Raw genomic sequence first — 181,689 nt, 5'->3', positions numbered from 1 at the left:
ACTCATGATGAACCCTTTTTCATGGCTCCAGATGACAAACATGATCTCATATCAGGGACTTGTTCGCACCTTCCCTAGAGCAATATCGTGCTCTAAGCGGTCTTCAAGTAAAGAGCGATTAGCTAGGCCAGTCAAAACGTCATGGGTTGCCTGGTAGGCGAGCTGCTTTTGTTGTTCTCTCTTTTCAGAAACATCCTTCATGATCGTCGTGTAGTGGGTCACAATACCACTATCATCTTTAACAGGTGTCAGAGATAATTGATTCCAGAAAGGAGTTCCGTCTCGCCGATAGCTCTTGATAGTGAAACTTTTAGCCTCGGCTTTTTCGATGACGCTGCTGATTATATCTGTGCTATCCGCGCCTTTTAGGGAATTGATGATGGCAGAAAATGTACTATTGAAAACCTCTTCACGGCTGTAACCCGTAATATTCGAAAATGCCGTGTTGACAAAGGTGATGGGCATTATTTTCGTTCTGACGTCAACCACTAAAACAGCACTGTCGCTGGACTCCAAACTCTTCGTCAGTATCCGCTGATTTTCTTGGGCAAGTAACCTTTCCGTGACATCTTTAACTACGGCATATAATCCGACGACAGCGTCATCCACTAATATTGGTACAAATGAACATTCGTAATTTCTCCAGCAACCATCAATATTGAGAAACTTCACGTTGAATATCTGTGTAGTGCCATTAATGGTTTTTTTGAATGAGGTGTCAAATGTTCGATAATCTACGTCACTAATTGTACTAGCACTGAGGACGTTGTCGTAGCACAGCACATCGAGATCTTGCTCAGTAATGCCAGTGATCGCCTTAGCTTTGGCGTTAAGAGATACGTAGCGGCCGTCTTTCGAAAATTCGAAAATAGCATCAGGTGATTGGAAAAATAGAGAGCTGAATCGTTGCTCCTCGATACTTAACTCACGAGCATTTTGTTTCTGTATCGCCGTGATAATTCTTCCTGCTGTCAGTAGATAGCTTACGAACAATCCAAAAAAAAGTATACAAGGAAGTAAGATACCAGGCAGGCTGAACATGCTGACAGCACCGCCTATCGCTGTTATGCTTATCGCTGCCCCACCAGGGACCAGAGTCTTTGCATACTCATAGATATTATTGTCATTATCATGAATATGCCATTCATTATCTGAAATATTGTCATGTTCAGATGCTATTCTGACCTCAAAGCCGCGGTTAATTATATTACTTATCGGTGGTTGCATATACCCAATATTGAACGTTGCGATAAATACTCCTCCACCACCCCCCCCAGGTATAGTCAGAAATATTGCATCTAATGGATGAGTGCTATCTGGAAAGAGCCAAGCATCAGAACGTTTCTGCTCACGAATGGAATTAATCCATTGCGAAACATCCAATTTTTTCATCTGGCTTGTTAACCATTTCTTATCCTCTATGGTTCTAGCTTCATTAAATATTTCTTTATTATCCTCTCCAATTACAAGAAGCGATTTAAGTGAAGGAGTATCTTGAAAGTAGCGAGTTAGCTCAGTCTGCTTGAGAGATTCAGGTATATCAAGGTCAAGTATGGCCCATCGTTCAGCTAATCGCTCAATCAAATTAGCTGAAGTATTCAATTCTTGCTCCAATACGGTTGACTGGTAATAAACAAGAGCATTTGCTAAACGATGTCGTTGAAGATGAATGCCCCAACTGGCTACAATCAGCAGTGTAAACGTACCAATTGCTCCGAGTGCACCTATAGCTGCTGCTGGTGTGTTAATCCTGGTGTTCTCACTGCGTGCAATATGGCAGAGAATGAGTAGAGATAAACCAAACACCAAGCAAAAGAGGCTGGCTCCACGGGAGAAACCAAAGATGAATGGGCTGTTGCCGCTCGTTAAATGTGCTATTAGAGTAATGATACCGATAGATATTCCCGCCGCGCCGATGAAGATACCAAACCTGCGGCCAGATTGACTTTTTACTTCGAAAAGGACGACCGCCACCGAGAGTATTATGTAGATGGCAGGAGCAGAGTTGAGGCGATGCTGACCAGTTAGTATGGATAAATGATCGTCAGGTCCTGCCAGAAAATTATGCAATATATTATAGCTGACAATGACTAACAGCAGCAGACTCGTGATGATTCGAATTGATTTCCAACCCATCATCAGAGACACCATGACGACACCGCCAAGCACCAAGGCAAGGGCACCCTCCATGGTTACCATCAATCCTTCTGGTATGCTCAAATGAGGCCAAGCATACGCCGTAAGACTCAACAAGCCTGACATGAAACTGTAGATTAACAGAACATAAAGCCAAGCTTGGAGTCTGATGCTACTGAGAGCTGTTATCATAGATGTGTTATCTCCCCAATCAGAAGATCAATACTGGTATGCATAACCAGTCGTTTGGTTACACCACAGATAACTTATTACATATCATGAAGTTAATTAGGTAAGCTACCAATATAACAGATATGTTGATCCACATCGGAGAAGAACCCGCCGTATACCCAAAGTGTTCCAAATAAGGGCCATTCAATACTGGCCCTGACCTCTGCGCTTTCCGCGTTACGGTGCCCGAATGCTGACATCCTCCCCAGTTTATGCCATCCGTATGAATCGCCCCTACTTTCCTAGACACCCCAAGTGCCTCTATGCACTGCGCGCCCCATGGCCCAAAGTCATCTAAATACTCATATTGGGACTGGCGGTGCCGATACAGTCATTGGGGTCAGGCTGTGGTGCCGCTCCGGATCGTCAACGAGGTAGGAGTGTCATGTTCAATCACAAACTCAAGGCGCAGTTGCTGGCCTGTCAGACCCGGCTCGATGAGCAGCAGAGTGTCGTCGAGGCGATCAAGGACGGCGCCGCGACCATCATCTTCAGCCCGGACGGGGAGATCCTGGAGGTCAGCGAGCCCTTCCTGAGCCTGATGGGGTATGGCGCGAGCGAGCTGCTGGGGCACCACCACCGCCTGCTCTGCCCCGAAGGCTGGACCGGCTCCACCGACTATCAGCAGTTCTGGCGCCGCCTCGCCCAGGGGGAGGTGCAGTCCGGCACCTTCGAGCGGGTCAACCGGCAGGGGGAGACGCGCTGGCTCGAGGCGAGCTATTTCCCGGTAAAGACACAGGGCAGGGTGACCCGGGTAGTGAAGATGGCCAGCGATGTGACGGCCCGGCATCAGCGGCTGCAACACCTGGAGGCGCTGTCCCAGGCGCTGGACCGTTCCCGGGCCATGATAGAGTTCACCCCGAGCGGCGAGATCATCAGTGCCAACGCCAACTTCCTCGACGCCATGGGCTATCGCCTGAACGAGATTGCGGGCAAGCATCACAGGATCTTCTGTGACGAGGTATTCCTGAGCGAGCAGCCCACATTCTGGGAGGAGCTGGCCCGTGGCCAGTTCAAGTCAGGCCTCTTCATGCGCCATAACAGCCGGGGAGAGCCCGTCTGGCTGGAGGCCACCTATAACCCTATTCGCGATCAGAACGGCAAGGTGGTGAAGGTCGTCAAGTTCGCCAGCGACATCACGGCCCGCATTGAGCAGAACCACGCCACCCGGGAAGCGGCCCGCCTCGCCCACAGCACGGCGCAGGAGACCTTGAGCAGCGCCGAGGCCGGTGCCGAGCTGCTGCGCGCCGTGGTCGATACCTCTTCTCTGATCGCCGCCCAGGTGGATCAGGCCATCGCCCTCATAGCTCAGCTCAACGAGCAGTCCAGGAGCATCGAGGCCATCGTCTCGACCATCAGTGCCATTGCCGATCAGACCAACCTGCTGGCCCTCAACGCGGCCATCGAGGCGGCGCGGGCGGGGGAGCAGGGACGGGGCTTTGCGGTGGTGGCCGACGAAGTGCGCCAACTGGCGGCCCGCACCTCCCTCTCCACCGGCGAGATAGCCAAGGTGGTGCAGAAGAACCGCGAGCTGACCGCCAGGGTGACCGACGACATGGCCGGGGTGGCGGGCAGCGCCGAACTCGGCAAGCAGCAAATCAGCGAGGTGGACAAGCTGATGAGCGACATCCACCGGGAGGCGAGCCGGGTCTCGCAGACGGTCTCGGCACTCTCCATCTGAGCAAGTGATGTAGTGGTCAACTTAATACAGACACTTGGTTAGGCCGAATCTCGGCTTTTGCTGGCGGCATCCCGTCATTGTATTGATGTGGACGCCGCCAGTTGTAGTAATCCATCCGGTAGTAACTGATATCTTGCTTCGTTTCCCGCAGGCTCACGTATCACGTTGTCGGGAGCCACTCAGTCTTCAGACTCCTGAACAACCGCTCCATCGGGGCGTATCCCAGCAGTTGCCACATCGACTCATTCTCTGGGTCATGCTATAGCGCCACAGCCGCTGCCGAAACGCACGGCTGCCATATTGGCTGCCCTGAGCGGAGTGAAACAGCACGCCTGATAGGCAACCTCGTTGCTGATAGGGCATATCGAGCGCTTTTATTGCCAGCTCTGCATCAGGTTTGTCAGACATCGCCCAGCCCATGGCTCGCCGGGTATGAAGGTCGAATACCGCGGCGATTCAGGCTCCATCAGTATGCACACGGTCTTAGGCGCCGTAGACCATTCTGCAGGGTCAACGAAGGGGGCGGTGATAGTCCCGGTATTGGCCCAGTACATCGCCGGAAAAGCTGAGCAGCCGGGCGCGGGGGGCATCCAGTACATGCTGGACGGGATCAAATCGAAGAGAGTCGGCCAGCATGCGGCCCTCAGGCAGGGTCACTTCCGTGTTCCCCATCATCAGCATGCCGTCCTGATAATGCCCATGCTCGAAACGCACGATGACGTCGTTCACCATCAAGGTGCCCTGCTTGAGCTGCAGTGATGCTCGTTGCATCTCTCGCAACGCAAACAGACTGGACAATGACGGACGCCCACTGGGCATCCGCTGTAAGTATTCGTGGGTGGTCAATTGATATTGCAACTGACCCTGACGATCGAAGACACGCTCCCGATAATCGGTGTAGCGCGTCAGCATGCCGGTAGCCTGTGCCACCGGCATCCACAACAGGAGCGCCCCCGTCAGGAGCGCTCCCACTGGTTTACAGCTGATCGGCACAGCTGACCTTGTTGTCATCCAGGTCGGTACAGGAGACGAAGACCTTGTCAAAGGTCGACCCGGCCACCGGCGTCATCTGGGTTGACCAGTCATAACCCACCCCCTTGGCATAGATGGCGGTGTGGCTCTCCTGATCTTCCTGCATCCAGCCGATGTACTTCAGTACACCACGATCGCTCTGGGCAAGTGCCTTGAACTCGTCGCTCGTGATGAGACACATGGGCTCTCCCATGGCCTTGGACAGCTCGGCATCCCGCGCCCCCACCGCGCCATCACAGCCGCCGGTCACCTTGATGGTCATGTCACTGCGATCCAGCATCTCATCGAAGAACGGCAGCACATTGATGTTGTACTTCACCCCCACCTCTTGAGGCTGCCAGCCCATGCCGGTATTGACGTATCGGGTCTCGACGCTTTCCCACTGGATAGTGGGCACAGTGCCTGCAAAGTGGTTCGCCAGCTCCTTGAGAGTCGCGGCATTGGCCTCGATCTCATCCTGGGTCAACGACTCGTCCAGCTTGCTCTGATCGATGGTCAGAGCGAGGCTCACCGCATCCTTCAACTGCGACTTGGCCTTGGCCAACCGTGCTTTGGCATCGTCGGTCAAACGGAAGAAATCGGCGTGCGCCACCAGCGCATCAGGCTCGATTTCCTGCTGACTGAACTGGGTCTCGAAGGTGCTGCTGCTCTCTTCATAGGTGGTGGTCGGCTGCATGCCCCAGGTGTCCTTGATGTGCATACGCGGCAAGATCACTTCTTCCTGCTGGGTGACATAGGCGCTGTCCGGACCGTACTGATAGGAGGCGGCGATGTTGAGGGCAGATGCCATCGCCATTGCCGACGCCCGCAGTGCCTTGGCACCGTCGAGGTTGAGGGTGACGGTATCGTCATCGCCATAGGTGGCGCTGTAATCCGGATCCTGGATATCGGCCAGGGCAGCCGCGACGTTTTCCAGGCTGTCGGCATAGGCTCCCATCAGCTTAGCCACGTCACGGGTATATCCCTTGTCACCTTTGAGTGCCACGGAGGCGGTGCCGGGGGTGTGGATGATGACATCCATCACCTTGGCCAGGCTGGTGCTGTAACCACTGCCAATGGCGGACGAGGTGAAGCCCAGGCGTTCAGCCACCACGGGGTTGTTGGTCACCTCCAACATGGTCAGCATGGCCAGCACGATCTGGCGATCGGCCTTGCCGCTCTCACCGGTCTCGGCCTGCAGGGTCTCCTTGTACTCCTTGAACTTGCTCTCGACGTCCAGGTTTTTCAGATCAGTCAGTCCCTGCAGATCGCTCAGCACCTTGTCGACCGCCACGGAGCGGCCATTGACGCCAGCCAGGGTGGCGGAGAGGTGGGCTTTCGCCGCAGCCAGAGAGACGACGGCCTTGGTGAGGCCCGCTGTTTTCAGCGCCTCGACCAGGGAGGTGTTGAAGGCGTCATCGCTACCCAGTTCGACGATCCCCAGTTGCGCGACCTGCGCCTTGTCGAGGGTGATGCCGTTCTCCGGATTGCTGTCGCTGTCGAGCGTCTGCAGCAATGCCGCAATGCGGATCGCTTTCTCCTTGTCGTCACCAGCCAGGGTGTAAGGGGTCACCAGCGAGTTGCCCGCTTTGAGGGTCACCGCCCCCAGGCGTTGGTTGCCCAATGCGAATTCGCAGGTGTCGCCATCATCAAACAGGAATTCCCCGTTTGCATTGGTGACACCGGTGTAATCGTTGCACCGATAGTCGAGGCCACCCACGACGGAATCCAGGAAGACAGCGGTGTGAAGAGGTTTGCTGCCGGTGTCGGTGCCACCGCCATTGTTGCCACCATTGCTGCCGCCCCCGCTCTCGTCACCACCGCCCCCGCAAGCGGTCAACATGACACCGGACAACACACAAGCCACTGCCATACTCAGCACGTTTTTTTTCATTTTTATCACCCGAACAAATGTAAAAAATACGGCCCCATCCCGGGGGCCAAGTTAATCCGGGTATAACCTAGCGTACCCATATGACAAACACCAATGCATTTCCATATGAGTGTGCTCACCATCACGCACGCCCCCTAACCGAGCAGAGAAACAAAGCGCTCATAGATGACGAGCCAAGGGAGGGGGCTGTATTCATCAATCGTTGACCCACAAGCTAGGCTGCCCGGTGGCGCTACATCGGGATCTCCACCGGGTTGGCATCATGAATCGCCCTGGGTCTCCCACCGGACCCTCTTCTGCGAGGCACCTCCATCTTACCCATCCTATTTGAGCGTCCACATGTTTCAGCCAACACTGCCTCGTCCATTTTGACTAGATATTTCATGGCATACAGAAATAGCTTCTGCCGCTTCTCGTCATCACTTCGATGTATCATCCCGATACCATCCGTTCCCCATTCCTCATATTGAGACCGCTTAGCATTGCAGTTGTAATAGCTACCTGCATGCCAACGCTCTCCCAGCAAACGGCCAACCTTGATATCATTTTGCAAGTATTTACCATTGAATATAAACGCGATGTGATAGTGATAGCCTCTACTTTCGCCATATTCTAACTTCCAGATATAGCCTACTAATCGTGTAAACTTGCGCTTGATAGTACGCAAGTAATACTCTCGTTCCTCTTGAGCTTCCTCTAGGGTCACGTCATCTCTAAAGTGAACATCCACTCTGACTACCAGTAGTCTGGCATACTGAACAAAAAGAGCGTTAATGTACTTCTGGATGCTATCGCTATTACGCTTATCAGCACGTTTTAGGTTGTGTAACTGCTTCTGATGACGTGGTGACCTCAGTTGATGCATAAAATCACTTAGAACGTCATTGAGCTCAGTCAAAAGCTCATTACGTGTTTCAGTAGATAAACATTCATCGTATACATCAAGGTCATGGTAACGATAGAAGGATTGCAGGAACAGCTCAACGGAAGGATGAGCTGATTTAGCCTCTCGGTAGTGATAGTAATGTTCGGTAACTGCATCCATTGCTTTTTGGAAAGCATGGATGCTGAATAATGGGTATCTTACTTCCAATTGATGAATGAAGTGCAGGATATCTGTAGACATGAGTAATCCCTCATTGAAGAGTGTTTAGTGAATAGGTCATGAGTGTGTATAGGTAGCTAACTTAGATGTTAAATGGTTAATGTATCTAGTCACTACAGATGATGAATGAATTCAAATAACATAAAGCTCCCCCCTCCTACGAATTCATATCGCCAGAGTCACAGGTACAAGATGCTTAGTGAAATAGTGAGAGGGGGCTATGTTATTCATGATGAGCATTGGTATATTAACGTCATCCATATGATGTTTAGGGTAATTATTGCTACGTCAGCTTTACTTCCTACTTGCAGTAGGAGCTCTGCATCATAATGAATTTGGCAAGATGTAGTTATATTGATGGCATGTGTTCATGCTACCCTGTGGAGAATTTAGCTGTTCAATAAAATCCCCTCATTGATGCCTGTTTAGTTAACCAAGCATCAATTTCATGTTCAAACCAGCCAACAGCTGACAAGCCCAACTTCAATGGCTTGGGAAAATTTTGGTCATAGCGAGGGGATTTATCGCTGATGCGGTCATAGATAGTTGAACGGGCAAGGCCGGTCTTTTGGATAACGTCTTTGATGCGCAGTACTTTGGGGGAAGTGTTCATGGTGTTCTCCTGGTAGTTGGGGGGGCGTTCACCAGAAGGGATTGGGGGTTGAAAAAAACAGGCTTTAAGGAGGGGGTGGCTGCGATAGCAAGTTAATGATGGCCTGTCATAACAAGGCTATATGATGTTGTAGAGCAAGATTGATTGAGGGCAAGTGGGATGCTACGCGGTGTGTCTTTGAAGGATAACTCATGTGATAGTCAATGTGGCTGACATAGGATTGGGCTGTGCAATGTATGGAAACAATCGTCTACAGAGGCTATGATAAAGCAGCCACCTGTCACCTAGGTGACCATCTCTTTTTTGTTTTTATTTTATTAATGGGTAGAGTCATTTGAACATAGATCGTAGGGTCATTAATTTTATTTTTCATTGCTTTTTATTTAAATCCAATAAAATAAATGGAGGATGTGATAAATACAAGAGAGACGCGGCATATATATCAACAATGCCACCTCTTATTGAAACAAAAGAGTGTGCGGTGCATGATCTTATCTACAGATATCTTATCTATAAGCGGGGATATCCCATATCATCACCCCCGCCTCCTCAATTTAAATTGGACTTTGAGGATGTATGCCACTCTCGACGTGCTAGTGGAAATATGCTTTTCCAGCTTATCCCTAAAAATAAAGTTAACACTGCATTTAGGCTAGAAAATGCTCACACTGACCTAGAAAGACTAGATTTAATTATTCATGACTGGCTTCACATCTCAATTGAACAGATAGAAAGCGTTGTTGAAATATACAAGCAAAATTTATCCACAGAGGATGTAAAAGTATTTACAAACACTATTCTTTTTTATTTCTCGAGAGCGCTTGATAGCAAATGTTACACTGTTCAGGGGGTCTTTGAGAAAACCCCATCAATGGATACATTGTCAGTGGTATTCATGAATTTAATGAAGATATCTGAGAGCGATAAAAGCCATATGGCGTTACGAAGCAATGTCGTTGCCGAGCGTTTTTTCTCCTTGAGTGAAAAAAACTTGTTGCTGTCTCAAGACAATAAACGTGTTGAAGGAATGCTTCAGGTTTTAATAGATGCAATAATTATATCCGCAAGTATTGATGAGACATCAAGGCTTGCTCGTAAAAATGCTATAATGGCAATAATACTTGGTGCTAAGCAGCTAGCATTAACTGTGATCGATGAGCGTTTATCAAACAAGCTAAAAAAATTAGTCTACTCAGATGAACATACCATTGAGCGTTTATCTAAAACTGTTTTTTCACGCATCAAGTCATGCTGGTGGTTTTCTGAGTTAATGGCATCAGCAAAAAACAAGCAGGATAAATTTGTTTACATAAAAGCTCTTCTGAATTCCTTCTTTATGACATATCAGCAGATAGATAGCCTGTTAAATAGTATACAATCTGCCAATAGCACGAAAAAGAATAAAGAACTAAAAAGAGTAGAGCAACTTACTTTTGATGTTCCATCTCTAGTGAAGGATCGATTTGAAAAATTATACTTGGAAAAACGTAAAGACAATAATAAATTAACTAAGAGGGGGCTTATTTCTGCTCTTATTGATGAAGAATACAAAAAAACCTTTAACAAATCTGAACAAAATAATTCATGCTTCGGTATAATGTATGATGAAGAGAATGACTTGTATTCTCCCGCGTTGGAGGTTGACGCCAATCTGAAAGCTAAAAATACATCCAAGCTACAATCTGGAAAACGGTAATTTTTGAAAGTGGACATGGGCCTTTCAAATGGAGTGTATCAGCAGGAAGCCTGGGGCGAGCAGTAAGAACCAGGTAATCTGCTAGGCGTTTAAGTAGAGAAAACGGATACCGATCCGGTCAATTGATTTGGACTGCGGTTTAAGAGGTATCAATGAAGCAGTACCAAAACTGGCTGGCCCAGTATCTGATTTGTCGTCGTTATAACGACCATGCCATGGCCGCAGAATTGGCCGAGAGCATCTGTGCTTTCTGGCTGGTCAGAGGCGATAAGGTTGAGCATACCAAGTGGCAGAAGGTCTATCAGGATCACCTGCAACAGGCCACCTGACAGGCAAGGCTAATGGCCAGGGAAGGCGCCGCACCAGCTTTGTGCCTATCAGGTGGCTGCGTAGCATATCAGGCTAAACGGGCTCATAGAAGGAAGCGGCCATCGGCCGCTTCCTTCTTGGTGCATATTCCGGTCGAAAATGAACACCTATTCCGGTTTAAAATGAACGCTGATTCCGGCTTTCGTGTACACCGATTCCGGACACCTCAGTGCACGTACTCTGATGTCAGATGAACCGTCCTGTTCCAACGTCTTGGATCCACAACTGCCGCGCTGCGCTTGGCTGCTGGCTTGTTCAGTGAGTCGAAAAGATGCCTCCCCTCAAAGCTCAGCTTCTGCTCGAAGAATCCCTGTCCGCATACTTTCCGGAAATGGTGTTCACAGATTCCGGAATCACTGTTCAACTTCACCGGAATACGCACTTGGGTCTGATCGAGCTGAAAACTCAGCGTTTACCGAATGTCCCTTGGATTACGTTACCCATAACTTCTGGTGATTTTTCCACTTCATGTTGGGCTATTTGATGTTTCACAATATCCCCCCACCGAAGAAATAAACTCCTCAGTTTTTCAGGGTTACGTAAAGCGCCCGCCTGATAAGTTCGCAGGAGTTTGTCACTGATCTGGTGGTTCAGCATATGCTCTATCTCTAGAGGTCCTGCACCAAGTTCAATACCACAGCAGTTTGCAACACTGCGCCGCAGGTCGTGTACGCTAAATGGCTCAAGTTCAGCCAGCTTACGCTTCTGTAGCCGGTCAAGGGCGCGCATAAGTGCGTCACCTGTGATGGCATGACCCAGCTTCGTCGTCGATTCGAACACATATGGACTGGTAGAGGAGGTTATCATTCGCTGCTCTGAAATGATTTCCTGAGCCAAAGGCGACAAGGTCACCACATGCGGGCGCCCATTTTTGGTTTCCGGAATCGTCCAGCGATCACCATCCAAGTGTGCCCACTGCATCGATATCACTTCACCTCGACGAACCGCGCTCAATATGACGATTTTAATTGCATTGGCGACACTTCCAGAAAGAACAGAAGTCGTAGCAATGCCACGGCCACCAGCTGTTAACGCTCCGCCACCTCCAACGCCCTCTTCTAATGCATGCCACAAGGCTCGTAATTCAGAGATTGGTAGCCAACGCTCTCGAGGTAGATTGGGGGTCGCATTGTAAACTTTGGGTTTGAGTGCCAACGTGGGGCTCATCTCGATAAGCTGCCGTCGCATAGCCTCTTCCATCACCTGGTTCATTATGCCCATTGCTTTGCGAAGTCCTTCCAGAGAGACCTTCTGTAGCTTCTGATAGTGATGGTGGAGGACAGCCATGGTGATATCGCAAACTCGATATTTACCAAGGACCTTTTGCAAGTGTGTTTGGTAGATTCGACGATAATCAGTGACGGTTCGAAGGCTAATCTCTGATCGAACGCCATCACGGCGTTTTACGCTGGCTTTGTGGCTAAGCCATTGCTCAAACAGTTCATCAAGCACGAGCATCTGTTCGTTCTTTTGTTTAGCTTCTGCAACAACCTGACGGGGATCGATGCCCTGTTTGACTTGCCCCACCGCAACACAATGTCGCTCACGAGCTTGAGCAAGTCCCATCGCAGGGTATAGTCCAAGTACCATGGTTTGTTGCTTGCCAAGTAGCCTAAATCGATACACGAAGCGTTTTTGCTTACCGGCCCGAACCTCGAGTGATAACCCGTTACCATGTTTAGAGCTGATAGCAAATCGGGTTGCGGTTGCACCTTCTTTAAGCTCTGCTGCCGCGACTTGTCGATCTTGAGAAATCATCCTAAAACCTCGTATTGGGGTACCACACGGGGTACCACATGGGGTACCACATTTGGCATCGTATAGGGTTGTATGTCGTTGGACAAGAGTGAATTTGATGTGTATTTAACTCATTGAATTTAATGTAAATGAATTTTTTTGTTGGATTTATCAAGACAGGATTAAACGTGAGTTTATTGACTTCGTAATGCGAAGGTCGCAGGTTCGACTCCTGTTTCCGGCACCAGATAGATGAGAAGGCTCGCAGCGATGCGGGCCTTTTTCTATTTCAGCCTGGGCAAGCCTGGCGTTCGCGAACCGGGCCTGCGCTCGGCAGCGAAGTGTCCAGAAGAGGCGGCCATTTACACATAAAAACGGGGCGAACCCTGCGGTTCGCCCCGTTTTTGTCACATTGTCAGCAACGGATGAGAGACTAGCCCTGCCCTTCGGAGGCCGCCGAGGCCTCCTTGGGTGCCTGCCAGCCACCGCCGACCGCCTTGTAGAGTGCAACCTGGTTGCTCAGCTGGGCCAGGCGGGTGCTGATGAGCCCCTGCCGTGCGCTGAACAGGGTGCGCTGGGCATCGAGCCGGGTGAGATAACTGTCCACCCCCTGCTCGTAGCGGAACTCCGCCAGCTTGAAGTAGGTCTGGTTGGCATCCACCAGATCCTGCTGGGCCTGCAGCTGCTGCTGGTAGTCCGCCTGGGCACCGAGCGTATCCGCGACCTCCTTGAAGGCGGTCTGGATGCTCTTCTCGTAGCTCGCCACCGCCTGTTTGGTGCCGACCTCGGCTACATCCAGATCTGCAATGCGCTTGCCACCGTCGAAGATGGGCAGGTTTATCTGGGGCATGAAGGTCCAAGTGCCGGTGCCGCCGTCAAACAGCCCGCTCAGCTGATTGCTGGCGGTGCCCGCCGTCGCGGTGAGCGAGATGGTCGGGAAGAAGGCGGCACGGGCCGCGCCTATATTGGCGTTGGCCGCCTTCAGGCTGTGCTCCGCCGCCAGTATGTCGGGCCGCTGTTGCAGCAGGCTGGAGGGGGCCCCCACCGGGATCGGCGCCAGTTGCACCTCGGCCAGGGTCGCCGGTTGGCCTTCCTGCACGGGCACTTCTGTGCCGAGCAGCAGGGTCAGGCCATTTCTGTCCTGTTTCACCTGGCGCTGGTATTGCGCCTGGCTGACCCGGGCGTTCTCGAGCGCCGTGCGCCCCTGCGCCAGCTCCATCTCGGAGGCCGCTCCCAGCCGGTACTTGTGCTGGGTCAGGGCATAGCTCTCCTGCTCGGTCGCCAGCGTCGCCTGGCTCAGGGCCAGCAGCTCCTGATCCGCCAGCAGGGTGAGGTAGGCATTCGCCACCGAGGCGATCAGCGCTATCTGGGTGCTCCGCTGGGTCTCGATCTGCGCCAGGTAGTTCTCCAGCGCCTGATCTTTCAGGCTCTGGATCCGGCCAAACAGATCCAGCTCATAGGCGGTGATGCCGATGTCGGCGCCGTACTGGCTGCTGATGTTCCCCTGCCCCGTGCTGCTGAGATCGTCGGATCCCTGCTGACGGGTGCCGGAGCCGCTGGCGGCCAGGGTCGGCAACTGGGCCGCCCGCTGGATCCGGTATCTCGCCTCATAGGCCTCGACGTTGAGGGCCGCGAGCCGCAGATCCCGGTTGTTCTCCAGGGCGGTGTCGATCAGCTTTTGCAGTGCCGGATCGAGGAACTGTTGCTGCCAGGGCGCCAATGCCCCCTGGGTGGCGAGGTTCTCTTGCCAGGAGGCGCCTTGCGGCACCTCGGGGCGTTGGTAATCGGGGGCCATGGAACAGGCCCCCAGCAGCAGCGTCACACTCAGGGCGACCAGGATCTTAGTCATGTTGGGTCTCCTTGGTCAGCGCGACGCGCTCCTCGGCTGAACTGTGTTTGGTGAAGTAGCGCATCACCAGCACGAAGAACAACGGTACGAAGAAGATGGCGAGCACGGTGGCCGTGATCATCCCCCCCATCACGCCGGTACCGATGGCGTTGCGGCTGCTGGCGCCGGCACCTGTGCTGATCACCAGCGGCAAGACGCCGAGGATGAAGGCAAGGGACGTCATCAGGATCGGACGCAGACGCTGACGGGAGGCTTCCACCACCGCATCGCCGAGTTTCATCCCCTTGTCATGGAGCTCCTTGGCGAACTCGACGATCAGGATGGCGTTCTTGGCCGAGAGCCCTATGGTAGTGAGCAGGCCCACCTGGAAGTAGACGTCGTTCTCAAGCCCGCGCAGGGTTGCGGCCAAAATGGCCCCCAGCACCCCGAGCGGCACCACCAGCATGACCGAGAATGGAATACTCCAGCTCTCGTACAGGGCCGCCAGACAGAGGAAGACCACCAGCAGCGAGATGGCGTAGAGCGCCGGCGCCTGGGAGCCTGCCTGACGCTCCTGGAAGGAGAGCCCTGTCCACTCGATGCCGATGCCTTCCGGCAGTTGTTTCACCATCTGCTCGATGGCCGCCATGGCGTCACCGGTACTCTTGCCCGGCGCAGCTTCACCGACGATCTCCATGGCGGAGACACCGTTGTAGCGCTCCAGGCGGGGCGAGCCGAAGCTCCACTCGGTACTGGCAAAGGCGGAGAAAGGCACCATCTGGCCCGTGCTGTTGCGCACGTACCACAGCTTGAGATCCTCCGGGTTCATCCGGAAGGGGGCATCCGCCTGCAGGTAGACCTTCTTGACCCGGCCTCTGTCGACGAAGTCATTGACGTAGGAGGAGCCCCAGGCCGCCGACAGGGTGTTGTTGATGTCGCTGATGGAAAGCCCCTGGGCCAGCGCCTTCTCGTAGTCGATCTTGATGTCGAGCTGGGGGGTGTCTTCCATCCCGTTCGGGCGTACCCGTACCAGGTTGGGATCCTGCGCCGCCATGCCGAGCAACTGGTTGCGCGCCTGCATCAGCTTCTCGTGACCCAGACCACCACGGTCCTGCAGGAAGAAGTCGAAGCCGGTGGCCGTGCCGAGTTCAGGGATGGGGGGCAGGTTGAAGGCAAAGACCTGCGCCTCCTTGATGCTGAACAGATACCCCATGGCGCGGCCTATGATGGCATTGGCGCTGCGCTCTTCCCCTTTACGCTCGCTCCAGTCCTTCAACTTGATGAAGGCCATGCCGCTGTTCTGGCCGCTACCGGCGAAGCTGAAGCCCGCCACCGTCAGCACGGAGTCGACGTTATCCTTCTCGTTTTCGAGGAAGTAGTCGCGCATGTCGGCCAGCACCACCTCGGTACGCTCCTTGGTGGCCCCCACCGGCAGCTGCACCATGGACATGATGACCCCCTGATCCTCTTCCGGCAGGAAGGAGGTGGGCAGACGCATGAAGAGCACCGCCAGCACCGCCAGCATGGCCAGGTAGATGATGCCGTAGCGGGTCCCCTGCTTGATCACCTTGCGCACACCGTTCTGGTAGCGGTTGGCATTGGTATCGAAGAAGCGGTTGAACCAGCCGAAGAAGCCGCGTTGGGCACCAAACTCCCCGTGTTTCATGGGTTTGAGCAGGGTGGCACAGAGCGCCGGGGTCAGGATCAGCGCCACCAGCACCGACAGCACCATGGCCGAGACGATGGTCAGCGAGAACTGGCGATAGATGGCGCCGGTCGAGCCGCCGAAGAAGGCCATGGGCACGAACACCGCCGACAGCACCAGGGCGATGCCCACCAGGGCGCCGGTGATCTGGGTCATGGACTTGCGGGTCGCCTCCAGCGGGGAGAGCCCCTCCTCGCTCATCAGCCGCTCCACGTTCTCCACCACCACGATGGCGTCATCCACCAGCAGGCCGATGGCGAGCACCAGACCGAACATGGTCAGGGTGTTGATGGAGAAGCCGAAGGCTGCCATGACCCCAAAGGTACCGAGCAGTACCACGGGCACGGCGATGGTCGGGATCAGGGTCGCCCGGAAGTTCTGCAGGAACAGATACATAACGCAGAACACCAGGAAGATGGCCTCGATCAGCGTCTGCACCACCTCCTCGATGGAGATCTTCACGAACGGCGTGGTGTCGTAGGGGTAGACGATCTTCATGTTGGCCGGGAAGTAGGCTGAAAGTTCACCCAGCTTGGCACGTACCATCTCGGCGGTATCCAGCGCATTGGCTCCGGTGGCCAGCTTGATGGCAACCGCCGCCGTGGCCTGACCGTTGTAGAGCGCGGAGGCATCGTAACTTTCGCCGGCGAGCTCGACCCGGGCCACGTCTTTGAGCAGCACCTTGGAGCCATCCTGATTCACCCGCAACAGGATGTTGTTGAACTCCTCCGGGGTGGAGAGACGGGTCTGCCCCATGATGGTGGCGGTAAATTGCTGATCGCTCACCGCCGGGGTGCCCCCCAGCTTGCCGAACGCAACCTGGGCGTTCTGGGCCTGGATGGCGGCCTGCACGTCTCCCGGGGTCATCTGTACCCGGTTGAGCTTGTGAGGATCGAGCCAGACCCGCATGGAGTACTGGCTGCCGAACAAGGTGATGTCACCCACCCCGTCCAGCCGGCTCAGGGGCTCCTTGATGTTGGAGACCACGTAATCGGCGAGATCGTCGTTGGTCATGTTGCCATCGGTGGAGATGAAGGCGGCCACCATCAGGAAGCTGCTGGAAGTCTTCTGGACCCGGACACCCTGCTGCTGCACCTCTTGGGGCAGGAGCGACATGGCCTGCTGCAACTTGTTCTGCACCTGCACCTGGGCGATGTCGGGATCGGTGCCCGGCTTGAAAGTGAGGGTCACGCTGACGTTGCCGGACGAATCGGACTGGGCAGACATGTAGAGCAGGTGATCCAGCCCCGTCATGTTCTGCTCGATGATCTGGGTCACCGAGTCTTCCACCGTTTTGGCGGAGGCCCCCGGGTAGCTGGCGGAAATGCCGACGGCCGGCGGGGCTATGGTCGGGTACTGGGCGACCGGCAGGCCTATGATGGCCATGGCCCCGGCCAGCATGATCACCAGGGCGATCACCCAGGCGAAAATGGGTCTGTCTATGAAAAATCGTGCCATGAGGCGACTACTCCATCCTACTGCTTGGTGACCGGGGTCTGATTGGCCTGTGTGGTCGTGGTGTTGCCGGTGCGCTCAGCGGGCGCCACCACGGCACCGGGTTTGACCTTCTGCAAACCGGCCACTATCACCTTCTCGCCGGCATCGAGGCCGGATTCCACCACCCAGCTGTCGCCGACGACGCGGCTGAGCTGCACTTCCCGCAGCTCGACCTTGTTGTCCGCGGTCACCACCATGACGGTGGCCCCACCTTTCGGCGTGCGGGTCACGGCGGTCTGGGGCACCAGCAGGCCTTCTGGGCGCTCGCCCTCCTGCAGGGTGGCGCGCATGAACATGCCGGGCAGCAGCAGATCATGGGGATTCGGGACCAGGACCCGCAGGGTCACCATGCCGGTGGTCTCGTCCACGGTCACGTCGGAGAACTGCAAGGTCCCCTGCTCGCCGTACTGGCTGCCATCTTCCAGCTGGAAGCTGACCTTGGCGCCATCCTGTTTGCCCTGGGTCAGCTTGCCGGCGGCGACCTGACGCTTGAGGCGCAGCAGATCGGCGGTGGACTGACGCACATCCACGTACATGGGATCGAGCTGCGAGATGGAGGTGAGGCTGTCCGCCTGCTGGGCGGTGACCAGGGCACCCTCGGTCACCGCAGACTTGCCGATGCGGCCGCTGATGGGGGCCGTGATCCGGGTATAGGCCAGGTTGATGTTGGCGCTCTGCAGGGCGGCCTTGGCGGCCCCGATCTCGGCAACCTGCTGCTTCCAGGCCGCGTCGGCGTCGTCATACTCCTGACGGCTGATGGCTTTCACCTTCACCAGTTCGGCATAACGCTGGGCCTTGAGGCGGGCGCTCTGCTCGTTGGCCTGCGCCTTGGCCAGATTGGCCTTGGCACTGGCAACGGCGGCCTGATAGACGGCGGGATCGATCTGGTACAGCAACTGGCCAGCCTTGACGTCGCTACCCTCGGTGAACAGGCGCTTGAGGATGATGCCATTCACCTGGGGGCGCACCTCGGCCACCCGCAGGGGGGCGGTGCGGCCGGTGAGCTCGGACATGAGTTGCAGCGGTGCGGCATGGAGCGTGACCACGTCCACGGCAGCAGGCGGCATCTCGCCCGCCCCTTGCCCGGCCTCGCCCTTGTCGCCACAACCAACCAGCAGGCCGCTTGCCAACAAGGCAAGGCCCACCGAACGTGCGAGAATGTGTTTATGCATGGAGTTTCTGAGCCTCTGTTTCAAACAAAAAAAATCACAAAACCACAGGGTTTATGGGGTCCCTGTTGGTAAAACTGCGAAGATGAGGCAATATACATACATTCATAAATGTATGTAAGTAACTTTTTCCCCTTTTAACAGGTACGGATCCGATGGCCAGAAGAACCAAAGAAGAGGCGCAGCAGACCCGCTGCCACATCATGGGCACGGCCCTGAATCTGTTCTGCCAACAGGGATTGGCGAAGACCAACCTGACCGACATCGCCAAGGCGGCAGACCTGACCCGGGGTGCCATCTACTGGCACTTCAAGAACAAGGAGGAGCTGTTCGTCACCCTGTGGGAGGAGCTGTGCGCCCCCCTCTCCCACCAGATAGACGCCTGTGTGGATGAGCAGGAGCAGGATCCCCTCGGCAAGCTGCGCGGCTTCCTCAAGGAGGTGATGTACAAGATCAGCACCGAACCCGCCCACCAGCAGATGTTCACCATCATCTTCAACCTGGAGCCTCTGGAGGGGGAGGCCGAGGCCCTGAGGGATCACATGCGCCTGCAATCCATCAACTTCTTCCGGGATCTGGAGATCACCCTGGCCAATGCCGTGCGCCTCGGCCATCTGCCCAAAGAGCTGGATCTACGGCGCGCCGCCACCCTGCTGCACTGCACCCTGGACGGTTACATCGTCAACTGGCTGCATTTCCCGGAGCGCATCGACCTGATTAAGGAGGCCGACTTCCTGCTCGACACCCTGTTCGGCCTGCTCGCCAACCCCTCTCCCTCACTCTTGCGCCGCCCCTGATGGCGCTGATGCCACTCAGGGCCATAGAGGGTCATCAGCAGATCTGAACAGCAGGGGGCAAATTTGCTAGAGTAGCCGCCCACCTTAGAGACGAGCCCTATGCCACTGCCACAGTCACCCGCCCAAAGCGCTGCCCCGCTGGCGCCCCGCCCCGCCCTCATCGGCCAGGCCCACTCCCCCTTCCTGGCCCGCCTGCAACCCGGTGCCCACCTGCTGGAAGCCGGCTGCGGTGCGGGGGAGGATCTGCACCATTTTCGGGAACTGGGGTTCATGGTCACCGCCTTCGATGCCAGCCTGAACCAGGCCAGCGCCGCCTCGCGCCTGTGCGGCCAGCCGGTGCGGGTCTGTCGCTTCGAGCAGATGCACAACGTGCTGCCCTATGACGGCGTCTGGGCCAGCGGCTCGCTGCCCTGCCTCACCGAGGATGAGCTAGCCCCCGCCCTGATGCACCTCGCCGGCCTGCTCAAACCCCAGGGGCCCCTCTACTGCTCCTTCCCCTATGGCGAGAATGAACCCGGCAGCCCCTTGCCCCTCTCACAGGACGAATACCCGCTGCTGACCCGGCTCGATGAGGCACGGTTGCAGCAGCTGATCGCCCTCCTGCCGTTTGAGCTGCATCAGAGCTGGTGCAGTGACGATGCAGTGCACGGCCGCTGGCTCCATGCCCTGCTGATCCGCGACCCCAATCCCGCCACAATCAATCAATATCGCGGCCGTCGATCCAGACAGGGTGCCCGACGCGATTCAGCATCCAGATAACAATATTTAACTCTGAGTTAACCAGGTGATGGCAGACAAGATGCGGCATTTGTGTTAAAAAGCGGCATTAAAATCAAGATTAAATAACAAAACAGACACCAACACCTGGATTCCCCCATGAAACTCGTCCTCAATCTGATTGCCGGCATCCTCGCCGGTCTCCTGCTCGGCCTCTATGCCCCGGAATGGGTCGCACGGGTGCTGTTCACGGCCAAGACAGTGATAGGTCAGCTGATCACCTTCACCATTCCGCTCATCATCCTGTTCTTCATCATGAGCGGCATCGCCAGCCTGCCGAAGAACTCCGGCAAGCTGCTCGGCAAGACGGTCGCCCTCTCCTACTGCTCCACCATACTGGCGGGCCTGTTCGCCTTCACGGTGGCGAGCCAGCTGATCCCGCAGCTGACCACCGCCGCCGAGCCCACGGCGCAAGCCGCCATCAAGCTCAGCTCCTACATCAGCCTCGAGATCCCGCCGCTGTTCGGGGTGATGTCGGCGCTGGCCGCCGCCTTCGTGTTCGGTATCGGCATCAGCGCCACCCAGGCCACCGACCTGCGCCGGGTCGCCGATCAGGGCCGTGACATTATTGACCGCCTGCTGGCCCGCGTGATCATCCCGCTGCTGCCCTTCTACATCGCGGGCGTCTTCGTCGAGATGACGGTGGAAGGCACCGTGTTCGCCACTCTCAAGACCTTTGGCGTGGTGCTGGTGATGGCCATCGTCATGCACTGGCTCTGGCTCAGCCTGCTCTTCATCGGCACCGGGCTGGCGCTGGGTCGCTCCCCCGCCATGCTCATCAAGAACATGCTGCCCGCCTACTTCACCGCGCTTGGCACCATGTCCAGCGCCGCCACCATCCCGGTGGCCCTGCAGGCCAGCAAGAACAACGGCGTGAGCGACGGCATCGCCAACTTCACCGTGCCCCTGTGCGCCACCATTCACCTCTGTGGCTCCACAATCACCCTGGTGACCTGCGCCACCGCGGTGATGTTCCTCTCCGAGCACCTGGCCATACCGGGCTATGGCACCATGCTGCCCTTCATCATGATGCTCGGCGTCATCATGATTGCGGCGCCGGGCGCCCCCGGCGGCGGCGTCATGTCGGCGCTCGGCCTGCTCACCTCCATGCTCGGCTTCGGTGAGGCCTCCATCGCCCTGATGATCGCCCTCTACCTGGCCCAGGACAGCTTCGGCACTGCCTGCAACGTCACCGGGGATGGCGTCATCGCCCTGTGGGCCGACCGCTTCGCCCAGAGCGAAGCGCCCCTGGCCGCACCGGAGCGTGACGCCGCCTGAGGGCCTGCACCACAATAAAAAAACGGGAGCCACTGGCTCCCGTTTTTGTTGATGCACCGTCGATGAAGGCAGGCTCAGCCCCGGCGACGGATCACGCCTTCCTGCATGGTGCTCGCCACCAGCACGCCGTCGCGGGTGAAGAACTGGCCGCGTACCAGACCGCGCCCGCCGCTGGCACTCGGGCTGTCTACCACGTAGAGCAGCCAGTCATCGAGCCGGAACTCCCGGTGGAACCACATGGAGTGATCTATGGTGGCCACCTGCATGTCCGGCTCCCAGTAGGAGACCCCGTGGGGCTGCAGGGCGGCAAACAGGAAGTGGAAGTCGGAGGCATAGGCGAGCAGGTAGTTGTGCACCCGCTGATCGTCCGGCACCGGGCCGTTGGCCTTGAACCAGGTGTAGCGCAGCGGCTCGTGCACATCCGGGCGAATGGGATCGACCAGGGTCACGGGGCGGATCTCGATGGGTTTCTCGCACAGGATCTTGTCCCGCAGGGCCGCCGGGATCATCTGCTCGTAGGGGCGCACCAGCTCCAGCTCGCTCTTGAGCTGCTCGGGGGGCGTGATGCCTTCGGGCATCTGAGCCTGATGCTCGAACCCCTCGGCCTCCACCTGGAAGGAGGCGTTGAGGTAGAAGATGGGTTTGCCATTCTGAATGGCCTTGACCCGACGGGTGGAGACGGTCTGACCGTCGCGGATGTTCTCCACGTCGTAGACGATGGGCTTGTTGGCATCCCCCGGGCGCAGGAAGTAGGAGTGACAGCTGTGGACCTGGCGATCGAGGGCGACCGTCTGCTTGGCGGCTGACAAGGCCTGCCCCATCACCTGTCCGCCAAACACGGATCGCAATCCGAGATCCTGGCTCTGGCCCCGAAACAGGCCCTCCTCGATCTTTTCCAGCGCCAGCAGTGCCAGCAGCTCATCCAGTACCTTGCTCATTATTATCTCCTCTATCAGTGCCGCAAAGGCTAACAAGCCAGCCCCTGCAGGGCAACCATCCTGATCCACATCCCACAGCAGCAGCCCCTTCCCGACCTCCCCCTTCAACAGGGGGAGGAGCATGTCTGACCCTGTCTCTCAGCCCTGTGCACTTTGAGTCGCAGTCAATTCCGGCGGGAGCCGCAAACAAAAAGCCCGCACCAGAGGGTGCGGGCTTTGTTAGCCGAGGCCAATCACGTCAGGCACGGAGGCGGCTTACTTGCTGCCGGTGCCGGAGTTGCGGGTCGAGGCTTGCGGCTTGCGGCGGGCCGTGGTGCTGCGAGCGCGCGGCTCCTTGCCCTGCATGTCCTTGTGGCGCTTGACGGCGCGGCGGATCTGGGCGGCCTGCTTGTGGCGGGTACTCTTGCCATCCTGCTGCAGGTCGACCTTGGACTCGGTCTCGTTGGGCAGGTTGACCAGGCCGCGCAGGTAGTTCACCTCGGGCAGCTTGAGCTCCTGCCAGCCACCGCGGGGGATGCCGCGATCCAGGGTGACGTCACCGTAGCGAATACGCATCAGGCGGCTCACCTGCACTTCCTGGGATTCCCACAGGCGGCGCACTTCACGGTTGCGACCCTCGGTCAGGGTGACGTTGAACCACTGGTTCAGCCCTTCACCGCCGGCCGGTTTGATCTTGTTGAACTTGGCCATGCCGTCTTCCAGCTGCACCCCCTTGCGCAGGCGCTGCAGCATGGCTTCGGTGATCTCGCCAAAGACGCGCACCGCGTATTCCCGCTCCACTTCGTGGCTCGGGTGCATCAGGCGATTCGCCAGCTCACCGTCGGTGGTGAACAGCAAGAGGCCTGAGGTGTTGACGTCGAGGCGACCCACCGCAATCCAGCGGGCCCCGTCCATCTTGGGCAGACGATCAAACACGGTGGGACGACCTTCCGGATCGTGACGGGTACACATCTCCCCTTCGGGCTTGTGGTACGCCAGCACGCGGCAGATCTGCTCCTCGGCCGCACGGGTCTTGACCTGGTGACCATCCACCCGGATCACGGCGTTCACTTCGACGCGATCCCCCAGCATGGCGACCTTGCCATCCACGCTGACCCGACCTGCGGTGATCAGGGCCTCCATCTCACGACGGGAGCCTTGACCCGCGCGGGCCAATACTTTTTGCAGTTTTTCACTCATCGGGTTTACCTGATTGTTGATCGCTGCCCGCTGACATAGCGGACAACATTGACTCCTGTGACGCGCCCTCGGGCATCGTCACCACGTTCATTCTCAAGACGGCCTGCCGCTTATTGACCGTCGCTCCCCTCGCCCAGCATGACCGGCAAGGGGGAGTGCAGTTCGGGATCCAGCTCGGGGAGCTGCTCCAGACTCTGCAGATTGAAATAGTCCAGAAATTCTCGGGTGGTGGCGAGCAGCTCGGGGCGACCCACCACCTCCTTGTGACCTATGCTGCGCACCCAGCCGCGCTCTTTCAGGGTATTGATGATCTGGCTCGATACCGCCACCCCGCGGATGGCTTCTATCTCGGCCCGGGTGATGGGCTGACGATAGGCAATCAGACTCAGGGTTTCCAACACGGCGCGGGAATAGCGGGGCGCCCGTTCGCTCCACAGGCGCGACAGCTCCTCGGCATACTCCTGGCGGGCCTGGAAGCGCCAGCCGGAGGCGACCTCCTTGAGCTCCACCCCCCGCTCGCTGTAGTCCTGCCTGAGCTCCGCCAGCAGCAGCTGCACATAGCGGCTGGTGACAGGGTAATCCGCCAGTACGCTGCTTTTCAGCTCGCTAACATTGAGCGGACGACCGGCCACGAACAGCGCCGCCTCGATCAGGGTCTTCAGCCGTTCAGCTGGCAGCGCCATGACGCATCCCTCCCTGAGTCAGGGTCTTGAGTCGTTCAGTGGGCAGCGCCACGGTTGCCCTCCTCGCCCTGCTCAGCCAATGCAAAATGGATGGGCCCCAGCGGTTCTGCCTGCAGGATCCAGATAAGCTGCTCCTTGCACAGCTCCAGCAGTGCCAGGAAGGTCACCAGCACCCCCATGCGCCCCTCTTCGGCCCGCAGCACCTGCTCCAGCCGCAGGGTCTGGCCCAGAGACAACATGGCGAGGATCTCCGCCATGCGCACCCGGGTCGGGATCTGCTCGCGGCGGATCTGGTGATGTTCAAAATGAGTCGCGCGTTTTACCACACTTTGCATGTAAAGGGCGAGCTCAACCAGCGAAACATCGGGAGCCAGCGGCTTCAAGGCGCCAAAATCCGGTGGCAGGGCGGTGGCGATGAAGATCTCCCGCTCCAGCCTCGGCAAGGCGTTGACGCGCTCTGCGCCCAGCTTGAAGCGCTCGTACTCCTGCAGCCGGCGGATCAGGGTGACGCGAGGGTCTTCCCCCTCATCCTCGTCTTCCAGCTCCGGGGCCTTGGGCAGCAGCAGGCGGGATTTTATCTCCGCAAGCCAGGCCGCCATCAGCAGGTATTCCGCCGCCAGCTCCAGATTGAGCCCCTGCATCAGCTCCACGTACTCCATGTACTGGGCGGTGATCTGCAGGATAGGCAGGTTCAGGATGTCGAGCTGCTGACGCCGGATGAGGTAGAGCAGCAGATCCAGCGGCCCCTCGAAGGTGTCGAGAAACACCTCGAGCGCATCGGGCGGAATAAACAAATCCTGGGGCAGCTCATGGTAGGGCTGCCCCAGCACTTTCGCGATGGGCGGGGGGGGAAGCACCTCCCCCATCGCACCCGGTGCGATCATCGTCTCGGGTACGGGCTCGGCAGTATCACTCAAACGGCGTCGGATCCCCGGCACCGCGACGGCGCAGCACGGGCTCGTCGTCGGAGAAGTCCACCACAGTAGTGGGTTGCTCACCCAAATAGCCGCCGTTGACCACCAGATCCAGCTGCTTGCCGAGCTTGTCGAAGATCTCTTCCGGGTCGAACTCCGCCATCTCGGAGCCCGGCAGGATAAGGGTGGTGGAGAGCAGCGGCTCACCGAGGGCCTCGAGCAATGCGAGCGCTATATTGTTGGCGGGCACCCGGATGCCAATGGTCTTCTTCTTCTCGTTCATGAGGCGGCGCGGCACCTCCTTGGTGGCCTTGAAGATGAAGGTGTAGGGCCCTGGGGTGTTGTTCTTCACCAGCCGGAAGGCGGTGTTGTCCACCTTGGCGTAGGTGGAGATCTCCGAGAGATCCCGGCACACCAGGGTGAAGTCGTGGTTCGGCTCGATGCGGCGGATGCGGCAGATGCGCTCAAGCGCATCCTTGTTGCCCATCTGGCAGCCCAGGGCGTAACCGGAGTCGGTGGGATAGACGATGACGCCGCCGTTTTGCAGGATCTGCACCGCCTGACCGATGAGGCGAACCTGGGGATTGTCCGGGTGTACGTAAAAATGCTGACTCATATGCTCTTCTCGCGATAGGGGCACACCGGGTGCCCGCTTCATGGTCACGGGCCCCTTGGCCCATGACACTACCTTACCCTGTTTGGCACAGACTCGCCCGCACCAAAGATGCTGGCCCGCCCATTGTGCTCAGCGGCTGGCCAGCAGGCTGGCATGCTGCTCCTGGCTGAGCCCAAAGTGATCGGGATGGCCTAACCAGAGCGGCATACCCTCCTTGGGCAGCCACAGATGGCGGCCCAGCTCGGTCCAGTTGGAGGGAAAGTGAAAATCGGACCCCACCGAGATGTAGAGGTCGTGATCCCTGGCCCACTGACCGAGGTTGGCCCGCTCCTGGGGGCTCTGCTGGGGCAGGGAGACCTCCATGGCATCGCCACCGGCCGCCTTGAAGGCCACCAGCAGCCGCTTGATCCACTTGGCGGTGAGATCGTAACGGCTGGGGTGGGCCAGCACCGCCAGTCCGCCCGCGGCATGAATGGCGGCGATGGCCTCCCCCATCTCGGGCCACTCGGCGGGCACATAGCCCTTGTTGCCCCGGCTCAGGTACTTCTTGAATACCTTTTGCATGTTGTCGACCACCCCGCGCGCCACCAGCACCCGGGCAAAATGGGCACGGGTCACGGCGGCGTCACCGGCGAGCTGCTTGGCCTCTTCATAGGTGCCAGGGATGAGGCACTTCTCCAGACGGCGCCCTATTTCCTGGGCGCGCGCCTCGCGGCGGGCCCGCTGACCGGCCAGGAAGGTGACCAGCTGCGGATTTTTTTCATCCACCCCGAGCGCCACTATGTGGATCTCGTGGTGCTCCCACCCGGTGGAGATCTCGACCCCGCTCACCAGTCGCAGCGGCAACTGCTCGCTGTTGATCGTCTGGCGGACTTCATCAAGCCCGTCAAGGGTGTCGTGGTCAGTGACCGCTAACACCTCCACCCCTTTCTCGGCGGCGCGGCGCACCAGATCGGCAGGGCTCAGCACGCCATCCGAGGCAGTGGTATGACAGTGAAGATCGAATCTCATCGGCTTGTTTCGCTCTCATCAGGGGGCCTGCTTGGGAAAAAGAAGGCAAAAAAGCGACTTGACTTGGCCGCGGCTTTATCGTTTTCTGTAGGCACTTCATTGCAAACATCTTTTTACAGGACTTTATCATGCAAACGACTTCCATCCTGACCATCTGGTGGTGGCACACTCCCTGACATGCGGGCGTGTGGTCGTTGCTGTACCTGTAATCTGACAGCAAATTAAGAACACAAAGAAAAAGCCCGCTGACCCCAGCGGGCTTTTTTATTATCCGGCAAATGGACCTGTGATGAAACCGACAATTCAGACAAGTGCACTGACATGGCGATGGCGAACTCGCTGACGTGACGAAACCCCCATCCCAATTCGAGAGAAACGCCATGACCATCGGTTACACACAACACATGCAAGGGAAGGCATTATGACAGGCAACAAGACCCGGTTACCCCTGGGCGAATTCGATACCATCAGGCTCAATGCCCCTTATGTGACAGATCCCCTGGCGCTCTACACCCGACTCTGCCAGGACAGCCCCAACAACCTGCTGCTGGAATCGGTGGAGATCGACTCCAAGGCCGGCACCCAGAGCCTGCTGCTGGTGGATGCCTGCCTGCGCATCGAATGCCGTGGCCGCACGGTACGGGTCCGTGCCCTCACCAACAACGGCGTCCAGTTGCAGCGCCTGCTCGAGCAGCGCCTGCCCGCCGTCATCACCCAGACCCGAGTGGCGGACGAGCTGCAACTCGACTTCCCGGCCTCCGACCGCACCCTTGACGAAGACAGCCGCCTCAAGGGCAGCAGCGTGCTGGACGTGCTGCGCACCCTGCAGCGGGAGCTGCAATGCCAGCAGGGCAAAGAGGCGCTCTTCATGGGCGGCAGCTTCGCCTACGACCTCATCGCCTCCTTTGAAGAGTTGCCAGAGGTGCCTGAAGGGAGCAACGACTGCCCCGACTACTGCTTCTATGTGGCCGAGACCCTGATCACCATCGATCACATCAAGCAGAGCACGGCGCTGCTGGCCTGCCTCTTTGGCGGCGAGCAGGACGAGAGCCAGCTCGATGAGCGTTACGCCCAGCTGACCGCCCGCCTCGAGGCCTTCAAGCAGGCCTGCCAGCAGCCGCAACCGGGGGCTCAGGGCGCCAAGCCGCTCACTGGCAACCTCCATATCGACAAGAGCGACAAGCAGTTCTGCGCCGAGGTGGAGAAGCTCAAGGGCTTTATCCGCCGTGGGGACATCTTCCAGGTGGTGCCGTCCCGCAGTTTCTCCCTGCCCTGCCCCGACCCGCTGGCCGCCTATCGCCGCCTCAAGCAGACCAACCCCAGCCCCTACATGTTCTATGTGCAGGATGAGGGCTTCACCCTGTTTGGCGCCTCCCCGGAGAGCGCGGTCAAGTTCTGCGCCGCCAGCCGCCAGGTGGAGATGTACCCCATCGCTGGCACCCGCCGCCGCGGCCTCAACCCCGATGGCAGCATCAATCTGGATCTGGACGGTCGCATCGAGCTCGAACTGCGCCAGGACGAGAAAGAGGTGGCCGAGCACCTGATGCTGGTGGATCTGGGTCGCAATGACATCGCCCGCATCTCCGAGCCCGGCACCCGCTACGTCAAGGATCTGCTCAAAGTGGATCGCTACAGCCACGTGATGCACCTGGTCTCCCGAGTGGTGGGCCGCCTTCGTGCCGACCTTGACGCCCTGCACGCCTATCAGGCCTGCATGAACATGGGCACCCTGACCGGCGCCCCCAAGCTGCGGGCCAGCGAGCTTATCCGCATGGTGGAAGGCAAGCGCCGTGGCAGCTACGGCGGCGCCGTCGGCTACCTCAACGGCGCGGGGGAGATGGACACCTGCATCGTCATCCGCTCCGCCTTCGTGAAAGCGGGCCTGGCCCATGTCCAGGCTGGTGCCGGCGTGGTCTATGACTCCAAGCCCCAGGCCGAAGCGGATGAAACCCGCGCCAAGGCGGCCGCCGTGCTGGCCGCCATCGCCGCCAGCCATGGCACCTCCCTGCAAGCCCTGAGCGCCCAGCAGGAGCAACATAAGGACGTGAGCCATGACTAACATCTTCCTGCTCGACAACTTCGACTCCTTTACCTACAACCTCGTCGACCAGTTCCGCACCCTGGGCTATCCGGTGCGCATCTACCGCAACAGCCTGCCGGCGAGCCGCATCATACAGGAGATAGAAGCCTGTGACGGTGACGCCGTGCTGGTGCTCTCCCCGGGACCGGGCGCTCCCCACGAGGCCGGTTGCCTCATCGATCTCATCAAGCTGGCCCGCGGCCGGGTGCCCATCCTCGGCATCTGCCTCGGTCATCAGGCCCTGTGCGAAGCCTACGGCGGCACCGTCGGGGCGGCCGGGGAAATCGTCCACGGCAAGCGATCCCTCATTGAGCACAACGGCCACGGCGCCTTCGCGGGCCTGCCGAGCCCGCTGCCGGTGGCCCGCTACCACTCCCTGGTGGCGACCTATGTACCGGAGGAGCTGCAGGTGATTGCCCACTATCAGGGCATGCCCATGGCCATAGAGCAACGGGACGAGCGGGTGCTGGGCTTCCAGTTCCACCCGGAATCCATCATGACCTCGGAAGGGGCCCGCCTGCTGACCCAGGCGCTCGCCCACATCACCCGTCCAGAAAGCCACGTGCGGTAAGGAGACCCCATGCATCAACATCTCAACACCCTCTATCAGGGGCAGTCTCTCACCCGCGACGCCGCCCGCGACGCCTTCGGCCAGGTGGTCCGTGGCGAAGTGGATCCCATCGTCCTCGCCAGTCTCCTGACCGCCCTCAAGATCAAGGGGGAGACCCCGGAGGAGATCGCCGGCGCCGCCGAGGCCCTCTTGGCGGAAGCACGCGACTTCCCGCGCCCGGACTATGCGTTCTGCGACATCGTCGGCACAGGTGGCGATGGCCTCAACACCATCAATGTCTCCACCACCTCGGCCCTGGTGGCCGCCGCCTGCGGCCTCAAGGTGGCCAAGCACGGCAACCGCTCCGTCTCGAGCAAGTCGGGTTCGAGCGATCTGCTGGACAAGATGGGGATCAAGCTCGACATGAGCCCGGCGCAGGCCCGCCGCTGTCTGGACGAGCTCGGCATCTGCTTCCTGTTCGCCCCCCAGTACCACGCCGGGGTGCGCCACGCCATGCCGGTGCGCCAGGCCTTGAAAACCAGGACGCTATTTAACGTTTTGGGACCGCTTATCAACCCCGCCCGCCCCAGCTACCAGCTGATGGGTGTCTATGCCCCCGAGCTGGTGCGTCCCATCGCTGAAACCCTGCTGGCACTGGGGCTGAAAACCGGTATGGTGGTACACGGCGCCGGGCTGGACGAAGTGGCTATTCACGGTCCAACCCAGGTGGCCGAGATCCGTGACGGCGAAATTCGCGAATACCTGCTCACTCCGGCCGACTTTGGCCTCGAGACCTACCCGGTCAGCGCCATTCAAGGGGGGGAGCCGGAAGAGAACCGCGCCATCACGGACGCCATCCTGGCAGGGGAAGGCACAGCGGCCCACAACGCCGCCATCGCCGCCAACGTGGCACCGCTCCTGGTGATGGCGGGCAAGGCCCCGGACTTCAAGCAGGCGGCCGCACAGGTGCTGGCCAAGCTTTCAAGCGGTGAAACCCGCATGCTTGCCCAGGCCCTCGCCACCCTGAGCCATCAGGAGGCATGATGTCAGTCAGTACTCACGGCAGCCAACAAGGCAGTACCACTCTTAGCAAGGATATCGAGATGCTCGACCCCCTCTCCTCCCCCGATGCCTTCCTGAATCGGGCTTCCATCAACCAGACCATTCTCGGCAAAATCGTGGCCGCCAAGCAGGAGTGGGTCGCTGCCCGCAAGCTGGCCCAGCCCCTGGAGAACTTCCAGGGCGCCCTGGTGCCAAGCGATCGGGACTTCGAAGGCGACCTGCGGGCAGGCTCCACCCGCTTCATTCTCGAATGCAAGAAGGCCTCCCCCTCCAAGGGCTTAATCCGCGACGACTTCAGCCCGGAGGCCATCGCCGACATCTATGGCAACTACGCCACCGCCATCTCTGTGCTGACGGACGAGCAGTTCTTCCAGGGGGATTTTGCCTTCCTGCCCAGGGTGCGTGGCCGGGTCAAGCAGCCGGTGCTGTGCAAGGACTTCATGATTGACCCCTACCAGGTCTATCTGGCCCGCCACTATCAGGCAGACGCCATCCTGCTGATGCTCTCCGTGCTCACCGACGAGGGCTATCGCGCCCTGTTCAAGGTGGCCAAAGAGTTAGGTCTAGGGGTGCTCACCGAGGTGAGCAATGCAGAGGAGCGGGATCGCGCCATCGCCCTCGGTGCCCCCGTGATTGGCATCAATAACCGGGATCTGCGGGATTTGAGCGTGGATCTCGCCCGCACCAAACAGCTGGCGGCCGAGATCCCCGCCGATCGGGTGGTCATCAGCGAGTCCGGCATCAACCACCGCGCCCAGGTGGCGGAGCTGCGCGCCCATGCCAAGGGCTTCCTGGTGGGCTCCTCCCTGATGAGCGAGCCAGATCTGGAGGCCGCGGTGCGCAAGCTGGTGCTGGGTCAGAACAAGGTGTGCGGCCTGACTCGCCCCGAAGATGCCGCAGCAGCCCATCAGGCGGGTGCCGTGTTCGGTGGCCTCATCTTTGTCGCCAAGAGTCCGCGCTACGTGGACATTCCCGCCGCCCGCGCCGTGATGGCGGGCGCGCCGCTCTGTTACGTAGGGGTATTTCGCAATGCCCAGCCCCAGACCATAGCCAAGACGGTCGAGGCCCTGAACCTCGCAGCCGTGCAACTGCACGGGGATGAAGACGCCGCCTATATCGAGGCGCTGCGCCCCCTGCTGCCAGCCAACTGCCAGATCTGGAAGGCGGTCGGCATCACAAGCGGCGAGCCGCTGCCTGCCCTCGACTACCAGGTGGATCGCCTGCTGCTGGATACGAAAGTGGGCAGCCAGAGCGGCGGCACCGGCCAGGCGTTCGACTGGGCCCTGCTGGCCAATCTCGATAAAGCCAGGCTGATGCTGGCGGGGGGGCTCAATCCCGACAACGCCCTGCAGGCCGCCCAAGTGGGCTGTGTGGGCCTCGATTTCAACTCCGGGGTGGAGAGTGCCCCGGGCCAGAAGGATGCGCACAAGCTGGCGGCGGCCTTTGCCGGTCTGCGAACCCTCTAGTGACATGTACCAAATTAATGAACTGCGTTTGCCTATAAGCACAAGGAATAATGTATGACCCTGCTCAATCCGTTTTTCGGTGAATTTGGTGGTATGTATGTGCCCCAGATCCTCATCCCCGCCCTGCTCCAGCTGGAGAAGGCCTTCGTCGATGCCAAGGATGACCCGGCCTTCGTTGCCGAGTTTGGGGAACTCTTGACCGAGTATGCCGGGCGCCCGACGCCCTTGACCCTCACCCGCAATCTGACCAAGGGAACCAAGACCCGGCTTTACCTCAAGCGTGAAGACCTGCTGCACGGCGGCGCCCACAAGACCAACCAGGTGCTGGGTCAGGCCCTGCTCGCCAAACGCATGGGCAAGAGCGAGATCATCGCCGAGACCGGCGCCGGTCAACACGGCGTGGCGACGGCGCTGGCCTGCGCCCTGCTCGGCCTCAAGTGCCGGGTCTACATGGGTGCCAAGGATTGCGAGCGCCAGAAGCCGAACGTGTTTCGTATGAAGCTGATGGGCGCCACCGTCATTCCGGTGCACTCGGGCTCATCCACCCTCAAAGATGCCTGCAACGAGGCGCTGCGTGACTGGGCTGCCAACTACGACAGCGCCCACTACCTGCTCGGCACCGCCGCCGGCCCCCACCCCTTCCCCACCATAGTGCGGGAGTTCCAGAAGATGATCGGGGAAGAAGCCAAGGCCCAGTGCTTCGAGAAGGAAGAGCGCTTGCCCGACGCCGTGATCGCCTGCGTCGGCGGCGGCTCCAATGCCATCGGCATGTTTGCCGACTTCATCGATGAGCCGTCGGTGCGCCTTATCGGGGTCGAGCCCGGTGGTCACGGCATCGAGAGCGGCGAGCACGGTGCACCGCTCGGTCACGGCAGCAAGGGGGTCTTCTTTGGCATGCACTCCTACCTGATGCAGGACAAGCAGGGACAGATTCAGGAGTCCTACTCCGTCTCGGCGGGACTCGACTTCCCCTCCGTCGGCCCCCAGCACGCCCACCTGGCCTCCATCGGCCGCGCCGAGTATGTCTCTGTCACAGACAAGGAGGCGCTGGACGCCTTCCAGGAGCTGGCCAAATCAGAAGGCATCATACCGGCGCTGGAGTCCTCCCACGCCCTGGCCCACGCCCTCAAGATGGCCCGCAGTGAACCGGAAAAAGAGCAGGTGCTCATCGTCAACCTCTCCGGCCGTGGCGACAAAGATATCTTCACCGTTGCCGACATTTTCGAGAAAGAAGGAACCTTGTCATGAATCGCTACGCACAACTCTTCTCCCGTCTGGACAAGGCCAATCAGGGCGCCTTCGTGCCGTTCGTGATGCTGGGTGACCCCACCCCCGAATTGTCCCTGGCCATCGTCGATGCCCTGGTCGAAGGGGGCGCCGACGCCCTGGAGCTCGGCATTCCCTTCTCCGATCCGGTGGCGGACGGCCCCACCATTCAGGGTGCCGCCCTGCGGGCCTTTGCCAGCCACACCACCCCGGACGACTGCTTCGGCCTGCTTGCCCGCATCCGCGCCAAGTACCCGCAGCTCCCCATTGGCCTGCTGGTCTACGCGAACCTCGTCTATGTGCGCCACATCGACGGCTTCTACGAGAAGTGCCAGCAGGCTGGCGTGGATTCGGTGCTGGTGGCGGACGTGCCGGTGCAGATGTGCGCCCCCTACAAGGCGGCCGCCGACAAGTTCGGCATCGACAGCATCTTTATCGCCCCGCCCAACGGTGACTCCGAGACGCTCAAGGCAGTTGCCGAGCTTGGCTCTGGTTACACCTATCTGGTGAGCCGCGCAGGCGTCACCGGCGCCGAGACCAAGGCCGGCATGCCGGTGGATGGCCTCATCAACACCTTGCGCGAGTTCAACGCCCCCCCCGCCCTGCTCGGCTTTGGCATCAGCGAACCGGCTCAGGTGCGTGAAGCCATCAAGGCCGGCGCCGCCGGTGCCATCTCCGGCTCCGCCGTGGTGAAGATCATCGAGACCCACCACCAGAATCCGGAACATATGCTCACTCGTCTGAAAGAGTTTGTGGAGGGGATGAAGGCCGCGACCAATCGATAAGGAGTGGCTTTGGCCAAATGCCATTGGCCGTGAATGGTCAGGCTGCGTATCCGCCTTACGCATAGCGGCATCGTTGTATCACCCTATCAACGCATCAAAGGGAGCCTGACCGGCTCCCTTTCTCTTTCCTGCTTGCTGCCGCTCCCGACGTCTTTGTCCCCTCTCCTCTTGGGAGAGGGCTAGGGTGAGGGGAGTCAGGGTTCCCCGAAGGTTAACGATTTGATGGGTGCCCGTAGGTTCGAATAGCGAAGCGTATTCGGACGCTCGCGATCCGGGCGGAGTTAATCCGAACTCCCAATCCTGCGGATGCCCCTGATGGCGTGGCTTTGCCACGCAGGATGCGAGGACTCCGTCCTCGATGGGGTTTCGCCCGCCCTTCGGGCCTGGGCGAGTGACTTTTCTTTGCGTGGCCAAAGAAAAGTCACCCCCGTTTGTTCGCCCGACTGACGTCGGGTACCTTCGGCTCATCCTCTTGTCCAACGGCACGCGCCGATGGGCCTTTGGTCTTCGCCATCCATGGCTTCGGCCAAAGTCCGTTTCGAACATCCGTGTTCTCGCGCCAAATCGGGTCGAGCTGTGCTCGCCCTTTCCGATTTTGCCCATGCCCCAGCGCCGCTCGCTCGGCATCCTGCCTCGCGGCCTGGACAAGAGGGCTCGCCTCAGCGAATAAGAGGGGGATCAAAACCGTGCCGGCCCTCAGCTTCTGCCTAAACCGCAGATATGCACCCTCTCCCCCTGGGAGAGGGCTGGGGTGAGGGGAGTTTTCGCATTTCTGCTCACCCAACAGCCCACTTAAAACAGCAGTTGCTCACTAATTGATTGAACCAGCTCAGATTTCTATCAACCACCCCTTCCCATGCCTCGATCAGGGCCCTTAAGATAGCCAAACGACAATCAACCTCTCGGGAGGACACCATGGGAGTGATTGCTGATATCTCGCAGGTGAAAGCAGCGGAGTGGGGCTGAAACCCAGGGGCGGTAGCGTGGTTTTTGTAGGTTGGCGCAGAGCATAGCGAAGTCCAACAGATGAGCATTATTGCGCCAACCTGGGCGGGATAAATATGGATTTGGCAGATCCATAAAACAGATATTCAGATATATTCACGGTCAACTTTGGGCTTCACTTCGTTCAGCACCAACCTACGTTTTTTAGCTCAACATTTGAGATGTGGCAAAAAATACTTTGTTCACGAAAGCCACAGATATAATTTCCCTTGGGTAGAGAGGTCTGCAATCACCTAACTAGTGGTTTAAATCGTTCGCTTCGCCCACTCGGGACATCCAAAGCTTCGCTTTTGTACGCCCCTCAACCAAACTTTAGAGCCTAGGACATAACTTTGACAGGCATCGAAATAAAAGACATCACAATCATAATTAGCGGCCTTATAACTGCTGTATCGACACTACTTGCAGTCGTCATCACAAATCTTTTCAATTTAAAGCTATCAAAATCCAATTCTGAAACGCAAGCAAAGCAGAAATATGCCGAGCAGCGAATTCTAAAAATAGAAGAAACCTATCTTCTATTTGAAAAATGGGAAGTCAATTTTTCCAACATTTATCTGCATCATTTACGCTGCTACTCAGGAAAGCTAAGTTACAACCAAGTATTAGAGCTGACCAATAAATGTGATCTCATGGCACCTGGTGAAGCCCAAAAACTAAAGATGCTTATCTGGGTTCACTTCCCAGAGCTAGAAGAAAACTATCAAGAAGTTGACCTATCCCGCAGCAAAATTGCAAAGTTCTTATGCGACCCAGAGAAAAGCAAATTACGCGCAAAAGACTTTGTCATTGCTCAGGAAGCTTTTGAAGCCACGTGCTATAAATTTAAAAAAGAAATTGGTTCCTTAGCGCACAAAAATTAACAGCAGCATGGCCCTAACAAATGGTTCAAATCTCTCGCTTTACTCCTAGGAACCGGCTAAAGCCGGCCCCTTAACCAAACGTTAAGCACTGAGATAGTTTAGGAAACCAGAGAATGAGAGAGTTAATCCAACGGATTGGTGAGATGGAAAACTGCAAGGTATTGCCACCTTCAGGCATTCCTGACATGGATATTCCAGATGATTTAAAAGAATTTTATTCACTCTGCGGTGGTGTCATTCTTTTTGAGGCAAGTGACTATTGTTTCAAAATCTCGACACCAGCAGAATTAATCCCTGCGAATCCATCTATACTGCCTGAAGGATATGAGCAAGACATACCCAAAGATGATATTTCCAATGATTTCTATATCATCGCAAGAAATGGCCCTGAACAAGCAATAAGCATAAATCTCGGGGATTCTCAATTTGGCTACTGTTACGATAGCTTCTGGGACCTCCATGCAACGAGTGATTCCCCCATAATCGCATACAGTTTCACATCGCTCTTGAATAGCTTGGTCAAAAATAAAGGCTCTTGTCTTTATTGGCTCAATTCAAACTTTGTTAGTTTGGGGTACTTATATGACTAGGCGCTTTACAAGGGCCAGCAAACGACAGGGTAACGCCAATTAGCATACTGGCAAACAGGTGAGGCCGGGAGCATGTGCCCACAGCCCAAAGTACCAAAATACCAAAATACCAAAATACCAAAATACCAAAATACCAAAATACCAAAATACCAAAATATCGGACACCCACCTTGCTGAGCAAGGCGCTGGATAGCCAGAGCACAAAAGATGGATGCCTACGTTTTTGATTTTCGTCTCCACCTCCCATAGGGATACTGCTGCAATCGCTGCATCACCCCGCCAGACCGACGCCCTTTCGCTTTCCTGCTTGTTGCCGATCACGGCATCGTTGTCGCCTCGCTCGACGGGGGACGGCAGGAGCGAAGGGGCTTTTCGTACATCTGCTCACCCAGCAGCCCGCTTAAAACAGTCATTTCTCACTAATGCATTGAAGCTAATAGGATTTTTCTCACTCCCCTCTTCCCATGCCCCGATCAGAGCCCTTATGATAGCCAAACGACAATCCATCTCTCGGGAGAAGACCATGAAAGCGATTGTTGCTATCTCGCAGATGACAGGCAGCAGACTGGGGGCTGGAACTCAGGGGCGGTAGCCTTGCCGGGATTGTGGCGCCAGACTCGAAAAAGATGGCGCTCAATGCAGGTTCAACCACTGCAAGGGCTTCGATATCGACCAATAATCCGGCAACATAACCGGGACTTTTCCATCGTATCGAGATCTGAATGTGACCAAGACTCCAATTCTGCTTTTAGTCGGCCGCGACGATTGGCAAAGAGATGAAGCATTGAACCAGGCCCTGCTGACCAGATTGAGAAAAAACAATGTCGACATTCGTTGGGAGGATCCAGCGGCCAGCTTCATTTTTTCATTCAGAAAATGGGTAAAACGGCTCCGTCTTCTTCCAAAACGCCTGGAACGATTACATCTTCGGGCGGCACAGGTACTCTATGGTATCTTGCACCCATCGTATTTTTCCTATCTGTATCACAGGAAAGACAACGCTGTGTTATCTCGTTGTGATTTTCTCAAGAAGACAATCAGCAGCCAGGGTATCGCTGAACGTGTCATCGTGCTTGCACGCTCTTCAGGTGGACGGGTGTCATCATTGATCGCCGATGAACTGGGTCTCAAGAAAATAATTTGCCTGGGCTACCCTTTCAAACATCCTGATTCGCAGGATGAGCCAGAACGTTATCAGCATCTGGCCAATCTCCAAACTCCCATGTTGATTATCCAGGGTGTTCATGATGAATATGGTGGTCTGGGTATAGAAGATCACTACCCTCTCAGTGAGAATATTCAGATCTCTTATTTTGATACGAATCATAATTTCACTGTCGATGATGCCACCATCACCCAATTGGTTGATGTCATTGAAAGCTATTCGGGGTTCATGAAACGGTCTTGATATTTATAAACAGATGCATGTATTGAGACCAGGGACGGTCTGAAACAGGCAGGATAATCAGTTCACCAGCCTTTGACCAGAAATGGTTCTCCTTTGATGATGAGACCATCTTTTTATTATTACCGCCTTTCCGGCCAATCACTATTGAGGTAATCTTGAAAAGTGAAGGATGCCCAATCTGTGGCTTTACAGATATAACAGTGTTGAATGAGTTAAATTGCACCACCTTTGAGATTTGCGAATGTTGTGGTGCCGAGTCAGGTTTTGATTATGATCAACACTCCACACCTGAGCATCTTGCCAAGATCCGTCATCAATGGGTTGAAACAAAAAATTGCGCATGGTGGGGGGATAAAAAATTGATTTCATTAAACTGGGATCCAAAAAAGCAAATGGCGCTTGCCAACATTGAGATGCCTCTGTAGCAGCCAGTTGTTGGCAAACCATGCAGCACACCACTCACCAAAAACCAGCACTTGAAAACAGCCACGGGTTCTATATTAACCATTGAGAAAATATGAGCTACCGACTCACTGAAAAGGAAATGCAAAACGTCCTTGCTCTTCCGTCGACAGAGCGTGTCATGCATTTCATCAAACGCGTCGCAGACCAGGAGTCTGTCTGGAGATTGCGTGCATCTGACGGCTGGGTGTCTGGCGATATTGATGGTTGTGGCAAGCCAGCGTTTGCCATCTGGCCTCACCCTGAATACGCCAGCGCATGTGCTACAGGTCCTTGGTCAACGGCGAAACCTGAGATCATTGGCCTGGACGACCTGATGGGCGAGTGGTTGCCTGAAATGTCCAGACTGGGCGTTCCGGTCGCAATATTCCCCACCCCACAGGACGCCGCTGTGACCATGACGGCACAAGCGTTATCGGCAGCCCTGGCATATGAGCTGGAAAACTATTAGGTGTCAGCGGTCACCCATTCCTGTCGGGCTTCTCATAACGGCGCCTGAACTCGGACCTCAGCAGATAAAAGAAAAGGAGCATCTTTTGAACCCAGACTACCTTGAAACCGGCAAGCAGTTTTTTGTTGGGTGGGGGACATTGATGCTAATCAATGCTGTCCTCGCCCAAGGGAAGAATCGTAGCGGTTTAGCCTGGTTTTTTATTTCATTGCTGCTAGGCCCGGTTGCAACATTGATATTTGCTCTGGTTCCAAAAAGAACAGAAAGTCAATGACAAGACATGCTTTAACCATGATGCTTTTCAATTTTTTGATAACAGGTGGATCATGCAGCGATTCATTTTTATCAATTTGGTAGACTCTAAAAATCAGTCAATATGCTTGAAAAAAACAAATATATCGCTGTGAACTGGCGCTATATGAATTTTCCTGGTTGATGTTCATGTTTGCACCGCAATCCAGGCCGTGTATAAATCCCTCGCCATGAATATATTTCCATCAGGCATATTCGGATATCCCGGTACGGACCTGGTATCTGATGGTGCGATCATGCTCTCAATCTGAGGCTCATCAAAAATGAAACCCCTTTTTTTATCCGAAAGACATCCTGTTTCCCATAAGGCGGCCATTCTTGCTGATGAAGGGACTTCGGTCTGGCTCTACATGACAGACTCTGGGTCTGATTACCCTGCAGCGGACTGTTGGCTGCTCAATACGGTACCATCCCCTGAACATCTGAATGAGTACTGCGGCAACATCGCACCGCCGGCAATCCTCAAGTTTGTTGTTCCTGGTAGTGAAGGTGATGCACCCCTCGAAAGCGATATTGAGCTGCGTTGGGCGCCTGACGGTCATTCCGTCGCCCTGTTGGTCAAGGGTACGCCACTGGGGTTTATTGCACAGGGAAACAAACATGGCTACAGCAAGAATCTGGTGACTGCCAGCCCGTTTGGCATGCCATTTGAACAAGAGCTTTATGAGCGGTTGTTCCCATGATCACTCCTGTCTTGTCGGCCTGTCATTCAAGACGTTCATAGCCTTCACTGGTCTGGATTGAACACCCCATCTTGCCAACAGGTCGGGCAATATTGCAGCCAAATCCCAAACACAGAATCTGCCGCAGAACAATTTTCTGTTATGCATGTCGACCGCGAGATAGGTTGCCGCCGCTGGATATAACACGCCATAACATAGAATCTGAGAAGGAAAAATGGATCATCTGGAAAAAATAAAAAACCTTATTCCGCTATGGTATGCACAAAGGAAGTGGGCTGAAGAGTTGCTTGTGCGTGTTTTTCATCTGGCCTCCGCAGAGGAAATATTGGAGCCAAAGCATAGGGGAAGAATGACCATACCAGAGACTAATTGGGTCTATCGTACTCATGGTGTTGGTGTCGATATATACCGAACTGCTTCTGTCGGTGGAATAGACTTTGATTTCAACAAGCCAGACCCAGACGAATGGCGCTTAAAAATATTCTTTGAAAAACAGTACAATGAAGGCAACCTCTCTTTCACCGCGTACCGCGAGCTGCATGAGGACGAAGAACTGCTTGACCGCGTTATAAAAATGGCGCTTGACAGGTGATCTACAACACCTGTCGTTTATCAAACCAATATCTGGTTTTAGTGGGTCTTGTCACGACACGGCGGCGTAGATTTCCCTGGCAAGGTATCATTCGATCTGGAGGGTAATGATGGACATTCGACATAGAGAGCCAGTCAAAGAGTATGTTATCAAGGCAGGCATGACGTCTGTTTCGAACAATTCCAAATGGAATCGTCTTTTTGCGTTGCTGCATCAGAGCAACAGGTTCTTCCAATACCGGCGAAGGGATCTGGATGGTTCCACATTTCCAGAAGATGGTAAGAGCTATACACCAGAACTGGCCCAATATTGGGGCAACTTCTGGGCCATGGAGTTCCTGGACGTCCTGGTATACCAGGCTCACTCCAGAGGGGCATTGCTGGCACCGGACATTGAAGATTTCACGGATGAAGCGATTCATATTGCGAGCCAGGCCGGTGTCAAATTTACCATGCTGGAGCGTGGTATCCGGGTCTGGGGCTATGTGAGAAAAGAGAGCCATCCCGTTTTCGTCTGCATGCACAACCAGTCTCTACAGGCGCAGCGGCAGGACCACTGCGCGAACTAACGTACTGTGTTAACCCTTATTTTTCTGCATTGCGCAAACGACTTGCGCCCCAAGAAGAGCGACGAATGTCTTGGTGCAAATACATGCCCTACACAGGGTTGTGTCACTGGGCATATCAACCATCGTCAACACACCTGATGTTGCAGGTAAAGCAATATGCTCGATGAAATACAGCTGGCATTTACGCCAGACAATGTAAAACAGGTTTTAACGTGGGGCACCAATCCAGAAAGTGCACCTCACCATCATGAGTCCATTGCTCACTGGTGTGAGGCTTTCTGGAACAGATACGCTGATGTCGATGCCCCCGCAGAGATTGATGCCGTGATGCCCATCCTCGCGGAGGTAGAAACGAACTGGGATATCCACGTTGCACTGAATCACACGTCTGCCTCCATGCCTGCTGAATGGTTTGTCGCATGGTTATCTCAACTACCGGAGTGACAAGGCAACTCCTCGTCAGGCCGGAATCGCAAAATAGCACGCACGTGACAAAATAGAGTGCCGGAAGAAGAAGACCCATTGTTGAATTACACCAACTGGCATGGCTGATTAACGCAGCGAAAGGCTCGCGACAAGCACCTGCTCCTCCATATTTCGAATCCAATAAGTGAATCGCCCCATGATAAGAACACTTATCCAGCTTCTGTTGACACCACTTCTGGCGGTTGCCTTCCTCTATCTTTGCAGCTTGCCGGAGGATCTCTATTTCGACCCGCCGCTCTGGAGCTATGTCGTCATGTTTCTTGTCACTCTGGCTGGCACCGCCTATGGCAGGATCAAGGCCTGGCGCGCCTCCTGAGAGACCTCATCACAGATTCTCAAGACTGCGCCGACGCTGCCTTGAGCCCGGCGGGGCCATTGTCTACAATGGCGCACTTTGCATCCACAACAGGTAATGACCATGAGCGACAACAAACCTGCACTGCCCGACCGTCTGGCGGCCAACCCGCGCAGCCCGCACCATGTGGCGGAGTGCTTCCAGCATGAGATCGGCATTCGCGTGAATGGCAAGGAACGCACCAATGTCGAGGAGTACTGCATCAGCGAAGGTTGGGTGAAGATCCCCTCCCCCAAGGCCAAGGATCGCTACGGCAATGCCATGCTGATCACCGTCAAGGGCACCGTAGAAGCCTTCTACGCCTAAGCTGCGTATGGCCGCGATGCCCCCTGCAGGGGCGCGACCTTGTTAATTCAGAACACCGGCCTTGCGTCGGTGTTCTGCGTTTTGGGCCGGGCCTGGTTCACAGGCGGCCTCTCTTCCTTTGTCTTCCTTTGCCTTCCTCCTCCCTTTCTTTCGCCTTTTTCCCTTCCGCCAGGGCCCTGATCCGGCTGGTATGCGGCCTTTTCGTCCAGGCAAGGCGGCGATCTTGTCATCCCTGCTGGTTTATCCGCACCATCACAGCACCGCCCATCCTCAGGAGCGTGGCTTGCCGGCCTGCCAGCGTCGCAGCGCAGCCCCCGCCAGCACCAGCAGGATACCGAGCAGATCGCTCGCGGCCAGCCGTCCGGCCAGGGCATCGAGCAGGGCGCCCCCCGCTAGCTGGCCCGTGACGATGAGCAGGGCGCAGGCCAGGGCGCCGATCCGGCCGATGGCCCAACTGCTGATGGCGACGAACAGCGCCCCCAGCACGCCGCCGAGCAGCAGCCAGGGATCGAGCCCGGCGAGCCGCTCCCAGGGGGCCCCCTTGAGGATGAGCAGGGCGCCGAGCAGCCCGAAGCCGAGCAGGTGGTTGGCGAGGGACGCCGTCATGGCGCCCCGGGCGCTGGCGAGGCGGCCATTGAGGGTGCGCGACAGGCTCACCGCCACGCCGTTCAGCAGTCCCAGCAGGATCAATAAGGTCATGGTGTCTCTCCTAATGCAGCACGATAAGCAGGGCGCCGGCCAGCACCAGCAGAGCGGCGAGCGCGTCCTTTCCCTAGGGGCGGCGGCGGGCCAGCCCGAGCCAGCCGAGGCCATCGCACAGGGCACCAAACAGCAGCTGGCCGAGCAGCAGCAGGGCCAGGGTGCCCGCCATACCGAGGGATGAGTTGAGGCACAGGGCCGCCAGCACCACGGTGAGCGCCCCCGGCAGGCCGCCGAGCCAGGCCCAAAGCGGGGCCGCCTCCGGCGTCGGGGGCCTTGGGGAGAGCCACCACAGGAGCGCGGCGACCAGGCTGCCGACCCCGTGGGCCAGCCAGCTCCCGAGCCAGGGGTCGGTGGCGCGGGCCAGGGCGCCGTTCTGGGCGATCATCAGCGCCAGCAGCAGGCCAGCGGCGAAGGCAGCCAGAGCGCCCAGGGTCTGGCCGAGTGTCTGGCCGAGGGCGGGGCGGCCGGGGCCGCGGTCAACAAGAGGGGGGATCATGGGGTTGCTCCTTGGTGTCACTGGCGAGCAGGGTAAATTGTTTTTGATTTGGGGATAATCTACCCTCCTGGAACAACATTGTTTCCATATTGAGAACAGCATGAACCAGGAAGCCTTCGCCCTGCTCCCGGCCTTCGTCGCCGTGGTGGAGTCGGGCACCTTCTCCGGCGCCGCCCGCCAGCTCGGTCTCAGCAAGTCGGTGCTAAGCAAGAAGGTGAGCCAGCTCGAGCAGGCCCTCGGCTGCCAGCTCATCTATCGCACCACCCGCTCCCTCACCCTCACCGAGGCGGGGGAACGCTACTTCGAGACGGTCCGTCATGCGGTGCGTCTGGCCAGCGACGGGGAAGATGCCATCGGCGCCCTGCAATCGGCCCCGCGCGGCCTGCTGCGGGTGACTGTGCCCATGGTCTATGGCCGGCGCCACATCGCCCCCCTTGTCCCCGAATTTCTCTCCCTCCACCCCGAGGTGCAGTTGCAGCTCGAGATGAGCGACGCCCAGCAGGATCTGGTGGCCGAGGGGTTCGACGTGGCGGTACGCATCGGCGAGCTGGAGGATTCGAGCCTGGTCGCCCGCCGCCTCGCCCCCTGTCTCAGCACCCTGTGCGCCGCCCCCGCCTACCTGGCGCAGGCCGGCACGCCCCGCACCCCGGCCGATCTCGAGCGCCACAACTGCCTCTTCTACTCCCTGTTTCGCGGCGGCACCCAGTGGCGCCTGCACGGGCCCGAGGGGGAGGTGGCCATCACCCCCAGGGGCAATTTCGAGGTCAACAACAGCGATGCCATCCACACCGCACTGCTGGCGGGGCTCGGCATCGGCAACATGCCGGACTTCATCGTGGCGCGGGATCTCGCCATCGGCCGACTGGTGCCCGTGCTGCCTGACCATGCCCTGCCCGAGCACGGCATCTGGTGCGTCTATCCCAAGCGCCGCCACCTGCCCGCCAAGGTGGAGGCCTGGCTCGCCTTCCTGCAGGACCGGCTGGGGCTGCGCTGAGGCGCGCCATCGGGATAACCTGAACGGTTCACGTTTTTTTCATCGGGAAAGGAGTAGAGTAGGCAGCAAACCAAGCATCTGTTTTTATTGGAAAAGCATTCAGGGGACGAGCCACGGCATCGCGCCCCTCACCCCAGGTGGAGCCCCATGATGAAGAAAACTGCGATTGCCCTGACCCTCACCAGCCTGCTGGCGCTGCCACTCTTTGTCTCATCCGATGCCTGGGCCGCCCCGGTGCGCTCCCTGCAAAAGGAGCAGAATTACGACCAGTACATCAGCAAGCGCCAGGTGGTGGATCAGCTGCTGGCGGACGCCGCCCGCATCTTCCACTCCCCCGCCCGGGTCTCAGATGCCGGCTTCACCGCCAAGATGCCGAGCAACATGGAGCAGGTGACCACCCTGCTGCTGGAAGCCCACCAGCTCGAGCCCTATCGCACCGATCTGCTCATCTCGGCGGCCAACGCCCAGATCTACAACGGCAACGTGGAGAGGGCCATCGCCCTGTTCGAGCAGGCCCTCACCGCCGCGCCGGACGATCTGGACATCAACACCTATCTCGCCACCTGGCTGCGCTTCAAGGGCAACCAGGCCAAGTCCGATGGCTACGTCAAGCGGGTCGGCGAGCTCAACGCCGGTCGCGCCGCCGATCTTCAGCGGCTGTTCGCCACCGTGGACCGGGTGATCGCCACCCCCCTCAAGGAGCGTCAGGGACGGGGTGAGAAGAAGGGACGCCGCGCCATCGTTACCCTGGGCTATGCCCTCAATCCCGATGGCTCCATGAACGAGATCCTGCTGGGGCGCCTCGAGACCACCCGCGCCCTGGCCCAGGCCGATCCGGCGGCCCTCGTCATCCTCACCGGCGGCGTGCCCCAGAACCGCCAGACCGAGGGCAAGCTGATGGCGGACTGGCTGGCGAAGAAGGGCATCGACCGCTCCCGCATCATCGAGGAGAACTACGCCACCAGCACGGTGGAGAACGCCCTCTACAGCGGCTATGCCCTCGCCCGCCACGAAATTGAATACGCCACTCTGGTGAGCTCGGCGAGCCATGTGCGCCGGGGCCAGACCCTGCTGGAAATCGCCTGCTGGCAGAGCGGCCCGGCCAATATCCGCATCGACAGTGTCGCCTACCCGGACAAGCCCCTCTCCGCCCTGTCCAAGGCAAGCCCGGAGGAGCTGCTTGGCATCTACCGCGACGCCCTGCGCACCTATGGCCTCTGGAGTTACCGCTCGGCCCCGCTGATCGAGCGCTGATCCCATGGCATGACGCCCAGTAAAAAGCCCGCCGAATGGCGGGCTTTTTCATCATCTGACGGGCCTGGCTGTCGCTGGCGGGCATCAGCCCTTGAGCGCCAGCCACAATGGTGAAGCCCTCCAAGACCAGGCGGGTTTTTGGCGCTGGCGGGTCTCAGCCCTTGAGCTCCAGCACTGTGGTGAAGCCCCCGAAGATCATGCGGGCGCCATCGAAGGGCATGGTCTGGTGCATGGGGCTGGCCGGATCCATCCTGGGGTCCTTCATCATCTTGGTCATGGCCTCGTCCCGCACCGCCTTGCTCGGCCACTCCACCCAGGAGAAGACCACGGCTTCGTCCTCCTTGGCCGCCACCGCGCGGTAAAAGTCGGTCTGTTTGCCGTGGGGTACGTCATCCCCCCAGCACTCCAGCACCCGGGTGGCGCCATATTCGAGAAAAATGGGGTCAAACAGCCCCGCATGATCGATCAGGGCCTGCTTGTTGACCGTGGGCACGGCGATCACGAATCCGTCTACATATGACATGAGAGGTTCCTCCTGTGGTTGAGGATCTCAGCATAGCAGCCGCGCCCCTGACCGCCCTCAGAGGGACACCAGCCGCTCCAGGTCGCTGCGGGTCAGGCGCTTGCTGTCCACCTTCACGTAGAGGGAGTGCTCCTCGCGCACCAGCAGCACGTCGCTCACCCCGTCGCAGGCGCGGATCCGCTGCTCCAGCGCCGGAGTGGCCTCGACCCCCTCCGGCAGTACGATGCGCAGGCTGCTGACGTAGGGAGGCTCCGCCATGGTGAGGCTCACCCCGAACCAGAGCAGGGCCAGCACGGCGCAGCCGCCAAACACCAGAGGGCCGCCCCCCAGGCTGTAGAGCAGACCCCCGAGGCTGCCGCCGATGGCGACCCCGAGGAACTGGCTGGTGGAGTAGACCCCCATGGCGGTCCCCTTGTAACCCGGGGGGGACTCCTTGCTGATCAGCGACGGCAGCAGCGCCTCCATCACGTTGAAGCCGACAAAGAAGAGCTGCAGCCCGGCGAGCAGGCCCCAGAGCTGCAGACCTGCCTGCCAGAGCACCAGCTCGGCAACCAGCATCACCCCCACGCATCCGATGAAGACCCGCTTCATCTGCCTGTGCTTCTCGGCATAGATGATGAAGGGCACCACGCTCACGAAGGCGACCAGCATGGTGACCAGATAGGCCTGCCACTGGTGCTCCCGAGCCAGGCCCGCTTGTTCGAGCAGCGGCGGCAGCGCCACGAAGCTCGACATCAGCAGGGTGTGAACGCAGAGGATGCCGAGGTTGAGCTTGAGCAGGCGCGGGTTGGTGAGCACGGTGCGAAAACCGCCGCACACCATGGCGGACTCGCGATTCTGCAGGTGGGCCGCCGGGGTCGGTACCACCCAGATCACCATGGCGATGGCCGCCAGCGCCAGCAGGGCGATGAGCCAGAACAGCCCGGAGAGTCCCACCGCCTGGGTGATCAGGGGGCCGCTCACCATGGCGATGGCGAAGGTGATGCCAAAGCTCACCCCGATGAAGGCCATGGCCTTGGTGCGATTCTGCTCCCGGGTAAGATCCGACAAGAGCGCCATGACGGCGGCGGAGATGGCGCCGCTCCCCTGCAGGGCGCGCCCGACGATAACCCCCCAGATGGAGTCGCTCAGGGCGGCGATGACACTGCCTGCCGCAAACATCAGCAGGCCACCGACGATGAGGGGCTTGCGGCCGATGCGATCGGAGAGCAGGCCGAAGGGGATCTGGAACAGCGCCTGGGTCATGCCGTAGATGCCGATGGCAAGACCGATCAGCGCCTCCGAGGCGCCCGCCAGGGACATGCCGTAGGTGGTCAGCACCGGCAGGACCATAAACATGCCGAGCATGCGCAACGAGAAGACGGAGCCGAGCGCCCAGGTCGCGCGGCGCTCGCCCCTCGTCATGGTGAAATCATTCATGATGGCCTCGATAGGTCAGGGAGAGGAGACAGATAGGGGCGGATGACAAGGCACGCCACACCCGAAAAAGCCGACAAGGTGCCCCGTGGGGCGGGCCTCATAATAACAGAGCCGGGAAGGTTCCCGGCTCTGGATTTCATGCATTTAGGGTGCAGTTCACACTATCAGGGCAGCATGCTCACCAGCACGGGCGCTGCGTCCGGCTGGAAGTCCACCGACATCATCACGCTCAGGCAGGTGATAGTGACGATGGAGAACATGAACAGCTTGCGGGCCCAGAGGGAGTCATCCACTGCCGCCTTGTAGCCAGACAGCGCCATCCCCAGCCACCAGACGCTCACCGCGGTGGCGACGATCAGATACTTGTAACCGGCGTAACCGCCGAGGAACAGCATCAGGGTCGGCACCATGAACGCCAGTATGTAGAGGGTGATGTGGTGCTTGGCTACCGAGATCCCCTTCACCACCGGCAACACGGGGATGTTGGCGGCCTGGTAATCCTTGAAGCGGAAGATGGCAATCGCATAGGAGTGCGGCATCTGCCACAGGCTGAAGATCGCCAGCAGGATCAGCGCCCCCGAGTCGAACTGACCGCTCACCGCGCAGTAGCCGATGACGGGTGGCGCGGCGCCGGAGAGGCTGCCGACCAGGGTGCCATAGACAGAATGACGCTTCATGTAGAGGCTGTAGACCCCCACATAGACCAGGAAGCCCAGCACCGCCAGCAAGGCGGCCAACGGGTTGGCCGCAAAGTAGAGCAGTGCAATGCCCGCAACGCCCAGCGCCGTCGCATACCAGAGCGAGACGCCCGGCGCGATCAACCCCTTCACCAGGGCGCGGTTCTTGGTGCGCTCCATGATGCAGTCGATGTCCCGGTCGATGTAGTTGTTGAACACGCAACCGGAGGCCACCACCAGTGACACCCCCACCATGGTCAGGATGAACAGGGGCACATCCAGGCTCCCCTTCGAGGCCAGCAGGAAGCCGCCGATAACCGAGATGAGGTTACCGAAGATGATGCCCGGCTTGGTCACTTGCAGGTATTGCTTCATCATCACATCAACCCGCTCAGTGAACCATCATGTTGATGTTGAGGTTGTACATGATCCACAGGGAACCCACGACCACGATGGCGATGATGAGCACGGTAAAGACCAGTGCCACCAGGTTCCAGCGCTCCTCGGAGGAGGTGTTCATGTGCAGGAAGTAGGCCAGGTGCACGAAGATCTGCACCACCGCCATGCCGACCACGGTGCCGAGCACCATGGCATGGGAGGCGGAGCCGTCCATCACCATCCAGAACGGGATTGCGGTCAGGATGAGTGACAGCACGAAGCCTGTCATGTAGGACTTGACGCTGCCGTGGCTGGCGCCGTGATTGTCAACGGAATGAGTGCTCATTTACATGACCCCCTTCAGATAGGTTCTGACACTGTCGTGGCTGGCACAGTCAATATTGTCAACGGAATGACTCATTTACATGACCCCCATCAGATAAACCACGGTGAAGACGCAGATCCACACCACGTCCAGGAAGTGCCAGAACAGGCTCAGGCACATCAGGCGCGTGCGGTTGCGCTCGGTCAGCCCCTTCTTGCTGATCAGTACCATCATCACGATGATCCAGATAAGGCCGCTGGTCACGTGGATACCGTGGGTACCGACCAGGGTGAAGAAGGCGGACAGGAAGCCGCTGCGATCCGGACCCGCATCATTGACGATCAGATGATGGAACTCGTAGATCTCCATGGCGATGAAGCCGGCGCCAAGCAGGAAGGTGACCAGCAGCCAGGTGTTGACCGCAGAGACCTTGTTCTTGTTCATGGCCAGCATGCCGAACCCGAAGGTGATGGAGCTCAGCAGCAGCAGCATGGTTTCGGCGAACACGAACGGCAGTTCGAAGATGTCCTTGCCGGTGGGGCCGCCGGCGGTGCCGTTGACCAGGACCGCATAGGTCGCGAACAGGGTCGCGAACAGGATGCAGTCACTCATCAGGTAGATCCAGAAGCCGAATACCTTGGTGGCACCGGCATCATGGTGCCCATCCTCATGGGCACCGTGAGAGTGATGTAGAACGTCAGTCGCCATGGAGTTAAGCCACCTTGTTGATATTGTCGAAATGCTGACCTTCGATGCGCTCGATCTCGTCAACCTGTACGTAGTAGTCCACATCGTCGTTGAAGCTGTGGATGATCCAGGTGGCGATCATGCCGACGAAGCCGGCGATGGCCATCCACCAGATGTGCCAGATCATGGCAAAGCCAAACACCACGCTGAAGGCGGCGATGATAACACCGGCACCTGAGTTCTTCGGCATGTGGATGGGGGCGTACTTGGCCGGCTGGCGATAGGCGCTGCCGTCCTCTTTCGCTTCCCAGAAGGCGTCCAGACCCTTCACCTTGGGCTCGATGGCGAAGTTGTAGAAGGGGGGCGGAGAGGAGGTGGCCCACTCCAGGGTACGGCCACCCCAGGGATCGCCAGTCCAGTCACGGTTCTTCTCGCGGTCACGGATACTGACCACGACCTGGATCAGCTGGCACAGGACGCCGAGGGCGATGAGGCCGGCGCCGCAGGCGGCGACCACCAGCCAGCCGTGGAACTCGGGATCGATGTTCTGGCTGACACGACGGGTCATGCCCATGAAGCCCAGCACGTAGAGCGGCATGAAGGCCACGAAGAAGCCGGTGATCCAGAACCAGAAGGCACGCTTGCCCCAGACGTCATCCAGCTTGAAGCCGAATGCCTTCGGGAACCAGTAGGTGATACCGGCGAAGCAACCGAACACCACGCCGCCGATGATGACGTTGTGGAAGTGGGCGATCAGGAACAGGCTGTTGTGCAGCACGAAGTTGGCGGCCGGCACTGAGAGCAGTACCCCTGTCATGCCACCCACGGTAAAGGTGATGATGAAGCCGACGGTCCACAGCATGGGCGAGGTGAACTCGATGCGACCGCGGTACATGGTGAACAGCCAGTTGAAGATCTTCACCCCGGTCGGGATGGAGATGATCATGGTGGTGATTCCGAAGAAGGCATTCACGTTGGCACCGGACCCCATGGTGAAGAAGTGGTGCAGCCAGACCACGAAGGAGAGCACTGTGATTGCCACGGTCGCCCACACCAGGGAGGTGTAGCCGAACAGCTTCTTCTTGCAGAAGGTCGCCACCACTTCGGAGAAGATCCCGAACACCGGCAGCACCAGGATATACACCTCGGGGTGGCCCCAGGCCCAGATCAGGTTGATGTACATCATCATGTTGCCACCCATGTCATTGGTAAAGAAATGGGTACCCAGGTAGCGGTCTGCGGTCAGCAGGGCGATGGTGACGGTCAGGATCGGGAAGGAGGCGATGATCAGGATGTTGGCGCACAGGGCGGTCCAGGTGAACACCGGCAGACGCATCATGGTCATGCCGGGGGCACGCATCCGGATGATGGTGGCAAAGAAGTTGACACCGGTCAGCAGGGTACCTAACCCGGAAATCTGCAGACTCCAGATCCAGTAATCGACCCCGACCCCGGGACTGAACTCCAGCCCCGACAAGGGCGGATAGGCCAGCCAGCCGGTCTGGGCGAATTCACCGACCCCGAGGGAGACGTTGATCAGCACCACGGCCGCGGCGGTAAACCAGAAGCTCAGGTTGTTCAAGAAGGGGAAGGCGACGTCACGGGCACCGATCTGCAGCGGCACCACGATGTTCATCAGACCGATCACCAGCGGCATGGCCACGAAGAAGATCATGATGACGCCGTGGGCGGTGAAGATCTGATCGTAGTGGTGCGCGTTCAGGTAGCCTTCGCTACCGGTGGAAGCCATGACCTGCTGACCACGCATCATGACTGCATCGGCGAAGCCGCGCAGCAGCATGACCATCCCTAAGATGAGATACATGATACCGAGGCGCTTGTGGTCCACCGAGGTGAGCCACTCTTTCCACAGATATTGCCACTTGCCGTAATAAGTGATGAGACCGGCAATCGCCAGCCCACCCAAGATGATACCGGCTATCGTGACCATGATGATGGGTTCATGGTACGGAATAGCCTCGAGTGTCAATTTTCCAAACATCGATTATTCCTCGGATCCTGCTTTCACACTCTTGTCAGCCATAGACGTGGCCATGTGTCCGGCATGCTCGTCATGACTCATGGCCGCGTGGTCCATGGTCTCTTCTTTCGCAGCGTCATGGTTCATGGCCTGGTGGTCCATGCTCCCTTCTTTTGCAGCGTCATGCTTCATGGCCTCGTGGTCCATGGCGCCGTCTTTTGCAGACTCATGGCCGCCATGGGACATGCCACCCATGAACTTGTTGATCACATTGACGAACAGCTTGGGATCGGCGCTGGCGAAGTACTCAACCGGGTGGTTTTCGCTCTTCTTGGCCAGGGCATCGAACTCACCCATGGTGCTCAGCATCTTGGGAGACTGTTTCACCTTGGCGACCCAGGCATCGAAACCGGCCTGGTCCTGGGTGGCAATCGCCTTGAACTTCATGCCGGAGAAACCGGCGCCGCTGTAACTGCCGGAGATCCCCTTGTACTGACCCGCCTCGTTGGCAATCAGGTGCAGCTTGGTCTGCATCCCGGCCATGGCGTAGATCTGACCGCCCAGCTGGGGGATGAAGAAGGAGTTCATCACTGTGTCTGAGGTCACCCGGAAGTTGATCGGGGTGTTGACCGGGAAGGCCAGCTCGTTGACCGAGGCGATCCCCAGCTCCGGATAGACGAACAACCACTTCCAGTCGAGGGAGATGACATCGACCTGGATCGGCTTGACGTCAGATTCCAACGGCTTGTAGGGATCGAGGGAGTGGGAAGTTTTCCAGGTAATCACTGCCAGGATGGCAACAATAATGACGGGCACGGTCCAGACGACCGCTTCAATCTTGTTGGAGTGAGACCAATCCGGGGTGTATTTGGCAGTGGTATTGGATGCTCTGTATTTACGAGCAAATGCCACCGTCATAATAATCACAGGAATCACCACTATTAACATCAACCCGAGTGCGGTCAATATCAGTGATTTCTGCTCCAGACCAACCTGCCCCTTGGGGCTCATCAGAGCCATGTCGCAGCCACTCAGCAAGCCAGCGGTTGCCATCAACAGCAAAGCGCCCAAGCCCCTCTTTACTTCAAAAGGTCTCATGCAATGTCCTCATCGTTTCAAGGCTTATTGGTATAATAAAAATGCCGCATTTTATTGCATCAGACCGGCATGTGAACAACATGAAAAATTAATCCCAAAAATGTTCCAAGGGTGGTGAAAACAGGTATCAGATGTTAATCGCTTGACAGCGACCAATTTATTAAATTCACAGACTCTCAATTCATCTCCCGTTAATTTATCCCCCCGCCAAAATCGCTCACCAATTAATCAAAATGGTCCATTACCCTTATTTTCAGAGGGAGAAACAGGGCAAAAAAGAGTCATTCAACCCCCTTCTTGATGCACAAGCGCCCTCACCATTCCTTGATCTGGATGCGCATATTCCGAGGTGGAATAAAAAAATAATTAATCAAACGAATGTATGATTAACTTCCCGGGACCGATGGAGGTGCAGAAGGGGCTGCCCTGTCTGAGGCCCGCCATGAAAATCGGGCCTCATACAAGGCCCGCTGAAGACAACGCCCCACCACGGGGTCTCCCTCAGGGGTGTTTATGCTCCATTCGGGTCGCTACTGCGATCCGGTTCCAGGCATTGATGGTGACCACCTGCATCAAGCACTGGGCCAGCAGGGCCAGGGCCTGTTGGTAGGTCTCCTCGGTGAGTCCTCGCTCGCCGATCAGGGTCACCTCGTCGGTCAGGGCCAGCACGGCCCGCTCCCGCTCGTCGAACAGCGGGGATTCGCGCCAGGCGGCCAGCGCCAACAGGCGCTGCGGGCTATCACCGTGTTTCATGGCCACCTCGGCGTGCATCTCGATGCAGTAGGCGCAGCCGTTGAGCATGGAGGCCCGCAGCTTGATGAGCTCCTTGAGCGACAGGGGAATATCGGTCCCGCCGAGATAGGCCTCGAGCCCCATCATGGCCGAGACGGCGGCGGGTACCTGGCTGGCAAGCTGGATACGATCTGACATGGCAATACTCCTGAGGTGAGCGCCCCCCTTGGGCGATGAGCACATTGTTCACACTTTCATCCATGGATAGAATACCGCCATAACCTGCAACAGTTTTGCGCTTATCGCAAAGGTATACCCATGCTGGATCGCGTCCGCATCCTGGCTCAGGTGGTGGAATCGGGAAGTTTCTCCCGGGCCGCCCGGGCCCTCAACCTGGCCCCCTCCTCGGTGACCCGCACCATAGATGCGCTGGAGCAACAGCTGGGGATCCCGCTATTCAAGCGCAGCACCCGTCAACTGGTGTTGACCGAGCAGGGTGAGTACTTCCTTGCACGCTCGGTGCGCCTGCTGGAGGAGGCGGATCAGCTGGTGCAATCCCTGCAGCCCCTGCCGGTGGCGCCAGAGGGCCCGCTTCGGGTCTCGGTATTCGAGAGCTTCGGCGCCGCCTGGCTGGCACCGCGCCTGCCGGCCTTCCTGGCCCGCTACCCCGGGGTGCGGCTCGAGATCGAGCTCGACAACCGGCTGGTGGATCTCGACGCCGAAAACGTGGACGTTGCGGTGCGTATCGGGCGCCCCGTGGACAGCGGCCTCCATGCCCGCCACCTGCTCACCAACCGGACCCTGCTGGTTGCCTCCCCCGCTTATCTGGCGCGCCATGGCGAGCCCGCCCATCCCGATGAACTGGCACACCACAACTGCCTCATCCGCGGCCATGGCCGTCAGCGCCAGCACTGGTATTTCCGGCAAGGGGCGCAGCGGCACAGGGTCGCGGTGCGGGGCAACCTCGCCTCGGTCGGCGGCACGCCGCTGCTGTGCGCGGCCCAGGCGGGCACCGGCATCCTGCTGCTGTCGAGCTGGATGGTGCAACAGGGGATCGACGATGGCACTCTGCAGCCGCTGTTGCCGGACTGGCAGGCCTCCCCGTACGAGGATCGCCATGACGAGATCCATGCGGTATTTCGCGGCGGCCGCTTCTTGAAGCCCCAAACCCGCGCCTTCATCGACTTTCTGATCGAGGTGATGAAGCCCCTGCAAGTGCCGCGCTGATGACTGCGTCCTGGCCATGACTTATGGGAAAAGCAAACGCCGGGCAGAGTGCCCGGCGTCCGGTGTGAACAGCACGTTCAGCGGAAGAGTTCAGCCCGCGGGTTCAGCGAGCATTGCGCCCAGCCGGGGGTGAGGTGACGCCGCGATAATCCCCATAGGGGAAGACGCTGCGCAGGCGCTGGGCCACGGGCTCAGGGATGGAGCGGGAGAAGACCAGCCTGACCCCGTTGCCATCGCGCTGACCCAGGATGCGCCCCCGTACCGGCTCCTGCTGCAGGATCTGCTTGGCCTGGGCCAGGAAGCGCGGCGGCACAGAGCCTCGCTTCAGCAGTACCTTGCCAGGCTGCAACCGGATCTCGAACAGGGCGCCCCGCCCCAGCTTCATCAGCCACCAGATGAGGGCTATCGCCACCAACAAAGACAACCAGGCCATCCGCTTGCTCCTTGAATACCTCAGTTTTCGTCAGTATAGGCCAGCGTCGGCTGGCAAATATTTGGCGAGCCTCACGCTTTGTCTATCACGCTGGCGAGCGTCTCAGCAATCCTTCCCCCAGGCCACCAGCGTCTCACGATAGAGCGCCAGCAGGGCCTGATCCCGCACCGCCACCCCGACCCGCTGAGCGGGGAGGCCCGCCCACTCATCGTGGGGATGGGACTTGCCGTCGAACTTCTGCAGGGTATGGCCGATGGCGGGACCATGGTCGATGACTCGCACCGGCCCCTCCCGCAGGGTGAACAGCTCGGGATCGATCACATAGGCGATGGCGGACGGATCGTGCACATGGCAACCATTGAGGCCGATGCGCTCGGAATAGAAGCGCAGGTAGAAGCGGCTCACCGCCCACAGGAAGCGGCCGGGCTCACCGGCATCGTCCCGCAGGGCATCCAGGTAGGCACTGCTGAAGAAGCTCTGCTGGGTCACGTCCAGCCCGATGATCACCACGGGCCAGGGGGCAGTGAACACCCGGTCGGCCGCCTCGGGATCGTCGTGAATGTTGGCCTCGGCATAGGGGGTCACGTTGCCGCGATGGCCGTTGACGCCAAAGGCGCCCCCCATCACCACCACCTGCTTCACCAGCGCGGTGATCTCGGGGGCGGCCTCGAGCGCCAGCGCCAGGTTGGTGAGGGGCCCGATTGTCACCAAGGTGATCTCGCCGGGGTTGGCCTTCACCGTCTCGACGATGTATTGCCAGGCAGGGCGAGGATCCGGCGCCAGGGTCACCTCCCCCGCCTCCACATCCCCCAGCCCGCTCGGGCCGTGCACCACAGTGGTCGGCCCCACGGGTTCGCGCAGCAGCGGCGCGGCGGCACCCTGGGCCACCTCTGCCTTCATGCCGAACCACCCACACTAGTCACAAGTCTTTCGAAACACTCAAAACCCTTGATAGATCTGGGTTACAGACACGAAAGTATGTATAAAGTCGTTTCATTGGCTTTCTCTCGAAAAGCACTGAAATTACACAGAGTAGATTGTTAGTTTTCATCTTTATTCGAGAGGTTGAGCGATGACGTTCAACTTTAGGGAAGGTGGGATTCACGTTTTGACTGACGGCTTTGTGCCAAAAGCAAACGTTAGAATGAGTGAAGAAAACACCATGGGTGTGGCCAGCTTCAGTTGACAGCTACAGATATGGAAAAACTATTTCTTTCAAAGTTCATTACTCTTGAATATATTACTTAATCTAAGTGACCATGCGTTTTATCAACCTATAGCTCTTCAGCGTATCATTGCATGCTGTCACATAATGGCGGGCTAACCAGCCCAGTATAAATTGATACTTAGGCACTTGAATGAAACTAAAAAAAATGCTTGAAATGGATTTTATTAAAGAATTTCGAGAGCATCTAGAAACAGACTTTGAGTATGAACTCTTGTATGCCAGCCTTCGCAATTACTGTTCTCACGGTAACCCTCTGCGCTTCAACAACTTTGCCTATGCGATACGTGAGCTGATAAATCATGTGCTGAAACGGCTAGCACCGGATGACAGAGTTATGGCGTCTCCATGGTTCACTAAAAACAAAAATAACGCCACCATTACCCGCAAACAGCAAGCTAAATATATTGCCCAGAAGCACATACCTGATCAGCTTCTTGATGAGGAAGCTCTCGAGAATCTAGAGGCTGGCATAGGCTGGTTTAATAAAAACTATGCTTCATTAAACGATTACACCCATATTAGCGAACATTCGTTTGACTGTAACCCAAAGCAGTTTTTTGAGCGTGCAAAATTGCTCATACAGCTGTGTAACAAAATATTTGATACTTTCGATGAGCTTGAACGAGTTATTACCGAGTCAATAATTGAAGAAGTTCAGAATGAAGTTAATGAAGTCACAAGAAATAATATTCCTGACGAACTGGATATTTTATCCTCACAGACAATTGTCGATTGGTGCAATGTAGAATCCACTGAATTGCTCAACCTTGATGAAATATATATTTATCTTTTGGTACGCGGAACAGTTGAAATTACGAGGCAGTATGGGCGTGGGGAAGATTACTTTGCACAGGGAGACTCGTATCCATTCAAATTCGCTGTTTCTATTCGCACTGATAATTTCAACGCAATATCACCATTACTTAACACTGCAGTAGTGGATACAGGCTCATGGTATGACGATGGTGAAGGGTCGGCTCATTATGACACAATTTATACAACCAGACGTTTTTTAGAGATAATCTCGCATATAAAAATTAAACCAAGCACAAAGAGAAAATTATTTCCTGAGCTTAGTGCGGTAGTTGCGTCAGACACACAAAAAAAAGAAAACATATCAGGCTCGTTGGCTGAAAAACTATTGTTTTCAAATCAAGAAAGCTTCAATCCAAGCGAGTTTTAGGATTAAAATTATAAATGAATTTGAACTGCGTTATCATGACCTTACTGGCAAACTTAAACTGACAGAGTTGAACATTCAGGAAAATACTCCGGATGTTTTAACATCCAAGACCCTAGAGTTAAATGAAGCCAGTTAGGATGCAATGCATGACAGTTTCCGGGTATTATTTTGGTGTTCTAAGCTATATTTACTAACTCAACGAAATAGTAGTGACGTCTGCTCCTCGCAGACTCTCTACCTTGCCGAGAGCTCAGCTACAAATGCTACGTGCAGGTGGGCAACATAGTGAAACGAATGTAACTAACATTCTAGTAAGTTATTTAATGAGAGCAGGCCACTCAATTAAAGTCAGAATAAACTTGTTCCTGCTCCAAGATGTCCTGCTTCTTGAATGGTTGGTGTGCAAAAACATTTATACTTGTGCACTACTTTCTTCCGCGCCTCCTCGATTCATATACCTTTTTTTTAGCCATTTTTTTTATTATACGCTTTTTTTTATCAATATCTTTTTTTAGATCGCTAACTTTGTATGACCAATCTATCAGGTTGTCTGGGTAATGCTGGTCAAAAATAATTCTCGTCTCGTAACCATTAGCGATAAAATTCATCGTAGAATCAACGCTGGAAGCGATGCCTTTCCCATCGACTGAAAGCATATTCGTAGTGTCAGTCATTGTCGGTGGAAAATCCGATACAATATAAAGCCCAGGATATTTCTTGTTTGCTCTTTCCGCAAATCGTTTATGATCAAAGCACAGTACTACAATCAAATTCCCGCTGATAATATCCAGCAGCAATTTGTCCGGTAAGTTGAGGCTGAAGAACGGACGCGAAAGAGCATCCGAAAAACTGTCAAGGATGTTAAACACCGTTCCTGATATTTTGGATATATCCATCCAGCCATTAAATCCGCAAAAACCCATATTGGTATTACTGTATGCACCAATGAATAAACAATCGTTGATGTCAGTGATTGCCCAAGATTTACCACTGTAAATTTTATGCCAGAGGTCGATAATTTTATCCGTGTAAAAATCAGGCTGGAAATTTCTGTCCTGTATTCTTACTAACGACTGATTAAAATTATCAAACCCCTTGCCAGTCTCAATAGCTTCAATTACATTTCGTGCTCTTTTAAACTGGTGTTTTGTTCTTTGATAATGCTTCAGATCGGTTTTATCAAATTCTTTAGTATATACATCATCGAAATGGGGGCATTCGCTCAGTACCGAAAACTCCGCTGCCTTTGAAAACTCAATATTCTTTTTTCCACTTTTAAGCTCAATTAGAAAAATGCCCTGATAAGGAATTAATGCAAGTAAATCACCAGTATGTACAAATGTCGTCATGTCGGTAATGATAGCAATAGCCATTGGGTCATCATTGATTTCATCTACTGCTGACATTGAATTATGTATGTTGAATGCTGTCAGATTATCCGGATTTCCGTTTATAGGCAAACGCCTGATGGAAGAGTGCTCGTTGTTTAAAATCGCCCACACAATCGAATCGATACATCTTCGTAGAATAGTGATTTCTGACTTAGTCCTTTCAACATCTCGTATACATTCTTGCTTTCTTTCATAGTCCTTATGCGAGTGGGCTGATTTCTTTTCCTTCTCCAGAGCCTCAACACGGGAAAGCCTGATAGTCAGCTCGTTTGCAATGATTTTTTGTGCCCTTTTCCATCCACGTAATAGGCGATTGAAGTTTTCGAGAGGCTCAGCCATCGTATGCTTGGACACATCATCATTTCCTTTCCGAATTAGCTCCATTAACATTTTCATGAGTTCATTGAATTCAGGGGAACAAAATTCCCATAAGTTTATGAACGGCCTGTATTTTCGCTGCATCTCGCCTTTGTTATCTTTTGAACCAGTCAATTTTTATATCCCTTTTATTGTTTTTTCTCTTTTACAAATTCTATTCGACTTAAATATTTTCAGATTTTTCGACAGGCAGAGGGGCTATCGTGCTGCTGTTTGGATAGAATGTTACCCCATCACTTGCTCAGATTTCACCTGTCATCAACCTGACTTCATAGTTTTCGCTCATAGCAGACGTAATGCCCCTTAGCCTGTCCAGAAGCAGGCATGGCTAATACCACTGCGTTAATCAATGGGGGGCAGGTCAACTCGCGTGAAGCGAATAATGTACTGTGGAAAATCCCGGTACATTTAATGACCAAAAAGTTGACAAAAGACTAAAAACGTGTTTCCCGCATGTACCACCGTTTTGGGATGTGGATCAGGAAACGCACAGATAAAACAGTAAGACAGGTATCCATGTTTAGATCTGTGTCAATTGAGGGCGTAATATATTTCTGCGCAGTATATACCCTTCGTGGCGGTCTTTTGCATCATGAAGCTGATGAGGGAAATAATAATCAAGGAGCTGATCCGTGGTCAGAATTTGCAAAATCGAGATCCAGAATTTCCGAACCATCCGCTTACTGAGCTGGCAGCCCTCACCTGGCCTCAACTGCCTGATCGGCCCTGGGGACAGCGGCAAGACCACGGTTCTTGATGCGATTGACCTTTGCCTCGGCGCCCGTCGCAATATCAGTTTCTCCGACACCGATTTTTATGGGCTGGACGTCACTCAGGCTATCGCCATTACGCTAACGCTTGGCTCGCTGCCCGATGCCCTGATGCGCTTGGATTCCTACGGTAATTATTTGCAGGCATTCAACCGTGCGAACGGGCTGGTCACCGAGGAGCCTGAACAGGGTCTGGAAACAGTGCTTTGCCTGCGTTTGATGGTGGATAGCGAGCTGGAGCCTGTCTGGACGTTGGTGTCCCAACGCGCTCAGGCCCAGGGTCAGGAGCGCAATATTGCCTGGAAGGATCGGTTGCTTCTGGCTCCCGCCAGACTCGGGACCTATGCCAGCTCCAACCTGTCATGGGCGCGAGGCTCGGTGCTCAATCGATTGACGGAAGAGCGTCCGGATCTGGGCGCCGAACTTGCCAATGCAGCACGCCAGGCTCGGGCCAGTTTCGGTGGTCAGGCCGGCGTACAGCTCGCAGAAACACTCCAAATCGTGACACAAAAAGCCAGTGAGCTTGGCGTGCCCGTTGGAGGCAATACCCAAGCGTTGCTGGACGTGCACTCGGTATCCATCGGGGACGGTGCCATCGCACTCCACGATGCAGCAGGTGTGCCCTTGCGCTCACTGGGGACCGGTTCGTCTCGTCTATTGGTCGCAGGTCTGCAACGTGCGGCATCGCAACGGGCTTCCGTCGCTCTGGTCGATGAAGTCGAGTATGGCCTAGAGCCACATCGACTAACCCGACTCCTTAACTCCCTTGGCGCTAAGGAAAATCCCCCGCCCCTTCAGGTATTTCTGACCACTCATTCCCCGGTCGCTGTCCGCGAGCTCAACGGCAATCAACTCTTCGTGGTACGCAAGTCTCCGGATGGGGTACATCAGGTTCTCCAGGCAGGCGTCACTGATGATATTCAAAGCACCGTCAGGGCTGATCCGGAAGCGTTTCTCGCCCGTAGCGTCATTGTCTGCGAAGGCGCCAGTGAAGTCGGCCTGATCCGTGGTCTGGACCATTTCTGGACGAACATAAACGGACAGTCAATGCTGGCCGCAGGGACTGCGTATGTGAATGTCGGCGGCGGAGAGCCTGATCGGTGTTTTGTTCGCGGGCTCGCATTGCGCCGACTTGGCTACCGGGTACTGGTCATGGTTGATGCGGATAAGCCGCCCACTGCGGCGACCGTACAGGCATACGTGGATGCCGGTGGGGAGTACATCACCTGGCGAGAAGGACGAGCTCTGGAGGACGAGCTGTTTCTGAGCCTGCCAGATGCAGGGGTGGATGCTCTTCTTCAGCGGGCCATAGACCTTGTGGAAGAAGATCTGGTGGCTGCGCACATCCAGACTCAGTCAAACGGACAACTGACCCTCGCCCACATCCGGCAACAGCGTCAACTCGTGGGTGCGCCGTATCCTCTCGCGACGCGACAGCTACTGGGGCAGGCAGCGCGTCATCGTCGAAACGGCTGGTTTAAATCGGTCACCAAATTTGAGGATGTGGCACGCGATATTTTGGGCCCAAATATGCTAGCCACAGACGTTGGGTTTCGCGCACTGATTGATTGGCTTTATGGGTGGGCCCATGCAGCCTGAGTACAACTTATTTGCTTTTCGCCGCGGCGTGATCACCGCCCCTGCGGGGTGTGGCAAGACGCAACTCATTGCCGATTCGCTGTCTAGGCATACCGGCACATCGCCGGTTCTCATCCTCACGCATACCAACGCGGGGGTCACGACACTACGTCTGCGCATGCAGAAGGCTGGTGTGCCGACTTCTGCTTACCACATCGCCACGATCGATGGTTTTTCCATGCGCCTAGTGGCGATGTTCCCGCAGCGAAGTGCTGTCGACGCTGTGGTCCTCCTGCTCCAGAATCCCAGCGTCGACTACCCGGCAATACGCGTTGCCGCCAGAAATTTACTCCAAAGTGGACACCTCAGTGATGTCCTCGTGGCAAGTTATGCCCACCTGATTGTCGATGAGTATCAGGACTGCAATTTGGTACAACACGCTCTGGTGACAGAACTTTCCATGGTGCTTCCCACCTGCGTCCTTGGCGACCCGATGCAAGCTATCTTCGGCTTTCGCGGCAACCAACTGGTTGACTGGAATATCGACGTACTTCCACATTTTCCTGCTATCGGTGAACTGAATCAGCCCTGGCGCTGGACGAATGCAGGTACACCCGAGTTCGGCCAATGGCTTCTGGAGTGCCGGCGAATACTCCTAGCGGGAGGTGACATTGATTTGCGCCAAGCCCCGCCTGAAGTCGTCTTTGTAGAGTTGCAGCCAGCGACAGCTATTCAGCAACGGCTGACCGCAGCGTTAACACCGGCTGTTACGCGGGATGGTGACGTGTTGGTGATTGGAGACAGCCGTAATCCTCGCGGTCGTCGGCAAATGGCGAGTCAAACTCCGGGGGCGTCCGCAGTGGAGCCCGTAGACCTAGCCGACCTCACGCTGTTTGGAGTGATGTTTAACCTGCAGTTTGCCGACGCCCTGACTCGTCTGGTGACATTTGCCGCAGAGGTGATGACACAGGTAGGTCCTGCGGCTTTGCTACCCAGACTGGGGAGCTTACTTCAAGGGACTGCACGCAATCCTGCCACAGAGGCTGAAGCCGCTCTGGTCGCCTTCGCGCAAGCTCCAAGCTTCCCTCTTGCCATCGAGGCACTGCGCGCGTTGACCCGACAGAATAATGCTCGGGTCTATCGCCCCGATGTCTTGTATTGCTGTCTGCGCGCGATGCAAATGGCTGCTGGAGGCAGTTGCAGTTTTGCCGATGCCACGGTGCGGGAACGCGAACGAAATCGGCATGAGAGCCGGCCCCTTGCGCGTCGTGCTATTGGAAGTACCCTGTTGCTGAAGGGCCTGGAGGCGGAAGTGGCCGTTATAACTGCACCTGAGGAAATGGATGCCAGACATCTCTACGTCGCATTTACACGTGGCTCGAAGAAGCTGGTTGTCTGCTCGTTTACCCCCGTGCTGACAGCCCGCTAACTCCAGCGTAACTTATCCATGTTCAATGGGGGTCACTTCCATTCGAGCCGCCTTAAGCACATTCAAGGGTCGTTCAGCTAACTCATCCATAGGTGTCTTGCCACCAAGCCAGCTATTTGCACTGACAAACCAAGAAGCGATCACAAGTGCCGTTCTGTGAGCAGCTAGAATAGTCAGTATCTCCTTCATTTGGGGTAGAGGCTTACCATCAATTCCTAAGCCATAGGCAGGGAAAAGATCTTTTCCCTCTACAGAGATTGCGAAAATCTGCCCCGCCTTTTTCCACTTATTTGGCAGTGCTGAAGAGTTTGCCCCCTTATATCCTGCGTTGTCGGAGACCTGCTGTGCCGTCAGCCACGCTGACAGGCGAAGTACCTTTTCACGCAGTTGAGCCGCCGTAACCACATTGAATTTGTGCTTCGCTCCGGTGTGTTTATTCATTTGAGTAGCCTCCGGCATAACGACAGGTGATGTGTAGTTTTTTTTGACCACGCCTCTGTAGGGTAATCCTCATATTTTGAGGGGTACTCAAAAGCAAAGATCATGCGGCCTACACCAGGTACTGTTTTTGGCGTGCAGCTACCCTGCGCAATATTGCGCCGCTCATGGTTATATATCCACAACCAGATCGTTGCAAACTCCTGTAAATCATTAGTGACTCAAACAGGTAACCGTGGCTGTAAATAGCTTAGTGGTCTTACTCTCCGTGAGTTCTGATGTCCGCAATCCCAATTATCGGCGTTTCTTTTTGTTAAAATTCACCTTCAACATCTCCATTTTGACCTTCAACATCTCCGTTTTGACCTTCAACATCTACATTTTGACCTTCAACATCCTGCAACACCAAGATCCAATTGCACCCCAAAAAACGGCGAACTGATCCTAAAATTCAGGCCTGGTACAGACGACCCCCCACCAGATGAGTCAGTCGTAAATATCCACTCGTATGGGGTGTGGATCATGATCGCTGACGAGAATAGGCTTAAATGTATAGACTTTGAGCCTAATCCCACACTGGCCCGGGCACCGGCAGCTGATTTGTTCAACATGGTTCTGGATGATGGACTGTTGGTCTGGCCTGCGCTGGGGATTACCATTCCGCTAGATGAAGTGCCATATGAAGCGATCAAAAATGCCTGGGCGAGTGATAGTGAGAGCCTCCCGATTGACGTGGATCTTCCCGCTGACCGGCCACCCGTCATCGAGGAACACAATCTGTGGCCCGACGAGCAATCCACTCCAGAGAGCGATCTTTTAACCACCCGCGCTGAGCGGTAGGCTTTGGACTCTGGGCTCCCGCAAGCCGCGTTGCCAAGAATGGTTGCCGCTGGGTATAGGTAGCGCTCCGCCAACCCCAAAATGGCCTCCAGCGTCTAATGGTTCGTGTACCAAAACGTCCACCAATCGTTGATGATCGCCACCCGGTCGATAAACGGCCAGCGGCAGTCCCACTGCGAGTTTCATGATGAACCAGCGCATCGGCCAGCACCAGCCGCCAGAGCCGCAGTGCGCCAGCAGGTCGACACCGGCGGTCAGTTCATCCAGCGCCCCTCGATCCTGTAGCTGGTTGCAATTCCTCATCGGGAACGTCACCCGATTCGACATCCCAATCCCAGCCGATCTCATCGGGGTCAACCTCGGCCAGCAACTCGGGTTGCACATCCGGTGCATCGCCCGAGCGCCAGTCCACTTCAATCCGGGGACCATCCAATCCCTCGAGCAGCTCATCGAGGGTCGGTCGTTTTTTCTCTGTCATCGTGAAAATTCTCCAAAAATGCGTCGGTGTTCTCTGCATTCTCACCACCCACCACTAGGTTGCGCTCCTAAAGTGGGTAAAAAAAGATCTCCCCATTATTCTATCAAGCACCATCCTTCCAGAAATACTGTACTCATTCATTTCAAAGTCACCCAAATGGGCCTCTTAAGAGGCCCAATTCATGGCTAAAAATTTCTGTGATTGTAATTTGAACACTTTGAGAACACAGCATAGTCCTGCTTGTCCACTTGTCCAAGAGGAGGAGACTTGGTGGAACTTTCCATTGCCACTCCTTGAGTGTATTGTTGCTCAATGACTTAAAGTAGAGCTAAGATAGGGAGTTAAACGAATACATAACACCATAGATTGGCTAGTAATATTATTATTTAAAATGCATTTTTTCGTGGTGGTTATCAGGGCTGTCTGAGTTAGACTGAAGGCTATAATATCGGATTAGTACCACCGTCCATCTAATAACTGTTAGGCCGCGCAGAGACTTTTAAGAATATGCTAACCCCAGAAGAGCGCTCAGCCATTGAAGAAGAAGACCAATTTTGGTTTGAAGAATTTTTCTATCGAGACCTTGAAAGTTGGTTTTCTAGCGACATCGCATGCTGTGATAACTGCTATGACGACTTTCTAAAAAATTGGCCACACGCTTATGCTGCAGATGATGCAGCCTTTCAACGTAACGGAATAGACCTGAATTGCTTCTATTCAGGCTCTAGGCTTCGCGATATATACACTGAGGAACAATTTTTTAGATTTCTCAGACTGCTCGAATGCCCACGCTGTGGAGAGGAACTAAAGTACAATATCTGGCCATACAACCTCCCTTTTGACGTAGTTGAAGGCTTTGAGAAATATCTAATTGAAATATCAGAACTGTCTCAGCACACTCCATTCCTTATCCTCAAACACAGTTTCGCGCAAAAAATACACGACGTTATACAAAACCTCTCCGAAATCTCACAGCCAATAACTCTTTCAGAAAACCTGTATAGAGGCAGAGCTTCATCAACTCTCGAAAAAGCAGAGATTACAGATTTCGACTTCCCACCAAACAATTTTGTCTCAGAGGGCAGGTACAATCATGCTGGAATTCCAGCCCTATATTTAGGAAGCACTCCAGAGACTTGTTTTCACGAAATGCGCGAGGTTGGCTGCCACATCGCTGAAATCAAAATCAATAAGAGTATAAAAGTTCTTGATCTAGTAAACCCATATGACGCACATGAAAAACATCATGACCTTTTAAATACACTAGTCTACTCAGCCCTAATGAGTGCCAAGCAGGATAACACTGGATGGTATAGGCCAAAGTATGTTTTTTCTCGTTTTATTTCTGACTGCGCGAAATCTGTCGGATTCGATGCTATAAAATATCCATCAACCAGAGATGGAAACGAAAACTATAACCTCGTAATCCTCAACCAAAATCTTTCACTTAAAAATAGCTCAACCCTAGTCAGAATATTCAGCCATGAATAAAGCAACCTAACAATGCGCTCAACTATCGCTCACTTCGTTCTCTGGACGTCCAAAAGCTACGCTTTTGGACGTCCGTTAGCTTAATCGTTATGCTTTCTCGGTTACTTTTTATGGTTAGAGTTCAGCGAGTGGGTAAGCAAGAGGAGTTATAGTCCACCTTCTGATTACACTAAGTGGATAATAAATCGGCCCCTAAGTTGTTTATTTCAATTTGCAGTTGAATTACTACTGACTTCGGTAGAGCAACTCGATTTAGTTCATCCAGTTCTCCCTTGATGACGCAAACCACAAGATTTTCGCTTATCTCTATACCGTGTTGTTTGAATAAGCTAACGATTGCAGCAGGACGCTGACCAAGAGCATATAACTCTTGATATGCGTTGCAAGCCCCTTAAGCGGACGTTAGGTCGCAACGAGATCACTAGAGTAATGTATGACTGTGTCGAATAAATAGGGAAAACATACCGTAGGATGACACTTTACTCACGTAAAGTGGATAAAATGCCGCCATTTTGGCGACATTTGTCTAACTGTAGGCTGAAATTTTATTTTCATCCCATAGTGGCGTTTCAATAGCCGATTTGAGCAACAACGCCCTCAGCCTTTTTTACTTGATCAATTGAAGATTCCTGGGTAATAGCGACACTAGTTCACGTTCTTCGATGAAGTACTCATCAGGTTGCTTGCCGGTCACTTTCTCAAATTTCAGTTCAAGCTCTGCTACACGTACTGTGGCTACATACAAAGCATGTTCCACTGCACAACGTTCTGCACAGAGCCGCTTAACTTGGTCCCTCAGTTCGTTGCAGGTCTCCCTGTAGTTCTCTTTAAGTCTCTTTTCGTTGTTTCTGTCATCACGCAGGGTCAGTAACTCAGCTCCATTATTGGTAGCAACAGGCTGGTTTCCAACGTGCCCTACGTTGTATTGAGCAATACTCTTCATAGCCCTGACACGAAACTCTGAATATGGTTTGTAGTAAAGCGTTCCACTCCCAACTCCTGCCTCCCGAGCAAGCTGGGCCATAGACAGTTTGGATCCAGCTACGACATACTTGCCTTCACCTTTGATTAAACGTTCAAGGGTTTCCTCGAAAATTGCCAGCTGGATCTCCGTCTTACCTAGCTTGTGGTTCATACCCCCTCCAGAATTTTTATATCAATCAGAGCGCCGTAGGGCTCAAATTCAATGCCGTGGTCAGTCATGATTTTCTCGCAAGCGCGAATTCCAACCAGCGTTTTAGCTAGCAGGTTGGGTTGATTCAGATTTTGCTCGACTGCATATTTGTGACGACGAATCAAGCGTGAGCGAAGCTCAACCCGCCGTTGGGCATGTTGTTCCATGATCACATCATGACTGCACAACACTGGATTAATGACAGGATCAATGGTGCAGTCGAGTCGACCGCAACTTGGATTCAGACACAGGCTATGTCCATTATCCACAATCGTTAGATCGCCATTACGCACAGCGGCCTCAATTTCCTCTCGGCTTTCGAATACTATATTTCCTTGGGCTATTTGCGCTCGGATACTAAGTCCTGCACCTCCCGAAATAAGTTCATCCGATAGATAAATCTTTTCTGCTATGTCGGTCATCAGGAGGGTATTCATCTCGGCTAACTCGGCCTGGAGTTCGGTATCCTGTTCCATATCGAACGCAGTAGCCACCTCAGAATTACGTCCGTACCATATAGACATGCTGAGGTTATGGTGGGCGAACTGCTCCTTCACTTGCAGGAAAGAGCCAAAGCCGTTACGCAGTAGGAAAACAGCAAATGTTCGGCGGAACTGATGAGTTGCGATAGGCCATAGCTTATCAAGCGGTATATCAGAGCTCCACTGACGGTTAAGTGCTTTGAATTCGGCAAGGTGCTCTTTTCGAAGGTACGCACCCAGTGTGCCATCCTCATTGGGGACGCTGGCTACAAACCGTTTAAGTGCCGAATTGATGCTGCTACTCGCGACCATAACAGCTTTACCATGGTTAGAATGGACACCAAGTGCGAGGAATAAAGACTTAGAACTTTCAGCCAATTTCGCAGCAGCCAGTGGTTGACCTGACAACTCTAGATCGTTGGCTTGTATCAATAACCGCGTACGCCGTGGATCCGACACAGCAGTGAGCAACTCTATCACTAGCCTTGCCACCGGGGCTGTTACCCAAGCATGGTGTCTTGGGATACCATGATTGAGTTTGCTGGTCTTACCAACTAAGAGACAATGAGTTACGCCCTTGTAGGTCTCCTCCTGATATGAGCTCGAGTCCAGCTCATACCATTCGCAGTAACGCATTCCACTGATCGCACCGATCAATGCTCCACAGGTGACCAGGATGTCATTGTATAGCATCGTGACAAGCACCTCACATGAGGCCTTTTTGTGTTCAACTTGAAATTCAGACCTGAGGAGGTCGATACGACGGGTTAATACTTCAAAATCATCATGCGAAACTTGTTTTTCTTTCAGGTCAAGATACTCATCGAAAAGACTCGCTAACGCGACACGCTTTCCATACCACATCTCAATACGGTTGATAGCGTGAGAGTAAATCTGCGCTGCAAGCGATTGGGGGATTGCTAGTGTTTGTTGCTTGCTTTTACTTGGATCACATAACTTCTTCGCTAGTTGTGCACTGTTTGCAATTGGGAAATTTATGAATTTATATCGGTGTGCCAGTGCGATAGCATTAAGGTAAGACGTTACCGAATATAGTGCGTATCGACTCTCTTTCAGTGCCGCCAGTATTTTTCGCTGTGTTTGCACCTGTCCCAAAGCTGACAGACTGGGAAGTTCGCACTGTTGACAAAGTCGTGCTAGGACTGACCAATCTCTGAACGTTTTTGTGAGCCCGGACATCCCTTCGATTGAAGTACGACGTGTCTCAAACAGGTGTGTGTACAGAAGACGCTTTAATGTCAGCTGGAAAGCATCAGGTACATTCTTCCATCTCCAGACCGCGCTACTATGGTTTTTTGCCAACTTGGTTTGGATGTAAGCCGTAAAATCCCACTCATCATCCGTCAGATAATTCAGTGGTTGGCCATCGTCGTTATAGGTAACTATAACTTTTGCCAATTGTGCCAAGTCGTCATTATCCATTGCCAACTTTACATACTGTGGTGCAATAACGTCAGGTGCTCCAACACTGGGCTTGAATAATGGGTCCATACTCAGACTCCTCACCAAATATAAAACAGGTCGCTTAATGAGTCCTCATCATCCCAAAGCGGATGGACTTGATGATTGAATTTGTCGACTGCGCCAGCGTACACATCTGGATAGTCGCGCTCAACATCAGCCAGTATGGCTTGAGTCTGAGCAATGACATCACGCACCTTGTCTACAGGAAGGTGATGATTGATGGTCGGGCGCTGCAGTGCCTCCAACAGACTTTCACGAAAGCTCATCATGCACCATAAGTCATCAACCTCGGCGACCAACGCCCGAAAACTACACCCAAAGCACTCCAAAAATTTGAAACATGGGACCGACTCATCCTCGCCTAACAGCCCGCCTTTGACCAGTTCCCATTTCAGACGTTGCGCCTTCTCCCCGAATGGTTCCATGCAACGCGTACCTATTTTGGTCTGTGTCGGTGCATGTTCACCTCTTGTAACGATTTCCATCACACGCAGTGGCCGACCGTACTTTGCCTCGACAACATTGCGCGCTTCTTCGACAGTAGCTCCGCGAGCTGTGAGCTCCAAGGCCTCAGCGGCACTCCCCAAGCGATTGCGATTATTGTGAGGGTTACCATTCAGGTAATGCCTAGCAACCGTGGTTTTAAGATTGTTCAACCCCTCTGCAACGATTGCCACAGAATTAGTATCGGCCATCAGCCCACTACTCTTGCTCTGTCGAAAACGCCCAATTATAGGTCGCACACCATGTTGACATCGGGCGATGAACCAATGGCTGTATGCCTTCAAAATATCTTGATTTATGTTTCCCTTATATTTGCCGTGGATAAAATACGGGAACAAGTATGCGTCATCTGGTAGGTCGAATAGATCGAGGCAGCACAAATAGGCTCTAAAAAAGTCCCGACCTCGTTGGGTGAAACCCAAGTCCCACTCATTCTTCTGCCCGTTCTGCCGACCTTTGGTGGTAACCAAGCGATAAAGATTGATTGTCTTGTCAAAATAGAATTCTCGAGCTGCAACATCACTCCGACGCAAGTTGCGTAGTGGTGTGCTATTGTCACCGACAAAGTTACAGGTCAAAAAGAGAGCTGTCGCGGTCAGTTTGTTATACCACGCTGTACGATTCGAATTCAGCACATCCCAACCCGCAACTGGTTGATCAAACGGGCAGGTAGTTGGCTCACCTGTTTTCAGACGGCTGGCAAGTACGTTAAACACGCGAAATAGGTCGCGAGTCACACCAATCTGTTCATCGTCGGTATAGGCTATGGTCTTACCCACATGGGTTCGATTGCGAGAAACTTGTGGCAATAACCTAGCAAGATCATCATGTCCCGCCCACCTTAGAAACACAGTAAATACATTGGCCCTTCCACGAAACACCTCCGATGATTCTGGTTTGGCCCGTACCAGATTTATAATATGCTGCGCATATGCACTAACAGTTTTGTTGATCAACTCTGCTTTGTATTCATTGGCATCGCAAAAACGAAAAAAATGTGAAAGTGAATCGAAATAGTAATTAGCAGTACTTCCGCTCAGGCAACTTATTTCTACTAACCATGTGTAGATGTTTTGCACCAGGGGCAGACGGTCTATATGCATGACGGTCTTGCCGACGGAATTTACGGGGGGAACACTATTATACAGTGCACGGTAAACGTAGATTGGTTTCAACACACCCTCTGTATTACTGTAGTGCTTTACATGTAATACCAGATGGGTATATTCGAGTGGAGTGACGCTATTTGAACGTCTGAAGGACGAAAGTCTCTCCTTACTCAACTTAGCCCGCTGTAATTTTGCCATGCTATTCCCCCCCTAATTAACGAGCCTCGGAGAGCAGATCACTCCATATACCAATGGAGCTATCGTCGCTATAAATTTTGTCAAGACCGTCTTGGTGTATTCGGTCAGATTGTCGCCCCAGATGGTAATCTTCCCAGAATTTGACGTAGAGTGCGGTGGTTTGGGGTGAGGAGTGCCTCAATCTAGCCTGAACCTCTGCCTCAACTTGGTCTCTGCTCATCATCGGCTCATTTGGATGTTCTGAATGATCACTGGAATACTTTAGTTGCAGCAGAGCAATTGTCAGATATGTTGCATAGGTCGAGCGCAAATTGTGAAATTTATGTGTGAATTCTGGCATGTCGTGATCTATACGTATTGCATTGCGAATTTCGCCCCAGCGTGCATTTAATGAGTTTTCGCTATATTGTAGTCCCTTATTGTTTAGCAACAACGGTGGATAACGACAGACAAATGGGTCTTGGGTTTTCTCAATGAATTTAACCAATCGCTGCTTGTAGCGTGCAGATTGTTTGTAATTGACTAATTGTTGCATCAACCATGCTGGCACTTTAATTTCACCTGACTCCCCACCCTTAGTATGACAGCAAATATTCGGGCCAATCATGACCGCTATCGCCTTCTCCCCGGGATGTGGCATTCGTACCATTTTGCTGCTGAACGTAAGTACTTCCTGGCGGCGCATCCCTGTATATAGGGCTAACAGCACTGCTATACGGGTTTCTACAGAAATCTTCTTTGCAACGTACTCTCCATTCACTTGCGCATAGCTACGACCAGTTTGGAGAACGGTTCTCAATGCTTGTAGTTCAGGACGTTGCTCTTTTAGCATGGGACTCATATGATTGGGTTGCTTGGAGTTCTTTACCATGTCTCGTGCTGTGAGCCTGAGGTCAGTCATCTGGACTTTGATATAACGGTTGATATGTCCAAGTATTCGTTCATCACGAATTTTTGCCTCATAGAATCGGCACGGATCTCGTTCAAATACCTTGCCGTAGCCTAACCAGTATACATACATGCCCACAGCTGCCCCTCGATAGCTCTTTGCCGTTGTACTTGCAAGTTTGCGTTTACCTGACACCGGATCGACATCATCATGCAGCGCTTGCAAGTAATTGCGAAAGATATATAGCGGGCGCTGGTTTCGCGGGCGTGGCATCTTATCCCAAGCTAATCCGTTTCTCTCTAGGAAGTCAAAGAAGTGCATCAATCCCTTGGCAAGGCTGCGCAGGTCTTGGTTCATATTGACGGTTTTGCAGTGGATCAGATACTCGTTGGCGGCGTTGATAGGCTGGTCTTGTGAATCGAACAACAAGATCATGTCCTTGATGATAAGACCGTCTTTACCCCAGGAGAGACAGTTCTCGCCATCTTCGTTTATGAGGAAAGTAGGAGTGGCATCGATGGTCATATCACCAACTTCGACATAGCGCACCGGCATATCTATACCCTCCATGACGTGGAAGCAAAAAATAAAGAGGCAGAACTATTTCCAGCGATTAGAGATAAAGTATATATTTTTTCGAGAAACAAATTGTGTGAGGGTGTGTTTTATATTTCAAGTGTGAGGGTGCCGTATTTCTGCTTGAGCCAGAGCGCGTTGCGGGTCCCGTTCTCTATGGTGGCGTTGCCAAACACCGTGGTGATGGCGAGCAAGTCGATGGCAGAGTGGGCCTCGGCAAAGAGTATTGCCATGGCGTCGTCAATACCGGGATCGGTATCCAGAATGATCTTGTGGGTCATGGGGCCTCCATACGGCAGAAGTGCCAGTGTAGCGACCTCGAGCTCGTTTAACAGCGTCAGGATCACAGCCTCGACCTTTGACTCACCCCCACTCCGCCGATCGGCGACATCTTGAGCACCTCATCCAGGAGCCTGTGATGGTCAGGGGCCAGAGTGACGACATTCTGGACAGTCGGACCGTCCCCAGCCCCCCGCGCCTTGTGGGCGGGCGTGCGGGATGGTATCACTTGGCCTCACTCTCCCCACTCCTTGCCGAGGCGCCAACGTGATCACCCTGATTAAAGAGTCTGACCAGCTAAAGATGCCCTGGAAAAACAAGCAGGGCACCACGGCCCAGATCCTTGTCTCTCCCCCGGGCTCGAGCCTGGACAAGCTCGATTTTGACTACCGACTGAGCTCGGCCCCCATCAAGGCGGCGGGCCCCTTCTCCAAGTTTCCCGGCTATCAGCGCATCCTGCTGCCCGTCAGCGGCGCCGGTTTCGTGCTCAACGGCCACCCCTATGCCACCTTCGAGGCGGCCCATTTCAGCGGGGATGATGAGACCCACTGCGAGCTGCTGAAAAAGGAGGTGACGGATCTGGGGCTCATCTACGACCCGAAACGCCTCAGCGCCAACGTGCGGGTGCTCAATGTGCCCTTCCCCCTGACCCTCACCCTGGAGACGGACAAGACCTACCTCTGCCATCTGCTGAGCGGTCAGCTCGAGGTGGATGGCCGAGCCGTCGCGGTCAACGAGACCCTGGTGGTCACGGGGGAAGAGAGCATACGACTGGAGTGTCAGAAGAAGACGGCCATCGCCTTCTTTACTCTGCAGCCGATCGGCTAAACAACAGGCAGGATCAGCGTTTGGGAGCCCGGCCTCCACTATCGAGGCAAGCCTGCATGCTGTCGTAGGGTTCGTAGTACTTGGTGCGGCTGTAGTAGGTGCCGCCCTTGGGATGGCAGATGCCGTTGCGGCTCTTCTTGACCGGGGGCTCCGCCGCCAGCGCGATGGCACACACCAGCAGCAGGCAGCAGCCGAGCACCCATTTGACTGCTCTCATTCTCTCTATCCGTTCGGTTCATCGGCGGGACGCTGGCCCGTTTACGGCCCAGTCTATCTCATTGATTCTCCGGCTACCGCCGGTCAGATCATGAAAAGAAACGCTTATTCACCGCCCTTCTCCCCCCGATGTAAACCCCAATGAAAAAGCCGGGAGATCCCGGCTTTTTAATGTCATGACAGGCAAAGCGGCTTAGCCGACCTTGAAAGCGCCCTTCATCATGGCGAAGTGGCCGGGGAAGGAGCAGAAGAAGGTGAGATCCTTGCCTGCCAGCCCGTCGGTCTTGAAGGTGACGCTGGTGCTCTCGCCGCCGCCCACCAGCTTGGTGTGCGCCAGGATTCGGGCGTCGTCCTTGGGCAGGTAGTCATGATCGACACCGGCGCTCATGCCCGCGGTGGCGACGGCCTGATAGTCGGCGGTGTTGGCCAGCACCCAGTTGTGACCCATGTTGGCCACCGGCAACTTGCCCGTGTGGTTGAGAGTCACCGTCACCTCCTTGCAAGTGGCCGGCACGCTCATCTCTTTGAGGTTGTACTGCATGGCGTCATTGCCTTCGATGACCAATGCGCACTCATCGGCCAGCACCGGGGCTGCCAGTGAACTCAGAAGCAGCAGGGTTAACACCTTTTTCATCATCTTCTCCTTTGATTGACGAGGAATGGCAACACCCTTGTCTGGCGAATCGCTCGGCGACACGCTAAAGATGCTGTCATGATCGATCTTTATTGTACCCAAATGTCGCCGGAGGAAGACGGCTTTTACTCAAAGCTGCGGACCAGGTCACTCCCCGATGGCATTGACGGTGAAACAGATCCGCTGGCTCACCGCCAGCGTCGCTTAATTATTTCCAGCCAAGTCCGGCGTCAGGGGCTCGTCAACCCAGGCCCCCTTGGCTAAGCTGCTCCCCCGTCGACGACTTTCACGAGAATGCAAGATGAAGACCCTCTCCCTGGCCCCCCTCAGCCTGCTGCTCTATCTGATGCTGCTGACCGCCTGTCAGCCGGCCCCGACCCAGACCCGCATTCAGGGTAGCACCATGGGCACCTACTACGCGGTGACCCTGAGCGATCCCTTCCCCGGCGGCCAGGTTGCACTGCAGGGGGAGGTCGATGCCCTGCTGGCGCGACTCAACCAGGAGATCTCCACCTATGATCCGGACTCCCTCATCTCCCGCTTCAACCGGGACGCAGGCAAGGCCCCCATGCCCATACCGGCCAGCATGGCCAGGATAGTGCGGCAGGGCATGGATGCGGGACGCCTCACCCGGGGCAAACTGGACGTCACCGTGGGTCCCCTGGTCAATCTGTGGGGCTTCGGGCCGGACAAGCGTCCGGCCAAGCGGCCCACCACGGAGCAGATCACCCAGGCACGGGAGCGGGTCGGCATCGACAAGCTGAGCCTGACGCCGCAAGGGGACCACTTTCTGCTCGGCAAGAGCATCCCCAACCTTTATCTGGATCTCTCCACCCTGGGGGAAGGGGCGGCCTCGGACGAGATAGCCACGCTGCTGGAGCGCAAGGGGGTGCACAACTACCTCGTCGAGGTGGCAGGCGCCGTGCGCAGCAAGGGGCATAACGACAAGGGCAACCCCTGGCGGGTGGCCATCGTCGAGCCCTCGGACAGGCCGGGAGCCATCGAGGACGTGGTCACCCCGAACGGCATGGCCCTCAGCACCGCAGGCAGCTATCGCAACTATTACCAACTCGATGGCCGACGCTACTCCCACATCATCGATCCCGCCACTGGCGAACCCGTCACCCACAAGCTGGTCTCCGCCAGCGTCATCACCCCGACCGCGCTCGAGGCCGACGCCCTCGATACCGCCCTCATGGTGATGGGGCCGGAGCAGGCGATGGCCTTTGCCACCGAGCACAAGCTGGCGGTCTATCTCATCGAGAAGACGGATCAGGGGTTTGTTGCACGCCACACGCCGGAGTTCGCCCCCTATCTGGTGCGCAGCCAGCCATGAGCAATGAGGCCCCGCAATGCGGGGCCTCTTCATGACGGACGGCTATTCAATGGGGACCCGATGGGGCGCGGGGGTGACCGCCTGCTTGGGCAGTTGCAACGTGAGGATGCCGTTGTCGAAGCGGGCGCTGACCTTGTCCGGCGCCACCTCCACCGGCAGTTCGACGGTGCGTGACACGCTGCCATAGTAGCGCTCGCTGCGCAGGGCCCTGTCCTCCTTGTTCTGACTGTCGTGCTGGCGGATCTCCGCCTTCAGGGTCACCAGCTTGCCGTGCACGTCCACGTGGATGTCCTCCTTGGCCACCCCGGGCAACTCGGCCTGCAGCAAGTAACCGCCGTCGCTCTCCCTCAGATCCAGCTTGATCTGGCTGGGCAGGGGATCCCCGTGCAGGGGCCGGATGTAGAAACCGGAGGCCATGTCGTGGAACAGGTCATCAAACAGGCTGGTTCGGCTCGGTAGCAAACTCATTTGATTCCTCCTTATGGTGCGGGTAAAACATCGGCGGGCCCGCTGCCCGTCTGCAGATCGCCGGGATCTGCCTCCCTTCAAGTCTAAAAAACGGATGGAACCGCGCCACTGTCATCTCGTGCCCGGTTGACGGAGATCAAGTACGCGCCATGATTTTTTGCGGCCCGGCTCTGCGCTCGGCGGGAAAAACGGGAACCCTTCCCATGTTCAATTGCCTGCCTGCGGACTTTGGTGGCACACTTCTCCCACCAGCCCGCAGCGCCTCGATGCAAGACAGATGCAGACACCGGATCCCGCACCAGAGAAGAAAGCACAGCCCAAGCCCAGGCGCATCCTGCTGGTCAACGAGCAGCGATCCTTCCAGATGATGATGAAGGCGATGCTGATCAACATCGGCATCAGCCGCATCACCTACATCAATTCTGCCGACGAGGCGCGCCGTCGCTGCCAGAAAGAGAGCTTCGACATCTATCTGCTCGACTACGAGCTGGGGGCGGGTGAGAACGGCCGCCAGTTGCTGGAGAGCCTGCGGGATCAGCAGCTGATCCCGCCCCAGAGCGTGGTGATCATGGTCAGCAGCGACAGCTCCCGTGCCATGGTGCTGAGCGCCCTTGAAGCCGAGCCCGACGAATACCTGATGAAACCCTTCTCCCAGGAGCAGTTCTCGTTTCGCTTGAAGCGCGCCCTCGCCCGCCGCCAGGCCCTGGAGAGCGTCTTCACCGCCCTCACCCGGGATGACCTGCCGGCGCTGGTCGAAGCCTGCGCCAGGCAGGCCGATGCGGCGCCGCGCTTCGCCAACTTCTGCCGTTGCCTGCAGGCCGACACCCAGCTCAAGCTCGGCCAGGCCAAGGAGGCGCGCAGCCTGATGCGCCAGCTGCTGGCCGGCCAGGAGAACAGCTGGGCCAGACTGACTCTGGGCAAGGCCTGCTACCGTCTGGCACTCTATGACGAGGCGGTGAGCCACCTGCAGGCGACGCTGAAGAATACCCCCCTGATGGTGGAGGCCCACCTCTGGCTGGCGGAGTCCCTGCTCTCCCTGGGCAAGGAGGAGCTGGCCCAGCAGGAGCTGCGCCGGGCGGTGGACATCTCCCCCCAGTCGGTGCAGCTCTCCCGCCGGCTGGCAGAGGTATGCCTGCAGCGCCACGACTACGGCCAGGCCAAGGATGTGTTGCTCTCCCTCATCGACCTGTCGCGCAACTCCATCCATCGCACGCCCCACTACCTGGGGGCCTACATCCAGACCCTGACGCTCTATGCCCTCAACAGCAACGACGGCTATCACATCGCCAATCTGCAAAAGCAGGTGAACTCCGCCCTGTCGCGCATTCGCGATTCCCTGATGATGTCGGAGTTCAACTACCCGGTGTTCGAGCAGATCTGTCAGGCCAGGGTCCGGATTGCCCTGGGAGAACTGCTCAAGGGCAAGAAGATGCTCTATCGCGCCAACCAGAACTGGCTGGACAAGCCCGAGACCATGCCCCCCGCCCTGCTCGGCGAGACCATACTCGCCCTCTACCAGCTCGGGGAGTTCGAGTACGCCGAGAGCCTGCAATCCCTGCTAGCACAGGACGAAGACCGGCTGCTCACCACCTGCATCCAGGTGACCCGCGACGACAAGACGGTGCAGGAGCGCCGTCAGCGCTACCAGCAGCTCAACGATCTGGGCATCAAGGCCTACCAGAGCGGGGAGCTGGAGCAGGCCCTCGGCCATTTCCGCGAAGCCCTGCGCCGGGCTCCTGCCAACACCGGCGCCGCCCTCAACAAGATCCAGGTGCTGCTGCAACTGATGCAGAAACACCGCAAGAGCCCGGAATTCGGTGCCGAGTGCAAAGAGACCCTGGAGGTGCTGGAGGGCATCCCCTTGAATCCCGCCCAGCAGGATCGCTTCCGCAAGCTGCGCCAGGAATTTAACCAGATAGCCTAGCCAGCGGCGCGCCTCCCTCACCTATGCTGATACAGACTCAGGCAAGGAGGGGCGACAGCATGGGGATGTGCCGATACCTGGTGGCAGATGGCCGCCACTGCAGCGAAGAGGCGGGGGATCACGACCTGTGCCACTGGCACGACCCCCATGCCTCCCACTCATCCCCGGACACCGCCGCAGCGCTGGAGCACTATGTGCGCCAGGGGGGCCTGTGCCACGGATTGCAACTGGCCCGCGCCGATCTCGCCGGCCTCAACCTGGTGAACAGAGAGGGGCCACAGGGGTTCCTGCTGGAGCAGTGCAACCTCTATCGCGCCAACCTGCGCGGCGCGCACCTCTACGGTATTCGCATCAAGGGCGGCAGCCTGATGAAGGCCGATGTCAGTGACGCCAACCTGCACTGCGCCGAGTTGCACGACGTCAACCTGCTCGGCATCCGCTGGAAGAACACCCGGCTCGACAACCTGGATACCGGCAGGCGCCTGATGCAGGACAGGAAGGGGCGAAGCGAGCGGGATCCGGTGCAGGCCCGCGTCTGGTTCAAGGAGGCGGAAGAGACCTACCGGGATCTGCGCAAGGCCTCGGAGGCCCAGGGGATCTTCACCATGTCCGGCCGCTACATCCAGCAGGAGCTCACCATGCGCCGCCTGCAGATGCCGTTCTGGTCCTATCACCGCTTCGCCTCCTGGATAGTGGATCTCTTCTGTGGCTACGGAGAGGCCCCCATGCGGGTGGTGCTCTTCTCCCTGCTGCTCATCTTCATCTGCAGCATCTTCTACTTCTTCTGCGGCCTCAACTTCGCGGGCAACCACCTCATCTACCGCCCGGAGGCGACCCTCGAAGAGAACGCCACCTTCCCGCTGGAATGCCTCTACTACAGCGTGGTGACCTTCACCACTCTCGGCTACGGCGACTTCACCCCGGTCGGCCTCTCGCGGATCTTCGCCGCCTTCGAGGCCTTCACCGGCAGCTTCACGCTGGCGCTGTTCGTGGTGGTATTTGTCAAAAAGATGACCCGCTGACAACTTGCCCACGATCTTGCTGCGAGGCCGTGATCAAGGCTCATGTGCTGCTCGCTTATTTGTAACCAAGAGTTCTCACGTATATCTATACGCTCCGGTTCCTGCGCTGCGCTTCACTTTGCTGACAGCCTCTCGCGACAGCTCGTGAACAGGTTACCGATAGCCCGGCACCTGAACTTGCATCCAGACCGGATTCCTAGTCCAATAGCGACTAATAAAAACGACATGAGCATCCCTGACATGAAGATCATCTCTTTCAATATCAATGGCCTGCGCGCCCGTCTTCATCAGTTGCAAGCCATCATCGACAAGCACCAGCCCGATGTGATCGGCCTGCAGGAGATCAAGGTCCACGACGAAGCCTTCCCGGTCGCGGACGTGGAGGCCATGGGCTACCACGTGGTCTTCCACGGCCAGAAGGGTCACTACGGGGTCGCCATCATGAGCAAGCAGGCGCCCATCGACGTGCAGAAGGGGTTCCCCACCGATCCCGAGGATGCCCAGCGCCGCATGATCATGGCCAGTTTCAAGCGGGAAGATGGCTCCCTCATCAAGGTGATGAACGGCTACTTCCCCCAAGGGGAGAGCCAGGATCACGAGACCAAGTTCCCGGCCAAGCAGAAGTTCTACGAGGACCTGCAGCACTACCTCGAGACCCACCACAGCCCGGACGACCAGATAGCGCTGATCGGGGATATGAACATCTCCCCCACGGATCTCGACATCGGCATCGGCGAAGCGAACCGCAAGCGCTGGCTGCGGGATGGCAAGTGCTCCTTCCTGCCCATCGAGCGTGAGTGGATGGAGCGGCTCAAAGGCTTCGGCCTCACCGACACCTTCCGCGCCGCCAACCCCACCGAGTGCGAGCGTTTCTCCTGGTTTGACTACCGCTCCAGGGGCTTTGACGAGAACCGTGGCCTGCGCATCGACCTCATCATGGCGTCCAATGCCCTCAAGGACAAAGTGACCGAGACCGGCATCGACTACGAGCTGCGCGGCATCGAGAAACCCTCCGATCACGCCCCCATCTGGACCTGCTTCGCCTGATCCCGGTGCCGGGCCTCCTGGCCCGGATCTCTGCCATCTCCCGACCCCAAGCCCCTGCCGATGCGGGGGCTTTTTCGTTTATAGCCCCGCCATTTCTTAATCCATATCAACTCTTTGGCAGAGCGGGTCTGCCATACCTTGACCTTCTCCTGTTGGTAAGGTTTACATTTCTCATATTCGTCACAGGAAAGATGCGCCATGTTGTCATCGAGATTGCCCACAGAACTCATCGCCCGGCTATTGCTGGCGTTGTTGCTCGTCTGCAATCTCACCCTCTGCATCAGCTGGCATGGTGCGGCCACCGCCCTTACAAGCCACTCACCCGACACCACCCTGACCCCGATGGCACAGCCCCATCCCCTGTCTCATGGGTTGCACGGGAGCGAGTCGGTACAGCACGCCGCCATGAACCATGACCAGGCCGGCACAGCTCCCCTCTCCTGCCATTCGGGCACAGTGAATGCGGAGTCCCTGTCGGGGGATGAGTGTCAGATGCAGAGCGGCTTCTCCGGTGCTGCCAATGCGCCTCCCCTGTTCGGCCTGCTGCTGTCATTGCTGCTGCTTCCGCTGTTGTTGCTGCCCCCTTCGTGGCATGTCGGTCCCCTGCTGGACAACTGGCTTCGGGATCCCTTCCTGCGCCTGCGTGGTACCCATCCGCCCTCCTGGCCCAGACGGCATCTGATGCTGTCCGTGCTGCGCCATTAGAAACCACTTCTCCCGATAGCCCGTGCGATGGTGCTGCCATCGCCATACCGTGCACCGGCCGCTCCGTCGGCGGTGCCCCGATTGTCGGCCAATCCTGTCCACCGCGAGCCGAGCGCCACGTGCCTGTTGCACCGCATCCGCTCACGGCCGGACGGCCCGATACGAGAGAAGAAGTACCATGTCATCACCCAAGACGTTCGCACCCTCGTGCGCCCGGCCCTCCCGCCCGCTGTGTGCCGGAGGCCTGTCATGAACAAGACCCTGTTAATGGCCGCGTTGCTGCTCGCCCTCGGCGCCGGTGGCGGCTACTGGGCCGCCAGCCACCTGCCTGGCGATGGCGCCAGCGCCGAGAAGACGCCCCTCTACTGGGTCAACCCCATGGATCCCCGCGACAAGCGCGACGGCCCCGCCAAGGACAACATGGGGATGGACTTCATTCCCGTCTACGAGGAGCAGAAGAGCGGCTCGCCGGGCACCGTCACCATCAGCCCCGAGATCCAGCAGAACCTGGGGGTGCGCCTCGCCAAGGTGGAACGATTGCCCATCCACCAGCAGATCGAGACGGTGGGCTACGTCGGCTATGACGAGGACCGACTGGAGGCGGTCAACGCCCGCATGGCAGGCTGGATCCGCACCCTCGCCATCAAGAGCGAGGGGCAGCAGGTCAGCAAGGGAAGCCTGATCTACGAGCTCTATGCCCCGGATCTGGTCAACGCCCAGCACGAGTACCTGCTCGCCCTCAACACCGCCAACCCGCTGCTGCTGCGCGCCGCCGAGGGCAAGCTCAAGTCCCTGCAGGTACCGGCGGATCAGATAGCCGCCCTCAAGCGCAGTCGTCAGGTGCAGGAGACGGTGCGCATCTATGCCCCGAGCAGCGGTTATGTCTCCGAGCTGAAGGTGCGCGAGGGCCAGTATGTGGAGCCCGCCGCGGCGCTGTTCAACATCAGCACCCTCAAGCAGGTGTGGGTCAGTGCCGAGGTGTTCGAGCGCCAGGCGGCCCAGCTGAAGGTGGGCGATCCGGTCACCATGACCCTGGATTACGCCCCCGGCCGCAGCTGGCAGGGCCGGGTCGATTACCTCTACCCGACCCTGGATGCCTCCACCCGCACCCTCAAGGTACGGCTGCGCTTCGCCAACCCGGACGAGTTCCTGAAACCCAATATGTTCGCCAAGGTAGCCATTCGCACCAGCAAGGGAGAGCCCCGGCTGGTGGTGCCGAGCGAGGCGGTGATCCGCACCGGCAGCCAGGACAGGCTGGTGCTGGCGCTGGGAGATGGCAGCTTCAAGTCGGTGGCCGTTACCCTGGGCCCCCAGTTTGGCGACAAGGTGGCCATCCAGGAGGGGGTTGAAGCGGGGGACAGCATCGTCAGCTCGGCCCAGTTCCTGCTCGACTCCGAATCGGCCATCACTTCGGACTTCCAGCGCATGACGGCGGTGCGCCCGGCTCAGGTGTGGACTCAGGGCGAGGTTGAAAGTATCGATCTCGCCAACCGCACCCTGATGGTCTCCCACCAGCCCATCCCCGAGTGGCAGTGGCCCGCCATGGAGATGGAGTTCACCGTGGCGGACGGGGTCGACATGAGCAAGCTGACCGAGGGTCAGACCCTGCATCTGCAAGTGATGCAGGAGGGAGATGAGTACAGCATCACCACCATCCATCAGCAGCAAGCGCCGACAAGCGGCGACACCACCAAGCCCGCAACGGATGAGATGGAGAAGATGGAAGGCATGGACCATAGCCAGCACGATATGGGAGCCAAGTCATGATCCCTGCCATCATTTGCTACCTTGCCGACAAACAGGTTCAGCTCTCTGCACCAAATGAGCAAGGAGCCCAATCATGATCCCGTCGATTATTCGCTGGTCCGTGGGCAACCGCTTTCTGGTGCTGCTGCTGACCGTCATGCTCACAGCCTGGGGGCTCTGGTCGGTCAAGCAGACCCCGGTGGACGCCCTGCCGGATCTCTCCGACGTGCAGGTGATCATCAAGACGGCCTACCCGGGCCAGGCGCCCCAGGTGGTGGAGGATCAGGTGACCTACCCGCTCACCACCGCCATGCTGGCGGTGCCGGGGGCCACCACGGTACGCGGCTACTCCTTCTTCGGCGACTCCTTCGTCTATGTGCTGTTTGACGACAACACCGACCTCTACTGGGCCCGCGCCCGGGTGCTGGAGTATTTGAGCCAGGTTGCGCCCAACCTGCCCGCCTCCGCCCGCCCCCAGCTCGGCCCCGATGCTACCGGGGTGGGCTGGGTCTACCAGTACGCGCTGGTGGACAGAACCGGCAAGCACGACTTGAGCGAGCTCACCTCGCTGCAGAACTGGTTGCTCAAGTTCGAGCTGCAGACGGTGGACGGCGTCTCCGAGGTCGCCACCGTGGGCGGCATGGTGCGCCAGTATCAGGTGCGGGTCGATCCCGACAAGCTGCGCGCCTACGGCATCCCGCTCTCCCTTATCGAGACCGCCATCCAGCAGGGCAACCAGGAGACAGGCGCCTCCGTCATCGAGATGGCGGAAGCGGAGTACATGGTGCGCTCCAACGGGTACCTCAAGAGCGTGGAGGATCTGAAGCAGATCCCGCTCGGTACCAATGTGCGCGGCGCCCCGCTGCTGCTGGGTGACGTGGCGGATGTGGTCACCGGCCCCCAGAGTCGACGCGGCGTCGCCGAGCTCAATGGCGAAGGGGAAGTGGTCGGTGGCATCATCGTCATGCGTTTCGGCGAGAACGCCCAGCACACCATAGACGGGGTCAAGAAACGGCTCGCAGAGCTCAAAAGCAGCCTGCCGGAAGGGGTGGAGATCGTCACCGTCTACGATCGATCCGACCTTATCCAGCGCGCCATCGACAACCTCTCCGGCAAGCTGCTGGAGGAGTTCGCGGTGGTGGTGCTGGTCTGCCTCGCCTTCCTGTTCCACCTGCGCTCATCCCTGGTGGTCGTCATCTCCTTGCCCATCGCCATCCTGACCGCCTTCATCGTCATGCACCTGCAGGGGATCAACGCCAACATCATGTCGCTGGGGGGCATCGCCATCGCCATCGGCGCCATGGTGGATGGCGCCATCGTGATGATCGAGAACGTCCACAAGCATATGGAGCGCACCGAGCTGACAGAGAAGAACCGCTGGCAAGTGATCGTCGAGGCGAGCATCGAGGTGGGGCCCGCCATCTTCTTCTCCCTGCTCATCATCACCATCAGCTTTTTGCCGGTGTTCGCGCTGGAGGCGCAGGAGGGGCGGATGTTCCACCCCCTCGCCTACACCAAGACCTACGCCATGGCGGCGGCGGCCGGGCTCGCCATCACGCTGGTGCCGGTGATCATGGGCTACTTCATCCGTGGCAAGGTGCTGGCGGAGCAGGCCAACCCCCTCAACCGCTGGCTAAGCCAGGGCTATGTGCCGCTGCTCAAGGCCGTGCTGGCCCGTCCGAAAACCACGCTGGCCATCGCCGCCGTGGTGACGGTGGCAGGCTTCTGGCCCCTCAAGTACCTGGGCTCGGAGTTCATTCCGCCGCTGGATGAGGGGGACATCATGTATATGCCCACCACCGCGACCAACATCTCGGTGGGCAAGGCGCGGGAGATTTTGCAGCAGACCGACAAGCTCATCCGTACCGTGCCCGAGGTGCAGAACGTGTTCGGCAAGGCGGGGCGTGCCGATTCGGCCACCGACCCCGCCGATCTGGTGATGATGGAGACCAGCATCCAGCTCAAGCCCCGCGACCAGTGGCGCCCCGGCATGACCCCTGAGAAGCTGAAAGAAGAGCTCGACTCCCTGATCCGCTTCCCCGGTCTCACCAACGCCTGGGTGCCCCCCATCAAGACCCGCATCGACATGCTGGCCACCGGCATCAAGACCCCGGTCGGCATCAAGATTGCGGGGCCCGATCTCAAGGTGATCCAGCAGCTCGGCCAACAGCTTGAGCAAGTAGTCGGCAAGGTAGAGGGCGCCTCATCGGTCTACGCCGAGCGGGTAGCAGGCGGCCGCTATGTGAAGGTGGATATCGACCGGCTCAAGGCGGCCCGTTATGGCCTCAATATCGCCGACGTGCAGGCGGTGCTCGCCACCGCAGTGGGTGGCATGGAGGTGGGGCAGACCATCGAGGGGCGCGAGCGCTACCCCATCAACCTGCGCTACCCCCAGAGCTATCGCGATTCGGTGGCCAGCCTGGAGCTGCTGCCGCTGGTCACCCCGAGCGGCGCGCGTATCGCCCTGGCGGACGTGGCCCGGGTCTACATCAGCGACGAGGCCCCCATGCTGCGCAGTGAGAATGCTCGCCTCAACGGCTGGGTCTACGTGGATATTCGCGGCCGCGACATTGGCTCCTTTGTAGCCGAGGCCAAGACCGAGGTGGGTAAGCAGCTGGTGCTGCCGGCGGGCTACGCCCTCACCTGGTCCGGCCAATATGAGTACATGGAACGGGCCAAGGCGCGCCTCGCCTACGTGGTGCCGCTCACGGTCGCCATTATCGTGCTGCTGCTCTATCTGGCGTTTCGTCGCGTTCAGGAGGTGCTGCTCATCCTCACCACCTTGCCGCTGGCGGTGGTGGGCGGGATCTGGACCCTCTGGCTGCTCGACTTCAACCTCTCGGTGGCAGTCGGGGTGGGCTTTATCGCCCTCGCCGGGGTGGCGGTGGAGACCGGCGTCTTGATGCTGGTCTACCTCAACCACGCCTGGGATGACCTCGTGGCCTGCGGCAAGCCGGACCAGGCAGGCCTGCACCGGGCAGTGATCCACGGCGCCGCCCTGCGCCTGCGCCCCAAGATGATGACGGTGGTGACCATCATCGCCGGCCTCTTGCCCATCATGTGGAGCCAGGGCACCGGCTCCGAGGTAATGCAGCGCATCGCCGCCCCCATGATCGGCGGCATGGTGAGCGCGCTGGTGCTGACCCTGCTGGTGCTGCCCGCCGCCTTCTACCTGTGGCGCAGCCGGCACCTGGGAGCGACCGAGCACCAACCCGCCGGCTAACCCGGTGGCTGCGCCCTTTTTAACAACCAAGAATGTGAATAAACGACGAGGAAACACCATGAACTACAAGACACTGACCCTGACCCTGCTGCTTGGTCTCGCCGCTCACACCGGCCTGCAGGCCGAGGAGATGATGAACCATGCCGGCCACGACATGGGCCAGATGAGCCAGATGGAAGGCATGAACGAGATGGGCGAGATGGCGATGACCCAGGGGGTCATCAGCCGCATCGACGCGGCCAACGGCAAGGTAGGCATCAAGCACGAGGCCATCGACAACCTCAAGATGCCGGCCATGACCATGGTGTTTCGGGTGGCCGATCCGGCCCTGCTCCAGGGTCTGAAGGTGGGGGATGCGGTGCGCTTCCACGCCGAGAACCCGGCGGGCAAGCTGACGGTGACCGCCATCCAGCGCCAGTAACGGGGTCACCCCGATAATGAAACGGCGGGCACTGGCCCGCCGTTGCTTTATCTGTGATGTCAGCCCCCTTCAGCCGCGAATATGCTCGATAAAGGCGTCGATCTGTTCGCGGGTGCAGGCCGGGTTCATGAAGACCGCCTTCTCGCCGGCGATGTAGGAGTACTTGCCGCGCTCGTCGTATTCCGAGTGCGCCACCGCCTCCACCCAGTTGGTGTAGAGCCCCACCTTGCCGCGCTGCTTGAACAGGTTGCGGTGGTATTCGGTGTTGCGGGCCAGCCGCGCCTTGTAGGCCGCGTCCGGGCTGCGGGCCAGCTCGAAGGCGAACTCGGCTTCCGGGTCGCTCACCCACTCGGGGTTGTAGATCTTAAAGCCCACGCTCGGCCCCTGGTTCTCCTGGGCCACCAGCTTGACGTTGCCAAGCTGGCTCAATTGGTAGCGGAAGTAGTTGGCGTTTTGCAGGCAGTGAGCCAGCACGGTGCGATAGCCCTCCACCCCCAGGTAGTTGAGCGCCGCATAGGCGCCGAACAGGCCGCTCGCCCCGCGGGAGCACTCGATGGTGGACTGCAGGTGGGTCTGACCCTGGATGTCACGCTCGAAGTAGGAGAAGTTTTCCGGGTCATTCTCCATCGCCTTGAGATCCTCCCGCTCCCTGATCATCACCAGGCTGGAGGTGTAAGGCACATAGCCCCACTTCTGGAAGTCGACGGTGAAGGAGTCGGCGAATTTCAGCTCCGCAAAGCGCGCCACGTTGCGCTCGATCCCGGCCAGCGTCGCGGCGTTGATGGCCAGCGGGTTGGCGGCAAAGTCGTAATCCAGGAAGAAGATCATCGACCAGCCGATGGCGGCATCCACGTGGATGTGGGGCTTGACCGCCACCTCGAACCGCTCACACAGCCGATCCCGCAGGTCCACCACGGGTTTCACCCTATCCACTCCGAAGGTGTCGGTGGTGCCCATGGTGAGCATGATGGTGGGCACCACGTGTTTGAGGGCAAAGCAGGCGGTCAGGGTACGCTCGAGATCCACCAGATCGATGTCGTTGTTCTCGCCGACCTGGATGCGGATGGTCTTGTTCTCGATGTCGACCCCGAGCAGGGAGAGGTTGGTGATGTTGGAGTAGTGACCGCCCTGGGAGTTGATGATGCGGTAGTCCTGATAGTGGCCGAGCCCCTTGTGCTTGGCCTCCGGCAGGCTCTTGCGAATGCCGAGCAGATAGCCATAGAGGTTACAGAAGGTCCCCCCCTGGGTGAAGATGCCGGTGGCGCGGGCCGGGTCGTAACCCGCCAGCAGGGCAATCTGGCGTACCACCTTTTTTTCGAGCTCCTCGGCCACCCCGGCATATTCGGAGTAGACCAGGTTGGGGTTGGCGAGGATCCCCATCTGGGCGCCATAGATGGCGGGATCCGCCGACATGGTGATGACATTCTCGACGCTGGAGGGGTTCTCCCAGTCTTTGGAGAGGGCGCCGGCAAACAGCAGCTCGGTCATGGGTTCACCCGGGGTGCGCATCTGTGCGGGCACCGGCATGGTCTCGCACAAGTCGGCGAGGCGGGCACGGCCATCGGGCCAGGCATTGAGGCGCGCATCCGGGGCCAGGCCACGGGCGCGAAACTCGTTGAGGGTGGCGAAGCCGGGTTCGCGGAACACCGGCCAGAGATCGGGGTTGCGCGAGAAGAAATTGGCTTTGACGGTGGCAAAACGGGCGGAGAAGTCGGGGTGGACGGCGTTGACGCCTTCCTCTTTCAGATAGACAAGATCGTTCATGACAAGACCATTAGTACTGCAAATGTGTCCCGGTTATACCCCCGGGGCGGCACAGGAAACAGCGACAATAACTAATGGTCTGCCCTACTTTTTATCATGACCGCGACAGTCGCGGGCTGACGACAAACCAGCGACGGATGGCTTGCTCCGTTTCGTGATCCGGGTCAAGCGTCTCAGCGTAGCGCCGTCACCAGCCAGGCCTCCAGTTCCGCCAGCTCGTGGGCCCTGGCCGGGAACTCGCTCATCAGCTGGCGCAACAGCACCGCCATCGCCTCGGGTCGGTAGGACGCGCCCACCAGCCGCTCGGCTAGCACATCCAGAGGGGCCGGGTCCAGGCTGTCGCTGAAGATCTGCGCCCGCCCTATCACCCCCTTCTCTACGTCGAAGTGCAGCTCCACCCCGCCCCAGCCGAAGCGCTCGTCCAGCTGATGGCTGAACGCCGGGGCGTGACCGAAGTTCCACTCCCAGCTGCGCTGACGGGCGAAGGTCTCGGCAAAGCCTGGCAGGTCGGGCATCTGTTCGGGGGAGATATGCTCGGGTAGCACCCGCTCACCGTAGTAGCCGAAGAAGGCCTCGACTAGCGCCTCGCTCACCCCTTGATGGTCGATCCCAGGCCGCAGATCGCAGAGGTTCGCGACCCGGCTGCGCACCGAGCTGATCCCCTTGGCCGCCAGCTTCTTGGGGTCGGGATTGAGGTAGTTGGCGAGTCGGCCAAGGTCGGCGTCCAGCAGCAGGGTGCCGTGGTGAAAGCCGCGATCTTGGGTCTCCCGGTAGGCGGAGCCCGACACCTTGCGATCCCCGTCCGGGGTCGCCACCAGCAAATCGTTGCGACCGGAAGCAAAGGCCTCGACCCCGAGCCGCCTCAGCGCATCCAGCACGATGGCGGTGGAGACGCTCTTGTCATAGCCGGGCTTGCCCGCCATGAAGGTGAAGCAGCTGTTGCCAAGGTCGTGAAACACGGCCCCGCCCCCGCTGCTGCGCCGGGCCAGGGTCACGCCGTCCTCTTCCATCCGGCGAGTATTGCACTCCTTCCACGGATTCTGGGCCCGGCCGATCACCACGGTATTGGCGTTGCGCCACAGGAACAGCACCCGCTGGGCGGGATCCATCTGGCGGAAGATGCACTCTTCCACCGCCAGGTTGAACAGGGGATCGTGGGAGTCGGAGACCAGCAGGCGCAGGGAAGACATGGGGGGACCTCATTGGAAAAAGGGGAGACTACCATACCACCGTCCCCACGGGGCGTCCTCTCCTGGCCACAGTGGCAATACGAGGTGGCACAGAAGGCCTGAAGATGCAGCCCAGCAGCAACCGGCGCGATAACAGCCGCAAGGAGGGAGGATGACGGTTTGCCCCCATGACAGGGTCCATGACAAGGTCGGATAAGGCTCAAAAATGTACCATTTCCTCATTGCGCGTGATGAATGACACAAAAATGACTTTTAATGCCACGCATCGTCCCTCTTTATGGGCTTCTCTCCCCTTGCGGATAACCAGAAATTGTTTGACTCTAGCCAGCAGAGCACCTCCCGAGAGAATCGCGGTATGACGGAGTCCGATGCCCCCTGCCAGCGTAGATGCTGGCTCCTGTCCATCTGGGTGGTGATATCCACCCTGATCACGCTTCCCCTCCGAGCAGACGAGCACGTCATAGTGCAACTGCCATGGCAGCATCAGTTCCAGTTTGCCGGCTACTATGCCGCCATCGCCAAGGGCTTTTATCGGGACGCCGGTTTGCGGGTCACCCTGCGCGAGGCAGACCCCCACACCGATGTGATCAACGAGGTGACCACGGGCAGGGCCCAGTTCGGCATCCGCGGCAGCGATCTGCTGCTGGCCCGAGCCGCAGGGCGACCCGTGGTGGTGCTCGCCGCCATGTTGCAGCACTCTCCCCTGGTACTGCTCACCCTGGACAGACCCGATATCCGCACCCCGGCGGACCTGGCCAACAAGCGCCTGATGCTGGAGCCGGGCTCCAACGAGCTGCTGACCTATCTTCACCACTATACGCAGACCAGACAGTGGAACACCCTCCCCTACGAACAGGGCGTGCAGGCGCTGTTGACAGGCAAGGTGGATGCCATCAGTGCCTACAGCTCCACCGAGCCCTTCTATCTGCAACAGAGAGGGATCCCCTATCGGGTCTTCAGCCCGCGCGCCATGGGCTTTGACTTCTACGGGGACAACCTGTTCACCTCCGAACACGAGCTCGTCACCCGTCAGGAGCGGGTCCATGCCTTCCTGCAGGCGAGCCTCAAGGGGTGGCGCTATGCCATGGACCATCCCGAAGAGATGATCGACCTGATCATGGTGCAGTACCCGAGTGGTGCTGGTCGTGAGCGGTTGGCGTTCGAGGCCCGCGAAACCCGGGCGCTGATGCAGCCGGATCTCATCGAGCCTGGCTACATGCAGCAGGAGCGCTGGCAACAGATCGCCAGAACCTATCTGGACGCGGGCATGCTCAAGGCCATGCCCAGCCTGGCCTCCTTCATCTACGACCCGGCCCAGGCCCGCCTGCACCAGCAGCGGCAACTGCTCGACAGGAGCGTGGCGGTGGCCATCCTGATCACCTTCAGCCTGCTGGTGCTGCTCGGCATCTTCCTGTACCTCCATCTGCGGCTGCGCCAGGAGGCGCGGGATCGCCAGCGGCTCACCCGCGAACTGGCCCAGCGCGAGCAGCACTACCGCTTCGTGGCGGAGAACAGCGCCGACGTGATCTGGACCATGGATACCGCCTCCCTGCGCTTTCGTTACGTCAGCCCGGCCATCGGCCCCCTCAGCGGTTATGAACCCGCCGAGCTCTTCACCATGTCCCTCAAGCAACTGTTGCCCGACGAATCCAGAAGGCAGTTGCGCGACGAGATCACCGCCGCCCTGGCCGCCTGGCAACGGGGTGAGCAGGCCCATACCCGCTGCGTCATCCACTCCCAGCTTCGCCACAAGGATGGTCATCTGGTGGCCATCGAGACGATCACCACCTTGCACGGCAACGCCCGGGAGCGGCCGGATGCCATTCTGGGGGTGACCCGGGATGTCACCGAACGGGCGGCCCGGGAGGAGATGATGCGCCGCCTCGCCTTCCATGATCCCCTCACCGGCCTGCCCAATCGCCGCCTGCTGCAACAGCGGCTGAAAGAGAGGCTGCAGCAGGAGCCAGACCGCCCCCTGGCCCTCATCTTCATCGATCTCGATCACTTCAAGCCGATCAACGACACCTTTGGCCACGAGACCGGAGACCGGCTGCTCAAGCTGGTGGCCGAGCGCATGGGTCATTGCGTGCGAGAGGACGACCTGGTGGTGCGGCTCGGCGGCGACGAATTCGTGGTTCTGCTGCCCGATACCGGCGATGGCGCGCTGGCGGTGGCCGACAAGCTGCACCAGAGCCTGCACCATGCATTCCAGATTGAACAGCAGGCGCTGCGCATCTCCAGCAGCATTGGGGTCGCCCTCTATCCGGAACACGGTGCCGACCCGAAGACCCTGATGCACCACGCCGATCAAGCCATGTATCAGGCGAAGAACCAGGGGCGTGGCCGGGTTTGCCTGTTCACGGCCACCTGGGATCCGGCGCAGGGAACCCTGCTGTGGCATCCCGGCCATGCATGCGGCCATCCCCGTATCGATGCCGAGCATCACCGGCTCTTCATGCTGGCCAATCGCCTGCTGGAGCACATGAAGGATCAGGGCGAACAATCCGGGCAGTTTCTGGAGAGTCTGGAGAGCCTGTTCGTGATGACCCGCCAGCACTTTGCCTTCGAGGAGCAGATGCTGGCAGCGTGCGACTACGGGGAGCTCGCCAGCCATCGACTGGATCACCAGAGATTGCTGGACAAGGCCTCCCAGCTGATGACCGCCGCCAGAGCGGGGACGCTCGGCAACGACGAGCTGCTCAACTTCATCATTCAGGAGCTGGTGGTCGGCCACATGAGCCAGGCGGACAGGCGTTATTTCCCGCTGTTCAAGGCTGGCGACCCCCAACAGATTGCAGAGGCCATCCCCTAGTCCCCCCGCAGGGCGACCACGGGGTCGAGGCGCACCGCCCGCAAGGCGGGGGCGACCCCGGCCAGCAGGCCGACCAGAGCACTGCAACCCAGCGCCAGCAGCAGATAGAGAGGATGGAGGGTGAGCGGCAACCCGGCCGCCAGCAAGGCGAGCAGCAGCTTGAGCCCGCCGAGCAGGGCCAGCCCCATGGCCCCGCCCAACAGCGCCAGCACCACGGCTTCGAGCAGAAACAGCAGCAGGATGCGCCGCCGCGGGCAACCCAGCGCCATCAGCAACCCCACCTCGGGGATCCGCTCCTGCTGGGCGATGCTCATGATGCTGAAGATGCCAACCGCCCCGATCAACAGCGAGATGATGCCGAGCCCACCGACCGCCAGCTTGATGATGGAGAGGATCTTGTCGAGGCTGGCCAGCATGTCCTGCTGGGAGGTGAGGGTAAAATCCTCGGCGCCGTGGCGGGCGATCAGCACACGTCGGATCTGGGCGGAGATGTCGGCCTCCGTCTGCCCGGCGCGATAGATGACGTCGATCTCCTGCAACCCCTCCTTGTTGAACAGCGCCTGGGCGTGGGCGGCGGGCAGATAGATCATGTCGTCCAGATCGAAGCCGAGAAACTGCCCCTTGGGCGCCAGCACCCCCGCCACTCGAAAGCGGCGATCACCGGCGCGCAGCAGGCTCCCCGGCCCATCGCCGCCAGGAAACAGTTCCGCCGCCACCTTGGCGCCTAGCACCGCATAGGCGCGGGGCATGGCGCTGTCATCCGCGGGCAGAAAACGCCCCTGCATCAGGGTGAGTCGCCAGCCGGAGAGTGCCGCCGGGCCGGTACCCAGAATGGCGGTGCTGCGGGTCAGTCCGTGGCTGCGCACCTCCCCCTGCCCCTGCACCACAGGAAGCGCCGCTTCTACCCCCGGCAATCTGGCGAGGGCATCGGCATCCTCCAGCAGCAGGGGACGACTGCTGGAGAGGATGCCGGGCGGCCCGCCGGCGGTTTCGGTCTTGCCCGGGGTCACGGCGATCAGCCGGGTGCCAAATTGGGAGAAACTGTCGAGCAGATAGAGCCTGAGCCCCTCGCCGATACCGGTGAGCAGGGTCACCGAGGCAATCCCGATGGCGATGCCCAGCGCCGACAGCAGGCTGCGACTGCGCCCGGCCAGCAGGGCGCGCCAGAGCCAGAACAGCAGATCGGCTGCGCGCATCAGCCACCACTCCATTGCCCGCTGCGCAGGCTGCTGACCGGATCCTGCCGTGCCGCCCGGGAGGCGGGCAGCCAGCTAAAAAACAGCCCGGTCAGCAGGGCCGCCGGCAGGGTACAGAGGGTCGCGAGCAAAGGGACCGCCGCCGGGAAGCTGGGCCAGATCAACCCGGCGATAGCGACCAGGGCATAGCCCAGGGCCGTGCCAAACAGCGCGCCACTGCCGCTGAGCAGCAGCGCCTCCCACAAGAACAGCTGGCGGATCTGGCGACTGTCGGCCCCCAGCGCCTTGAGCAGGCCGATCTCCCCGGTGCGCTGGCGGGTGCTGATCAGCGCCAGATTCATCATCATGATGCCGGACACCAGCAGGCTGATGGCACCGATGCCGGCGACCGCCAGGGTGAGGGTGGCCAGAATGGTGGAGAAGGTGGCCAGCATGGCGTCACGGCGCACCACGGTCACATCGAGCACCCCGTGGCGCGCCTGCATCAGTTGCTCCAGTCGCTTGACCAGCGGGGGCACTGCTTGCCCCGCCAGCGGCTGGATCAGCAGGCGAAACAGCCCCTCGGTATTGAACAGCCGCATGGCGCTGCCCACCGGGATCAGCGCTGCCTCGGCCATGTCCATCCCCAGATTGCTGCTCTGGCTGGTGAAGACTCCCACCACCCGAAAGCGGCGATTGTCAAAACGCAGCCACTGGCCGACCGGCTCGGTCTGACCGAACAGCTCCCGGGCCGCCACGGCCCCGAGCAGGACGACCGGCCTGTCCTCTGTGGCCTCCCCCGGCAACCAGCGGCCGGAGAGCAGTTCCAGCCCGTGGGTATCGCGTAGCCCGTTGCTGCTGCCAAGCAGCATGGTCTGGCGCAACCGCGCCCCCTGCTTGGCCTCGGCAAAGCCCATCACCAGCGGCACCAGCCTGAGCTGGGGTTGATGCTGGCCAAGGTAGTGCATGTCGTCGAGGGTGATCTGCCGCAGGCTGTTGCCGGTGACCGGCGGCAGCCCGCCGGTGGTCTCCTTGCGGCCCGGGAACATCACCAGCAGATCCTTGCCAAGGGAGCTGAACTGGTCGGCGACGTAGCGTCTCGCTCCCTCCCCCAGCGCGGTGAGCAGCAGCACCGAGGTGACGCTCAGGCTGACCGCCAGGATCAGCACCAGCGCCCGTGAACGCTGACGCAATAACGCCACGGCGGCGAAGCGGATGGCATCGGGGCGCCGCATTCAGTCCCCACCGCTGTCGCTGCTGATACGGCCATCGTTCATCAGGATCCGCCTGCCCGCCCGCTCGCCGAGGCGCGGGTCGTGGGTTACCACCACCAGGGTGATCCCCTGCTCGCGGTTGAGCCCCTCGAGCAGGGTGATCACCTCCTCCCCGGAGCGGGAGTCGAGATTGCCGGTGGGCTCGTCCGCCAGGATCAGCCGCGGCGCCATGGCCATGGCCCGGGCGATGGCCACCCGCTGACGCTGACCGCCTGAGAGCTCTGCGGGCCTGTGGTCGGCCCTATTCTCCAGCCCCAGCTCCTCCAGCAGGCGCTGGCTGCGGCGATGGCGCTCGGCGGGGACGACGCCGCACAGCATCAGCGGCAACTCGACGTTTTCACGGGCGGTGAGGCGAGAAACCAGGTGAAACGACTGGAACACGAAGCCGATGCGATGGCCGCGCAGCCGGGCCAGCGCCGGCTCTGGCAGGGTGGCGGTGTCCTCGCCCCCCAGCCAGTAACACCCCTCGTCGGGCCTGTCCAGCAGCCCCAGCACGTTGAGCAGGGTCGACTTGCCCGAACCCGAGGGGCCCATCACCGCCAGATATTCCCCCTCGGCAACCCGCAGAGAAACGCGATCGAGGGCGGCCACTTCGCTCCCCCCCAGGGTGAAACGACGGCTGACGGCTTCGAGGCGAATGAGCTCACTCATCCGCCGGCTCCGTGGCGGCGCTGAAAGGCCCCTCCCCGACAATCTGACTGGGCTGGGCCGCCAGCCGATCACCGGCGGCGAGCCCCTCTGCCACCTCAATCCAGTTCCAGTTCTCCACGCCCCAGCGGGGCAGCACCCGCACCAGCCGCTCCCCCTCCAGCCGCAGCACGCTGCCATCGTCGGCCCGGCTGCTGGCCGCCACCCGCAACACCTCGGTGGCGCGGGTCACCTCGACCTCAAGGTCGGCGCTGTAGCCGATGAGCAAAGGTACGTCGTCGGGCGGAGCGGTGAGCACCGCCTCCACCTCCACGGTGCGAGCCTGCTTCTCCAGCTCCTTCACATAGGGGGCGATACGGGTGACGGTGGCGGCAAAGTCACGCCCAGGCATTGCATCGAGCAGTATCCGGGCGCTCTGGCCCACCTTGAGACGAGCAGCATCCACCTCATCGATGGGGGCGGAGACATAGAGGCAGTTATCGTCGATGAGATCGATGACGGGGGGCATGGCCACCCCGGGGGGCGAGGGAGTCATGTATTCACCCAGCTTGCTGTTGACCTCGGCCACCACACCGGCAAAGGGCGCCTGCAGGCGGCGCTCGCTCAGGCGGGCTTCGACCTGAGCAACCAGCGCCTCGTCGACCCGCTCCTGCTGACGGGATGCCCGGCAGATATAGCGGCGGGTATCGGCCAGGTTCTGGGCCTGCTCGGCCAGGGTGCGGGAGGTGAGGTTCTTGGCCAGCAAGGTGGCCAGCCGATTGGCCTCTCGCTCGTAGTAGGCCGCCTCGCTGCAGCGCTCCTCGCGCTGGGTCTTGCCAAGGGCCTGCTGGGCGAGGGCGCGGCTGAGATCGGCGCGGATATCGTCGCTCCAGAGCGTCAGCAGCAGATCCCCCTTCGCCACCTTGTCCCCGGCCTTGACGGCGATCTGCGCAACCACGCCGCCACCGGGCAGACTGAGCCCGGCCCGCTGGCACGACTTGATGGTGCCGGCCCGAGTGTTGACCACAGTGACCAGCACATCCCCGCGCCCGACCTCAGTCAGCCTGATCGGCGTCGGCTGCGGTCGCCACCACCATGCCACAGCAGCCACCGCTACCACGGCGCCACTTCCCCACCACAGCCAACCTCTCTTCATCGCGCATCCTTTCGCTGTTCACTCCCGTCATCAGCGTCGGGAGAGCAGGGCATAATAGAGCAAGGGTATCACCACCAAGGTGAGCAGAGTGGAGACCAGGATCCCGAAAATCAGGCTGATGGCCAGTCCGTTGAAGATGGGATCATCGAGGATGAACAGGGCCCCGATCATCGCCGCCAGCGCCGTCAGCATGATGGGTTTGGCCCGCACCTGGGCCGCCGCAATCACCGCCTGCTCGAACTCCACTCCGGCGCTGCGCTGCTGTTCGATAAAGTCCACCAGCAGGATGCTGTTGCGTACGATGATCCCGGCCAGGGCGATCATCCCGATCATCGAGGTGGCGGTGAACTGGGCCCCCAGCAGGGCGTGACCCGGCATCACCCCGATGAGGGTGAGCGGAATGGGAGCCATGATGATGAGCGGCACCAGATAGGAGCGGAACTGGGCCACCACCAGCAGGTAGATGAGGATCATCCCCACCCCGTAGGCGATACCCATGTCGCGGAAGGTCTCGTAGGTGATTTTCCACTCCCCGTCCCACAACAACGCCACTTCCCCCAGCTTGTCGGGTTGCTGCACGTAATACTGGGGCAGCGAGATGTCGGCACCGGCGGCAAACATGCCGTAGAGCGGGCTGTCGGCATGGCCGCCCATGTCGGCCACCACCATCACCATGGGCTGCATGTTCTTGTGCATGATATAGCTGGGAGCCACCTCATCGCGGCGACTCACCAGCTCGGATACCCGGATGAGCTGGCCGCTCTGGCTGCGCACCTTGAGGGCCAGTACGCCCGCCAGATCCCGCTTGTCGCCGGGAGCGAGCTCGATGCGGATCGGCACCGGATACTTGGCGCCGTGCCCCTGCAGCCAACTGGTATCCTGATAGCCCACGCCGCCATTGAGGGTGCTCACCAGGTCGCCGAGATCGACCCCGAGCAGGGCCGCCTTGCTGCGATCCACCACCAGCCGCCACTTGGGTTGCGGGTCGGTCAGATAGATATCCACATCCACCAGATCCGGCGTCGCCACAAAACGGGCCTGTACCGCGCGCGCCGCCGCTTCGCGGGCGGCTTGAGTCGGGCCATAGACCTCGGCGACTATGGGTGACCAGACCGGCGGGCCGGGTGGCACTTCCACGACTTTCAGGTTGCCCCCCACCGTGCTGGCGATAGCCTGCAGCGGTGCCCGGATCGACTGGGCAATCTGGTGACTGCTACGATCCCGCTCATGCTTGTCCACCAGATTGACCTGAATATCCCCCACGTTGGCGCCGCTGCGGATAAAGTAGTGGCGCACCAGCCCGTTGAAGTTGATGGGGGCCGCGCTGCCGGCGTAGATCTGGTAATCCTTCACCTCCTCCACCTTGGCAAGCTCCCGCCCGACCGCCAGCAGGGTGCGCTCGGTCTGCTCCAGGGTCGCCCCCTCCGGCATGTCGAGCACCAGCTGGAATTCCGACTTGTTGTCAAAGGGAAGCATCTTGAGCACCACCCACTGCACCACTGGCATGGCGGTAGCCGCCCCGACCAGCAGCAACACCACCAGCCAGAGCTTGCGTCTGGCACGCTGGGCGCCGTCACCGATCAGGAAAGGGGTCATCAGCCGGTGAAAGAGACCGACCTTGGCCTCGCCGTGGGCACCGTGTACCTCCCCCTTGAGCAAATGGCTCGCCAGCCAGGGGGAGAAGATAAAGGCCACCAGCAGGGAGATAAGCATCCCCATGCTGGCATTGATGGGGATGGGGCTCATGTAGGGGCCCATCAGGCCGCTGACAAAGGCCATCGGCAGCAGTGCCGCGATGACGGTCAGGGTCGCCAGTATGGTCGGCCCGCCCACCTCGTCCACCGCCCCCGGAATAAGATCCTTGAGCGCCCCCTTGCCCAGACCGCGATGGCGGTGGATGTTCTCCACCACCACGATGGCGTCATCCACCAGAATGCCGATGGAGAAGATCAGCGCAAACAGCGACACCCGGTTGAGAGTAAAGCCCCAGGCCCAGCTGGCAAACAGGGTCAGCGCCAGGGTGATGACGATGGCAACGCCCACCACCAGCGCCTCGCGCCAACCCATGCTCACCAGCACCAGCAGCACCACCGCCGTGGTGGCAAAGATCAGCTTGCCGATTAGGGTGTTGGATTTGGTCTCGGCGGTGACGCCATAGTCACGGGTCACCGTCACCTCGACCCCGGCAGGGATAAGCCGGTTCTGCAAACTCTCGACCCGCTCCTCCACCCGCTTGGCCACCTCGACCGCGTTCTGGCCAGGCTGTTTGCCGATGGTCAGGGTCACCGCCGGATAACTGGCCTGCCCCTGCCCCATCCAGCTGCGCTTGGTCGGGGTCTCCTGACCTAGGGAGACCTTGGCAACCTCCCCCAGATAGACCGGCTTGCCGTCGTGCAGCCCAACTACCAGTTCTCTAGCCTCCTGCTCGCTTTGCAGGAACTGCCCCACCTGCACCTTGATCTCACTGTTGTCTTGCTCGATAGCCTGTGTTGTGCCCACCTGATTGGCGGCCGCCAGTCGCTGACTCAGCTCGCCCCAGCTGATGCCGTGGGCGCTGAGGGCCGCCGGATCCGGCATCACCCGCAACACGGCGCTCTGGCTGCCCAGCGTGTAGATATCTCGGGTGCCGGGAATCCGCTTGAGTTCGGTCTCCAGCTCATGGGCGACCCGAGTCAGCTCGGGGGCACCCAGCTGCTTGCTCCCCTCTTTGCTCCACTCTTTGCTCCATAAGGTGAGACTGACGATGGGGACATCATCGATCCCCCGGGGTTTTACCAGCGGCTGGCCGACCCCGATCCCCTGTGGCAACCAGTCGCGGTGGGAGTCGAGTTGGCTGTTGAGATCGACGATGGCCTGCTCGCGGCTCACCCCCACCTTGAACACCACCACCAGCAGGGCCCCATCGGGTTGGGAGAAGGAGTAGAGGGTATCGATCCCCTTTATCTGGGAGACCACCTGCTCGGCAGGGGTGGTGACGAGAGAGGCCACTTCAGCCGGGGTGGCCCCCGGGAAGGGGATATAGACATCGGCGAAGGTGACATCGATCTGCGGCTCCTCCTCCTTGGGGGTCACCAGCACCGCAAACAGGCCGAGCAAGAGCCCCACCAGCGCCAGCAGCGGAGTGATGGCCGAGCCCTGAAACAGCGCAGCCAGCCGACCCGCGGGCCCCAGCCTCTCCCTGTTGCCGTTCAGCTCGTTACTCATGGGCCACCTCCTGCTGCTGTGCCCAGGCATCGGGGGCCAGCTTGTCACCGGCTTGCAGCCCGGCCAGGATCTCGCACTGTCCCTCGACGCAATGGCCGACCCGCACCGGCGTCAAGGCCCAGCCAGCGGGCTGCTGCAGATAGACGCCGTTGAACTCCCCTTGCCGCAGCAGGGCACGTACCGGCACCTGCAACACCTGACGTTCACCCTGTTTGAGCTGCACCTTGAGCCACATGCCGGGCAATACTCCGGCGGTGTGCGGCGGCAAGTCGAGGCGCAACCTGAAGGCGTGGTTCTGGCTGTCGGCATAGTTGAAGCGGGTCAGTTTGGCGGGGGTAACGGTCTTGCCATCGGGCAACAGCACCTGCACATCCGAAGGTTGACCGGCGAGGGCGAGCGCGGATTGGGGCAATTCCACCTCCACTCGCAATTCGTCAAGGGAGAAGCCCGACAGCAGCGGCGTACCGGGGGCCACCGTCTCCCCCAACTCCACCAGCCGCTTGGTCACCACACCAGCGTAGGGGGCCAGAATGCGGGTATAACCGTAAGCCTCGCGGGCCTGGGTGAGGGCCGCATCGGCCGCATTGACCTCGGCGCGGGCGGCGCGATCGGAGGCCTCGGCATTGTCGAGCTGGGCGCGGGTGATCACCCCCTTGGCGATCAGCGCCTGAAAGCGGGCGAGCTGGCGCTCTGCCTCCACCTGCTGGGCCTGCGCCCGGGCCAGCCGCGCCTCGGCCCCCGTGACGGCGGCAAACTGCTCCTTGCCGCTGATCTCGAGCAGCGGTTGCCCCGCCTGTACCTCGTCGTTCACATCCACCAGCATGCGGGAGACCCGGCCGCTGGTCTGGGCCGCCACCGTCCCCTGATGGATGGCGCTGACGGTGCCATCCAGCGTGAGCCAGTCGGTCACCGGCTGTGGCGCCACTGTCAGCAAGGGCTCTGTCAGCAAGGACTCTGTCAGTGGGGCAATAGGCTCCACGTCTGCGGCCAGGGCCTGGGGGGATGTCATGGCCTGCGATGTCATCACCAGCAAGGTGATCCCCAGCAACCGGATCTTTTCCATCATCACTCTCCTTCCCTGGCATCATCAGTCACTTCACGGGATCAGGCGGTACGGGGCTGGCGAGCCTTGTTCCATGCGTGAACCAGCACCCGGTCGACCAGCAAGATCCCGGCCACCATGGCCGCTATAAACAACATTATCATGGGCTGCCCGCTGGAAATGAGACTCAAGGCTGGCCCCGGGCAGATGCCCACCAGCCCCCAGCCGATGCCAAACAGCGCGGCCCCGCCGATCAGGCGGCGATCCAGCCTGGGGGTGGGGACGGCGACGATGGGCTCTCCCAGCAGACTCTGGCGGCGGGGTTTCACCAGCAGAAAATAACCCGGCATAAAGACCAGCAGGGCGCCTCCCATCACGAAGGCGAGGCTGGGATCCCAGGCCCCGGCCAGATCGAGAAAACCGGTGACCCGGGCGGGATCCACCATGCCGGAGATGGCCATCCCCAGCCCGAACAGCAGGCCCGCAAACAAACTTGTCAGCAACTTCATGGCGATCAGCTCCTTACAGCAGATGATGAGTGACGAAGACGGTGATGAAGCCTGCCGCCATAAAGATCAGGGTGGCGACAATGGAGCGCAGGGAGAGCCGCCCAATGCCGCAAATACCGTGACCGCTGGTGCAGCCATTGCCAAGACGGGTACCGATACCGACCAGCAGACCGGCCAGCAGCACAACGGGCCAGCCGGGCAGCGTGGTGAATGCAGGCATGCTGGCCCAGCCCAGGGTCAACGCCAGCCAGGCGCCCGCCCCGAGCCCCAGCAGAAACAGTACCCGCCAGGGCGCCCGGTGTTGCAGCGCACCGGCCAGAATGCCGCTGATCCCGGCGACCCGGCCGTTGAACAACATCAGGATCAGGGCCGACAGCCCCGCCAGCATGCCGCCGCCCAAAGAGAGCAGCCATTGGCTTTCCATCATCAAGATTCCTTATTTTCTGAGTGACAAAAATGGGTTTGCAGCGCCGCCAGCACATCGGCGGCCGCCTCGCTCACCAGCGAGTAGTAGATCTGCTGTGAGACCTTGCGCGAACGGATAAGGCCATGGCGCTTCAATACCGACAGTTGCTGGGAGAAGGCCGATTGCCCGAGCTGGCTGTGGGCCAACAGCTCCCCGACCCCCTTCTCCCCCTCCACCAGCTGGCAGAGCACCATCAGGCGCTCAGGATGGGCCAACGCCTTGAGCAGGGAGGCGGCCGCCGTCGCGTGTCTGTGCATCTCGTCGAATGGGCTCATAAGCATAAATTAGCAATTGCTGATATTTAGTCTATTGTATAAATCAACACTAAATTAGCAACCACTAAATAACCAAAAAAAGAGGAGAGACACATGACAGTCGATAACGGAGTCAGAGTGGTCGCAGGCTGCATCTTGCTGCTGTCGCTGCTGCTCACTGCCTGGGTCCACCCGGGCTTCGTCTGGCTGAGCGTCTTTGTCGGGGTCAACCTGATACAGAGTGCGTTCACCGGCTTCTGCCCCGCCGCCATGATCCTGAAGCGCATGGGCATGAAATAGCCCAAACCGGACGATGAAAACGAGGGAGCTATGGCTCCCTCGTGGTAAAACCCCATTTTGTTTCAATATGTTGCTGTCAGAGCCCCAAGGTTTACCCCTGTTGCCACATCGGCTACCATGTCGCCTCTTTATCACTAGCGGAGACCATCGGTGGGCAACTCATCAAGTGACAGATGCACGCCGACCCTCATCGTCGGCACCTCGGTCGCGAGCTAGCCGCAGAGTCCCTCTGCCGCAACTCGCAACCCTGCGAGAAGCGGAAATCCACTCCCCTCTTCTCTTTTTACACTTGACGTCGGGTGACCCTGGCCAACCGCCACGGGCGCCTTGCCTGCATAGTTTCTGCTTCCCACAAGGAGGCTGCTATGCGTTTTATCTCAATCAAACCGGCTGCGGATCGCGCGGTCGCAACAGGTTCCGTTGCTACCCGGGCTCATCCCCTGCTGAGCAAGCTCGGCCTTGGCATGCTGCCGCGCTGGCTGGGCGGCAAACCGCGCCAGCACCACTACCGGCTGCAGATCCGCTGCGAGGATCGCGCCGATCTGGAGCAGGTGCTGGAGATGGTGAGCCACACCCTGCAACCGGCCGGGCTGCACCCCATGCAATCGATGAAACCGGGTCGCAGCGGCGGACGTGAGCTGGTGCTCAACCTCCAGTGCACCCCGCCCCAGCGCCGCTATCTGGTGCAATTTGTCCATCAGGTCGGGGCAGACCATCCGGTACGCTGGGAACTGCGTCCGCGCCGCGGCGGCGATCCCGAGCGCACCTGACGGCGCTCACCTTGCCCACGCAGTAATCCGGGTCATCGGCACTATCGGGGGCTGGCCAGGCAGGCTCCCTTCCCCCCTTGCGTGCCCGGAGCCAGAACCGCGTCCCAGCGTGCATTTTTCATGCAGGCCTGTCGCACGCACATCCTTGCGATTCATCCGCCATCTCACCTGGCGTGCCATCATGGATTGCGCGAGGCCATCACTGATCAGAAGGAGTACCTCATGAGAATGTGGCAACAACTCGATTTTCTCGCCCTGCTCGACACCCTGGCCAGCCTGTTGCTCGCCTTCGTGCTGGGCAGCCTGGTCGGACTGGAGCGTCAGTACCGACAGCGTACCGCCGGCCTTCGCACCAACGTGCTGGTCGCCGTGGGGGCGGCCCTGTTCGTCAACCTGGCCCAACGCATCTATGACCTGTACGGCGGCAGCTACGGGGTGGTGCACGTGGTGGCCTACATCGTCTCCGGCATCGGCTTTCTCGGTGCCGGCGTCATCATGCGCGAATCGGGCAACATCCGCGGCATCAACACCGCCGCCACCCTGTGGGGCGTGGCGGCGGTCGGGGCGGCCAGCGGCGCCGGATTCGCCATGGAGGCGGTGCTCGGCGCCCTGTTCGTGCTGGCCGCCAACACCCTGCTGCGTCCTCTGGTCAATCAGATCAACCGTCATCCGGTGGACAATACCGACACTGAGGTGACTTACCGCGTCACGGCGCTCATCCGCCGCACTCATCAGAAGGAGGTGCTGCCCTGGCTGGAGCAGAAGCTGGAGCAGGCCAACTACCCCCTGAGCGAGCTGGATATCGAGCCGTTCGGGGACCAGGACATCGAGATCTCGGCGGTGCTGCTCGCCACCTCCATCGACGGCGATGAGCTGGACGCCTTGATGAAGACGCTGGGAGAGCATCCCCGCATCAAGCAGATCTTCTGGCGCGCCAGCACCACGGATTGAAGGGTGCAGCCCCGCCATGTCGGCCAACAAAAAGCCCCGCCAGGATTGGCGGGGCTTTTTCATATGGGATGGGCGAAGCGGCGTGACTAGCGGCGACTACGCCAGCGCACCCGGGGGGTGATCACCTGGGCGGTCTGCGCAGGAGGGTTACCCGCAATCAGCTGCTGCATCAGTTCGAAGGCAGCGCGGGCCAGCGCCGGACAATCCTGCGCCACCGAGTCGATGCGCATGGGAATGCAGTCAAGCAGGTCGTGATCGTCGAAGGTACAGAGCCGCATCCCCGTCTCCATCAGGCCCGCCTCATTGAGGTAGCGCAGCACCCCTTCCAGCAGGGTGAAGGAGGCGGTGAAGAGCCCGCGGGGCGGTGCACCGAGCTCGGCCACCAGCTCGGCCATCAGCTGATAACCTGAGCTCGGCTGATAGTCTCTATGGCGCACCCGGGCCGGGTCTGCCTCCAGCCCGGTGCGGTGCAGCCCGAGCTCATACCCCGCCAGCCGGTGACGGCTGGGGGAGAGATCCAGCAAGCCGCCGAAGTAGTAGATCTCGGCGCCGCACTCGCTCGCCATGTCCCGCACCAGTTCGGCGGTGGCCTTGCAGGCATCCGAGATCACCATGGGCAGGCGCGACTCGCCGATGTGACGGTCGAGCTGTACCACCGGCAGGCGGTCGTGAATGCGGGCGTAGATGTCGTCGCTGTGACCGCTGGAGGCGACAATCAGCCCATCCACCTGGCGGCTGATGAGGTTGTCCACCACCCGCTGCTCCAGGGTGGGGTCATCCTCGGAGCAGGCAATGAGCAGCTGGATCCCCGCCTCCCGGCAGTGGGCCTCGAGGGCGCGCGCTATGCTGGCAAACCCGAAGTTGGTGAGATCGGGGATCACCAGCCCCCAGGTGTAGCTGCGGGTCTCCCGCAGGGAGCGGGCATGAAAGCTCGGCTGGTAGTGGCACTCGTCCGCCACCGCCTGGATCCGCTTGCGGGTATCGTCGGCAATCCGGTACTCCGCACTCTTGCCGTTGAGCACCAGACTGGCGGTCGCCTTGGAGACCCCCGCCAGTTCCGCTATCTGGGCAATAGTGATCCGTTTCTTCTTCTCCACCTGGCCTCCCGGCTGACTAGAACCGGGCTATTGTACTAGGCACGCCGACAGCGGCCAGTGATCAAGGCAAATTTTGCAGCCATCATCGCCGTTACCCGATGAAAGTTGCGGCTTTTCTCCGGGGAAGTAGCGCGCAGACAGGCTCTGGCGACCGTCATCGATGAAACACTCCAGACTGGAGCGATCGCACAACACGGTGATCCGCCCGCCAGCCCATGGGCTGCTGCGGGTCTCCCACTCCCCGCTCTGCCAGTTCTGGCGCCGCAAATTGATACGCCCCGGCTGCCACACCAGTTCGGCCACGGCGCCAAACCAGAGGCTACCCTCCCCGCACAGATCCAGATCGAGCCAGGCCGAGTCGATGGCAAGGCCCGGAAATTCGCCGAGCGTCCCCTCGAAGCGGGTCTGCTCTCCCTTGAGCGCCTCAAGCTCCGCCACCGGCCGCTGGCAGAGCCACTCATCCTGCCAGAACAGCTCCCGCGGGCAGCTCATCTGGTGGATCCAGCCATAGGGGATGGTGGGCTGGCTCATCTCGTTCTCCTCCGGCAGCCCCAGCCAGCCGAACAAGAGGCGACGCCCCTGACTGTCTTGGGTGGTTTGCGGCGCATAGAACTCGAAGCCCCTGTCCAGCTCGTGGAAAGCCCCGTGGGCGAAGTGCGTGCCATCGAAGCTGCCCGCCAGCCAGCCGCACTGGTAGAGGTTGCGATAATCCTCGCCCATAGGGGCAATCCCCTGCGGGCAGCTGATCAGCACATGGCACTCACCAAGCGCAAACAGATCCGGGCACTCCCACATATAACCAAACTCACCGAGGCCGCCGCGCCCGCTGCCGGCGATGGGGCCCACCAGCGTCCAGGCATCCAGCGCATCGCCGCGATAGAGCAGCACCTCGCCCTTGTCGTCCAGGGTGCGCGCACCCAGCACCATCAGCCACTGCTGGCCGTCGTGCCACACTTTGGGGTCTCGCACATGGCCGCTGTAGCCTTGCGGCAAATCCAGCACAGACCCCAGTTTGGCAAAACCGCCCTCACCGTCGGCGCGGGCCAGACACTGATAGGCGGTGCGGCTGCCATCCGGGTATTTGACGTTGCCGGTGTAGATGAGGGTCAGGCGCCCCTGCTCGTCGCTGACCGCCGAGCCGGAATAGCAGCCGTGGCTCTCATAGGCTTCGGTGGGCAACAGCGCCACCGGCTCGTGCTGCCAATGCAGCAGATCGGTGGAGCTGACGTGGCCCCAGCCCTTGTTGCGATGCTCGCAACCAAGCGGATTCCACTGGTAGAAGAGGTGATAACGCCCGTCGTGCTCGATAAAGCCGTTGGGATCGTTGAGCAGCCCCACTGGGGCTGCCAGGTGCCAGCGGGGCCGATGGGGATCGGCCGCCGCCTTGAGCTGTCCGGCCAGCAGTGACCGGACAACCTGGTTGAGAAAATGGCTTTCCTTCATCACTCCACCTTGTACTTGAGCAGGTAGGAGGCGGCGAAGGCGGCGCCAAAGGCGATCACCAGCCCGATGACGTAGTGGATGAGGCTCATGGGCTGGACGATGGCCATGCCGGGGATGCCAGTCAGACCCACCGCCGTCATGCCCACCTTGGCGGCCACCACGTAGGCACCGCCGCAGGCCCCGCCGAACAGGCCGGCGAGGAAGGGCTTGATGTAGCGCAGGTTGACGCCGAAGATCGCCGCCTCCGTAATGCCGAGCAGGCAGGACATAGCCGCTGGCACGGTAATGGCCTTGATCTTCACGTCGCGGGTCTTGAAGTAGACAGCCAGGCAGGCCCCGCCCTGGGCCACGTTGGCCATGGCCCAGATAGGCAGCAGGAAGTTGACGCCTATGGCCGGATTGGTGAGCAGCCCCGCCTCGATAGCGTGGAAGCTGTGATGGATGCCGGTGATGACAATCAGCGAATAAGTTCCGCCAAACACCAGCCCCGCCAGCCAGCCTGCCTGCTCATAGAGGGCGCTCAGACCAAACGAGATGCCATCCCCCAGCACCCGACCCGCCGGGCCGATAAAGAGCAGCGCCACGAAACCGGTGATGATGACGGTCAAGAACGGGGTGAGGATCAGATCCAGGGCGTCCGGAATGCGCTTGCGCAGCTGTTTCTCCAGGTGCGACATGAACCAGACCGCCAGCAGCACCGGGAAGACGGTGCCCTGATAGCCGATCATGGCCACATCCAGCCCGAAGAAGTCCATGGTCTTGAAGCCGCCCGCCACGCCCCAGGCGTTGGTCAGGGCCGGGTGGGTCAGAATGCCGCCCAGCGTTGCCCCGAGGTAGGGGTTGCCGCCAAACTCCCGCGCCGCGGTAAAGCCGATCAGGATCGGCAAAATGATGAAGGCCGCCGAGCTGAACATGTCGAGCATGACGAACAGCGCGCTGTCGGCATTGACCCAGCCGTAGGTGCGCACCATGCCGAGCAGCCCCATCAGCAGACCCGAGGCGACGATGGCTGGAATGATGGGGACGAAGATGTTGGAGAGGGTCCGCGCCAGGCGCTGGGCCAGGTTGAGCTTGGCCGTCGCCATGTCGGTCAACTCCGCCTTGCTGGCGGTGCCTGTACCGGTCAACGCCACAAACTCCGCATAGACCTTGTTGACCAGGCCAGTGCCGAAGATCACCTGGATTTGACCCGCGTTGCTGAAGCACCCCTTGACCCCGTCCAGCTTGTCGATGGCGGCCTTGTTCACCTTGCTGTCGTCCGCCAGCACCAGCCGCAGCCGGGTGGCGCAGTGGGCGGCACTGACGATGTTCTCACTGCCCCCGAGCAGGGGCACCAGATCCTTGGCTATCGCACTGATATTCATATTATTCCTCTTATGACCCGCCAGTTGGCGGGCCCTTGTCATATGAGATTAAGGGCTGTTGAGCTGTGGTTCTAGCCGCAGATCAACGGCCGCTTGCGCTCGATCGCGCCCAATAGCAAAAATTCATCCAGCTGGGTGCGGGTGGGCAGCGCCGTCATGGCCCCCTTGGCGGTGGTGGCGAGCGCCCCGCAGCCGTGGGCCTGAGCCAGGATGGCGGGCAGCTCGACCAGCGTCGGTAGTGACGAACGCCCGGCCAGCGCCGCCAGGAGACCGGCGACAAAGGCATCCCCTGCCCCCGTGGTGTCGAGCGGGGTCACCTTGGGCCCTACCCACTCCAGCAACTCGCCACCCAAACGGGCCACCACACCGGCCGCCCCCCGGGTCACCAGCACCAGGGCGGGCCCTTGTATGGTGGCCAAGCCCCCAGCCAGATCGTCCAGACCGCTCAGCAGTTGCAGCTCCTCCACCGAGAGCTTGACCACATCCGCCAGGGCGATGGCCTCCCGCACCACGGGCAGCATCTCGGCGGAGTTGCCCCACACTTCGGGCCTCAGGTTGGGGTCGAAGCAGACCCGCCCCCCGACCGCCCGTATGGTCGCCATGGCCTGCCGGCAGCTGCCGCGCACCGGCTCGTTAGCCAGGGCGATGGAGCAGGTCAGCAGCCACTGCCCGGCCTGGAAGACCGGCAGATCGGCGGGGCTCAGGAACTGATCGGCGCTGGGGCGCACCATGAAGGTGAAGCTGCGTTCACCCTCGTCATCGAGCGCAACCAGCACTGTGCTGGTGCGATGGGCCGGATCCTGGGTCAGATGACGGATATCGACGCCCTCCGCCACCAGGGTCTCGGCCATAAAGCGGCCAAACGGATCGGCGCCGACCCGGCCGATAAAGGCCGCATCGCCACCAAGCCGTGCCACCCCGACCGCCACATTGGCGGGCGCACCACCCGGACACTTGAGGTAGTGCACCTCCCCTTCCGGGATAAGATCCACCACCGCATCCCCCATTACCCACACACGATTCGTCACCTTGCTACTCCACTGCTGCACAGGATTTGCCAGAGCCGGGCTCTGTTCTCTTGGTCGGCATTATCAGCTAAACCGTTTTAGCTAACCAACAGATCCCGGCACCTGCTGCCATTTTTGTGATCGGGATAACGAACTAGAACCAGGTTTCCATCTGCACGCCAAAGTTCCACTCGCCACCGGCGGTGAAATCGCTCTGGCCCATGGCATCTGTGCTGGCGTAGCTGTCGAGCTCGGAGGACCAGTCCATCCAGGTGGCGAATACCCGCAACTCGGGCCGCTCGAAGAAACCGGCGGTCTGCGCCTTGAAGGTGGGCGCGAAGGTGAGCTTGGTGAAGTTGCCGCTCACCGCCTGACGTCCCTTGTAGCCCTTGGGATCCAGGTCCATGTACTGCCAGGCGGCCTCGTAGACTAGCTCCACGTTCTGGCTCAGCACCTGGGCCACCCGGGTGTTGAGGGTCAGCCACTGATACTCGTCCCCCTTCACGTAGCGATCCTGGCTCTGCTCCGCCAGCAGGGCCGGGGCGACACGCCAGCGCGGAGCAAGATCGGTTGCACCGAACACAGCCAGGCGCACCGCATCGGCGTCCGCCAGCAACTCGCTGTCGGAGCCCAGCCCCTTGAGCTCGGCCCCCAGGCCATGACCGTAGAGCACCGCCGCCTTGGAGAAGCCGGGGTTGATGCCAAAGAAGCTGTCGGCGTGGTAGGCCACCAGGGTGTGCGCCCCCTTGTTCGCCGCCTCGCTGCCAACGCCACCGTCGTTGATGCGCGCCTCGTTGTCCTTGGCGGAGAGGCCGTTCAGCATCCACTGCCAGTTGCCGAAGCGGTTGTTCATGGTGAGGATGTAGCTCTCTATGTCCGAGAGGCCGCTGGCGCTGATGTCGCCGTAGTCACGCCCGTAGAGGGAGAAGTTCGCCTTCCAGCTGTCGGCCAGCTGCACGTCGTAGACACCGCCGCCGGTCCCGGCCAGGAAGACCACATCCGAGTCGAGCCAGTGGATGTCGAAGTTGTCCCGATCGAAGCGCTTGCCCGCCCAGAGCACCGAGTGCTGGAAGGGGCCGCTGAAGCTCGCCAGGTCGCCGATCTCGGCAAACACCTGGCGGGTATTGAGGCTCGAATCGCTGGCGGTCCAGTCGTTGCTGGTCTCCACCCCGTCCGCCAGCATCAGCTTGTAGCGGGCCCAGCTGCCATCGTCGAAGGTCTGGGTCTTCAGCAGGTTGGCCTCCATGTAGGTGTCATCCTCGTTGCCAAGGCGACCCACGGCCCCGCCCACAGAGCCGGCTGGCGTCACGTAGGGACCGCCGCGCCCGCCGTTGCCGTTGCTGTTGACCAGCAGGCCGGAGCGGGCGTAGCCGTGAAACTCGAAGCCCTGGGCACCGGCGGTCTGCTTGTCCACCTTCTCGCTCTGGGCCTTGGCCACCACTGCTGTCTCCCGGGCCTCGCTCGCCTTGCTCTGGGCCTCATCTGCCCGCGCTTCGGCGGCGGCAGCGCGGGACTCTGCCGCCTGCACTCGCGCCTCCAGCGCAGCCATACGCGCCTCGATACCGCCCTCGGCCGCCCACAGCGGGCTGCTCATCCCCAATCCCAGCGCCACCGCCAGCGCCAACTTACTCTTGAACATCGTCATCTTCCTCACCTGTCATCTGCCGCCCGTCCGGGCGCTGTTGTTATGAACGAGCAGAGAATAGCTAAACCGCTTTAGCCAACTCAATATGCCAGCTAAACCGTTTCAGCCACTTGTGATCAGCGTAACGTTTGCACAGGGAAAACCGACGGGAGTTGTGAGGAGGATCCCTCATCGGGATCCACTCAATAGGGCGGATCCGGGGCAAATTGCAGGCAAAAAGAAAGCCGGCACTGAAGGCCGGCTTGGGTCACGCGGGTCGCACTTACTTGGTCAGGTCGTCGAAGAAGCGTTTCACCCCTTCGAAGAAGCCTTCGGATTTCGGCTTGTGAGTCTTGGCGGCGGCACCGCTGAAGGACTCGTCCAGCTGGCGCAGCAGATCTTTCTGGGTCTCGGTCAGCTTGACCGGAGTCTCGATCACCACCTTGCACATCAGATCCCCGACCTGGCCGGAGCGTACGGACTTGACGCCCTTGCCCCGCAGGCGGAACAGCTTGCCGGTCTGGGTTTCCGCCGTGACCTTGAGCTTGACCCGGCCATCCAGGGTCGGCACTTCGATCTCGCCGCCCAGCGCCGCAGTGGTGAAGCTGATGGGCACCTCGCAGTAGAGATCGTTGCCGTCACGCACGAAGATCTCGTGCTCCTTCACGTGGACCTGTACGTAGAGATCCCCGGCCGGTGCACCGGCCTCCCCCGCTTCCCCTTCGCCGGAGAGACGGATGCGATCGCCGGTATCGACGCCCGCCGGGATCTTCACCGACAAGGTCTTGGTCTTCTGGTAGCGCCCTTCCCCATGGCACTTGCGGCACGGATCCTTGATGATCTTGCCGCGACCGTGACAGTGGGGGCAAGCCTGCTGCACCGCGAAGAAGCCCTGGCGCATCTGCACCTGACCGGAGCCGTGGCAGGTCGGGCAGGTATGGGCCTGGCTGCCGGTGTGGGCACCGGATCCGTTGCAGACCTCGCAATGGACCTGGGTCGGGATCTTGATCTCCTTGGAGACCCCGCGCACCGCCTCTTCTAGGGTCAGCTCCATGTTGTAGCGCAGGTCGGAGCCACGGGCCGGGCCGCGACGACCACCCCCACGACCGCCGAAGATGTCACCAAACACATCGCCGAAGATGTCACCGAAATCGGCACCACCGCCGTGGCCGCCGCCCTGGCTCTGATCCACGCCGGCATGACCGTACTGGTCATAGCGGGCACGCAGGTTCTCGTCGGTCAGGACCTCGTAGGCTTCCTTGACCTCTTTGAACTTCTCTTCCGATGCGGCATCACCCTGATTGCGATCCGGGTGATACTTCATCGCCAGACGCTTGTACGCCTTCTTGATCTCGCGCTCGTCGGCACCTTTCGATACCCCGAGCACTTCGTAGAAATCGCGCTTCGACATACTCATCCTGTTCTACTTAAGCCGTTATGCAGACGGGCGTTGGTTACCCAACGCCCGTGAAATCATTGACTGAGCCGATGGGCAGAGTCTGCTCTGCCCATCTGGGTTGGGCTTATTTCTTGTCGTCTTTCACTTCTTCGAACTCGGCGTCGACCACGTCGTCGTCAGCCTTGGCGGAAGAAGAGGAGTGACCGGCCTCGGCACCGGCGCCTTGCGCCTGAGCCTGCTGCTGGGCAATCTCCATCAGCTTCTGGGACGCTTCCATCAGGGCCTGTTGCTTGGCTTCGATGGCAGCCTTGTCGTCACCCTTGATGACGGCTTCCAGCTCGGACAGTGCGGTTTCAATCTTGGTCTTGTCGTCGGCAGGCAGGGCGTCACCGGCTTCGGTGACCTGCTTGCGGACCGAGTGGACCAGACCGTCAGCCTGGTTGCGGGTCTGCACCAGCTCTTCGAACTTCTTGTCTTCCGCCGCGTTGGCTTCGGCTTCGCGTACCATGCGCTCGATCTCGTCATCAGACAGACCAGAGGAGGCCTGGATGGTGATCTTCTGCTCCTTGTTGGTCTCCTTGTCTTTCGCGGAGACGTGCAGGATACCGTTGGCGTCGATGTCGAAGGTCACTTCGATCTGCGGCAGACCGCGCGGTGCCGGACGGATGCCTTCCAGGTTGAACTGGCCCAGGGACTTGTTGTCGCTGGCGCGCTTGCGCTCACCCTGCAGCACGTGAATGGTCACGGCAGACTGGTTGTCTTCGGCAGTGGAGAACACCTGGGACTTCTTGGTCGGAATGGTGGTGTTCTTCTCGATCAGCGCAGTCATCACGCTGCCCATGGTTTCGATACCCAGAGAGAGCGGGGTCACGTCCAGCAGCAGCACGTCTGTCTTGTCACCGGACAGTACGGCACCCTGGATGGCAGCACCCATGGCCACGGCTTCGTCCGGGTTGACGTCTTTACGCGGCTCTTTGCCAAAGAAGTCGGCAACGGTTTTCTGAACCAGCGGCATACGGGTCTGACCACCCACCAGGATGACGTCGTCGATCTCGCCAACCGCCAGACCGGAGTCTTTCAGGGCGACACGAACCGGCTCCAGGGAGTCTTTCACCATGTCTTCCACCAGGGATTCCAGCTTGGCGCGGGTCACCTTGATGTTCATGTGCTTCGGACCTGTGGCATCTGCAGTGATGTACGGCAGGTTGACGTCGGTCTGCTGGGCGGAAGAGAGCTCGATCTTGGCTTTCTCGGCGGCATCTTTCAGACGCTGCAGAGCCAGCTGGTCGTTGCGCAGATCGATGCCCTGCTCGCGCTTGAACTCGTCTACCAGGTAGTTGATGACGCGGTTGTCGAAGTCTTCACCACCCAGGTGGGTGTTACCGTTGGTCGCCAGTACTTCGAAGGTGGTTTCACCTTCCACTTCGTCGATCTCGATGATGGAGATGTCGAAGGTACCGCCACCCAGGTCATAGACGGCAACCTTGCGCTCGCCCTTGACCTTGTTCACGCCATAGGCGAAGGCCGCAGCAGTCGGTTCGTTGATGATGCGTTTTACATCCAGACCGGCGATGCGACCGGCATCCTTGGTGGCCTGACGCTGGGCGTCGTTGAAGTAGGCCGGTACTGTGATGACAGCTTCGGTCACCGGCTCGCCCAGGTAATCCTCGGCGGTCTTCTTCATTTTCTTCAGCACTTCTGCAGAGATCTGCGGCGGTGCCATTTTCTTGCCTTTGACTTCTACCCAGGCGTCACCGTTGTCAGCCTTGGCGATGGCGTACGGCATGATCTTCAGATCGCGCTGTACTTCTTCATCTTCGAAACGACGGCCAATCAGACGCTTGATAGCGAACAGCGTGTTCTTCGGGTTGGTGATGGCTTGGCGCTTGGCCGGCTGACCAACCAGGATTTCGCCGTCATCGGCATAGGCAATGATGGACGGAGTAGTACGGTCGCCTTCCGCGTTCTCGATCACGCGAGCATGGTCGCCATCCAGAATAGCAACGCAGGAGTTGGTAGTACCCAGGTCAATACCGATGATTTTACCCATTTGACGAATCTCCAAATACTTTGAATAAACTGGCGAGGGGCTCGCCTTAAATACGTTAACGGCTAGGTGGGGCCTGCCACTGTGGCTTTCAAGCACCCGACATCAAATTCTTTCCGTGTCACCTAAGTTTCCATGCCACTGAAATCAGATGCCGCCGTGGCCTTGCCACCTATATGGGGTCTCGAGCCGACGCTTCAAGCCCTGACCTTAAAAAACCGCGCATTCTTGCCCCTTGGGCGCAAGAGTGCTTGCCAAATGGCGCCAGAAAATACCCTGATGGCGCCGCTACCAATAAAAAGCCCGCCGAGCGGCGGGCTCAGCACAGCGACGGGACTCAGACCGGGGCCTTGGAGACCATCACCATGGCCGGACGGATCACCCGACCGTTGAGTTCATAGCCCTTCTGCATCACGGCGATGACGGTGTTCGCTGCCACTTCGGCATTGTCGATCATGCTGATCGCCTGATGGGCGTTGGGATCGAACGGCTGGTTCAGCGGATCCAGCGGGAGCAGGCCAAACTTGGCTACCGAGCTCTGCATGGATTTGAGGGTCAGCTCGACCCCTTCGATCATCGGCTTGAGCGCCTCATTTTCCTTGTCGGCCAGCTCGATGGCACGCTCCAGGTTGTCCAGCACCGGCAGCAGCTCTGCGGCGAACTTCTCCAGCGCGAACTTGTGGGCCTTCTCCACGTCCTGAGCGGCGCGGCGACGCAGGTTTTCCATCTCGGCGACGGCACGCACGGCGCGCTCACGCTCTTCCAGGGAAGCCTGCTGGGCCGCTTCCAGTTGGGCCTCCAGCTCGGCAATGCGGGCCTGCTCGGCTGTCACTTCACTGTCTACATCGGTCGGCTCGACTGGCTGGACTTCCACTTGCTCCATCGCTTCAACCTTTTGTTCTTCGTGGCTCATGACATCTCCAATATTCAGGGTTGCTTATGAGGGGCTGCTGACGTTCAGACAAGCGACACGCGTCAGCGGACCCTGTGTTGGCGCTATTATGGGGACGCAGCCCCGGCTTTCAAGGGGAAAAGGGCATATCGGGCACAATGCCTGCCGCCAGCCGGCCAGCTTGCCGCTTTTCGGGGCCGATTGCGCCAAGGGGCATGGAGACAGACAAATCCCCGGCAAAGCGCGGTATACTCCCCGCAAGACTTCCCCAGACCCGATAACCTATGGATTCTCCGTTCAAAACCGTTGCCCTCATCGGCAAGCCCCATCATGAAGGGGCCAACCAGACCCTCAGCGGCCTGTATCAATACCTGAGTACCCGCGGTTTTCGGGTGCTGCTGGAGAGCCGGGTCGCCCAGACCTTGGGGATCCTGGGTGACAACGTGATGGATCTGGTGCAACTCGGCGAGCAGGCGGATCTCGCCATCGTCGTCGGCGGTGACGGCAACATGCTGGGGGCCGCCCGGGTGCTGTCGCGCTTCGATGTGGCGGTGATAGGGGTGAACCGGGGCAACCTCGGCTTCCTGACCGATCTCTCGCCCCAGGACTACCTGCTGCCCCTGGAGCAGGTGCTCTCCGGCCACTTCAAGAGCGAGCACCGCTTCCTGCTGGAGGCCGCCGTCTATCGCCACGGCGAGCGCAAGTCGAGCAACCTGGCGGTGAACGAGGCGGTGCTGCACCCGGGCAAGATCGCCCACATGATAGAGTTCGAGGTCTATATCGATGGCAGCTTCATGTACAGCCAGCGCTCGGACGGCATCATAGTGGCCACCCCCACCGGCTCCACCGCCTACTCCCTGTCGGCGGGGGGGGCCATCCTCACCCCCAAGCTCAACGCCATCACGCTGGTGCCCATGTTCCCGCACACCCTGAGCAGCCGCCCCATCGTGCTGGACGCGGACAGCGAAGTGCGGCTGCTGGTCTCGCCGGACAATCAGGATGACGCCATGCAGGTGAGCTGCGACGGTCAGGTAACCCTGGCGGTCCACCCGGGGGACGAGATCCTCATCAAGAAGAGCCAGCACAAGCTGCACCTGGTGCATCCGCTGGATTACAGCTACTTCCACGTGTTGCGCAACAAGCTAGGCTGGGGCAGCAAGCTGTTCTAGAAAGCGGGCCCGGGCCGACGCGAGCCTGAAGGCGAGGGCCTAGCCCTCGCCGCCCTCAACCAGCCGAAGCTGTCCGGGTTCGAGCTGCAGATGCACGCCATTTCTCCCCGTCGCCTTGACCCTGTACATGGCCTCGTCGGCCTTCGTCAGCAAGTGCGCCAACCCTGTCTCTGCACTGGTGCAGACGCCCCCCACACTGACCGTCACCCCCTCGCACGGCGGGCAGGCCCCCTGACGGGAGCCCGTCTCTATCTGGCGGCGGATCCGGTCGCAGATGTCATGGGCCATCTGGCCGTTCACCCCTCCCATGATGAGGGCGAACTCCTCGCCACCTATGCGCCCCACCAGATCATCCTTGCGTGCCTCGGCCACCAGCACCCTGGCCACGTAGCGGATCACCTCGTCACCGCAACCGTGGCCAAATCGGTCATTGACGCTCTTGAAGTGGTCTATGTCGAGCACCACCACGCAGCGCATCTGCCCCGGCTGCGCCCACTCCCCCAGCCTGAACAGGCCGCGCCGGTTGAGCACCCCGGTGAGGGGATCCCGCTCCGAGAGGGCCAGCAGTGCCTGCTCCGCCTCCACATAGGCCACCAGGGGCAACAGCAGTACCGAGCCTATGGTCAGCACCATGTGCATGAAGAAGATGCCATCGAGCAGCCCGTCTCCGTTGCCCATGCGGCTATCAGGCCCCAGCAAGAGCAGCAGCCCCTGGCTCAGCAGTATGGTGAAATGCAGCAGATAAATGGCAGCGACGGCATGGAGCACCCGCTTCTGGTGCTGGCTGAGGGAGACGATGAGACAAGCACACCAGAGGTAGACCACCGACTCCATCAGGGCCAGCACAATGCGCACCTCGAAGCGGCTAGACAGCCCCAGATAGGCAAGCAGCAACAGGACAACCCCTCCCCACAGGGTGCGGGGGCGCCAGGACAGACCATAGAGGGCATAAAAGCCGGCCAGCAACAGCAATATGCTCATGAGGGAGACCAGGCCACCGACCCTGATCCCCAGGGCCGGATGACCACTCCCTATTCCCAGACTGAGCAGCAGGATGGAGAGGGAGAAGAGGAAGGCCGACAGGGACCAGAACAGGAAGTTGCGCCGACCAGGCTTCAAGAAGTGGATGAACAACATGAGCAATGCCGACATCAGATTGATTGCCAGGGAGATCAACAGCAGGGTCGGGGTGTGGATCATCTAGACGCATCCTTGGTGTGAGGCACGGTGGCCTGCCTATTGAACCTGAGCCATGCCTGTTTCGAGTGTGTCTCAGTCACCCCGACTCCACAAGTTCACTGCCTCGACAAGACCCCATAAAGGTGAACAAATTCAGGTTCATCGCGTACCTTGCTTCAGGATCACATCCCCTATTGGATGCCATGACGGCTCAGTGTCACTCTCTGTGCAACCTCCTCGCACAGCCCCTTATCCCTTGTCCGGCAAAAAATCCCGCTACGCACACTTTACTGTATATAAGACCAGTATATACTGGATGCATACACAGTAATGTTGACCCATACAGGATGAAACCATGCTGACCCAGCTGACCGTCAACAACTTCGCCATCGTCAAGTTTCTTGAACTCGATCTGCAATCCGGCATGACCTGCATCACAGGGGAGACGGGGGCAGGCAAATCCATTGCCATCGACGCCCTCGGCCTTTGCCTCGGCGAGCGGGCCGAAGCCAGCATGGTGCGACCGGGCAGCGACAAGACGGAAGTCAGTGCCCGTTTCCTGCTGAACGGCAATCCCGCCGCCCGCGCCTGGCTTGCCACCAACGAGCTGGAGAACGACGGTGAGTGCATCGTTCGGCGGGTGCTCTCCGCCGAGGGGCGATCGCGCAGCTACATCAACGGCGTCCCCGTCCCCCTGGTGCAGCTCAAGAGCCTGGGTCAGTTGCTGGTCAACGTTCACGGCCAGCACGCGCATCAGCTGTTGCTCAAACCCGACTATCAGCTCGCCCTGCTCGACGGCTATGCCGGTCACCACCTGCTGCTCGATGAAGTGCGCCAGCACTATCAGCAGTGGCGCCAGCTGCAGAACGAGCTCAACCGCCTCAAGGCCGAGCAGCAGCAGCGGGAGGCCCGTCGCCAGCTCATCGAGTATCAGGTGCAGGAGCTGGACGAGTTCGCCCTGCAACCCGGGGAGTTTGAAGCCATCGAAGAGGAGCACCAGCGTCTCGCCAACGGCACCGAGCTGATGCAGGAGTGCGGCTATTGCCTCGACCTGCTCTATGACAACGAAGAGACCACCATCGCCGGCCTGCTGCAGGTGGCGGTGGACAGAGCCGAGACCCTGGTCGGCATGGACAGCCGCCTTGGCAACGTGCTCGGCATGCTGAATGAAGCCCTGATCGGTGTGCAGGAGAGCCACAGCGAGCTGCGCAGCTATCTGGATCTGCTGGAGCTGGATCCCGAGCGTTTCAACGAGCTGGAGGCCCGCCTCTCCAAGGCGATCAACCTGGCCCGTAAGCACCACGTCAAACCCGCCGAGCTGGCCCAGTTCCACCAGGATCTGGCCAGCGATCTCGCCCGCCTCCACTCCGATGAGGAGCGATTGGAGGGGATGGAGGATGAACTGGCCGAGGCCCGCCAGGCCTTTGTACAGGCGGCAGAGGTGCTCAGCCAGAGCCGCCAGCGCTATGCCCTTGAGCTGGCCACCCAGGTGACCGCCAGCATGCACGAACTGGCGATGCCCGATGGCCGCTTCGCCATCGAGGTGCGTCCCGACGCCCAGAGCAGCCTGTCTCCCCTTGGCATAGACAGAGTGGAGTTCATGGTTACCACCAACCCGGGGCAACCCATCCAGCCGCTGGGCAAGGTGGCCTCCGGCGGCGAGCTGTCGCGCATCAGCCTCGCCCTGGTGGTGATCAGTGCCCGCAAGATCTCCACCCCCACCCTGATTTTCGACGAGGTGGACGTGGGGATCAGCGGCCCGACGGCAGCCGTGGTGGGCCGCCTGCTGCGTCAGCTCGGCGAATCCACCCAGGTGATGGTGGTCACTCACCTGCCCCAGGTGGCCGGCAAGGGTCACCAGCACATGGTGGTCAGCAAGCACACGGACGGCAAGACCACAGAGACCCAGATGCAGGCGCTCAACCAGGGTGCCCGCCTCAACGAGCTGGCCCGTCTGCTGGGTGGGGATCAGATCACCGATAATACCCTGGCCAATGCCCGCGAGCTGCTTGCCTCCTGAGGGCGGTGCGGCAAGCCATCGACGCCGCTCGCCGCCTCCGGGGCGGCGAGCCATCCAGTCTTCGTCGACATGAGCGTAAGTGAGTCATCAACCTTCCGACACCAGCCCTAAGTGGCATGTCATCAACCTTCATGGTGACCTGATCGGAGGGAGAGCCACCCAGCTGCCGGTACGGGGGTCAGTGATCAACTTCCCCGGTTGCCTGCCCAAAGCAGCGGATCCTGGCCTCATTGCACGGCCTGCACGAAGCGCCGAGTCATCGCCCCCGGCAATCTGCCAGGGGGCGATTGGCCCCGGCACTAGCACAGGGTCACCCGATGCCTTGGCAGCCAGGCGCCAAGTGCCACCAAGGGCTTGGGTCGATGGCGTGCTCCCGGCACCTCCCCCAGCCCTCGGCGCCCCAAGCGAAGAGCGGCCGAATTTGCCCCCCTGGCCGCCAGACAGTAGAGTGGAACCGACTCGGGCCCCATGGCCCCCTCTGGCCCGGCGCCGCGACATGCGGCCGAGACCATCACCCGACATCAGGAACCACCTCATGCTTCATGTCTTTGGCCACAAGAATCCCGACAGCGACAGCATCTGCACCGCGCTGGTCACCGCCGACTGGCTCAACCGTCAGGGTCGTCCCGCCCAGGCCTATGCATTGGGTGAACCCATTGCCGAGACCCGCTTCATCCTGGAGACGGCGGGCGTGGCGGCCCCCCCGGTTCTGACGGGCAGCGTCGCCAACAAGCCGGTCTTTCTGGTGGATTTCAGCGAACTGGAGCAGGGGCCGGAGGGGCTGGCCGAGGCCGATGTGCAAGGCCTCATCGATCACCACCGCATCGGCACCCTCATCACCCGTGGCCCCCTCGACGCCTGGATCAGGGCGGTCGGGTGCAGTGCCACAGTGCTGCTGGAGCTGATGGGCCATGACAATCTGTCCCGCGCCCAGGCCAGGTTATTGCTTGGGGCCATCATCAGCGACACCTTCAACTTCACCTCCCCCACCACCACGGCAGAGGACAGGCTCGCGGTCGAGCGGCTGCTGCCCATCGCCGATCTGGTCCTGGCCCCCTTTGCCCAGACCCTGCTGGAGCGGCGCACCCAGTTGGGCGATACCCCCCTGTGTGAGCTGCTCGTTGCCGACGAGAAGGCCTATCAGATAGCGAGCCATTCCCTCATGGTCAGCCAGATCTGCGTGATGGACCCGAGCCAGATCCACAGCCGGATGGAGGAGCTGCATCACGCCATGGCTCAGAGGCTGACCCTGGACTCGCTGGACGGCTATGTCTTGATGCTGACCGATCTGGCCAGGGGGAGCAGCGAGCTCCACTTTGCCAGCAGGGGCATACTGCCAGCCGAGCCGGTTCACCTGGCGGGGGCCCTCAGCCGCAAGAAAGAGGGGCTTCCCTGGTTGACCAGACAGCTGTCATAAGCCCCCAGCCAGGCCCTGTCACAGTGGCGGCCCGCCGACCGCCACTGTGGTTGCCCCCCTTCGGCATAGGATCCCTGCACCTTGGCTCGAAGCCGGGTGAGCAGCATGATCCCCAGGCACAGCCAAGATAAACCCCACGGCTGTGCTACCCATGGACCCTTTACCCATCTCATTCCTCCATCAAGGGGGCCATGGACGGCATGTCTTCATTTTCCATTCAACTGCGTCTGTTATGCTGATGTAAACAAAGGTGATTTTGCGCGCCCTCCCCGACAAAGGATGAAGTCTGGCGCTCAAGACAGACGAGTGAGAACCATGCAATACAGGGCGGGATCATTGTGGTAGGGGGCAGATCCTTTGTCCCCGGTGACCCGCGCCATGCCAAGGAGAACTGCTGATGACCCACACCAACATAGTGCTGTTGCTGGAAGGCAAGGATTACGAGCAGGAGACGCTGGCCAAGGCGAGCCGCCTGGCACAGGGGCTGGGGTGCGCTCTGACCCTGTTGCACCTGACGCACAGCAGCAAGGTGCGCCGCAAGAGCCTGTCGCTGTCCGAGGAAGAGCGCAGTGCCCAGGGAACCCTGGATGCCAAGGCCATCATCAGCGAACTCATCACCCTGCTGCCCCATCCGGTGGATTACCACTGCCTGGTGGTCGATGACGTGGTCAGGGATCTGGGCCAGTGGCTGAGCACCCACCCTGCCTCGCTCCTGCTGGTCGGCAGCCGCCACCACTGGATGGAGGGATCCTTGGCCCGCCTGCTTATCTACAAGCTGCCCGTCGATATCCAGATCTGCCACGAGCCCTATGCCGAGCAGCTCAAGGCCGTCGGCTGAGTACCCGGGAGCCCGCTCAACGAGCGGGCTCCCTGCATTTCTCCCCTCGGTAGACCTCACGCCCCCTTGCACAGCCCCCAGCGGATATCATGCCGGCCTCCCCCTCTCCTCCGGCGGTCACCCGGCCCCTTAATTGACAACTTCATCTACATGATTTCTTACACATTGCTCGCTTCTTTTTAAGTGCCATTTGCTGCAGGATATCGCCCTTGCACGCCTTCGCTCGTTTCGTTCAGGTGATAAATGAAGACTCTTCCAAAACCAGGCAAATATGCCCTGCTTGCCCTGGCACTGCTGGCCCTCGTGGTCTGGCTGGCCTGGCCCGGCAAGACCCAGGGCCCGGTGCTAACCGCCACAGTGACCCGTCAGGATGTGGAGCAGACGGTGCTGGCCAGCGGTGTACTGCAGGCCATAGAGCAGGTGGATGTGGGAGCCCAAGTCTCGGGTCAGGTCACCTATCTGGCGGTGGAAGCCGGGCAACAGGTCAAGCAGGGAGATCTGCTGGCAGAGATAGATCCCCTTATCGCCCAGAACAACCTCAAGACCGCGGAGGCCGAACTGGTCAGCCGCCGTGCCCAGCTCAAGATCAAGCAGGCCCAGCTCAAGCAGAACGAGTTGACCTGGCGCCGCCAGCAGCAGATGTTCCGGCAGGAGGCGAGCTCTCGAGCAGATCTTGAGAGCGCCGAAGCGCAGCTCGCCGTCACCCGGGCCGAACTGCAAAGCACCCAGGCCGATATAGACAACGCCCTGATCAAGGTGGAGCGTGCCAAGACGGAGCTCGGCTATAACCGCATCCAGGCCCCCATGGATGGCACAGTGGTCAGCATAGTGACCCGCCAGGGGCAGACCCTGGCCGCCAGCCAGACGGTCCCGACCCTGCTCAAGCTCGCCAACCTCGATACCATGACGGTCAAGGCGCAGATCTCGGAGGCGGATGTCACCAAGGTCAGAGCCGGCATGCCGGTCTACTTCACCCTGATCGGAGACCCGGACCGCCGCTATCACGGCACCCTGCGCACGGTCGAGCTGGCCCCCACCAACATCAACGAGCAGAGCGCCAACACCACGACCACCAGCAATGCCGCCATCTACTATTACGCCCTGTTCGATGTGCCCAACCCCGACCATCAGCTGAGGGTCGCCATGACGACCCAGGTCACCATAGTGCTGGGTGAACGCAAACAGGTATTGGCCATCCCCCAGACCGCCCTCGGCAAGAAGCTGGGGGAGCACGAATATGAAGTCACCCTGCTCAAGGAGGACGGGCAGAAAGAGACCCGCCGCATCAAGACCGGCATGAAGGATGACATCAAGATAGAGGTGGTGAGCGGCCTGAACGAGCAGGACAAGGTCATCCTGGATCAGGGCAAGCCCGTCCAGCACGATGAGAGTGAGATGGCACCGTGAGCGAGCCCCTGATCCAGCTCAAGGGCATAGAGCGCCGCTATCAGAGCGGGGAGCACGAGGTGACCGTGCTGCACCCGCTGGATCTGGCCATAGCGGCGGGGGAGATGGTGGCCATCGTCGGTGCCTCCGGCTCTGGCAAGTCCACCCTGATGAACCTGCTGGGCTGCCTCGATCGCCCGAGCGGCGGCCAATACCTGTTTCGTGGTCAGGACACCGCCGGCCTGGATGCCCTGGCCCTGGCACGACTGCGTTGCCACCACTTCGGCTTCATCTTCCAGCGCTACCATCTGCTGCCCCATCTGGATGCGGCCGCCAACGTGGAGATCCCCGCCATCTATGCCGGCACCTCCCGCCCCGAGCGCCAGATACGTGCCCGCACCCTGCTGACCCGCCTGGGCTTGAGCGATCGCAGCCACCACAGGCCGGGCCAGCTCTCCGGCGGCCAGCAGCAGCGGGTCAGCATAGCCCGGGCGCTGGCCAATGGCGGCGAGGTGATCCTGGCGGACGAGCCCACCGGCGCCCTCGACAGCCACAGCGGCAAGGAGGTGATGGCCATCCTGAAGGAACTGCACGCCCAGGGTCACACCATCATTCTGGTGACCCACGACATGGCGGTGGCCAACCACGCAAATCGCATCATCACCCTGCGGGACGGACGCGTGGTGGAAGACAGCGGCCAGCTGGCTGCCAGCTCCCCCATCTCCCCGGATAAAGCCCACGGGGTGGAAGAGCGTCAGCAGATAGCACAAGCCGCCACCGACCCAGCCGCCGGGCAGAAAGCCCACGAGCCAGCGCCGGACCGGATCCCAGCCGCGTCAGTCGCCAGACGCGGCAGCCAGGGCTGGGATCGCTACCGGGAGGCGGGTCGCATGGCCCTGCACGCCATGCTGGCCCACCGCATGCGCACCTTCCTCACCATGCTCGGCATCATCATCGGTATCGCCGCCGTGGTCAGCGTGGTGGCGCTGGGCCAGGGGGCCCGCGCCAAGGTGATCGACGACATCAACGCCATGGGCACCAATACCATCGACATCTTCCCCGGCAAGGACTGGGGCGACGAGAAGGCCGCCAGCATCCAGACCCTGAACGAGCGGGATCTCGACGCCCTGCTCGGCCAGCCCTATCTGGAGGGGGCCAGCCCCCAGATCGCCACCTCGGGTCAGCTCCGTTATCGCAACAAGACCAGCAGTGGCAGCGTGGTGGGAGTCGGCAGCGACTTCTTTCGGGTCAAGGGGATGACCCTCACCCAGGGCCGACTGCTCGACGAGCGGGACATCCGCAGCCGGGCGGCGGTGGCCGTGGTGGATGGCAAGACCATCACGAGCCTGCTCGGCAAGACGGATCCCGTCGGCCAGGTGGTGCTGGTCGGCACCCTACCGGTGCGCATCGTGGGGGTCGTCAGCCAGGAGACCGGCTTCGGCCGCAGCAGCCAGTCGGTCAATGTCTGGCTGCCTTACAGCGCCGTGATGAGCCGCCTCATCTCCCAGAGCCACTTCAGCCAGATCACCATAAGGGTCAAGGACGGGGTCCAGCCCGCGCTGGCCGAGCAGGCCGCAGTGGCGCTCTTGACCCAGCGCCACGGGGTGAAGGATTTCTTCACCTTCAGCAGCGACAGCATCGTCAAGTCGGTGGAGAAGACCACGGCCACCCTGACGCTGCTGGTCTCCGCCATTGCGGTGATCTCCCTCATCGTCGGTGGGGTCGGGGTGATGAACATCATGCTGGTGTCCGTGGTGGAGCGCACCCGCGAGATAGGGATCCGCATCGCCGTCGGCGCCCGCCAGTCCGACATCCTGCAGCAGTTTCTGATCGAGGCTGTGATGGTCAGCCTGCTGGGGGGCCTGCTCGGTATCGGCCTTGCCATGTTCATCGGGTTTGTCTTCTCCCTGCTCGTGGAAAGTTTCCAGATGCGCTTTTCGCTCTTCTCCATCCTGATGGCCTTCGGTTGCTCCTCGCTCATCGGGATCCTGTTTGGTTACCTGCCCGCCCGCAATGCGGCCCGGCTCGATCCGGTCGAGGCACTGGCGAGGGAATGATGATGCACAACTTGTCCGGCCCGAGGCTTCGCCTCTCATCCAACCAACAGCGCAGCCTCTTGTCGAGAATGGCGCTCAGCCTGGTGCTCACCACCTGCCTCGGTGCCTGCAGCCAGCAGAGCACCTACCACAGGCCCGAACTGGACGTGGCGCCAGCGTGGCAGCAGGATGCCCGGGATCTTGGCGGCCTGCAGGCCGGGCTCTGGTGGCAGGGGTTCCGGGATCCCGCCCTCGACCAGCTGGTCGATGAGGTGCTCGCGGCCAACCCGGACATGCAGGTCGCGGGGCTCAGGCTCAAGAGCGCCCTGCTCGGTGCCGATCTCGCCGACACCAACCTCACCCCGTCGGTCAACGCCAGCCTGGGGGCGAGCGGCAACAAGAACATGAAGGATGGCAGCGCCAGCAGCAACCTTGGCCCTTCCTTCAACCTGAGCTATGAAGTGGATCTCTGGGGCAGACTGGCCGCGGCAAGGGATCAGGCGCAGTGGGAGGCACAAGCCAGCGAACAGGATCTGGCCGCCACCCGATTGCTGCTCATCGGCAAGACCCTGGAGCAATACTGGCAGCTGGCCTACCTCGGCTCGGCCATCTCCCTGGGCGAGCGTCAGCTGGCCAACTACGAGCGGATAGAGCGGCTGACCCGGGCAAAATATGACGCCGGGGCCGTCACCCGCCTCGATCTGGTGCAGGCCAGCCAACAGAAAGCCGGCAAACAGGCGGAGCTCTCCTCCCTCACCCTGCAACGGGAGCAGGCCGGCAATGCCCTGCGCCTGCTGCTCGGCCGCAGCAGCGGTCCGCTGGAGTTCGCCCCGACCTCCCTCGCCATGGGCCCCATTCCGACGCTGGCGGTCGGCATCCCGGCCGATGTGCTGAGCAGGCGCCCAGACGTGCGGGCCGCCGAGCTGCGCCTTCGCAAGACGCTGGCCAGGGGTGACGAGATCCGTACCGGTTTCTACCCCACCCTCAGCCTCACCGGTGGCGCCAGCACCACCTCGGACACCCTGACCCAGGTGCTGCAGAACCCGGTGGGGACCCTGGGTGCGACCCTGGCGCTTCCCTTCCTCGAGTACAACAAGACCCGGCTCTCCATCGCGAGCTCCGAGATTGACTATCAGATAGCCGAGACCGAGTTTCGCAAGCAGCTCTATACGGCCCTGCTGGAGGTGGAAGACGGCCTGGCCGCTCGCCAGCAGGGGGAGCAGCGACTGCGTTATCTCGAGCAGCAGCTGGCCTACGCCAAAGAGGCCGAGCGGCTGGCGGGGGCCCGTTTCCTGGCAGGCGCCACCGGGGTTCAGCCCTGGCTGGACGAGCAGAATCGACTGTGGGATGCCGAGCTCGGCGTGCTGGCCCAGCAACAGAGCCAGCTAAAGACCATGGCCGGGATCTACCGGGCGCTGGGAGGCAGCGATCGGAGCTAGAGCCAGGTCAACCCCACGGCAGCCAGCATGGCCTCCATGCTGGCTGCCCTTGCCCTCACCCGCCACAAAGCAATTGATAATAATTTTCATTTAATGAAAAATGAGCGCTCTCGTCTGTCAGGAGTACTCAAATGTCACAGTCCGCCCCGGTCAATCGCCCTCGCCTGCTCACCGTCAAGCATGTCCACGATGTGAGCCCTCATCTGCGCCGAGTCTGCCTGACCAGCCCTGAACTGGCGGATTACCCCTTCAGCTGTGGCGGTGCCCATATCAAGATCATGCTGCCCCGGCCGGGCCAGAGCGAGGTAGTGCTGCCAACCCCGACCCCCAAGGGGCCCCGTTGGGAAGATCCGAGCCAGAAACCCGTGATCCGCACTTTCACCATTCGCGCCTTCCGCCGCGAGGCCCTGGAGATCGACATCGACTTCGCCCTGCACGGCGATGTCGGCCCCGCCAGCCGTTTCGCCCTCCACGCCAAGCCGGGGGACAGGCTCGCCATCTCGGGCCCGGGCGGTCCGGACCCCATGTTGCAGGTGGCCAAGCACTACTACATGGCCGGCGATCTCACCTCCCTGCCCGCCATCAGCGCCATGGCCGAGGTGATGCCGGCAGAGGCCAGGGGCCATATCGCCCTGCTGGTGCCCCATCAGGAAGATGTGCAGGATCTGTCGCAGCCCGAAGGGGTCAGCCTGCGCTGGTTTGTCGGCACGCCGGACCAGACCGGCCCCCTGGTGGAGCACTTCACCGCCCTGCCCATGACCGCCGAGGGGAGCTATTTCTGGTTCGGGGGGGAAGAGGGTCTGGTGGTGCCTCTGCGCCGTCATGTCAGGCGTGCGCTGGAGATAGATCGTTCACAGGTCTATGCGGTGCCTTACTGGCGCAGCGGCAAGGATGAAGACGCCTACCATCAGGATCGTCACGTCGTGATGGATAGCTGATAACACCCTGTATTCCTTGCTCTTATCAGGCCTTCTCCCGCTCGGGAGCGGGCCTGATTGCCATTCTCACCTCCCTTTTTACGGCCCGCCCCCCATCTTTGGTGATCCTCTCGGTAGTGCTTGCATTTGAGACGGACAGCAAGATAATGATAATCACTCTCAACAATGACGATGTGTGCCGGACACAGATCCCCTGATCCAGACGCCCGAGCGTTCCAGACACCTCGTCGACCCCATTTGCACAGCAAGGTAATCCCAGATGGCTGTTTTGAATTCGGTAATGCGCGCCTTCGCGGTGGAGGCGCTCCCCACCCCTGCCGACCTGTTGGCACAGCATCCCTGCCCGGCCAACATGGCGCAGCACATTGACCATCACCGCCACCAGGTGCGCCAGATCCTGAGCGGGGCAGACGATCGCCTGCTGGTGGTGATAGGTCCCTGCTCCATCCATGATCCCGTCGCTGCCCTCGACTATGCCAAGAGGCTGGCACGGTTCGCCGTCGCCTATGAGGACAGGCTGCAAATAGTGATGCGCACCTATTTCGAGAAGCCGCGCACCACAGTCGGCTGGAAGGGGCTGGTATTCGATCCTCATCTCGATGGCAGCAACGACATCGGTCACGGGCTCCACCTGGCCCGTCAGCTGCTGCTCGACATCAACCGGCTGGGGCTGGCCACCGCCACCGAGTTTCTCGATACCACCAGCTTCCTCTATCTGGCGGATCTCGTCAGCTGGGGAGCGATCGGTGCTCGCACCACCGAATCCCAGGTACACAGACAATTGGCCTCGGCCCTGCCCTGCCCGGTCGGCTTCAAGAACGGCACGGATGGCAACATCCGGGTGGCCATCGATGCCATCCTGGCCAGCGAGGCCTCCCATCTGTTCACCGCCCCCGGCAGCCAGGGGGGCATGGTGGTGATCAAGAGCGAGGGCAACCCGAGCGGCCATATCATATTGCGTGGCGGTACCCTGCCAAACTACCACCAGAGCGACGTGATGGACGCGGCCGAGCGCCTGGTGCGCCAGGGGCTCAACCCTCGGCTGATGGTGGATTGCAGCCACGGCAACAGCCAGAAATTGCACCAGAACCAGCTTCGGGTCGCCGAGGAGCTCTGCCGCCAATTGCGGGGCGGGAGCAATACCATCGCCGCCGTCATGGTCGAAAGCTTCCTGCAGGGGGGCAGCCAGAAACCGGCGCCACTGAGTGAGCTGCAATATGGCTTGTCGGTCACCGATGCCTGCCTCTGCTGGGAGGAGAGTGAAACCCTGCTGGCCATGCTGGCCGATGCCATCGAGGCGCGTCGTCAATGTTCAAACAGGCGCGCCATTCCCCTTCGCAATGAAGTCAGCCAGCCTGTCAGCTAACACATTTCCTATTTCTCCACAGCGGGGTCGCCAGACCCCGATTCACATCTTCGGCCTGGGTAAATGACATTCACATATTGTCCTGGCAAGGGTGTCAAATAGAGCAGTCATGAGGGAAGAAATTGGTACAAGAGGGACAATGTCTCCCCATGATAGAAAAATGGGCAGACAGGCAGAGCGAGAGATACACCGGCAACCCCACCTATTTCATCCCATCGTGACGCCCGCTAATTTGTTGTCTTGTGCCATCAGAGATAACAAATGGGCTGTATGAGTCCTCATCGTGTGGCTGACAACACGCCACAGAGATTAGCTTCCCGCTAATGGATCCTTTTTATTGGCCCATGATGGTCATGGCTATTCCGGATAGGTAATCGTAATTCGGTGTCATCTTCTCTGGACAATAGAACAACAGGATCCTGAAAGTAATAATGCCGCCCCTTGGGCGGCATTATTGATGAAGCGATCCTGGCAATCAGATCAGGAAGTCGTTCAGATCCTTGCCCAGCGCAACTTGCTCGGCAATGGCTTTGGGCATGCGGCCCTGGCCGGTCCAGGTCTTCTCCTGGCCATCTTCCTGATACTTGTATTTGGCAGGGCGCGGAGCGCGCTTGCTCTTGGTCGCGCCAGCAGCTGCCGGAGCGGCCACGCTGCCGATCAGCTCGCGCGGATCGATGCCAGCCTGTTGCAGCATCTCGGTAAACTCGCTCAGCTTGCGCTGACGCTCTTCCTGCTCGGCCCGCTCTTGCTCTACGGACTCGGCACGCTCGTTATATACCAGATCAAACTTTTCTTTCGCTTCTTGCAGTTGCTCAAACGGCAGTTCACGAATGGCAGCACGCAAGCTGCGAATGTTCAGCAGAACCTTCAGAAACTCGTTCATTACTTCCTCACAGAATTATTTTTGTATGTCACAGGGATTACACATTCTGAGAATAGCATGTCCGCTCGATAACAACATAATGATTTTATAGTGCCGGAGCAATTCCTGGCACCTGGATGTCATTATTCCCTGTGGTTAATTCACGCCGTCACTCTTATCAGATGGTCCACTCAACAGACATTATTTCTTCAACACAGCTTAATCGGTGCCAGTTTCCCAAAGTATTCATCAGCCAGATAAAAGAGGTGCCATCCAAGCACCGCCATGTATATATCCCACCCCATTTCGCCATCAACACAGCTCGGTGTTCCATGTACAAATATTGGCCGCACCATCCGGGCATCGGATGAAAAAGCACCATAGCCAAACCGTGCAGCGCCATGCATCAAGGGCACTCTTCTCCCTGGCTCAGCCAATTTCCTTTGCCTGGGCGCTTATCCATTCGATGAATGCCTGGATCTTGGGGCATTGGCGATGGGGGAGCGTGGCCATGTAGTAACGTTGATTGCAGCGAACCGCCTTGCCCGGGAAAGGCTCCACCAGTTCGTTGCGCTCCAGCCGCTGGCGCACCAGGTTCTTGCGGCCCATGGCCACGCCGGCGTGATTCATGGCGGCGATGATGGCGAGATCGGAACGATCGAAGCCCATGCTCGACTGGCAGCCATCGAGGGAGACATCGGCCTGGCGAGCCCAGCTGCACCACTCGTCGGTATCCGAGTCATATCCCCAGGCCTGCCTGTCGTGCAGCAGGCGACAGTGGTTCAAGTTATCCGGGTTATTCAGCAACTGGTGTCGCTCGGCATATTCGGGGCTGCACACCGGCACCATGTATTCATCCATCAGCGGGTGGATGGCGAGCCGCTCCGGCACCTTGTCATCGAAATAGATCGTCAGATCGATACCATAGCCGTGCAGATTGACGTTCTCGTTGCCTGTCATGATGTTGAGATCGATCTGGGGATGCAGGCGAGAAAAATCCGCGAGCCGCGGCACCAGCCAGCACTGGGCGATGGAGGGACGGGAGTAGACGGTCAGGGAACCGGACAGCTCCTGATTCTTGATCTCCAGGATCTCCTGGTTGATGAACTCCAGCGATGACTTGAGCGCCCAGAACACCCGCTGCCCCTCCGTCGTCAGCACCACCTTGCGATGAAAGCGCTGGAACAGCTTGAAGCCGAGCTCCTCTTCCAGCGCGCTGATCCTGTGGCTCACCGCACTCGGGCTGAGCGCCAGCTCATCCGCCGCCAGGGCAAAGGAGCTGTGGCGGGCCGCCGCCTCGAAGGTGTGCAGCTTGGAGAGCTGATAGCCGCTGAGCAGCTTGTTTCTCGATACGTAGTTGTCTTCGGTATACATCCGCCTTCCCCGTCACAGGCTCAACATCGCCGTCATGATATCCCGGATGACCTGATTCAGGGTGAGGCAACCGAACCCAAGTCACATAAATACCGCTAAATGTGATGAATGTGGCACCTTTGCATCAACCCAGCTCATCCAAGAGGCCATTTTCATCATTTGTCAGCCCGACGTCCTTCCCGTTCAATAGGCCCATCATTTATCTCTAATCATCCTTGTCGAGGCGCAGTATGAATTCTGAAGTGTGGGTCGTCGGTACCTTGCTGACTAGCATCATTCTGATTGTCGTCACCATAGTGAAGGGCAAGGTACATCCTTTCCTCGCCTTGCTGCTGGCGAGCTTCTATGTGGGCACCATGATGGGAATGAACCCCGTCAAGATGGTCAATGCCATGGAAGAGGGCATAGGCGGCACCTTGGGCTTTCTCGCCGCCGTCATCGGCCTTGGTACCATACTCGGCAAGATGATGGAGGTGTCGGGGGCGGCGGAGCGCATCGGCCTCGCCCTGCAGAAGTGCCGCTGGCTTTCGCCCCAGGTGATCATGGTGCTGGTCGGTCTGGTGTGCGGCATCACGCTGTTTGTCGAGGTCGGGGTGGTGCTGCTCATTCCGCTGGCCTTCTCCATCGCCCGCAAGACCAGAACCTCGCTGCTGACCCTGGCCATTCCGCTCTGTACCGCCCTGATGGCCGTGCACTGCATAGTGCCGCCCCACCCGGCCGCCCTCTATGTCACCAACCAGCTGGGTGCCGATGTGGGATCCGTCATCGTCTATGGCCTCGCGGTCGGACTCTTTGCCTCCCTGGTGGGCGGCCCGCTGTTTCTGAAGCTGCTCGGCAAGCGGGTGCCATTCAAGGAGGTGCCCGACGCCTTTGCCGACATCCAGGCCCGCGATGAGGCAAGCCTCCCTACCTTGAGTGCCTCCCTCTTCACCGTGCTGCTGCCCATCTTGTTGATGCTGGCCAAGACGGTGGCCGAGCTCAACATGGATCACGCAAGCCACCTCTATACCGTGCTGGAGTTTATCGGCAACCCCATCACCGCCATGTTCATCGCCGCCTTCACCGCCTATTACGTACTGGGGATCCGTCAGCGTATGAAGATGGAAGGGCTGCTGGACCAGACAGAGCAGTGCTTCTCCTCCATTGCCAACATCTTGCTGATCATCGGCGCGGGTGGCGCCTTCAACGGCGTACTCAAGGCCAGCGGCCTGGGGGACAGCCTGGCGACCATCCTCTCCCAGCTGGACATGCACCCCATACTGCTGGCCTGGCTGGTCGCCATCATATTGCACGCCGCCGTGGGCTCGGCCACCGTCGCCATGATGGGGGCCACCGCCATCGTCTCCCCCATCATGGTGCACTACCCCGAGATAAGCCCCGAGATCATGACGCTCGCCATCGGCTCAGGCGCCATCGGCTGCACCATGGTGACAGACTCCCTGTTCTGGCTGGTCAAACAGTATTGCGGTGCCACCCTGAACGAAACGCTCAAGTACTACACCAGTGCCACCTTTGTCGCCTCCCTGATGGCGCTGGCCGGTACCTTCCTGCTCTCCTATATCGTGTAACAAGACCGAGACATCCCATGAAAAACATCGACGTCCAACAACTCATTACCCAATTCCCGCTGGTTCGCTCCCTGATCGCACTCGAACCCGTGACCTGGTTCAACCCCAAGGCCACCACGCTGGCGGTCGGTCTGCCCTATGTGGGCCTGGATGGCAACGATGTGGCGGATGCCTCCGCCCGCCTCGCCCGCTTCGCCCCCTACATGTGCGACGCCTTCCCCGAGACCCGCGTCAGCAAGGGCATTCTGGAGTCCGAGATCGCCGCCATCCCGGCCATGCAGGCAACGCTCAATGCGCGTTACGGCATCGAGGTAACCGGCAAGTTGCTGCTGAAAAAAGACAGCCACCTGCCCATCTCCGGCTCCATCAAGGCCCGTGGCGGCATCTATGAGGTGCTGACCCACGCCGAACGGCTGGCCATCAAGGCCGGGTTGCTCTGCGAGGAGGACGACTATCGCAAGCTGTTCACGGACGAGTTCCGCCAGTTCTTCGGCCAGTACAGCATTGCGGTGGGCTCGACCGGCAACCTCGGCATGTCCATCGGCATCATGAGTGCCAAGCTCGGTTTCACCGTCACCGTCCACATGTCTGCCGATGCGCGGGAGTGGAAGAAGCGCAAGTTGCGCGAACATGGCGTCATCGTGGTGGAATATGCCGAAGATTACGGGGTAGCGGTGGAGCAGGGTCGCAAGGAAGCCGAGCGCGATCCCAACTGCTTCTTCATCGACGACGAGAACTCCCGCACCCTGTTCCTCGGCTACTCGGTGGCGGGCGAGCGGGTGAAGAAGCAGTTCGACGAGATGGGCATCAAAGTGGATGCCGAGCATCCGCTGTTCGTCTACCTGCCCTGCGGCGTCGGTGGCGGCCCGGGCGGCGTGGCCTTTGGCCTCAAACTCGCGTTCGGGGACAACGTCCACTGCTTCTTCGCAGAACCGACCCACTCCCCCTGCATGTTGCTCGGGGTCCACACCGGCTTGCACGATGCCATTGCAGTGCAAGATCTCGGGATCGACAACCTCACCGCCGCCGACGGTCTCGCGGTGGGGCGCGCCTCCGGTTTCGTCGGCCGCGCCATGGAGCGGCTGCTGTCGGGCTTCTACACCCTGAGCGATCAGGAGATGTATGACCTGCTGGGGCTGCTGGCGCGGGATGAGCAGATCAAGCTCGAGCCCTCCGCCCTGGCAGGCATGCCGGGCCCCTGGCAGGTCAGTGCCGATGGCGAGTGGCAGACATCGCACGGTCTGGATGCCCGACGCATGATGCAGGCCACCCACCTGGTCTGGGCCACCGGCGGTGGCATGGTGCCCGCCGAGGAGATGGAAAAATACCTCGCCACTGCCCACCTCTGATCTTTTTTTCAACTAAAAAACCCGCCACCCTGGCGGGTTTTTCTCTTCTGGGATCAGCAAGATGGCATGCTCTTTGCCCAAGCTTTGCCGTTCCCCCTCCCCTTCCTCCTGCCGTCAATCCCCCCAAGTTGGTTATTTTGTGATACGATAGGGGCCGTTTTTTGACATCTGCGCCCCGTTGTCGCCTTGATCCTGCAAGATCACCACCCAGTCCGGTGGGCACAACACGCGGCGGCGCAGCACCACAAGTGACCCGGTTGAGTCAATGCTGGCGGCCTGTGCCAGCGAGCGACACGACACCAGGGACACCTTAGATAAGGAGATCGGGCTATGAAACAGTATCAAAGCTGGCTTGGACAATATCTGATGAGCCGTCGCGATGGCGATCACGCCATGGCGTCCGAGCTCGCCAACTCCATCTGCGAGTTCTGGCAGACGCAGGGCGATGAAGCCGAAAGCAGCAAGTGGCAACAGCTCTATCAACAGCACGTGGAAAAGACCACCTGATCACAGGTGCACCTTCAGGCCAGCGGCCTGTCACCCATAAAAAAACCGGCGCTCAGGGCGCCGGTTTTGCATTTTTTGCATTAAGAGAACCGGATTACATCTGGTCGACCATGTCCTGGGCGAACTGGGAGCAGGAGCGCAGGGTGGCACCTTCCATCAGACGCTCGAAGTCATAAGTCACGGTCTTGTTGGCGATGGCTGCCTCCATGCCCTTGACGATAAGATCGGCCGCTTCGACCCAGCCCATATGGCGCAGCATCATCTCGGCGGAGAGGATGAGGGAACCCGGGTTGACCTTGTCCTGGCCGGCGTATTTCGGCGCAGTACCGTGGGTTGCCTCGAACAGGGCCACGCCGTCACCGATGTTGGCACCCGGCGCTATGCCAATACCACCGACCTGAGCGGCCAGGGCGTCGGAGATGTAGTCACCGTTGAGGTTCATGCAGGCGATGACGTCATACTCGGCCGGACGCAGCAGTATCTGTTGCAGGAAGGCATCGGCGATGACGTCCTTGACGATGATGGTCTTGCCGGTCTTCGGGTTCTTGAAGGAACACCAGGGGCCGCCGTCGATGAGCTGGGCATCGTACTCTTTCTGGGCCAGGGCATAGCCCCAATCCTTGAAGGCACCTTCGGTGAACTTCATGATGTTGCCCTTGTGCACCAGGGTCACGGAGTCGCGATCGTTGTCGATGGCGTACTCGATGGCGGCACGGACCAGACGCTCGGTACCGGCCTTGGACATGGGCTTGATGCCGATGCCGCAGGACTCGGGGAAGCGGATCTTCTTCACGCCCATCTCGTTTTGCAGGAAGGCGATCACCTTCTTGGCTTCATCGCTGTCCGCCTTCCACTCGATGCCGGCGTAGATGTCTTCGGCGTTCTCGCGGAAGATCACCATGTCGGTCAGCTCGGGGTGCTTGACCGGGCTCGGGGTCCCTTCGTAGTAACGAACCGGGCGCAGGCAGATGTAGAGATCCAGCTCCTGACGCAGGGCCACGTTGAGGGAGCGAATACCGCCACCGACCGGGGTGGTCAGCGGGCCCTTGATGGCCACGCAGTATTCACGAATGAAATCCAGGGTTTCGGCCGGCAGCCAGGCACCTTCGCCATAGACATGAGTCGATTTCTCGCCGGTATAAATCTCCATCCAGGCGATCTTGCGCTCGCCCTTGTAGGCTTTCTCGACCGCAGCGTTCACCACGTTCAGCATGGCCGGGGTCACGTCCACACCTATACCATCCCCTTCGATAAACGGAATGATGGGATTGTGGGGAACCTGCAGCTTGCCGCTGGCATCGACGGTGATTTTCTGACCCTGGGTCGGGATAACTACTTTGCTTTCCATCGGCATCTCCTAACTTCCGTTTGTTATCAATCTGATCGTTGATCGTTGCGCGCGGCCATCTTAGCCCATCCATTTGCATAATCAAATGGCGGGCGTGCATGTCCGACCATAGTCGAGTACTGGATCACAATGCCCACCCTCTCCCCCCGGGATGAGGATCCTGCCATTGCCATCGAGGCATGGCGCCAGCCTTTGTCATGGCGTCAGGCTCTCGCTCTGCCCCTGGGGCTGGCTCAGGGCGCGGTACTGGGAGGGGGTGAGCCCGGTCTTCTGCTTGAACACCCGGCAGAAATAGTTCACATCCATGTAACCACAGCGGCTCGCCACCTCTTCGAGACGGAAGCGGTATTTTTTCAGCATGAACTTGGCCCTATCGATGCGTACCCAGCTGATGTAGTCCGCCAGGCGCATGTGGCCCTGCTCGCGAAACAGGTGGGAGAGGTGGCTCGCCGAGACGTTGAAGCGGTGGGCAATGGAATCACGGCTGATGGGGCGGTGAAAATTCTCCTGGATATAGATGCAGATGCCGTGAAACAGCTCAGCCCCTCGCGGCCGCTCGAAGGCGGACTCCGTCAGCAGTTGACGGGCGCTGGTGAGCAGCGCCTGCAACAGGTGGTTGTCGGTGGGGGAGCGGCCCTGATCTTCCACCAGCACGTTGAGGGCCGCCAGTATGTGTTCGTTCACATGACCGGCCCGGGCCATGATGCTGTGCTTTTGCACGTCGAAGAAATCCGGGTCCTCCCGCCGTTTGCTCACCAGGCTGAAACCGAGCTGACGCTTGCCAAACAGCAGGCTCAGCACAGAGCAGTCCGTGGTCCAGAGCGGCTTGTTCCAGCCGTTGGGGGGGATGTAGAGCGCCTGCCCCGGCAACACGCTGACCTCCTGGCAACCCGACTCCCTGTCCCAGATCTGGTTGAGGTACTCACCGCTGAACACCAGCTCGAGGCGCGGGAAGTTGACCTGATAGCTGAAGCCGGGGGGCACCCCCTGATCCTGGGCGAACCAGATCTGCTCGAAGGGAACTTGGTCGTGGAGAGCGCCGTCGAGCAGCTGGCTGAAGATGAGTGACATGATGATCCCGATCAAGAGAGAGGCAAGCGATTGCGGCGGCAAAGGCCGCCCATGTTATAGTCCGGGCCGGACCGTCAATTCCACCCTTTTCTTCACCCGACTTTCTTCACACCAAATGAGGCGTCCCTTATGAGCAGTCGCGATCTGCCCTCCTTTTTGTTGATGCAAAATCCGATTCAAGGCTACGACTGGGGCAGCCATGACGCCCTGACCACCCTGTTTGGCATCCCCAATCCAACTGGCAAACCCCAGGCGGAACTCTGGATGGGGGCCCACCCCAACGGCTGCTCCGAGGTGGTGCTGGCGGGGGATGTGCAGAAACTCTCGACCCTGATAAACAGCGCCCCCGCCACCGTGTTGGGGGACGCCACCCAGGCCCGCTTCGGCAGCCTGCCCTTCCTGTTCAAGGTGCTGTGCGCCGAAAATGCCCTCTCCATCCAGGTGCACCCAAGCAAGGCCCAGGCTGAAGCCGGTTTTGCCAGGGAAGAGGCCGCCGGCATCGATATCAAGGCGAGCAATCGCAACTACAAGGACCCCAACCACAAGCCGGAGCTGGTGTTTGCCCTCACCCCCTATCAGGCGATGAACGGCTTTCGCGCCATTCCCGCCATCCTGGCGCTGTTCGAGCGGGTCAAGCTGGCGACCATCGCCGATCTGGTCGCGGACCTTGCCGCCAATCAGAACGAAGCGGGCTTGCAACACTTCTTCCACCAGTTGCTGATCCTGACCGGGCCACGCAAGGAAGACGCCCTGGCGGGTCTGCTGGCCTATGCCGCCGCCCATCAGGACGAGGAGACCTTTGCCCTCGTCACCAGTCTGGCCGCCCAGTATCCGGGGGATGTGGGCCTCTTCTCGCCGCTCTTGCTGAACGTGGTGACCCTGCAGCCGGGTCAGGCCATGTATCTGGATGCCTGCACCCCCCACGCCTATGTGCGCGGCACCGGCCTCGAGATCATGGCCAACTCCGACAACGTGCTACGCGCCGGGCTGACCCCCAAGTACATAGACGTGGCCGAGCTGCTGGACTGCACCCGCTGCCTGGCCAAGCCGGACGACCAGATCCTGCTCAGTCCCCGCATGGAAGGCGCCGTGCAGCACTACGACGTCCCCGTACCGGACTTCACCTTCAGCGTCTACCCGGCTGGTGAGCATGCACTCACCACCGCCAGCGCCGAGATCCTGTTTGCCATCGATGGCACCGTCATCCTTCAGCAAGGTAAGCAGTCACTGCGCCTGGAGAAAGGGCAATCCGCCTTTATCCCCGCCGCCACCGGCAGCTACCAGCTGCTGGCCGATGGCCGGGTCGCCCGTGCTGGCAACCGCTGCTAAGACATCATCAGCAACATCGTGAATAGACGAGGGCCATCTTCTGATGGCCCTCGCTTCGAAGGCTTCCCCATGCATGATCCCTTGACTCCATCAGTCCCGCTCACCGCCCAGCTTCCCAAGGCGCAGCCAATTCTTAGCCCGCGCAATGAACGCTGGGTGCGAACACGGTTCCTGCGCCGGGGTGGCCTGTGAGCCTGGATCTCGGCGGACTGATGCCGCTCTGGACGCTGTTCCAGCAACAACCTCTGGCACAGGGCATCGGCCTCGCCGCCATGCTGGTCGGGATCAGCGCCTTCCGGCAACGGGATGACGGGCGCTTTCGGTTGCGGCTCTGCCTCTATCAGGCGGCCATCGCCCTCCACTTCTTCCTGATGGGGGCCGGCACCGCGGCCCTCAGTGCAGGCCTCAGTTGCATTCGCACCACCGCCTCTGGGTACACCCGCAGCCCCTGGGTGATGCTGTTGTTCCTGCTTCTGGTCTGGGGGCTCGGCATTCCCGGGATCACCAGCGCGGTACAGTGGCTGCCCATCATAGGTACCACCATCGGCACCTGGGGACTGTTTCGGGCCCAGGGCATCACGCTGCGACTCAGCATGCTGGCGGGTGGCCTGTGCTGGACCAGCCACAACATCTTGATCGGCTCCATCGGCGGCAGCCTGATTGAGCTGAGCTTCCTGTTCGTCAACTGCCACACCATGTACCGCATGTGGCGACAACCGCAGTCGAGCCCTGCCTGATCCCTTGCCCTCAGGTGTCGCTGGCCGCAGTCAAGGAATGAGGAAGGCCGATAGCGGCCTTGAAAAAAACCACCGCCCTGAGTCAGGGCGGTGGTTTTTCATTATCTGCTCAACCGATGGCCATCACGGCCGTCGGGGGCTAGTGTTCTGCCGCTTCCGGCTGGGGAGCTTCCGAGCGTTCCCGCTGCAGTTCATCGACCCTGGCTTGCCATTTGTCATGGGCCTGTTTTTGCCCTTGTGACTCGAATTCCTGGCGCATGGTGTCGATTTCTTGGTCAAGTTTTTCCATCAGGATGTCTCCTTGTATCTCGGGTTACACACTGGCTGACGGCGCTGTTGGCCAACCTGCTCTATTCGATTGGACACCAATTATTCCCCGATTGTCCAACTAAATAAACGATTTATTATGCAAAAGCCAATCTATAAAACAGCAAAAAGCCTCTTGTGAGACCATATTAAACCCTCCAGAACAGGCGCGACAAAAACACACATTTAGCTTAATTATCAATTACTTGAATTCATAACACCCGACCTTTCCGCCGCCCTTTTCGAGGCCATCTGGTTATGCACATATTTTTTCACGCCCTCCGCTCAACTCCGCCTTGCCGGTGCACAACCGCTCCCGGGCCACACTTTTGCCGGATGGCTCACATTTCAGGGCGCGGCCATGGCGCACAAATCTCCAATCCTCTCGCCTGACTTTGGGTCGGCATGTCGCCGCCACCTTCTGATAAGATCGTCAAAAAACAAATCAACCATCTGTTTTAAAAAGAAATAAAAAATAATCCTCCGTTCTGGAAAGACGATATCAAAATGCGAACGGGGTCACAGGATGAGGTGGGCGACACAAAAATCCAGTAAAGGGCACATATGTCCGATTTCGACCCGGGGGTAAGGGCGAAACAATAGGCGGGTCAATTGTTACTCATCACAACGGCTCCAAGAAGGAGCCAGGAGACACCTATGCTCACCTCCTTGATAGACGAAGGACTGATCTGCCTTGACATAGCGGCCAATGACAAACAGGGGCTCTTTGTGGAGCTGGCTGCCCGGCTCAAGGCCAGCGGCAAGATAGCCAATCAGGATCAATTCGTGCGCGACCTCTGGGCGCGAGAAAACCTCGACAACACAGGGTTTGAACAGGGAGTTGCCCTGCCCCACGCCAAGAGCGAGGCGGTGCTGCAGCCCGCCATCGTCATCGGCATCAGCCGTCAGGGCATCGACTACGGCGCCGAAGATGGCTTGCCCTCCAGGCTGTTCTTCATGATTGCCTCCCCGGCAGGGGGCGCCAACCACCATATCGAGGTGCTGGCCGAGCTCTCCACCAAGCTGCTGGAGCCCGGCTTCATTGCCGGAATGCAGGCTGCCACCAGCAAGGCAGAGGTGCTCAAGCTGCTGGCGGCGGCGCCTCCGACCAGCCTCCGACCACAGACAAAAGTTCAACCCCAGCCGTCAGAGCCGGTCGATCGCAGCCTCAAGGGCCAGCTCAATACCCTCAAGCAGCACCTGCTGTTCGGCACCTCCCACATGATCCCCTTCATCGTCGCGGGGGGCGTCTTGCTGTCACTCTCGGTGATGATGAGCGGCAAGGGTGCCGTACCCGAGGCCGGGGTACTCAAGGACATGGCCGACATGGGGATCGCGGGGCTGACCCTGTTTACCGCCGTGCTCGGTGGCTATATCGCCTACTCCATGGCGGACAAACCGGGCCTGGCCCCCGGCATGATCGGCTCCTGGATTGCGGTGCAGCAGTTCCACACTGGCTTTCTCGGCGCCATCCTGGTGGGCTTTATCGCCGGCCTCATCGTCAATCAGCTCAAACGCATCAAGCTGCCGGACTCCATGAGTTCGCTCGGCTCCATCTTCATCTACCCGCTGATCGGCACCTTCCTGGTGTGCGGCATCGTCATGTGGGTCATCGGGGCGCCCATCGCCGCCATGATGGAGGGGATGAACCACTGGCTCTCCAGCATGGCGGGCTCCGGCAAGGTGATGCTGGGCGCCATCCTCGGCGGCATGACCGCCTTTGACATGGGCGGCCCCATCAACAAGGTCGCCACCCTGTTCGCCCAGACCCAGGTCAACACCCAACCCTGGCTGATGGGGGGTGTCGGCATCGCCATCTGCGTGCCGCCGCTCGGCATGGCGCTGGCGACCCTGCTCTCGCCCAAGCGCTACAAGAAGGAGGAGCGTGAAGCAGGCAAGGCGGCCGCCATCATGGGCATGATCGGCATCAGCGAGGGGGCCATTCCCTTTGCCGCCGCCGATCCGGTGCGCGTCATCCCGGCCATCGTCGCGGGCGGCATCGTCGGCAACGTCACCGGCTTCATGATGCACAGCATCAACCACGCCCCTTGGGGCGGCTGGATAGTACTGCCGGTGGTGGAAGGCAAGATGGGCTATATCCTCGGCACCATCCTCGGTGCCCTGACCACGGCCCTTGTCGTCAACCTGCTGAAAAAGCCGGTGACCGACGAGGAAGAGGTCACCACCCCGGATGGCGGCTATGAGGCCATCGAAGCAGAAGGAGAAGCTGACGTACTCGCCATCACCGCCTGCCCCTCCGGCGTCGCCCATACCTTCCTCGCCGCCAAGAGCCTGCAAAAGGCGGCCGCCAAGGCGGGGATCAAGCTGAAAGTGGAGACCCAGGGCGCCAACGGCATCATCAACCGCATCACGGCAAAGGACGTGGCCAACGCCCGCTGCGTCATCCTGGCCCATGACGTGGCCATCAAGCACCGGGATCGCTTCGCCAATATCGACATCATCGATGTCAAAACGAAGGATGCTATCCACAATCCAGATGGATTGCTGGCCCGCACCCTGGAAGGCAGCAGCAAGGTAGCCTGACGAGGCTGAATTAGCCGTGCTGAACATAAGGGGCCCCGAGGCCCCTTTTTGCCGTGGCAGGAGATGCGGTTGCGAGCTCACCGCCCCTGCACCACGCCTTGCCATCCCCATAAGCAATCCGGCGCCAATGGTGGGCGCCGGATAGGTCGTGGTGACTGCTCAGCCAGGCTGGCTTGTCTGGTCTATGCGCCGCAGGATCAGGGGGTCGGCTTGACCAGGGTATCGAGTCCGCTCACCACCAGGGTGCCTCTGCCTCGGGTCATCTTGTGGAAGTTGGTGCCTTGCTGGGATGGATTGTCTGTCCTGGCCAGCAGGGTGGCCCCGTTGTTGTAGTTCTGGATCTCGGTGGCGGTGAGTGGCCGATCAGACAGGATCAGCAGCAGAACACGGAACGTCTTCCGCGAGTTAACGGCGCTCGGCACCCTGGGTTTCTGGTCGGCCGGGATCAGGGCATAGGCATAGAGACTGGCGGGATCCGTCATCTCGGAGGCGTCCATCAACCCCATCAGGTAGAGCTCGATATCGGCGTAATTCGCACTCACATCGTTCAACTGCCCCTTGATCCCAAGCTCGTTTCCCCAGTGGCCAGGATAGCTGGTCGGCACCACCCAGTTTGCCCAGCGATGGGTCATCTCATGCAGGATGGGCCCGTAGGTGGAGGTCGACAGATACTGCTTCTTGTACAAGAAGGAAATGCCCTGCAGCTTGCCGTCCGAGTGAAACACCGCCGTGTTATCAAACATAGAGAGCCCGATACCAGAGACGTCGTTCTTGATGTGGGTGAACTCGCCGGTGGGCATACCCAGGGGCTTCGCCTCGTTGTTCATCAGCACGGTGATAAAGTCGAACTGGTCCTGAAACTGGCCATAGACCCGCCCGGTCAGATCTTTCAGCGCCGCCTGCCCCTCGGGGGAGTTGATGGAGGTCGCATTCCAGAATGCGAACGCCTCCGGGCTCAGTTGCAACGAGGCTATCTGGTTTTGCCGCGGTTCGATGACGATGGGGGCCTCAGGGGCCATCGGCATCACGGTGAGCTGCGCCGACGTGCTGGTGACACCGCCCAGATTGGCGGTAATGAGCGCCATCCCCTCGCTCAGACCGATCGCCTCCCCCCGGCTACCAGAGGCATTGCTGATGGGCGCGACGGCAGACGCATCGGAGGACCAGAAGGTGGCCTCGTCGTCCGTCACATCCTGGTTGCTGCCATCGGAGAGGGTGGCCATGGCCTGATACTGCACCTTGTCCCCCACCATCACGGAGGCATCCGGTGGCGTCACGTCCAGGCTGGTCACCACGGCGGATGATACCGTCACCGGGGCCGAATCGGTGAAGGCTGCACCGTCGAGCGTGCCATTCGCCATGATGGTGGCAGTTCCCACCGCCAGGCCGGTCACCAGCCCCTTGCTCCCCGCCTGGTTGCTGACGCTCGCAATCCCGGGTTGGTTGCTTTGCCACTGAATGAGGGGGTTGTCGGTGACATCGAACGAGGTCCCATCGGTGAGATAGGCCGTGGCGGCAACCTGTGTTTGCAGACCGACCGCAATGTCACCCCCCATCAATTGCACCTCGATCCCGATGACGGCGGCCGAGCTCACCCTGAGCGACTCGGTCGCCTCGAGAGAAACTCCGTTCACCATGCCGCTCACTCCTATGGTGACACTCCCCGGTGTCAGCCCGGTGACCAGCCCGGTCTCGCTGATACTCGCCACCGCCGGATCGCTGCTGCTCCAGGTCAAGGCGTCATGTCCGGTCACCTCGATGGGGTCACTGCCATCGGACAGGGCGGCAAATGCGTGCACCTGCGCGCTCAATCCCATGGGTAACGGATCCTCCGGCGTATGGATATCCAGCCCGGTGATCACGGCATCCGTCACCGCCAGCGGGACAGAAGCCTGGAAGGACGCGTCGTTGAGGGTGCCACTGGCCTCAATGTTCGGCTCCCCGACTGCTACCCCGGTGGCGACGCCCTTCTTGCCGGCGTCGTTGCTGACCAGGGCGCTGCCCTCGTCACTGCTGCGCCACTGCAGGCCTGCTGCGTTGGTCACGTCTCGCGACTGGCCGTCGGAGAAGGTGGCGATGGCCACGAAGGTCTGACTCAATCCCACCGGTACTCTGGCCATGGTCGGGGTCAGTTGCAGCTCGGTCACATAGGCATCGATCACCTCCACCCTGGCGGTGGCGCTGTGAGATTCACCATTGACAGTGCCCGTCGTGGTAATGGTGGCCGTGCCCGGGCCAACCCCGGTGGCGAGGCCCTGCTCATCCACGGTGACCACGGCGGTGTCGCTGCTGGTCCAGACGATGTCAGGATGACGGGTCACGTCCTGCACAGCACCATCATCCCAGGTCGCCTGCGCCTGGAACTGCTGCTCGACGCCGACGGGAAACCTGGCCTCCTTGGGACTTATCTGCAGCGAGGCGAGGGAGGAACCCTCCCCCGTTGAACCCTCATCGTCATCGCCGCCACACCCCAACAGCGCCAGGGCTGCCAATCCTGCTATCAAAAACTTGCCCAATGCCATTACCCATTTCTCCCTAAACCATTCCCTTGTCCGACTCGCCCAGAGTGAGCCGGGGCCGCCTGTCGCTACGGCTGTTTGAACCTGGCGGGGAGTAGAACAACGGGGCATTTTGCCGTCCACCGAAAGCCACGGCGAAGACAGGCTGGGTTAAGAAAACCGCGATGAAACCAGGCAATCCGCCCCTGGTCCATCGCCGCCCCCGGCGTACGCCAATGAATGAGGCCCTTTCGGGCCCCTGTCATTGCCAATCAGGACTCATGGCGCCGGGCGCAGGCTGAGTGTCATACCAAGGCTCATGCGATCCCCTCGGCCGAGCAGGCGCAAGCCGGGGTGACCGGCCAGGTGGTGGGCATTGGCTGCGTGACTCCGGGGTTCCAGACAGACAAAGCCTCTGACCTCATCGGGCATGTGAATAGGTGACATCTGCCATCCCATGAGAACACAGGGCCAGACAGAGATGGCGACATCAGCCATCCGTTTCTACGAATCCAGAAGCCTGCTCAGCAAGGTGAGCGATATCGAGGCACGGGAGGCTCGACTGCGTCAGAACAAGCTGCCGTTGCAGGCCTGCTCCCGCCGGAGGAGCCCAACCCCGACGAGATGTCGTGCGAGGAGAACGCCGCCCGGGTATTGGCCAGCATGGGCATACTGTCCCCAGGGCAGCCCTGAGCCCGGCACGATCGGCTTGGCGCGCTTGCCCTCCTCTGCTGCCCCGCCAGCCCCCCGTCCCTTGTCACAAAGAGGATTGCACTTGCCATCGATAAGGCATCCCGGTGCAGACGCCGTCCGCGCCCCTCGCAACCAAGGGCCCTTGTCTCGGGGAATTTATTGATCTTGAACAGGATTTATCCAGTATGGCGTTTTGCAAAATCATGCCATTGGTTAACATGTTTACCTCATCGCCAGCCATGGCGAGGGAATGTCCATGGGGGGCGCCACGGCTCGAAGAGTGCCGCAGGGTCACCATATGTTCGGTATCAATGGCTCGATTTATTGGCACTAGATAGCTGAGGTAGACGATGTACGGATTGGCACTGTTGTTACATATACTGGCGGCCACCATCTGGACGGGGGGACACATAGTGCTGTCGGTGGTCGTACTGCCAAAGGTATTGAGAGAACGCTCACCCGCCAGGTTGCTGGAGTTTGAGTCGGTTTACGAAAAGATCGGCATGCCGGCACTGATCATCCAGGTGATAACGGGCCTGTTTCTGGCCTATCGAATGCTGCCGGATGTCAGCCAGTGGCTGGACTTTTCCAATCCCCTCTCCCACCCGATCCTGTTGAAACTGTCGCTGCTGACCTTGACGCTCTGCTTCGCCATGAGTGCACGGTTTAGAGTCATCCCCCATCTGTCCGAGAAAAACCTCACCACCATGGCCTGGCATATCATCCCGGTGACGATTATCTCCATCCTGTTTGTCATCACCGGCGTGTCGTTCAGAACCGGGTGGTTCTATTGATGCTTGGGAATGAGCAGGACTAAAATATCCATTCCCCGGTATAGCATCCCGGCTTTAACTCCCCCAATACTGCCGGGTGGGCCGAATCGTTGAACCCGACGCCACCCAAGTCGGTTAGGCCGTGACACAGCCCCTGAACGGGGAGTTGAGAGCCAAGTGGAAAAGATTATGATGGGCGCCCCCCACCTCGAGAGCGACGCCAGTATGACAACCTTGAGCGAACCGTGCGAAATCCATCGTTGCGACCGCTGCGGCGAGCGCACCCGCCATATAGTGGTGCTGGTCCCTCGCGACCACAGCCAGGACGTGATGCCCAAAGAGCCGCGCAAGGCCTTCTGGCAAGCCTTTCGCGCAAGCACGATCACTAACTGGGCATTTGGCTCGACCCTGGCCTACCAGACCACCCATGTAAAGCACTTGATCTGCGAACGCTGCGGCGAGACCTTTCTCGAGTATTGAGCCCTGTTCCTAGCGCCATGTCACAAAGTGGCTGGCGCCTCTGCGGTAACTCAAGTCAGCCCCGCCAATTCCGCGCTGGCCGCCCCCCTGAACAAGCCATTTGTTGATCCCGAGCCGGTTTTTATCGGCTCCCTGTGTTACTACCGCACCGCTTTGATTAAGATGTTCCACTTGGCTACCAATGCCTTTGTGGAGTCGCATCCATGACACAGATCTATCACGCCATTTCAGGTCAATCGCAGATGAAAAGCAGCAAGTTGGAGGCTGAGATCCAGGGGCGGTAGCTTAGTCTGATGAAAAGGTGAAGGTCTTGAATATGTCTTCGCGAAAGTCCGATTACGCTGCGCTAATCGAACCTACAGTTCTAATCGGAGCGACACTTAACCGAGTGTATTAGAATCAGCATTCCGATTTTTCCAAGAAACTGACAGTATTGACTGGTTAGATTTAAACGTCCTTTCAAACAACATTCCCGCAAAGAGCTTGTATTTGAGGTGTGGCTTCAAAACCATAGGTTAAGCATCTGATTTTTATCGCATTGATGGATAATCAGTGTCAGAAACCACGATGACTCTCTGCACAAAAAAACATGTATAAGGAATGATTTTAGAGATGTACAGATCTAGTTATCGCCTGACACCGGCCTCAAACTGCATAACAAAACGGTACCCCTACCGTGTTATCTGGAGTCACCGTATGACCACTCCCTTTTGTGGGCAATTGTCAGGTGAATACCATCTCCATACAGAGCCTGAACTTTTATATACATGAGATAGGTGATTATAAGATGCAGATAAGAACAGCCTGCAGACATGAACTGGATATCATCTATCTTATGGGCTTCGATGTTTGGGGTGAGGGTCTGTCCCGAGATGAATTTCTTGCTGGTTGTCAAAACAGCAAGAAATACCAGTCCGGTGTTTGGTATGTATTGGTTGTCGATGAAAAGCCGGTCTCTTCCCTTATCGTCTATAGCGACCTATTTGGCCTCGGCCAGGGTTGTTTTGGTATCGGCTCCCTGGCAACGGATCCCGCGATGAGAGGAAAGGGGTTTGGCTCCCAGCTGCTGTGCGGCGTGACAGAAATGCTCCTGAACGCTCCAAATACTGTCGCTACTTTTCTGCATGCGGATATCGGCCATCACTACTACGAGAGGCTGGGATATAGGCGCATTCCGGGGGGGGAGGATTGCATGTATTTCTCTCTTGGGCTGTCACGCTATGTCGGTGAACCGCCGACCTACTTTTAATCCACCTCCAGCCACCATCCATAATGGCTGCCACCCGATGGCTAACGACTTTTCTCCACCTTTCCCCTCGCTTGCTTCTCCTCTCAACCTCCCCATGACCGCCATTTACGTGCGTTGGCTCACATCTAGAAGCCTCTTCGTACCTCACAAATTTACAGGAATGCAGCTCCCCTCGCTCAGGTGAGGACTAGCTCAATGGATGAAAAATATCGGTAAGAACACCTTCAACCAATTGATTTTTAACTACAAGAATTCATTACTCGATTCAGTTCAGACCTATTTAATCAGCTGGTCTGCTGTGAGATCGGGGTCACACTCAAGTCTATAGCGCACAAAAATCCAGTATTTCGCAGTTTTGTCCCATAGGGGGAATGGCGTGCCCCCACCATACTAGGAGGGTCAAATTTGTCTGCATGTCCCGGGGTAGAACCTATCGTGGTCAACTAAACCCGGGAAGCGATGCCAACAGGCTCCATCAAGGGAGCAGGGAGAACGCCATGATCACCACCCTTATCAACGAGCAACTGATCGCGCTCGATTTAAAGGCCACGCGCAAGGAGGAGGTCTTCACCGAAATGACCCGTCTGCTCGCGGCGCAAGGCAAGGTCAGCGACGAGCAGCAGTTCATCAAGGACCTGTGGGCCCGGGAAGAGCTGGACAACACCGGCTTTGAAGAGGGCGTTGCCCTGCCCCACGCCAAGAGTGCGGCAGTGAGCACCCCGGCGGTGGCCATCGGCATCAGCCGTGCCGGCATCGACTACGGCGCCGAGGATGGCAAGCCCTCCCGGCTGTTCTTCATGATTGCCTCCCCGGCGGGTGGTGCCAACCACCATATCGAGGTGCTGGCCGAGCTCTCCGCCAAGCTGATCGAAGAGGGCTTTATCGATGCCCTGCTGGCAGCCAAGAGCCCGGCCGAGGCGCTGGCCCTACTGCTCGAGAAGAAAGAACCGCAAGTGGCCACCCCGGCCGCCGACAAGGGGCTGATCATCGGCGTCACCGGCTGCCCGGCCGGTATCGCCCACACCTATCTGGCGGCAGAATCCCTGGAGCGCGCCGCCAAGGAGCTGGGCTTTGAGGTGAAGGTGGAGACCAACGGCTCCATCGGTGTCAAGAACAGCCCGACGGCGGCCGAGATCGCCCGCGCCAGCGCCATCGTGGTGGCCTGTGACAAGCAGGTGGACATGGCCCGCTTCAACGGCAAGCCGCTCATCAAGACCGGCGTGAAGGCCCCCATCAAGGATGGCAAGGGGCTGATTGAGCAGGCGCTGAAGGCCCCCGCCTACGTGGCGGACAAGGATGAGCGCAAGAGCGAGGAGAAGAGCTCAGGCGGCAGCTCGGATCTTTACCGTTATCTGATGAACGGCGTCTCCCACATGATCCCGTTTGTGGTCACCGGGGGTCTGCTGATCGCCCTGGCACTGGCCATCGGCGGTGATCCTACCCCAAGCGGTATGCAGATCCCGGCAGGGAGCATGTGGAACCAGATCCTCAACGTGGGTGTCGCCGCCTTCACCCTGATGATCCCCATTCTGGCGGGCTACATCGCCTACGCCATCGGTGATCGTCCGGCACTGGCACCGGGCTTTATCGGCGGCTGGATCGCCAACAACGGCAGCTTCTACGGCGCCGACGCCGGTACCGGCTTTATCGGTGCCATCATCGCAGGCCTGTTGGTCGGTTATCTGGTGCGCTGGATTGCGACCCGCCACTACCACAAGATGGTACAGCCGCTGGTGCCGATCCTGATCGCCCCCATCGTCGGTTCCCTGTTTATCGCTGCGGTCTTCATCTTCATCATCGGCGCCCCCATTGCCGACATGATGACGGGTCTGAACGCCATGCTGCTCTCCATGAGCGGTGGCAGCCTGGTGCTGTTGGGGATCGTGCTGGGGGGCATGGCCGGCTTTGACATGGGCGGCCCGGTCAACAAGGTGGCCTTCCTGTTCTCGGTGGGCATGATCGCCTCCGGCCAGACCCAGTTCATGGGTGCCATGGCCTGCGCCATTCCGGCCGCCCCCCTTGGCATGTCGCTGGCTACCGTGCTCGGTCGCAAGCTCGGCATCTTCGACGCCACCGAAATCGAAGCGGGCAAGGCTGCCGGCGCCATGGGTCTGGTGGGGATCTCCGAGGGGGCGATTCCGTTCGCCGCCCGGGATCCGCTGGCGGTCATCCCCGCCAACGTGCTGGGCAGCATGACCGCCGCCGTGATGGCCTTCCTGTTTGGCATCACCAACAGCGTCGCCCACGGTGGCCCCATCGTGGCCCTGCTGGGTGCGGTCAACAAGCCGCTGCTGGCCCTGCTCTGCATGATCTGCGGCGCCATCGTTACCGGCGTGGTGGCGGTTGCCCTGAAAAAACTGCGGGTGAAGAAAACCGACCAGGTGGCGCTGGCCAAGGCAGCCTGACCCTTGTTTACCCCACGTACTTGAGATGACAGCAGGCCACCCCCGGGTGGCCTGCTTGTTTGTGCGCGTCCCCTTGCCACCGGTTTGCGAGCCTGATGGCTCCCCCCCCTGCGGCGCCGCGCCACCCCGGGCGCGTGAGCAGACTCTGTGATCCCCTTCACGCTTCAGGGCCACAAGCCGCCAAACTAGGAAATTTTCCTACGTGTCCTAGGGATGGCTCTCACGCCATCTACATCCCGCCTCTTTACAGTCGACCTACCTGATGTAGTTACCCGACCCCAGCGCAGGTGCCAGGGCCGGGCATGGGTTCAATCGACAGGGGAGCGCTCTGCAGTTCGCCCTCTTCCTGTCGCCCTTCCCGTGGCGTGACCTCCCATAACAGATTGAACGAGTTCAATACACAAATGAGGAGCGCGGCGGGAATAGCGTCTATCTCGCAGAGGATGAACGAAGATGTTTAAACTGCTCGAACAGGTCCGGATCCCCACTCTGGACCTGCCGGTCGAAGCCCGGCGCAAGCTCTGGTTCAAGCCATTCATGCAATCTTATCTGGTTGTATTTATTGGCTATCTGACCATGTATCTGATCCGCAAGAACTTCAACATCGCCCAGAACGACATGATCCAGGAGTACGGTCTCTCCATGACCGAGCTCGGCATGATAGGCCTTGGCTTCTCCATCACCTACGGGGTGGGCAAGACGGTCGTCTCCTACTATGCCGACGGCAAGAACACCAAGCAGTTCCTGCCGCTGATGCTGATCCTCTCCGCCCTCTGCATGCTGGGCTTCAGTGCCAGCATGGGGGGCACGGGGTTCAGCCTCTACTTCATGATCTTCTTCTATGCCCTGAGCGGCTTCTTCCAGAGCTGTGGTGGCTCCTGCAGCTACTCCACCATCACCAAGTGGACCCCCCGCAACAAGCGCGGCACCTACCTCGGCATGTGGAACCTCTCCCACAACGTGGGCGGCGCCGGGGCGGCCGGTGTGGCGCTGTTCGGTGCCAACTACCTGTTCGATGGCAACGTGCTCGGCATGTTCATTTTCCCCTCCATCATTGCGCTCATTGTCGGCTTTATCGGCCTGCGTTTTGGCAGCGACTCGCCGGAGGCCTATGGTCTGGGCAAGGTGGAAGAGCTGTTTGACGAAGTCGCCAGCGAAGAGGACATCGCCACCGAAGAGCAGAAACTGACCAAGTGGCAGATCTTCGTGAAGTACGTGCTGATGAACAAGGTGATCTGGCTGCTCTGCTTTGCCAACATCTTCCTCTACGTAGTGCGCATCGGCATCGACCAGTGGTCCACCGTCTACGCCCACCAGGAGCTCGGCTTCTCCAAGGAAGTCGCCATCCAGGGCTTTACCTTCTTCGAAGTGGGCGCCCTGGTCGGCACCCTGATGTGGGGCTACCTCTCGGATCTGGCAAACGGTCGCCGTGGTCTGGTGGCCTGCGTGGCACTGGCGCTCATCATCGCCACCCTGGGGCTCTACCAGCATGCCACCACCCAGTTCATGTTCCTGGGCTCCCTGTTCCTGCTGGGCTTCCTGGTGTTCGGTCCGCAATTGCTGATCGGCGTGGCCGCCGTGGGGTTCGTGCCCAAGCAGGGCATTAGCGTGGCCGATGGCGTCAAGGGCACCTTTGCCTACCTCATTGGTGACAGCTTCGCCAAGCTGGGTCTGGGCATGATAGCCGACGGCACCCCCATCTTCGGCCTGACCGGCTGGACCGGCACCTTCGCGGCGCTGGACATGGCCGCCGCCGCCTGTCTGGTGCTGATGGCCTGCGTGGCCGTGGCCGAGGAGCGCAAGATACGCCGCATCAAACGGGAACTGCGCGCCGCCGAGCTGGCTACCCAGTCCGCCTGATGGCCGCCATCCGCGTTATCTCCTGATATGTATACGGCTCGCCCTCTGGCGGGCCGTTTTTTTATCCAAGGCGTCAAGCGCCTGTCAATGACCCTCTCTCTGCTCATCCCTTGCGCAGCCAAGGCCTGCGGGCGCGGCCAAGATCTCACTTTCACCCCTCACCTTTGGCAAACCCCAGCGCTTGGCGCTATCTTGTTGCCCCACCTCAATCTGCTTCGAGAGCCCATGAAGATCCTCGCCGTCACCGCCTGCCCCACCGGCATCGCCCACACCTACATGGCCGCCGAGGCGCTGCAAAAAGCTGCCGACAAGCTGGGACTGAAGATCAAGGTCGAGACCCAGGGCGCCATGGGGCTGGAGAACGTGCTGACCGCCAGGGACATCGCCAGCACGGATCTGGTGCTCATTGCCTCCGACATCGAAATAGAGCAGAAGGAGCGCTTCCTCGGCTGCAATGTGCGCCAGGTATCTCTGGAGTCCGTGCTGCTGGACGCCGCCGCCGTGCTCAAAGCCAGCACCCCCGACGCCTGAATGCTCACCCGCGAGCTCACCTTCTGCTGCCACCTGGGCTTGACCATCACCCAGGCCAAGCAGCTCTGTCGACTGGCCGGGCTGTTCAAGTCCCAGATCCTCTTCATCAACATCAGCCGTCGCCAGCGGGCGGAGGCGACCAGTCAGCTCGCCCTGCTCACCCTGGCCACCCGGCCCGGGGATCTCTGCCAGTTGCTGATCGAAGGGCTGGATGCGGAGCTGGCCCACATGGCCTTCACCTGCTGGTGCGTGGAGCTGGGCCAGCCGCTGGGGCGCCCCGCCACCTCGGCCCGGGCCGAGCAACGTCTGGCCGCCGCCCTGCCCGACTACGGTTTTTCCCTCGCCCAGCTCGGCCACAGCTCGGCGCCCCTCGACAAGGCGCTGGCGTTGCAGGTGCTGGTGGATCTGCTGCCAGCGGAGCGGGTGCGCGACAGATCCTCGCTGGAGCAAGCCATAGCAGATCGGGAGCGGCTCGCCGCCACCATCATCAGGCCGGGCCTCGCCATGCCCCATGTGATCTGCCCCGCCATCGCCAGGCCAAGCCTCTCGCTGCTTAGCTGCGATGATCCCCTCCCCTGGGGATCGGCGCTCGGGCCTGTGCAGACCATCATATTGCTGACCATTCCGGCCGGGCTCGCCCCCGAGCAGCTGCGCCCCCTCACCCGGCTGGCTCGCGCCCTGATGGACGAGGTGGTCAGCACGGCGCTCTTACACGCAAGCTCGGCCCCCGCCCGCCAGGCCATCGTCATCGACAGCCTGCTCGGCTGAGAGGCGCCGGGCTGCCCGGGTGCGCGCATCCCCGATGCCCCATGGCGAGCGCCTCCGTGATACACTCCGGCATCCCCTGTTTTTGGTATGCACGCGATGAAACCTGCCCGTCCCCGCCTCTCCCTTTCCGGCCGCACCAGTGCCGCTGGCCGCCCCGCACAGGATGAGGCCCACAAGCCCGGCCTCGCACGCTCACGGGCCGGCACCCGGCAGGCGGGCGACGCCAGAGTGGCGGGGCAAAAACCGGAGGTGGCACCGGCAGATCGCAGACTCTTGCTGCTGAACAAGCCCTACATGGTGCTGTGCCAGTTCACCGACGAGGCGGGGCGCGAGACCCTCAAGGACTACATCCGGGAGCCCGGCATCTATGCTGCAGGCCGGCTGGATCGTGACAGCGAGGGGCTCTTGCTGCTCACCAACGACGGCAAGCTGCAGGCGCGCCTCACCCAGCCGGGGGAGAAGACCCCCAAGACCTACTGGGTACAGGTGGAGGGCATTCCAAGCGAGGAGAAGCTGGCGAGTCTGCGCGCCGGGGTGGAACTCAACGACGGCATGACGCTGCCCGCCGGGGCGCGGATCATGGCTGAGCCCGATGTGTGGCCGCGCAATCCGCCCATACGGATGCGCAAGGAGATCCCTACCAGCTGGCTGGAGATCAAAATCATCGAGGGGCGCAACCGTCAGGTGCGGCGCATGACGGCCCATATCGGCCACCCCACCTTGCGCCTCATTCGCTACGCCATTGGCGACTGGACGCTCGATGGGCTCGCCCCCGGCGAGAGCCAAAGCCTGCCCGCCCCCAAGCTGGCACAGGCCAGGCGCCAGCCGTTATCACACCGAACCAGTGGCAACGCAGCCAAACCGGCAAGCGAGGCGCCGAGCCTGGGGAACCAGCCCCAGCAAAACCATAAGCCGCGCGGTACGGGCAAGCCCGAATCACCCACGGCGGGGGAGAACAAGCCCCGCAGCAGCGGCCGGGGCACGGCCCGCAGACCCGCCCGTCACCCCAGCGACAAGGAGTCATCATGATCGAACACCCGCCCCTGCCCGCCCGTTTGACGGTGGCCGCCCTGGTGCACTGGCAGGGCCGCTTCTTGCTGGTGGAAGAGGAGATCAAGGGGCAGCGCCGCTTCAACCAGCCCGCCGGCCACGTGGAGCCGGGGGAAAACCTGATTGAGGCGGCCTGCCGCGAGCTGAAAGAGGAGACGGGGCTGACCGCAACCCCCAGCGCCTGGCTCGGGGTCTATCTGTTCAAACCGGCGGACAGCGAGGCTACCTTCGTGCGCACCGCCGTCATCTTCGACCTTGAAAAGGCGCCGGGTCAGCACCATCCAGAGGATCCCGACGGCGATGTGCTGGCCTGCCACTGGCTCACCCTGGAAGAGATAGCCGAGTGCAAGCCCGCCCTGCGCAGCCCCCTAGTGTGGCAGTGTATCCAGGACTACCTGGCCGGCACCCGCCTGCCGCTGTCGGCCCTAAAAGCCTTTATATGAGGCCAATTGAAGCCGTTTTTTGCCCATCTTGGCAAACAACGGAAAAACGATTTCCCACCGCCAGGCTCCCGAGGGGAACGACGGCAGGGAGATGTGACCGGGGGCGCAAAACTCTGGTAGAATACGCCCCGTTTAAACGAACTGGTAACTTCGACTAATGACAGACAACAGCCAAATCAAGGTGATCGTCGGCATGTCCGGCGGCGTGGATTCTTCCGTCTCGGCCTACCTGCTCCAGCAGCAGGGTTATCAGGTCGAAGGCTTGTTCATGAAGAACTGGGAAGAAGACGACACGGACGAGTATTGCTCCGCCTCCCAGGATTTGGCTGATGCCAAGGCCGTCTGCGACAAGCTGGGCATGAAGCTGCATACCATCAACTTCGCCGCCGAGTACTGGGACAACGTGTTCGAGCACTTCCTGGAAGAGTACAAGGCAGGGCGCACGCCGAACCCGGATATCCTGTGCAACAAGGAGATCAAGTTCAAGGCGTTCCTCGAATTTGCCGCCGAAGAGCTGGGTGCCACCTACATCGCCACCGGCCACTACGTGCGCCGTGACGACAGCACGGGCCGCCCGCGCCTGCTGCGCGGTCTGGACACCAACAAGGATCAGAGCTACTTCCTCTACACCCTGAGCGAAGCCCAGGTGGGTCAGAGCCTGTTCCCGGTCGGGGATCTGGAGAAGCCGGAGGTGCGCCGCATCGCCGAGCAGCTCGACCTCATCACCGCCAAGAAGAAGGACTCCACCGGTATCTGCTTCATCGGCGAGCGCAAGTTCAAGGACTTCCTGGCCAAGTTCCTGTCCGCCCAGCCCGGCCCCATCGAAACCGTGGATGGCAAGGTGATCGGCGAGCACCAGGGGCTGATGTATCACACCCTGGGCCAGCGCAAGGGACTCGGCATCGGCGGCATGAAGGATGCGACCGAAGAGGCCTGGTACGTGGTGGACAAAGAGGTGGAGCGCAACACCCTGGTGGTGGCGCAAGGGGAGCATCCCCGCCTCTACTCCGATGGCCTGATCGCGAGCCAGCTGCACTGGGTGGATCGCACCCCGATCCGGGCGCCGCTACGCTGCACCGTCAAGACCCGCTACCGCCAGCAGGACATCCCCTGCCTCATCCAGCCAATCGACGATGAGACCATACGCGTCATCTTCGACGAGAAACAGGCTGCGGTGACCCCGGGCCAGTCCGCCGTCTTCTATGAAGGGGAAGTGTGCCTGGGCGGCGGCATCATAGAACAACGTTTCAGCCATCCGGTTTGAATCCTTAACAGAAGGCAGCAGACGTGAGCGACAAATTCCAAGACAGAACAATGGCTTTCGCCGGCATCTGCCAGGCGGCCTATCTGGTGCAGAAAGTGGCCCGTGACGGCAACTGCGACGAGGCCTCCCTGCGCGAGAGCCTGCAAAGCGTGCTGGTGACCAATCCCAAGCAGCCGCTGGAAGTGTTCGGCAGCCACCTCGCCATCCGCGACGGTTACCGCGCCCTGGTGGAGCAGCTGGGGGCCGACGGCAGCCAGAAGAACGCCGAGCTGACCCGCTACGTGGTGAGCCTGATTGCGCTGGAGCGCAAGCTGGCCAAGCGCAAGGACATTCTCAACATGCTGGGGGAGCGGATCGGACAGATCGGCCGCCAGCAACAGCATTTCGATCTGCTCGACGAGCAGATCCTGGCCAACATGGCGAGCATCTACAGCGATCTCATCAGCCCCATAGGGCCGCGCATCCAGGTGGCGGGCACCCCGCTGTTCCTGCAGCAGCCCCTGGTGCAGCACAAGGTGCGCGCCCTGCTGCTGGCCGGCATCCGCGCCGCCGTGCTGTGGCGCCAGCTTGGCGGCAGCCGTACCCAGATCATCTTCGCTCGCAAGAAGATGGTGGAACTGGCCAAACGTTTTTGAGTTTCTAACCCCCCACACACATCAGGAGTTCACCCCATGGAGCTGTCCGCGCTGACTGCTGTTTCCCCGATTGACGGTCGTTATGGCGACAAGGCCGATGCCCTGCGTCCCATCTTCTCCGAATTCGGTCTGCTGCGTTTTCGCGTCGAAGTCGAGGTGCGCTGGTTGCAAAAACTGGCCAGCCACGCCGGGATCCCGGAAGTCCCTGCCCTGAGTGCGGCCGCCAATGCCGTGCTGGACGGCATAGTCCTGAACTTCAACGAAGCGGACGCCGCGCGCATCAAGCAGATCGAGCGCACCACCAACCATGATGTGAAAGCGGTGGAGTACTTCCTGAAAGAGAAAGTGGAAGTGAACCCCGAGCTCGCCGCCGTCAGCGAGTTCATCCACTTCGCCTGCACCTCGGAAGACATCAACAACAACTCCCACGGCCTGATGCTGAAAACCGCCCGCGACGAGGTCATCAAGCCTTATTGCGAGAAGCTGATTTCCGAGCTCAAGCGCCTGGCCCATGAGTACCGCGACATGCCGCTGCTGTCACGCACCCACGGCCAGCCGGCGACCCCGAGTACCATGGGCAAGGAGATGGCCAACGTCGCCTATCGCCTGGAGCGCCAGTACAAACAGATCATGGCGGTGGAGATCCTCGGCAAGATCAACGGCGCCGTGGGCAACTACAACGCCCACGTGAGCGCTTACCCTGAAGTGGACTGGCACCAGTTCTCCGAGGAGTTCGTCACTTCGCTGGGCCTTTCCTGGAACCCCTACACCACCCAGATCGAACCCCACGACTACATCGCCGAGCTGTTCGACGCCATGGCCCGCTTCAACACCATCCTGATCGACTTCGACCGCGACGTGTGGGGCTACATCTCCCTGGGTCACTTCAAGCAGCGCACCGTGGCCGGTGAAATCGGCTCCTCCACCATGCCGCACAAGGTCAACCCCATCGACTTCGAGAACTCCGAAGGCAATCTGGGTCTGGCCAACGCCGTGTTCCAGCACCTGGCGAGCAAGCTGCCCATCTCCCGCTGGCAGCGTGATCTGACCGACTCGACCGTGCTGCGCAACCTGGGTGTGGCCGTGGGTTACTCCCTGATTGCCTATCAGGCGACCCTCAAGGGCATCTCCAAGCTGGAGGCGAACGCGGACGCCATGGCCGCCGATCTGGACGCCAACTGGGAAGTGCTGGCCGAGCCCATCCAGACCGTGATGCGCCGCTACGGCATCGAGAAGCCCTACGAGAAGCTCAAAGAGCTGACCCGTGGCCGCCGCGTGGATGCCGAAGGGATGCGTACCTTTATCGACACTCTGGAACTGCCCGAGGCCGTCAAGGTCGAACTGAAGAAGCTGACCCCGGCCAACTACCTCGGTCAGGCCCAGCGTCTGGTCGATCTGCTGAAGTAAGCCGGCAGGATGAATGCGGGGCCCTGGGCACGACAGCCACAGGGCCCCTGTTATTTTTGACCGCCACCTGTTTTGCCATAGAGGCCTTGCCCAAGGCCGGCGCCCCCCTTGGGCAAGACCTCTCTAACTTTGTCTGACCTTTTGACGAGAAGACCTATGTACGAACTCAATCTGGATATTGCCCACTTCCTCGAGCATTACTGGCAGAAACGCCCGCTCCTCATCAAGGGCGGCTTCACCGACTTTCAGGATCCCATCAGCCCGGACGAGCTGGCGGGCCTGGCCATGGAGGACGTCATCGAATCCCGCCTGGTGACCCGCTTCGACGGCAAATGGGAAGCCGCTCACGGCCCCTTCGAGTCTTACGATCACCTGGGGGAAGAGAACTGGACCGTGCTGGTGCAGGCCTGCAACCACTGGGCCCCCGAGGTGCACGAGCTGGCGTTGCCGTTCCAGTTCATCCCCGGCTGGCGCTTTGACGATGTGATGGTGAGCTTCTCCACCCCCCATGGCGGGGTCGGCCCCCACATCGACAACTACGACGTCTTCATCACCCAGGGCCAGGGCAAGCGTCACTGGCGTGTCGGCGATGCCAAGCCCTTGAACGAATTTGCCGCCCACGCCGCCCTGCTGCACTGCGAGCCGTTCGAGGCGATCATCGACGCCATCATGGAGCCGGGCGACATCCTCTACATCCCGCCCGGATTCCCCCACGAGGGCTACGCCATCGAGCCTTCCCTGAACTTCTCCGTGGGCTTCCGGGCACCGGACGCCAAGGCGCTTATCTCTTCGTTTGCCGATCACCTGATCGACAACGACCTGCGCACCGAGCGTTACGGCGACCCGGACCTCAAGCCACGCGTTCGTCACGGCGAGATCCAACCCTTTGAGCTGCATCGCCTGCGGGAGCTGATGCAGCAGGCCCTCGATGACGAGACCCTGTTCAAGGAGTGGTTCGGCACCATGATTTCCGAGGCCAAGCACGACCTGGACGTGAGCCCCATGGAGCCAGACTACAGCGCCGAAGAGATTGCCGATCTGCTGACCCAGGGCGAGCCCGCCATCAAGGTGCCGGGCCTGCGCTCGGTCTGGTTCAGCGGCGAGAGCCGTACCTGCTACATCGACGGCGAAGCCTGGACCCTGCCAAGCGAGGATGCGGCCGCCATTTCGCTCTTGTGCGACAAGGACATCATCACCCAGGCCGACATGGTGGACCTCGCCGATCAGGCCGGCTTCCTGCAACTGCTGACCCGTCTGGTCAACCGCGGTTACTGGTTCTTCGGCTAAGCCTGTGCAACAGGCGCGTCGCCTGCCCGGGCGACGCGCCTGGTCGCGACCGGATGCCAGCCCCGCGCAGTGGCCGCCCAGTGACTACACTGGGTGACGACCAGAGGGGAAAGGGGCCCTGCCCCCCTCGCCGGAGGCCTCCCTCTTGTTTGTCATTTAACAACATGGGATGGCAACGACGAGCAGGCCAGAAATGGGAACCAAATGGCCTCACTCGCGGAAAATCAATTATTTTAGCCCCTAAAATCAGCTGTGAGCGAAAACGTTATCTTGTGAATTGAGGCGCTTTTAGCTCAAAACGTTGTTTCTGGATCATAAAAAGTATCCAAAAACTGGTGTATATTGCACGGCGGAAACTCCTTAACCATGAAGACTGACATGAAAAAGACCAAAATCGTCTGCACCATCGGTCCCAAGACCGAATCCAAAGAAATGCTCGGCAAGATGCTCGACGCCGGCATGAACGTCATGCGCCTGAACTTCTCTCACGGTGATTACGAAGAGCACGGCACCCGTATCCGCAACCTGCGTGAAGTGATGGCCGAGACCGGCAAGCACGCAGCCATCCTGCTGGATACCAAGGGTCCGGAAATCCGTACCATGAAGCTGGAAGGTGGCAACGATGTCTCTCTGGTTGCCGGCCAGACCTTCACCTTCACCACCGACCAGACCGTGGTTGGCAACAAAGACAAGGTCGCCGTGACCTACGCCGGCTTTGCCAACGACCTGCGCGTCGGCAACCGCATCCTGGTGGATGACGGCCTGATCGGTCTGGACGTCATCGAAATCACCGAGCGTGAAGTCATCTGCAAGGTGCTGAACAACGGTGATCTGGGCGAGAACAAGGGCGTCAACCTGCCGGGCGTCTCCATCAAGCTGCCGGCCCTGGCCGAGAAAGACAAGCGTGACCTGATCTTCGGTTGCGAGCAGGGCGTGGACTTCGTTGCCGCCTCCTTCATCCGCAAGAAAGAAGACGTGCTGGAAATCCGTGAGCACCTGAAGGCCCATGGTGGCGAAGCCATCCAGATCATCTCCAAGATCGAAAACCAGGAAGGCCTGGACAACTTCGACGACATCCTGGCTGTCTCCGACGGCATCATGGTTGCTCGTGGCGACATGGGTGTGGAAATTCCGGTTGAAGAAGTGATCTTCGCCCAGAAGATGATCATCACCAAGTGCAACAAGGCACGTAAAGTGGTCATCACCGCCACCCAGATGCTGGATTCCATGATCAAGAACCCGCGTCCGACCCGCGCCGAAGCCGGTGACGTGGCGAACGCCATCCTGGATGGTACCGACGCCGTCATGCTGTCTGGCGAATCCGCCAAGGGCAAGTACCCGCTGGAAGCCGTGACCATCATGGCCACCATCTGCGAGCGTACCGACGCCGTGATGCCGTCCAACCTGTCTGCTGCCAACGACAGCAACAAGCTGCGCATCACCGAAGCCGTGTGCAAGGGTGCGGTCGAGACCTCCGAGAAGCTGGACGCCCCGCTGATCGTGGTTGCCACCGAAGGCGGCAAGTCTGCCAAGGCCATTCGCAAGTACTTCCCGAAAGCCTGGATCCTGGCCATCACCACCAACAAGAAGACTGCTGCCCAGCTGGTCCTGACCAAGGGTGTGGTTGCTCACGTGGTTGACAGCATCGCCTCCACCGACGATTTCTATCGCATCGGCAAAGACGCAGCGCTGCAAAGCGGCATGGGTCTGAAGGGTGACGTGGTCGTCATGGTTTCCGGTGCCCTGGTACCGAGCGGTACCACCAACACCGCCTCCGTTCACGTACTGTAATCAGTCTTGAACCATTGAAAGCGGCGCCTTTGGGCGCCGTTTTTTTTATCTCTCCCCCCTGCTTCGCCTCTCAAGCCGGTGCTAGAATCCACGCGGATTTTCCCCCAGTGGAAAACCACCCGAATCTCGCATAATCACCCGGACGTTTTATGCCCTCAATACAGTTCAGAAGAGCCTCGGCCACCCTGTTGCCGCTGCTCTGTTTACTCATCAGCCTCTGTGCCCCGCAAGCCGTGGCGCAAGACCTGCCCCAGCGCACCACAGTACAGCGGTCGCTCGATGCCCTCGGCAAGTCCGAGACCCTCACCGTCAGCCAGCAGGCGGACCAGAGATTTCTGACCGACACCCTGGCCCTGCTCGACAACATCGAAAAAGAGCAAGCCAAGGCCAAGACGCTGGCACAGCGGGTACGCACCCTGCCCGGTGAATTGAAAGAGATCAGTGCCAAACTCGATGCCCTGGCCCTGGACAAGGGTCCGGAGCAACTCAAGAGCGAATACGCCACCATGAGCCTGGCAGAGCTGGACAACCGCCAGCCCGAGATCATGGCCAACATGCAGGAGGCCCAGGAGGCCCTCGGCACCATCGGCAGCCAGATCACCAACCTGCAGACCCTGCCGGAGCGGGCCCAGGCCAACATGAGCCGCGCCTATCAACGCAGTCAGGAGATCCGCACTCGCCTGAACTCGGGGGACGGGGTGAGCAGCGCCGAGAAGATGAAGCTCAATACCGAGCTGGTGTTGCTGGACCTACAACTGGCCAACCTGCAAAAGGAGCTGGACAACCGCACCAGCATGCAGGATCTGGCGGTCAAGCAACGTGACTACCAGAGCGCGCGCCTCGCCCACGAGGAACAGAAGCTGCAGGCCCTGCAGGAGCAGAGCAGTGCCAAGCGCCTCGGCGATACCGAGAAGACCGCCGAGCAGACCGGCGAACTGGTGGCCACCGAAGACAACCCGCTGGTGCAAAAAGAGCAGGAGATCAACCACCAGCTCAGCCAACAGCTCATCAGCGCCACCACCAACCTCAACTCCCTCGCCCAGAAGAACCTGCAGGCCAAGAGCTGGCTGGAGCGTGGCACCCAGACCGAGCGCAACCTCAATGAACAGGTGCAGATGCTCAAGGGTAACCTGCTGCTGTCACGCATCCTCTACCAGCTCTACCAGCAACTGGAGGCCGCCCCCTCCACCCTGGTGAAAAACCTGGAGGAGCAGATCGCCGACCTGCACCTGGCCCAGTTCGAACTGAGCCAGCAGCGGGATCAGCTGTTCCAGAAGACCCAGTACCTTGACAACCTGATCGCCAGCAGCAGAGAGACGGTCAGCGAGGAGGACAAGGCGAGCCTGGCCAAGCTGATCGACACCCGTATCAGCCTGCTCGACCAGCTCAACCGCCAGATGGATGCCCAGCTGACCAACGCCATCAGCCTGCAGCTGACCCAGCAGCAGCTGACGCGCATCTATGCCTCCATCGAATTCACCCTGCAACAACACATCTTCTGGGTCAGCAGCAACAAGCCCATCGATGGCAAGTGGTTCATCAACTGGCCGAGCCATGCCTACAAACAGGTCTCCGATCTGGTGCTCAAGCCGGACTGGCAAGGTTGGGGCGACATGCTGCTGGCGGTCTCCCTGCTCGCCTTGCCGCTGCTGCTGGTCGGCGGTCTGCTGCTGTGGAAGCGCCCGACCCTGGTCAAGCGCCAGCAGAAGATCACCAAGGATCTCGGCCGTTTCCGCCAGGACAGTCAGTGGCACACCCCGCGCGCCCTGCTCTACACCGTATTGCAGCGCCTGCCGGGTACCCTCTTCATCCTGGCCGCCGGCCTGCTGCTCGCCTATTGCGGCCTGCTCAGTCCCAAGCTCATCTTCCAGATCACCCTGAACCTGGCACTCGGCTACCTGGTGTTCAGCGTCTACCTGTCGGTGATGCGGCCAGGTGGCATCGGCGAGAGCCACTTCCGCATCCCGCGGGACGAGCTGCAAGCCAAGCGCAACAGCATGCGTTACCTCTGGCTGCCCCTGCTGCCCCTCATCATGCTGTCGACCAAGGCGGTGGTTGAACCCTCATCGCTGGGCAACGACGTGATTGGCCAGGCGCTGACCATGCTGCTGCTGGGTCTGACCGCCTACCTGGTGTTGCCTATCTCCCGCGCCCGCATCAAGGGCGAGGCCAGCATGCTGCAGACCCTGACGGCGGTCGCCCTGGCACTGGCGCCGGTGGCCCTGATGGTGCTGGCGGCGCTCGGCTACTACTACACGGCCCTGAAGCTGACCGGCCGCCTCATCGAGTCCTTCTACCTCATCATCATCTGGAGCCTGGTCTATCGCACCGCCCTGCGAGGTCTGGAGCTGGCGGCCCGCCGTCTGGCCTATCGCCGCGCCGTCGCCAAGCGCGAGCACAAGTCCTCGGAAGATGCGGAAGGGGGCGAGGCCATCGAAGAGCAGCCCATGGATCTGGAGGAAGTCAGCCAGCAGTCCCTGCGCCTGACCCGGATCATGCTGTTGGTGGTGTTCGGCGTCGCCTTCTACTGGCTCTGGTCCGATCTGGTGGCGGTCTTCACCTACCTCGATAGCGTGGTGCTGTGGCACAAGAGCGAGGGGACAGGGGCCAATGCCGTGCTCTATCCCATCAGCCTGAGCGACGTGCTGACCGGCCTGTTCCTGTTCGGGGCGGCCCTGTCGCTGGCCCGCAACCTGCCCGGTCTGCTGGAGGTGCTGGTGCTCTCCAAGCTGCGCCTCGCCCAGGGCACCGCCTACGCCTTCACCACCATGCTCAACTATGTGCTGATCGGGATGGGCTCGCTCACGGCGTTGGCCATGTTGGGAGTCCAATGGGAGAAGCTGCAGTGGCTGGCCGCGGGCCTCTCGGTCGGTATCGGCTTCGGCATGCAACAGATCGTCTCCAACTTCATCTCGGGCATCATCATCCTGTTCGAGCGCCCGGTACGGATCGGGGATACGGTCACCATCGGCACCATCTCGGGCACGGTCAACAAGATCCGGATCCGCTCGACCACCCTCACCGACTTCGACCGCAAGGAGGTGATCATCCCGAACCAGCAGTTGATGATAGAGCGACTGATCAACTGGTCCCTGAGCGATACCGTCACCCGGGTCATCGCCCGGGTCGGGGTGGCCTATGGTTCCGATCTGGAGCTGACCCGCACCCTGCTGATGCAGGCGGCCATGGAGAACAGCCGGGTGTTGAAGGAGCCGGCGCCCATCGTCTACTTCCTCACCTTCGGCCCCAGCACCCTGGATCACGAGCTGCGCTTCTTCGTGAGTGAACTCGGGGATCGCAACCCGGCCATCGACGAGCTGAACCGCCGCATCGACGTGCTGTTCCGCGAGCATGGCATCGAGATCGCGTTCAACCAGATGGATGTCTACATCAAGAACATGCAGGGGGATGAGCAGAAGGTGGAATCCCGCCCGGCCCTGCCGCCGGCGGGGAACCACCCCGTCTGATCCCGCCCGCTTGCACAGGCCCCGTCATGGGGCCTGATTTTTTTCTACCCTTCCCACACCTTGAAAGCGGGGTCAGTCCCCCAATATAGGGAAGACAACGGACTGTCAGCCACGAGGAACTCAATGGACTATCTCTACGCCGTGGTGCTCTTTGCCATCTCGGCCTCGGTCACCCCGGGGCCGAACAACATCATGGTGATGAGCGCCGGTGCCAACTTCGGGATACGCAAGAGCCTGCCGCTGCTCATGGGGATCTGCGTCGGCTTCACCCTGATGCTGTTGCTGGTCGGGCTGGGTTTCGGCCAGCTGTTTACCCTCTTTCCCGGTTTGCATTTCGCCATCAAGTGCATTGGCACCCTCTATCTGCTCTATCTTGCCTGGCTGATTGCCCGCTCCGCCGACGAGGTGACGGGAGACGCCTCTGCCCGCCCCCTGGGGTTCCTCAAGGGCGCCCTGTTCCAATGGGTCAATGCCAAGGCCTGGGTGGTCGCCACCGGCGCCATCGCCGCCTTCACCAGCGCGGGGGCCGACTTCCACCAGCAGAACCTGACCATAGCCCTGACCTTCTTCATCGTCTCTTTCCCCTGCGTCGGGCTCTGGCTGCTGTGCGGCACCCTGCTCAAGCGCTGGCTGACCAACGCCCTCGCCCGCCGCCGGTTCAACCATGCCATGGCGGCCCTGCTGGCCCTCTCCGTGGTGCCCGTCATCCAGGAGATCCTGAGCCGGCCCTGACGCGCGCAGACGTCAGTGGATGACAGGCGCCATCCATGGGACCATGCCTTCTTCCCAGCCCCGTGACGGGGCAGCCTCATCTTTTCTGGAGCGTGCAATGCAGCAAGTCGTTTATGTCGCCAACCCGGTGAGCGGGTTGATCCATGTGTTTCGACTCGAGGACGGCGAGCTGGTCCCGCTGCAGGAGGTGCAGACTGGCGGCGAGGTGCAGCCCCTGGTCATCAGCCCGGACAGGTGCTGGCTCTATGCGGGGGTACGCCCCGACTTTCGGGTGCTGAGCTACCCCATCACCGCGCATGGCAGGCTCGGGACGCCCTCCTCGGCCCCGCTCGCGGGCAGCGCCTCCCACACCTGCACGGATGGGACGGGGCGCCTCTTCTTCGCCGCCTCCTACGCCTTCGACCACGTCAGCGTGTCGCCCATGGATGACGGGGGCCGGGTGCTGGCACCCCACCAGCGCATCGACCGGCTGATGGCCGCCCATTCGATGACCTGGCTGGCGGGGCAAAACGGGGAGCAGGAGCTGCTGGTCGCCTGCCTCAAGGAGGACGTCATCCGCCGCTTCACCCTGGGAGAGGATGGCCACCTGAGCCCCCATCCCCTGGGTGACATCCACACCGCCCCCGGCGCCGGGCCCCGTCACTTAGCCCTGCACCCGACCAACGGGGATCTCTACTGTCTCAATGAGCTCGACTGTACCCTCAACCGCTACCACAGGGAGGCGGACGGTCGCATCAGCGCGCGGGAGAGCCTGGACATGCTACCCGAGGGTTATCAGGGAAAGCGTTGGGGAGCAGATCTGCATCTGACCCCGGACGGCCGTTTCCTCTTTACCAGCGAGCGGACCAGCAGCCTGCTGACCCTGTTTGGTGTTGATCAGGAGGACGGTGCCCTGACCCCGCTTGACCACTTCCCGACCGAATCCTGCCCCCGTGGCTTTGCCATCGACCACAGCGGCCACTATCTGATCGCCACCGGGCAGCGCTCCCGCAGCGTGGCCGTACACCGCATCGCGGCGCAGACGGGCGAGCTCAGCCTCTCCTCCCGCCACCCCGTGGGGGAAGGGGCCATGTGGGTGAGGGTGCTGAGGCTGGACAAGCCCGCCTAGCAGGCCTCAAGGCTGCAGAAATGCGCGCGGCGCTCTGATGAGCGCCGCGCAGTGACAAGCTGTGGTTGGAGGTTATCTGGTGCCGTTGAGTTCATCATCCGGCCAGTACTTGTAACCCTGCATGGTGGCCTGCGCCGCGAGCCCCTGCTCGGTGAGCTGGTACATCTTCACCTTCTGGAAGTCGGCGTTGGCCGCCTCGCTGACCACCACCTTGCCATCCTCCGCCGATTTGGCGGCCAGATCCGCCTGGGCACTGGCATCGAAGCCCGTGGTGATGAAGCGATCCAGCGCGGCGGCGTCGTTGAAGATGATCACGGCCTGGAACTTCTTGATCCCCATGCCGATTCCCATCCCGGCGGTCGCCATCTTCATGTAGGTGTCACGACCGGTGCGGTTGTCACGAAGCACCCCATAGCCACTGCCGGCGCTCAGTACCAGCAGGTTGTTGTTCACATTGGTGAAGACGGCATACCCCTTGGATCTTGCCACCTCCTGTCTGGTGCCCCCATCCTGCCCATACAGGGTGGAGAGGGTCTGCTGGCGCATCTGTTGAATGTGGCTGCGCTGCTCGGCGGGGGTATCGCCCTTCGCACAGCCAACCAACAGCAGAACGGCCAGAATATGAGTCCATAGACGCATGTCATTACTCCTTCGTATCTCATGTGCGGGGGCTGACGGGCCCTCTGCCGATCCAGAATCGAGTCAGGACTATCCCGGTGACCCGTTATTTGTGTTCAACATCCGGAGCATGGCTCTGGCCAGATGCAAGTCCCTCATCGCGTCAGTATAACCAGCGCCACTGAACTTCTGCTGACCCGGCCAGCAAGGAGTGGGGCCCCGCGACAGGTGAATGGCATGACCCCTTGCCCGCCGCCGCTCACCGCCCTACCCCTTGGTCACCTCGCCGAGAAACTCGGTGAAGCGCCGCCAGGACTTGGCATCGGCATCGCTGCGGTAATTGTCCGAGCCAAAGACGCTGAAGGCATGGGGGGCGCCGCTATAGCTGGTCGCCTCATGTTTCACCCCGGCGCTCTCCAGCTCGGTGATGAGGGCCGCGAACTGGCCGAGCGACACCGCCTGATCCGCGCTGCCATGCTGGATCAGCAAGCTGGCCCGGGTCTGCTTGTAGTCCTGTCCGGCCGGGGTCTCCAGCCCCCCATGCACGCTGACAATCCCCTTGAGGCTGGCGCCGCTGCGGGCCAGCTCCAGCACGGCGGCGCCGCCAAAGCAGTAGCCGAGCGCCACCGCCTTGTCGAGCCGCCCTCCCTGTTTGCCCGCCTCGGCGAGCCCTGCCTGCAACAGCTTGCGCATCTTGGCCCTGTCCTGATAAAGCGCCCCGGTCAGCTTCTTCTTCTCCTCCATGGCGGTCGGCCTGATCCCTGCACCGAACAAGTCCACCGCGAACACGCTGTAACCGAGCGTCACCAGCATCTCGGCCCGCTTGATCTCGTAGTCGTTGAGCCCGTCCCAGTCGTGAACCAGCACCACCAGGGGCGCCTGTTTGTCGGCGGCGGCCAGGTAATAGCCCTCGAAGGGTTGACCATCGACCTGGTAGCGCACCGCACCGGCCTGGGCCGCGCCCCCCCAGATGAGCCCAAGCAGGGCCAGGATCCATCTCGTCTTCATGTTCGTCTCCTTGACTGTGAACAACGTCCCTGATTGTAGACGCCAGGCCGAGCCTCGATGAGTCAAGGCCCTCCGACCGGGAGCGACAAAAGCAAGAGGCCACCCTGGGGTGGCCTCTTGCCATTGCAGTGGCTGACGGGTCGTCACTCAGTCCTTGGCCGACTCCATCGCACCCTCTTCGGAGTGCTGGGGCAGAATGAGGTTTAGCAGGATCGCGGCCACCGAGGCCAGGCCGACACCGGCCAGGGCGAAGTCACCTATCTTCATCTCCAGCGCGCCGACACCTACTGTCAGGGTCACGGCCACGATGGCGATGTTGCGGGACAGCCCCAGATCCACCTTGGACTCCACCAGGGTCTTAAGACCGATGGCGGCGATGGATCCGAACAGCAGCAGCATGATGCCACCCATCACCGGCATGGGGATGGAGGTGAGCAGGGCGTTGAACTTGCCAAAGAAGGCCAGAATGATGGCGAACACCGCAGCCCAGGTCATGGTGACCGGGTTGAAGTTGCGGGTGATCATCACGGCGCCGGTCACTTCTGCATAGGTGGTGACGGGAGGGCCACCGATGAAACCGGCGAAGCAGACGCCGATGCCGTCACCGGCCAGGGTGCGGTGCAGGCCCGGGTTCTTGGTGTAGTCCTGCCCGGTCACACCGCCGATGGCCAGTACGCCACCGATGTGCTCGATGCAGGGGGCGATGGCCACCGGCAGCATGAAGAGGGCGGCAGCCCAGTTGATCTCCGGGGTCTCGAAGTGGGGCAGCGCCAGCCAGGGGGCATTGACCATGCCCTCGAAACTCACCTGACCCATCAGCACCGCGGCCACATAACCGGCGACGACGCCGGAGAGGATGGGGATGAGCTTGATCCATCCCTTGCAGAACACGGCCGCAATCAGCGTGACAGCGAGCGAGATCCCCGCCAGGGTCAGCGCAGTGGCAGGAGCCACCACCTGCTCGGCTCCGGCACGGCCCATGGCCATGTTGCAGGCCACCTGGGCCACCGACAGGCCGATCACCATGATCACCGGACCAATCACCACGGGGGGCAGCAGCTTGTGCACGAAACCCATGCCCCGCACGCGAATGAGGGCCGCCAGGATGAAGTACATGAAGCCGGCGGCAAACAGACCGAACATGGTGGAGGGCAGGCCCCAGGTCTGGGTGGCATAGATGATGGGGGCGATGAAGGCGAAGCTGGAGCCGAGGAAGATCGGCACCTGGCGACGGGTGCAGAGCTGGAACAACAGGGTGCCTACACCGGCGCCAAGCAGGGCCATGGAGGGGTTCAATCCGGTGAGCAGGGGCACCAGAACCATGGCACCGAAGGCGACAAACAGAATTTGCAGCCCGGCGACACTTTGCTTGACCAAGGAAAACATGGGTATCCTTAATTTTTTGATAACTGACAGGGATAATTGACACTTTTCAGTTATCACAAGACTTTTTCAAGGCATGAAATGAGCCTGTTGGCGTCATGTGTTACCTTTTACTGCTTGGGGAGGGCATGAAACTGGCTTTTTAGGCGGGATTCGTTGCTACAAGCATCGAGTATGCGATTTTACGCACTTTTGTGGCCGACGCCAATCGTTTTTCTGACCGGGTGTGATGACAAGGTTTTCAGCCCGGGCCATCCCCCTGCGCCTGCGTCGGGAGCTGGGTTCAAAAAAGTGCAGCATCCACCGACCATGGTCCCGCTGTGGTCGGTGGACACAAAAAAACGGGGTGGCTGGCGCCACCCCGTCGAGTTTTTCGACACCCCGTCAGACCCGGCGGTAGGGCAGATAGACAGGCTCCCACATGTGGCTCAGGAGGTGCTGCTGCAGATCCTGGCCGATGAGCGGGTGGGAAGGATCCTTGCGCACTATGTCTTTGAGCACCGCTGTCGCCACGTGCACCGAGATGCTGCGCAGCTCGCTGATCCGCGGGTAGACGGTGCCCCGGGCCAGATCCGCCTCATCCACGCATTCGGCCAGCGCGAAGGCGGCGGTGGTGAAGATCTCCGGGCTTATCTCGCGAAGCTGGCTGACGATGGCGGCCAGCCCCACCCCCGGGAAGATGAAGACGTTGTTGCCCTGCCCGACCCGGAACGTCTGTCCCTCATGGTGCACGTCCTTGAACGGGCTGCCGGTGGCGACTATGGCGCGGCCCTGGCTCCAGCGGAAGATGTCCTCCGGCAGCGCCTCGCAGTTGGCGGTGGGGTTGGAGAGGGGGAACACCATGGGGCGCTCGCAGTGGGCCAGCATCAGCTGGATGTGCTCCTCCTGGAAGGCGCCACCGGCCCCGCTGGTGCCGAGCAGCACGCTGATGGGCACGTGGCGCAGCACCTCGGTAAGCCCCGCCTTGCCCTGCAGATCCCACTGGGCCAGCAGCAGGCCCGGCTTGGCGTAGCGGCGCTTGTATTCATCCAGCCCCTCGCGGTTGTCGCACACCAGCCCCTGGGTATCCAGGATGTAGATGCGATCCCGCGCCGCCTGCGGGTCCAGCCCCTCGCGGATCATCCCGGCGCAGATCTGATCCGCCACCCCGACCCCGCCGGCCCCGGCGCCATAGACCAGGTAGTGCTGCTGGCCCAGGGTCTCGCCCTTGGACTTGACCGCCCCTATGATGCCCGCCAGCACCACGGCCCCTGTGCCCTGGATGTCGTCGTTGAACGAGGGCAGCGTCTGCTGGTAGCGGGAGAGGTTGTTGAAGGCGTTGGACTTGCTGAAGTCCTCCCACTGCAAGACGGCGTTGGGGAAGTGACGCTTGACCCCGGCCACGAACTTGTCGATGAAGTCGTCATACTCCTTGCCGCGAATACGCTTGTGGGGCTGACCCAGGTACATGGGGTCATCCAGCAGCGCCTGGTTGTCGGTACCCACGTCCAGCGCTATGGGCAGGCAGCAGGCGGGATGGATCCCGGCCCCCAGGGTATAGAGGGAGAGCTTGCCGATGGGGATGCCCATGCCCCCCACCCCCTGATCGCCGATGCCGAGGATCCCCTGGCTGTCGGTGACCACTATGATGCGCACCGCCTTGGCGTCCATGTGGCGGGCGAGGGAGCCCATGTCATCGACGTTCTTCGGGGTGATGTAGAGGCCGCGCGGCTTCTGGAAGCGGTGGCTGAACTCCTGACAGGCCTTGCCCACGGTCGGGGTATAGATATAGGGGGTCATCTCCTCCACGTGGCGCGACAGCAGGGCGTAGAACAGGGTCTCGTTGCGATCCTGCAAGGCCCGCAGATTCTGGTACTTCTCGATGTCGCTGCAGGCGCTCAAAAAGCCCTGATAGACCCGCTCCAGCTGGGCTTCGAAGGTCTGCACCTGGGGCGGCAGCAGACCGTCGAGCTCGAAATCGGCCCGCTCCTGTTCGGTGAAGGCGGTGCCCTTGTTGAGATTGCGATCGTTGAGCAGATCGGTGCCTGTCAGTGCAACGGGGCGAAAATCCTCTCCCTGTGCGTCTTTCCACAGCAGATATTGTCCGGTAGCCATAGTCATTCTCTTTGATTTACATGATGTTGCCATTAGGCAGGAGAGCAAGACTCAGATTGCAGGGGATCATATGACGTTTGGGAATTCGGTTTTGTGAGCTTGGGCATACCCTGCGGCCAAAGCCCCCTCTCCTGCCGGGCTCATGGCCGCCGGGCTTGCCCCGGCGGGGCGCTTGGCGCAAGATCGGCAGACACTCGATGCCGCGAGCGCCCTTGCTAGAGCAGACGCTGAACAGGCGCCATATCACCTCACAGACCCCTGGAGCCCCATGAGCCGCAGCGACCTCCCCTTCCCCGTCTCCGCCGTGATCCTGGCCGGCGGCCGTGCCACCCGAATGGGGGGCGACGACAAGGGTTGGGTGCCCCTGGCGGGCAAGCCCCTGATAGTCCACGTGCTCGAGCGCCTGCGCCCCCAGGTGGACGAGGTGCTGATCAACGCCAACCGCAGCGAGGAGCGCTACCGGGCGCTGGCCCCCGTCATCGGCGACGCGCAGGCCGACTTTCAGGGGCCGCTGGCGGGCATGCAGGCTGGCCTTGCCGCCGCCCGCCACGACTGGGTGCTGTTCGTGCCCTGTGATGGCCCCGCCCTGCCACGGGATCTGATGGCCCGTTTTCGCGCCGCCATGACGCCGCAGAGCGAGCTGGTGGTGGCCCACGACGGCCAGCACCTGCAACCCGTGGTCGCCCTGCTGCACCGCAGCCTACTGCCCTCCCTGCAACGGGCGCTGGCAGAGGGAGAGCGCAAGACCGGGGCCTGGTTTGCCCGCCACCGGATGACGGTGGTGCCCTTTGCCGATGCGCCGGATGCCTTCATCAATCTCAACAGCCCGGCCGAGCTCGCCGCCTACGAGGCGAGGCTGCTGGCGGGCGGAGACACGCCATGAGTCCCCTCCCCCTGCTCGGCTTCGTCGCCTGGAGCGGTACCGGCAAGACCACCTTGCTGGAGCGGCTCATCCCCCTGCTCGGCCAGCGTGGCCTGCGGCTCGGGGTGCTCAAGCATACCCATCACGACTTCGACATGGACAAGCCCGGCAAAGACAGCCATCGCCTGCGCCAGGCGGGAGCCCGGCAGGTGATGGCGGCCTCCGACCGGCGCCACGCCCTGATCTGCGAGACCCCGGAGGGCGAGCCCACTCTGGAGGCGCTGCTGGCCCGTTTCGACCGGGACCAGCTCGATCTGCTGCTGATCGAGGGGTTCAAGCATCGCCATTTTCCCAAGATTGAGCTGCACCGCGGCGCCATCGGCCGGCCGCTGCTGTTCCCGGATGACCCGGACATCGTCGCCCTCATCAGCGATCGGCCCCAGGCCACGACGCTGCCCCAGTTTCGTTTTGAGGATCTGGATGCCATCGCCGACTTCATCTGCGCCCGGCTGCCCATCCGGGACGCCCAGCCCCCTCACCCGCCGCTGCACCTGCTCGCCCGCGCCCTTGAGGCAATTCCCAATCCGGCGGAGGAGACCTGCCTGCCCGGCTACCTCACCCAGGATGCCGACGGCTGCTTGCTGGTCCGTCCGGCCAGTGCTGTCATGCCCTCTGCCCTACCTGCGGCCAACTGTGTGATCGAATGCGCCACCAACTCGGCCATTGCCCCCGGCGAGCGGGTCCGGATCCGCCTCTTGTCGGGGGAGTAACAGTCGCTGCGACCTCCCACACAAGAAGCTCGACCCGACATGAGATGGTGCCGCCCGAACACAGCGCTCGCCCGCGTCACTCTGCCGAGCTAAAGCCATCAGTAGCTGCTCGCCAGCCTGTCCCCTGCTTGGGCTGGTAATACTCCCCGCAGCCAGCGCCTCAAAACAACACACCCCGCAATGCGGGGTGTGTCTGTCTTTGCATCTGGCCGCTTGGCCATGACGGCGCTAAAGGCCTTAACCGGCCTGCGCCAGCGGCTGCTCGGGGCTGAGGTAGATGGAAAAATCCCGGATCCCCGCCTGCAGGGCGGCGAAACAGTCGGGATCGATGGCGGTGCCCAGATGCTCGGCCATCATCTCCAGCGCCTGGGGCACCGGGATGGCCCCGCGATAGGGACGCTTGGCGGTAATGGCATCGAAGATGTCGGCAGTGGTGATGATGCGCGTCTCGAGCGCGATGTCCGCAGCGCTGAGCCCCTTTGGATACCCCTTGCCATCCAGGCGTTCATGATGGGCCCCCGCCACTTGCGCCAGCTCCTCGAAGGCGCCAATCCGGCTCAGGATCTCCTCGGTATAGGCGGCATGCATCTGCACCGCGGCCCACTCCTGCGCATTGAGCTTGTCCGGTTTGTCGAGAATGGCGTTGCTCACCCCAAGCTTGCCCACGTCATGGAGCAGGGCACCCCGTTTGAGCCATCGCCGCCTCGATTCAGACAGCCCCATCTGAGCGGCAATGATGTCGGTATAGAGCGCGACCCTGCCGCTGTGGCCCGCGGTGTATGGACTCTTGGAGTCCACCACCTGACCGAAGGCCGCCGCTATCTCGTCCAGATAATCCTCATCCAGCGCTACCTCCCCCTGACCGGCCGGGTGGTCGAAGACCCACTCGGTCAGCCTGGGGTCGGTCAGCCCTTGCCAGAAATCGTCGTCGGCAAGCGCTTCAAATTCGCTGACCAGGGCGGGATCAAACCAGCTGCCGCTGCGCTCGCGCAGCTCCCTGAGCGCAGCATCCGGCCCTGCGGCGGCGTGAAACACATCGACCACCTGGCAGAGCAGGGCAATGCGGGAGAAGAGAGGGATCCTCTCGCCAGCCAGTTGCAGTGGCCGCCCCTTGCCGTTCCAGTGTTCATCGAGGGAGAGAATGCCTGCGGCCACCTCGTCACTGAAGCGCAGCTGGCGAGCGATGTCCGCCCCCCGATGACAGCGGGTCTGGATAAGTTCGTTGGCTATCTGATCGCCGTTGCGAAAGATATGGAACAGGCTGCGAAAGCGCCCCAGCAGGTCCGTCTGCAAGCCGGTGTGACCCAACACGAAGTTGACCACCTCGGAGAGGGAGCCATCCACCAGCTTGAAGTCGCGCTTGAAGTGAAGATCGTCGGTGAGGTAGAGCTCGCAGATACGGGCGGCATTGCTGCTGCAACCCAGATCCTTGAGCAGGAGCGTGTAGTAGAGATCGTGGCGTTGCCGGGCATCCAGTCCCAGCCGCTCCCCCAGACGAGAACCTATCCAGCAACAGCGGATGCAGTGCCCTCTGGGTTGACCCTCCGTCATGTCCAGAGCATGACTAAGGGAACCAATCAACTCTGCCAATCGCAAACCCCTCACCGTCATAACCTGCTTCCTTGGACGTCATGGCGATCTTGCCAGCAGCTTATGTATACCCTTTCCAGAGAAGAAAAGATCAGGATCCTGAGGAACTTAAACGTCAGCCTTACCTGAGCTTGCCGTTTCGTCCAACTGCTGGCGGGTCAGGGTCGAGACCAGCTTGTCGTCCAGATAGATCTCCAGCAGTTCGCCGCGCATCTCCCCCCGCATCATGTCGCGATGGCCGTCGATGTAGTGGATCTCCATCTGGGCCGTGCGCTCGTCGGGGTAGCTCACCTTCACCTCGCGCACCCCTTGCGGCAGCATGGCGAGCGGCACCTTGTTGAGGGCCGGATCCAGATGCTGGTTGACCTTGATCACCGCATCGGCCTTGTGATCCACCAGCGCCGGGGACTTGCCGGTGATCGGGTTCTTGCCAGACCAGAATTCGATGGTGTTGAACACGAACAGATCCGCCGTCGCCGCCAAACCATAGACGGGGGAGAGCAGGACGAAGACACCGGCACGACCGTAGCGATTGTCCACCACGCTGAGGTTGCCCTTGGTCACCATGGAGGAGAGGCCCATCTGCCCCATGCAACCGCCGAGCCCCATGCTCGCCACCGTCCCCAGCAGCAGGGCCAGGGCCCTGCCTTTCTGTCGTACTGCCATTGTTCTCTACCTGCTCATTGAAAAAAGAGGCGGCAGCCTAAACAAGGCGGCGGGGCGCCACAATTCACAAGGACGGGGTCGTACAGCCAAGGTTCAGCTTGAGTGCTCGTTCGCTCACTCTTTTGGCGATCTAGCCAGACGGTGTCGTCAGGGACGACGACTCAGATGGAGAGTGCCGAGACCGTCTGCGAAACCCGGCTCGCCTCCCGGTGGATGTCGCTCATCAGCTTGTCCACCTCGCTGATTTGCTGCTTGCCGAGTTCGGCGCTGCCCGCCACCCCGGCCATGTCGTCGGTCACCCTGGCGGTCAGCTCGCGGTTCTTCTGCACCACCTTGGCTATCTCGCCGGTGGAGAGGGAAGTGCGAGCCGCCAGTTGACGCACCTCGTCGGCCACCACCGCAAAGCCCCGTCCCTGCTCCCCCGCCCGCGCCGCCTCGATGGCCGCGTTGAGGGCCAGCAGGTTGGTCTGATCGGCGATGGCGCTGATGGTCGAGACGATGGCCTCGATACTCCTGGACTGCTCGTTGAGCTGACCGATGAGGGCGATGGCCGCATCCACTTGGGCGGCAATGAGGGAAGAGGTATCGACCACGGCGCGCAGCAGCTCGGCCCCGGCTTCGGCGCTGCCAAGGGTCTCCTGCGCTGTGCTGTGGGCGAGCCGGGCCGCTTCCCGGGTGGCATTGTTCTGCTCGATGCGGGCCGTGATGTCGCTGGCAAACTTGACGACCCTGACCACCTTGCCGCGCTGGTCCCGGATAGGGTTGTAGGTGGCCTCCAGCCAGACGGGCTCTCCCCGGCTGTTGTGGCGCATGAAGAGGCCTGACTTGAACTGGCCACGGGCCAGCTCCTCCCAGAATGTGGGCTGCTCGCGCAGGAAGGCCTCGTCACAGAACATCCTGTGATGCTTGCCCGCCAGCTCGCTCAGGCGATAGCCCATGGTGTCGAGGAAGTTGGCGTTGGCGCTGATGATCTCGCCGCTCGGGGTGAACTCTATCATGGCCCGGGAGCGGTCCAGCGCCTGGGACAGCGCCTCCATGTGTTGCAGCCGCTGATGTCGGGCCGTCACATCGCTGGCCATCTTCACTACCCGGGTCACCCTGCCCTGGGTCTTCACCGGGAAATAGCTCGCCTCCAGCCAGCGCGTCTCCCCCTGCCGGTTGACCCGCTCGAAGGTGCCGGACTGCGCCTCCCCCTGGGCGAGGCGGCGCCAGAACTGCTGATAGTCGGTGGAGCCGGTCCAGCCTTCGGGGCAGAGCAGGCGGTGGTGGCGCCCCAGCAGCTCGCTCGCGCCATACCCCATCAGGCTCAGGAAGGGCTCGCTGACCTCCAGGATCTCCCCGTCCGGGCTGAAGATGATGGTCGCGGCGCCATCCTTGATCGCCTCAACGACACTCTGCTGCTCATCGAGCCGGGTCTGACAGGCCAGCAACTGCGCCTTGAGTTTGTGATTGAACATGACACTCCTACCTCGTTGACGATCCGGATCGGCACCACAGCCTGACCCCACTGACTGTATCGGCCCCGCCAACCTCGATATGAGTGGTCAGATGACGTTGGATCATGGGGGCGCGCAGTGCAGAGAAAAGCGACTAGGCCGCCAAGGGCTGCCAATACGTAGCAGAATCCTCTCCGGATCACTGCGCCTCGCTCAGGGCGCCGGGCACCACTCCAGGCAGGCCGGATTGGCCACGAAACCGAGCCGCTCGTAGAGCGGGCGTCCCTCGTCGCTGGCGTGCAGCCACAGCTTGCCGAGTTGCTGTTCCCGGGCATGGCGCGCCATGGCGTCGAGCAAGGCGCTCGCCATGCCCCGCTTGCGCCAGGCAGGCCGGGTGTACATGTTGAGCAGATAGGCCTCGTGCCCCGCCAGGTTGCCCGGATAGGGCGGTCGCACGAAGAGGGCCAGGGTGCCGCACGCCACCGCTTCGCCCTCGACCTCCACCAGCCAGGAGCGGGCGCTGCCATCCGCCTGCGCCGCGCTGAAATAGGCCTGGGTCGCCTGCCACAGCGCCGCATCCGCCAGCGGGTCATCAAGCTCCCCCACCTCGCAAAACAGTGCCATGCGCAGCCGCACCAGGGCGGGAATATCGGCAGCCAGGGCCTCGCGAACCATCATCTTTCTCTCCTCGGGTGGCATGACGGGGCTCTTTGCCCCTGTCACCATGACAAGAGGGGCCAACCATCACTCATTTGGCACCCACATTAATGGCCGCGACGCCCCCTGGCAAGGCGCCAGCTGTCCAGCGCCAGGGGGCCTGCGCCCCACACCGCCAGGGTCAGCAGCATCCAGCCCCACAGCTGGTGATCGTGAAAGCCCCCCGCCCACAGGGCGGGATAGGAGATGACCGCCATGGCGTTGAAGCCAAACAGCAGCAAGGCGACCGGGCGGGTGAAAAGGCCCGCCAGCAGGAACAGCGGCAGCAGCAGCTCGGTCGCGGTGCCCGCGTAGGCCGCCCACTGCCAGGGCAGCAGGGGCACCTGATACTCGAACTCGAACAGGTAGAGGGTGGAGTCCCAGGCCGTGAACTTGAGCCAGCCGGATCGCAGGAAGACGGCGGCGACCCAGAGCCTGGCCAGCAGCAGCAGGGCGCCGCTGCACCAGGGCAGGATGCGCTCGGCAAAGAGGCCAAGCGGCTTGGAGAGAGTCTGTGTTGTCATGGGGCAAGCTCCAGATCGACCAGCAGATCGAGGGTGATGAGGGGGGCCAGGTGTTCGGCCATGGCCGGCTCCCGGACCAGCAGGCTGGCCAGCGACCTGCCCTGCTGGCAGCCTTGCAGCAATCGCCAGGAGGTTGCATCCAGGGGGATGGGGTCCACCCTGTGACCGAGCCGTTTCTTGAGCGCCAGCCAGCTCGGGGCACCCAGCTCGCTGACCGTCTCCCCGCCGTGCAGGGCCATCTGCCAGAGCGCCAGCACGGGGTGGCGGCTCTCTAGCAGCAACAGATCGCAGGCAGGGTGCAGCACCAGTTGCTCCCACTGTGCAGGAGAGAGGCCGGCGAGTCGCTCGGCAGGCCAGCGCCTGGACTCGGGCGCCAGCAGGGAGGCGCGCTCCAGCAGCCACTCGAAGCGGGCCAGCTCCCCGAGCCAGGGCAGGGCCCGGGTGGTCGGCAGGCGGGTGAGCCAGTCGCCGAAGCCCTCCCCATAGTGCATGACGCTCCCCTCCCGCAGGGGCTCGGCCAGCACGAATCCCCGGGCGGCGGCGGCAAAGAACGCTTCTCCCACCATGGCCTTGACGGCGGGATAACTGCTGGCGAGCACCTCGGTGAGGCCGAGGATGACGTTGTTGCGATAGATCTGCAGCACGGCGTCGGCAGGAAAACGCCCCGGCTGGAGGTGCGCCAGGATGGTGTCATCCTCGCCGAGCAGGCCGCTCGCAAAGCAGCTTTGCAGGGAGGCCAGCTCAGACATGGGCGGCCTCCCGGGAGCTTCGCTGCGCCGCGCTCAGTATGGCGTCGGCACGCCCGGCCTCCCCCAGCAGCACCGGCAGCGGTGGAATGTCCTGATCCCACTCGATCAGGGTGGGGATGGCGCGCGGCTGGCAGACCTGCCGATAGAGTTCCCACACGGGGGGCGCCACCGGAGTGCTGTGGGTATCGATATAGAGGTGCCCCTGTGGCAACACCTTGTCGGTAAAACCGGCCAGGTGGATCTCCCCGACCGTCTCGAGGTCGATGGCGGCCAGGTAGTCGGCGCAGTCGAAGCCGTGATTGACGCTGCTGACATGGAGGTTGTTGAGATCGAGCAGGACGCCGCAGCCGCTGCGCCGCGCCAGCTCGGCCAGAAACGCCGCTTCCCCCATCTCCCCGGGCAGTTGCAGATAGGAGGAGGGATTCTCGATGAGCAGTTGCCGGCCCAGCGCCTGCTGCACCCTGTCAACCTTGTCGCTCATGTGCGAGAGGGCCTCACGGGTGTAGGGCATGGGCAGCAGATCGTTGAAATAGCGCCCGCCGATGCTGCCCCAGCTCAGGTGCTCGGAGACCCGCACCGGTGAGATGGTCGCCACCAGAGCCGCCAGCTTGCGCAGGTGGGCGGGATCGAGCGAGTCGGCAGAGCCCAGCGACATGCCGACCCCGTGCAGGCTGACGGGGTAGTGTGCGGCGAGTTCGGCCAGCACCTCGAAGCCCTTGCTGTGGCGCTCGAAGTAGTTTTCGCTGTGCACCTCGAGCCAGCCGACTGCGGGCAGGGTCTGGCGGATCTCGTCGTAGTGGGGGGGACGTAAACCTATACCGATCAGTGGGTTCATGGCAGGGCTCCCTCAGAGGAAGGGGCCATGGTGCGGCGGGTGCCACACCATGGCATGGGGCTTACTTGGGTTGCAGCGACCCGCCCGCCAGCTTCTCGCACAGGCCCTTGGGCACCACCACGAAGGCATCCCCCTGGGCATCCATCTTGGCGGTACCGGCGCAGGAGCCGCCCTTGCTGGCGCAATCGTTCTTGCCCGCCTTGACCACGCCGTAGCACTTCTCCTTGTCGTCCGCCGCCATGACTGGCGCGGCGATGAACTGGGCACCCAGGGCCAGCAGACCCGTCATGGCAGAGGCGATGGCAGTACTCTTTTTCACGTTCATGTCCCTATTCCTTATTGTCGAGAGTGATGTCTCCGGCGCATGTCATCCGGCTACGTCCAATAGAACCGGCGCCGGGGAGAAAAGATTTCCGACAAATTGAAAAAGCCTGAAAAAAAGCCCATAAAAAGCCCATAAAAAGCCAGCAAGGCATTGTTTTTAAATGGATATTTATTTAATCAAAAAAGAGGCGGAGTGAAGCTCCGCCTGCTGTCCCTCATCAACGCGTCGTTCGCAGCCCTTGCTGAGGCGCGCCGGGGTCACGTCAATCCGGTTCTGGCACCACAACAAGAGAGGGGCCGATGGCCCCTCTCCTCCCTCGGGCGACGATCTTCCCAAGGCGCTCACTCCTGGCCCCCAAGGGTTCAGGTGGTCTTGACGCACTTTTGCACGAAGCTGTTCTTGGCCGCCCCGGCGAGCTTCTTGTCCGCCGCCGCCTTCTCGCACTGGGTCGCCTTGTCAGCGGCCCCGTCCGTCTTCACGCACTTCTGGATAAAGCTGTTCTTGGCAGCCCCGGCCAGCTTCTTGTCGGCGGCCGCCTTCTCACACTGGCTCGCCTTGGCGCTGGCGGAGGCATCCTTGACGCACTTGCCCACAAAGCTGGTCTTGGCGGCCCCCGCCAGTTTTTTGGCCGCTGCCTGGGCCTCGCACTCCTGCTGCGCGCCAGGGGTCGCGCCCTGGGCCACCCCCATTCCCATGCCCAACACCGTCAAACACAGACTCAACACCATCAGGATCCGCTTCATATGACAAACTCCCATCCATCTATCCATTGTGGTTAGCCCCAACTCACGCGGGCCAAACGAGGCACCCTCGCCTCGCTGCACTATAGTCCCCCCGCCCCGTGACAACAAAAAGCGCCCCGGCTCGCCAAATACCCCATCCCAGCCCCCGCCCCGGCCTCCCCGCTCAGCCCCTACAATTGTTGAGCTGGCGCAAAAAACGCAGATCTTCCTGATGGTTGCGTCACTTTTTGACTGGTTTGCGTATGAGGCTTGGGCATATGCTGGCCATTCGGCGCCTACCGCACCATCCGGGCCCCGCCCGCTGGTCGATGGAGCGCATTGGAAGCTGTAATCCAGGGGCGGTAGCGTGGGCTTTGATAGAATTTATGCAATTTGTAGGTTGGTGCTGAACGCAGCGAAGCCCAACACTCGAGCCCTCGGTCAGTTGGTGTCAATTCGGTGCAACCGAACAGATCTGATATTTCATCCCAATACCGGAAAGGAGGGCCATGCGCTATCGCCGAGCAACAACCAGCGGGGCAAGTTGGTTCTTCACCGTCAACCTGGCTGACCGAAAGCAGGATCTGCTGGTACGTCATATCGACCTGCTGCGCGAAGTAATTCGCCACGTCAAACAGCAACACCCCTTCGAGATTATTGCCATGGTGGTGATGCCGGATCATCTCCATGCCATTTGGCAACTACCGCCGGATGACAATGACTATCCCATGCGCTGGTCTCTGATCAAGGCAGGCTTCTCACGAAGGCTCGCCAAAACAGAGCGGATACGGGAGAGCCGACTCAGAAAACGGGAAAGCGGTATCTGGCAACGCCGTTATTGGGAACATTTGATCCGGGATGACAAGGATCTGCAAACCCATGTCGATTACATCCACTTCAATCCGGTCAAACATGGTTATTGTGCCAAACCGGTCGATTGGCCTTACTCCTCCATCCATCGCCACATTGCGGCAGGATGGATAGGGCCAAATTGGGCCATTGATAGTGAATCGGGTCGAGAATAATCGGCTTGGGATGTGTTGTAGGTTGGCGCTGAGCGCAGCGAAGCCCAACAAACGGGATTTATGACTTCCCAAACAAGATGAACTTTGACCATATAAAATAAAAAAACGAATTTAGCTTTCTCGGTAAACGTTGGGCTTCACTTCGTTCAGCCCCAACCTACAAAATTTAGGGAAGGTGCGAACAAGTCCCTGATATGAGATCATGTTTGTCATCTGGAGCCATGAAAAAGGGTTCATCATGAGT

At 59.8% G+C, this 181,689-nt stretch carries 155 protein-coding genes and 3 pseudogenes; 80 read left to right on the top strand and 78 right to left on the bottom strand.

What is annotated here, in order from left to right:
- Nucleotides 1–51 precede the first annotated feature (51 nt).
- Complete coding sequence (locus tag PG898_RS11885) at nucleotides 52–1,041, bottom strand: PAS domain S-box protein (RefSeq protein WP_270824216.1); 990 nt, start codon at nucleotides 1,039–1,041, stop codon at nucleotides 52–54.
- Nucleotides 1,042–2,752: 1,711 nt separating this feature from the next.
- On the opposite strand from PG898_RS11885, the gene PG898_RS11880 reads away from it, so the two are divergent.
- The gene (locus tag PG898_RS11880) at nucleotides 2,753–4,048 is read left to right on the top strand and encodes a methyl-accepting chemotaxis protein (protein ID WP_106552074.1); all 1,296 of its coding nucleotides are present in this window, start codon (nucleotides 2,753–2,755) and stop codon (nucleotides 4,046–4,048) included.
- Nucleotides 4,049–4,064: 16 nt separating this feature from the next.
- Here PG898_RS11880 and PG898_RS11875 read toward each other — a convergent pair.
- From PG898_RS11875 to PG898_RS11855, 5 genes and pseudogenes are all read right to left on the bottom strand, one after another.
- Nucleotides 4,065–4,504, bottom strand: a pseudogene (locus PG898_RS11875) (DDE-type integrase/transposase/recombinase); the annotation flags it as partial.
- Nucleotides 4,505–4,558: 54 nt separating this feature from the next.
- On the bottom strand, nucleotides 4,559–4,960 hold the full coding sequence (locus tag PG898_RS11870; protein WP_270824151.1) for a hypothetical protein: 402 nt from the start codon (nucleotides 4,958–4,960) through the stop codon (nucleotides 4,559–4,561).
- Nucleotides 4,961–5,024: 64 nt separating this feature from the next.
- Nucleotides 5,025–6,932 carry a hypothetical protein gene (locus tag PG898_RS11865; protein ID WP_270824152.1) on the bottom strand — a complete coding sequence of 636 codons (1,908 nt, stop codon included), beginning with the start codon at nucleotides 6,930–6,932 and terminating at the stop codon, nucleotides 5,025–5,027.
- A gap of 253 nt (nucleotides 6,933–7,185) precedes the next feature.
- Nucleotides 7,186–8,079 carry a YagK/YfjJ domain-containing protein gene (locus PG898_RS11860; protein WP_270824153.1) on the bottom strand — a complete coding sequence of 298 codons (894 nt, stop codon included), beginning with the start codon at nucleotides 8,077–8,079 and terminating at the stop codon, nucleotides 7,186–7,188.
- 376 nt (nucleotides 8,080–8,455) lie between these two features.
- Complete coding sequence (locus PG898_RS11855) at nucleotides 8,456–8,671, bottom strand: helix-turn-helix transcriptional regulator (protein ID WP_106553744.1); 216 nt, start codon at nucleotides 8,669–8,671, stop codon at nucleotides 8,456–8,458.
- Between the two features lie 334 nt (nucleotides 8,672–9,005).
- Here PG898_RS11855 and PG898_RS11850 point away from each other — a divergent pair, with 334 nt between their 5' ends.
- Both PG898_RS11850 and PG898_RS11845 read left to right on the top strand, forming a co-directional pair.
- A complete protein-coding gene (locus PG898_RS11850; RefSeq protein ID WP_270830626.1) occupies nucleotides 9,006–10,367 on the top strand; it encodes a hypothetical protein in 1,362 nt (453 codons plus the stop codon).
- 152 nt (nucleotides 10,368–10,519) lie between these two features.
- Nucleotides 10,520–10,696: a hypothetical protein gene (locus PG898_RS11845; RefSeq protein ID WP_167562306.1), complete on the top strand. Its 177-nt coding sequence runs from the start codon at nucleotides 10,520–10,522 to the stop codon at nucleotides 10,694–10,696.
- 445 nt (nucleotides 10,697–11,141) lie between these two features.
- On the opposite strand, the gene PG898_RS11840 is transcribed toward PG898_RS11845, so the two are convergent.
- From PG898_RS11840 to PG898_RS11825, 4 genes are all read right to left on the bottom strand, one after another.
- On the bottom strand, nucleotides 11,142–12,494 hold the full coding sequence (locus tag PG898_RS11840; RefSeq protein WP_265458810.1) for a tyrosine-type recombinase/integrase: 1,353 nt from the start codon (nucleotides 12,492–12,494) through the stop codon (nucleotides 11,142–11,144).
- Nucleotides 12,495–12,906: 412 nt separating this feature from the next.
- Entirely contained in the window at nucleotides 12,907–14,322 is a 1,416-nt protein-coding gene (locus PG898_RS11835; protein WP_270824155.1) for an efflux transporter outer membrane subunit, read from the bottom strand.
- Nucleotides 14,315–17,464 carry an efflux RND transporter permease subunit gene (locus tag PG898_RS11830; protein ID WP_218409283.1) on the bottom strand — a complete coding sequence of 1,050 codons (3,150 nt, stop codon included), beginning with the start codon at nucleotides 17,462–17,464 and terminating at the stop codon, nucleotides 14,315–14,317. The genes PG898_RS11835 and PG898_RS11830 overlap by 8 nt, the downstream gene beginning before the upstream one ends.
- 17 nt (nucleotides 17,465–17,481) lie before the next feature.
- Nucleotides 17,482–18,675, bottom strand: coding sequence for an efflux RND transporter periplasmic adaptor subunit (locus tag PG898_RS11825; RefSeq protein ID WP_226172173.1), 1,194 nt, complete (start codon nucleotides 18,673–18,675; stop codon nucleotides 17,482–17,484).
- A 152-nt stretch (nucleotides 18,676–18,827) separates the two neighbouring features.
- Between PG898_RS11825 and PG898_RS11820 the strand changes: the two genes are divergently transcribed.
- The 3 genes from PG898_RS11820 (at nucleotide 18,828) to PG898_RS11810 (ending at nucleotide 21,524) form a co-directional block, all read left to right on the top strand.
- Nucleotides 18,828–19,469 carry a TetR family transcriptional regulator gene (locus tag PG898_RS11820; protein ID WP_218409284.1) on the top strand — a complete coding sequence of 214 codons (642 nt, stop codon included), beginning with the start codon at nucleotides 18,828–18,830 and terminating at the stop codon, nucleotides 19,467–19,469.
- 99 nt (nucleotides 19,470–19,568) lie between these two features.
- Nucleotides 19,569–20,228 carry a class I SAM-dependent methyltransferase gene (locus tag PG898_RS11815; RefSeq protein WP_218409285.1) on the top strand — a complete coding sequence of 220 codons (660 nt, stop codon included), beginning with the start codon at nucleotides 19,569–19,571 and terminating at the stop codon, nucleotides 20,226–20,228.
- A gap of 117 nt (nucleotides 20,229–20,345) precedes the next feature.
- Nucleotides 20,346–21,524 carry a dicarboxylate/amino acid:cation symporter gene (locus tag PG898_RS11810; RefSeq protein ID WP_171273519.1) on the top strand — a complete coding sequence of 393 codons (1,179 nt, stop codon included), beginning with the start codon at nucleotides 20,346–20,348 and terminating at the stop codon, nucleotides 21,522–21,524.
- Between the two features lie 74 nt (nucleotides 21,525–21,598).
- On the opposite strand, the gene tesB is transcribed toward PG898_RS11810, so the two are convergent.
- The 6 genes from tesB to rnm form a co-directional block, all read right to left on the bottom strand.
- A complete protein-coding gene (gene tesB / locus PG898_RS11805; RefSeq protein WP_005323471.1) occupies nucleotides 21,599–22,462 on the bottom strand; it encodes an acyl-CoA thioesterase II in 864 nt (287 codons plus the stop codon).
- 255 nt (nucleotides 22,463–22,717) lie between these two features.
- The gene (gene rluB, locus PG898_RS11800; RefSeq protein ID WP_005323472.1) at nucleotides 22,718–23,641 is read right to left on the bottom strand and encodes a 23S rRNA pseudouridine(2605) synthase RluB; all 924 of its coding nucleotides are present in this window, start codon (nucleotides 23,639–23,641) and stop codon (nucleotides 22,718–22,720) included.
- A 110-nt stretch (nucleotides 23,642–23,751) separates the two neighbouring features.
- Nucleotides 23,752–24,324, bottom strand: a complete 573-nt coding sequence (scpB, locus tag PG898_RS11795; RefSeq protein WP_270824156.1) for an SMC-Scp complex subunit ScpB — start codon at nucleotides 24,322–24,324, stop codon at nucleotides 23,752–23,754.
- A 35-nt stretch (nucleotides 24,325–24,359) separates the two neighbouring features.
- A complete protein-coding gene (locus PG898_RS11790) occupies nucleotides 24,360–25,241 on the bottom strand; it encodes a segregation and condensation protein A (protein WP_420885092.1) in 882 nt (293 codons plus the stop codon).
- Entirely contained in the window at nucleotides 25,234–25,854 is a 621-nt protein-coding gene (locus PG898_RS11785) for an L-threonylcarbamoyladenylate synthase (protein ID WP_005323475.1), read from the bottom strand. Before PG898_RS11785 ends, PG898_RS11790 begins: the two co-directional genes overlap by 8 nt.
- A gap of 129 nt (nucleotides 25,855–25,983) precedes the next feature.
- Complete coding sequence (gene rnm, locus PG898_RS11780; RefSeq protein ID WP_270824157.1) at nucleotides 25,984–26,865, bottom strand: RNase RNM; 882 nt, start codon at nucleotides 26,863–26,865, stop codon at nucleotides 25,984–25,986.
- A 421-nt stretch (nucleotides 26,866–27,286) separates the two neighbouring features.
- On the opposite strand from rnm, the gene PG898_RS11775 reads away from it, so the two are divergent.
- From PG898_RS11775 to PG898_RS11690, 18 genes are all read left to right on the top strand, one after another.
- On the top strand, nucleotides 27,287–28,924 hold the full coding sequence (locus PG898_RS11775) for an anthranilate synthase component 1 (RefSeq protein WP_270824158.1): 1,638 nt from the start codon (nucleotides 27,287–27,289) through the stop codon (nucleotides 28,922–28,924).
- A complete protein-coding gene (locus PG898_RS11770) occupies nucleotides 28,917–29,516 on the top strand; it encodes an aminodeoxychorismate/anthranilate synthase component II (protein ID WP_270824159.1) in 600 nt (199 codons plus the stop codon). The genes PG898_RS11775 and PG898_RS11770 overlap by 8 nt, the downstream gene beginning before the upstream one ends.
- A 9-nt stretch (nucleotides 29,517–29,525) precedes the next feature.
- Nucleotides 29,526–30,539 carry an anthranilate phosphoribosyltransferase gene (gene trpD / locus PG898_RS11765; RefSeq protein WP_270824160.1) on the top strand — a complete coding sequence of 338 codons (1,014 nt, stop codon included), beginning with the start codon at nucleotides 29,526–29,528 and terminating at the stop codon, nucleotides 30,537–30,539.
- Nucleotides 30,536–32,023 carry a bifunctional indole-3-glycerol-phosphate synthase TrpC/phosphoribosylanthranilate isomerase TrpF gene (gene trpCF / locus PG898_RS11760; protein ID WP_226172167.1) on the top strand — a complete coding sequence of 496 codons (1,488 nt, stop codon included), beginning with the start codon at nucleotides 30,536–30,538 and terminating at the stop codon, nucleotides 32,021–32,023. Before trpD ends, trpCF begins: the two co-directional genes overlap by 4 nt.
- 54 nt (nucleotides 32,024–32,077) lie before the next feature.
- Nucleotides 32,078–33,271 carry a tryptophan synthase subunit beta gene (gene trpB, locus PG898_RS11755; protein WP_005323481.1) on the top strand — a complete coding sequence of 398 codons (1,194 nt, stop codon included), beginning with the start codon at nucleotides 32,078–32,080 and terminating at the stop codon, nucleotides 33,269–33,271.
- On the top strand, nucleotides 33,268–34,074 hold the full coding sequence (trpA, locus tag PG898_RS11750; RefSeq protein ID WP_226172166.1) for a tryptophan synthase subunit alpha: 807 nt from the start codon (nucleotides 33,268–33,270) through the stop codon (nucleotides 34,072–34,074). Before trpB ends, trpA begins: the two co-directional genes overlap by 4 nt.
- 1,337 nt (nucleotides 34,075–35,411) lie before the next feature.
- A complete protein-coding gene (locus PG898_RS11745; protein ID WP_270824161.1) occupies nucleotides 35,412–35,942 on the top strand; it encodes a hypothetical protein in 531 nt (176 codons plus the stop codon).
- A gap of 113 nt (nucleotides 35,943–36,055) precedes the next feature.
- On the top strand, nucleotides 36,056–36,532 hold the full coding sequence (locus PG898_RS11740; protein WP_257685304.1) for an SMI1/KNR4 family protein: 477 nt from the start codon (nucleotides 36,056–36,058) through the stop codon (nucleotides 36,530–36,532).
- A gap of 724 nt (nucleotides 36,533–37,256) precedes the next feature.
- Nucleotides 37,257–37,940 carry an alpha/beta family hydrolase gene (locus tag PG898_RS11735; RefSeq protein WP_270824162.1) on the top strand — a complete coding sequence of 228 codons (684 nt, stop codon included), beginning with the start codon at nucleotides 37,257–37,259 and terminating at the stop codon, nucleotides 37,938–37,940.
- A 155-nt stretch (nucleotides 37,941–38,095) separates the two neighbouring features.
- On the top strand, nucleotides 38,096–38,365 hold the full coding sequence (locus PG898_RS11730) for a hypothetical protein (protein ID WP_270824163.1): 270 nt from the start codon (nucleotides 38,096–38,098) through the stop codon (nucleotides 38,363–38,365).
- A gap of 92 nt (nucleotides 38,366–38,457) precedes the next feature.
- Entirely contained in the window at nucleotides 38,458–38,853 is a 396-nt protein-coding gene (locus PG898_RS11725) for a DUF2750 domain-containing protein (RefSeq protein WP_270824164.1), read from the top strand.
- A gap of 85 nt (nucleotides 38,854–38,938) precedes the next feature.
- Nucleotides 38,939–39,127 (top strand): hypothetical protein, encoded by a 189-nt coding sequence (locus tag PG898_RS11720; RefSeq protein WP_270824165.1) that lies wholly within the window; start codon nucleotides 38,939–38,941, stop codon nucleotides 39,125–39,127.
- Between the two features lie 301 nt (nucleotides 39,128–39,428).
- The gene (locus tag PG898_RS11715; RefSeq protein WP_270824166.1) at nucleotides 39,429–39,848 is read left to right on the top strand and encodes a hypothetical protein; all 420 of its coding nucleotides are present in this window, start codon (nucleotides 39,429–39,431) and stop codon (nucleotides 39,846–39,848) included.
- Between the two features lie 214 nt (nucleotides 39,849–40,062).
- Nucleotides 40,063–40,440 (top strand): DUF6896 domain-containing protein, encoded by a 378-nt coding sequence (locus PG898_RS11710; RefSeq protein WP_270824167.1) that lies wholly within the window; start codon nucleotides 40,063–40,065, stop codon nucleotides 40,438–40,440.
- A 109-nt stretch (nucleotides 40,441–40,549) separates the two neighbouring features.
- Nucleotides 40,550–41,008, top strand: coding sequence for a DUF6678 family protein (locus PG898_RS11705; protein WP_270824168.1), 459 nt, complete (start codon nucleotides 40,550–40,552; stop codon nucleotides 41,006–41,008).
- Between the two features lie 156 nt (nucleotides 41,009–41,164).
- A complete protein-coding gene (locus PG898_RS11700; RefSeq protein ID WP_270824169.1) occupies nucleotides 41,165–41,452 on the top strand; it encodes a hypothetical protein in 288 nt (95 codons plus the stop codon).
- Between the two features lie 178 nt (nucleotides 41,453–41,630).
- Nucleotides 41,631–41,810, top strand: coding sequence for a hypothetical protein (locus tag PG898_RS11695; protein ID WP_095592360.1), 180 nt, complete (start codon nucleotides 41,631–41,633; stop codon nucleotides 41,808–41,810).
- Nucleotides 41,811–41,912: 102 nt separating this feature from the next.
- Nucleotides 41,913–42,155 carry a DUF3297 family protein gene (locus PG898_RS11690; RefSeq protein WP_005332143.1) on the top strand — a complete coding sequence of 81 codons (243 nt, stop codon included), beginning with the start codon at nucleotides 41,913–41,915 and terminating at the stop codon, nucleotides 42,153–42,155.
- Nucleotides 42,156–42,425: 270 nt separating this feature from the next.
- On the opposite strand, the gene PG898_RS11685 is transcribed toward PG898_RS11690, so the two are convergent.
- Together PG898_RS11685 and PG898_RS11680 are read right to left on the bottom strand one after the other, a co-directional pair.
- A complete protein-coding gene (locus PG898_RS11685; RefSeq protein ID WP_270824170.1) occupies nucleotides 42,426–42,854 on the bottom strand; it encodes a DMT family transporter in 429 nt (142 codons plus the stop codon).
- A gap of 73 nt (nucleotides 42,855–42,927) precedes the next feature.
- Nucleotides 42,928–43,353, bottom strand: coding sequence for a DMT family transporter (locus tag PG898_RS11680; RefSeq protein ID WP_270824171.1), 426 nt, complete (start codon nucleotides 43,351–43,353; stop codon nucleotides 42,928–42,930).
- A gap of 100 nt (nucleotides 43,354–43,453) precedes the next feature.
- Here PG898_RS11680 and PG898_RS11675 point away from each other — a divergent pair, with 100 nt between their 5' ends.
- Both PG898_RS11675 and PG898_RS11670 read left to right on the top strand, forming a co-directional pair.
- The gene (locus tag PG898_RS11675) at nucleotides 43,454–44,347 is read left to right on the top strand and encodes a LysR family transcriptional regulator (protein ID WP_270824172.1); all 894 of its coding nucleotides are present in this window, start codon (nucleotides 43,454–43,456) and stop codon (nucleotides 44,345–44,347) included.
- Between the two features lie 150 nt (nucleotides 44,348–44,497).
- Nucleotides 44,498–45,601 carry a YdcF family protein gene (locus PG898_RS11670; RefSeq protein ID WP_270824218.1) on the top strand — a complete coding sequence of 368 codons (1,104 nt, stop codon included), beginning with the start codon at nucleotides 44,498–44,500 and terminating at the stop codon, nucleotides 45,599–45,601.
- 154 nt (nucleotides 45,602–45,755) lie between these two features.
- Here the strand turns inward: PG898_RS11670 and PG898_RS11665 are convergent, their stop codons facing one another.
- The 8 genes from PG898_RS11665 to PG898_RS11630 form a co-directional block, all read right to left on the bottom strand.
- Complete coding sequence (locus tag PG898_RS11665) at nucleotides 45,756–46,124, bottom strand: DUF1428 domain-containing protein (RefSeq protein ID WP_043133720.1); 369 nt, start codon at nucleotides 46,122–46,124, stop codon at nucleotides 45,756–45,758.
- Nucleotides 46,125–46,181: 57 nt separating this feature from the next.
- Nucleotides 46,182–47,543, bottom strand: coding sequence for an MFS transporter (locus tag PG898_RS11660; RefSeq protein WP_270824173.1), 1,362 nt, complete (start codon nucleotides 47,541–47,543; stop codon nucleotides 46,182–46,184).
- Between the two features lie 164 nt (nucleotides 47,544–47,707).
- On the bottom strand, nucleotides 47,708–48,601 hold the full coding sequence (gene cyoE, locus PG898_RS11655) for a heme o synthase (RefSeq protein ID WP_139751821.1): 894 nt from the start codon (nucleotides 48,599–48,601) through the stop codon (nucleotides 47,708–47,710).
- 10 nt (nucleotides 48,602–48,611) lie between these two features.
- Complete coding sequence (locus tag PG898_RS11650; RefSeq protein WP_270824174.1) at nucleotides 48,612–48,944, bottom strand: cytochrome o ubiquinol oxidase subunit IV; 333 nt, start codon at nucleotides 48,942–48,944, stop codon at nucleotides 48,612–48,614.
- A gap of 75 nt (nucleotides 48,945–49,019) precedes the next feature.
- The gene (locus PG898_RS11645; RefSeq protein WP_139436394.1) at nucleotides 49,020–49,715 is read right to left on the bottom strand and encodes a cytochrome o ubiquinol oxidase subunit III; all 696 of its coding nucleotides are present in this window, start codon (nucleotides 49,713–49,715) and stop codon (nucleotides 49,020–49,022) included.
- Nucleotides 49,636–51,612: a cytochrome o ubiquinol oxidase subunit I gene (gene cyoB / locus PG898_RS11640; RefSeq protein ID WP_270824175.1), complete on the bottom strand. Its 1,977-nt coding sequence runs from the start codon at nucleotides 51,610–51,612 to the stop codon at nucleotides 49,636–49,638. Before cyoB ends, PG898_RS11645 begins: the two co-directional genes overlap by 80 nt.
- A gap of 3 nt (nucleotides 51,613–51,615) precedes the next feature.
- Nucleotides 51,616–52,689 carry a cytochrome o ubiquinol oxidase subunit II gene (gene cyoA / locus PG898_RS11635; protein WP_270824176.1) on the bottom strand — a complete coding sequence of 358 codons (1,074 nt, stop codon included), beginning with the start codon at nucleotides 52,687–52,689 and terminating at the stop codon, nucleotides 51,616–51,618.
- 501 nt (nucleotides 52,690–53,190) lie between these two features.
- The gene (locus PG898_RS11630) at nucleotides 53,191–53,619 is read right to left on the bottom strand and encodes a carboxymuconolactone decarboxylase family protein (RefSeq protein WP_270824177.1); all 429 of its coding nucleotides are present in this window, start codon (nucleotides 53,617–53,619) and stop codon (nucleotides 53,191–53,193) included.
- 120 nt (nucleotides 53,620–53,739) lie between these two features.
- On the opposite strand from PG898_RS11630, the gene PG898_RS11625 reads away from it, so the two are divergent.
- Complete coding sequence (locus tag PG898_RS11625) at nucleotides 53,740–54,648, top strand: LysR family transcriptional regulator (protein WP_226172135.1); 909 nt, start codon at nucleotides 53,740–53,742, stop codon at nucleotides 54,646–54,648.
- A gap of 103 nt (nucleotides 54,649–54,751) precedes the next feature.
- Here PG898_RS11625 and PG898_RS11620 read toward each other — a convergent pair whose 3' ends face one another.
- The gene (locus PG898_RS11620) at nucleotides 54,752–55,081 is read right to left on the bottom strand and encodes a DUF3634 family protein (protein WP_226172133.1); all 330 of its coding nucleotides are present in this window, start codon (nucleotides 55,079–55,081) and stop codon (nucleotides 54,752–54,754) included.
- A gap of 102 nt (nucleotides 55,082–55,183) precedes the next feature.
- Nucleotides 55,184–55,987: pseudogene (locus PG898_RS11615) on the bottom strand (nucleoside hydrolase); the annotation flags it as partial.
- A gap of 452 nt (nucleotides 55,988–56,439) precedes the next feature.
- Between PG898_RS11615 and PG898_RS11610 the strand changes: the two are divergent.
- Entirely contained in the window at nucleotides 56,440–57,492 is a 1,053-nt protein-coding gene (locus tag PG898_RS11610; protein WP_270824178.1) for a hypothetical protein, read from the top strand.
- Between the two features lie 425 nt (nucleotides 57,493–57,917).
- Here the strand turns inward: PG898_RS11610 and PG898_RS11605 are convergent, their stop codons facing one another.
- Nucleotides 57,918–59,237, bottom strand: coding sequence for a hypothetical protein (locus PG898_RS11605; protein WP_270824179.1), 1,320 nt, complete (start codon nucleotides 59,235–59,237; stop codon nucleotides 57,918–57,920).
- 656 nt (nucleotides 59,238–59,893) lie between these two features.
- Here PG898_RS11605 and PG898_RS11600 point away from each other — a divergent pair.
- Nucleotides 59,894–61,630, top strand: coding sequence for an ATP-dependent nuclease (locus tag PG898_RS11600; protein ID WP_270824180.1), 1,737 nt, complete (start codon nucleotides 59,894–59,896; stop codon nucleotides 61,628–61,630).
- The gene (locus PG898_RS11595) at nucleotides 61,620–63,038 is read left to right on the top strand and encodes a UvrD-helicase domain-containing protein (RefSeq protein WP_270824181.1); all 1,419 of its coding nucleotides are present in this window, start codon (nucleotides 61,620–61,622) and stop codon (nucleotides 63,036–63,038) included. The genes PG898_RS11600 and PG898_RS11595 overlap by 11 nt, the downstream gene beginning before the upstream one ends.
- Nucleotides 63,039–63,050: 12 nt before the next feature.
- Here the strand turns inward: PG898_RS11595 and PG898_RS11590 are convergent, their stop codons facing one another.
- A complete protein-coding gene (locus tag PG898_RS11590) occupies nucleotides 63,051–63,479 on the bottom strand; it encodes a hypothetical protein (protein WP_270824182.1) in 429 nt (142 codons plus the stop codon).
- A gap of 519 nt (nucleotides 63,480–63,998) precedes the next feature.
- Here PG898_RS11590 and PG898_RS11585 point away from each other — a divergent pair.
- Nucleotides 63,999–64,316, top strand: a complete 318-nt coding sequence (locus PG898_RS11585; protein ID WP_270824183.1) for a hypothetical protein — start codon at nucleotides 63,999–64,001, stop codon at nucleotides 64,314–64,316.
- A 259-nt stretch (nucleotides 64,317–64,575) separates the two neighbouring features.
- Here the strand turns inward: PG898_RS11585 and PG898_RS11580 are convergent, their stop codons facing one another.
- Nucleotides 64,576–64,833: a hypothetical protein gene (locus PG898_RS11580; protein WP_270824184.1), complete on the bottom strand. Its 258-nt coding sequence runs from the start codon at nucleotides 64,831–64,833 to the stop codon at nucleotides 64,576–64,578.
- A gap of 468 nt (nucleotides 64,834–65,301) precedes the next feature.
- Between PG898_RS11580 and PG898_RS11575 the strand changes: the two genes are divergently transcribed.
- Nucleotides 65,302–66,285, top strand: a complete 984-nt coding sequence (locus PG898_RS11575; RefSeq protein WP_270824185.1) for an RES family NAD+ phosphorylase — start codon at nucleotides 65,302–65,304, stop codon at nucleotides 66,283–66,285.
- A gap of 607 nt (nucleotides 66,286–66,892) precedes the next feature.
- Here PG898_RS11575 and PG898_RS11570 read toward each other — a convergent pair.
- The 5 genes and pseudogenes from PG898_RS11570 to PG898_RS11550 all read right to left on the bottom strand — a co-directional run.
- Complete coding sequence (locus PG898_RS11570; RefSeq protein WP_270824186.1) at nucleotides 66,893–67,420, bottom strand: hypothetical protein; 528 nt, start codon at nucleotides 67,418–67,420, stop codon at nucleotides 66,893–66,895.
- Nucleotides 67,417–69,453: a hypothetical protein gene (locus PG898_RS11565; protein ID WP_270824187.1), complete on the bottom strand. Its 2,037-nt coding sequence runs from the start codon at nucleotides 69,451–69,453 to the stop codon at nucleotides 67,417–67,419. The genes PG898_RS11570 and PG898_RS11565 overlap by 4 nt, the downstream gene beginning before the upstream one ends.
- Before the next feature lie 11 nt (nucleotides 69,454–69,464).
- On the bottom strand, nucleotides 69,465–71,237 hold the full coding sequence (locus tag PG898_RS11560) for a hypothetical protein (RefSeq protein WP_270824188.1): 1,773 nt from the start codon (nucleotides 71,235–71,237) through the stop codon (nucleotides 69,465–69,467).
- Between the two features lie 16 nt (nucleotides 71,238–71,253).
- Nucleotides 71,254–72,681 (bottom strand): site-specific integrase, encoded by a 1,428-nt coding sequence (locus PG898_RS11555; RefSeq protein WP_270824189.1) that lies wholly within the window; start codon nucleotides 72,679–72,681, stop codon nucleotides 71,254–71,256.
- A 131-nt stretch (nucleotides 72,682–72,812) separates the two neighbouring features.
- A pseudogene (locus tag PG898_RS11550) lies at nucleotides 72,813–72,983 on the bottom strand (nucleoside hydrolase); the annotation flags it as partial.
- Nucleotides 72,984–73,248: 265 nt separating this feature from the next.
- On the opposite strand from PG898_RS11550, the gene PG898_RS11545 reads away from it, so the two are divergent.
- Nucleotides 73,249–73,809 carry a HutD family protein gene (locus PG898_RS11545; protein WP_218409309.1) on the top strand — a complete coding sequence of 187 codons (561 nt, stop codon included), beginning with the start codon at nucleotides 73,249–73,251 and terminating at the stop codon, nucleotides 73,807–73,809.
- A 13-nt stretch (nucleotides 73,810–73,822) separates the two neighbouring features.
- On the opposite strand, the gene PG898_RS11540 is transcribed toward PG898_RS11545, so the two are convergent.
- On the bottom strand, nucleotides 73,823–74,026 hold the full coding sequence (locus PG898_RS11540) for a hypothetical protein (protein ID WP_270824191.1): 204 nt from the start codon (nucleotides 74,024–74,026) through the stop codon (nucleotides 73,823–73,825).
- 192 nt (nucleotides 74,027–74,218) lie between these two features.
- The gene (gene azu, locus PG898_RS11535) at nucleotides 74,219–74,659 is read right to left on the bottom strand and encodes an azurin (RefSeq protein ID WP_042648133.1); all 441 of its coding nucleotides are present in this window, start codon (nucleotides 74,657–74,659) and stop codon (nucleotides 74,219–74,221) included.
- Nucleotides 74,660–74,960: 301 nt separating this feature from the next.
- On the opposite strand from azu, the gene PG898_RS11530 reads away from it, so the two are divergent.
- Nucleotides 74,961–75,995, top strand: coding sequence for an FAD:protein FMN transferase (locus PG898_RS11530; protein ID WP_270824192.1), 1,035 nt, complete (start codon nucleotides 74,961–74,963; stop codon nucleotides 75,993–75,995).
- Between the two features lie 42 nt (nucleotides 75,996–76,037).
- Here the strand turns inward: PG898_RS11530 and PG898_RS11525 are convergent, their stop codons facing one another.
- Nucleotides 76,038–76,463: an Hsp20/alpha crystallin family protein gene (locus PG898_RS11525; protein WP_041205380.1), complete on the bottom strand. Its 426-nt coding sequence runs from the start codon at nucleotides 76,461–76,463 to the stop codon at nucleotides 76,038–76,040.
- A 277-nt stretch (nucleotides 76,464–76,740) separates the two neighbouring features.
- On the opposite strand from PG898_RS11525, the gene PG898_RS11520 reads away from it, so the two are divergent.
- The 7 genes from PG898_RS11520 (at nucleotide 76,741) to PG898_RS11490 (ending at nucleotide 86,551) form a co-directional block, all read left to right on the top strand.
- Nucleotides 76,741–78,387: a tetratricopeptide repeat-containing response regulator gene (locus PG898_RS11520; RefSeq protein ID WP_182788326.1), complete on the top strand. Its 1,647-nt coding sequence runs from the start codon at nucleotides 76,741–76,743 to the stop codon at nucleotides 78,385–78,387.
- A gap of 59 nt (nucleotides 78,388–78,446) precedes the next feature.
- Nucleotides 78,447–79,409, top strand: a complete 963-nt coding sequence (locus tag PG898_RS11515; protein WP_270824193.1) for an ion channel — start codon at nucleotides 78,447–78,449, stop codon at nucleotides 79,407–79,409.
- Nucleotides 79,410–79,649: 240 nt separating this feature from the next.
- Nucleotides 79,650–80,456 (top strand): exodeoxyribonuclease III, encoded by an 807-nt coding sequence (gene xthA, locus PG898_RS11510; protein ID WP_041205378.1) that lies wholly within the window; start codon nucleotides 79,650–79,652, stop codon nucleotides 80,454–80,456.
- Nucleotides 80,457–80,654: 198 nt separating this feature from the next.
- The gene (locus PG898_RS11505; protein WP_226172119.1) at nucleotides 80,655–81,161 is read left to right on the top strand and encodes a hypothetical protein; all 507 of its coding nucleotides are present in this window, start codon (nucleotides 80,655–80,657) and stop codon (nucleotides 81,159–81,161) included.
- A 249-nt stretch (nucleotides 81,162–81,410) separates the two neighbouring features.
- Nucleotides 81,411–82,928 carry an efflux RND transporter periplasmic adaptor subunit gene (locus PG898_RS11500; protein ID WP_226172116.1) on the top strand — a complete coding sequence of 506 codons (1,518 nt, stop codon included), beginning with the start codon at nucleotides 81,411–81,413 and terminating at the stop codon, nucleotides 82,926–82,928.
- Between the two features lie 73 nt (nucleotides 82,929–83,001).
- Complete coding sequence (locus PG898_RS11495) at nucleotides 83,002–86,130, top strand: efflux RND transporter permease subunit (protein ID WP_226172114.1); 3,129 nt, start codon at nucleotides 83,002–83,004, stop codon at nucleotides 86,128–86,130.
- Between the two features lie 58 nt (nucleotides 86,131–86,188).
- Complete coding sequence (locus PG898_RS11490) at nucleotides 86,189–86,551, top strand: copper-binding protein (protein WP_270824194.1); 363 nt, start codon at nucleotides 86,189–86,191, stop codon at nucleotides 86,549–86,551.
- Between the two features lie 69 nt (nucleotides 86,552–86,620).
- On the opposite strand, the gene PG898_RS11485 is transcribed toward PG898_RS11490, so the two are convergent.
- Both PG898_RS11485 and PG898_RS11480 read right to left on the bottom strand, forming a co-directional pair.
- Nucleotides 86,621–88,315, bottom strand: a complete 1,695-nt coding sequence (locus PG898_RS11485; RefSeq protein WP_270824195.1) for a pyridoxal phosphate-dependent decarboxylase family protein — start codon at nucleotides 88,313–88,315, stop codon at nucleotides 86,621–86,623.
- A gap of 173 nt (nucleotides 88,316–88,488) precedes the next feature.
- A complete protein-coding gene (locus PG898_RS11480) occupies nucleotides 88,489–89,505 on the bottom strand; it encodes a lipoate--protein ligase A (RefSeq protein WP_226172110.1) in 1,017 nt (338 codons plus the stop codon).
- Between the two features lie 355 nt (nucleotides 89,506–89,860).
- On the opposite strand from PG898_RS11480, the gene PG898_RS11475 reads away from it, so the two are divergent.
- Entirely contained in the window at nucleotides 89,861–92,317 is a 2,457-nt protein-coding gene (locus PG898_RS11475) for a diguanylate cyclase domain-containing protein (RefSeq protein WP_226172108.1), read from the top strand.
- Here the strand turns inward: PG898_RS11475 and PG898_RS11470 are convergent.
- Genes PG898_RS11470 through PG898_RS11430 form a run of 9 tightly spaced genes read right to left on the bottom strand, consistent with a single transcriptional unit; the run spans nucleotide 92,314 to nucleotide 102,045 of the window.
- The gene (locus PG898_RS11470; RefSeq protein ID WP_043132527.1) at nucleotides 92,314–93,513 is read right to left on the bottom strand and encodes an ABC transporter permease; all 1,200 of its coding nucleotides are present in this window, start codon (nucleotides 93,511–93,513) and stop codon (nucleotides 92,314–92,316) included. The genes PG898_RS11475 and PG898_RS11470 overlap by 4 nt on opposite strands.
- The gene (locus tag PG898_RS11465) at nucleotides 93,513–94,727 is read right to left on the bottom strand and encodes an ABC transporter permease (protein ID WP_043132518.1); all 1,215 of its coding nucleotides are present in this window, start codon (nucleotides 94,725–94,727) and stop codon (nucleotides 93,513–93,515) included. Before PG898_RS11465 ends, PG898_RS11470 begins: the two co-directional genes overlap by 1 nt.
- Nucleotides 94,728–95,417, bottom strand: a complete 690-nt coding sequence (locus PG898_RS11460) for an ABC transporter ATP-binding protein (RefSeq protein ID WP_043132516.1) — start codon at nucleotides 95,415–95,417, stop codon at nucleotides 94,728–94,730.
- Entirely contained in the window at nucleotides 95,410–96,549 is a 1,140-nt protein-coding gene (locus PG898_RS11455; RefSeq protein ID WP_043132514.1) for an efflux RND transporter periplasmic adaptor subunit, read from the bottom strand. The genes PG898_RS11460 and PG898_RS11455 overlap by 8 nt, the downstream gene beginning before the upstream one ends.
- A 30-nt stretch (nucleotides 96,550–96,579) precedes the next feature.
- Nucleotides 96,580–99,753, bottom strand: a complete 3,174-nt coding sequence (locus tag PG898_RS11450; protein WP_226172105.1) for an efflux RND transporter permease subunit — start codon at nucleotides 99,751–99,753, stop codon at nucleotides 96,580–96,582.
- Complete coding sequence (locus PG898_RS11445) at nucleotides 99,746–100,816, bottom strand: efflux RND transporter periplasmic adaptor subunit (RefSeq protein ID WP_270824219.1); 1,071 nt, start codon at nucleotides 100,814–100,816, stop codon at nucleotides 99,746–99,748. Before PG898_RS11445 ends, PG898_RS11450 begins: the two co-directional genes overlap by 8 nt.
- Nucleotides 100,817–100,857: 41 nt before the next feature.
- Nucleotides 100,858–101,304: a YeeE/YedE family protein gene (locus PG898_RS11440; RefSeq protein WP_043132510.1), complete on the bottom strand. Its 447-nt coding sequence runs from the start codon at nucleotides 101,302–101,304 to the stop codon at nucleotides 100,858–100,860.
- Between the two features lie 13 nt (nucleotides 101,305–101,317).
- The gene (locus PG898_RS11435) at nucleotides 101,318–101,731 is read right to left on the bottom strand and encodes a YeeE/YedE family protein (RefSeq protein ID WP_043132509.1); all 414 of its coding nucleotides are present in this window, start codon (nucleotides 101,729–101,731) and stop codon (nucleotides 101,318–101,320) included.
- Nucleotides 101,731–102,045, bottom strand: a complete 315-nt coding sequence (locus PG898_RS11430; protein ID WP_043132507.1) for an ArsR/SmtB family transcription factor — start codon at nucleotides 102,043–102,045, stop codon at nucleotides 101,731–101,733. Before PG898_RS11430 ends, PG898_RS11435 begins: the two co-directional genes overlap by 1 nt.
- A gap of 93 nt (nucleotides 102,046–102,138) precedes the next feature.
- Here PG898_RS11430 and PG898_RS11425 point away from each other — a divergent pair, with 93 nt between their 5' ends.
- The 3 genes from PG898_RS11425 to PG898_RS11415 all read left to right on the top strand — a co-directional run bounded on the left by PG898_RS11425 (nucleotide 102,139) and on the right by PG898_RS11415 (nucleotide 104,045).
- The gene (locus PG898_RS11425) at nucleotides 102,139–102,324 is read left to right on the top strand and encodes a YgaP family membrane protein (protein WP_043132505.1); all 186 of its coding nucleotides are present in this window, start codon (nucleotides 102,139–102,141) and stop codon (nucleotides 102,322–102,324) included.
- Between the two features lie 365 nt (nucleotides 102,325–102,689).
- Nucleotides 102,690–103,094 (top strand): hypothetical protein, encoded by a 405-nt coding sequence (locus PG898_RS11420; RefSeq protein WP_043132503.1) that lies wholly within the window; start codon nucleotides 102,690–102,692, stop codon nucleotides 103,092–103,094.
- A gap of 222 nt (nucleotides 103,095–103,316) precedes the next feature.
- Nucleotides 103,317–104,045, top strand: a complete 729-nt coding sequence (locus PG898_RS11415; RefSeq protein WP_042649827.1) for an MgtC/SapB family protein — start codon at nucleotides 103,317–103,319, stop codon at nucleotides 104,043–104,045.
- A gap of 86 nt (nucleotides 104,046–104,131) precedes the next feature.
- Here PG898_RS11415 and PG898_RS11410 read toward each other — a convergent pair whose 3' ends face one another.
- The 8 genes from PG898_RS11410 to grpE form a co-directional block, all read right to left on the bottom strand.
- Nucleotides 104,132–105,142: a substrate-binding domain-containing protein gene (locus tag PG898_RS11410; RefSeq protein WP_270824196.1), complete on the bottom strand. Its 1,011-nt coding sequence runs from the start codon at nucleotides 105,140–105,142 to the stop codon at nucleotides 104,132–104,134.
- A gap of 27 nt (nucleotides 105,143–105,169) precedes the next feature.
- Nucleotides 105,170–106,585 (bottom strand): glycoside hydrolase family 32 protein, encoded by a 1,416-nt coding sequence (locus tag PG898_RS11405; protein ID WP_270824197.1) that lies wholly within the window; start codon nucleotides 106,583–106,585, stop codon nucleotides 105,170–105,172.
- On the bottom strand, nucleotides 106,585–107,949 hold the full coding sequence (locus tag PG898_RS11400) for a sucrose-specific PTS transporter subunit IIBC (protein WP_270824198.1): 1,365 nt from the start codon (nucleotides 107,947–107,949) through the stop codon (nucleotides 106,585–106,587). Before PG898_RS11400 ends, PG898_RS11405 begins: the two co-directional genes overlap by 1 nt.
- Nucleotides 107,950–108,020: 71 nt before the next feature.
- On the bottom strand, nucleotides 108,021–108,998 hold the full coding sequence (locus tag PG898_RS11395; RefSeq protein WP_081805653.1) for an aminoimidazole riboside kinase: 978 nt from the start codon (nucleotides 108,996–108,998) through the stop codon (nucleotides 108,021–108,023).
- A 112-nt stretch (nucleotides 108,999–109,110) separates the two neighbouring features.
- A complete protein-coding gene (locus PG898_RS11390; RefSeq protein ID WP_270824199.1) occupies nucleotides 109,111–110,601 on the bottom strand; it encodes a carbohydrate porin in 1,491 nt (496 codons plus the stop codon).
- Between the two features lie 262 nt (nucleotides 110,602–110,863).
- Complete coding sequence (gene dnaJ, locus PG898_RS11385) at nucleotides 110,864–111,991, bottom strand: molecular chaperone DnaJ (protein WP_042649830.1); 1,128 nt, start codon at nucleotides 111,989–111,991, stop codon at nucleotides 110,864–110,866.
- Nucleotides 111,992–112,103: 112 nt separating this feature from the next.
- Nucleotides 112,104–114,029: a molecular chaperone DnaK gene (gene dnaK / locus PG898_RS11380; protein WP_042649831.1), complete on the bottom strand. Its 1,926-nt coding sequence runs from the start codon at nucleotides 114,027–114,029 to the stop codon at nucleotides 112,104–112,106.
- A gap of 334 nt (nucleotides 114,030–114,363) precedes the next feature.
- Nucleotides 114,364–114,939 (bottom strand): nucleotide exchange factor GrpE, encoded by a 576-nt coding sequence (grpE, locus tag PG898_RS11375; protein ID WP_270824200.1) that lies wholly within the window; start codon nucleotides 114,937–114,939, stop codon nucleotides 114,364–114,366.
- 263 nt (nucleotides 114,940–115,202) lie between these two features.
- Here grpE and nadK point away from each other — a divergent pair, with 263 nt between their 5' ends.
- Nucleotides 115,203–116,087, top strand: a complete 885-nt coding sequence (gene nadK / locus PG898_RS11370) for an NAD(+) kinase (protein WP_005332581.1) — start codon at nucleotides 115,203–115,205, stop codon at nucleotides 116,085–116,087.
- Between the two features lie 39 nt (nucleotides 116,088–116,126).
- Here nadK and PG898_RS11365 read toward each other — a convergent pair whose 3' ends face one another.
- Nucleotides 116,127–117,287 (bottom strand): GGDEF domain-containing protein, encoded by a 1,161-nt coding sequence (locus tag PG898_RS11365; protein ID WP_005332588.1) that lies wholly within the window; start codon nucleotides 117,285–117,287, stop codon nucleotides 116,127–116,129.
- 334 nt (nucleotides 117,288–117,621) lie between these two features.
- Here PG898_RS11365 and recN point away from each other — a divergent pair, with 334 nt between their 5' ends.
- From recN to PG898_RS11325, 8 genes are all read left to right on the top strand, one after another.
- Nucleotides 117,622–119,286 (top strand): DNA repair protein RecN, encoded by a 1,665-nt coding sequence (gene recN / locus PG898_RS11360; RefSeq protein WP_005332592.1) that lies wholly within the window; start codon nucleotides 117,622–117,624, stop codon nucleotides 119,284–119,286.
- 535 nt (nucleotides 119,287–119,821) lie between these two features.
- Nucleotides 119,822–120,703, top strand: coding sequence for a DHH family phosphoesterase (locus PG898_RS11355; protein ID WP_005332594.1), 882 nt, complete (start codon nucleotides 119,822–119,824; stop codon nucleotides 120,701–120,703).
- A gap of 397 nt (nucleotides 120,704–121,100) precedes the next feature.
- Nucleotides 121,101–121,541: a universal stress protein gene (locus tag PG898_RS11350; protein WP_005332596.1), complete on the top strand. Its 441-nt coding sequence runs from the start codon at nucleotides 121,101–121,103 to the stop codon at nucleotides 121,539–121,541.
- Nucleotides 121,542–121,784: 243 nt separating this feature from the next.
- Entirely contained in the window at nucleotides 121,785–122,948 is a 1,164-nt protein-coding gene (locus PG898_RS11345) for an efflux RND transporter periplasmic adaptor subunit (protein ID WP_005332598.1), read from the top strand.
- Nucleotides 122,945–124,984 carry a MacB family efflux pump subunit gene (locus PG898_RS11340; RefSeq protein ID WP_042649836.1) on the top strand — a complete coding sequence of 680 codons (2,040 nt, stop codon included), beginning with the start codon at nucleotides 122,945–122,947 and terminating at the stop codon, nucleotides 124,982–124,984. Before PG898_RS11345 ends, PG898_RS11340 begins: the two co-directional genes overlap by 4 nt.
- A gap of 68 nt (nucleotides 124,985–125,052) precedes the next feature.
- The gene (locus tag PG898_RS11335; protein WP_005332609.1) at nucleotides 125,053–126,402 is read left to right on the top strand and encodes an efflux transporter outer membrane subunit; all 1,350 of its coding nucleotides are present in this window, start codon (nucleotides 125,053–125,055) and stop codon (nucleotides 126,400–126,402) included.
- 131 nt (nucleotides 126,403–126,533) lie between these two features.
- Nucleotides 126,534–127,340, top strand: coding sequence for a siderophore-interacting protein (locus tag PG898_RS11330; protein ID WP_270824201.1), 807 nt, complete (start codon nucleotides 126,534–126,536; stop codon nucleotides 127,338–127,340).
- A gap of 259 nt (nucleotides 127,341–127,599) precedes the next feature.
- On the top strand, nucleotides 127,600–128,706 hold the full coding sequence (locus PG898_RS11325; RefSeq protein WP_270824202.1) for a 3-deoxy-7-phosphoheptulonate synthase: 1,107 nt from the start codon (nucleotides 127,600–127,602) through the stop codon (nucleotides 128,704–128,706).
- A gap of 475 nt (nucleotides 128,707–129,181) precedes the next feature.
- On the opposite strand, the gene PG898_RS11320 is transcribed toward PG898_RS11325, so the two are convergent.
- Together PG898_RS11320 and dsdC are read right to left on the bottom strand one after the other, a co-directional pair.
- Nucleotides 129,182–129,589, bottom strand: coding sequence for an H-NS family histone-like protein (locus tag PG898_RS11320; protein ID WP_005332615.1), 408 nt, complete (start codon nucleotides 129,587–129,589; stop codon nucleotides 129,182–129,184).
- A 408-nt stretch (nucleotides 129,590–129,997) separates the two neighbouring features.
- On the bottom strand, nucleotides 129,998–130,942 hold the full coding sequence (dsdC, locus tag PG898_RS11315; protein ID WP_043132497.1) for a DNA-binding transcriptional regulator DsdC: 945 nt from the start codon (nucleotides 130,940–130,942) through the stop codon (nucleotides 129,998–130,000).
- A gap of 230 nt (nucleotides 130,943–131,172) precedes the next feature.
- Between dsdC and dsdX the strand changes: the two genes are divergently transcribed.
- The 3 genes from dsdX (at nucleotide 131,173) to PG898_RS11300 (ending at nucleotide 134,366) form a co-directional block, all read left to right on the top strand.
- Nucleotides 131,173–132,510, top strand: a complete 1,338-nt coding sequence (gene dsdX / locus PG898_RS11310) for a D-serine transporter DsdX (protein WP_043132495.1) — start codon at nucleotides 131,173–131,175, stop codon at nucleotides 132,508–132,510.
- A 17-nt stretch (nucleotides 132,511–132,527) separates the two neighbouring features.
- Nucleotides 132,528–133,859, top strand: a complete 1,332-nt coding sequence (locus tag PG898_RS11305; protein WP_270824203.1) for a D-serine ammonia-lyase — start codon at nucleotides 132,528–132,530, stop codon at nucleotides 133,857–133,859.
- 330 nt (nucleotides 133,860–134,189) lie between these two features.
- Nucleotides 134,190–134,366, top strand: coding sequence for a hypothetical protein (locus PG898_RS11300; RefSeq protein WP_005328937.1), 177 nt, complete (start codon nucleotides 134,190–134,192; stop codon nucleotides 134,364–134,366).
- A gap of 94 nt (nucleotides 134,367–134,460) precedes the next feature.
- Here PG898_RS11300 and icd read toward each other — a convergent pair whose 3' ends face one another.
- Both icd and PG898_RS11290 read right to left on the bottom strand, forming a co-directional pair.
- On the bottom strand, nucleotides 134,461–135,714 hold the full coding sequence (gene icd / locus PG898_RS11295) for an NADP-dependent isocitrate dehydrogenase (RefSeq protein WP_005328927.1): 1,254 nt from the start codon (nucleotides 135,712–135,714) through the stop codon (nucleotides 134,461–134,463).
- 195 nt (nucleotides 135,715–135,909) lie between these two features.
- On the bottom strand, nucleotides 135,910–136,785 hold the full coding sequence (locus PG898_RS11290; protein WP_041205357.1) for a helix-turn-helix transcriptional regulator: 876 nt from the start codon (nucleotides 136,783–136,785) through the stop codon (nucleotides 135,910–135,912).
- A gap of 129 nt (nucleotides 136,786–136,914) precedes the next feature.
- Between PG898_RS11290 and manA the strand changes: the two genes are divergently transcribed.
- On the top strand, nucleotides 136,915–138,114 hold the full coding sequence (manA, locus tag PG898_RS11285; RefSeq protein ID WP_226172073.1) for a mannose-6-phosphate isomerase, class I: 1,200 nt from the start codon (nucleotides 136,915–136,917) through the stop codon (nucleotides 138,112–138,114).
- 188 nt (nucleotides 138,115–138,302) lie between these two features.
- Entirely contained in the window at nucleotides 138,303–138,851 is a 549-nt protein-coding gene (locus PG898_RS11280; RefSeq protein WP_005328921.1) for a YgjV family protein, read from the top strand.
- 139 nt (nucleotides 138,852–138,990) lie between these two features.
- On the opposite strand, the gene PG898_RS11275 is transcribed toward PG898_RS11280, so the two are convergent.
- Nucleotides 138,991–139,140 (bottom strand): hypothetical protein, encoded by a 150-nt coding sequence (locus tag PG898_RS11275; protein ID WP_005328920.1) that lies wholly within the window; start codon nucleotides 139,138–139,140, stop codon nucleotides 138,991–138,993.
- 674 nt (nucleotides 139,141–139,814) lie between these two features.
- Here PG898_RS11275 and PG898_RS11270 point away from each other — a divergent pair.
- Nucleotides 139,815–141,701, top strand: a complete 1,887-nt coding sequence (locus PG898_RS11270) for a PTS fructose transporter subunit EIIC (RefSeq protein ID WP_005328918.1) — start codon at nucleotides 139,815–139,817, stop codon at nucleotides 141,699–141,701.
- A gap of 197 nt (nucleotides 141,702–141,898) precedes the next feature.
- On the opposite strand, the gene PG898_RS11265 is transcribed toward PG898_RS11270, so the two are convergent.
- Nucleotides 141,899–144,223, bottom strand: a complete 2,325-nt coding sequence (locus PG898_RS11265; protein ID WP_041205355.1) for an Ig-like domain-containing protein — start codon at nucleotides 144,221–144,223, stop codon at nucleotides 141,899–141,901.
- Between the two features lie 1,037 nt (nucleotides 144,224–145,260).
- Here PG898_RS11265 and PG898_RS11260 point away from each other — a divergent pair.
- The 17 genes from PG898_RS11260 (at nucleotide 145,261) to pgl (ending at nucleotide 166,142) form a co-directional block, all read left to right on the top strand.
- Nucleotides 145,261–145,686 (top strand): CopD family protein, encoded by a 426-nt coding sequence (locus PG898_RS11260; RefSeq protein WP_226172071.1) that lies wholly within the window; start codon nucleotides 145,261–145,263, stop codon nucleotides 145,684–145,686.
- A 204-nt stretch (nucleotides 145,687–145,890) separates the two neighbouring features.
- Nucleotides 145,891–146,145, top strand: coding sequence for a hypothetical protein (locus PG898_RS11255; RefSeq protein WP_041206859.1), 255 nt, complete (start codon nucleotides 145,891–145,893; stop codon nucleotides 146,143–146,145).
- Between the two features lie 787 nt (nucleotides 146,146–146,932).
- Entirely contained in the window at nucleotides 146,933–147,394 is a 462-nt protein-coding gene (locus PG898_RS11250; RefSeq protein WP_226172068.1) for a GNAT family N-acetyltransferase, read from the top strand.
- A 497-nt stretch (nucleotides 147,395–147,891) separates the two neighbouring features.
- On the top strand, nucleotides 147,892–149,799 hold the full coding sequence (locus tag PG898_RS11245) for a PTS fructose transporter subunit IIABC (protein WP_226172066.1): 1,908 nt from the start codon (nucleotides 147,892–147,894) through the stop codon (nucleotides 149,797–149,799).
- 453 nt (nucleotides 149,800–150,252) lie between these two features.
- Nucleotides 150,253–151,659, top strand: coding sequence for a hexose-6-phosphate:phosphate antiporter (uhpT, locus tag PG898_RS11240; protein ID WP_005328717.1), 1,407 nt, complete (start codon nucleotides 150,253–150,255; stop codon nucleotides 151,657–151,659).
- A 225-nt stretch (nucleotides 151,660–151,884) separates the two neighbouring features.
- A complete protein-coding gene (locus PG898_RS11235; RefSeq protein WP_270824204.1) occupies nucleotides 151,885–152,190 on the top strand; it encodes a PTS fructose transporter subunit IIB in 306 nt (101 codons plus the stop codon).
- Complete coding sequence (locus PG898_RS11230) at nucleotides 152,191–152,958, top strand: PTS sugar transporter subunit IIA (protein WP_270824205.1); 768 nt, start codon at nucleotides 152,191–152,193, stop codon at nucleotides 152,956–152,958.
- Nucleotides 152,959–153,054: 96 nt separating this feature from the next.
- The gene (locus PG898_RS11225) at nucleotides 153,055–153,987 is read left to right on the top strand and encodes a pseudouridine synthase (protein ID WP_270824206.1); all 933 of its coding nucleotides are present in this window, start codon (nucleotides 153,055–153,057) and stop codon (nucleotides 153,985–153,987) included.
- The gene (locus tag PG898_RS11220; protein WP_263685897.1) at nucleotides 153,984–154,451 is read left to right on the top strand and encodes an NUDIX hydrolase; all 468 of its coding nucleotides are present in this window, start codon (nucleotides 153,984–153,986) and stop codon (nucleotides 154,449–154,451) included. The genes PG898_RS11225 and PG898_RS11220 overlap by 4 nt, the downstream gene beginning before the upstream one ends.
- 157 nt (nucleotides 154,452–154,608) lie before the next feature.
- Nucleotides 154,609–155,715, top strand: a complete 1,107-nt coding sequence (gene mnmA / locus PG898_RS11215; RefSeq protein WP_270824207.1) for a tRNA 2-thiouridine(34) synthase MnmA — start codon at nucleotides 154,609–154,611, stop codon at nucleotides 155,713–155,715.
- A 23-nt stretch (nucleotides 155,716–155,738) separates the two neighbouring features.
- Nucleotides 155,739–156,350, top strand: coding sequence for a high frequency lysogenization protein HflD (gene hflD, locus PG898_RS11210; protein ID WP_041205352.1), 612 nt, complete (start codon nucleotides 155,739–155,741; stop codon nucleotides 156,348–156,350).
- Between the two features lie 36 nt (nucleotides 156,351–156,386).
- The gene (purB, locus tag PG898_RS11205; protein ID WP_005328706.1) at nucleotides 156,387–157,757 is read left to right on the top strand and encodes an adenylosuccinate lyase; all 1,371 of its coding nucleotides are present in this window, start codon (nucleotides 156,387–156,389) and stop codon (nucleotides 157,755–157,757) included.
- Nucleotides 157,758–157,913: 156 nt separating this feature from the next.
- Nucleotides 157,914–159,044, top strand: coding sequence for a ribosomal protein uL16 3-hydroxylase (locus tag PG898_RS11200; protein WP_042649666.1), 1,131 nt, complete (start codon nucleotides 157,914–157,916; stop codon nucleotides 159,042–159,044).
- A 378-nt stretch (nucleotides 159,045–159,422) separates the two neighbouring features.
- Nucleotides 159,423–160,835 carry a pyruvate kinase PykF gene (pykF, locus tag PG898_RS11195; protein WP_041205351.1) on the top strand — a complete coding sequence of 471 codons (1,413 nt, stop codon included), beginning with the start codon at nucleotides 159,423–159,425 and terminating at the stop codon, nucleotides 160,833–160,835.
- Between the two features lie 149 nt (nucleotides 160,836–160,984).
- The gene (gene mscK / locus PG898_RS11190; protein ID WP_043132367.1) at nucleotides 160,985–164,302 is read left to right on the top strand and encodes a mechanosensitive channel MscK; all 3,318 of its coding nucleotides are present in this window, start codon (nucleotides 160,985–160,987) and stop codon (nucleotides 164,300–164,302) included.
- 123 nt (nucleotides 164,303–164,425) lie between these two features.
- The gene (locus PG898_RS11185; RefSeq protein WP_043132365.1) at nucleotides 164,426–165,034 is read left to right on the top strand and encodes a LysE family translocator; all 609 of its coding nucleotides are present in this window, start codon (nucleotides 164,426–164,428) and stop codon (nucleotides 165,032–165,034) included.
- Nucleotides 165,035–165,131: 97 nt separating this feature from the next.
- On the top strand, nucleotides 165,132–166,142 hold the full coding sequence (gene pgl / locus PG898_RS11180; RefSeq protein ID WP_043132363.1) for a 6-phosphogluconolactonase: 1,011 nt from the start codon (nucleotides 165,132–165,134) through the stop codon (nucleotides 166,140–166,142).
- 72 nt (nucleotides 166,143–166,214) lie between these two features.
- Here the strand turns inward: pgl and PG898_RS11175 are convergent, their stop codons facing one another.
- The 4 genes from PG898_RS11175 to PG898_RS11160 all read right to left on the bottom strand — a co-directional run bounded on the left by PG898_RS11175 (nucleotide 166,215) and on the right by PG898_RS11160 (nucleotide 171,245).
- Nucleotides 166,215–166,781 carry a YSC84-related protein gene (locus tag PG898_RS11175; protein ID WP_042650687.1) on the bottom strand — a complete coding sequence of 189 codons (567 nt, stop codon included), beginning with the start codon at nucleotides 166,779–166,781 and terminating at the stop codon, nucleotides 166,215–166,217.
- A gap of 246 nt (nucleotides 166,782–167,027) precedes the next feature.
- Complete coding sequence (locus tag PG898_RS11170) at nucleotides 167,028–167,768, bottom strand: dienelactone hydrolase family protein (RefSeq protein ID WP_270824208.1); 741 nt, start codon at nucleotides 167,766–167,768, stop codon at nucleotides 167,028–167,030.
- A gap of 147 nt (nucleotides 167,769–167,915) precedes the next feature.
- Nucleotides 167,916–169,154, bottom strand: coding sequence for a uracil-xanthine permease family protein (locus tag PG898_RS11165; protein WP_270824209.1), 1,239 nt, complete (start codon nucleotides 169,152–169,154; stop codon nucleotides 167,916–167,918).
- Nucleotides 169,155–169,535: 381 nt separating this feature from the next.
- Complete coding sequence (locus tag PG898_RS11160; RefSeq protein ID WP_270824210.1) at nucleotides 169,536–171,245, bottom strand: NAD-dependent malic enzyme; 1,710 nt, start codon at nucleotides 171,243–171,245, stop codon at nucleotides 169,536–169,538.
- Between the two features lie 268 nt (nucleotides 171,246–171,513).
- Between PG898_RS11160 and mobA the strand changes: the two genes are divergently transcribed.
- Both mobA and mobB read left to right on the top strand, forming a co-directional pair.
- On the top strand, nucleotides 171,514–172,128 hold the full coding sequence (gene mobA, locus PG898_RS11155; protein WP_270824211.1) for a molybdenum cofactor guanylyltransferase MobA: 615 nt from the start codon (nucleotides 171,514–171,516) through the stop codon (nucleotides 172,126–172,128).
- Nucleotides 172,125–172,877: a molybdopterin-guanine dinucleotide biosynthesis protein B gene (gene mobB / locus PG898_RS21355; RefSeq protein ID WP_043132356.1), complete on the top strand. Its 753-nt coding sequence runs from the start codon at nucleotides 172,125–172,127 to the stop codon at nucleotides 172,875–172,877. Before mobA ends, mobB begins: the two co-directional genes overlap by 4 nt.
- Nucleotides 172,878–173,114: 237 nt before the next feature.
- Here the strand turns inward: mobB and PG898_RS11145 are convergent, their stop codons facing one another.
- The 9 genes from PG898_RS11145 to PG898_RS11105 all read right to left on the bottom strand — a co-directional run bounded on the left by PG898_RS11145 (nucleotide 173,115) and on the right by PG898_RS11105 (nucleotide 180,441).
- The gene (locus PG898_RS11145; protein WP_182788244.1) at nucleotides 173,115–174,488 is read right to left on the bottom strand and encodes an HD-GYP domain-containing protein; all 1,374 of its coding nucleotides are present in this window, start codon (nucleotides 174,486–174,488) and stop codon (nucleotides 173,115–173,117) included.
- Nucleotides 174,489–174,575: 87 nt separating this feature from the next.
- Nucleotides 174,576–175,133 (bottom strand): DUF3332 domain-containing protein, encoded by a 558-nt coding sequence (locus PG898_RS11140; protein ID WP_226172031.1) that lies wholly within the window; start codon nucleotides 175,131–175,133, stop codon nucleotides 174,576–174,578.
- A gap of 161 nt (nucleotides 175,134–175,294) precedes the next feature.
- Nucleotides 175,295–176,590 (bottom strand): methyl-accepting chemotaxis protein, encoded by a 1,296-nt coding sequence (locus PG898_RS11135; protein WP_270824212.1) that lies wholly within the window; start codon nucleotides 176,588–176,590, stop codon nucleotides 175,295–175,297.
- A 192-nt stretch (nucleotides 176,591–176,782) separates the two neighbouring features.
- The gene (locus PG898_RS11130; protein ID WP_042650694.1) at nucleotides 176,783–177,247 is read right to left on the bottom strand and encodes a GNAT family N-acetyltransferase; all 465 of its coding nucleotides are present in this window, start codon (nucleotides 177,245–177,247) and stop codon (nucleotides 176,783–176,785) included.
- Nucleotides 177,248–177,333: 86 nt separating this feature from the next.
- Nucleotides 177,334–177,789 carry a DoxX family protein gene (locus PG898_RS11125; protein ID WP_042650695.1) on the bottom strand — a complete coding sequence of 152 codons (456 nt, stop codon included), beginning with the start codon at nucleotides 177,787–177,789 and terminating at the stop codon, nucleotides 177,334–177,336.
- Nucleotides 177,786–178,538 (bottom strand): HvfC/BufC N-terminal domain-containing protein, encoded by a 753-nt coding sequence (locus PG898_RS11120; protein WP_270824213.1) that lies wholly within the window; start codon nucleotides 178,536–178,538, stop codon nucleotides 177,786–177,788. Before PG898_RS11120 ends, PG898_RS11125 begins: the two co-directional genes overlap by 4 nt.
- The gene (bufB, locus tag PG898_RS11115; RefSeq protein ID WP_270824214.1) at nucleotides 178,531–179,373 is read right to left on the bottom strand and encodes an MNIO family bufferin maturase; all 843 of its coding nucleotides are present in this window, start codon (nucleotides 179,371–179,373) and stop codon (nucleotides 178,531–178,533) included. The genes PG898_RS11120 and bufB overlap by 8 nt, the downstream gene beginning before the upstream one ends.
- Before the next feature lie 61 nt (nucleotides 179,374–179,434).
- Nucleotides 179,435–179,698: a BufA1 family periplasmic bufferin-type metallophore gene (locus PG898_RS11110; protein ID WP_005328858.1), complete on the bottom strand. Its 264-nt coding sequence runs from the start codon at nucleotides 179,696–179,698 to the stop codon at nucleotides 179,435–179,437.
- Nucleotides 179,699–180,060: 362 nt separating this feature from the next.
- Nucleotides 180,061–180,441 carry a hypothetical protein gene (locus PG898_RS11105; protein ID WP_042650698.1) on the bottom strand — a complete coding sequence of 127 codons (381 nt, stop codon included), beginning with the start codon at nucleotides 180,439–180,441 and terminating at the stop codon, nucleotides 180,061–180,063.
- Nucleotides 180,442–180,929: 488 nt separating this feature from the next.
- Between PG898_RS11105 and PG898_RS11100 the strand changes: the two genes are divergently transcribed.
- Nucleotides 180,930–181,445: an REP-associated tyrosine transposase gene (locus PG898_RS11100; RefSeq protein ID WP_270824215.1), complete on the top strand. Its 516-nt coding sequence runs from the start codon at nucleotides 180,930–180,932 to the stop codon at nucleotides 181,443–181,445.
- The last annotated feature ends 244 nt before the right edge of the window (nucleotides 181,446–181,689 follow it).

It is taken from the genome of Aeromonas sp. QDB31 (assembly GCF_027707605.1).
Taxonomy (GTDB): Bacteria; Pseudomonadota; Gammaproteobacteria; order Enterobacterales; family Aeromonadaceae; genus Aeromonas; species Aeromonas media.
The sequence above is the reverse complement of the archived record's forward strand: the minus strand, read 5'-3'. Positions and strand labels throughout refer to the sequence as shown.

Coding starts and splice junctions, on each gene's coding strand:
- PG898_RS11885 (WP_270824216.1), bottom strand. CDS start 1,041: ATGTTCAGCCTGCCTGGTATCTTACTTCCTTGTATACTTTTTTTTGGA.
- PG898_RS11880 (WP_106552074.1), top strand. CDS start 2,753: ATGTTCAATCACAAACTCAAGGCGCAGTTGCTGGCCTGTCAGACCCGG.
- PG898_RS11870 (WP_270824151.1), bottom strand. CDS start 4,960: ATGCTGACGCGCTACACCGATTATCGGGAGCGTGTCTTCGATCGTCAG.
- PG898_RS11865 (WP_270824152.1), bottom strand. CDS start 6,932: ATGGCAGTGGCTTGTGTGTTGTCCGGTGTCATGTTGACCGCTTGCGGG.
- PG898_RS11860 (WP_270824153.1), bottom strand. CDS start 8,079: ATGTCTACAGATATCCTGCACTTCATTCATCAATTGGAAGTAAGATAC.
- PG898_RS11855 (WP_106553744.1), bottom strand. CDS start 8,671: ATGAACACTTCCCCCAAAGTACTGCGCATCAAAGACGTTATCCAAAAG.
- PG898_RS11845 (WP_167562306.1), top strand. CDS start 10,520: ATGAAGCAGTACCAAAACTGGCTGGCCCAGTATCTGATTTGTCGTCGT.
- PG898_RS11840 (WP_265458810.1), bottom strand. CDS start 12,494: ATGATTTCTCAAGATCGACAAGTCGCGGCAGCAGAGCTTAAAGAAGGT.
- PG898_RS11835 (WP_270824155.1), bottom strand. CDS start 14,322: ATGACTAAGATCCTGGTCGCCCTGAGTGTGACGCTGCTGCTGGGGGCC.
- PG898_RS11830 (WP_218409283.1), bottom strand. CDS start 17,464: ATGGCACGATTTTTCATAGACAGACCCATTTTCGCCTGGGTGATCGCC.
- PG898_RS11825 (WP_226172173.1), bottom strand. CDS start 18,675: ATGCATAAACACATTCTCGCACGTTCGGTGGGCCTTGCCTTGTTGGCA.
- PG898_RS11820 (WP_218409284.1), top strand. CDS start 18,828: ATGGCCAGAAGAACCAAAGAAGAGGCGCAGCAGACCCGCTGCCACATC.
- PG898_RS11815 (WP_218409285.1), top strand. CDS start 19,569: ATGCCACTGCCACAGTCACCCGCCCAAAGCGCTGCCCCGCTGGCGCCC.
- PG898_RS11810 (WP_171273519.1), top strand. CDS start 20,346: ATGAAACTCGTCCTCAATCTGATTGCCGGCATCCTCGCCGGTCTCCTG.
- tesB (WP_005323471.1), bottom strand. CDS start 22,462: ATGAGCAAGGTACTGGATGAGCTGCTGGCACTGCTGGCGCTGGAAAAG.
- rluB (WP_005323472.1), bottom strand. CDS start 23,641: ATGAGTGAAAAACTGCAAAAAGTATTGGCCCGCGCGGGTCAAGGCTCC.
- scpB (WP_270824156.1), bottom strand. CDS start 24,324: ATGGCGCTGCCAGCTGAACGGCTGAAGACCCTGATCGAGGCGGCGCTG.
- PG898_RS11785 (WP_005323475.1), bottom strand. CDS start 25,854: ATGAGTCAGCATTTTTACGTACACCCGGACAATCCCCAGGTTCGCCTC.
- rnm (WP_270824157.1), bottom strand. CDS start 26,865: ATGAGATTCGATCTTCACTGTCATACCACTGCCTCGGATGGCGTGCTG.
- PG898_RS11775 (WP_270824158.1), top strand. CDS start 27,287: ATGACAGGCAACAAGACCCGGTTACCCCTGGGCGAATTCGATACCATC.
- PG898_RS11770 (WP_270824159.1), top strand. CDS start 28,917: ATGACTAACATCTTCCTGCTCGACAACTTCGACTCCTTTACCTACAAC.
- trpD (WP_270824160.1), top strand. CDS start 29,526: ATGCATCAACATCTCAACACCCTCTATCAGGGGCAGTCTCTCACCCGC.
- trpCF (WP_226172167.1), top strand. CDS start 30,536: ATGATGTCAGTCAGTACTCACGGCAGCCAACAAGGCAGTACCACTCTT.
- trpB (WP_005323481.1), top strand. CDS start 32,078: ATGACCCTGCTCAATCCGTTTTTCGGTGAATTTGGTGGTATGTATGTG.
- trpA (WP_226172166.1), top strand. CDS start 33,268: ATGAATCGCTACGCACAACTCTTCTCCCGTCTGGACAAGGCCAATCAG.
- PG898_RS11740 (WP_257685304.1), top strand. CDS start 36,056: ATGAGAGAGTTAATCCAACGGATTGGTGAGATGGAAAACTGCAAGGTA.
- PG898_RS11725 (WP_270824164.1), top strand. CDS start 38,458: ATGAGCTACCGACTCACTGAAAAGGAAATGCAAAACGTCCTTGCTCTT.
- PG898_RS11715 (WP_270824166.1), top strand. CDS start 39,429: ATGAAACCCCTTTTTTTATCCGAAAGACATCCTGTTTCCCATAAGGCG.
- PG898_RS11710 (WP_270824167.1), top strand. CDS start 40,063: ATGGATCATCTGGAAAAAATAAAAAACCTTATTCCGCTATGGTATGCA.
- PG898_RS11705 (WP_270824168.1), top strand. CDS start 40,550: ATGGACATTCGACATAGAGAGCCAGTCAAAGAGTATGTTATCAAGGCA.
- PG898_RS11700 (WP_270824169.1), top strand. CDS start 41,165: ATGCTCGATGAAATACAGCTGGCATTTACGCCAGACAATGTAAAACAG.
- PG898_RS11695 (WP_095592360.1), top strand. CDS start 41,631: ATGATAAGAACACTTATCCAGCTTCTGTTGACACCACTTCTGGCGGTT.
- PG898_RS11690 (WP_005332143.1), top strand. CDS start 41,913: ATGAGCGACAACAAACCTGCACTGCCCGACCGTCTGGCGGCCAACCCG.
- PG898_RS11685 (WP_270824170.1), bottom strand. CDS start 42,854: ATGACCTTATTGATCCTGCTGGGACTGCTGAACGGCGTGGCGGTGAGC.
- PG898_RS11680 (WP_270824171.1), bottom strand. CDS start 43,353: ATGATCCCCCCTCTTGTTGACCGCGGCCCCGGCCGCCCCGCCCTCGGC.
- PG898_RS11675 (WP_270824172.1), top strand. CDS start 43,454: ATGAACCAGGAAGCCTTCGCCCTGCTCCCGGCCTTCGTCGCCGTGGTG.
- PG898_RS11670 (WP_270824218.1), top strand. CDS start 44,498: ATGAAGAAAACTGCGATTGCCCTGACCCTCACCAGCCTGCTGGCGCTG.
- PG898_RS11665 (WP_043133720.1), bottom strand. CDS start 46,124: ATGTCATATGTAGACGGATTCGTGATCGCCGTGCCCACGGTCAACAAG.
- PG898_RS11660 (WP_270824173.1), bottom strand. CDS start 47,543: ATGAATGATTTCACCATGACGAGGGGCGAGCGCCGCGCGACCTGGGCG.
- PG898_RS11650 (WP_270824174.1), bottom strand. CDS start 48,944: ATGAGCACTCATTCCGTTGACAATCACGGCGCCAGCCACGGCAGCGTC.
- PG898_RS11645 (WP_139436394.1), bottom strand. CDS start 49,715: ATGTGGACTACTACGTACAGGTTGACGAGATCGAGCGCATCGAAGGTC.
- cyoB (WP_270824175.1), bottom strand. CDS start 51,612: ATGTTTGGAAAATTGACACTCGAGGCTATTCCGTACCATGAACCCATC.
- cyoA (WP_270824176.1), bottom strand. CDS start 52,689: ATGAGACCTTTTGAAGTAAAGAGGGGCTTGGGCGCTTTGCTGTTGATG.
- PG898_RS11630 (WP_270824177.1), bottom strand. CDS start 53,619: ATGTCAGATCGTATCCAGCTTGCCAGCCAGGTACCCGCCGCCGTCTCG.
- PG898_RS11625 (WP_226172135.1), top strand. CDS start 53,740: ATGCTGGATCGCGTCCGCATCCTGGCTCAGGTGGTGGAATCGGGAAGT.
- PG898_RS11620 (WP_226172133.1), bottom strand. CDS start 55,081: ATGGCCTGGTTGTCTTTGTTGGTGGCGATAGCCCTCATCTGGTGGCTG.
- PG898_RS11610 (WP_270824178.1), top strand. CDS start 56,440: ATGAAACTAAAAAAAATGCTTGAAATGGATTTTATTAAAGAATTTCGA.
- PG898_RS11595 (WP_270824181.1), top strand. CDS start 61,620: ATGCAGCCTGAGTACAACTTATTTGCTTTTCGCCGCGGCGTGATCACC.
- PG898_RS11590 (WP_270824182.1), bottom strand. CDS start 63,479: ATGAATAAACACACCGGAGCGAAGCACAAATTCAATGTGGTTACGGCG.
- PG898_RS11585 (WP_270824183.1), top strand. CDS start 63,999: ATGATCGCTGACGAGAATAGGCTTAAATGTATAGACTTTGAGCCTAAT.
- PG898_RS11580 (WP_270824184.1), bottom strand. CDS start 64,833: ATGCAGAGAACACCGACGCATTTTTGGAGAATTTTCACGATGACAGAG.
- PG898_RS11575 (WP_270824185.1), top strand. CDS start 65,302: ATGCTAACCCCAGAAGAGCGCTCAGCCATTGAAGAAGAAGACCAATTT.
- PG898_RS11570 (WP_270824186.1), bottom strand. CDS start 67,420: ATGAACCACAAGCTAGGTAAGACGGAGATCCAGCTGGCAATTTTCGAG.
- PG898_RS11565 (WP_270824187.1), bottom strand. CDS start 69,453: ATGGACCCATTATTCAAGCCCAGTGTTGGAGCACCTGACGTTATTGCA.
- PG898_RS11560 (WP_270824188.1), bottom strand. CDS start 71,237: ATGGCAAAATTACAGCGGGCTAAGTTGAGTAAGGAGAGACTTTCGTCC.
- PG898_RS11555 (WP_270824189.1), bottom strand. CDS start 72,681: ATGCCGGTGCGCTATGTCGAAGTTGGTGATATGACCATCGATGCCACT.
- PG898_RS11540 (WP_270824191.1), bottom strand. CDS start 74,026: ATGAGAGCAGTCAAATGGGTGCTCGGCTGCTGCCTGCTGCTGGTGTGT.
- azu (WP_042648133.1), bottom strand. CDS start 74,659: ATGAAAAAGGTGTTAACCCTGCTGCTTCTGAGTTCACTGGCAGCCCCG.
- PG898_RS11530 (WP_270824192.1), top strand. CDS start 74,961: ATGAAGACCCTCTCCCTGGCCCCCCTCAGCCTGCTGCTCTATCTGATG.
- PG898_RS11525 (WP_041205380.1), bottom strand. CDS start 76,463: ATGAGTTTGCTACCGAGCCGAACCAGCCTGTTTGATGACCTGTTCCAC.
- PG898_RS11520 (WP_182788326.1), top strand. CDS start 76,741: ATGCAGACACCGGATCCCGCACCAGAGAAGAAAGCACAGCCCAAGCCC.
- PG898_RS11515 (WP_270824193.1), top strand. CDS start 78,447: ATGGGGATGTGCCGATACCTGGTGGCAGATGGCCGCCACTGCAGCGAA.
- xthA (WP_041205378.1), top strand. CDS start 79,650: ATGAAGATCATCTCTTTCAATATCAATGGCCTGCGCGCCCGTCTTCAT.
- PG898_RS11505 (WP_226172119.1), top strand. CDS start 80,655: ATGTTGTCATCGAGATTGCCCACAGAACTCATCGCCCGGCTATTGCTG.
- PG898_RS11500 (WP_226172116.1), top strand. CDS start 81,411: ATGAACAAGACCCTGTTAATGGCCGCGTTGCTGCTCGCCCTCGGCGCC.
- PG898_RS11495 (WP_226172114.1), top strand. CDS start 83,002: ATGATCCCGTCGATTATTCGCTGGTCCGTGGGCAACCGCTTTCTGGTG.
- PG898_RS11490 (WP_270824194.1), top strand. CDS start 86,189: ATGAACTACAAGACACTGACCCTGACCCTGCTGCTTGGTCTCGCCGCT.
- PG898_RS11485 (WP_270824195.1), bottom strand. CDS start 88,315: ATGAACGATCTTGTCTATCTGAAAGAGGAAGGCGTCAACGCCGTCCAC.
- PG898_RS11480 (WP_226172110.1), bottom strand. CDS start 89,505: ATGTCTTCCCTGCGCCTGCTGGTCTCCGACTCCCACGATCCCCTGTTC.
- PG898_RS11475 (WP_226172108.1), top strand. CDS start 89,861: ATGACGGAGTCCGATGCCCCCTGCCAGCGTAGATGCTGGCTCCTGTCC.
- PG898_RS11470 (WP_043132527.1), bottom strand. CDS start 93,513: ATGCGCGCAGCCGATCTGCTGTTCTGGCTCTGGCGCGCCCTGCTGGCC.
- PG898_RS11465 (WP_043132518.1), bottom strand. CDS start 94,727: ATGCGGCGCCCCGATGCCATCCGCTTCGCCGCCGTGGCGTTATTGCGT.
- PG898_RS11460 (WP_043132516.1), bottom strand. CDS start 95,417: ATGAGTGAGCTCATTCGCCTCGAAGCCGTCAGCCGTCGTTTCACCCTG.
- PG898_RS11455 (WP_043132514.1), bottom strand. CDS start 96,549: ATGAAGAGAGGTTGGCTGTGGTGGGGAAGTGGCGCCGTGGTAGCGGTG.
- PG898_RS11450 (WP_226172105.1), bottom strand. CDS start 99,753: ATGAGTAACGAGCTGAACGGCAACAGGGAGAGGCTGGGGCCCGCGGGT.
- PG898_RS11445 (WP_270824219.1), bottom strand. CDS start 100,816: ATGGAAAAGATCCGGTTGCTGGGGATCACCTTGCTGGTGATGACATCG.
- PG898_RS11440 (WP_043132510.1), bottom strand. CDS start 101,304: ATGAAGTTGCTGACAAGTTTGTTTGCGGGCCTGCTGTTCGGGCTGGGG.
- PG898_RS11435 (WP_043132509.1), bottom strand. CDS start 101,731: ATGATGGAAAGCCAATGGCTGCTCTCTTTGGGCGGCGGCATGCTGGCG.
- PG898_RS11430 (WP_043132507.1), bottom strand. CDS start 102,045: ATGAGCCCATTCGACGAGATGCACAGACACGCGACGGCGGCCGCCTCC.
- PG898_RS11425 (WP_043132505.1), top strand. CDS start 102,139: ATGACAGTCGATAACGGAGTCAGAGTGGTCGCAGGCTGCATCTTGCTG.
- PG898_RS11420 (WP_043132503.1), top strand. CDS start 102,690: ATGCGTTTTATCTCAATCAAACCGGCTGCGGATCGCGCGGTCGCAACA.
- PG898_RS11415 (WP_042649827.1), top strand. CDS start 103,317: ATGAGAATGTGGCAACAACTCGATTTTCTCGCCCTGCTCGACACCCTG.
- PG898_RS11405 (WP_270824197.1), bottom strand. CDS start 106,585: ATGAAGGAAAGCCATTTTCTCAACCAGGTTGTCCGGTCACTGCTGGCC.
- PG898_RS11400 (WP_270824198.1), bottom strand. CDS start 107,949: ATGAATATCAGTGCGATAGCCAAGGATCTGGTGCCCCTGCTCGGGGGC.
- PG898_RS11390 (WP_270824199.1), bottom strand. CDS start 110,601: ATGACGATGTTCAAGAGTAAGTTGGCGCTGGCGGTGGCGCTGGGATTG.
- dnaJ (WP_042649830.1), bottom strand. CDS start 111,991: ATGTCGAAGCGCGATTTCTACGAAGTGCTCGGGGTATCGAAAGGTGCC.
- dnaK (WP_042649831.1), bottom strand. CDS start 114,029: ATGGGTAAAATCATCGGTATTGACCTGGGTACTACCAACTCCTGCGTT.
- grpE (WP_270824200.1), bottom strand. CDS start 114,939: ATGAGCCACGAAGAACAAAAGGTTGAAGCGATGGAGCAAGTGGAAGTC.
- nadK (WP_005332581.1), top strand. CDS start 115,203: ATGGATTCTCCGTTCAAAACCGTTGCCCTCATCGGCAAGCCCCATCAT.
- PG898_RS11365 (WP_005332588.1), bottom strand. CDS start 117,287: ATGATCCACACCCCGACCCTGCTGTTGATCTCCCTGGCAATCAATCTG.
- recN (WP_005332592.1), top strand. CDS start 117,622: ATGCTGACCCAGCTGACCGTCAACAACTTCGCCATCGTCAAGTTTCTT.
- PG898_RS11355 (WP_005332594.1), top strand. CDS start 119,822: ATGCTTCATGTCTTTGGCCACAAGAATCCCGACAGCGACAGCATCTGC.
- PG898_RS11350 (WP_005332596.1), top strand. CDS start 121,101: ATGACCCACACCAACATAGTGCTGTTGCTGGAAGGCAAGGATTACGAG.
- PG898_RS11345 (WP_005332598.1), top strand. CDS start 121,785: ATGAAGACTCTTCCAAAACCAGGCAAATATGCCCTGCTTGCCCTGGCA.
- PG898_RS11335 (WP_005332609.1), top strand. CDS start 125,053: ATGGCGCTCAGCCTGGTGCTCACCACCTGCCTCGGTGCCTGCAGCCAG.
- PG898_RS11330 (WP_270824201.1), top strand. CDS start 126,534: ATGTCACAGTCCGCCCCGGTCAATCGCCCTCGCCTGCTCACCGTCAAG.
- PG898_RS11325 (WP_270824202.1), top strand. CDS start 127,600: ATGGCTGTTTTGAATTCGGTAATGCGCGCCTTCGCGGTGGAGGCGCTC.
- PG898_RS11320 (WP_005332615.1), bottom strand. CDS start 129,589: ATGAACGAGTTTCTGAAGGTTCTGCTGAACATTCGCAGCTTGCGTGCT.
- dsdC (WP_043132497.1), bottom strand. CDS start 130,942: ATGTATACCGAAGACAACTACGTATCGAGAAACAAGCTGCTCAGCGGC.
- dsdX (WP_043132495.1), top strand. CDS start 131,173: ATGAATTCTGAAGTGTGGGTCGTCGGTACCTTGCTGACTAGCATCATT.
- PG898_RS11305 (WP_270824203.1), top strand. CDS start 132,528: ATGAAAAACATCGACGTCCAACAACTCATTACCCAATTCCCGCTGGTT.
- PG898_RS11300 (WP_005328937.1), top strand. CDS start 134,190: ATGAAACAGTATCAAAGCTGGCTTGGACAATATCTGATGAGCCGTCGC.
- icd (WP_005328927.1), bottom strand. CDS start 135,714: ATGGAAAGCAAAGTAGTTATCCCGACCCAGGGTCAGAAAATCACCGTC.
- PG898_RS11290 (WP_041205357.1), bottom strand. CDS start 136,785: ATGTCACTCATCTTCAGCCAGCTGCTCGACGGCGCTCTCCACGACCAA.
- manA (WP_226172073.1), top strand. CDS start 136,915: ATGAGCAGTCGCGATCTGCCCTCCTTTTTGTTGATGCAAAATCCGATT.
- PG898_RS11275 (WP_005328920.1), bottom strand. CDS start 139,140: ATGGAAAAACTTGACCAAGAAATCGACACCATGCGCCAGGAATTCGAG.
- PG898_RS11270 (WP_005328918.1), top strand. CDS start 139,815: ATGCTCACCTCCTTGATAGACGAAGGACTGATCTGCCTTGACATAGCG.
- PG898_RS11265 (WP_041205355.1), bottom strand. CDS start 144,223: ATGGCATTGGGCAAGTTTTTGATAGCAGGATTGGCAGCCCTGGCGCTG.
- PG898_RS11255 (WP_041206859.1), top strand. CDS start 145,891: ATGACAACCTTGAGCGAACCGTGCGAAATCCATCGTTGCGACCGCTGC.
- PG898_RS11250 (WP_226172068.1), top strand. CDS start 146,933: ATGCAGATAAGAACAGCCTGCAGACATGAACTGGATATCATCTATCTT.
- PG898_RS11245 (WP_226172066.1), top strand. CDS start 147,892: ATGATCACCACCCTTATCAACGAGCAACTGATCGCGCTCGATTTAAAG.
- uhpT (WP_005328717.1), top strand. CDS start 150,253: ATGTTTAAACTGCTCGAACAGGTCCGGATCCCCACTCTGGACCTGCCG.
- PG898_RS11235 (WP_270824204.1), top strand. CDS start 151,885: ATGAAGATCCTCGCCGTCACCGCCTGCCCCACCGGCATCGCCCACACC.
- PG898_RS11230 (WP_270824205.1), top strand. CDS start 152,191: ATGCTCACCCGCGAGCTCACCTTCTGCTGCCACCTGGGCTTGACCATC.
- PG898_RS11225 (WP_270824206.1), top strand. CDS start 153,055: ATGAAACCTGCCCGTCCCCGCCTCTCCCTTTCCGGCCGCACCAGTGCC.
- PG898_RS11220 (WP_263685897.1), top strand. CDS start 153,984: ATGATCGAACACCCGCCCCTGCCCGCCCGTTTGACGGTGGCCGCCCTG.
- mnmA (WP_270824207.1), top strand. CDS start 154,609: ATGACAGACAACAGCCAAATCAAGGTGATCGTCGGCATGTCCGGCGGC.
- purB (WP_005328706.1), top strand. CDS start 156,387: ATGGAGCTGTCCGCGCTGACTGCTGTTTCCCCGATTGACGGTCGTTAT.
- PG898_RS11200 (WP_042649666.1), top strand. CDS start 157,914: ATGTACGAACTCAATCTGGATATTGCCCACTTCCTCGAGCATTACTGG.
- pykF (WP_041205351.1), top strand. CDS start 159,423: ATGAAAAAGACCAAAATCGTCTGCACCATCGGTCCCAAGACCGAATCC.
- mscK (WP_043132367.1), top strand. CDS start 160,985: ATGCCCTCAATACAGTTCAGAAGAGCCTCGGCCACCCTGTTGCCGCTG.
- PG898_RS11185 (WP_043132365.1), top strand. CDS start 164,426: ATGGACTATCTCTACGCCGTGGTGCTCTTTGCCATCTCGGCCTCGGTC.
- pgl (WP_043132363.1), top strand. CDS start 165,132: ATGCAGCAAGTCGTTTATGTCGCCAACCCGGTGAGCGGGTTGATCCAT.
- PG898_RS11175 (WP_042650687.1), bottom strand. CDS start 166,781: ATGCGTCTATGGACTCATATTCTGGCCGTTCTGCTGTTGGTTGGCTGT.
- PG898_RS11170 (WP_270824208.1), bottom strand. CDS start 167,768: ATGAAGACGAGATGGATCCTGGCCCTGCTTGGGCTCATCTGGGGGGGC.
- PG898_RS11165 (WP_270824209.1), bottom strand. CDS start 169,154: ATGTTTTCCTTGGTCAAGCAAAGTGTCGCCGGGCTGCAAATTCTGTTT.
- PG898_RS11160 (WP_270824210.1), bottom strand. CDS start 171,245: ATGGCTACCGGACAATATCTGCTGTGGAAAGACGCACAGGGAGAGGAT.
- mobA (WP_270824211.1), top strand. CDS start 171,514: ATGAGCCGCAGCGACCTCCCCTTCCCCGTCTCCGCCGTGATCCTGGCC.
- mobB (WP_043132356.1), top strand. CDS start 172,125: ATGAGTCCCCTCCCCCTGCTCGGCTTCGTCGCCTGGAGCGGTACCGGC.
- PG898_RS11145 (WP_182788244.1), bottom strand. CDS start 174,488: ATGACGGTGAGGGGTTTGCGATTGGCAGAGTTGATTGGTTCCCTTAGT.
- PG898_RS11140 (WP_226172031.1), bottom strand. CDS start 175,133: ATGGCAGTACGACAGAAAGGCAGGGCCCTGGCCCTGCTGCTGGGGACG.
- PG898_RS11135 (WP_270824212.1), bottom strand. CDS start 176,590: ATGTTCAATCACAAACTCAAGGCGCAGTTGCTGGCCTGTCAGACCCGG.
- PG898_RS11130 (WP_042650694.1), bottom strand. CDS start 177,247: ATGATGGTTCGCGAGGCCCTGGCTGCCGATATTCCCGCCCTGGTGCGG.
- PG898_RS11125 (WP_042650695.1), bottom strand. CDS start 177,789: ATGACAACACAGACTCTCTCCAAGCCGCTTGGCCTCTTTGCCGAGCGC.
- PG898_RS11120 (WP_270824213.1), bottom strand. CDS start 178,538: ATGTCTGAGCTGGCCTCCCTGCAAAGCTGCTTTGCGAGCGGCCTGCTC.
- bufB (WP_270824214.1), bottom strand. CDS start 179,373: ATGAACCCACTGATCGGTATAGGTTTACGTCCCCCCCACTACGACGAG.
- PG898_RS11110 (WP_005328858.1), bottom strand. CDS start 179,698: ATGAACGTGAAAAAGAGTACTGCCATCGCCTCTGCCATGACGGGTCTG.
- PG898_RS11105 (WP_042650698.1), bottom strand. CDS start 180,441: ATGAAGCGGATCCTGATGGTGTTGAGTCTGTGTTTGACGGTGTTGGGC.
- PG898_RS11100 (WP_270824215.1), top strand. CDS start 180,930: ATGCGCTATCGCCGAGCAACAACCAGCGGGGCAAGTTGGTTCTTCACC.